197 protein-coding genes, 2 pseudogenes, 5 riboswitches and 1 other annotated feature (2 of these 205 running past the window's edge) are annotated in these 230686 nt (G+C 28.8%); of the genes and pseudogenes, 147 read left to right on the top strand and 52 right to left on the bottom strand.

Annotated elements, in window-relative coordinates:
• From ACTG46_RS18080 to cls, 4 genes are all read right to left on the bottom strand, one after another.
• Positions 1-1397: the 5' portion of an NADH-dependent [FeFe] hydrogenase, group A6 gene (locus tag ACTG46_RS18080; protein WP_054271851.1), read on the bottom strand. Its footprint begins 385 nt before the window's first position; the window shows 1397 of its 1782 coding nt (coding positions 1-1397); its start codon is at positions 1395-1397; the stop codon falls past the left edge of the window.
• A gap of 22 nt (positions 1398-1419) precedes the next feature.
• Complete coding sequence (locus ACTG46_RS18075) at positions 1420-3306, bottom strand: NADH-quinone oxidoreductase subunit NuoF (RefSeq protein WP_054271850.1); 1887 nt, start codon at positions 3304-3306, stop codon at positions 1420-1422.
• A 16-nt stretch (positions 3307-3322) separates the two neighbouring features.
• Positions 3323-3820, bottom strand: a complete 498-nt coding sequence (locus ACTG46_RS18070; protein ID WP_003416946.1) for an NADH-quinone oxidoreductase subunit NuoE family protein — start codon at positions 3818-3820, stop codon at positions 3323-3325.
• A gap of 317 nt (positions 3821-4137) precedes the next feature.
• Positions 4138-5619 carry a cardiolipin synthase gene (gene cls / locus ACTG46_RS18065; RefSeq protein WP_054271849.1) on the bottom strand — a complete coding sequence of 494 codons (1482 nt, stop codon included), beginning with the start codon at positions 5617-5619 and terminating at the stop codon, positions 4138-4140.
• A 317-nt stretch (positions 5620-5936) separates the two neighbouring features.
• Here cls and ACTG46_RS18060 point away from each other — a divergent pair, with 317 nt between their 5' ends.
• The 12 genes from ACTG46_RS18060 to ACTG46_RS18005 all read left to right on the top strand — a co-directional run bounded on the left by ACTG46_RS18060 (position 5937) and on the right by ACTG46_RS18005 (position 20672).
• Positions 5937-6707 carry a formate/nitrite transporter family protein gene (locus tag ACTG46_RS18060; protein WP_054271848.1) on the top strand — a complete coding sequence of 257 codons (771 nt, stop codon included), beginning with the start codon at positions 5937-5939 and terminating at the stop codon, positions 6705-6707.
• A gap of 272 nt (positions 6708-6979) precedes the next feature.
• On the top strand, positions 6980-7894 hold the full coding sequence (gene murB, locus ACTG46_RS18055) for a UDP-N-acetylmuramate dehydrogenase (protein ID WP_054271847.1): 915 nt from the start codon (positions 6980-6982) through the stop codon (positions 7892-7894).
• 3 nt (positions 7895-7897) lie between these two features.
• On the top strand, positions 7898-8614 hold the full coding sequence (locus tag ACTG46_RS18050) for a PHP domain-containing protein (RefSeq protein WP_054275752.1): 717 nt from the start codon (positions 7898-7900) through the stop codon (positions 8612-8614).
• 27 nt (positions 8615-8641) lie between these two features.
• A complete protein-coding gene (gene rapZ / locus ACTG46_RS18045; RefSeq protein ID WP_054271845.1) occupies positions 8642-9499 on the top strand; it encodes an RNase adapter RapZ in 858 nt (285 codons plus the stop codon).
• A gap of 11 nt (positions 9500-9510) precedes the next feature.
• Positions 9511-10617 carry a gluconeogenesis factor YvcK family protein gene (locus ACTG46_RS18040; RefSeq protein WP_479923349.1) on the top strand — a complete coding sequence of 369 codons (1107 nt, stop codon included), beginning with the start codon at positions 9511-9513 and terminating at the stop codon, positions 10615-10617.
• 68 nt (positions 10618-10685) lie between these two features.
• Positions 10686-11111 (top strand): NUDIX hydrolase, encoded by a 426-nt coding sequence (locus ACTG46_RS18035; RefSeq protein ID WP_003416968.1) that lies wholly within the window; start codon positions 10686-10688, stop codon positions 11109-11111.
• Positions 11112-11127: 16 nt separating this feature from the next.
• Entirely contained in the window at positions 11128-12078 is a 951-nt protein-coding gene (gene whiA / locus ACTG46_RS18030; protein ID WP_054271843.1) for a DNA-binding protein WhiA, read from the top strand.
• 153 nt (positions 12079-12231) lie between these two features.
• Positions 12232-15801, top strand: a complete 3570-nt coding sequence (locus tag ACTG46_RS18025; protein ID WP_054271842.1) for a DNA polymerase III subunit alpha — start codon at positions 12232-12234, stop codon at positions 15799-15801.
• Between the two features lie 208 nt (positions 15802-16009).
• Entirely contained in the window at positions 16010-16969 is a 960-nt protein-coding gene (gene pfkA, locus ACTG46_RS18020) for a 6-phosphofructokinase (protein WP_054271841.1), read from the top strand.
• 51 nt (positions 16970-17020) lie between these two features.
• On the top strand, positions 17021-18781 hold the full coding sequence (pyk, locus tag ACTG46_RS18015) for a pyruvate kinase (RefSeq protein WP_407814428.1): 1761 nt from the start codon (positions 17021-17023) through the stop codon (positions 18779-18781).
• A gap of 174 nt (positions 18782-18955) precedes the next feature.
• Positions 18956-20314, top strand: a complete 1359-nt coding sequence (gene rlmD, locus ACTG46_RS18010) for a 23S rRNA (uracil(1939)-C(5))-methyltransferase RlmD (RefSeq protein ID WP_479923348.1) — start codon at positions 18956-18958, stop codon at positions 20312-20314.
• 211 nt (positions 20315-20525) lie between these two features.
• Positions 20526-20672 (top strand): glycine zipper domain-containing protein, encoded by a 147-nt coding sequence (locus tag ACTG46_RS18005; RefSeq protein ID WP_167640151.1) that lies wholly within the window; start codon positions 20526-20528, stop codon positions 20670-20672.
• 191 nt (positions 20673-20863) lie between these two features.
• Here the strand turns inward: ACTG46_RS18005 and ACTG46_RS18000 are convergent, their stop codons facing one another.
• A complete protein-coding gene (locus ACTG46_RS18000) occupies positions 20864-21820 on the bottom strand; it encodes a GGDEF domain-containing protein (RefSeq protein WP_479923347.1) in 957 nt (318 codons plus the stop codon).
• A gap of 706 nt (positions 21821-22526) precedes the next feature.
• On the opposite strand from ACTG46_RS18000, the gene ACTG46_RS17995 reads away from it, so the two are divergent.
• The 5 genes from ACTG46_RS17995 (at position 22527) to ACTG46_RS17975 (ending at position 27327) form a co-directional block, all read left to right on the top strand.
• Positions 22527-23516 carry an ABC transporter ATP-binding protein gene (locus ACTG46_RS17995; RefSeq protein WP_054271780.1) on the top strand — a complete coding sequence of 330 codons (990 nt, stop codon included), beginning with the start codon at positions 22527-22529 and terminating at the stop codon, positions 23514-23516.
• Complete coding sequence (locus ACTG46_RS17990) at positions 23509-24363, top strand: ABC transporter permease (protein WP_054271779.1); 855 nt, start codon at positions 23509-23511, stop codon at positions 24361-24363. Before ACTG46_RS17995 ends, ACTG46_RS17990 begins: the two co-directional genes overlap by 8 nt.
• Positions 24360-25154, top strand: a complete 795-nt coding sequence (locus tag ACTG46_RS17985) for an ABC transporter permease (RefSeq protein ID WP_479923346.1) — start codon at positions 24360-24362, stop codon at positions 25152-25154. Before ACTG46_RS17990 ends, ACTG46_RS17985 begins: the two co-directional genes overlap by 4 nt.
• A gap of 21 nt (positions 25155-25175) precedes the next feature.
• A complete protein-coding gene (locus ACTG46_RS17980) occupies positions 25176-25697 on the top strand; it encodes a CDP-alcohol phosphatidyltransferase family protein (RefSeq protein WP_479923345.1) in 522 nt (173 codons plus the stop codon).
• Between the two features lie 250 nt (positions 25698-25947).
• Complete coding sequence (locus ACTG46_RS17975) at positions 25948-27327, top strand: MATE family efflux transporter (protein WP_479923344.1); 1380 nt, start codon at positions 25948-25950, stop codon at positions 27325-27327.
• Here ACTG46_RS17975 and ACTG46_RS17970 read toward each other — a convergent pair.
• A complete protein-coding gene (locus tag ACTG46_RS17970; protein ID WP_479924079.1) occupies positions 27290-27496 on the bottom strand; it encodes a glycosyltransferase in 207 nt (68 codons plus the stop codon). The two genes, ACTG46_RS17975 and ACTG46_RS17970, sit on opposite strands and share 38 nt — an antisense overlap.
• A 316-nt stretch (positions 27497-27812) precedes the next feature.
• Here ACTG46_RS17970 and ACTG46_RS17965 point away from each other — a divergent pair, with 316 nt between their 5' ends.
• A complete protein-coding gene (locus tag ACTG46_RS17965) occupies positions 27813-28526 on the top strand; it encodes a response regulator transcription factor (protein ID WP_407963531.1) in 714 nt (237 codons plus the stop codon).
• A 175-nt stretch (positions 28527-28701) separates the two neighbouring features.
• Here the strand turns inward: ACTG46_RS17965 and ACTG46_RS17960 are convergent.
• From ACTG46_RS17960 to ACTG46_RS17930, 7 genes and pseudogenes are all read right to left on the bottom strand, one after another.
• Positions 28702-29211: pseudogene (locus tag ACTG46_RS17960) on the bottom strand (ATP-binding cassette domain-containing protein); the annotation flags it as partial.
• A gap of 123 nt (positions 29212-29334) precedes the next feature.
• Positions 29335-30438 carry an IS200/IS605 family element RNA-guided endonuclease TnpB gene (gene tnpB, locus ACTG46_RS17955; protein ID WP_479923343.1) on the bottom strand — a complete coding sequence of 368 codons (1104 nt, stop codon included), beginning with the start codon at positions 30436-30438 and terminating at the stop codon, positions 29335-29337.
• A 619-nt stretch (positions 30439-31057) separates the two neighbouring features.
• Entirely contained in the window at positions 31058-32092 is a 1035-nt protein-coding gene (locus tag ACTG46_RS17950) for an ATP-binding cassette domain-containing protein (RefSeq protein WP_479923342.1), read from the bottom strand.
• A gap of 542 nt (positions 32093-32634) precedes the next feature.
• Positions 32635-33706, bottom strand: a pseudogene (locus ACTG46_RS17945) (cation transporting ATPase C-terminal domain-containing protein); the annotation flags it as partial.
• A 126-nt stretch (positions 33707-33832) separates the two neighbouring features.
• Positions 33833-34942: an IS200/IS605 family element RNA-guided endonuclease TnpB gene (tnpB, locus tag ACTG46_RS17940; RefSeq protein WP_479923341.1), complete on the bottom strand. Its 1110-nt coding sequence runs from the start codon at positions 34940-34942 to the stop codon at positions 33833-33835.
• A gap of 1 nt (position 34943) precedes the next feature.
• On the bottom strand, positions 34944-35351 hold the full coding sequence (gene tnpA / locus ACTG46_RS17935) for an IS200/IS605 family transposase (RefSeq protein ID WP_479923340.1): 408 nt from the start codon (positions 35349-35351) through the stop codon (positions 34944-34946).
• Between the two features lie 554 nt (positions 35352-35905).
• A complete protein-coding gene (locus ACTG46_RS17930) occupies positions 35906-37183 on the bottom strand; it encodes an HAD-IC family P-type ATPase (protein WP_479923339.1) in 1278 nt (425 codons plus the stop codon).
• Positions 37184-37528: 345 nt separating this feature from the next.
• A riboswitch (M-box (ykoK) riboswitch) is annotated at positions 37529-37687 on the bottom strand.
• Positions 37688-38212: 525 nt separating this feature from the next.
• On the opposite strand from ACTG46_RS17930, the gene ACTG46_RS17925 reads away from it, so the two are divergent.
• From ACTG46_RS17925 to ACTG46_RS17915, 3 genes are all read left to right on the top strand, one after another.
• A complete protein-coding gene (locus ACTG46_RS17925; protein WP_479923338.1) occupies positions 38213-41083 on the top strand; it encodes an EAL domain-containing protein in 2871 nt (956 codons plus the stop codon).
• Positions 41084-41441: 358 nt separating this feature from the next.
• A complete protein-coding gene (locus ACTG46_RS17920) occupies positions 41442-41897 on the top strand; it encodes an Lrp/AsnC family transcriptional regulator (RefSeq protein WP_054277686.1) in 456 nt (151 codons plus the stop codon).
• Between the two features lie 72 nt (positions 41898-41969).
• Positions 41970-42554, top strand: a complete 585-nt coding sequence (locus tag ACTG46_RS17915) for a DJ-1/PfpI family protein (RefSeq protein WP_167641094.1) — start codon at positions 41970-41972, stop codon at positions 42552-42554.
• Between the two features lie 4 nt (positions 42555-42558).
• Here the strand turns inward: ACTG46_RS17915 and ACTG46_RS17910 are convergent, their stop codons facing one another.
• On the bottom strand, positions 42559-42882 hold the full coding sequence (locus ACTG46_RS17910; RefSeq protein WP_054277684.1) for a winged helix-turn-helix transcriptional regulator: 324 nt from the start codon (positions 42880-42882) through the stop codon (positions 42559-42561).
• Between the two features lie 152 nt (positions 42883-43034).
• Between ACTG46_RS17910 and ACTG46_RS17905 the strand changes: the two genes are divergently transcribed.
• Positions 43035-43553 (top strand): nitroreductase family protein, encoded by a 519-nt coding sequence (locus ACTG46_RS17905; protein WP_167641095.1) that lies wholly within the window; start codon positions 43035-43037, stop codon positions 43551-43553.
• Between the two features lie 181 nt (positions 43554-43734).
• On the opposite strand, the gene ACTG46_RS17900 is transcribed toward ACTG46_RS17905, so the two are convergent.
• Positions 43735-44403 carry a phenylalanine--tRNA ligase beta subunit-related protein gene (locus tag ACTG46_RS17900; RefSeq protein WP_167641096.1) on the bottom strand — a complete coding sequence of 223 codons (669 nt, stop codon included), beginning with the start codon at positions 44401-44403 and terminating at the stop codon, positions 43735-43737.
• Between the two features lie 114 nt (positions 44404-44517).
• Here ACTG46_RS17900 and pdxR point away from each other — a divergent pair, with 114 nt between their 5' ends.
• From pdxR to clpP (ACTG46_RS17885), 3 genes are all read left to right on the top strand, one after another.
• Complete coding sequence (gene pdxR, locus ACTG46_RS17895; RefSeq protein ID WP_479923337.1) at positions 44518-45933, top strand: MocR-like pyridoxine biosynthesis transcription factor PdxR; 1416 nt, start codon at positions 44518-44520, stop codon at positions 45931-45933.
• Positions 45934-46142: 209 nt separating this feature from the next.
• A complete protein-coding gene (locus tag ACTG46_RS17890; protein WP_054271768.1) occupies positions 46143-46625 on the top strand; it encodes a helix-turn-helix transcriptional regulator in 483 nt (160 codons plus the stop codon).
• Complete coding sequence (gene clpP / locus ACTG46_RS17885) at positions 46622-47206, top strand: ATP-dependent Clp endopeptidase proteolytic subunit ClpP (RefSeq protein WP_054271767.1); 585 nt, start codon at positions 46622-46624, stop codon at positions 47204-47206. Before ACTG46_RS17890 ends, clpP (ACTG46_RS17885) begins: the two co-directional genes overlap by 4 nt.
• A gap of 119 nt (positions 47207-47325) precedes the next feature.
• On the opposite strand, the gene ACTG46_RS17880 is transcribed toward clpP (ACTG46_RS17885), so the two are convergent.
• Positions 47326-47817 (bottom strand): DUF2284 domain-containing protein, encoded by a 492-nt coding sequence (locus tag ACTG46_RS17880; RefSeq protein WP_167640306.1) that lies wholly within the window; start codon positions 47815-47817, stop codon positions 47326-47328.
• A gap of 279 nt (positions 47818-48096) precedes the next feature.
• On the opposite strand from ACTG46_RS17880, the gene ACTG46_RS17875 reads away from it, so the two are divergent.
• Positions 48097-49170 carry a glycosyltransferase gene (locus tag ACTG46_RS17875; RefSeq protein ID WP_479923336.1) on the top strand — a complete coding sequence of 358 codons (1074 nt, stop codon included), beginning with the start codon at positions 48097-48099 and terminating at the stop codon, positions 49168-49170.
• 541 nt (positions 49171-49711) lie between these two features.
• Positions 49712-51583, top strand: a complete 1872-nt coding sequence (locus ACTG46_RS17870; protein WP_479924078.1) for an exosporium glycoprotein BclB-related protein — start codon at positions 49712-49714, stop codon at positions 51581-51583.
• Between the two features lie 195 nt (positions 51584-51778).
• On the opposite strand, the gene ACTG46_RS17865 is transcribed toward ACTG46_RS17870, so the two are convergent.
• Complete coding sequence (locus ACTG46_RS17865) at positions 51779-53407, bottom strand: IS1182 family transposase (protein WP_167641160.1); 1629 nt, start codon at positions 53405-53407, stop codon at positions 51779-51781.
• Positions 53408-53602: 195 nt separating this feature from the next.
• On the opposite strand from ACTG46_RS17865, the gene ACTG46_RS17860 reads away from it, so the two are divergent.
• The 3 genes from ACTG46_RS17860 to ACTG46_RS17850 all read left to right on the top strand — a co-directional run bounded on the left by ACTG46_RS17860 (position 53603) and on the right by ACTG46_RS17850 (position 55791).
• Positions 53603-54364 (top strand): epoxyqueuosine reductase, encoded by a 762-nt coding sequence (locus tag ACTG46_RS17860; RefSeq protein ID WP_479923335.1) that lies wholly within the window; start codon positions 53603-53605, stop codon positions 54362-54364.
• Positions 54365-54641: 277 nt separating this feature from the next.
• Entirely contained in the window at positions 54642-54917 is a 276-nt protein-coding gene (locus tag ACTG46_RS17855) for a CD3324 family protein (RefSeq protein WP_054277675.1), read from the top strand.
• Between the two features lie 298 nt (positions 54918-55215).
• Positions 55216-55791: a DUF1062 domain-containing protein gene (locus ACTG46_RS17850; protein ID WP_054271761.1), complete on the top strand. Its 576-nt coding sequence runs from the start codon at positions 55216-55218 to the stop codon at positions 55789-55791.
• A 226-nt stretch (positions 55792-56017) separates the two neighbouring features.
• Here the strand turns inward: ACTG46_RS17850 and ACTG46_RS17845 are convergent, their stop codons facing one another.
• Positions 56018-56647, bottom strand: a complete 630-nt coding sequence (locus ACTG46_RS17845) for a DUF3786 domain-containing protein (RefSeq protein ID WP_479923334.1) — start codon at positions 56645-56647, stop codon at positions 56018-56020.
• A 311-nt stretch (positions 56648-56958) separates the two neighbouring features.
• On the opposite strand from ACTG46_RS17845, the gene cprR reads away from it, so the two are divergent.
• The 8 genes from cprR (at position 56959) to ACTG46_RS17805 (ending at position 64848) form a co-directional block, all read left to right on the top strand.
• Complete coding sequence (gene cprR, locus ACTG46_RS17840; protein WP_479923333.1) at positions 56959-57618, top strand: two-component system response regulator CprR; 660 nt, start codon at positions 56959-56961, stop codon at positions 57616-57618.
• Positions 57619-57829: 211 nt separating this feature from the next.
• Entirely contained in the window at positions 57830-58888 is a 1059-nt protein-coding gene (locus ACTG46_RS17835) for a lysylphosphatidylglycerol synthase transmembrane domain-containing protein (protein ID WP_167640300.1), read from the top strand.
• Between the two features lie 244 nt (positions 58889-59132).
• Entirely contained in the window at positions 59133-61277 is a 2145-nt protein-coding gene (gene fdhF / locus ACTG46_RS17830) for a formate dehydrogenase subunit alpha (protein WP_079740432.1), read from the top strand.
• A 48-nt stretch (positions 61278-61325) separates the two neighbouring features.
• A complete protein-coding gene (gene fdhD / locus ACTG46_RS17825) occupies positions 61326-62159 on the top strand; it encodes a formate dehydrogenase accessory sulfurtransferase FdhD (RefSeq protein WP_479923332.1) in 834 nt (277 codons plus the stop codon).
• The gene (locus tag ACTG46_RS17820) at positions 62128-62340 is read left to right on the top strand and encodes a hypothetical protein (protein ID WP_167640292.1); all 213 of its coding nucleotides are present in this window, start codon (positions 62128-62130) and stop codon (positions 62338-62340) included. Before fdhD ends, ACTG46_RS17820 begins: the two co-directional genes overlap by 32 nt.
• A 40-nt stretch (positions 62341-62380) precedes the next feature.
• Positions 62381-62932: a 4Fe-4S dicluster domain-containing protein gene (locus ACTG46_RS17815; RefSeq protein WP_054271753.1), complete on the top strand. Its 552-nt coding sequence runs from the start codon at positions 62381-62383 to the stop codon at positions 62930-62932.
• A gap of 24 nt (positions 62933-62956) precedes the next feature.
• Positions 62957-64333: a [FeFe] hydrogenase, group A gene (locus ACTG46_RS17810; RefSeq protein ID WP_479923331.1), complete on the top strand. Its 1377-nt coding sequence runs from the start codon at positions 62957-62959 to the stop codon at positions 64331-64333.
• On the top strand, positions 64333-64848 hold the full coding sequence (locus ACTG46_RS17805; protein WP_054271751.1) for a 4Fe-4S dicluster domain-containing protein: 516 nt from the start codon (positions 64333-64335) through the stop codon (positions 64846-64848). Before ACTG46_RS17810 ends, ACTG46_RS17805 begins: the two co-directional genes overlap by 1 nt.
• A 76-nt stretch (positions 64849-64924) precedes the next feature.
• On the opposite strand, the gene ACTG46_RS17800 is transcribed toward ACTG46_RS17805, so the two are convergent.
• Positions 64925-66205 carry a conjugated bile salt MFS transporter gene (locus ACTG46_RS17800; RefSeq protein ID WP_054271750.1) on the bottom strand — a complete coding sequence of 427 codons (1281 nt, stop codon included), beginning with the start codon at positions 66203-66205 and terminating at the stop codon, positions 64925-64927.
• 193 nt (positions 66206-66398) lie between these two features.
• Between ACTG46_RS17800 and ACTG46_RS17795 the strand changes: the two genes are divergently transcribed.
• From ACTG46_RS17795 to clpX, 13 genes are all read left to right on the top strand, one after another.
• Complete coding sequence (locus ACTG46_RS17795) at positions 66399-66821, top strand: DUF3783 domain-containing protein (RefSeq protein WP_479923330.1); 423 nt, start codon at positions 66399-66401, stop codon at positions 66819-66821.
• Between the two features lie 100 nt (positions 66822-66921).
• Positions 66922-67860, top strand: coding sequence for a phosphoglycerate dehydrogenase (locus tag ACTG46_RS17790; RefSeq protein WP_054271748.1), 939 nt, complete (start codon positions 66922-66924; stop codon positions 67858-67860).
• 470 nt (positions 67861-68330) lie between these two features.
• Complete coding sequence (locus ACTG46_RS17785; RefSeq protein ID WP_479923329.1) at positions 68331-69023, top strand: response regulator transcription factor; 693 nt, start codon at positions 68331-68333, stop codon at positions 69021-69023.
• A gap of 2 nt (positions 69024-69025) precedes the next feature.
• Positions 69026-69955 (top strand): sensor histidine kinase, encoded by a 930-nt coding sequence (locus tag ACTG46_RS17780; protein WP_479923328.1) that lies wholly within the window; start codon positions 69026-69028, stop codon positions 69953-69955.
• Between the two features lie 147 nt (positions 69956-70102).
• Complete coding sequence (locus tag ACTG46_RS17775) at positions 70103-71026, top strand: ABC transporter ATP-binding protein (protein WP_407814666.1); 924 nt, start codon at positions 70103-70105, stop codon at positions 71024-71026.
• A complete protein-coding gene (locus ACTG46_RS17770; RefSeq protein ID WP_479923327.1) occupies positions 71010-71780 on the top strand; it encodes an ABC transporter permease in 771 nt (256 codons plus the stop codon). The genes ACTG46_RS17775 and ACTG46_RS17770 overlap by 17 nt, the downstream gene beginning before the upstream one ends.
• A gap of 9 nt (positions 71781-71789) precedes the next feature.
• Positions 71790-72572: an ABC transporter permease gene (locus ACTG46_RS17765; protein ID WP_407814664.1), complete on the top strand. Its 783-nt coding sequence runs from the start codon at positions 71790-71792 to the stop codon at positions 72570-72572.
• A 367-nt stretch (positions 72573-72939) separates the two neighbouring features.
• Positions 72940-74964, top strand: a complete 2025-nt coding sequence (gene ligA, locus ACTG46_RS17760) for an NAD-dependent DNA ligase LigA (RefSeq protein WP_167640297.1) — start codon at positions 72940-72942, stop codon at positions 74962-74964.
• 156 nt (positions 74965-75120) lie between these two features.
• Positions 75121-76470, top strand: a complete 1350-nt coding sequence (gene rph, locus ACTG46_RS17755) for a ribonuclease PH (RefSeq protein ID WP_054271746.1) — start codon at positions 75121-75123, stop codon at positions 76468-76470.
• The gene (locus ACTG46_RS17750) at positions 76470-76940 is read left to right on the top strand and encodes a metallophosphoesterase family protein (RefSeq protein WP_054277662.1); all 471 of its coding nucleotides are present in this window, start codon (positions 76470-76472) and stop codon (positions 76938-76940) included. Before rph ends, ACTG46_RS17750 begins: the two co-directional genes overlap by 1 nt.
• Positions 76941-77133: 193 nt before the next feature.
• Complete coding sequence (gene tig / locus ACTG46_RS17745; protein WP_054277661.1) at positions 77134-78420, top strand: trigger factor; 1287 nt, start codon at positions 77134-77136, stop codon at positions 78418-78420.
• A 148-nt stretch (positions 78421-78568) separates the two neighbouring features.
• Positions 78569-79153 (top strand): ATP-dependent Clp endopeptidase proteolytic subunit ClpP, encoded by a 585-nt coding sequence (clpP, locus tag ACTG46_RS17740; RefSeq protein ID WP_021386274.1) that lies wholly within the window; start codon positions 78569-78571, stop codon positions 79151-79153.
• Between the two features lie 18 nt (positions 79154-79171).
• Positions 79172-80422, top strand: coding sequence for an ATP-dependent Clp protease ATP-binding subunit ClpX (gene clpX, locus ACTG46_RS17735; protein ID WP_054271743.1), 1251 nt, complete (start codon positions 79172-79174; stop codon positions 80420-80422).
• A gap of 70 nt (positions 80423-80492) precedes the next feature.
• Here clpX and ACTG46_RS17730 read toward each other — a convergent pair whose 3' ends face one another.
• On the bottom strand, positions 80493-81020 hold the full coding sequence (locus tag ACTG46_RS17730; RefSeq protein ID WP_054271742.1) for a chromate transporter: 528 nt from the start codon (positions 81018-81020) through the stop codon (positions 80493-80495).
• Positions 81008-81520 carry a chromate transporter gene (locus ACTG46_RS17725; protein ID WP_021386213.1) on the bottom strand — a complete coding sequence of 171 codons (513 nt, stop codon included), beginning with the start codon at positions 81518-81520 and terminating at the stop codon, positions 81008-81010. Before ACTG46_RS17725 ends, ACTG46_RS17730 begins: the two co-directional genes overlap by 13 nt.
• Before the next feature lie 171 nt (positions 81521-81691).
• Between ACTG46_RS17725 and lon the strand changes: the two genes are divergently transcribed.
• On the top strand, positions 81692-84055 hold the full coding sequence (lon, locus tag ACTG46_RS17720) for an endopeptidase La (RefSeq protein ID WP_054277659.1): 2364 nt from the start codon (positions 81692-81694) through the stop codon (positions 84053-84055).
• A complete protein-coding gene (gene yihA / locus ACTG46_RS17715) occupies positions 84045-84656 on the top strand; it encodes a ribosome biogenesis GTP-binding protein YihA/YsxC (protein WP_054271740.1) in 612 nt (203 codons plus the stop codon). The genes lon and yihA overlap by 11 nt, the downstream gene beginning before the upstream one ends.
• A gap of 195 nt (positions 84657-84851) precedes the next feature.
• Here yihA and ACTG46_RS17710 read toward each other — a convergent pair whose 3' ends face one another.
• Positions 84852-86222 (bottom strand): MFS transporter, encoded by a 1371-nt coding sequence (locus ACTG46_RS17710; protein ID WP_479923326.1) that lies wholly within the window; start codon positions 86220-86222, stop codon positions 84852-84854.
• Positions 86223-86402: 180 nt separating this feature from the next.
• Positions 86403-86518: riboswitch (FMN riboswitch) on the bottom strand.
• Positions 86519-86805: 287 nt separating this feature from the next.
• Here ACTG46_RS17710 and ACTG46_RS17705 point away from each other — a divergent pair.
• The 19 genes from ACTG46_RS17705 (at position 86806) to ACTG46_RS17615 (ending at position 111164) form a co-directional block, all read left to right on the top strand.
• Positions 86806-87885: an ATP-binding protein gene (locus ACTG46_RS17705; protein WP_407814660.1), complete on the top strand. Its 1080-nt coding sequence runs from the start codon at positions 86806-86808 to the stop codon at positions 87883-87885.
• Between the two features lie 218 nt (positions 87886-88103).
• Positions 88104-88784: a DUF881 domain-containing protein gene (locus ACTG46_RS17700; protein WP_479923325.1), complete on the top strand. Its 681-nt coding sequence runs from the start codon at positions 88104-88106 to the stop codon at positions 88782-88784.
• A gap of 28 nt (positions 88785-88812) precedes the next feature.
• On the top strand, positions 88813-90156 hold the full coding sequence (locus ACTG46_RS17695) for a GspE/PulE family protein (RefSeq protein ID WP_222153447.1): 1344 nt from the start codon (positions 88813-88815) through the stop codon (positions 90154-90156).
• Between the two features lie 151 nt (positions 90157-90307).
• A complete protein-coding gene (locus ACTG46_RS17690; protein WP_479923324.1) occupies positions 90308-91393 on the top strand; it encodes a type II secretion system F family protein in 1086 nt (361 codons plus the stop codon).
• A 51-nt stretch (positions 91394-91444) separates the two neighbouring features.
• Entirely contained in the window at positions 91445-91795 is a 351-nt protein-coding gene (locus tag ACTG46_RS17685; RefSeq protein WP_054271734.1) for a type II secretion system protein, read from the top strand.
• A gap of 39 nt (positions 91796-91834) precedes the next feature.
• On the top strand, positions 91835-92707 hold the full coding sequence (locus ACTG46_RS17680; RefSeq protein ID WP_479923323.1) for a pilus assembly protein PilM: 873 nt from the start codon (positions 91835-91837) through the stop codon (positions 92705-92707).
• The gene (locus ACTG46_RS17675; protein ID WP_479923322.1) at positions 92708-93151 is read left to right on the top strand and encodes a hypothetical protein; all 444 of its coding nucleotides are present in this window, start codon (positions 92708-92710) and stop codon (positions 93149-93151) included.
• Between the two features lie 14 nt (positions 93152-93165).
• The gene (locus tag ACTG46_RS17670) at positions 93166-93750 is read left to right on the top strand and encodes a hypothetical protein (RefSeq protein ID WP_479923321.1); all 585 of its coding nucleotides are present in this window, start codon (positions 93166-93168) and stop codon (positions 93748-93750) included.
• A gap of 252 nt (positions 93751-94002) precedes the next feature.
• Positions 94003-95040, top strand: coding sequence for a YecA family protein (locus tag ACTG46_RS17665; protein ID WP_479923320.1), 1038 nt, complete (start codon positions 94003-94005; stop codon positions 95038-95040).
• A gap of 80 nt (positions 95041-95120) precedes the next feature.
• Positions 95121-95486 (top strand): hypothetical protein, encoded by a 366-nt coding sequence (locus tag ACTG46_RS17660; protein ID WP_054271729.1) that lies wholly within the window; start codon positions 95121-95123, stop codon positions 95484-95486.
• 4 nt (positions 95487-95490) lie between these two features.
• A complete protein-coding gene (locus ACTG46_RS17655; protein ID WP_054271728.1) occupies positions 95491-95808 on the top strand; it encodes a hypothetical protein in 318 nt (105 codons plus the stop codon).
• A gap of 47 nt (positions 95809-95855) precedes the next feature.
• Positions 95856-97460 carry an NAD(P)/FAD-dependent oxidoreductase gene (locus ACTG46_RS17650; protein WP_479923319.1) on the top strand — a complete coding sequence of 535 codons (1605 nt, stop codon included), beginning with the start codon at positions 95856-95858 and terminating at the stop codon, positions 97458-97460.
• Positions 97461-97583: 123 nt separating this feature from the next.
• Complete coding sequence (locus ACTG46_RS17645; protein WP_054277650.1) at positions 97584-99212, top strand: Na/Pi cotransporter family protein; 1629 nt, start codon at positions 97584-97586, stop codon at positions 99210-99212.
• A gap of 350 nt (positions 99213-99562) precedes the next feature.
• Complete coding sequence (locus tag ACTG46_RS17640) at positions 99563-100912, top strand: glucose-6-phosphate isomerase (protein WP_479923318.1); 1350 nt, start codon at positions 99563-99565, stop codon at positions 100910-100912.
• Between the two features lie 153 nt (positions 100913-101065).
• A complete protein-coding gene (htrA, locus tag ACTG46_RS17635) occupies positions 101066-102145 on the top strand; it encodes a serine protease HtrA (protein ID WP_054271724.1) in 1080 nt (359 codons plus the stop codon).
• A 344-nt stretch (positions 102146-102489) separates the two neighbouring features.
• Positions 102490-103398, top strand: coding sequence for a trans-4-hydroxy-L-proline dehydratase activase (locus ACTG46_RS17630; RefSeq protein ID WP_054277647.1), 909 nt, complete (start codon positions 102490-102492; stop codon positions 103396-103398).
• Positions 103399-103402: 4 nt separating this feature from the next.
• A complete protein-coding gene (hypD, locus tag ACTG46_RS17625; RefSeq protein ID WP_054271722.1) occupies positions 103403-105772 on the top strand; it encodes a trans-4-hydroxy-L-proline dehydratase in 2370 nt (789 codons plus the stop codon).
• Between the two features lie 297 nt (positions 105773-106069).
• Positions 106070-106873, top strand: coding sequence for a pyrroline-5-carboxylate reductase (gene proC, locus ACTG46_RS17620; protein ID WP_054271721.1), 804 nt, complete (start codon positions 106070-106072; stop codon positions 106871-106873).
• A 649-nt stretch (positions 106874-107522) separates the two neighbouring features.
• Positions 107523-111164: an EAL domain-containing protein gene (locus ACTG46_RS17615; protein ID WP_479923317.1), complete on the top strand. Its 3642-nt coding sequence runs from the start codon at positions 107523-107525 to the stop codon at positions 111162-111164.
• 386 nt (positions 111165-111550) lie between these two features.
• On the opposite strand, the gene feoB is transcribed toward ACTG46_RS17615, so the two are convergent.
• Positions 111551-113494, bottom strand: a complete 1944-nt coding sequence (feoB, locus tag ACTG46_RS17610; protein WP_407814953.1) for a ferrous iron transport protein B — start codon at positions 113492-113494, stop codon at positions 111551-111553.
• Positions 113495-113511: 17 nt separating this feature from the next.
• On the bottom strand, positions 113512-113730 hold the full coding sequence (locus tag ACTG46_RS17605) for a FeoA family protein (RefSeq protein ID WP_021386230.1): 219 nt from the start codon (positions 113728-113730) through the stop codon (positions 113512-113514).
• A gap of 206 nt (positions 113731-113936) precedes the next feature.
• Here ACTG46_RS17605 and ACTG46_RS17600 point away from each other — a divergent pair, with 206 nt between their 5' ends.
• From ACTG46_RS17600 to rgaR, 17 genes are all read left to right on the top strand, one after another.
• Entirely contained in the window at positions 113937-114446 is a 510-nt protein-coding gene (locus ACTG46_RS17600) for a Gx transporter family protein (RefSeq protein ID WP_054271718.1), read from the top strand.
• A gap of 77 nt (positions 114447-114523) precedes the next feature.
• Entirely contained in the window at positions 114524-114685 is a 162-nt protein-coding gene (locus ACTG46_RS17595; RefSeq protein ID WP_161803447.1) for an aspartyl-phosphate phosphatase Spo0E family protein, read from the top strand.
• 149 nt (positions 114686-114834) lie between these two features.
• Positions 114835-115500 carry an MgtC/SapB family protein gene (locus ACTG46_RS17590; RefSeq protein WP_054271717.1) on the top strand — a complete coding sequence of 222 codons (666 nt, stop codon included), beginning with the start codon at positions 114835-114837 and terminating at the stop codon, positions 115498-115500.
• A 65-nt stretch (positions 115501-115565) separates the two neighbouring features.
• Complete coding sequence (gene pepF / locus ACTG46_RS17585; protein ID WP_167639831.1) at positions 115566-117350, top strand: oligoendopeptidase F; 1785 nt, start codon at positions 115566-115568, stop codon at positions 117348-117350.
• Positions 117351-117552: 202 nt separating this feature from the next.
• Positions 117553-118386 carry a phosphate ABC transporter substrate-binding protein gene (locus ACTG46_RS17580; protein ID WP_054271715.1) on the top strand — a complete coding sequence of 278 codons (834 nt, stop codon included), beginning with the start codon at positions 117553-117555 and terminating at the stop codon, positions 118384-118386.
• 231 nt (positions 118387-118617) lie between these two features.
• Positions 118618-118701, top strand: a riboswitch (cyclic di-GMP riboswitch).
• A 574-nt stretch (positions 118702-119275) separates the two neighbouring features.
• The gene (gene cmrR, locus ACTG46_RS17575; RefSeq protein ID WP_054271713.1) at positions 119276-119953 is read left to right on the top strand and encodes a response regulator transcription factor CmrR; all 678 of its coding nucleotides are present in this window, start codon (positions 119276-119278) and stop codon (positions 119951-119953) included.
• A 71-nt stretch (positions 119954-120024) separates the two neighbouring features.
• Complete coding sequence (locus tag ACTG46_RS17570; protein WP_479923316.1) at positions 120025-122040, top strand: sensor histidine kinase; 2016 nt, start codon at positions 120025-120027, stop codon at positions 122038-122040.
• A 49-nt stretch (positions 122041-122089) separates the two neighbouring features.
• Positions 122090-122770 (top strand): response regulator transcription factor CmrT, encoded by a 681-nt coding sequence (cmrT, locus tag ACTG46_RS17565; protein WP_021386210.1) that lies wholly within the window; start codon positions 122090-122092, stop codon positions 122768-122770.
• A gap of 339 nt (positions 122771-123109) precedes the next feature.
• Positions 123110-124027, top strand: coding sequence for a phosphate ABC transporter permease subunit PstC (gene pstC / locus ACTG46_RS17560; RefSeq protein WP_054271711.1), 918 nt, complete (start codon positions 123110-123112; stop codon positions 124025-124027).
• A gap of 1 nt (position 124028) precedes the next feature.
• Positions 124029-124853 carry a phosphate ABC transporter permease PstA gene (pstA, locus tag ACTG46_RS17555; protein WP_054271710.1) on the top strand — a complete coding sequence of 275 codons (825 nt, stop codon included), beginning with the start codon at positions 124029-124031 and terminating at the stop codon, positions 124851-124853.
• Between the two features lie 18 nt (positions 124854-124871).
• Complete coding sequence (gene pstB, locus ACTG46_RS17550) at positions 124872-125636, top strand: phosphate ABC transporter ATP-binding protein PstB (RefSeq protein WP_054271709.1); 765 nt, start codon at positions 124872-124874, stop codon at positions 125634-125636.
• Positions 125637-125663: 27 nt separating this feature from the next.
• A complete protein-coding gene (gene phoU / locus ACTG46_RS17545; protein ID WP_054271708.1) occupies positions 125664-126317 on the top strand; it encodes a phosphate signaling complex protein PhoU in 654 nt (217 codons plus the stop codon).
• A 159-nt stretch (positions 126318-126476) separates the two neighbouring features.
• The gene (locus ACTG46_RS17540) at positions 126477-127349 is read left to right on the top strand and encodes an FUSC family protein (RefSeq protein ID WP_054271707.1); all 873 of its coding nucleotides are present in this window, start codon (positions 126477-126479) and stop codon (positions 127347-127349) included.
• A gap of 83 nt (positions 127350-127432) precedes the next feature.
• Positions 127433-128869 carry a [Fe-Fe] hydrogenase large subunit C-terminal domain-containing protein gene (locus ACTG46_RS17535; protein ID WP_054271706.1) on the top strand — a complete coding sequence of 479 codons (1437 nt, stop codon included), beginning with the start codon at positions 127433-127435 and terminating at the stop codon, positions 128867-128869.
• Positions 128870-128916: 47 nt separating this feature from the next.
• Positions 128917-129744: a polysaccharide deacetylase family protein gene (locus ACTG46_RS17530; protein ID WP_167639834.1), complete on the top strand. Its 828-nt coding sequence runs from the start codon at positions 128917-128919 to the stop codon at positions 129742-129744.
• A gap of 310 nt (positions 129745-130054) precedes the next feature.
• Positions 130055-130316, top strand: a binding site (T-box leader).
• Positions 130317-130392: 76 nt separating this feature from the next.
• The gene (locus tag ACTG46_RS17525) at positions 130393-133059 is read left to right on the top strand and encodes a valine--tRNA ligase (RefSeq protein WP_054271704.1); all 2667 of its coding nucleotides are present in this window, start codon (positions 130393-130395) and stop codon (positions 133057-133059) included.
• Between the two features lie 424 nt (positions 133060-133483).
• Complete coding sequence (gene rgaR / locus ACTG46_RS17520) at positions 133484-134194, top strand: two-component system response regulator RgaR (RefSeq protein WP_054271703.1); 711 nt, start codon at positions 133484-133486, stop codon at positions 134192-134194.
• Between the two features lie 259 nt (positions 134195-134453).
• Here the strand turns inward: rgaR and ACTG46_RS17515 are convergent, their stop codons facing one another.
• Together ACTG46_RS17515 and ACTG46_RS17510 are read right to left on the bottom strand one after the other, a co-directional pair.
• On the bottom strand, positions 134454-134777 hold the full coding sequence (locus ACTG46_RS17515; RefSeq protein WP_054271702.1) for an AzlD domain-containing protein: 324 nt from the start codon (positions 134775-134777) through the stop codon (positions 134454-134456).
• Positions 134767-135483: an AzlC family ABC transporter permease gene (locus tag ACTG46_RS17510; protein ID WP_236877182.1), complete on the bottom strand. Its 717-nt coding sequence runs from the start codon at positions 135481-135483 to the stop codon at positions 134767-134769. Before ACTG46_RS17510 ends, ACTG46_RS17515 begins: the two co-directional genes overlap by 11 nt.
• Positions 135484-136273: 790 nt before the next feature.
• Between ACTG46_RS17510 and ACTG46_RS17505 the strand changes: the two genes are divergently transcribed.
• Positions 136274-137293 carry a S8 family peptidase gene (locus ACTG46_RS17505; RefSeq protein WP_479923315.1) on the top strand — a complete coding sequence of 340 codons (1020 nt, stop codon included), beginning with the start codon at positions 136274-136276 and terminating at the stop codon, positions 137291-137293.
• Positions 137294-137426: 133 nt separating this feature from the next.
• On the top strand, positions 137427-138725 hold the full coding sequence (locus ACTG46_RS17500) for a bifunctional folylpolyglutamate synthase/dihydrofolate synthase (RefSeq protein WP_479923314.1): 1299 nt from the start codon (positions 137427-137429) through the stop codon (positions 138723-138725).
• 105 nt (positions 138726-138830) lie between these two features.
• On the opposite strand, the gene ACTG46_RS17495 is transcribed toward ACTG46_RS17500, so the two are convergent.
• Positions 138831-139076: a TIGR03905 family TSCPD domain-containing protein gene (locus ACTG46_RS17495; RefSeq protein WP_167639836.1), complete on the bottom strand. Its 246-nt coding sequence runs from the start codon at positions 139074-139076 to the stop codon at positions 138831-138833.
• A 147-nt stretch (positions 139077-139223) separates the two neighbouring features.
• Here ACTG46_RS17495 and ACTG46_RS17490 point away from each other — a divergent pair, with 147 nt between their 5' ends.
• Positions 139224-140090: a beta-propeller fold lactonase family protein gene (locus ACTG46_RS17490; RefSeq protein WP_167639837.1), complete on the top strand. Its 867-nt coding sequence runs from the start codon at positions 139224-139226 to the stop codon at positions 140088-140090.
• Between the two features lie 3 nt (positions 140091-140093).
• Here the strand turns inward: ACTG46_RS17490 and ACTG46_RS17485 are convergent, their stop codons facing one another.
• Together ACTG46_RS17485 and ACTG46_RS17480 are read right to left on the bottom strand one after the other, a co-directional pair.
• Positions 140094-140630: a DUF4364 family protein gene (locus ACTG46_RS17485; protein ID WP_009891708.1), complete on the bottom strand. Its 537-nt coding sequence runs from the start codon at positions 140628-140630 to the stop codon at positions 140094-140096.
• 190 nt (positions 140631-140820) lie between these two features.
• Positions 140821-141024: an alpha/beta-type small acid-soluble spore protein gene (locus tag ACTG46_RS17480; protein ID WP_003422115.1), complete on the bottom strand. Its 204-nt coding sequence runs from the start codon at positions 141022-141024 to the stop codon at positions 140821-140823.
• Between the two features lie 290 nt (positions 141025-141314).
• On the opposite strand from ACTG46_RS17480, the gene ACTG46_RS17475 reads away from it, so the two are divergent.
• From ACTG46_RS17475 to ACTG46_RS17380, 20 genes are all read left to right on the top strand, one after another.
• Entirely contained in the window at positions 141315-142079 is a 765-nt protein-coding gene (locus ACTG46_RS17475) for a polysaccharide deacetylase family protein (RefSeq protein WP_479923313.1), read from the top strand.
• Between the two features lie 389 nt (positions 142080-142468).
• Positions 142469-143782, top strand: a complete 1314-nt coding sequence (prdC, locus tag ACTG46_RS17470) for a proline reductase-associated electron transfer protein PrdC (RefSeq protein WP_054271696.1) — start codon at positions 142469-142471, stop codon at positions 143780-143782.
• A 396-nt stretch (positions 143783-144178) separates the two neighbouring features.
• Positions 144179-144264: riboswitch (cyclic di-GMP riboswitch) on the top strand.
• Between the two features lie 15 nt (positions 144265-144279).
• On the top strand, positions 144280-146427 hold the full coding sequence (locus tag ACTG46_RS17465) for a Cys-Gln thioester bond-forming surface protein (RefSeq protein ID WP_479923312.1): 2148 nt from the start codon (positions 144280-144282) through the stop codon (positions 146425-146427).
• A gap of 370 nt (positions 146428-146797) precedes the next feature.
• Positions 146798-148558: a sigma-54 dependent transcriptional regulator PrdR gene (gene prdR, locus ACTG46_RS17460; protein ID WP_167639840.1), complete on the top strand. Its 1761-nt coding sequence runs from the start codon at positions 146798-146800 to the stop codon at positions 148556-148558.
• 426 nt (positions 148559-148984) lie between these two features.
• Positions 148985-150862 carry a D-proline reductase (dithiol) proprotein PrdA gene (gene prdA / locus ACTG46_RS17455; protein WP_167639841.1) on the top strand — a complete coding sequence of 626 codons (1878 nt, stop codon included), beginning with the start codon at positions 148985-148987 and terminating at the stop codon, positions 150860-150862.
• A 62-nt stretch (positions 150863-150924) separates the two neighbouring features.
• Positions 150925-151209 carry a CBO2463/CBO2479 domain-containing protein gene (locus tag ACTG46_RS17450; RefSeq protein ID WP_003422102.1) on the top strand — a complete coding sequence of 95 codons (285 nt, stop codon included), beginning with the start codon at positions 150925-150927 and terminating at the stop codon, positions 151207-151209.
• Positions 151210-151246: 37 nt separating this feature from the next.
• On the top strand, positions 151247-151972 hold the full coding sequence (gene prdB / locus ACTG46_RS17445; RefSeq protein WP_167639842.1) for a D-proline reductase (dithiol) protein PrdB: 726 nt from the start codon (positions 151247-151249) through the stop codon (positions 151970-151972).
• Positions 151973-152051: 79 nt separating this feature from the next.
• Positions 152052-152810 (top strand): proline reductase cluster protein PrdD, encoded by a 759-nt coding sequence (prdD, locus tag ACTG46_RS17440; RefSeq protein ID WP_054277630.1) that lies wholly within the window; start codon positions 152052-152054, stop codon positions 152808-152810.
• A 14-nt stretch (positions 152811-152824) separates the two neighbouring features.
• Positions 152825-153292, top strand: a complete 468-nt coding sequence (locus ACTG46_RS17435; protein ID WP_021386220.1) for a glycine/sarcosine/betaine reductase component B subunit — start codon at positions 152825-152827, stop codon at positions 153290-153292.
• 298 nt (positions 153293-153590) lie between these two features.
• The gene (locus tag ACTG46_RS17430; RefSeq protein WP_054271695.1) at positions 153591-154598 is read left to right on the top strand and encodes a proline racemase; all 1008 of its coding nucleotides are present in this window, start codon (positions 153591-153593) and stop codon (positions 154596-154598) included.
• Between the two features lie 119 nt (positions 154599-154717).
• Positions 154718-155599 carry a TSUP family transporter gene (locus tag ACTG46_RS17425; RefSeq protein WP_054271687.1) on the top strand — a complete coding sequence of 294 codons (882 nt, stop codon included), beginning with the start codon at positions 154718-154720 and terminating at the stop codon, positions 155597-155599.
• A gap of 662 nt (positions 155600-156261) precedes the next feature.
• Positions 156262-156897, top strand: coding sequence for a single-stranded DNA-binding protein (locus ACTG46_RS17420; RefSeq protein ID WP_054271686.1), 636 nt, complete (start codon positions 156262-156264; stop codon positions 156895-156897).
• 183 nt (positions 156898-157080) lie between these two features.
• Positions 157081-157650 (top strand): class I SAM-dependent methyltransferase, encoded by a 570-nt coding sequence (locus ACTG46_RS17415; RefSeq protein WP_021386272.1) that lies wholly within the window; start codon positions 157081-157083, stop codon positions 157648-157650.
• A gap of 77 nt (positions 157651-157727) precedes the next feature.
• A complete protein-coding gene (locus ACTG46_RS17410) occupies positions 157728-157865 on the top strand; it encodes a hypothetical protein (protein WP_167639843.1) in 138 nt (45 codons plus the stop codon).
• A complete protein-coding gene (locus tag ACTG46_RS17405; RefSeq protein ID WP_167639844.1) occupies positions 157862-159637 on the top strand; it encodes a sigma-54 interaction domain-containing protein in 1776 nt (591 codons plus the stop codon). Before ACTG46_RS17410 ends, ACTG46_RS17405 begins: the two co-directional genes overlap by 4 nt.
• A gap of 294 nt (positions 159638-159931) precedes the next feature.
• A complete protein-coding gene (locus ACTG46_RS17400; protein WP_054271684.1) occupies positions 159932-161239 on the top strand; it encodes an L-cysteine desulfidase family protein in 1308 nt (435 codons plus the stop codon).
• Positions 161240-161552: 313 nt separating this feature from the next.
• Complete coding sequence (gene hpt / locus ACTG46_RS17395) at positions 161553-162092, top strand: hypoxanthine phosphoribosyltransferase (RefSeq protein ID WP_054271683.1); 540 nt, start codon at positions 161553-161555, stop codon at positions 162090-162092.
• 220 nt (positions 162093-162312) lie between these two features.
• A complete protein-coding gene (locus ACTG46_RS17390; protein WP_079770295.1) occupies positions 162313-162846 on the top strand; it encodes a sigma-70 family RNA polymerase sigma factor in 534 nt (177 codons plus the stop codon).
• A gap of 62 nt (positions 162847-162908) precedes the next feature.
• Entirely contained in the window at positions 162909-164126 is a 1218-nt protein-coding gene (locus tag ACTG46_RS17385; protein WP_479923311.1) for a DUF4179 domain-containing protein, read from the top strand.
• Positions 164127-164229: 103 nt separating this feature from the next.
• Positions 164230-165906 carry an exosporium protein gene (locus ACTG46_RS17380; RefSeq protein WP_479923310.1) on the top strand — a complete coding sequence of 559 codons (1677 nt, stop codon included), beginning with the start codon at positions 164230-164232 and terminating at the stop codon, positions 165904-165906.
• Positions 165907-165984: 78 nt separating this feature from the next.
• On the opposite strand, the gene dapB (ACTG46_RS17375) is transcribed toward ACTG46_RS17380, so the two are convergent.
• Positions 165985-166740, bottom strand: coding sequence for a 4-hydroxy-tetrahydrodipicolinate reductase (gene dapB / locus ACTG46_RS17375; protein WP_479923309.1), 756 nt, complete (start codon positions 166738-166740; stop codon positions 165985-165987).
• Between the two features lie 341 nt (positions 166741-167081).
• Between dapB (ACTG46_RS17375) and ACTG46_RS17370 the strand changes: the two genes are divergently transcribed.
• Positions 167082-168071, top strand: coding sequence for an SPFH domain-containing protein (locus tag ACTG46_RS17370; protein WP_479923308.1), 990 nt, complete (start codon positions 167082-167084; stop codon positions 168069-168071).
• Positions 168072-168184: 113 nt separating this feature from the next.
• Here ACTG46_RS17370 and dapD read toward each other — a convergent pair whose 3' ends face one another.
• The 5 genes from dapD to dapA (ACTG46_RS17345) all read right to left on the bottom strand — a co-directional run bounded on the left by dapD (position 168185) and on the right by dapA (ACTG46_RS17345) (position 173217).
• Positions 168185-168901 carry a 2,3,4,5-tetrahydropyridine-2,6-dicarboxylate N-acetyltransferase gene (gene dapD / locus ACTG46_RS17365; protein ID WP_021386275.1) on the bottom strand — a complete coding sequence of 239 codons (717 nt, stop codon included), beginning with the start codon at positions 168899-168901 and terminating at the stop codon, positions 168185-168187.
• A 189-nt stretch (positions 168902-169090) separates the two neighbouring features.
• Entirely contained in the window at positions 169091-169840 is a 750-nt protein-coding gene (gene dapB / locus ACTG46_RS17360) for a 4-hydroxy-tetrahydrodipicolinate reductase (RefSeq protein WP_054271677.1), read from the bottom strand.
• Between the two features lie 66 nt (positions 169841-169906).
• On the bottom strand, positions 169907-170794 hold the full coding sequence (dapA, locus tag ACTG46_RS17355) for a 4-hydroxy-tetrahydrodipicolinate synthase (protein WP_003422063.1): 888 nt from the start codon (positions 170792-170794) through the stop codon (positions 169907-169909).
• A gap of 116 nt (positions 170795-170910) precedes the next feature.
• Positions 170911-171912 carry an aspartate-semialdehyde dehydrogenase gene (locus tag ACTG46_RS17350; RefSeq protein ID WP_054271676.1) on the bottom strand — a complete coding sequence of 334 codons (1002 nt, stop codon included), beginning with the start codon at positions 171910-171912 and terminating at the stop codon, positions 170911-170913.
• Positions 171913-172084: 172 nt separating this feature from the next.
• Positions 172085-172258: riboswitch (Lysine riboswitch) on the bottom strand.
• Positions 172259-172335: 77 nt separating this feature from the next.
• Positions 172336-173217, bottom strand: a complete 882-nt coding sequence (gene dapA, locus ACTG46_RS17345) for a 4-hydroxy-tetrahydrodipicolinate synthase (protein WP_479923307.1) — start codon at positions 173215-173217, stop codon at positions 172336-172338.
• A 322-nt stretch (positions 173218-173539) separates the two neighbouring features.
• Between dapA (ACTG46_RS17345) and ACTG46_RS17340 the strand changes: the two genes are divergently transcribed.
• The 16 genes from ACTG46_RS17340 (at position 173540) to ACTG46_RS17265 (ending at position 189402) form a co-directional block, all read left to right on the top strand.
• A complete protein-coding gene (locus ACTG46_RS17340; protein ID WP_479923306.1) occupies positions 173540-174733 on the top strand; it encodes an L-serine ammonia-lyase in 1194 nt (397 codons plus the stop codon).
• Positions 174734-174938: 205 nt separating this feature from the next.
• The gene (locus ACTG46_RS17335) at positions 174939-176057 is read left to right on the top strand and encodes an N-acetyldiaminopimelate deacetylase (RefSeq protein ID WP_054271673.1); all 1119 of its coding nucleotides are present in this window, start codon (positions 174939-174941) and stop codon (positions 176055-176057) included.
• A 130-nt stretch (positions 176058-176187) separates the two neighbouring features.
• Complete coding sequence (locus tag ACTG46_RS17330) at positions 176188-176433, top strand: alpha/beta-type small acid-soluble spore protein (protein ID WP_021386217.1); 246 nt, start codon at positions 176188-176190, stop codon at positions 176431-176433.
• The gene (locus ACTG46_RS17325) at positions 176420-177166 is read left to right on the top strand and encodes a class I SAM-dependent DNA methyltransferase (RefSeq protein ID WP_479923305.1); all 747 of its coding nucleotides are present in this window, start codon (positions 176420-176422) and stop codon (positions 177164-177166) included. The genes ACTG46_RS17330 and ACTG46_RS17325 overlap by 14 nt, the downstream gene beginning before the upstream one ends.
• A 263-nt stretch (positions 177167-177429) precedes the next feature.
• Positions 177430-178305 (top strand): Hsp33 family molecular chaperone HslO, encoded by an 876-nt coding sequence (gene hslO, locus ACTG46_RS17320; protein WP_054271671.1) that lies wholly within the window; start codon positions 177430-177432, stop codon positions 178303-178305.
• A gap of 279 nt (positions 178306-178584) precedes the next feature.
• Complete coding sequence (locus tag ACTG46_RS17315; protein WP_054277619.1) at positions 178585-179385, top strand: PIG-L family deacetylase; 801 nt, start codon at positions 178585-178587, stop codon at positions 179383-179385.
• Between the two features lie 399 nt (positions 179386-179784).
• A complete protein-coding gene (locus tag ACTG46_RS17310) occupies positions 179785-180351 on the top strand; it encodes a P-loop NTPase family protein (RefSeq protein ID WP_054277618.1) in 567 nt (188 codons plus the stop codon).
• A 663-nt stretch (positions 180352-181014) separates the two neighbouring features.
• Positions 181015-182124, top strand: a complete 1110-nt coding sequence (gene tnpB, locus ACTG46_RS17305; protein ID WP_479923304.1) for an IS200/IS605 family element RNA-guided endonuclease TnpB — start codon at positions 181015-181017, stop codon at positions 182122-182124.
• 300 nt (positions 182125-182424) lie between these two features.
• Positions 182425-183621: an ATP-binding cassette domain-containing protein gene (locus tag ACTG46_RS17300; RefSeq protein ID WP_479923303.1), complete on the top strand. Its 1197-nt coding sequence runs from the start codon at positions 182425-182427 to the stop codon at positions 183619-183621.
• A gap of 355 nt (positions 183622-183976) precedes the next feature.
• A complete protein-coding gene (locus ACTG46_RS17295) occupies positions 183977-185512 on the top strand; it encodes an ABC transporter permease/substrate-binding protein (protein WP_479923302.1) in 1536 nt (511 codons plus the stop codon).
• 14 nt (positions 185513-185526) lie between these two features.
• Positions 185527-186288 carry an ATP-binding cassette domain-containing protein gene (locus ACTG46_RS17290; protein ID WP_054270791.1) on the top strand — a complete coding sequence of 254 codons (762 nt, stop codon included), beginning with the start codon at positions 185527-185529 and terminating at the stop codon, positions 186286-186288.
• A gap of 122 nt (positions 186289-186410) precedes the next feature.
• Positions 186411-186782 carry a cupin domain-containing protein gene (locus ACTG46_RS17285; RefSeq protein ID WP_479923301.1) on the top strand — a complete coding sequence of 124 codons (372 nt, stop codon included), beginning with the start codon at positions 186411-186413 and terminating at the stop codon, positions 186780-186782.
• 391 nt (positions 186783-187173) lie between these two features.
• The gene (locus ACTG46_RS17280; RefSeq protein WP_479923300.1) at positions 187174-188217 is read left to right on the top strand and encodes an FtsX-like permease family protein; all 1044 of its coding nucleotides are present in this window, start codon (positions 187174-187176) and stop codon (positions 188215-188217) included.
• A gap of 22 nt (positions 188218-188239) precedes the next feature.
• Positions 188240-188620, top strand: coding sequence for a hypothetical protein (locus ACTG46_RS17275; protein ID WP_479923299.1), 381 nt, complete (start codon positions 188240-188242; stop codon positions 188618-188620).
• A gap of 182 nt (positions 188621-188802) precedes the next feature.
• Positions 188803-189144 carry an ABC transporter permease family protein gene (locus tag ACTG46_RS17270; protein ID WP_479923298.1) on the top strand — a complete coding sequence of 114 codons (342 nt, stop codon included), beginning with the start codon at positions 188803-188805 and terminating at the stop codon, positions 189142-189144.
• A 96-nt stretch (positions 189145-189240) separates the two neighbouring features.
• A complete protein-coding gene (locus ACTG46_RS17265; RefSeq protein ID WP_479923297.1) occupies positions 189241-189402 on the top strand; it encodes a hypothetical protein in 162 nt (53 codons plus the stop codon).
• Between the two features lie 842 nt (positions 189403-190244).
• On the opposite strand, the gene ACTG46_RS17260 is transcribed toward ACTG46_RS17265, so the two are convergent.
• Complete coding sequence (locus tag ACTG46_RS17260) at positions 190245-190421, bottom strand: hypothetical protein (RefSeq protein ID WP_479923296.1); 177 nt, start codon at positions 190419-190421, stop codon at positions 190245-190247.
• Between the two features lie 1286 nt (positions 190422-191707).
• Here ACTG46_RS17260 and ACTG46_RS17255 point away from each other — a divergent pair.
• The 9 genes from ACTG46_RS17255 to ACTG46_RS17215 all read left to right on the top strand — a co-directional run bounded on the left by ACTG46_RS17255 (position 191708) and on the right by ACTG46_RS17215 (position 202853).
• Complete coding sequence (locus tag ACTG46_RS17255; RefSeq protein ID WP_479923295.1) at positions 191708-193018, top strand: lanthionine synthetase LanC family protein; 1311 nt, start codon at positions 191708-191710, stop codon at positions 193016-193018.
• Positions 193019-193066: 48 nt separating this feature from the next.
• Positions 193067-194824, top strand: coding sequence for an ABC transporter ATP-binding protein (locus ACTG46_RS17250; RefSeq protein WP_479923294.1), 1758 nt, complete (start codon positions 193067-193069; stop codon positions 194822-194824).
• On the top strand, positions 194811-197891 hold the full coding sequence (locus ACTG46_RS17245; RefSeq protein ID WP_479923293.1) for a lantibiotic dehydratase: 3081 nt from the start codon (positions 194811-194813) through the stop codon (positions 197889-197891). The genes ACTG46_RS17250 and ACTG46_RS17245 overlap by 14 nt, the downstream gene beginning before the upstream one ends.
• A 57-nt stretch (positions 197892-197948) precedes the next feature.
• A complete protein-coding gene (locus tag ACTG46_RS17240; protein ID WP_479923292.1) occupies positions 197949-198146 on the top strand; it encodes a hypothetical protein in 198 nt (65 codons plus the stop codon).
• A gap of 419 nt (positions 198147-198565) precedes the next feature.
• Positions 198566-198769 carry a hypothetical protein gene (locus ACTG46_RS17235; RefSeq protein WP_479923291.1) on the top strand — a complete coding sequence of 68 codons (204 nt, stop codon included), beginning with the start codon at positions 198566-198568 and terminating at the stop codon, positions 198767-198769.
• A gap of 419 nt (positions 198770-199188) precedes the next feature.
• Positions 199189-199392, top strand: coding sequence for a hypothetical protein (locus tag ACTG46_RS17230; RefSeq protein WP_479923290.1), 204 nt, complete (start codon positions 199189-199191; stop codon positions 199390-199392).
• 217 nt (positions 199393-199609) lie between these two features.
• A complete protein-coding gene (locus ACTG46_RS17225) occupies positions 199610-200581 on the top strand; it encodes a CPBP family intramembrane glutamic endopeptidase (protein ID WP_479923289.1) in 972 nt (323 codons plus the stop codon).
• Between the two features lie 243 nt (positions 200582-200824).
• Positions 200825-201571, top strand: a complete 747-nt coding sequence (locus tag ACTG46_RS17220) for a flavodoxin family protein (protein ID WP_479923288.1) — start codon at positions 200825-200827, stop codon at positions 201569-201571.
• Positions 201552-202853: a lanthionine synthetase LanC family protein gene (locus ACTG46_RS17215; RefSeq protein ID WP_479923287.1), complete on the top strand. Its 1302-nt coding sequence runs from the start codon at positions 201552-201554 to the stop codon at positions 202851-202853. Before ACTG46_RS17220 ends, ACTG46_RS17215 begins: the two co-directional genes overlap by 20 nt.
• Before the next feature lie 602 nt (positions 202854-203455).
• On the opposite strand, the gene ACTG46_RS17210 is transcribed toward ACTG46_RS17215, so the two are convergent.
• The 3 genes from ACTG46_RS17210 to ACTG46_RS17200 are packed head-to-tail and all read right to left on the bottom strand — an operon-like array spanning position 203456 to position 205167.
• The gene (locus ACTG46_RS17210) at positions 203456-204106 is read right to left on the bottom strand and encodes a flavodoxin family protein (protein ID WP_479923286.1); all 651 of its coding nucleotides are present in this window, start codon (positions 204104-204106) and stop codon (positions 203456-203458) included.
• A complete protein-coding gene (locus ACTG46_RS17205; protein WP_479923285.1) occupies positions 204103-204606 on the bottom strand; it encodes a flavodoxin family protein in 504 nt (167 codons plus the stop codon). Before ACTG46_RS17205 ends, ACTG46_RS17210 begins: the two co-directional genes overlap by 4 nt.
• 45 nt (positions 204607-204651) lie before the next feature.
• Positions 204652-205167, bottom strand: a complete 516-nt coding sequence (locus ACTG46_RS17200) for a PadR family transcriptional regulator (protein ID WP_054277607.1) — start codon at positions 205165-205167, stop codon at positions 204652-204654.
• Between the two features lie 486 nt (positions 205168-205653).
• Here ACTG46_RS17200 and ACTG46_RS17195 point away from each other — a divergent pair, with 486 nt between their 5' ends.
• Positions 205654-206115 carry a MarR family winged helix-turn-helix transcriptional regulator gene (locus tag ACTG46_RS17195; RefSeq protein ID WP_054277013.1) on the top strand — a complete coding sequence of 154 codons (462 nt, stop codon included), beginning with the start codon at positions 205654-205656 and terminating at the stop codon, positions 206113-206115.
• Positions 206099-207502, top strand: a complete 1404-nt coding sequence (locus ACTG46_RS17190; protein WP_054277012.1) for an MATE family efflux transporter — start codon at positions 206099-206101, stop codon at positions 207500-207502. Before ACTG46_RS17195 ends, ACTG46_RS17190 begins: the two co-directional genes overlap by 17 nt.
• Before the next feature lie 221 nt (positions 207503-207723).
• Here the strand turns inward: ACTG46_RS17190 and ACTG46_RS17185 are convergent, their stop codons facing one another.
• A complete protein-coding gene (locus ACTG46_RS17185) occupies positions 207724-208317 on the bottom strand; it encodes a nitroreductase family protein (RefSeq protein WP_479923284.1) in 594 nt (197 codons plus the stop codon).
• Between the two features lie 698 nt (positions 208318-209015).
• Between ACTG46_RS17185 and ACTG46_RS17180 the strand changes: the two genes are divergently transcribed.
• Positions 209016-209666 (top strand): YidC/Oxa1 family membrane protein insertase, encoded by a 651-nt coding sequence (locus tag ACTG46_RS17180; protein WP_407814933.1) that lies wholly within the window; start codon positions 209016-209018, stop codon positions 209664-209666.
• A 357-nt stretch (positions 209667-210023) separates the two neighbouring features.
• Here the strand turns inward: ACTG46_RS17180 and ACTG46_RS17175 are convergent, their stop codons facing one another.
• From ACTG46_RS17175 to ACTG46_RS17155, 5 genes are all read right to left on the bottom strand, one after another.
• Positions 210024-211274: an MFS transporter gene (locus ACTG46_RS17175; RefSeq protein WP_479923283.1), complete on the bottom strand. Its 1251-nt coding sequence runs from the start codon at positions 211272-211274 to the stop codon at positions 210024-210026.
• Positions 211275-211359: 85 nt separating this feature from the next.
• Positions 211360-212106: a MerR family transcriptional regulator gene (locus ACTG46_RS17170; protein WP_167640627.1), complete on the bottom strand. Its 747-nt coding sequence runs from the start codon at positions 212104-212106 to the stop codon at positions 211360-211362.
• A gap of 95 nt (positions 212107-212201) precedes the next feature.
• Positions 212202-213224 carry a serine hydrolase domain-containing protein gene (locus ACTG46_RS17165; RefSeq protein ID WP_231301589.1) on the bottom strand — a complete coding sequence of 341 codons (1023 nt, stop codon included), beginning with the start codon at positions 213222-213224 and terminating at the stop codon, positions 212202-212204.
• Positions 213224-215644 carry an excinuclease ABC subunit UvrA gene (locus tag ACTG46_RS17160; RefSeq protein WP_479923282.1) on the bottom strand — a complete coding sequence of 807 codons (2421 nt, stop codon included), beginning with the start codon at positions 215642-215644 and terminating at the stop codon, positions 213224-213226. Before ACTG46_RS17160 ends, ACTG46_RS17165 begins: the two co-directional genes overlap by 1 nt.
• Positions 215645-215729: 85 nt before the next feature.
• On the bottom strand, positions 215730-216650 hold the full coding sequence (locus tag ACTG46_RS17155; RefSeq protein WP_479923281.1) for an AraC family transcriptional regulator: 921 nt from the start codon (positions 216648-216650) through the stop codon (positions 215730-215732).
• 525 nt (positions 216651-217175) lie between these two features.
• Here ACTG46_RS17155 and ACTG46_RS17150 point away from each other — a divergent pair.
• The gene (locus ACTG46_RS17150; RefSeq protein ID WP_054270771.1) at positions 217176-218078 is read left to right on the top strand and encodes a conserved phage C-terminal domain-containing protein; all 903 of its coding nucleotides are present in this window, start codon (positions 217176-217178) and stop codon (positions 218076-218078) included.
• Between the two features lie 126 nt (positions 218079-218204).
• On the opposite strand, the gene ACTG46_RS17145 is transcribed toward ACTG46_RS17150, so the two are convergent.
• The 6 genes from ACTG46_RS17145 to ACTG46_RS17120 form a co-directional block, all read right to left on the bottom strand.
• On the bottom strand, positions 218205-218825 hold the full coding sequence (locus ACTG46_RS17145; protein WP_054277005.1) for a response regulator transcription factor: 621 nt from the start codon (positions 218823-218825) through the stop codon (positions 218205-218207).
• Positions 218797-220380 (bottom strand): sensor histidine kinase, encoded by a 1584-nt coding sequence (locus ACTG46_RS17140; RefSeq protein WP_479923280.1) that lies wholly within the window; start codon positions 220378-220380, stop codon positions 218797-218799. The genes ACTG46_RS17145 and ACTG46_RS17140 overlap by 29 nt, the downstream gene beginning before the upstream one ends.
• Before the next feature lie 156 nt (positions 220381-220536).
• Positions 220537-222564, bottom strand: a complete 2028-nt coding sequence (locus ACTG46_RS17135; RefSeq protein ID WP_479923279.1) for an FtsX-like permease family protein — start codon at positions 222562-222564, stop codon at positions 220537-220539.
• Positions 222565-222576: 12 nt separating this feature from the next.
• Positions 222577-223326: an ABC transporter ATP-binding protein gene (locus ACTG46_RS17130; protein ID WP_167641010.1), complete on the bottom strand. Its 750-nt coding sequence runs from the start codon at positions 223324-223326 to the stop codon at positions 222577-222579.
• A gap of 295 nt (positions 223327-223621) precedes the next feature.
• The gene (locus ACTG46_RS17125) at positions 223622-225271 is read right to left on the bottom strand and encodes a cell wall-binding repeat-containing protein (RefSeq protein WP_479923278.1); all 1650 of its coding nucleotides are present in this window, start codon (positions 225269-225271) and stop codon (positions 223622-223624) included.
• Between the two features lie 194 nt (positions 225272-225465).
• Positions 225466-225567 (bottom strand): winged helix-turn-helix transcriptional regulator, encoded by a 102-nt coding sequence (locus ACTG46_RS17120; RefSeq protein ID WP_223195693.1) that lies wholly within the window; start codon positions 225565-225567, stop codon positions 225466-225468.
• Positions 225568-225901: 334 nt separating this feature from the next.
• Here ACTG46_RS17120 and ACTG46_RS17115 point away from each other — a divergent pair, with 334 nt between their 5' ends.
• The 3 genes from ACTG46_RS17115 to ACTG46_RS17105 all read left to right on the top strand — a co-directional run bounded on the left by ACTG46_RS17115 (position 225902) and on the right by ACTG46_RS17105 (position 228152).
• The gene (locus tag ACTG46_RS17115; RefSeq protein ID WP_479923277.1) at positions 225902-227023 is read left to right on the top strand and encodes an aldo/keto reductase; all 1122 of its coding nucleotides are present in this window, start codon (positions 225902-225904) and stop codon (positions 227021-227023) included.
• A gap of 183 nt (positions 227024-227206) precedes the next feature.
• Complete coding sequence (locus tag ACTG46_RS17110) at positions 227207-227596, top strand: MerR family transcriptional regulator (protein WP_054270765.1); 390 nt, start codon at positions 227207-227209, stop codon at positions 227594-227596.
• A 16-nt stretch (positions 227597-227612) separates the two neighbouring features.
• Positions 227613-228152: a flavodoxin family protein gene (locus tag ACTG46_RS17105; protein WP_054270764.1), complete on the top strand. Its 540-nt coding sequence runs from the start codon at positions 227613-227615 to the stop codon at positions 228150-228152.
• Between the two features lie 108 nt (positions 228153-228260).
• On the opposite strand, the gene ACTG46_RS17100 is transcribed toward ACTG46_RS17105, so the two are convergent.
• Positions 228261-228746: a hypothetical protein gene (locus tag ACTG46_RS17100; RefSeq protein WP_054270763.1), complete on the bottom strand. Its 486-nt coding sequence runs from the start codon at positions 228744-228746 to the stop codon at positions 228261-228263.
• Positions 228747-229597: 851 nt separating this feature from the next.
• Between ACTG46_RS17100 and ACTG46_RS17095 the strand changes: the two genes are divergently transcribed.
• Together ACTG46_RS17095 and ACTG46_RS17090 are read left to right on the top strand one after the other, a co-directional pair.
• Entirely contained in the window at positions 229598-229975 is a 378-nt protein-coding gene (locus tag ACTG46_RS17095) for a RidA family protein (protein ID WP_003421988.1), read from the top strand.
• Between the two features lie 272 nt (positions 229976-230247).
• Positions 230248-230686, top strand: the start of a protein-coding gene (locus tag ACTG46_RS17090) for a sigma 54-interacting transcriptional regulator (protein WP_479923276.1). It continues 1358 nt past the right edge of the window; only the first 439 of its 1797 coding nucleotides appear in the window; it begins with the start codon at positions 230248-230250; its stop codon lies beyond the right edge, outside the window.

The following is a 230686-nucleotide window of genomic DNA, read 5'->3' as shown; positions in this document are numbered from 1 at the left end:
ACATCTATGCTTGCTTCTCTGATTCCTTTAAGACCTCTAACATTAGTAAAGTTTACATTATCTAAAGTCTTATTAGTTATCTTTTCATATGAAGTACGTAGAGCAGCTTCTAGAACTCCACCACTTGCTCCAAATATAGATGCAGCACCTGTAGATTTTCCTAAAGGATTATCAAAATCTTGGTCTTGAAGATTAGGTAAATCGATAGCAGCTTCTTTTATCATTTTAGCTAATTCTCTAGTAGTGATAGAAAGGTCAACATCTAGTATTCCAGACTCACTTAATTCTTCTCTTGAAGCTTCATATTTTTTAGCTACACAAGGCATTACAGATACAACATAAAGCTCTTCAGGATTGATTCCTAATATTTTAGGTGCATAGTAATTTTTAGCTATAGAACCAAACATACCTTGAGGAGACTTACAGCTAGATGCTAAATTTAACTTATCTGGATAATTATGCTCCAAGAAGTTTACCCATGCAGGACAACAACTAGTCAATATAGGAAGATTTTCACCACTTTGGATTCTTTCTATAAATTCAGTAGCCTCTTCCATGATAGTAAAGTCTGCACCAAAGTTGGTATCAAATACATGTTCAAATCCAAGTGCTTTTAAAGCAGCTACCATTTTTCCTGTAGAAATTGAACCTGGTTCTAATCCAAATTCTTCACCAATTGCAACTCTTACAGCAGGAGCAACTTGAACTACTATAGTTTTTTCTTTTTTATTTAAAACATCCCAAAGCTTAGGTACATTATCTACTTCTGTTAACGCTCCAGTTGGACAGACAGATATACATTGACCACAGAATGTACACTCTGTCTCAACCATATCAGAGTTGAAGAATGTACTAACTAAAGTATTAAATCCACGATTAACTCCAGATAATGCTCCTACTGTTTGTATATCATTACATACAGTTTCACATCTTCTACATAATATACACTTAGAGTGGTCTTTAACTAAAGACTTAGTAGAAGTGTCTTTACCTGCAAAAGATTTAGAACCTTGATATCTTATTTTTCTTACTCCTAAATCGGCAGCTATAGTCTGTAATTCACAATCTCCATTTTTTTCACATACAAAACAATCTTGTGGATGGTCTGATAACAATAATTCAACAATAGTTCTACGAGCATTTAATGCTTTTGCACTATTAGTTTGAACTCTCATACCTTCCTTTATAACTGTTCCACAAGCTGGAACTAAGCCTCTCTCTGTCTCAACCATACAAACACGACAAGAAGCACAAGTGTCAAGCTTATCTATTTCGTTCATGTGTAAATGACAAAGATTGTGTATTTTTATATTTATTAATTTCGCAGCATCTAAGATAGAAGTTCCACTAGGTGCTGAAACGTGTTTGCCATTAATAGTTAAATTAACTAAACTCATTGTTATTCCTCCTCCAAATAAGTTATTTCTTGATTATAGCGTTAAATGTACAATTATCTATACAAGCACCACATTTTAGACACTTAGAAGTATCTATTGTATGTTGTTCCTTAACAGAACCTGTTATACAACCAGCAGGACACACTCTAGAACATTTTGTACAACCCTTACAAGCATCTGTTATAAAGTAAGAAAGTAAGTTTTGACATTTGCCAGCAGGACATTTCTTATCTACAACATGAGCTATATACTCATCTTTGAAATATTGAAGAGTACTTAAAACAGGGTTTGGAGCAGCTTTACCAAGACCACATAATGAAGCAGTTTGTATAGTTTCAGCAAGGTTTTCTAGGTCATCTAAATCTTGTAGAGTACCATTACCTTCTGTAATTTTAGTTAATATCTCTAATAATCTTGTAGTACCTATACGACAAGGAGTACATTTACCACAAGATTCTTCAACAGTAAACTCAAGGAAGAACTTGGCTATATCTACCATACAGTCAGATTCATCAAGAACAAGCATACCACCAGAACCCATCATTGAACCTATAGAGCTTAATGAACCAAAGTCTATAGGGATGTCCAAATGCTCAGTTGGTATACATCCACCAGATGGACCACCTGTCTGAACTGCCTTGAATTGTTTGCCTTCAGGGATTCCTCCACCAATTTCAAATACAATATCTCTTAAAGTAGTACCCATTGGAACTTCAACAAGCCCTACATTTTCAACTTTTCCACCAAGAGCAAAGACTTTAGTACCACTAGAATCTTCAGTACCTAAGTTAGCAAACCAGCTTCCGCCATTCAGTATGATTGCTGGTATATTGGCAAAAGTTTCAACATTGTTTAAGCAAGTAGGAGATTTCCATAAACCACTCTTAGAAGAACTATAAGTCTTCATTCTAGGTTCACCACGTCTACCTTCAATTGAATGCATTAGAGCTGTACCTTCACCACAAACGAAAGCTCCTGCACCGTATTTTAATTCTAGTTTAAAGTTAAATCCAGTACCTAATATATTTTCACCAAGTAAACCGTATTTTTCAGCTTGAGCTATAGCTACTTTTAATCTTTCTATAGATTTTGGATATTCTGCTCTTATGTATATGTAACCTGTATCAGAGCCTATAGCATATCCGCATATTGCCATAGCTTCTAGTACACTGTGAGGGTCACCTTCAAGTACTGATCTATCCATGAATGCACCTGGGTCACCTTCGTCAGCATTACAAACAACAAATTTTTTATCTGTTGGACCAGCAGGATTTTTTGAAGCAGCTTCCCATTTAGAACCAGTAGGGAAACCAGCACCACCTCTACCACGAAGACCAGAAGTTTTTACTTCTGCAATAACTTCTTGAGGAGTAAGAGAAGTTAAACATTTGCCTAGAGCTAAATAACCATCATTGGCAATATATTCTTCTATGCTATCTGGGTCAATAAGTCCACAGTTTTTTAAAGCTATACGTAACTGTTTTTTGTAGAAAGACATTTCTTCTTGTTCTTCTACTTTTTTGCTTAAAGATTCTTCTTCATATAATAATTCCTCAACAACTGTATTTCTAATTAAGTGACTTTGAACTATCTTTTCAGCATCTGATGGTTCAACCTTTACGTAGAAAACGTTATCAGGATAAACTTTTACGATAGGACCTTGAGCACAGAAGCCAAAACAACCTGTCAAACGAACAGTAACTTTGTCTTGGATTCCTGATTTTTTTATTTCATTTTCTAATTCACTAACTATTTCCATACTGTTTGAAGATGTACATCCAGTATCACAACAAACAAGTAATTCTCTTCTTAATACATTTTCCTTAGAATAATTTTTTCTTAAGCTAAGATTAGGTTTCAGCTCATCAGCTAAAACTTTTAATTCATCAAATGAATTTACTTTACGCATTATTTATTCACCCCTCTTAACAATTCAATTCTAATTCTCTATAAGTATCTAATATTTCACTTACTTGGTCAGGTTTCACCTTACCATAAACTTTACCATTTACAGTAACAACTGGAGCTAAACCACATGCCCCCAAACATCTTAAACCTTCTAAAGAAAATTTAAAATCACTAGTAGTTTCTCCAACTTTTATACCAAGTTGTTTTTCAAAAGCACTTAATATTTTATCAGCACCTTTTACAAAACATACAGTACCTAGACAGACACTGATTTTATACTTACCTACAGGTTCTGTAGTAAAATAAGAATAGAATGTAACAACCCCATATACCTTTGCAGGAGCTACTCCAAGTTTTCTAGCAACATGAAGCTGAACTTCTTTTGGAAGATATCCAAATATACCTTGTGCTTCATGTAGAACTTGTATTAACGCACCTTCTTTTGTTGCAAGAGAGTCAATAAATATATCTAGTTCGTCAAATAATTGCTTGTTGTGTGAAATAAAATCGCACATAACAAATCCCCCTTTTCTTTTTAAAGTTATTATTTCTCAAAAAATAATTAACCATGAGTTGACCCCAACCTTATGTTGGTGAACAAAACCAAAACAATAAAGAAAGAACAATATACAACAATTTCTTTATTCATAAAAACAATGCAAAAAAGTTACCTATCAAAAATAAAAACTATACTAGTCTATTATAATATAAAATAATTCAGAATAGTTAAAAAAAATAAAAAAAATGAACTAAATTCAATAAAAAAAAAATAATATATATAAAAAACTTTAAAAAATAAACCGGAATGTAAAATTTTTATAAAATAAAAGATTTATAAAACTGCTGATAATAGTCTAGAAATTGATTCCTTGATTTTTATATAAGTAGACCTAGAATTATATATATCTAATGTTATTTCTTTTGAATTTAAAATATCATTTTCAAATATAATTCTTTGTTCCAGTGCTTTTTTTGAAGAATACATAAATGCATTTACTTCAAAATTAAGTTCGAAACTTCTTATATCCATATTGGCTGTTCCTATAGAGCAGATAGAGTCATCTATAACTATCGTCTTAGCATGTAAAAATGCATTTTGACCATAAGTATAAATTTTAGCTCCAAAGTTTAAAAGTTCTCCAGCATATGAATATGATGCCCAGTATACAAAAGGATGGTCAGGTTTAGAAGGAATCATAATTCTTACATCAACACCAGATAAACAAGCTATTTTTAAAGTATCTATAAATGTTGCATCAAGTATTAAATAAGGACTCTGTATATATATATACTTTCTAGCTTTCTGAATCATTTTAAGGTAACCATATTTAATTTCGTCAAGCTCTGATATATCTGGACCACTTGATACTATCTGAATCCCAATATTTTCAGAAGGATGATTAGAGTTTGTTTCTTCTTCTATAAAGTACTTCTCTAAGTCTAAATCTTCTTTAGTTGTGTATCTCCAATCAAGGATAAATCTCATATTTAGGTCAATTACACAATCACCAGTAAGTTTGGTATGTGTATCTCTCCATAGACCAAATTTTGGATTTCTACCTAAATACTCATCACCAACATTATATCCACCTACAAATCCTACTTTACCATCAATGACAACAATTTTTCGGTGATTTCTATAGTTTAAGTTAAAGTTTACGATTTTTAAGAATGATGGAAAGAAACTTCCAACCTTAACACCACTTTCTTTAAGTCTAGAAAGTGTACTATTCTTTAGTGTTCTACCACCAACGGCGTCAAATAAAAGTCTTACCTCGACACCTTCTTTAGCTTTAGCTACTAGAATGTCGATTATTTCAGTTCCGATTTTGTCATCTTTGAAAATGTAAAATTGTATGTTTATATATTTTTTAGCCTTTTTAAGTTCTTCAAGAAGACTGTTAAAAAATTGACTAGACTCAGCATAAATCCACACATCGTTATTATTGGTATAATGAGCATTATTTGAGTTAGCTAATGCATAAATCATATCCTTATGTTGATGTATATCTGAATCAATTTCAGAAGTAGACTGTAACTTAACCTGAGTATCTAGTATGTTACTTTTGATTATCTTATCGTCCTTTTCTTTTAATCTAAACATATTGTTTTTTGAAATGTTTCTACCAAAAGCTATATAAAGTATGAATCCAAGTGCAGGGATTAACACTAATATAAGAAGCCATGTTAGAGTTGTATTTATGTTTCTTTTTTCCCTAAAGATAAGGTTCAGTATAACCATGAAATTAATTATATATATTGTAGTAACTGCTATTTCATATATTGACATTTCGAAAAATGATATATCAAACATAAAATTTCCTCCTTCAAATATTTATTAAAATAAGTAATTATATATAATAACACAAACATATATCTATTATATATAATACCTCAACAATAAAAAAGTAAAATAAATAATCGAGAGGTAAATTTTTCAAATTCAATATAAATTATTTCGAAATTAACAAAGTTGGTATATAATAAATAGTATAATTATATGAGACAGCTATATATATGCATATAGTATATTTTTTATGTTAATAAAATTTATTATATATCATATTGTTATTATATAATTATTGCCATAAAAAGACAAGGAAAAGTATAATTTTTAAGGGGGAAGGATTTATGAGTAAAGGATTCTTGACACCTGGGGAAACAGCACAAGCAACAATAAGTGCTGGCATCAAAAAAGCGAATATTTCAACACAAAATGCAATTTTATTAGGTTTATTTGGAGGAGCATTTATAGGGTTAGGAGCATTGGGAAGTATGATAGTTAGTCAGACTTTTGCTAAGATAGACCCAGGGGTAGCTAGTTTTTTAAGTGCTATGATATTTCCAGTAGGTCTTATGCTTGTAGTGGTAGCAGGAGCAGAGTTATTCACTGGAAATACTTTAATGCTTATTCCACTTATGGACAAAAAAATAACATTAGGAAAAATGTTAAGAAACTGGGGACTGGTTTATTTTGCAAATTTAGTAGGTTCAGTTTTGTTAGTAGCAATTTTATTTTATTCTTCTACATTGACAGGGGATGTAGCTACAAAAGCTATAGCTGTGGCAGAAGCTAAAGTTAATTCAACTATGGTTTCCATGTTTTTAAAAGGAATACTTTGTAATGTTCTAGTAGTTTTAGCTGTATGGATGGCTACAGCGTCACAAGATGTAATTTCAAAGTTAGGCTCATGCTGGACAGTAATAATGTTATTTGTGTTATGTGGATTCCAACATAGCGTTGCAAACATGTTTTTTATACCAATGGGGATGGTATTAGGAGCAAATATAACTATGGTTCAATTCATAACTAATTTAGTATTTGTAACACTTGGAAATATTGTTGGGGGTTCCATAATAGTTGGAGGAATTTATTATCTTTGCTATGTTAAAAATAGTTAGATAAATAATACGAATTAAATTGCCTTTTAAAGCATTGATATCAGTGATATTGATGCTTTTTTTAAATTATTTATATTCTTTTATATGTTGTTATTTTTTTTTTTTTAATTTATTATATATTTATTGAATATAGTTTGTAATTAAGAAACTTAAAATATAAAATCCATATGATAAGCAAAATCATATATTATTGAATATAGTTAATACTATATATTAATGTAATTTAAATAAGAATGACAGCTAAAGTTCAGTATAATTTGGGAGGAAATACAATGAATAATCAAGATATATATGAAAATTTATTAAATATATTAAGTAAAGATGATATAAAGGTTGATGAACCTATGAAAAAGCATATTTCATTTAGAGTAGGAGGACCAGCAGATATATTGGTTAGACCTAGAACAGAAGAGCAATTAAAAAATGTACTTCTTTTGGTGAAAAAGGAATCAATTCCATATTTAATAATTGGAAATGGCTCAAATATTTTAATTAAAGATGGTGGAATAAGAGGCGTTGTAATAGAATTGGCAGATAATTTCAATTCTTATGAGATAAATGATACTAGGATGATTGCTCAGTCAGGAGTTTTATTATCAGTTTTAGGTAAAGCTCTTCAAAAGCAGGAATTAAAAGGATTTGAATTTGCATCAGGAATACCTGGAACATTGGGAGGAGCATTAGCCATGAATGCTGGAGCATATGGTGGTGAAATGAAGGATATAGTAAAGTCAGTAAAATTGATGGATATGGAAGGAAATATATTTGAACTATCAAATGAACAGATGGAATTTGGGTATAGAAAAAGCATAATATCAAAAAATGGCTATATAGCTTTATCCGCAGAATTAGAATTGCAAAAAGGCAATTATGATGAAATAAAAAGTTTAATGGACGATTTGGCAACAAGAAGAATAACTAAACAACCATTAAATTTTGCTAGTGCAGGAAGTACATTTAAAAGACCAACAGGATATTTTGCAGGTAAATTAATAGAAGAAACTGGATTAAGAGGTCTTACTTTGAGAGGAGCACAAGTGTCTGAGAAGCATTGCGGATTTGTAGTTAATAGAGGAGAAGCAAATGCTAAAGATATCTTAGATTTAATATATGTTATAAAAAGTGCTGTATATGCCAAGTTTGGGGTTATGTTGGAAGAAGAAGTCAAAATACTTGGAGAGGATTAACTGATGAAAATACTGGCTGATTATCATACACATACATTATATAGTCATGGAAAAGGGACTATTGAAGACAATGTAAAGGTGGCCATTTCTAAAGGAATAAAGACAATAGGGATATCAGACCATAGTTATAAGCATATTGCATATGGTGTAAAGAAAAAAGATATTCTTAAAATGAGAGAAGAAGTAAACTATTTGAATGATAAATATGGTGATATAAATATACTCTTGGGTATGGAATGTAACATATTAGATGATAAAGGCAATATAGATATGGAAGATAAATTTATTAAAGAATTTGATTATATTATGGCTGGATATCATTTTGGTTCTACTCCAACATCATTCAAAAGTCTATTAAATCATTGTAATAATTATGTATTCAAAACTGAAAAAGCAAAAGAATATAATACAAAAGCTGTAATAAATGCAATGAGTAATAATGATATTTTTATAATTACTCATCCTGGAGATAAAGGCGATGTTTATATAGAAGAAGTAGCAAAGATAGCAAAAAAGACAGATACTAGACTTGAAATAAACAGTAGCCATTCTTTTTTAAATGTGAATCAGTTAAACAAGATAAAAGAGTTAAAAAATACATTTGTAATAGGCTCAGATGCACATTGTCCACAAAGAGTTGGTGACTTTGAACTGGCGATAAAGACTATATTTGATTCTAATCTAGATGTATCATTAGTAGAAAACATTATAATAGAATAAACATAAGATAAAAGGGAGGAGTTAGCAATGAAATTTGTTATAGTTACAGGTCTTTCAGGATCTGGAAAAAGTGAGACAATGAGAGCTTTAGAGGATATGGGATTTTATTGTGTAGATAATCTACCTCCTGCTTTGATAACTAAATTTGCAGAATTATGTTATCAGCCGAATTCAAGTATTGATAAAGTTGCTCTAGGTATAGATATAAGAGGAAGAAAGTTTTTTGAAGCTCTTCATGAAAGCTTAAATTACTTGGAAAAAGAAAATTATGAATATGAAATGGTATATTTGGATTGTAATGATGATGTATTGTTAAAAAGATATAAAATGACAAGAAGAAATCATCCATTGGCAAAAGATATGCAGATTCCAGAAGGTATAAAAATGGAAAGAAAAATAATGGAGCCTTTAAAGGAATTATCCACTTGTATAATTGATACAACTAATATGAAGCCAAAAGACCTTAAAGAAGAAATAAAAAAAATATATTCTTCTGGTGAAGATAATCCAAACTTAACAATATCTGTAGTATCTTTTGGATTTAAACATGGTATACTTGCTGATGCAGATTTAGTGTTCGATGTAAGATTTCTTCCAAATCCCTATTATATTGAAGAATTAAGGTCTAAAACGGGTGATGATAAAGAAGTTAGAGACTATGTTATGAATTCTAAAATAAGTGAAGAATTTTATATAAAACTTTTAGATATGATTCATTTTTTAGTGCCTCAATATATAGAAGAAGGAAAACAACATTTAGTAATTGGTGTTGGATGTACAGGTGGAAGACATAGGTCAGTTACTATAACAAATCTTATAGCGGAGGATTTATCTAATAAAGGATATAGGGTTGTAAAGAAACACAGAGACTCTATGTTACGATAATGGAGGCAAACATGGCTAAATTACTTATTATTGTAGGAATTTTAGGTTGGATTGCATTAATTGTATCGTTATTTATATATAAGAAAGCAAAGAATGAAAAAGTAAAATTATTTCAAAGGTCTATTGTTGAAAATAGAGACCCAAATGTGGTTGTGATAGGTGGAGGTACTGGTCAGTCAGTATTTTTAAGAGGTCTTAAACATACTACACAGAATATAACTGCGATTGTTACTGTTGCTGATGATGGTGGAGGTTCAGGTGTACTGAGAGAAGACTTAGGGATGCTACCACCAGGAGATATAAGAAACTGTCTATTAGCACTTGCAAATATAGAACCAACAATGAATGAAGTCATGCAATATAGGTTTACAGAAGGACTTTTGAAAGGTCAGAGTTTTGGAAATCTATTTTTAGCTGCTATGAATGGATTATATGGAAACTTTGAAAAAGCTGTATATAAATTAAGTGAGATTTTTGCTATAACAGGAAGAGTTTTGCCAGTAACTTTAGAAGATGTAAACTTGGTCGCGAAATTGGAGAATGGCAACATAATAAATGGAGAATCTAGCATACCTAAAGAATCAAAAAGTCAGAAAAGCTCTATTGACAAAATTTGCTTAAATCCAAAAGATGTAAAACCATTAAAGGATGTTATTGCTTCTATTTATGATGCTGATATTATAATCATGGGTCCTGGAAGCCTATATACAAGTATAATACCAAATTTGCTTGTAGATGGGATTGTAGATGCCATTAAATCGTCTTTAGCTCCAAAAGTATATATATCAAATATAATGACTCAACCAGGCGAGACAGAAGGTTATAATGTATTAGAACATGTTGAGGCTATAGTAAAGCATACTGATGAAAATTTGATAGATTATGTAATAGCAAATAATGAGATATTACCTGAGGAAATGCTCAACTTATATAGACAAGATGGAGCAGAACAAGTTTTGCTAGATAAAAAGCAAAAAGATAAATTAAAAGATATGGGTATAAGAACTGTAGAAAAGAATTTAATTGAAATAAAAAATAATTATATAAGACATGATGCAAAGTATATATCTAACATAGTTATTGAGTTAGCCCTAAATCATAATTACAACAAAAGTTAGTAAAAAAGGATTTTAAAAAATTGTGTAGAAATCCTTATCATTATGTTAGTTTTAAGGAGTGAACATCGATGAGAGAAGAGGTTAGTGCTGGTGGTGTAGTCCTGTTTGGCAATACGATTCTTTTACTAAGGAAGTTCAATGGAGATTGGGTGCTACCCAAAGGAAAAGTAGAAGAAGGGGAAAATAACCAAGAGGCAGCATTACGTGAAGTAAGTGAAGAAACTGGAGTAAAGGCAGATATATTGAAATATTTAGGTGAAATACATTATACATTCAAAGAAAACTGGGATGAAAACAGAGCAGTTCATAAAACAGTTTTTTGGTATTTGATGCAAGCAAAGAATATGGATACTATTCCACAAAAAGAGGAAGGCTTTATTGATGCCAAATTTATCCATCTAGATAGAGTAGTAGACCTAGCTAGGTACGATGATGAAAAGGAGATAATAAAGGTTGCTTTACAAGAAATAAAAAAAAGGTTAAAGAAAAATTAGTTAATAGGTGATAGAGATGTCTTTTTCAACTGAAACCAAAAATGAACTAGCGAGAATTGTATCTGAGAATGAATGTTGTAATATAGCTGAATTATCAGCTTTAGTCAAATCAGGGGGAAGTATACAAATCGTTGGATATAAAAAGCTAAATCTAAAGATAACAACTGAATTAAATTCGATAGCCCGAAAAGTATTTAAGTTATTAAAAAAGAATTTTAATATTAATACTACAATCTCTGTAAATAAGAATCAAATGTTGAAGAGAAATAACAGTTATGTATTAATGGTAACGAGTGAAATGGGTTCAGAAATATTATTAAAAAAATTAGGTATACTTGAAGATAAAGAAGGATTTTTTACTATAAACAAAATCCCAGATAACTTAATTAAACACGAAGGGTGTAAAAGAGCTTTCATAAGAGGTGCTTTTCTTGGCGGAGGTTCTATAAGTGACCCAGAAAAGAACTATCATATGGAATTTGTGACTAACAATGAGGAGTTTGCAGATTCTTTAAAAGAACTTATAAACTCTTTAGGTTTTAATAGTAAAATTGTGGCTAGAAAAAATAATCATGTTGTTTATATTAAAGAAAGTGAGCAAATATCTGATTTGCTGAGTATTATAGGAGGACACCACGCTCTTTTAAGTCTCCAAAATACTAAAATAGTAAAAGAAATGAGAAATAATGTAAACAGGATAGTAAATTGTGAGACAGCTAACCTTTCTAAAACAGTAAATGCAGCAGTAAGACAAGTGGAAAATATTAAGTTCATACAAGAAACTATAGGAATTAGCAGTTTACCAGAAAATCTACAAGAAATAGCTAAGATTAGAATTGAGTATGAGGACATGACTCTCAAAGAACTTGGAGAGATGTTAGAGCCACCAATAGGAAAATCTGGTGTAAATCATAGACTTAGAAAAATAGAAGAAATCGCGACAGATTTGAGAAAAAAATCGTTGTAATAAAATGAGGGGACAATCTCAGAATAAGTATTAATTTTTAACATATAATGGGATATGTTGAAGTTAATCCCTATTTTGAGATAAAAGTCTCTGTTTTTGTTTTAAGACATATATTTGTGGTAAAATTAAATTTATAAAACAGGAGGTGATTTAATGAACAAAGATTTTGCTCATCTTCATGTACATACTGAGTATAGTTTACTTGATGGATTTTCGAGGGTGAAAAAACTTATAAAAAGAGCTAAGGAGTTAAATATGAGCTCAATAGCTATCACTGACCATGGTTGTATGTTTGGTGTTATAGATTTCTACAAAACAGCTATGGAAGAAGGAATAAAGCCAATTATAGGGTGTGAAGTTTACACAGCTGCACGTGGGCTTAGAGATAAAGACCCAAACTATGATAAATATCAAGGACATTTAGTCCTATTAGCTAAAAATATAGAAGGTTATAAAAATTTAATAAAAATAGTTTCAACTTCATATGTAGAAGGCTTTTATTATAAGCCTAGAGTTGACATGGAAGAACTTAAAAGACACAATAAAGGGATTATAGCACTTTCTGCATGTCTTGCAGGAGATGTAGCACGTGCTTTAATGAATAGAAATTATGATAAGGCAAAACAATTTGCTATTGATTACAGAGATATATTTGGAGAAGAAAATTTCTTTTTGGAGATTCAAGACCATAATTTGCCTGAGCAAAAAGAAGTAAATTCTGGACTAGTGAAGTTATCAAAAGAGACTGGTATTCCACTGGTTGCAACTAATGATGTTCACTATGTAAATAAGGAAGATTCAAAGATACACGATGTACTTATGTGTATTCAAATGGGAAAAACATTAAATGACCCAAATAGAATGAGATTTGGTAGTGATGAGTTTTATTTGAAATCAAGAGAAGAAATGGAAGAACTATTTCCATATGCATTAGAAGCTATTGACAACACTACGAAAATAGCTGACATGTGTAATGTAGAGTTTGATTTTAATACTATACATCTTCCTAAGTATGATGTTCCAAAAGGATATACACCAGAAACTTACTTAAGGGAGCTATGTTTTAATGGACTAAAAGAGAGATATGATAGTCCTAGTGATGAGGTATTAGAGAGGTTAAATTATGAATTAGATGTAATTGAAAAAATGGGTTATGTGGAGTACTTCTTAATTGTATGGGATTTCATAAATTTCTCTAAAGAAAATAATATTATAGTAGGTCCAGGTAGAGGTAGTGCAGCAGGCTCAATAGTGGCTTATACACTTAAGATAACTGATATAGACCCAATAAAATATTCTCTCTTGTTTGAACGTTTTTTAAATCCAGAACGTATATCTATGCCAGATATAGATATAGACTTTTGTTATGAGAGAAGAGAAGAAGTTATAGATTATGTAAAGAGAAAATATGGTGATGACCATGTCGCACAAATAATAACTTTTGGGACAATGGGTGCAAAAGCTGCAATAAGAGATGTTGGAAGAGTGTTAGATATAGGCTACAATAAAGTTGACAAGATAGCTAAAGAAATTCCTTTTGCTTTAGGAATGACAATAGATAAAGCTCTAGATACAAATCCTAATCTTAAAGAATTGTATGACCAAGACCCTGAAACAAAAGAGATAATAAATATATCTAAACAGATAGAAGGAATGCTAAGACATGCTTCTACTCATGCAGCAGGAGTAGTTATATCAAAAAATCCTGTGGATGAGTATGTGCCTTTATATAAACATCAAGATGCAATAACAACACAATTTACTATGACGACACTTGAAGAACTTGGTCTTTTAAAGATGGACTTTCTTGGATTAAGAACGCTAACAGTTATAAGAGATACTCTTGACCTAATAGAAAAAAATAGAGTTATAAAAAATTACACAGAAAAAATAGACTTTTCAAAGATGGATTATGATGACCCAAAGGTATATGAAATGCTTTCATCTGGAAATACATTAGGAGTATTCCAGTTGGAGAGTGCTGGTATGAGAAGCTTTATTAAGCAACTAAGACCAGACAACTTTGAAGATATTGTAGCGGGAATATCTCTATTTAGACCAGGTCCAATGGACTCTATACCTGCATATATAAAAAATAAAAGTAATCCAAAAGATGTAACATATCTACATGAAAAACTAAAGCCTATAATGGAAGTAACCTATGGTTGTTTGGTGTATCAAGAGCAAGTTATGCAGGTTGTTAGAGATTTGGGTGGTTATAGTTATGGTCGAAGTGACTTAGTTAGAAGAGCCATGAGTAAGAAAAAGATGGATGTAATGGAAGAAGAAAGACAGTACTTTATTCATGGTAAGTTTGATGAGGATGGTAACATAGAAATTGCAGGCTGCATAAGAAATGGTGTAGAAGAAGAAATAGCTAATAAAATATTTGATGATATGATAGACTTTGCTCGTTATGCATTTAATAAATCACATGCAGCAGCATATGGAGTTTTAGCATATGAGACAGCTTATCTAAAAACATATTATCCAGTTGAATTTATGGCAGCATTAATAACAAGTGTTATGGGAAATACTGACAAGGTAGTTGAGTATATAAGAGAATGTAAAGCATTAGAAATAGATGTATTACCTCCGGATATAAATAAAAGTTTTTCAAAGTTTTCAGTTGAAGGGAATAATATAAGGTTTGGCCTAGCTGCTGTAAAGAATGTTGGTGTAAACATAATAAACAACATAATTGATGAAAGAGAATCTAATGGATTATTTGTAGATTTAGTAGATTTAGTTAAAAGATTAGACCAAAAAGATACAAATAAAAGAGTAATAGAAAGTCTAATAAAATGTGGAGCTTTTGATAATATAAGTGAAAATAGAGCTAGCTTAATGGTTGGTTATGAAAGCTTATTAGAAAGTGTATCTATGGATAGAAAGAAAAATGTTCAAGGTCAAATTTCTCTATTTGATGCTTTTGGAGATAGTGAAGAAGATAATGATTTTCAACAAATATATAGTTTACCTAAAAGGCAAGAGTATGAGGAAAGAGAGAAACTTAACCTTGAAAAGGAAGTGCTGGGAATGTATGTAAGTGGACATCCTTTATCACAATTTGAAAAAGAGTTGCAAGAAAAGACATCTATAGATAATGGAAAATTAAATTCATTAAAAGAGGACGAAGAAGCATATATACAAATGAATGAAACAGATGCCATAATGGGCGGAATGATTGTGAATAAAACTATAAAAACTACAAAGAGAAATGAAATTATGGCATTTATTGAATTAGAAGATTTGTATGGTGCTATAGAAATAGTAGTTTTTCCTCAATTATTACAAAAATACAATGTCATTTTAAATGAAGATAATATAATCTATGTAAAAGGAACATTAAGTATAAAAGAAGGCGAAAATGCAAAACTTATAGCTAGAGAAATAAAAGATATAGACGATAGCACTGATTTTGCAACTAGAAACTACAATTCAGGAAGAACTAAAAGTATACAAAATATTAAACCAGAAAGTGGTAAAAAATTGTATTTGAAAATAGATAGTATGTCTGACACAGATACAACCAATAATATTGTAGAAATAGCTAAACAACATCCAGGCAATGATAGTATATACCTATATCCTATGGATGAAAATATAAATGGTAAGCGTAAAGCGTATAAAATGACAGGAGTATTGACCTGTATATGCGATGAATTTATAAATAACTTAGAAAAGTTACTTCCTAAAGATAACATAAAAATAAAAGCTTAGTTTTTTGGATAAAAATCTAAATATATTATAATAATATGAAAAATATTGTCCGTTTTGTGATATAATATCACAAAATGGACATTTAAGGACATTTAATTTTTTTAGTCTTGATGGGATTGAAAAATGATATAGGGACAAAAAAAGTCCATTAACATACAATAACAATGATTATAATAAAAAATTGACATAAAATCCAAGGAGGTAAAAAATGAAAACTATAGGATTACTAACAAGTGGAGGAGATGCTCCAGGAATGAATGCTGCGATTAGAGCGGTTGTAAGGTCAGCAATATATTATGGATGCAAAGTATATGGAATCAATAGAGGATATAAGGGATTACTAGAGGAAGATTTAACTGAAATGAACTTATCTTCTGTTGGAGATATCATACACAGAGGAGGAACTATATTAAAATCTTCTAGATGTGAAGAATTTAAAACAGAAGAAGGTAGACTAAAAGCAGTAAAAATTCTTAAAAAGTATAAAATTGATTGTTTAGTTGTAATTGGTGGAGATGGCTCATTTACAGGAGCTCAAAAACTTAGTGACTTAGGATTTCCAGCTATAGGTATACCAGGAACTATAGACAATGATTTAGCATATACAGATTATACTATAGGATTTGATACTGCAATGAATACTATTATAGATGCTATAGGTAAGATAAGAGATACATCATCTTCTCATGAAAGAGTTAATATAGTTGAAGTAATGGGAAGACACTGTGGAGACTTAGCTCTATATGCAGGTCTTGCAGGGGGAGCTGAAACTATAATAGTACCAGAAGTAGAAATTAAAGTGGATGAAGTCGCTTTAAGACTAAAGACTACTCAAAAAAGAGGTAAGAGACATAGTATAATCGTTCTAGCAGAAGGAGTCGGAAGTGCTAGCGATTTAGAAAAAGAACTTAAAAAAGAGTCAGGAGCAGATTTAAGAGTAACTGTATTGGGTCATGTCCAAAGAGGAGGAAGCCCAACTGTATTTGATAGAATACTAGCAAGTAGACTTGGTGTAAGAGCAGTAGAATTATTACTAGATGGAAAATCAGCTAGAGTTGTAGGAATAAAAGAAAATAAGATAATTGATTTAGAAATAAGTGAAGCTTTAGCTCAAAAGAAAGTATTTGATAAAGAAGCTTATGAGATGGCAAAAATATTATCTATATAAGTTTTAGTATTAAAAATAAATCTGTGGAATAATATCTCAGGAGGAGCAAATATGTTAAATAATGTAAAGAAGACAAAAATTGTTTGTACACTAGGTCCAGCATCACAAAGTGAAGAAGTTTTAACTCAACTTATGCAAAATGGTCTAAATGTGTGTAGATTTAACTTTTCTCATGGTTCACATGAAGAGCATAAGGAAAGAATAGATATGGCGAAAAAAGTTAGAGAAAAATTAAATAAGCCAGTTGCTATATTATTAGACACTAAAGGTCCAGAAATTAGAACAGGTAATTTTGAAGACCCAGAGGTACTTTTAGAAGAAGGACAAAAGTTTACTATAACTATGAAAGACGTTATGGGAACTAAAGAAATGTGTACAGTAAGCTATAAAGGACTTGCTGAAGATGTTAAAGCAGGAGATTCTATATTAATAGATGATGGGCTAGTTGGTTTAAGAGTAAAAGAAATAAATGGGGAAGATATAGTTTGTATTGTTGAAAACTCGGGAATAGTTAAAAATCATAAAGGAGTAAATGTACCTGGTGTTAAGATAAATTTACCAGCAATAACTCCTAAAGATATAAGCGATATAGAGTTTGGGATAGGTCAAGGTATAGATTATATAGCAGCTTCTTTTGTAAGAAAGGCATCTGATGTACTAGCGATAAGAGAAATACTAGAGAACAATAATGCAACTGATATACAAATAATATCTAAGATAGAAAACCAAGAAGGTGTAGAGAACCTAGACGAAATATTAAAGGTTTCTGATGGTATAATGGTAGCTAGAGGTGACTTAGGTGTTGAAATACCTACTGAAGAGATGCCAATAGTTCAAAAAATGATGATAAAAAAATGTAATGAATTAGCAAAACCAGTTGTAACTGCAACTCAAATGCTTGATTCTATGATAAGAAATCCAAGACCAACAAGAGCAGAAGTTACAGATGTTGCTAATGCTATATATGATGGAACAGATGCGATAATGTTATCTGGAGAAACTGCTGCTGGAAAATATCCTGTAGAAGCAGTAAAAATGATGGCTACAATAGCAAAAAGAACAGAAGAAACTTTAGATTATGATAGATTACTAAAGGAAAATGGTACTAACAATGTTACTGTAACAGATGCAATAAGTCATGCAACTTGTACAACAGCAGTAGATTTAAATGCATCAGCTATAATAACATCTACTTCTTCAGGATACACTGCTAGAATGGTATCTAAGTTTAGACCAAAATCTCCAATAATAGCCACTACAAATAATGAAAAGACTATGAATAAATTAGCTCTTACATGGGGAGTTTATCCAGTTAAATCTTCTGTTGCAGGAAATACAGATGAAGTTATAGAAAAAGCAATAGAAGCAGCTAGACAAGCAGATTATATAGATAATGGAGAATTAGTAGTTATAACTGCTGGAGTACCAGTAGGAGTAAGTGGAACTACTAACTTAATAAAGGTACATGTAATAAGTGAAGAAATTGTTCAAGGTATAGGTGTAGGTAATCAAACAGTTGAAGGTAAAGTTCGTATAGTAAAGAATGGTGAGACTTGTATAGATTTCAATGAAGGAGACATACTTGTTTCTACTACTACTGATGCTGAAATGAACAATTATATAGAGAAAGCAGGAGCTGTAGTAACGGAAAATGGTGGAATGACATCACATACAGCTATTGTAGGTATAAACTTAGATATACCAGTTATCGTGTCTGCTACAGATATAACAAATCTAGTAAAAGATGGAGATGTTGTAACTGTGGATGCATCAAGAGGTGTGGTATATAGAGGTTCAACTAGAGTTTTATAGGAAAAATAATAAATTTATTTATCAAGGGGCTTTATAAGCTCCTTTTTTTTTGGTAAAATAAAATATTGTAGCTTAGTAAAAAATATAGTTTAGTTAATAGCAATATTTTAATATAAATTTAAAGAAAAAAGTTTGTAAATGTTTAAATATAATAGATTGATTGGAGGGTGATTTATGCTTTCGAAAAACGAGGTGTATATTGTAGATATAGTAGACATTGGACAAGGCGGAGTAGGAGTAGGAAAGTACAATGGTATTACAGTTTTTGTAGAGGGCGGATTAATACAAGATAAGGTCAAAGTTAGGATTAATAAAGTAAAGAAAAATTATGCTGTAGGAGATATTGTTGAGATAATAGAAAAGTCTCCATTTAGAGTAAAAAGAGTGTGTAATGATAATCTTAGGGATTGTGGAGGATGTCAGATACAGGATTTAGATTATAATAAGCAGCTTGAAATGAAAACGAATGAAGTTAAGCAAGTACTTACTAGAATAGGTAAGTTAGAAGATGTAGAAGTTCATGACACTATAGGAATGGAGAATCCATATAGATATAGAAATAAAGCACAATTTCCAATACAAAAGAATGATGGTGTCCCAATTATTGGTTTTTATAAAAAGAAGACTCATGATGTAATATCGACAGAAAAATGCGTAATACAACATGAGATAAATGACAAAATTGTTAAGATAATAAAAACATATATAAGAGCTTATAAAGTGAGTATATATGATGAAAAGACTCATACAGGATTAATTAGACATTTGGTAACAAAAATAGGTTTTACAACTAAAGAAGTGATGGTTGTATTAGTGGCTAATGGAAATAAACTTCCATATCTTAAAGAATTAGCTTCTGTACTTAAGGAAAATATACCTGGTTTTAAAACTTTGGTTGTAAATGTAAATCAGAAAGATACAAATGCTATTTTGGGAAGAGAAAATATAGTTATTTATGGTGATGGAAAAATAAATGATTATATAGGCGACTTAATGTTTGAGATTTCACCATTATCATTTTTCCAAGTAAATCCTGTCCAAACTAAAGTATTATATGATAAAGCTCTTGAGTATGCAAATCTAAAGGATACTGATACTGTTTTTGATATCTACTGTGGCATAGGTGCAATATCTTTATTTTTGGCACAAAAGGCTAAAAAAGTTTATGGTATAGAAATTATAGAAGATGCTATAAAGGATGCTAAGATAAATGCTAGATTAAATAACATACATAATGCAGACTTCTATGTTGGTAAGGCAGAAGAGGTTGTACCTAAGATGTATAGTGAGGGTAAAACTGCCAATGTCGTAGTTGTAGACCCACCTAGAAAGGGATGTGACGAAAAAGTCCTAGAAACTATTGTTTCAATGAATCCTGAGAGAATTGTTTATGTTTCTTGTAATCCTTCTACTTTAGCGAGAGATTTAGATTATCTAAATATGCATGGATTTAAATGTGTTGAGGTTCAGCCTGTAGATATGTTCCCTCATTCTACGCATGTGGAAACTGTAGCTAAGATAGTCAAGAAATAGTAATATTTATATAGATGATATATTGTGTTTGCCACTGTAATTTAATTTCGGTGGCAAATTTAGTTTATAAATTAAAATTTTAAAATGATAAATTAAGGAACAAAGCTCGTAATCTTATAAAATTTAAGAATGTAAGATATGCACTTTTAAAATGCAATATAGATTATTTTAATATAATATAGATAAATATGGATAGGAGAGAGTAAGAGACATGAAAGATGAGAACGTAAGTTATTTGGGATTGGGATTATGCTTTGGTGTTATTTTGGGTTTAATATTTAAAAATTTAGCTATTGGTCTATCTTTTGGGTTAGTTATAGGAGTAGTATTAGATAGTAATAAAAACAAAACTAAATAAAAAATATTTTAAAAATAAGTAAGATAATTAGAATATGAGTGCAGTTGTTTTTATTATGTTCATTTATTTTCTTAGTATTATACTATTAATATGTTAGATTTGCCACCAGTTCGATACTTTAACGATGTATTGGTGGCAAATTTATTGTCTATTAAGTAAAAATTTCCAGATGGGTTAGAAGCGTATTTGTGCTAAAACCAACTAAAACTTCCTTTATTATTTCTTTTTGAATAATATAAAGCATAATCTGACTGTTTATATAAAGACTGAAATGTATCTAAATTATTTTCTAATATAGATATACCTATAGAGCAAGCGTTGCTACTAGAACACAATTCTAAAACCTTTTTTGCTTTATTTTCAACATCCTCTTTTGATTGATTGCCATATTCAAAAACAGCAAATTCATCTCCGCCAAGTCTTCCGATAATAGCATCATTGATAAATACTTTAGTCAAAATTTCTGAAAAATGTATTAGTATCTCATCTCCTCGAATATGACCAAATATATCGTTTACCTGTTTGAAATTATCCAAATCAAAAATGTAAAAGTAGCCATGTGAAACAGTTTCAAGCATCTCTTTTATATGTACTTCAAAAAAATGTCGATTATATAGTCCAGTCATGAGGTCTTTTTCTGATTTTTGCTTAAACTCATGTGCCATCGCTAATGCTTCTTGTGCTTTTTCAGCTATAGTTTTAGGATAATATTCATCTTTCATTTGGTCAAAATTTGGAATAGAATGGTGTACATGTATAAGTCTAATTATATCACCTGTAACTTTATATACTATTGTAAAGCGAGTATCCATTTCTATATAAACATCTTTTTCTAAATAATCTTTTTCTATAACCCAAAGAGTTCCATATACGATAAAAGTTTCATCTGTGACTTTAACACATGAATACCATTCATCTATAATTTTAAAGTCTATCTGTTCTGATTCTTTTTGGTCTTTTTTAAGATTCATAATAAATTCTTCTAATGATTCATAAAATTCATGTTTTCCTGTTCCAATTAATGTAAGGTTATCATCCAATAAGGAAATAATAAATTTAATACCTTCTTCTTCTGGATTTAAAACATAAATATGCCAAATCTTTTTTGATAAATCATTTAATGTTTTTTGTATTGTATTATCTTCCATGGATTACCCCCTTAAGATTTGCAGTTTATAGTTTTAGTGTATTATAAATTAAACTATTATTATAATATTATAATATAGAACTAAATAAATTGCATCATGTGTAAAGAGAAGTATGTTTTTTATAATAAAATTATTATAGTAAAGTAATCAATTTAATAGAATCATTACATTTTAAAACTATGAAGAAAAATGGTAAATTAGATTTGAATTTAACTATGAAGAAATAAAATAAATCTAAATGCATTAGTGTTTTAATCTATACTTGAACATAAATAATCTTTATGATATGATGTCAATAATGATACTATGAAAGGAGTGCCTTGATGTCGGAGTTATATAATGGTAACCAACAATTAAATAGTTGGAGACGCATATATTCTGTATAAGCAGAATTTTTAAGTGTATTTTTGATACATTTAATTTGTGTGTCTTATTCTGCCTTTATAGATAACTGACATATGACAACAGATAGTATTTGAAATATATATTACTTTGTTAAACTATGGTGTAGTAGGCTTTAATCTGCTACGCTTTTATTAATTTTGCATAGTATTATTTTGGTTATAATTATGTTGAAATAGAAAGTATTAACTTTTCTAGTCCACAGGAGTTTTCTGTTTTTGTGCTGGTCAATACATGCACAGAAAAAGGCAGATATACCTGTGGGCTTTTTTTATATAAATTATAAAATATGGAGGTAGTTGAAATGAGTATAATTGAACTTAGGCAGCTGACTAAATCTTATAAAAGATTTGAGAAAGAAGCAGGGCTTATGGGAAGTGTAAAATCTTTATTTAACAGGAAATACACAGAGAAAACAGCTATATCATCATTTGATTTAAAAGTGGAGGAAGGAGAATTTGTTGGATTAATAGGTCAAAATGGAGCTGGTAAAACCACTCTTGTTAAGATGCTAACTGGTATTATTTCACCATCTTCTGGAGATATATCTGTTATGGGTTATTATCCTAATAAATTGGAAAATAGCTTTAAAAGACAGTACGCTATTGTTATGGGACAGAAAAGTCAATTATTCTTTGAATTGACACCAGCAGATACATTTCTTTTATTTAAAGAGTTATACGATATATCTGATGAAGAGTATAAAAGAAACTTGGATTACTTTATCGAATTATTTGATGTATCAGAGTATCTAAACGTTCAAGTTAGGACGCTTTCTTTAGGGGAGAGAATGAAAATGGAATTAATAGTAGCCCTTCTACATAATCCTAAAATATTGTTCTTAGATGAGCCAACAATAGGTCTAGATGCAGTAGCACAAAAGCAAATTAGATATTTTCTAAAAGAAGTGAATGAAACAAAGGGAACTACTATTATACTTACTTCTCATTATATGGAGGATATTAAGAGCCTATGTAGTAGAAGTATTGTTGTAGAAAATAGTCATAAAATATATGATGGCTCTACAGAAGAATTGTTTAATCATTTCCAGAAATATAAAAAAATAACAGTTAGTTTCACTGATGAAGCTGATATTAAATTTCCTAAAGATTGTAAAATCATTGAGCAAACGAAGCATAAGATATCAGTAGTTATGCCAAAAGAAAGAGGAAATGAAACTGTTAAATGGATTTTTGATAATTATGATGTCAAGGATGTGATAATTGAAGAAGAAGATATAGGTAATATTGTAGAGAGAATATATAAGAAAGGAAGTGAAGAGTATCGTGAGTAACTACAATCAGGTATATTCTAGTCATTCAATGTTTTATAAATTTAAACAAAATATCCGAAGATATTATGAAGTAGCCAAAATTAATTTTAAAGTACAACTTATCTGGAGATTTGATGTAGTAGTTAATATGATGTTTACTATTATAAAAATTTTATTTGCTTATATCTTATGGAAAGCAGTTTTTGGTGAAAATAAAATAGTTTCTGGTTTTACATTTAATTCAATGTTGTCTTATTACATAATAAGCTCATTTTTATCAGGTATTGATATGTCAAAGAGTACTAGTGAAGAGATATGTAATCGTGTAAAACTAGGTACATTTTCAAAATATATGATTATTCCAATTAATGTTCAAAATTATTTTATTGCTAAAAATTTTGGAATGACATGTTTCTATTTTGTATTTAACATGATTTCTGCTTTTGTATGGATTTTCATATTTAAATTGGATTTTGCTTTTACATCTAATCCAGTTCAAATAGTAATTTCAATCTTAATGATTTTTTTAGGGCTTATTTTTATGATGCAACTCCATTTCTTTATTGGTATTTTGTCATTTAAATTTCTTGAGATTGGTTTTTTTAGAATGATAATTGAAAATATCTCTGAATTTGTTACAGGAACAATGATACCACTTATACTTTTACCAGAAGTTTTAGTAACAGTCATGAAGGTATTTCCATTTTATTATACAACATATTTACCATCTATGTTACTAATAGGAAGAAACAGCAATGAGGCAGTACAAGGATTGATTATTATATCATTATGGGTTTTGTTCTTTTTTATATTGAATAAAATCATGTATAAAAGAATGAGAACACTATTTGATGGGGTGGGTATATGATGAAAAAAAATTTTAAAATAATATTTATGTTATTAAGGATGAAATTATCAAAGATGATGGTATTTAGATTTGATTTTTTTGGCGCATTTTTTGTAGATAGTTCACTATTTATATTACAACTATTAATGTTTAATGGTATATATTCTCATATAGACTCAATAGGAGGTTGGCAACATGGAGAGATGTTAATATTTATAGGAACTTTTTCATTAATAAATGCAATAAATATGACAATTTTCTGTTTTGGTATTTATGATATTCCAAGGAAGATTCAAGAAGGAGAGTTAGATTATTATATTACAAAACCAATAGACCCACTATTTAGATTGACATTTGAAAACATTAATATTGGTTCATCTCCATTAATTTTGGCAAGTATACTTATAGTTTTATATGGGATATCTGAATTAAATCCAAAAATAACTTATATCACAATAATAATGTATATCTGTATGGTATTATTGATGGTATTGCTTTTCTATGATGTAGGTATTATACTTCGAACAGTTTCATTTTTTGTTATATCATCTTCTGCTATAATGAGACTAGAAGATAATTTATTACCAATGAACATGAAAATTCCTGGAGTAATATATGAAGGTGTTTTTAAATTATTATTCTATTTAATTTTACCATATGGAATTATGTCAACAATTCCAACTCAAATTTTGTCAGGAACAATAACAATGAATGGATTGATATATTCAATCTTAATTGTATTCTTGTTTACATTATTTATGTGGAGATTTTGGAAGTTAGGTATGAAGCATTATAAAAGTGCAAGTAGTTAATAACTTTACAGCTTTGAGGTGATGAGAATTAAAAATATAGCAAATATTATTACTATATTTAGAGTTATTTTATCAATAGTATTACTTAAAACAGAAGTATTCTCTAATTTATTTTTTATAATCTATATTGTTTGTGGCTTAAGTGACTTTTTAGATGGATATATAGCTAGAAGAATGAATCTAACAAGTGAATTTGGCTCAAGGCTTGATAGCATAGCAGATATATGTTTTGTAATTTCCACATCTGTTATTATATTTCCCATAATAAATATACCAAAGTATATAGTGTTATGGGTAGTAGTAATTGCTATCATTCGTATTACATCAATAATTATAGTAATTTATAAATACAATACATTTTTTATATTACACACATATGGAAATAAAATATCTGGATTTATGTTGTTCTGTTTGCCTTTATTTTATAATCTGGTTAACATAAGTTTGTTTACTAGTATTATTTGTGTTGTAGCAAGTATCTCGGCTATTGAAGAAGTAATGATACATATATTTTCTAAAGAGTTGAAAAAAGATACTATATGAATGTTTATAAGTAAACAGGTTTCATGTGATACTAAACAATAAAAACAAGTGTTAGTGATTAAAATCATAAAATGCTTGGAGTAAAGGATAAGGAGTTATTTTTAGATATTATGATAACGTATAATAGCAAGATTAATTAAAAATCTATCCAAGTAATTAGATATAATCTTTATGGAGAAAGGAGGTTCTTTAATGTCTAATAGGTTGGATATAATTTTAAATATAAGCAATGCACAAGAGAATGACCTGAATGAGTGATATATCTTATTCAGAAAATCGGAAACAAGATAATCTTCATGCGAAGGATAATTTACTTGCACAAAGATTTAATTTGTTTTCTCTATTAAAATTTGCATTTCCCACTATTTTTATGATGGTTTTTATGGGATTATATACAATTGTTGATACTATATTCGTATCAAGATTTGTTAATACAAATGCTTTATCAGCAATTAATATTGTTTGTCCTATTATTAATATTATAGTTGGACTTGGAACGATGCTTGCTACTGGGGGGAGTGCTATAGTAGCTCGTAAGATGGGAAGCGGTGAGACTGATGAAGCAAATAAGGTTTTTACTTTAATTGTATTATCTGGAGTTTTACTTGGGATGATAATTACTGGTATTGGATTTGTATTTATGGATTATATTATTATATGGTTAGGAGCAAGTGAGATTTTGATTAAATATTGTCGCTCATATCTTCTTATTATTTTGATTTTCGCTTTTGCCAACATATTACAAGTATTATTTCAAAGTCTATTTGTGATAGCTGGAAAACCAAAGTTTGGATTATGGTTAGTAATAGGTGCAGGGTGTACTAATATAATTTTAGATTATGTGTTTATTGTTCCATTACAAATGGGTCTTGGTGGGGCAGCGCTTGCAACTGGTATAGGATATTTGATTCCTACTATTGCAGGGTTAGTTTTCTTTTCAAAAAGTAATGGGGCACTTAGATTTTGTATACCTAAAATAGATAAGAAAGTGTTGTTTGAGACTTGTTTTAATGGCTCATCTGAAATGGTAAGTCAATTATCCACAGCAGTTACTACTTTTTTATTTAATATTATAATGATGAAGTTGATTGGTGAAGATGGAGTTGCGGCTATTACAATAATTATTTATTCTCAGTTTCTCTTAACCTCAATTTATATAGGTTTTTCAATGGGAGTTGCTCCAATAATAAGCTATAATTATGGAAGTAGAAATAATATACAATTAAAATACATTTTTAAAATTTGTATGTTATTTATCTCAATAGCTTCTTTATTGGTGTTTGTGTTTTCTATGATATGTTCACCAAGTTTAGTAGAGATTTTTTCTCAAAGAGGAAGTAATGTTTATAAGATTGCAAGGTCTGGATTTTATATATTTTCTTTTAGTTTTATTTTTTGTGGATTCAATATTTTTACATCATCTATGTTTACAGCACTATCAAATGGAAAAATATCTGCAATACTATCTTTTTTACGTACATTTGGCTTTATAACTATAGGTTTGCTGATATTACCAAATATATTTGATATATATGGTATTTGGCTAGCAGTACCAATTGCTGAGCTTTTAACCTTATTTTTAACAGTTAGTTTTATATATAAATATAAGAATAAGTATAACTATATATAAATATAAGAATAATCATAGTTAACATATATCTTTTTAACTGTATATCATTTGGCCTAACCACCATGGGAACTCCAAAATAAAGAGATTCCATAACACTATTTAAATCACCATGAGTAATAAAAACATCTGCTTTTTCTAATATTTCAAGTTGTGGTGTAAAGGGATAAATATAAATTTTCTACTAACCCAAGGTAGGGTAGACATGTCCAGAAAAAGGTGAATTTATAAATAAAATTTTCATATATAGTAGGATGATACAATATTTTACTCATTTATCCTATATTCTTTAATTTGACATATTTATGAAACATCGAATTATACTGTGAAATATGCATTGACATGCATATAGTAAATAGTTTTCATTAATCGATAGAGATATATACTTGATTTTATTTAATTATTTGAATATACTTTAAGCAGAACATAGGGAGTGAGAGGGATGAAATAGACAAAAAATAAGAACTCTTTATAGGAGCGATTTTAAAATGGAGACATACTTTAATAAAAAAATATTACTCGTGGATGATGAAAAAGATATAATAGATTTAATTGAAGAAGTACTTATAAATGATGGTTTTAAAAATATTGTTAAAGTCTACAATGGTTTAGATGCTATTTCTTTATGTAAGACAGAATGCCCAGATGTCATTATTCTTGACATAATGTTACCAGATGTGGATGGAATAGAAGTGTGTAAAAAAATTAGGGAGTTCTCATATTGTTCAATTCTTTTTCTTTCATCAAAAGATGATGATATTGACAAAATACTTGGTCTTAGTAGTGGTGGGGATGATTATATAACGAAGCCATTTAGCCCAAGAGAGGTTGTATTTCGAGTTAAAGCTCAATTACGTAGACAACAATACCAAAGTATTATACCATCAGACGATGTATTTATTAAGTTAGGGAATATTACTATAGACACAGAAGGAAGTCGTGTTTATAAAGATAGAAATGAAATTGAGTTAACTGGAAGAGAGTATCAACTTTTAAGTTATATGGCTCAAAATGTAAATAAAATTATAAGTAAAGAAAGATTATATGAACAAGTGTGGGGGGCATATAGTAGCATCTGTGATAATACAATTATGGTGCATATACGTCATATAAGAGAAAAAATTGAAAATAATCCTTCAAATCCTAAAATACTTATAACAGCTAAAGGTCTAGGATATAAACTTGTAAATAGAGTTGATTAGAATGGATTTTAATATTAATAGGCACTTATTTATGAGTGCCTATTAATATTTGTATTCTAGTAATAGATTTTATAATCTAGTAGATTCTTATTTTTTAAGTTTCTTAGCAATGAAACTTCAGCCAAAAGATTAATACATGTATTGAAGTATTGATTAAACAATATTACAGATAGATTTATATTAATTGTTTTTCTATATTAAATACCTTATCAATCCAACCTTTATAAAATTTTTCTTCATGGGATACTAGTATGATACTTCCTTTAAACTGTTTCAAGGCATTTTGTAAAGCATCCTTTGTTTCTGCATCAAAATGGTTGGTTGGTTCATCTAGAATCAAAAAATTGCAAGGAGATAACATCATACAACATAATTTAACCTTAGATTGTTCACCACCACTTAGAGTAGATACACTTCTTGAAACATGCTCTTCTTTTACTCCACATTTAGCTAGGTGACGTCTAATCTCTTTTGTATTAAATTTTGGATACTTATCTGCCACTATTTGAAGTGGTGTTTTAGTAGGATTTTCCCATTTTAAATCTTGTTCATAATAACCAATTTTAACTTGTTCTGAAAACTTAAAACTTCCAGCGATACAAGGAATATCTTTAACTAATGTCTTTAACAAAGTTGATTTACCAATTCCATTAAATCCAGTTATAACTATTTTTTGACCTCCCTGAACCTCCCATGACTAAAGTCACAGGGTTCCTGCTTCATAGAATTTTGCATACTGAAATATGTCTTACCAATTCTCCACAGGCTATCCCCATAGTTCCTACGGTTCTTACATAAGTTATTTATTTTAAACTCTTATTAGTCCTTCTTTTAGTATATTTATACTTGCATTTATATCTCTATCGTGAGTTTCATTACAACAAGGACAAATCCATTCTCTTATACTTAAATTCTTCATTTCCTCGTTTTTGTACCCACATTTATTGCATATTTGTGAACTTGCAAAGAATTTACCTACCTTTACAATTTGTCTACCATACCAATTAGCCTTGTATTCTAATTGACGAACAAATTCTGACCATGACACATCAGAAATTAAGCGAGATAATTTACGATTTTTACTCATATTTTTTACTTGTAAATCTTCTATGCAAATAATATCATTCTCTCGTATTAATTTAGTAGATAGTTTTTGTAGAAAATCCTTCCTTTGATTAGCTATATGTTCTTGAAGTCTTGCAACTTTTAACCTTGCTTTATTTCTATTTAAACTACCAATTGTTTTTCTCGATAGTTCTCTTTGTAATTTAGCAAGTTTGTTTAATGACTTTAGAAGATACTTAGGATTTTCTATAAATTGTCCACAACTTGAGATACAAAATTCTTTAATTCCTAAATCTAAGCCTATCTGATTATTAGTATTTTCAAATGCTTCAATATCTATATCAGTACAACATAATGATACATAATATTTACCACTTGGTTCTTTGGATATAGTAGCATTAAGTATTCTCCCTTGAGGTACTTGTTTATCCCTTACTTTAACCATACCAAGTTTAGGTAATTTTATATATTGACTATAGTACATAATATTTCCATTTGTAAAGTTAGTTCTATATGAAAATCTATTAGTTTTCTTTGATTTAAATTTAGGAAATCCTGCATTTTCTTTAAAGAATTTTTTATATGCGTTTTCTAAATCTTTTAAGGTGTTTTGTAGTGAAAATTTGTCAGGTTCTTTAAGCCACTCTAATTCTTTTTTTAAATTGGTCAAATCAGAACTACATTGTTTATAAGTAAAAGTTTCTTTATTGCTTTCATAAATTTCTATTTTTTTAGAAAGATATTTATTATATACAAATCTACAACATCCAAAAGTTTTGTTAATTAACTCTTGTTGCTTTTTATTTGGATACATTCTAAACTTATATGCTTTTTCCACTACTATCACCTCACTTTAATTGCTTTTTATGATTATTAATATACATATCCGAGTAACTTCTATTTTTCATCACTCATTATAATATTAACAAACGTAATTATCTAAAACAATTATTTCGAAGGTTTTATATTTATTTCTAAATAACATATGTAAGAACCGTAAGTCCTAACTTTTATCATTTTTGAGGTTGTCGTTCACATAAGTTCGCTACTACCTATGCAGTTCTCTTATGAACTTCTTACACTTTCATGTAAGCACAGACTATATCTTATCCTTCAGCATTATCCGTTAAGGTCTACCCACTTCCACTACCGATAACTTGTAGTGTACTTCCCTCAGGAGGAATAGTCGTTGAAGTTTCTCCTATTCGGAGCTTACCTGCTGATTGCCCATTTTAAAGTACTTAGGGTTTAACCTTATACCATCTAACCAATTTTTTCTACTTTCGTAACTTTCACACTTAGGTTTATTTCATCCTTATGTTTTAGTTTGGTTAGCTTTAGGGGTTTCCAGCAATTCAAGTAGTATTGGATAGGTTCTATCCTATCTCTACATATAAGTTTCCCTATATGCTGACTATTTTAGCTACTAACTCACGACTAAAGTCACAAGTGTGCGTAGCTATTTTTTAATCAACAGAGAAATTTAGTTTTGGAAGCAAAGAATAGTAGTAGCCGACTTCAAGATTGGTAACTGTAAGAGCATTTTGAGCAGATATTTCAATCTCTGAAAATTGAACATTTGGTTTTCCTATAAAGCTAGGAGGAGCTATTCTTTCTATTTTATCCAATTGTTTTTGTCTTCCTCTTGCAATTTTTGAATTTACTCCAGCTTTATTTTTACGTATAAATGTTTCTTCTTTTTCTATTTTCTTTTGTTGTGCTTGATATCTTCTAATATAATCCTCTCTTAAATGTGATTTTTGTTTAAGAAACTCTGAGTATTTTCCATGATACTTCTTAATCATACCAAATTCTATATCAAGAATGCCTGTAGAGATTTTCTCTAAAAAGTCAAAATCATGGGAAACTACAATAAATGCTCCAGCAAATGTATTTAAATAACTTGAAAGCCACTCAACATGTTCTTTATCTAAAAAATTTGTTGGCTCATCTAATAATAAAACTTCATGATTAGAAAGTAGTAGTTTCGCCAAGATTACTTTTGCTCTTTGCCCGCCACTAAGTTCTCCAACTACAAGATTCATTCCTATTGAATCTAACCCAAGACCATTTGCTATTTTGTTAACTTCATTGTCTACAGAGTAGAAATTGTTTGCTATTAGTTGTTCTTGATATTCTGATGCCTTAATTAGTAGTTGCTCATTTCCAGACAGAGCACTCTCTTGATATAGCAAATTCATCTCTTTTTCTATTTTATAAAGCTCTTCAAATGCAGAGTGCAAATAGAGGGATATTGTTGTATCTCTATTAATTTCTGCATATTGGTCTAGATGACCGATTTTGATATTAGTTTGCCATTTAATTTCTCCTTCATCTGGAATAACTTCTCCTAATAAAATTTTGATTAAGGTACTTTTCCCTACACCATTTTGACCAACTATACCAATATGTTCACCTTTGAATAAATCAAAGTTAGCTTTCTCATACAGTGACTTATCCATAAAACCTTGTGATAAATTAGTTACTTTTAATAAACTCATAATTCAAACTCCTTTTCTTTTATTAAAAAATTTATGAAAATAAAAAAAGCAGAGGAAAGGCATTCTAAAATGCCGACCTCTGCTTTTGGAAAAACAAAAGGTCATAGACAAGCATTGTTGTCTATGACCAGAAAATCTATATATCTATCGGCAAATAGGCGATTTTAAATAAGCATAGCTAAAAAAACTATACTAACCTATATTTGCCGACGAAGATAGAAAGCTCTAAGCCTCCAGATTAACCTCTACACAACGCTTCATCGTATACATTTGTGTAGAGTTAAGTTTTCTAACAAGTTTAACTAATTCTATATAAATCATAATTATTCACATCCTAATCTTAATTCTAGTTTATTTATATTTAAACTGTACTTTGTACTTTTGGTATCATCTTATTTATTTAAAATATATTTTACTAATTATAACTTAAGTTATGTTATCATAATACATAGTTATAGTCAACAAGAAAATTATTTTCATGTAGTCACTTTGATAACATAATAAATTAAAATTTATATTATTAAGATGAAGGATAGTATTAATTATAATAATTCTCCATATTTTTTTACAAATACCTTTTTTAATATAGTTACTAAAACCATATAAGATAAAATAGTAAAAATCAATCCAATAAAATATATGCCTGGAAGTGGCATCATACCAATAGCATTACCAAGAGATGTATATGGTATAATAGTACCAATCACAATTCCCATTGTTGTAAAAAGAGTTAATTTCCATGAAGCTCGACTTTTAATAAATGGGATGTGTGGAGTTCTTATCATATGAATAACTAATGTCTGAGACCATAAAGATTCTACAAACCATCCAGCATGAAATAGAGATATAAATCCAAGCTGACCTATAGTATCTAAGCTATGAAAACTTCCACCAAATACATTTGGGCATACTACAAAATACATTAGTATATATGTTGTAATATCAAATACTGAACTAGTTGGACCAATCCAAGTCATAAATTTACTTATAGATGATGAATCCCATTTTCTTGGAATTTTTAGATAATCATCGTCTACATTATCCCATGGAATAGTTATACATGAAATATCATAAATTAAGTCTAATATTAAGAGTTGAATTGGTAACATTGGTAAGAATGCACTTGCTATTAATACAGATAACATATTACCAAAATTAGAACTTGCAGTCATCTTTATATACTTATTATATTTGCATATGTTTTTCTTCCTTCAATAGCACCTTGCTCTAGTACCATAAGGTCTTTTTCAAGTAGTATAAGTCGCCAGTTAGAACCTTTACATCAACTCCATTTTTAAGTAGAGCTTTTACTGCACTAGATGTACTTTCCTTTGGTGGGTCAAGGAATGCAAGATAACCTATTAAAACCATGTTACTTTCGTCAGAAACTGAAAATTCATCTATAGGTGAAGGATTGTTTTTCTGTGCAATTCCCAAAACTCTCATACCTTTATCATTGTATTTAGAAACTGTTGCAATAACTTCTTTACATATCTCATCTTTATACTCAACATGAGTACAGATTGATAACATTTCTTCAATAGCACCTTTTGTGATAAGCTGAGTTTTTCCAAATTTATTTTTAACTACTACACTCATTCTTCTTCTATTAAACTGAACCTCCCATGACTAAAGTCACAGGGTTCCTGTTTCACAGAATTTCGCATACTAAAATATGTCTTACCAATTCTCCACAGGCTATCCCCGTAGTTCCTACGGTTCTTACATAAGTTATTTATTTTAAACTCTTATTAGTCTTAGTCCTTCTTTTAGTATATTTATACTTGCATTTATATCTCTATCGTGAGTTACATTACAACAAGGACAAATCCATTCTCTTATACTTAAATTCTTCATTTCCTCGTTTTTGTACCCACATTTATTGCATATTTGTGAACTTGCAAAGAATTTACCTACCTTTACAATTTGTCTACCATACCAATTAGCCTTATATTCTAATTGACGAACAAATTCTGACCATGACACATCAGAAATTAAGCGAGATAATTTACGATTTTTAGTCATATTTTTTACTTGTAAATCTTCTATGCAAATAATATCATTCTCTCGTATTAATTTAGTAGATAGTTTTTGTAGAAAATCCTTCCTTTGATTAGCTATATGTTCTTGAAGTCTTGCAACTTTTAACCTTGCTTTATTTCTATTTAAACTACCAATTGTTTTTCTCGATAATTCTCTTTGTAATTTAGCAAGTTTGTTTAATGACTTCTTAAGATACTTAGGATTTTCTATAAAGTCTCCATAACTTGAGATACAAAATTCTTTAATTCCTAAATCTAAACCTATCTGACTATTAGTATTTTCAAATGCTTTAATATCTATATCAGTACAACATAATGATACATAATATTTACCACTTGGTTCTTTGGATATAGTAGCATTAAGTATTCTCCCTTGAGGTACTTGTTTATCCATTACTTTAACCATACCAAGTTTAGGTAATTTTATATATTGACCAAGGTGCATAATATTTCCATTTGTAAAGTTCGTTCTATATGAAAATCTATTAGTTTTTTTTGATTTAAATTTAGGAAATACTGCATTTTCTTTAAAGAATTTTTTATATGCGTTTTCTAAATCTTTTAAGGTGTTTTGTAGTGAAAATTTATCAGGCTCTTTAAGCCACTCTAATTCTTTTTTTAAATTGGTCAAATCAGAACTACACTGTTTATAAGTAAAAGTTTCTTTATTATTTTCATAAACTTCTATTTTTTTAGCAAGATATTTATTATATACAAATCTACAACATCCAAAAGTTTTATTAATTAACTCTTGCTGTTTTTTATTTGGATACATCCTAAACTTATATGCTTTTTCCACTACTATCACCTCACTTTACTTGCTTTTTCTGATTATTAATATATCTTCTTATCTGTTCTTCTGTATTTTCTGATACAGTAGCAACGAAATAACTAGGATTCCAAAGATGTCCTCCCCATAATTTCTTTTTCAACTGTTCTCCATGTTTTTTCATTAACAAGCTTGCCGATACACCTTTTAATGCTTTTATCATATCTGGTATATAGTGTTGTGGTGAACAATTTATTAGTAAATGTATGTGGTCTTTATCACTATTACATTCTAATATTTGAAATTTATTATCTTTAGCTATTTTATTTAATATATTAATTAAATCTTCTTCAATTTCATTTGTTAATACTGGATGTCTATATTTTACACACCATACTATATGGTATTGTATTAAATACACATACCCTCTACCATGAGTCACTTCCATTTTTCATCACCCAACATAATATTAACAAGTACAATTTTTTAAAACAAGTTTTTTGAAGGTTTTATATTTATTTTTAAATAACATATGTAAGAACCATAAGTCCTGACTTTTATCATTTTTGAGGTTGTCGTTCACATAAGTTGGCTACTACCTATGCAGTTCTCTTATGAGCTTCTTACACTTTCATGCAATCACAGACTATATCTTATCCTTCGGCGTTATCCGTTAAGGTCTACCCACTTCCACTACCAATAGCTTGTAGTGTACTTCCCTCAAGAGGAATAGTCGTTGAAGTTTCTCCTACTTAGGAGCTTACCTTCTGATTGCCTATTTTAAAGTACTTAGGGTTTAACCTTATACCATCTAACCAATTTTTTCTACTTTCGTAACTTTCACACTTAGGTTTATTTCATCCTTATGTTTTAGTTTGGTTAGCTTTAGGGATTTTTAGCAATTCAAGTAGTATTGGATAGGTTCTATCCTATCTCTACATATAAGTTTCCCTATATGCTGACTATTTTAGCTACTAACTCACGAGTGTGCGTAGCTATTTTTTAATCAATTTTTGTATAATCTCTCCAAAGTTCTTGCATACCATTATCATTTGCATGGTTAATAATAGCTATATCCATAAGATTTTTAAGTCCTGTTTGATGATAACTATTTAAAAATGCATGTCGAAGAATTCGTTTATCTTCTTTTCCATGAATATCAAGAGAATACTCTAAAACTACTTTGTCTTTAGTCAAAGTCCCAGTTTTATCAGTGCAAAGTATGTCCATAGCACCAAAGTTTTGTATAGAGCCTAAATCTTTAACAATAACTTTCTTCTTTGACATAGCAACTGCTCCTTTAGCAAGGTTAGCAGATACTAACATTGGTAACATCTCTGGTGTAAGTCCAACAGCTATTGAAAGTGCAAACAAAAAAGCTTCCATCCAACTACCTTTTGTAAAGCCATTTACAAAGAGAACTATTGAAACCATAATAAACATAAATCTTATAAGTAGCCATGAAACTGAGTTAACACCCTTTTCAAAACCTGTTACAGTTTTTTTGCTTGTTATTTGTTGAGCCATAGAACCAAATATAGTACAATCACCTACTGAAATAACAATAGCTATGGCTGAGCCACTAATTATGTTACTACCCATAAATGCAATATTATCTAAATCAAGTATGTTATTGGTAGTTCCTTTGTAGACATCAGAAAATTTTTCTATTGGCTCACTTTCTCCTGTAAGAGAAGATTGACTAACAAATAAATCTTTGCATTGTAATATACGTACATCAGCTGGAATCATATCACCAGCAGTGATATGAATAATATCTCCTACAACAACTTCTCTTAGTGGTATTTCTATTAATCCTTTAGAATCACGCATAACTGATATAGTGGTATTTACCATATCACTTAGGGCTTGTGCCGCTTTGCCAGAACGAGATTCTTGAATAAATTGTAGCAATCCACTTATAGTTACCATTGTCAATACGATAATGACTGTAGTTGCATTTTTATCAGTTAGATTTGCTAAAATAACATCTGTGATAAAAGAAATTATAGCTAAAATAAGAAGTACAATAGTGAATGGGTTTATAAAAGCTTTGACAAATTTTTTTATCATTGAGTTATTAGATTTTTGAGTGATTTCATTACTACCATACTTGTCTCTCATTATATTAACCATTTTTTCAGAATAACCACTATAAAAATTTCTATATTCATTTAATAAAATAGAGTCGTTCATTATAGCTGAATCAAGTATATTTTCTTTTGAAGTTGAATTACATGTAGTTTGTGTAATAAACTTTTTATTTAATTTTTTTATCATGTCTGAGACCTCCTTAAATATTTATCTATTTTTAAAATAAGGAAGTAAAGACATAAGCCTGTGACGAAAAACATCACTAGTTTTAAATTTATTAAAAATAGGGAGAAGAAATAAGACGTACAAAATAGTACAATTCTTCAAATAAGTGACTACTTCGCTCAACAGAGCTTATGTTATTACTACTTCCTGCGTCCATTCTTCTCACCTCCAAAATTCAAAATATATAAATCTAAAATAAGCATTAAAAAATCCCTTATCAAAGCATAAGCAATGACAAGGGAATTAAACCTATAATAAAAACAACCAAGGCATAGAAAACCTAAGTATATTTATAATACAGTAAAAATATTTAATCATCGTTCAAGCTTTAACTTCATAGGGCAATGAAATTGCATTAGATTATGCCTTGGAATCGACATAGACTGTTGACCTTCTCATAGTGTCTCCACTATTTTGTGGCAGCAACCCGTATCCCTATGGTAGCCTCACCTACCGAGATATTTAATTTATATGAGATTATATAATACATAAAAAACTATTTGTCAATACATGAAAAACTACATACACAACCAATATATTATATTCTTTTGACAAAATTATTGTTCCAAATCTTGTATTTGTAGAATTACAAGTACCTTTAATATATGCCTTTTTTAAACAAAGTTATGTAAAAATTTATTTCTGATAAAATTGTATAATCTATGAATATAATTAAGGCTATTGGCTCCATAATTTTGATATAGTTTTACTATCTTTGTGAAATATTATAACCTGTAGAACTGGCTGAATACTATTGTTGAATTTTCAAGTATGTGCTAATATACATATATAATTGTTGGAAATAAAATAAATGTAAACTTTATATAGAAAGTATACATTTAAAGTAATCATTAAGGATATGTGTTTATATATTATTATATAAACAAGTATACTTTGAATATAATGTAATTAGTGGGATAGTAGTATTATTATGAAAATAATCACAAGTAATTTCAATAAAGACTTTTATAAAGGAGGGGAATCAGGTTTGTGTCGATTAAAAGAATTGTTTTTATAATGTCTTTAATTAGCTGTATAGTATTTATGTATCTCCCAATACAAGCAATTGCTACATCAGAAAAACGCGTTGTAAAGGTAGGTTTTTTTGAGTTTGAAGGGTATCATGAGTATAATGAAACTGGAAATAGAAGTGGGTATGGATATGAGTATCTTCATGAGATTGCAAAGCATACTGGCTGGACATATGAATATGTATCTGGTACATGGGAAGAATGTCAAGCCATGTTAGAAAATGGTCAGATTGATTTGCTTACATCTGCACAGTATACAAAAGAGCGTGCAGAAAGATTTGACTTCTCAGAATTGCCTATGGGAAGTAGTTATGCACGCATTACAGTAAAACGTGGAAATTCAAAATATTTACCAAATGATTATAAAAATTTTAATGGAATAGTGATTGGGCTACTTGATAGTAATAGTAGAAATGAAGATTTAAAAAAATTTGCAAACGAAAAGAATTTTAATTATACATCTAAATATTTCAAGAACCAAGAAGAATTAGAAAGTGCATTGGAAAATGGAAAAGTAGATGCTATATTAACTAGTAGCTTAAGAAAGGCTAAAAATGAAAGTGTAATTGCTCAATTTTCTCCTTCTTCATTTTATTGTATTGTAAAAAAAGGTAATACTCAACTATTACAAGAAGTTAATAACGCTTTAGAAGATATAGAAATGGATAATCCTGCATATAAGTTTAATTTGTATAGTAAGTATTATCAATCTAGTAATCAAAATGAGTTTATTCTTTCTAAAGAGGAACATAATTATCTAAAAAGAAATAATAGTATACGTGTAGTTAGCATGCCAGAATCATATCCACTATCGTATTTAGACAATGGAAAATTTAATGGTATAATATCAGACATGTTTAATTTAATTGTTAAAGACCTTGGTTTGAATATAAATTATATAGAAACCAACTCATATAAAGACTCAATTAATATGTTAAAAGAGGGAAAAGCAGATGTAATATGCTTTTTTAATTCTGATTATGGATGGGCAGAACAGAATGGAATAAAAATTACATCTCCTTATATGGAATTGAATTACAGTGCAATAACTAAGAATTATAGGAATACTGAATTTAATGATATTGCTGTTGTAGAGAATGATAAATTTAATGATGAGTATATCAAAAAACGTTATGAGAAAGCAAAGATTAAAAGTTATAAATCTGAAAACTTAGCTATAAATGCTGTAGAAAGAGGCGATGCAGATGTAGCATTTATAAATACATATTCTGCTGAAAATTATATACAAAAAGATTATAATAATTTAAAAGCAATTTTAGTTACTGATTATAAAACTAATATATCTTTAGGTGTTAACCAAGATACAAATCAAGTATTATATTCTATTTTGGATAAAAGAATAAATTCACTTAATAAGGATGAGTGTTCTGAAATTATTGCAAAGCATACAATGTTTCAAAATTATGATACTAGTTTGTCTCAATTTGTACATCAGCATCCAGTTCAGACAGTTTTAGTTTCTTTTTGCTTTTTCTTAATTATAATAGCAGTGCTTTTTTATATAATTGCAATTAATAGAAGACACTCAGTACATATTTTTGATTTAGCATTTAAAGATACAATTAATGGAATTTGGAACTATAACGGATTTGAAAAAGAAACAACAAAAATTTTAGAGAAACATAAAGAAAAGTATTATGCATTGGTTGCTTTTGATATAAAGAAATTTGCTGTGATAAATGAGAATTATGGTAGAGATTCTGGAGATATAATCATAAAAGAAATAGTTTCAGTTTTAAAAAGAATTATAGGTGATACAGCCTTATTAGCTCATGTAAAAGCAGACCATTTCCTTTTTCTTTTACCATATGAGTTTAAAAAGGATTTGGAACTAGTTCTTAACAATATAAATGAAAATATATCATATTTTGAAGTGAAAGGTTTTAGTATTAAAGTCAAACCTAACTTTGGAGTATACAATATTGAAACTGAGAATATTCCTGTAACTAAGGCGATAGATTATGCCGAAATTGCTAGAAGAAAATCAAAGGAAAGTAAATATTCTATAGTCTATTTTGATGAGTCACTTAGAGAAAATCTTAAAAAAGAAAAAGAGATTGTTGATAGGATAGATTATGCATTAGAAAATGAGGAGTTCCAAGTTTATTATCAACCTAAATTTGATATGAGAACAAATAAAATTATTGGAGCAGAAGCACTTGTTAGGTGGAATCATAAAGAGCTTGGTTTTATGAATCCAGGAGAATTTATTCCTATACTTGAAAAGAGTGGTGGAATTATAGATGTTGATTTTTTTGTATTAGATAAAGTATGTAGATTGACTCGTTTTTGGATGGATTCTGGAATTAAACCAATTTCAATTTCTGTAAATCAATCAAGAGCACATTTTCAAAGAAAAGATTATATAAATAGATTACAAAATATACTTGTTAAATATAATATACCTAGAAATATAATTGAACTTGAGATAACTGAAAGTTTGTTTGAAAATGATAGTATATCAAATGATATGATAAAAAAGATTAAAGAGCTTGGATTTTTTATTTCTGTTGATGACTTTGGTTCAGGTTACTCTTCTTTGAATCTTCTAAATCAGGTTTCTGTAGACATTCTAAAAATAGATAAATCTCTATTAGATAATTCTAAAGGAGAAGGGAAGATTATAAGTAAAGTAGTTGAAATGGCAAATGACTTAGGGTTAGAAGTGATTTGTGAAGGTGTTGAAAATATAGAACAGGCAGAGTTTTTAATGAGTATTAATTGTTATTATGCACAGGGGTATTTGTATGCTAAACCTATGCCAAAGGATATATTTGTTCAGAAGGTGGAGAAGTCTAAAGATATATAGAAATTGTATAAGTATTTAAGTTGTTATAGTAGTATATTAAAGATTATAATAAATAAAATATTTGTGTATGACATATATAAATGAATGAAAAAGTTAAATGTATAGTAAAGGCACTTCATAAATTATGAAGTGCTTTTTATTATTGTAAAAATAAGTAATATATTATGAATAACAAAAATAATAACATTAATTAAATCTTAGATAATCTTAGGTATAATATATGATTTACTTTGAAAAAACTTCAATTTTAAGGTGAAATAACATGATTGTATTAAATTTTATTGAAATAATAAAAATTATTTACTTAATATAACTTATTAGTTAGAATTATACTAAATAATTAAGGAGGTGAGTAGCGATAGATGAGATAGATTTAAAAATAATTAATTCTCTAAAGAAGAATAGTAGAGCCTCAACTTCTGAAATAAGCAGGCAAGTCAATTTATCAATACCAGCAGTATCAGAACGCATAAAGAAAATTGAGCAGTCAAATATAATTCAAAAGTATACTATCCAAATCAATCGAGAAAAAACAAAATATAAACTTTTAGCTTTTATATTTATCAATACTGATTTATCTGAAAGTATGGAAGATTTTAAGCAAACTATATTGAAACATGAGACTGTATTGGAGTGTCATCATATTTCAGGAGAGTATGATTATTTGATAAAAGTATTAGCAGAAGATACAAGTGACCTTGAAGAATTTATATCTGTTACATTAAAAAGAATCAAGGGAATTCAGAAAGCTAATACAACTATTGTTCTATCTACAATTAAAGAAGAAATTAATACATGTAAAAATATTTTTTAAATATATTAGCAGCTAAATATTAAGTATATTACTTATCTTTATTTTAACTAAACTTTAGGAGGAAAATATAATATGAAAATTTTAGTTTTTTTAGCAAAAGGTTTTGAAACTATGGAATTTAGCGTATTTATAGATGTTATGGGATGGGCTCGTAATGATTATGATTGTGATATCGATGTAGTAACTTGTGGCTTTAAAAAGAAGGTTATAAGTACGTTTAATATTCCAATACTTGTTGATAAGACCATAGAAGAAGTATGTGTTGATGATTATGATGCTCTTGCTATTCCTGGAGGATTTGAAGAGTTTGGATTTTATGAAGAAGCATATGACATGTCTTTTTTAAACTTAATAAGAGAGTTTGATTCAAAAGAAAAGATAATTGCGTCTATTTGTGTGGCGGCATTACCAGTTGGTAAAAGTGGAGTTTTAAAAAATCGTAAAGCTACTACATATCATTTGAAAAATGGTCAAAGGCAAAGACAGTTAAGCGAATTTGGTGTAAATGTCATTAATGAACCAATTGTTGTGGATAAAAATATTATAACTTCATATTGTCCAGAAACTGCTCCACATGTAGCTTTTAAACTTTTGGAAATGTTGACATCCAGAGAACAAATGGAGACTGTTAAACTAGCTATGGGATTTAAACTATAATGAGCTATAGGTGTTCTAAGTAATCAGAACCCCAATCACACATACAATCTAGAATTGGAATAATACTCTTTCCAAAATCCGATAGTGAATATTCTACTTTTGGAGGAACAATAGGATAAACAACTCTGATAATTAAACCATCTGCTTCTAATTCACGTAGCTGTTGAGTTAACATTTTAGGAGTTGCTTTAGGAATTAATTTTCTTAGTTCATTAAATCTCAATATAGTATCTTTAAGATGCCAAAGTATAAGTGTCTTGTATTTACCACCAATCAATGCGAGTGTTGCTTCTATTGGACAACTGTATTCACTAGAACATTTTTTCATTTTTAAGCTCCTTTCATATATTTTAAAGTATCTTTTTAGGTACTATATTACAAAAAAGTGCATTATTGTAATATAAAACTATAGTGATAAAATTATAGCATAGGTTAAATGAATCATCAACTTGACCTAATAAAATGATGGGAGGTAATTAAATGAATTTTGTCGAACTTGCAAAAAAAAGATATTCTTGTCGTAATTATCAAAATAGAAAGGTCGAAAAAGAAAAACTTGAGAAAATTTTAGATATTGCGAGAATAGCTCCAACTGGTGGTAATCGTCAACCTCAAAGATTAATTGTTATTCAAGAAAAGGAAGGGCTAAATAAACTTTCGAAGGCTGCTAATATATATGATGCACCATTAGCTATTATCGTGTGTGGAGATAAGGAAAAAGTTTGGACAAGACCTTTTGATGGGAAACAACTTACAGATATTGATACAAGCATAGTCACTGACCACATGATGTTACAGGCAACTGAACTTGGATTAGGAAGTGTTTGGGTGTGCTATTTTAATCCAGATGTAATTAGAGAAGAGTTTAGCATGCCAGATAATTTAGAACCAGTAAATATATTATTGATAGGATATGAATCTAAGACACCAGAAAGCCCAGATAGACATGAAAAAACTCGTGTCCCTTTAAGTGAAATAGTTTCTTATGAAAATATTTAGTCAGAAAAGCAAGTTACATACATGATAAGTGTCATAAAGTATTTACTATAAAGAAAGTTTAAAATAAGTAATATCTGCATGAAATTAATTTTGGTGAAGTATATCTAGTTTCAATAAAAGATATACTTCACTAATTTATTTGTTTAAAATATTTATTAAACATGAGGGATTTATGAATTAACTAAAATATATCTATTGAATTAACTTTTAAATCTGAAAAAGCACTTGAGACATAGTCTTTTATATCACTTAGATGCTCTTGAATTTGTTTTTCTGATATTCCATCAACTCCATATACAAAATACAAAATATTTTTAGTATCTTTTGTTATAGATGTTCGATTATCTGGTCCATTAAGAATGCTGGATAATATACCGATATTATCAGATAAAAATAAATCATGTTTTGTTAAAACCTGTTCTTTTCCGGTTATACCATAAAAATGTTCACCACCATTTGCTACATCTATTTTCAAAGGTAATTCTATCTTATCAAGGTTATGTCCTGCTGTTAGAAGAAGGTTTTTTAATTCTGCTAAAAACATTGATTCAACTGTTATGCCTACATCTGGGATACCTTTTGATTTTAACAAAAGAGATTCCAATTGAAGTAATACAGGGTAAGTTTTCTTGAATCTTTTATAATATTTTATGTAATTTGAAATGGGTTCTGTTTTAATTTTTTCTTGACGATTGTACTCTGGTCTTTGCTTAAGGATAGTTTCAGTTACAGAGTTTTTAAGAAATAGAAAATTTTCTTTATTAGGATTTGAATATGTAATATTTATAACCATAACTCCAAATTTAATATTAGGATACATTTCTTTTACTTTATTTGATATTTCTAGCATAATATAGACTCCTTTTTATTTTTTATTTTATGATATAATCTTAGCAAGATAAAAGTGGATTTTGTAGTTCCACTTTTATGTCAATTTTATAGAACCACTTTTGGAGGTATTAAAGTGTGGATTACGATTAATAGAAATAGCAATATATCATTATCAAGACAAATTTATTGTAAGATAAAGGATATGATTTTGGACGGAACCTTAAAGTTTGAACAAAAATTGCCATCATCTAGAACGTTGTCAAAGGAATTATCTGTTTCTCGTAATACGGTTTTGGATGCATATAATCAATTAATGGCAGAAGGATATTTGGATACAAAAAATGGATATGGTACATTCGTATCTAAAGGAATATTAGAATATAAAGTTGACTTTAAACTAAATTATACTTTTGAAAGTGTAGATAATTTGCACATCAATAAACAAAAGAATTGCATAGATTTTCGTTCTGGTATTCCAGAATTAAAACTATTTCCACGTAAAGAATTTTCAAAGCTATATAAACAAATACTATATGATTTATCAGATTCAGATTTTAGATATGGAAGTGTGGCTGGTGTATGGTGCTTGAGGGTAGAAATATCTGAGTACTTATTTCGAACTAGAGGGATTAGATGTAATCCAAAAAATGTTATGATTGTTTCTGGCTCAACACAGGGATTATCTCTAATTTCACAACTTTTATATAAGAACAATAAAAAAGTAGTTGTAGAAGACCCTATCCATAAAGGATTATTAAAGGTTATTTTGTCTGCTGGATATTCAGTTGTTGGAATTAAAGTGGATGATAAGGGTATTAATACTGATTTAATAAAATCAGTAAAAGATGTTTCTTTTGTTTATACTACACCTTCTCATCAATATCCCTTAGGAGGTATTTTACCTATTCAAAGAAGACTAGAACTTATTAGATGTGCGACAGAGAATAGTTACTATATAATTGAAGATGACTATGACAGTGAATTTAGATATGAGGGGCCACCAATTAGTTCCCTTTATGAACTTAATCCAAGAAAAGTAATTTATATAGGTTCTTTTAGTAAAATATTATCTCCAGCTATTCGTGTTGGATTTATGTTACTACCAGACAATCTTTTAGAGGATTATAAAGCTTTAAAAATGTACTCTGATGTTCATACAGAAACTATAGTTCAGTATGTACTAGCTGAGTTTATTAGAGATGGAAGCTTAGAAAAGTATATATTTAGAATGAAGAAACTATATAATAGAAAACGTAAACACCTCATTGAAGTATTAAACACTGAGTTTAAAAATGAATTTAAAATAAAAGGTGAGGCAGCAGGTCTTCACATAGTTGTGCATTTTTATAATATTAAGTTTACAGAAAGCTTAATTAATAAAGTTTTTGAAGCAAATATAAAAGTTTATCCTATACAACAGTATGCAATTAAGGATATATTAGAATATGACCATGAAATTATACTAGGTTATGCTCATCTTAGTCTCGATGAAATTGAAAAAGGTATAAAAATACTCAGTAGAATAATACATATGAACCAAGATATATAGATAGAATCTATAGCAACTTATATAATAGATTCAATCGAGTTGACATTTTAATAATAGTTATTATATTAATGTATCATTATTATTTTTATATTGGAATGTTTAATATTATATTGTGGATATTTTGTTACTATTAACTAAGTTAAGATAGCAATTTATATTAAGAAAAAAGTTTTTGCATAGGTTATAATACTTAAAAGGAGATGATGGAGTTGAAAACAAATACAGATGTGATTATGGAAATCATTGATTATATAGAAGAAAATCTTACAGAAAATCTAAATTTAGATAAAATAGCTGATATTGCTAATTATTCAAAATATCATTTACACAGAATGTTTACAAATATTGTAGGATGTACTATTCATCAATACATACAAAGAAGGAGACTTACTGAAGCAGCTAGACAACTTATATTTACAGATAAATATATTATAGACATAGCTATTACAGTAGGATATTCTACACATCAATCATTTACACTGGCATTTAGAAACTTATACAAAGAGTCTCCACAAGTATATAGAAATAAAGATGAGTTTTATCCTATACAACAGAGATTTGTTTTAAATCTAAATCATCAAATCCAAAATGCAAAATGTATGTCTTATACAAGTATTAACTATAAACAAAGAAGAGATGAAATCAATTCTTATCTTAACTTTAACATTAATTGTGAGGTGAAAGTAGCATGAGTTTAGTACCACATGTAATTGAACAAACTGGTCAAGGGGAAAGGTCTTATGATATATATTCGAGATTATTAAAAGATAGAATTATATTTATAGGAGAAGAAATTAATGATGATATTGCAAGTCTAGTAGTAGCTCAATTACTGTTTTTAGAATCAGAGGACCCAGATTCAGATATAATTATATATATAAATAGTCCTGGAGGCTCTGTTACAGCAGGATTCGCTATATATGATACGATGCATTATGTAAAATGTGATGTATCAACTATTTGTATTGGTATGGCTGCAAGTATGAGTGCTTTTTTACTTGCAGGAGGGACAAATGGAAAAAGATGTGCTTTACCCAATGCAGAGATTATGATTCATCAGCCAATGGGTGGAGCTAAAGGTCAAGCAACTGATGTAAAAATAGCAGTAGATCATATGTTGAAAACAAAAGAAAAATTGGATGGAATTCTTTCTAAAAATACAGGAAAATCAATAGAAGATATTAGAATAGATACAGACAGAGATAATTTTATGACTGCACTAGAGGCTAAAGAATATGGGCTAATTGATTATATAATGAATAAAGAAGAGTAGAAAATTTATTTCAGAATCCAATCTACAATATATAGATAATGAAAAATAACCATGTTTAGATAAACTTGGTTATTTTTTATTTCAAAAAGAAAAATTTCTTGGAATTATAACCATATTTTTTAATCAACCAACAATAGACCAAAATGGTTTTGAATTTCTCCTTTTTCTCTTAATGTATTTATTTCTAGCCCATTTGACCTTACTGTAGCAAATACATCAATGCCACAAGCTTCCATTGATGGAGCTGTTTTGTTAGGAAAATTACAAGTAGTAGGGTTACACTTAGCACACATTGTACAAGGTCCACTTCCAAAAGCAATTACTTTATAATATCCATCTAAAAACATTTCTCTTGCAAGTTTGACAGCTAAAGGAGTAACAATACTCATTTCATGACATCTAAATAGAATAGCCTTGTCATAACAATCTATTATTGCTTGTGTTTGCTGATAGGTTGGAACATTAGGTGGACAACAATGGCTATGACCAAATGTGTTACAACCAAATTGACACTTGTAAATCGTCCATGCTGCTGTAAGAATAGTTTTAGGGTCTATTGAAATAGCGATATCAGCTCCATTAGATTTTAATACCTCAAAGTATTTTTTCATAATTTGCCTCCCATAAAAATTAGTTTGATTTTTTATTATAAATGAATAAATAAATTTAACGATTTCTTATATTTATGATAGCTCAAAAATATATATCAAACAAATCAAAGTATTAGAATTCTGAATTAAATAAAAATGAACTATAGATATACTGGATAAATAAAGTTATATACTATTTTTTTGTCGTTAAAAGTTTATGAAATTTCAATAACAAATTGATGATAAATACCATATATTACTTATGTCTGTAATATATAGAAGACAAAGGAGTTGTACATTATGATTACAATAAGTTTGTGCATGATTGTTAAGAATGAAGAAGAAGTTATAGGAAGATGTTTAGAGTGTGTAAAAGATATTGTAGATGAAATTATAGTTGTAGATACTGGTTCTACAGATTCCACAAAAGAAATAGTCTCAAAATATACAGACAAAGTATTCGATTTTGAATGGATAGATGATTTCTCTGCTGCAAGAAATTTTTCATTTTCTAAAGCTTCTAAAGACTATATAATGTGGCTTGATGCAGATGACATAATTTTAGAAGATGATAGAAAAAATTTATTAAAAATTAAGGAAAGCTTAGATACTTCTATTGATATTGTAATGGCAAAATACAATGTTTCTTTTGATGAAAATGGCAAACCAACTTTATCATATTATAGAGAACGATTATTTAAGAGAAGTTCTAATTACAGATGGGTTGACCCTATTCACGAAGTAATACCTCTTGTTGGAAAACTATTTTATTCTGACATTGCAATATCTCATAAAAAACTACACAGACAGGACCCTCTAAGAAATCTTAGAATATTTGAAAAAATGATTTCAGAAGGTAAAGTATTAGAGCCAAGACATCAATTTTATTACTCAAGAGAACTTTATTATAATGCGAGGTATGAGGAAGCAATAGCAGGTTTTACTAAGTTTTTAGACTCAACTAGAGGTTGGATTGAGGATTGTATCAGTGCTTGCAGAGATTTAGCCACATGTTATTACTTAATTAATGATGAAAAAAATGCCTTATATTCTTTATTTAGAAGTTTTGAATTTGATGAGCCAAGAGCAGAAGTTTGCTGTGATGTAGGAAAGCATATGTTTGATAGACAAAAATATAAAGAGTCTGCTTTTTGGTATAAGGTAGCATTAACAAGAGATAAAGATGACATTAATGGAGGATTTAAATCAAATGATTGTTATGGATATATACCATATATACAATTGAGTGTTTGTTATGACAGATTAGGAGAAGCAGATAAAGCTATTTATTATCATGAAAAAGCAAAAGAAATCAAACCTAATGATAGCGCTATTTTGCATAATGAAACCTATTTTAGTAAACTTAAAAAATAATTGATAAGTCACAATAATACTAATTTTGACATATTATATAAAGAGCTTAAAAGCTCAAATATATTAGGAGGTGCTTTTAATAATGAGTAGAAATAAATATTTTGGCCCATTTGATGACAATGATTGCGACAATAATAGCTATGATGATTGCAATGGTGGTCATGATAATTTTAATAGCTGTGATTGTCACCATGGATGTCCACCATCATGTGTAGGGCCAACCGGTCCGATGGGTCCAAGGGGTAGAACTGGAGCAACAGGTCCAACAGGTCCGACAGGTCCAAGAGGCCCAGGAGTAGGAGCAACAGGCCCAACAGGCCCAACAGGTCCAACAGGAAATACAGGAGCAACAGGAAATACAGGAGCAACAGGATTAAGAGGTCCAACAGGAGCAACAGGGTCACCAGGTCCAACAGGAGCAACAGGAGCAACAGGATTTGGAGTAACAGGTCCAACAGGAGTAACAGGAGCAACAGGAAATACAGGAGCAGATGGAGCAACAGGCCCAACAGGTCCAACAGGAGTAACAGGAGCAAATGGAATAACAGGTCCAACAGGAGCAACAGGAGCGACAGGATTTGGAATAACAGGTCCAACAGGTCCAACAGGAGCAACAGGAGCAAATGGAGCAGCTGGAGGTACAGGTGCAGCTGGAGCAACAGGAGCAACAGGAACACCTGGAGCAACAGGTCCAACAGGTCCAACAGGTCCAACAGGAGCAAACGGATTAGCAGGTCCAACAGGTCCAACAGGAGCAACAGGAACACCTGGAGCAACAGGGATAACAGGTCCAACAGGAGCAACAGGAGATACAGGAGCAGATGGAGTAACAGGTCCAACAGGAGCAACAGGAGTAACAGGATTTGGAATAACAGGTCCAACAGGTCCAACAGGGGCAACAGGAATAGGAGTAACAGGAGCAACAGGTCTAATTGGTCCAACAGGGGCAACAGGAGCACCTGGAGTAACAGGTCCAACAGGAGCGACAGGAGCAACAGGAATAGGAATAACAGGTCCAACAGGAGCAACAGGGGCAACAGGAGCAGATGGAGTAACAGGCCCAACAGGAGCGACAGGGGCAACAGGAGCAGATGGAGCAACTGGAGTAACAGGAGCGACAGGAGCAACAGGAATAGGAATAACAGGTCCAACAGGTCCAACAGGCCCAACAGGAGTAGGAGTAACAGGAGCAACAGGTCTAATTGGTCCAACAGGGGCAACAGGAGATACAGGAGCAACAGGTCCAACAGGCCCAACAGGAGCAACAGGAGCAGCAGGCCTAATTGGTCCAACAGGAGCAACAGGAAATACAGGAGCAGATGGAGCAACAGGTCCAACAGGCCCAACAGGAGCAACAGGAAATACAGGAGCAGATGGATTAGTAGGTCCAACAGGAGCAACAGGAGCAACAGGAATAGGGATAACAGGTCCAACAGGCCCAACAGGAGCAACAGGCGTAGGAATAACAGGAGCAACAGGGGCAACAGGAGCGACAGGTCCAACAGGAGCAGATGGATTAGTAGGTCCAACAGGAGCAACAGGAAATACAGGAGCAGATGGAGTAGCAGGCCCAACAGGAGCAACAGGAGCAACAGGAAACACAGGAGCAGATGGAGCAACAGGTCCAACAGGAGCAACAGGAAACACAGGAGCAGATGGATTAGTAGGTCCAACAGGAGCAACAGGGGCAACAGGAGCAAATGGAGCAACAGGAGCAACAGGTCCAACAGGAGCAACAGGAAATACAGGAGCAGATGGAGCAACAGGCCCAACAGGAGCGACAGGGGCAACAGGAGCAGATGGATTAGTAGGTCCAACAGGAGCGACAGGGGCAACAGGAGCGACTGGAGCGACTGGAGCAACAGGTCCAACGGGTTCAACAGGTCCAACAGGAGCTAGTGCAATAATACCTTTTGCATCAGGTATACCACTATCACTTACAACTATAGCTGGCGGATTAGTAGGTACACCAGGATTTGTTGGTTTTGGTAGTTCAGCTCCAGGTTTAAGTATAGTTGGTGGAGTAATAGACCTTACAAATGCAGCAGGTACATTGACTAACTTTGCATTCTCAATGCCAAGAGCTGGAACAATAACATCTATTTCAGCTTTCTTTAGTACAACAGCAGCACTTTCAATTGTTGGTTCAACAATTACAATTACAGCAACACTTTACCAATCAACTGCACCAAATAACTCATTTACAGCTGTGCCAGGAGCAACAGTTACACTGGCTCCTCCTCTTACAGGTATATTATCAATTGGTTCAATTTCTAGTGGAATTACAACTGGATTAAATATAGCAGTAACAGCAGAAACACGATTCTTACTAGTATTTACTGCAACAGCTTCAGGTCTTTCATTAGTTAATACTGTAGCAGGATATGCAAGTGCAGGAATTTCAATAAATTAGATTAGACAATTAAAAAAAGGGGGCTGTCGCATGGGCAAATTAAATTTGTTCTGTGAGAGCTCTTTTTACTTATCTTAATAGGTATATTTTTAATTATTTTATATATAGTTTATTTTCTAAGTAAAATTATGCATGACAAATATAAGGTATAAAAATACCATTTTTTCAGATAATATTTGATTATAAATAATAAATTTAGAATGCTTTTTTTAAAGTATGAAGATATATTCCACATTTATTTTTTACTATTTTATTGTGTAGCCTAGAAATGTTATGAGCTATCGCTACAATAATACACTCTGATAGAACATTTTCTTTACCTCGGCTTAAAAATCTTCTAAATTTCATATTTTGTTTTACTTGAGCGAAAGCTCCTTCTGCTTGTATACTTCTATTCACTCTAAGTTCACACCCCTCCGGGCTCATAATTCTATTTAAGTTTTCTTTCCTTTTTTCATGAAACAACTTAGATACTTGTAAGTTTTTAGTCCTATTTTCAAGAGAAATCTTACTATTACTTCTCTTAATGCAACTACTTTTATATTGACAATCATGACATTCTTCACAAGTGTAACAAGTTATTTCGCTTTTATAACCTGTTTTTGACTTTCTATTTATTATTTTATTAGCAAGTAGTTTTTTATTGTTTTTACAAATATAATAATCATTTTTTTCATCATAATCCATGTTATCAATATGTCCAATATTATTTTTATATTTTCTAGTTTTACTAATTTCATAATTTGCAGGTTTTATGAAAGATAATTGATTATTACACTCTAAAAATGTATAGTTTTCCTCACTTTCATACCCAGAATCAGCAACTATTTTAGGATATTTGAATTTTGCATAGTCCTCAATCGATTTTAAAAACGGTATTAATGTTGTCGTATCAGTAGGTTGATGTCCTGAACTTACCCAAACTATATATTCTGAATCTACACCAAATTGTATATTATATGCTGGTTTCAATTGTCCATTTTTCATATGGTCTTCTTTCATTCTCATGAAAGTTGCGTCATTATCTGTTTTAGAATAACTATTCCGTTCACCCATTATATGAAGGTCTTTAGTATACTTTTTCAATCTATCAATATAATTATTTAATTGCTCTATAGATTTTTGAACCATAGATTTTTTCTTTCCTTTTCCATGAACAAATGTTATATTTAATTCTTTTGATATTTTTTTTAGTTTCTTTAAAAGTTTCTTCAAATGGTAGATTTTTATTTTATCTTTATAAATTACTTTAATACCAAAATCAGTTTCACATTTTAATATGAAGTCAGATATATTACTCATCATTTTAGCTATATTTTTATTTATAGCTTTTTTCCAAACAAAAGTATATCTATTTGCAGATGACTCTATTTTTGTGCCATCAATAAATAGAGTGTCCATTGAAATCTCCTTACTATCTCCAAGAAAGTTTGTAAACTGTGCAATCAAAGTTTTGCTTATTGGTGAAAAATGAATACTACGGAATCTTGCAATTGTTGAATGGTCTGGAGGTGAGGCTCCGCCTAGAAGATACATAAAGTTAATATCTCTTTTGCATGCTTTCTCTATTTCTCTTGAAGAATAAATACAGTTCATGTTTGCATATATTATAATTTTCAAAAGTTGTCTAGGGGTTACTTTATTTACTCTAACTCGAGAATAAGTCTTATATAATTTTTCTAAATTCATCTCCTCAATAATTTGACTTAATAACCTTACAGAATCATCTTTTGGAATCATGTAATCAATATTTAGTGGTAACTTAAATTGATAATTATCACCATAAGTAGTATAATCAGTTTGTATAGTATTTTGTTTTAGCATACAATTATTATACAGGAATCCCAAGCTCTTTTGAACTTGGGATTTATTTTTTTATACAAAAAAGGGCGTAGCACTATTTTATAGTGCGACAGCCCCTTTCTTAATATTAATTGATAAGCATAATGGAAAGTACTATTATATAATATAAAATAATAACATTAAACTTGGAAGATAAAATTGTCTAGGGGGGATATTATGAAAAATAAAATCGAAAGATTAATGAATAACTTTGTAAAAGATTATTGTAAATCAAATAATATAACTACAAAATGGCAAGAACTTTTATTTGCTTATGCATCTGCTGAAGATGATATGTTTCAGAAATTAAAAAGTGTTGTAGGAACTTCTCATGCAATGCCAAAAGACTTTCTGAAAGATGGTAAAACTATAATTACATATTTTATACCTTTTGATGAAAGTGTAAATGATAGTAACATTGGGGGATTTGAATGTTCAGAAATTTGGGCAAAAGCATATATAGAAACTAATAGATTAATTTCAGATTTGAATAATTTTTTATGTGAAGAGCTAGAAAAGATAGGATTTAGTTCATATGTTATTCCTGGGTCATATAATTTTGATAACAACAAATTAGTTAGCGATTGGTCACAAAGACATATCGCATTCATAGCAGGTCTGGGAACCTTTGGATTAAATAATATGCTTATTACAGAAAAAGGGTGTTGTGGAAGGATAGGAAGTATAATCACAAGTTTAGAGTTAGAACCAACTAAAAGACCAGAACAAGAATACTGTTTATATAAACAAAATAACAGTTGCAAAAAGTGTGTAAGTAAATGTGTAAAAGGAGCCTTAAAAGAAGATGGGTTTGATAGAAATCAGTGTTATGAGATGTGCATGTTAAATGAAGCTAAGTATTCTTATATAGGTGGATGTGATATTTGTGGAAAATGTATAGTTGGAGTTCCTTGTTCAGTAATAAGTCCATCAAGATAAAGATTTAATATCGATTAAAGATTCTGATTGTATGTGTAATGAGTCGTAAAGATAGAAAAAATATAAAATATAAATAAAGAATTTGTAATGATTGACAACCATTTATGCTATTGATAGACTTGTATGTATCGTTGTGACATGTAAGGAGGGGTGAGAATTTATGTTTGATTTAATCTTTATTTTTGCATAGCAAGGGCTATTGCAAATATAAAATTTAATATATAAATAGCCCTTTGCTATTCCTAATAAAAAATTAATATTTAATAGGAGAGCAAAAATGAGCTATAAAAAAGCAATACATATATTACCAGAGGAATTACTCAAATTGATACAAGAATATGTAGATGGAGAATATATATATATTCCTAGAAAATATAATAATAAAAAAGAATGGGGAAGTAATACATCTACTCGTGAGGAGTTATCAATTAGAAATATGCAAATTTACGAAGATTATCAAGTTGGATATGATTTGAAATATTTATCAGAAAAATATTATCTATCTTTGAAAAGCATTCAAAGAATTGTATTACAAGAGAAAAAGAAAAGATAGTTAAGAGTGAGTCAGTGTAATTTTATAATTATACTGACTCATTTTCTTTTGGTAAAAGTGTTTGAGGTATAGTTTCTTTTAGGTGGATGTTATAATTTAATTAATTTCAATAACTTATACAATTAGGTAACAAAGTTAGTTGTAAAGTACTTAATAAGAAGTAATAGTCTTTTGTATAAGCGAAATTAAAATTTATTAAAATTAGGAGGTCTTGTTTTGAGAAAAATACTTGATTATATTCCACCTTTTCATAACTTTCTATTAGATTAGTAATATTAATAGAAAGGAAATTTTGTTTATGCAAGAAATAATTTGGGAAGTAGAATATACTTCCCAGCTACCTGTAATTAGGTATTGTAAAAAATGTGGAAAAAAGACTGAATATATTTGTTCAGATTTATTTAGAGTTAATGCTCAACATAAATATTTAGATATATGGTTAATATATAAGTGTTCAAATTGTGATTCAACATGGAACTCAACTATATATTCTCGTGTTAATCCAAAAAGCTTGAATCCAGAAATACTAGAACAATTCCATACAAATGATAATAATCTTGTTAAGCAATATGCTATGAATGTAGAACTTTTACATAGAAATGGAGCAGAAGTTGGTATTCCAGAATATAAAATAGTAGGTCAAGAGATTAATATTAATGAATTTACACAAATTAGAGTTGTAAGTAAGTATCCGTCTCAACTAAAGGTATCAACATTATTACGTGAAAAACTAGGTCTATCCAGAAAGAAATTTGATGAAATGTTAGACTGTGGGATTATTAAAAGTATATCTGGAGTTGATTTAAAGAAAAGTAAATTAAATTATGAAATTATGTTAGAGATAGGTGAGGAGAAGCAGAAGTCTTCAAATTAGCTATAATAACTAACTTAATATATTTTCTATAACTAAATCAGTTTAAAAAATAGTGGCTATTAAAAATGAATAGCCACTATTTTTTATATAACTATTATCTCTCTAAATTTTTTAATATCTCATAGTAGTGTGCTATAGCCAATGTATTTGAGTTGTTTTTTTGACTCCATTTCATATTATATTCAGCATAAATCTATAAAAAATTTTATTATGATATTATTGATATTTATGTTTGCTTTATTTTATTCAGGATAGCATCTATAGCTGTATCAGGAACAACTGCCAAATCTTCTGCATTAAAATAATAGATTATATTAGAATCAAATAATATATTTGAATTTGGAGGAAACTCATCATCTCCAAACCAAAGTATAAATATCATAGAAGTATTACCTATATATGTAAACTTGTAGGCTAAATCACCCATGTCTACTTTCTCAGCTCCCATATTTTCCATAACCAACTTATATTTTTCTATTTGAGATGTAAAAACTTCTGAAAGCCTAGCTAGAGTTCTGTTTAAAAAGTTTGGATAATAAACATTGCCACCAGGTATTTCTTTAAAAGTTACATATTTATTAGTTCTAGGAATACCCTTAGCATTAATTAAGTATCTAATTATCAAAATTTTAAGTTCAAAGTTTTTACAGATACTACCATTATCATTCCAAACTTCTCCACTTTGATAATCTATGATATATCGTTTACCAAAAAAATTTAGTGTGAATCTGTTTAAATCACTGTTGAAAGATATATTACTTAAATTGCTAATTGTATGAGGGTCTAATTCTTTAAATTTTTCTCGAGCATAGTTAAATGGAACATTATAATTACTTTTTGTTAACTTTTCATCCATAATTTTTTCCTCCAATTTAAATAATTAAAGATGTGTTTAGAAGAAATTCTCTTATTATTGATTTTATTACATATTTAAAATATTACAATAATAAGTTATTAAATAAATTTTGCTATTTAAGTAAATACATATAAAATAAATACAAAGTACTTGAAATGTAAAGTTTTTGTATCTAAAATATTTTATTTGTAAAATATTAAGTAGTTATTGTAAGCTATAATATGGGAGTATAATAGTAGATGTAAATTTGCAAAGAGATTTATTAAAAGTACGGATTAAAATGTTATTAAACATATAAATGGAGGAGTTGTATGTCTAAGATATTAGTAATAGATGATGAGCTAGATATGTTAAAGCTGATTGAAAATGTATTAAAAAGAGATGGTCATGAAGTGAAGGTAATTAGTGATGTAGAGAATGCTATGGATATAAATTTTAACTCTTTTAATCTAATAATATTAGATGTAATGATGCCTAAGATTGATGGTTTTGAAGTATGTAAAGCTATAAGGAATAAGGTTGATTGTCCAATACTGTTTTTGACAGCTAAAAATATGGAAAGTGATATTATGTATGGTCTTGGTATAGGAGCAGATGATTATATAACAAAACCATTTGGTGTAGGAGAGTTAAGGGCTAGAATAACTGCTCATCTAAGAAGAGAAAATAGAGAGAAAAAAAATTTATTAACTATATCAAATGTTCAATTTAACTTTTTAGGTAAAGAAGTCTCAATTGATGGCAAAAAAATTAATTTTACTAAGAGTGAGTATTTAATATGTGAATTTTTAGCTAAAAATAAAGGGCAAGTATTTTCAAAAGAAAGAATATATGAGTCAGTATATGGCTTTGATGGAGAAAGTGATATAAGTGCTATTACAGAACATATAAAAAATATACGAAGCAAATTAAAACAATGTGATGTCTATACTATAGAAACTGTATGGGGTATAGGATATAAATGGGTGTAATAAATAGAAGTGTAATTTAGTGAAAATATTATATATATCTACAAAATGTTTGTAAAATATTAATCTATATATTAAAATTTAATTTATAGATTAATATTTTTTGTGAATGACAAAATTGTAAGGTATTTTGTTATAAAATATTAATATTCGTAGTGTATACTAATAATAAGGTATTTGGTATTAAATCTTGAGAAAAGGATGGTTATCTCTAATGGATAAACTAAAGAATATTAGAAAGAGTTTACTACAGTATACATTTTTATTTTTACTAATAGGTATAACGATTTATCTAGTGTTTAAAACATTAGACATTAAAATGTTATCAAATGTTATAGTTATGGTAGATAAGAAATTTTTATTCATAGGTGCTTTGGCAATAATGTCTCATATAATGCTTGAAGGAGTAGTAATGAAGATAATTATAGAAAGTACTCACAAAGTTAATATTAGATTTATTGGTTTTAAGTTGGCCATTATGGGATTCTATTATAATTTAATAACTCCTTTTGCTTCAGGAAGTCAACCAGTGCAGATATATGTACTTAAAAAATGTAAAATGCCACTTAGTAAGGCAAGTGCAGTTATTACCAATAAGTCTATTATTTTTCAAATAGTAGTTACTTTTTATTGTACAATACTTGTGCTAATGAATTTTTCTATGTTAGAAAAACAGATGAAAATGATTATGCCTTTAGTTTTTTTAGGGATAGCTATTAACTCATTTGTCCTAATTATGATAATATTAGTTATTTTAAATCCTGAAAAAATAAAATATTTTATGAGAGCTTCTATCAAACATATATCAAAGATTAAATTTTTGAAATTTTTAGATAATAAGATTGACTCTATAGAAAGTTTTATAGATGATTATAGTAAAGCGATAAGTTTTTTTGCCAAGAATAAAAAAGTATTAATTTCAACTATAATAGTAACTTTTATTCAATTAAGTGCTTACTTTAGTGTTTCATTTTGGATATACAAAGCATTTAATTTACAAGGTTACAGTTACGTCTATATATTAACACTACAAGCATTTTTATATATGGCGATATCACCAATACCAACACCTGGGAATGTAGGAGCTAATGAATTGGCATTTTTCACTATATTCAAATCAGTATTCCCTCAATCTTTGATGGGATATGCAGTATTTTTATATGGTGGGTTTATGTACTACTTGATTCTTATTGGAAGTGGAATATTTACTGTAATCACTCACTACAGAATGAAAAATAGGATTGGAAGAAATGTAGTTTTAAGTGAAAATTAAATAGATTTAAATAAGCGTATATTAAAAAATATGTCATAAGAGCTAGAATATTTTAATTAGATAGTTGAAATATAAAGATTATTATGACATATTTTTTTTAAAAATATAAAAGGAATTGTGAGAAAATTGTTGAATTTAATAGATAGTATTGCAAAATATTTGTAATTTTGCATATTATAAAAACATTTCATTATCTTTAAGGTAAATTTTACTTATCAGGGGATAAATCTAAGGGGGGAAATGTATGGAGAAAAAAATTTTAACAGTTTGTCCATACTGTGGAGCTGGATGCCAACTATATCTAGTGGTAAAAGACAATAAGATATTAAGAGCTGAGCCAGCTAATGGTAGAACAAATCAAGAAAGTTTGTGCTTAAAAGGTCGTTATGGATGGGATTTTCTAAATGACCCTAAAATTTTAACACCTAGGCTAAAAAAGCCAATGATAAGAAAACAAGGTGTATTAGAAGAGGTTGAATGGGATGAAGCTATAAGTTACACAGCTTCAAGATTAAATGAAATTAAAGAAAAATATGGCCCTGATTCTATTATGGGAACAGGTTCTGCAAGAGGACCTGGTAATGAAGCAAACTATATAATGCAAAAATTTATGAGAGCTGCAGTAGGAACTAATAATGTTGACCATTGCGCTCGTGTCTGACATGCACCATCTGTAGCCGGTCTGGCTTACTCATTAGGTAGTGGTGCAATGTCAAATTCTATACCAGAGATAGAAAATGCAGATGTCTTATTTATATTTGGATATAATGGAGCAGATTCACATCCAATAGTAGCAAATAGAATAGTAAAAGCTAAAAAAAATGGAGCTAAACTAATTGTTACTGACCCTAGACTAACTGAATCTGCAAGAATTGCGGATATACATCTACCTATAAAAGGTGGAACAAACATGGTTTTAGTAAATGCTTTTGGAAATGTATTGATAGAAGAAGGTCTTTATAATAAAGATTTTGTTCAAAATCATACACAAGGTTTTGATGAATATAAAGAAATTGTTAAACCATATACAGCTAAATATGCTGAAAAGATTACAGGAATTCCAGAAGAGCTTATAAGAAAAGCTATGAGGGAATATGCAAAAGGTAAGAAAGCTATGATACTTTATGGAATGGGTGTCTGTCAATTTGGACAAGCTGTTGATGTAGTTAAAGGACTTGCATCAATTGCTTTACTTACAGGTAACTTTGGTAGAGAAAGCGTTGGAATAGGACCTGTACGTGGACAAAATAATGTTCAAGGGGCTTGCGATATGGGAGCTCTTCCTAATGTATATCCAGGGTATCAAAATGTAACTGATGATAAGATAAGAGAAAAGTTTGAAAACGCTTGGGGAGTAAAGTTATCTCCTAATAATGGTTATAGTTTAACTCAAGTTCCAAATTTAGTACTAAAAGAGAAAAAGCTTAAGGCTTATTATATATTTGGAGAAGACCCAGTACAAAGTGACCCAGATGCATCAGAAGTTAGAGAAGCACTAGATGAGTTGGAGTTTGTAGTTGTTCAAGATATATTTATGAATAAGACAGCGCTTCATGCTGATGTTATACTTCCAGCTACTTCTTGGGGAGAACATGAAGGAGTATATACATGTGCAGATAGAGGATTCCAGTTGATGAGAAAGGCTATAGAGCCACAAGGAGATGTAAAACCAGATTGGCAAATTATAAGCGAAATTTCTACAGCAATGGGATACCCTATGAACTATAAAAACACTAAAGAAATATGGGATGAACTTAGACAATTATGTCCAAGTTTCTTAGGTGCCACTTATGAAAAAATAGAAGCTCAAGGGAGTGTTCAGTGGCCTTGTAAGAGTGAAAGTGTAGAAGATAAAGGAACTATGTATTTATATGAAGGTCAGAAGTTTTCTACTCCTAATGGAAAAGGTAATTTATTTGCTGCTGAGTGGAGACCTCCTATGGAAGTTGAAGATGATGAGTATCCATTTAGTTTATGTACTGTAAGAGAAGTTGGGCATTATTCAGTAAGAACTATGACTGGTAACTGTAGAACGCTTAGTTCATTAGAAGATGAACCAGGTCGTGTTCAAATAAATTGTAATGATGCCGAGAAACTAGGGATTGAAGATGATGAACTAGTTAGAATCAGTTCAAGAAGAGGAAGTGTAATAACAAGAGCAACAGTTACTGATAGAGTTAAGGAAGGTGCAACATATATGACTTATCAGTGGTGGGTTGGAGCTTGTAATGAACTTACAATAGCAAACTTAGACCCTATATCTAAAACACCAGAATATAAATATTGTGCTGTTAAACTGGAGAAACTTGAAGACCAAGAATTAGCAGAAAAATGTGTGAAAGAAGAGTATCAAAATCTTAAAGATAAAATGACTGCTACAAATATTTAGTAGTTAATTTTAATAAAGATTTATAAAAAGCGGAAAGGCTAATATTTTATGAATAATATATACTCAAAAACTAAATTACAAGAAAATAGCAAGGATGAAGTTTTTGAAAACAGTTATAGTCTAGTGGATTATGAATATTTAAATTCTTTTAATGTAGAAATAAACAAAGTAAATGAATATGAACTATCAACAGACAATGAAGAAATAATTGCAGAATATCCGCTTAGTTTTATTTTGAATGATAAATATGTAAATACATTTTTATGTACGCCATATAATTTAGAAGAACTTGTAGTTGGTTTTTTGAAAACAAAGGGATATATAGAAAACAAAAGAAGTTTATTAAGCTTGGAGATAAATGAGAAGGAACGTTTTGCAAAAGTAAATATTCAAAATAAACAGGAAAGCGAAGATGAGCAAATTATATTTTTGAATTCACTAGACTATATAAAATGTACTCCTGTAGAGAGTGATATAAAAATAAATTATGATACAGTTTATAGCATAATGGATAGAAATTTAAATTCGTCATACTTATTTAAAAACACGGGTGGGGTGCATAGTGTGTCCATATTTAATTACAATGAAAATATAGTAACCTGTGAAGATGTGGCTAGACATAATGCAATGGACAAGGCAATTGGATTTTGTGTCTTAAATGAGATATCCTTGAAAGATAAAATTATAGCAGTAAGTGGAAGAATATCATTAGAGATGATATTGAAAGCGGCTATGACCCAAATTCCTATTGTAGTATCAAAATCAGCACCAACTAATTTATCAATAGAGCTTTCTAAAAAATTAAATATAACTCTTATTGGGTTTGTGAGAGGAAGACGAATGAATATTTATGCAAACCCACAGAGAGTTATCAAAAAGTGAGACTGAGTATATGTGTGCTAAAAAAGAAGAACAAAAATATTCAAAGTGTGAAATCTGTGGAGCATTAATTGATGACACTGATAAAGTATATGAAAACACATACAATTTGTGTAAAAAATGTAAGCGAAATATAAGTACTGAGAAAATATTAAAATATATAAATATATATAATGAAAAATAACTAGGGATTTAGAAATATACAAATTGAAAGGTGGGATAATATGAAAAATAAAATAGGCTCTTTTGTAATAGCAGACCCAAACAAATGTACAGGTTGTAGAGCTTGTGAAGTAGCTTGTTTTACAATGCATAATCAACATAACAATGTAGGTTATACAGTTGGAACGGTTGATATACCTGTTATACCTAGACTTTATTTGGTAAAAGGTGATACTTTCTGTATGCCGATACAATGTAGACACTGTGAAGATGCTCCTTGTCTAAACTCATGTCCACAAAAAGCTATAATCAAAGAAAATAACATTATGTCTGTAAATGAAGAAAAATGTATAGGATGTAAAACTTGTCTGCTAGCATGTCCTTTTGGAGCTATAGATTTACTTCCACAATATGAAGATGGTAAAGAAGTAGAACAAGTAATTTTAGAAGAAAATAAAAAAATAGCTTATAAATGTGACTTATGTAAAGACAATGAAAAGATAGCTTGTGTAAGTGCATGTCCTCAGGAAGCTTTAAAACTTGTTACTCCAATAGATGACAAAAAGGCTAAGAATAGACAGGCTGCACTTAGCTTATTGTTAACAAATAAATAAAGGATACAGGGGTAGGTGACGTTTATGATAATAAATATAGATAAAGATTTATGTACTGGATGTAGAGAATGTTCCAAAGTCTGTCCAGTAAATGCTATTGAAGGTGAAGAGGGGAAACCACAAGAAATAAATTTAGATAGATGTGTTATGTGTGGTCAATGTGTTCAAACTTGTAAATCATATGCCTCAGTTATAGATGAAGGATTCGAATTTTTGCAAAGTAAAAAACAAGAAAGAGATATACCAGAATCTATAAATGAACCTATATTTGCGGCATATAATGTATGTGATGTAGATAAGGTTAAAAAGGCTTTAAATGACCCAAATGTATTTACTATGGTTCAATGTGCACCTGCAGTTAGAGTAGCTTTAGGTGAAGATTTTGGATATTATCTAGGATACCTAGGTGCTGGCAAAATGGCAGCAGCACTTAGAGCTTTAAATTTTGATAGAGTATATGATACTAACTTTGCAGCAGATTTGACTATTATGGAAGAAGGTAGCGAGTTGATTAAAAGGGTGACAGAAGGTGGAACTCTTCCAATGTTTACATCTTGTTGTCCAGCATGGGTAAAGTTTATGGAAAAAAATTATCCTAAATTAACTAATCATTTATCTTCTTGTAAATCACCTCAACAGATGGGTGGTGCAATATTTAAAACTTATGGTGCAGAAATAAATAATATAGATGCATCAAAAATATTTAGTGTTTCTATAATGCCATGTACATGTAAAAAATATGAATGTGATAGAGAAGAAATGGATTCTAGTGGATATAGAGATGTAGATGTAGTGTTAACTACAAGAGAATTAGCTTATCTAATAAAAGATATGGGAATTGATTTCAAAAACTTAAAAGAAGAAAAGTTTGATAGTCCTTTAGGTAGCTATAGTGGAGCTGGAACTATATTTGGTGTTACTGGTGGAGTTATGGAAGCGGCTATAAGAACTGGTTATGAGCTTATAACTGGAGAAAGTATTCCTAATGTAGAAGTAAAACAAGTAAGAGGAGAGAATGGTTTTAGAAAGTCAACTATTAAGATAGGAGATTTAGACCTAAGAGTTGGAGTAGTGAGTGGACTAAAAAATGTAATACCAGTACTTGAAGATTTAGAAAAAGGAAAATTAGATGTAGATTTTATTGAAGTTATGACTTGTCCTGTTGGATGTGTAAGTGGCGGAGGTCAACCAAAAATTTTACTAGAAGAATATAAAGAATTAGCCTATGAAAACAGAACAAAGGCAACATATGTGCATGATGAACATTTGGCAGTTAGAAAATCTCATGAGAACCCTGAGATTAAAAAATTGTATGATGAATATCTAGTAGAACCATTAGGAGAAAAATCTCATCATTTATTACACACTACATATTGTATAGGAAAGGAAGTGGCTAAGTAATGAACTATTTTGTTATAGCGGACCCTGATAAGTGTATAGGATGTAGAACTTGTATGATAGGATGTGTAGTTGCACATTCAGATGAGGATATTTTTTACAAAAACCCAGATGAGATAAATTTTAATCCAAAACTTTCTGTTATAAAGACAAAGGAAGTAAGTGCCCCAATACAATGTAGACATTGTGAAGATGCCCCTTGTGCAAAGGCATGTCCAAATGGTGGTATAGTTAGGATAGGTAACACAATAAAAATAAATGAAGAAAATTGTATAGGATGTAAGACTTGTATGTTAGCGTGTCCTATAGGTGCAATAGATATAGTTACATTAAAAGACATAGACGAAGGAAAGCTTTGTTTTAGAGAAAGAATGACAGCAAATAAATGTGATTTTTGTATAGAATCTCCAGAAGGACCTGCATGTGTAAATGTCTGTCCAACTAAAGCATTTACTATAGTTAAGGATGAGGATATAGATAGCAAAGTTAAAAACAAAAGAAAGTTAGCTATATTGTAATATATAAAAAGATGGAGCTCTCCTTATTATTAAGAGTTCCATCTTTTTAATTATTGTTTATATATTAAAAAATCAATTATTGCATTAGTTTATCGAGCCTTTCTCTATTCATTTTTTTCATTCCTATAGAAGTTATAATAAGTAAAGTATAAGCAATTATAACTGATAAAATTATGATGTACCAAGAAAATCTATAACCAAAGTTATCAACTAGTAATCCAAATAATGTCGAACCTAATGCAAAGCCTACTGCAAAAATTAATTGTACGATTCCATATATACTACCAAACTCTTTTTGGCCAAAGAAAGTACCTGTTAAATAAGCGGGTCCAATCATATAAGCAAATACAGAAAGCCCTTTTAAGGTAGCAAACACAAATGCAAAAGTAGAAGATTTATCTACAAGTAGTAGTGATAAAGTAGCTACAAGGACTAATATGAAAGCTACAATAAGTGGCTTTACTTGACCAAATTTATCAAACAGTAATCCTCCAAATATATTACCAATGAGAGCGAATAAAGCAAAAACGGAGCCTACTGTTCCTACTAAAATTGGATTTAGATAATTTCTAAGGTAAGTTGGATATTGTACAGATAATGATGAAACATATATACCTACAAATATAAATCCAATTGCCATAATCCAAAAATATTTAATTTTTTTAGCTTCTTTCAACGTATAACCCCATACTGAAGAAGAAATTGCATCAGATGAGTTCTCTTTTTTTCCTTTAGACCTTACTATTTCACTGGCATCCTTAGGCATTCTAAGTATGAATAATATTATAGGTATACCAATTATCAATGCTGCAATCCCAAATATTAGATAAGAGCGACTATATCCTTGAGATGCTAATAAACGAACTACAAGTGGTTGTAGAAATATACTACCAATAGAACCACCAGCAAAAGCAAATCCTAGAGCCTTTCCTTTACTTTCTTCATCAAACCAAGCACTTATTAAAACAGGTATACCTATAGCAGATATAATTGTAGCACCAACTTGCACAATACATGATAAAGTATAAAATTGCCATAGCTTAGTACATATAGAAAAAGTAGCAAAAGCAATACTAGAAATTATACATCCTAATAAATAGAGTGTCTTAAGATTGACTTTAGAAAACAATTTACCAATAAAAGGTGATACAATTGCTGAAGCAATCGTACCAATGGTGAATATTAGAGAAAAAGATGCCAAACTAAAGCCTTCCCCTTCAACAACATAACTTATAAACTGAGGTTGTATAGTAGCTACGAGATTAAATGGAATAGCTTGTATCAACATACAACCAAGTACTATAACCCAAGCGTTTGAAAAGTTTTTAATGCTAAATTTATTATTTAGTGTATTCATTGTATCTCTCCTTTAGATTAGGATTTGTAAATATTAATCTAATTATTCCAGTTTTACAGATTAGTTTTGGATAGTGTAGCTATTTAAATGTAATTTTGGGTATTAATATAAAAATTCTCTATTAAAATTTGATTATTTTAAACGGATGGGGTAAATTAACATATATAGATAGATAAATGAAAGGATGGATGAAATGTCATTTGAAAAAATAAATAATAATAATCTAGATAAAATACACAATAGAAAGTGTATCATGTTTGTAAATTTTAATAAAAAAGAATTATCACTAATTAAAAATGTTAGTAATTTTGCTGGAATAAGAGACCACATTATCTTAAGTGATAAAAATGGGGCTGACATAATTAGAGATATTTTGGATGGAAATACATCAAATAAATGTGAAAATGGAATTAAGAGTAAGTCTGTGATATTTAATAACACACCAAGTACACAAGTGAATGCATTTTTAGAAGGATTAAAAAAAGTGAGAATAAATAGACCTTTTATAGCTATGGTGACTGAAACATCTATTGATTGGACATTAAATAATTTAATAGAAAATTTAGTTCAAGAACGTAATGCAATGGTCTTAGGAAAAACAATTGAGCATAAATAAATTTGAGACATCTTCTAGTGAGTTTAACTAATATACATTAAGTATCATATTGTACTGTAGGATATAAAAGTTTTAATGTGAGTAGATGGAGGAGATTAAGATGAAAGTTTTATTTACAATAAATTATGGAAAAGAGAAGTTCGAGAAAATAAGTGAATTAGGATATGATGTTATACACTACTCTGAAGATAGTATTGAAAATAATGAAGATGTAAATACTGCAGATGTACTAGTTACATATAATCCATTTAGCAGACTAGATATTTCTAAAATGAAAGATTTAAAGTATATACAGACAACTAGTGTAGGTATAGACCAACTTCCAAAAGAAGAAGTATTAAAGAGAGATATTAAAATAGCAAATAATAGAGGTGGATATAGTATACCTATTGGTGAAAGCATAGTTATGTATATTTTAGAAATCTATAAAAATAGTGCAAAGTTTTTTAAACAGCAACAAAACAAAGAATGGAAGATGGATTTTTCTGTATCAGAATTATATGGGCAAAGAGTTGGATTTCTCGGAACAGGTACTATATCATCAGAAGCAGCTAAAAGATTGAAGGCTTTTGGCTTAGAAATATGGGGAGTAAATACTGATGGAAGTAGTAAAAAATACTTTGATAAATGTTTTGCTACTGATGATATGAATGTTGTATTTGAAGAATGTGACATAGTTGTAGTAGCAATGCCTTCTACAAAAAGTACAGATGGAATAGTAAACAAAGACATGTTTAAACTTATGAAAGAGGGTTCTGTATTTATTAATGTTGGTAGAGGAAATACAGTTAATCAGAAAGATTTAGAAGAATGCGTAGAAAAATTTAGAGGAGTAGCATTAGATGTATTTGAAAGTGAACCTTTAAGCCAAGAGAATAAGTTATGGGAGTGCGAAAATGTAATAGTAACTCCTCATAATTCTTGGGTATCTGATAAGAATAAGGAAAGAACATTTAATATGGTTTATAATAATTTGAAACACTATATAATGGAGAATAAACCTATAGATAATGTTGTAGATATATCAAGAGGTTATTAAACATAAAAAAATTTAATAAAAATAAAAGGGGTTGTCTTAAATTTGATTTTTTCTAATTAAATTTTAAGTCTAAACCCTTTTTGAATTTTTATATTTTATTAATATCTTAAACTTAACTACACCTTCTAAATTTAGTAAAGACTTTGGAACATTTAATCCTTGTATATACCTAATATTGATGTAAGTATCTCCTCATGACGTTTTAATTTGATAAATTTTCCAATTACATATATAATAAATATACAATTGTAGAATACTTGATTTTTTAGAAAGGATGAAATATACTAATGGGTGTCTAATGTACAAATACGAATTACATTATACTAAAAAAATCAAGTGAAAAATGAAAAATCAAATAAAAATGGGGTATAATTCCTTGTATGATAAATTACTATTGCGTTGTCTTAGTACTGCTATAGTAGGGATAATTCCCAAGGACACAACTGATGGCTATAGAAAGGGGAGCTCAGATGAATAGAGTTTTAATTATAGATGATGATAAAGATCTTTGCATCTTGCTGAAAAAAAGCATTTCTGTTGAACAGCTTGAAGCTAACTATTGCAATTCTGGAGAAGATGGACTAACTGAACTTTCAAAACAAGATTATCAGCTAGTGGTTCTTGATGTTATGATGCCAGGTATGAATGGTTTCAAAACAATGGAACAAATACGAAAATACAGCAATATCCCCATTTTAATGCTGACATCGAAAAGTGATAATTATAGCAAAGTGAATGGCTTGAGGGCTGGTGCAGATGACTACCTGACTAAGCCATTTGAGATTGCCGAATTTACTGCTCGTGTCCTATCTCTAATCCGACGTTACACTCGTTTTAATCCTAATAATGAAGAGCCACAACAACTTTCTTTTAAAGGTTTATTGATTGATATTGACCAGCATACAGTGACTACTGAAAGTAAAACTATATTACTTCCGCCAAAGGAGTTTGGTGTGCTTCTTTTCTGTGCAAGGCATCAGGGAAAGATTTTGACGAAGCAGCAGATTTATGAGGCAGTGTGGGGTGAACCATATGTCTATGATGATAGCAATATCATGGCTATTATCAGTCGCTTACGTAAAAAAATTGAACTAGACTCGTCATCCCCAAAGTATTTACAAACAATAAAAGGGATTGGGTATCAATTTAATATGGAGGTATGAAAATGGATGCGAAAACAATTATTCTCTTGTTACTCTTGTTGTCGATTGCTTTGCTTCTTTTTTCTATATTAGCATTTTCCAAACTTGGTCATGTTAGACGCAGCCTAAAAGATATAGAAGAAACACTTGAAGATGTACAAAATGGAAACGGAAATCGCAAAATATTGGTTAAGCCACACGATGTGATGGCTCCATTGGTTTATAAGCTTAATGAGATTGTCTACGATTATGAAAGTAAGTTACTTTCTTTAAAAAAGGCGGATGAAACTAGCAAGCAACTTATGACTAATCTATCTCATGATGTTCGTACACCATTAACAACTCTGATTGGCTATATGGATGCTGCACATAGTGGTATCGTAATTGGACAAGAGCGTGAGGAATACATTGAAATAGCAAGACTTAGAGCATATGATCTTAAGGATTATATTGATGTGATTTTTGACTGGTTTAGGTTTAACTCTGATGAATTTACGCTATCAATAGAATCTGTGGAAATTTCAGAGTTGTCACGCAATATTCTGAAAGACTGGATTCCTATCTTCTGTGAGAATAAGTTGGATTTTGAAATTGATATTCCAGAAAAGCGATTTATGGTCAATCTCGATCCAGATGGATATTCACGTGTGATTAATAATCTAGTTCAAAATGTTATTGCTCACAGTCAAGCAAGCCAAATTAAGATTACTATGAGTGAATATTCTAAAATGGTATTACTCAGTGTTGAGGATAATGGTGTGGGGATTGCCAAAGAAAATTTACAGTACATATTTGAGCGACTGTATAAGTGTGACAAGGGTCATTCAGCAAAAGGTAGTGGTTTGGGACTATCCATCGTAGCTCAGATGGTAGAGCGAATGGGTGGTAGCATTTCTGTACAAAGTGACATTGGAAAGTGCACTGTATTTACAGTCAGTTTACCATTAATATAAAGCTATTTCTCCCTATGTGGTGTACATACACAGGGGGATTTTTTGTGAATTCTAAAATTGCAAGGTTAGTACAAGGTTGTTGTAAGGTTAATGCAAGATTGAAGTTGTATGATAATTTTAGATAAACAAAGGAGGCTTTTACTATCTATGAATAATTTAATTGTTGAAACGAAAAATTTAACGAAACAGTATGGCGCTCAAAAGAGCGTTTCTAATTTGAATATTCACGTTCGAAAAGGCCGTATTTATGGTTTACTAGGAAGAAATGGTGCAGGTAAAACAACCACAATGAAAATGTTATTGGGTTTAACAAAACCAACTACTGGGGAAATTAAGATATTCGGTCAAGATATTCAGAAGAATGAAAATAAACTTCTTCCTAGAATTGGATGTCTGATTGAATCACCAGGTTTTTATCCTAATCTGACAGGGACAGAAAATCTCAAAATATTTGCAAGACTTAGAGGGATACCAAAGAAAAATGCAGTGAAATCAGCATTGGAAGTAGTAGGTTTACAATACAATGATAAAAAGTTATTTTCTCAATATTCTCTTGGTATGAAACAAAGGCTGGCGATTGCTCTTGCCATTATGCATGACCCAGAGCTGCTTATTTTGGATGAACCTATCAATGGGCTTGATCCAATTGGCATTGCAGAAGTAAGAACATTTATTCGCAATCTTTGTACAGAACAAGGTAAAACTATTTTGATATCCAGTCATATTCTTTCTGAAATTTCTTTACTGGCAGATGACATTGGCATTATTGACCAGGGCATTTTACTGGAAGAAGAAAGTCTTGCGGAACTGGAAGTAAAAAATAGTAAATACATACATTTTGGTGTGTCAGATGCAGCACAGGCGGCAAGGATTTTGGAAACGCAACTTCACTTGAAAAATTTCAAAATAGCAGACGATCACAATATTATGCTTTATAATACAGATGTCTCAGTTGCTTCAATAAATCGCATTTTCATTCGAAATCAAATTGATGTATCAGAATCTCATTTGTGTGAGGACACTCTTGAAGATTACTTCAAGAAAGTAACAGGAGGTGAAGGAATTGCTTGATCTGGTTTCATGTGAATTTTCAAAACTCAAAAGGCTAAAATTTATCATGATTTCTATTTTAAGTGCTTGTTTATTTCCAATTCCTTCGACAATTTTGATTGCAAAGGACAACTTGCCTTTTGAGCAATTGTTCAAATTAGTTATCAATTTTGGATATTTTTTGCTACTACCAGTTGTATTGAGTATCGTTGCTAGTCAGCTGTTTTTTATAGAGAGGGATAATGATGTATTAAAAAATCTAGCGACAGTACCAGTACCAAAAGAGAAACTGGCTTTGGCAAAACTCATTGTTTTATTGCTGGTTTCACTGCTTTATTCCGTTGTTGGATTGAGTGCTACCATTATTGGTGGACTCATTGTTGGAACAGTAGAGGAAATTGCTATAAAATTAGGGATGAGCATTACTTTTGGTATTATGTTTTTTGTTGTTTCACTTCCAATTGTAGTGTTCATTGTATATTTCAACCGTAGCTATATTTTTTCCATTATACTTTCTTTTGTATATGCTATTTTCAATTTTAGTATATCCTTAAATATTATTAATTTTGAACCAAATAACCCACTATTAAGCATATTGCCTTCTCCAATTATTATGCGATGGTGGATGGCATTTTGGGGAGACCCCACTGGAAAATATACAACACTTAGACAACCATATTTACTTTCAACTTTTGCTTGTGTAAGTGCTTTATGCTTGATAGCAATTATGGCAGCCCTGTTGATATGCATGATTTATAAGAAACAGGAGAATTAGGAGGTATCTATGTTTGATATAATTACTACGGAATTTCAAAAAATAAAACGATATAATATTCTATGGGTGGGTATTGTTGCTGTTATATTTTCGGCACTATTGGCAGTTTTTCAGATTATAAGCTCTCATGGTAACGAACCTCTAACGTATGAAAGTTTTGCTAATGGAGTCATCTGGAATAATTTCAGCCTTGCTTTTCCATTTGTTATTACTTTGATTGGAGGATATCTTATTAATCGTGAGTATACAGATCAAACCTTAAAGAACATACTGACTATTCCTGTTTCATTGCGTAAATTGCTAGTGGGAAAACTAATTGTGATTGGAGGACTTACTGTCCTTCTAAGTTTTTTTAGCTTTTTATGCACAGTTATTTTAGGATTGATATTTTGTCATATCAATATAGCTGTTATAATCGTTGTAAAATCCTTATTTCAGCTTTTGATTGTTAATCTGTGTTGTTATGTTGCTGTTTTACCAATTATTGTTTATTTTGGTTGTAAACAAAATACATTTCTTGCAGGTGTAGGAATTGCATTTGTCTATAGCTTTTGTGGTGTATTTGTCGCAGGAAGAAATCTAACAGACTTTTATCCAATCACAGCAGGGCTTGGTCTCTCTAGATATAACAATGGCGGGGGTATTGTTTATCAGCCACTTATTGGTGTAATGACTTTAATTGTGATTTTAATAGTGACAGCTATTCTACTTGCACTAACACCAAATTATGATAAAGTTATGGCTATATCTAAGAAAAAAGGGATAAAACGAAAAAAGTCTTCTCACAAATAACATCAATAGTACTTTTCCTGTATTTCTAATAAGCGACTACTTTGATTTTTCAGAGCAGTCGCTTTTTTATATTTAGCAAATTATGACTATTTTATGTTCCTTGACAACCTAATATCCCAATATATAGTATTTCTAATATGAAAATTATGTAGCTGAAAACAAAGTGGTACAATAATTATACTTTCTAACAATATCTACAGAATAGAGGAAGAGTTCCTACATTATGTGTAGATTTTTGGATAAGCACTTTTTTGTAATAAATTTAAAGTCAAAAAAGTGATATACTAAAAAATGTATAAATAGGAAATAATCAATTATAAGGAAATCTTAAAATAATTTAATTTAAAAAATATAAAGAGGTGCAAAAGTGAGCGTTAAAGATGAGATTAATAAACTTATAGAAAAAATAAACTACCATAATGAAAGGTATTATAATCAGGATAGCCCAGAAATATCAGACTATGAATATGATAAATTAATGAAAGAATTAATTTCTTTGGAAGAAGAAAATCCAGAACTAAAGAGAATTGATTCTCCAACAAATAGGGTAGGAGGTAAGCCATTAGATAAATTCAATCAAATTGTCCATAAAACTCCTATGTTAAGTCTATCGAATGCTTTTTCAGAACAGGACTTAAAAGATTTTGACAAGAGGGTTCAAGAATATATAGGAGACAATGTTGAATATGTTGTTGAGTTTAAAATAGATGGTCTTTCTGTAGGTCTTACTTATAATAATGGAGAGTTCGAAAAAGGTGCAACTAGAGGAGATGGGATTGTAGGAGAAGATATTTCTCACAATTTGATGACAGTAAAAAGTATACCTCTTAAAATAAATGACAAAAAAGAACTAATAGTTAGAGGAGAAGTATATATCTCAAAAGATAATTTTAGAAAAGTAAATGAACAACAAGAAGAACAAGAACAGCCTTTATTTGCTAATCCAAGAAACCTTGCAGCAGGCTCATTAAGACAATTAGACCCAAAATTAACTGCCAAAAGACCTTTAGATATATTTATATTTAATATGGAAAATATAGAAGAATATGATTTAAAAAGTCACAGTGAATCCCTAGAGTATTTAGAAGAATTAGGATTCTCAGTAAGCCAAAGTTATAAAGTTTGTAAAAATATCGATGAAGTTATTGAACATATTGAATACTGGACGGAGAATAGAGGTAATTTGGAATATGAGATAGATGGTATGGTAATAAAAGTAAATGATATAAAACAGAGGGAAGAAATGGGATATACAGCAAAAAGCCCTAGATGGGCAATTGCATATAAGTTTCCAGCAGAAAAGAAAAAAACTAAAATAATAGATATAATAGTAGAAGTTGGTAGAACAGGTACAATAACACCTTCAGCAATACTTGAACCAGTCAGACTTGCAGGTACTACTGTAAGTAGAGCTACACTTCATAATGAAGATTATATAAGAGAAAAAGATATAAAGATAAATGACACAGTATTAGTTCAAAAAGCAGGTGATATAATACCTCAAGTTTTAGAAGTTATAACAGAAGAACGTACTGGAGATGAAATAGATTTTAAGATGCCAGAAAAATGCCCTGTATGTTCAGAACCAACAGTAAGATTAGAAGGGGAGGCTGCTGTAAAGTGTATAAATATGTCTTGTCCAGCTCAAATAAGAAGGGGAATTATACACTTTGTATCAAGAGATGCAATGAATATAGATGGTCTAGGAGAATCTATAATTACGTTATTGTTAAATGAAAAAATAATCCAAGATGTATCTGATTTATACTATATAAAAAAGGAAGATGTAGTCGACCTAGAGAGAATGGGTGAAAAGTCTGCTGATAATTTAATAAACTCAATTGAAAAGTCAAAAGAAAATGATTTATGGAGACTTATAAATGGATTAGGTATCAAATTTATAGGAGTTAAAGCAGCTAAAATACTTGCATCTAACTTTAAGGACTTAGATGATGTAATTTCTTCAACAAGTGAGCAACTGGAAGAATTAGAGGAATTCGGAAGTATAATGGCAAACAGCGTTGTCGAGTTTTTTAAGGAAGACAAAAATATAAATGTTATAAACAAGTTGAAAAGTGTAGGAGTAAACACAAAATCATTGAATAATACAGGAGAAAATGTAGAAAAGATATTTGAAGGAATGAAAATAGTATTGACTGGTACACTTCCTACATTAAAAAGAAATGATGCAAAAGATATGATAGAAAAAAGAGGTGGAAAAGCTACATCTAGTGTAAGTAAATCGACAACATTTGTTTTGGCAGGGGAGGAAGCTGGCTCTAAACTTACTAAAGCAAATGATTTAGGAATTAAAGTTATAGATGAAGATAGTTTTTTAGAATTATTGAATTTATCATCGAAAGATGAAGTAAAAGCTATATTAGAGGGCTAAAAAGTCGTTTAATTTACTAGAAAACTACTATAATTAATGATAGAATAGTTCAGTAAGCTAATGAGATTATAAAAAAACAATATAATATTTGATTAAATTAAAAATTATAAAAAATAACTTTATAAAATATAAAAAATATAAGAAAGGATATTAAAAATGACCAGAAGTTATGATAGAAGTAATGACCAGATAAGACCTGTAAAGATAAGCAGAAATTATACAAAGTATGCAGAAGGCTCTGTTCTTATAGAAATGGGAGAGACAAAGGTTATATGTACTGCATCAGTAGAAGAGAAAGTACCTCCTTTTTTGAGAAATAGTGGTACTGGATGGATAAATGCTGAATATTCTATGTTGCCAAGAGCAACACAACAAAGAAAGATAAGGGATGCATCTAGGGGGAAAATCGACGGAAGAACACAAGAGATACAGAGATTGATAGGAAGAGCAATAAGGTCTGTTGTAGATTTGAATAAATTAGGTGAAAGAACTATTTGGGTAGATTGCGATGTTATACAAGCTGATGGAGGAACTAGAACAGCGTCTATAACAGGAGCCTTTGTGGCAGTTGCAGAAGCAATATATAAATTGTATAAAGCAAAGACAATAAAAGAAATGCCAATAACAAATTTTGTATCTGCAATCAGTGTTGGAATAGTAAATGAAACACATATGTTGGATTTATGTTATGAAGAAGATTCTAAAGCACAGGTAGATATGAATATAATAATGACTGATAAGTGTGAGTTTGTAGAAGTACAGGGGACTGGAGAAGAGAAACCTTTTTCGAGAAAAGATTTAAATTTATTGTTAGAGTTAGGAGAAAAAGGGAATAAAGAATTAATAAGGTTTCAAAGAGAAGCTTTAGGTGAAATAGCAGATGAGATATTAGGTATGGAGTATGGTAATGAAGTAGTAATTGCTACTAATAATGCTCATAAGCTAGAAGAAATAGGTGAAATCTTAAAAGACTTTGAATATACAGTGTATTCTTTAAAAGATGTTGACCTAGCAGGTATAGAAATAGTTGAGGATGGAAAAACATTTGAGCATAATGCATTAATAAAAGCTAGAACAATAGCTAAAAAAACTAAACTTATAGCAATATCAGACGATTCAGGTTTAGAAGTAGATGCTTTAGGCAAAAAACCTGGTGTTTATTCAGCTAGATATGCAGGAGAACATGCAACAGATGAAGAAAATAGAGAAAAGCTATTAAAATCTATGCAAAATATACCAATTAGTAAAAGAAATGCAAGATTCGTCTCTGCAATAGCAGTAGTTTTCCCAGATGGAAAAGAGTTTGTAGTAAGAGGAATCTGTGAAGGAACAATAGGTTTTGAAGAAAAGGGTAAAAATGGCTTTGGATATGATAGCTTATTTATAGTAAAAGGATATAATAAAACCTTTGGTGAGATACCTAGTGTTATAAAAAATTCAATCAGCCACAGAGCAAATGCACTAAAACTTATGAAACAAGAGTTTATAAAAAGGGTAGTGAAGTAATGAAGATAGGTATAGTAAGTGACACACATATGATGATTAAAAATATGGAAAAAGCAATACCATATTTGAAAGAATGTGACCTAATAATTCATGCAGGAGACAATTTTACAGACTCAAGATATATTTACAGCATGACTAATGTGGGAATCATTGCAGTTAAAGGTAATTGTGACTTTGATGCTGTTGAGGAAGAAGTTGTCTTTGAAGTAGCAAATAAAACTATATTTTTATGCCATGGAGATAAGTATGGTGTAAAATACGGAACACAGATGTTAGAAAACAAGGCAAGTGAAGTTGGAGCTGATATAGTTATATTTGGTCATACCCATACTCCGTTTAGAGAAATTAAAGATAATGTGCTTTACATAAATCCTGGAAGTACTTCACTTCCAAGAGGAGTATCGTATAAAAGTTTTGTTATTATGGACATAGAAGATGATGACATAAATATTGAAGAAATACGTATATAAGGGTGTATTTATCCAAAAAAACGGCAAAAAACACTCAAAAAATTAAATTTTATCAAATAAGTGCAACGATATTAATGGAACACTTGTAAATAAAAAAACTTATGTGATATAATTAAGTGGTTGAATTATAAATAGAATGAATTATGATACCATTATCGGGTATTACATAAATATCACTAGGAGGATTAGAAGGATGAAAGCAGAACTAATTAAAAAAGAGGGTAATAAAGTTACTTTAAAAATAACAGTAGATAACAATAAATTTGAAGCAGCAGTAAATAAGGCTTATAATAAAAGCAGAAATAAATACAATATACCTGGATTTAGAAAAGGTAAAGCTCCAAGAATTGTTATAGAGACTCAATACGGAAAAGGCATATTCTATAATGATGCTATAGAAATATTATTCCCAGAAGTTTATCCAGAAGCTATCAAGGAATTAGATATAGACCCAATAGACAATCCAGATTTAGATATAGAAGAAATAAGCAAAGATAATGGATTAGTTATGGTTCTTAATGTAGAAGTTAAACCAGAGTTTGAATTAGGAAACTACAAGGGTATAGAAATAGCTAAGGTTGAGAATACTGTAAGTGACGAAAATGTTGAAGCTAAACTACAAGAAATGGTTGAAAAAAATGCTAGATTAGTAAGTGTAGAAGATAAGGCTTTAGAAGATGGAGACACAGCTATAATAGACTTTGAAGGTTTTGAAAATGGTGTGGCTTTTGAAGGTGGTAAAGGTGAAAATTATAACTTAGTTATAGGTTCAAACACATTTATACCAGGATTTGAAGAACAATTAGTAGGTAAAAAAGCTGGTGAAGAAGTAGAAGTTAATGTTACTTTCCCAGAAGAATACCACTCACAAGATTTAGCTGGAAAACCAGTTGTATTTAATGTGAAAATAAATGATGTAAAAGTAAAAGAATTATCTGCATTAGATGATGAATTTGCTAAAGATACTAGCGAATTTGACACTTTAGATGAATTAAAAGCAGATGTAAGAGCTAAATTAGAAGAAGAAGCTAAAAATAGAGCAGATGCAGAAACTAGAAATTCAGTAGTAGAAAAAGTTGCTGAAAATACAGAAATAGAAATACCAGAAGTTATGGTACAACATCAAATAGATAATATGTTAAATGAACTTAACTACCAATTACAATATCAAGGATTTGGATTACAACAATTATTAGAGATGACTGGTAGAACTATGGAAGAATTAAGAGAAGAAAGAAAAGAAGATGCTAAAAAATTAGTTAAATCTTCTCTAGTATTAGAAGCAATAACTAAAGCTGAAGGAATTGAAGCAACAGAAGAAGAATTTAAAGCTGAGTTAGAAAAAATGGCTTCTGCTTACAATATGGAAATAGACAAAATAGAAGCTTCTTTAAGAGATGCTGATAAAGAAGATATAAAAGGACAAATAAAGATAAGAAAAACAATAGATTTATTAGTTGAGAATGCAACAATAGCTTAATAAAATAAACGCTAACTAATATAGTTGACGTTATAGAATGTTTAGTATATAATGATGTGCAAATATAATTTAGTTAAATGCGTATAATAATTTACAGTAGCTTAAAAAAGCTACTGTAAATTATATAGAATAAAGGGGGTATGAAACCATGGCATTAGTACCTGTAGTTGTTGAACAAACAGGAAGAGGAGAAAGATCTTATGATATTTTTTCTAGACTATTAAAAGACAGAATAATCTTCTTAGGAGATCAAGTTAACGATGCCACAGCAGGGCTTATAGTAGCACAGCTATTATTTTTAGAAGCTGAAGACCCAGACAAAGATATACATTTATATATAAATTCTCCAGGAGGAAGTATAACTTCTGGAATGGCTATATATGATACTATGCAATACATCAAACCAGATGTAAGCACTATATGTATAGGTATGGCTGCTTCTATGGGAGCATTCTTGTTGGCAGCAGGAGCAAAAGGAAAAAGACTAGCACTACCAAATAGTGAGATAATGATACATCAACCATTAGGTGGAGCTCAAGGTCAAGCGACAGATATAGAAATTCATGCAAAAAGAATTTTAAAAATAAAAGAAACTCTAAATGAGATATTATCTGAAAGAACTGGTCAGCCATTAGAGAAAATAAAAATGGATACTGAACGTGATAACTTCATGAGTGCAATAGAAGCCAAAGAATATGGTTTAATAGATGAAGTATTTACAAAGAGACCGTAGATAGAGAGAGGTGTTAATATGTCTAAATATGAAGAAAAACGACAATTAAAGTGTTCATTCTGCGGTAAAAATCAAGATCAAGTAAGAAGATTAATTGCAGGTCCAAATGTATATATTTGTGACGAGTGTGTTGAACTTTGTGACGAAATTATTCAAGAAGAAATAGAAGATACTATAGATGAAGATACTACATCATTACCAAAGCCAAAGGAAATGATGGAGATTCTAAATGATTATGTAATAGGTCAAGAAAAAGCTAAAAAAGCTTTATCAGTTGCAGTTTATAATCATTACAAGAGAATATACAGCAAAAAATCTAGTAACAAGGATATAGAAATTCAAAAGAGTAATATACTTTTACTAGGACCTACTGGTTCTGGAAAGACATTACTTGCTCAAACTCTAGCAAGAACTCTTAATGTACCTTTTGCAATGGCTGATGCTACATCATTAACTGAAGCTGGATATGTTGGAGAAGACGTTGAAAACATACTTCTAAAACTTATTCAAGCTGCTGATTTTGATATAGAAAAAGCTGAAAGAGGTATAATATATATAGATGAGATAGACAAAATTGCAAGAAAATCTGAAAATCCATCTATAACTAGAGATGTAAGTGGTGAAGGTGTTCAACAAGCCCTTCTAAAAATATTAGAGGGTACTGTTGCAAATGTTCCACCACAAGGAGGAAGAAAACATCCTCATCAAGAATTCCTAAAGATAGATACTACTAATGTATTGTTTATACTAGGTGGAGCTTTTGATGGATTAGAAAAAATAATCCAAAAACGTGGTGGAGATAAAACACTAGGTTTTGGAGCTAAGATAGAAAGTAAGAAAGAATTAGATTTAGGAAAGCTATATGAAAAAGTACTTCCAGAGGATTTATTAAAATATGGTATAATACCTGAATTTATAGGAAGAATACCAGTTTTAGCTACTTTAGAATTACTGGATGAAGATGCATTGATGCAGATATTACAAGAACCTAAAAATGCTCTAGTAAAACAGTATAAAAAACTATTGGAGTTGGATGATGTTGAACTAGAATTTGAAGAAGGTGCTCTTCGTGCAATAGCTAAAAAAGCTATAGAAAGAAATACAGGAGCTAGAGGGCTTAGAAGTATAGTTGAAAGCGTAATGATGGAGACTATGTTTGAGGTACCATCTAGAGATAATATAAAGAAGGTTATAGTAACAGAGAAATCTGTGAACGAAGACTCAGTAAATCCTATCATAGTACTTAAGGATCAAGAGGAAAGTGCATAAGATGATGAAAAGGAGCTTTAAAGGCTCCTTTTTTTATGTTAATATGCTTAATATAAAACTAGATATTACATTATAAAAATGAGAGTAATATACCTAGAACACCAAAGACGAATACAATTGCAATAGAACCAATTTTTCCTTTATATAAAAGGTAAAAGGATACTATAAATGCAATTATTCCATATAAGTCCCAATTAACTTCTTTGGCAGATGAAAAAGCTGCCGATAATATGAATCCTAAAGTAATTGGTCTAAGAACCATCAATAAGTTTTCTACTTTTTTATTATTTTTGAACTTAGAAAATAACTTTGATATAATAGTTAGACCTACTAATGCAAAAATCGTTACACCAATAGTTGCAGACAGAGAACCAAAAAAACCTGCAGTCTTAAACCCTACAAATGTAGCACTATTTATTGCTACAGGGCCTGGTGTAGATTGTGATATAGCAAGTAAATCCAAGAATTCTTGATTAGTTATTAGGTGGTATTTAGATATAAATTCTTGTTGAATAAATGGCAGCATGGCATATCCACCACCAAAACTAAAGGCTCCTATTTTAAGGAATATTAAAAAGAGTAGTGTTATTTCTGACATAGACTATATACACCTCCTCCAATTATTAAATAAATAGGGCTTATATTGAATACACCAACAGATAAAACTGCTATAATTAATAGTAGTATGTTAGTTCTAGACTTTGGCAGTTTCTTAAACATGCTCGTAAAAGAATACAATATAAGAGCTATTACGACAGGGGCAACTCCTTTAAAAAATCCATCTAAAATTTTAGATGATGAATTTTTAAAATATAGATATGATAAGACTAATACTATACAAAATGATGGTAAAGCAGAGCCTAAGGTACATATAAGAACTCCTGGTATACCATAAAGTTTATATCCTAATAATACAGATATATTAACTGCCAGTACTCCAGGGTAACTTTGAGCTATGGATAGAAAATCAATAAATTCTTCCTGCTCTAAAAGCTTTTGTTTGTTTACAAGTTCATCTTGTATAAGAGGAACCATAGCGTATCCACCACCAAACGTAAACGCACCGATTTTTAAAAAAGTTAAAAACAATTTCAACATAATAGAAACCTCCAAAAGATAAATAACATCTAAGTATACTAACATTAATATTATATCATAATAAAATAGTAATATAATATGCTAAGAATTTATCATTAATGTTGAAAATTAACTTGTTCGAATATATAATATTAAAATCAAAATAATTAGACTAGAAAAGGAGTAATGTTGATGGAACAAAATTATACTAAAATAGATCATGAATTACCGCTAATTCCTTTAAGAGGATTAGCAATATTTCCATATATGATATTAAATTTTGATATAGGAAGAGAGATATCTCTTAAAGCTTTAGACCAAGCTATGATGGAGGAAGAACTTATATTTTTAACATCTCAAAAAGAAGCTGAAGTTGATGAGCCAGGAGAAGACGATTTTTATCATGTAGGGACAATTTGTAAAGTTAAACAAATGATAAAATTACCAGGAGATACAGTTCGTGTTTTGGTTGAAGGTGTATCAAGAGGTAGGGTAAAACAAATAGAACAAGAAGAAGGGTATTTCAAAGCAGTAATAGAAGAAATAGTCTTTGATAGTGACAATTTAGATAGTGAGACAGAAGTTGAAATTGAAGCATTTGTAAGAAATGTATTTGATGCCTTTGAAGAGTATATAAATATCGGAAACAGAGTATCACCAGAAATATTAATATCTTTGGCTGATATAGAAGATGTTGATAGATTTATAGATACAATAGCTGCCAATATATATCTAAAGTCAAGCCAAAAACAAGAAATATTAGAAGAATTTGATATTAAGAAAAGACTTGAGCTTATTTATTCTATATTATTAGAAGAGATAGATATACTAAAAATAGAGAAGAAGATAACTTTAAGAGTTAAAAAACAGATGAATAAAGTTCAAAAAGAATATTACCTTAGAGAACAACTAAAAGCAATACAAAAAGAATTAGGTGAAGAAGAAGATATAAATTCTGAAGCTGATGAATACAGAGAAAAGCTTAAAAAAATAAAAGCACCTAAGACAACTAAGGAAAAAATAGAAAAAGAAATAGATAAATTTTCAAAGATATCTTCAATGTCTCCAGATGTATCTGTAAGTAGAAACTACTTGGATACTATATTTTCATTGCCATGGAATAAGGAAACAAAAGATAAGTTGGATATAAATAAGGCAAATGCTATACTAGATGAAGACCATTATGGATTAGAGAAAGTAAAAGAAAGAATACTAGAATACTTAGCTATAAGAACACTTGCTAAATCACTTAAAGGCCCTATAATATGTCTAGTTGGTCCTCCAGGAACAGGAAAGACATCTATAGTAAAATCAATAGCTAGAGCGTTGAATAGAAAGTTTGTAAGAATATCTTTAGGTGGAGTTAGAGATGAAGCAGAAATAAGAGGTCATAGAAGAACTTATGTAGGTTCAATTCCAGGAAGAATAATCAATGGAGTAAAAGAAGCACAAACAAAAAATCCTGTATTTTTATTTGATGAGATAGATAAAATGGCAGCAGATTATAAAGGTGACCCAGCTTCAGCAATGCTAGAAGTATTAGACCCAGAGCAAAATAAGGATTTTGTAGACCACTACTTAGAAATACCTTTTGATTTATCAAAAATACTATTTGTTACAACAGCAAACAGCCTAGGTAATATACCAAGACCATTATTAGATAGAATGGAAATAATAGAAGTATCTGGATATATAGAAGAGGAAAAATTAAATATAGCAAAAAAATATTTACTTCCAAAACAAATTAAAGAGCATGCTTTAAAAGAAAACTTCATAAAAATGGATGATGAGACTTTAAGAAGTATAATAAATCATTATACAAGAGAAGCAGGTGTAAGAACACTAGAAAGAACTATTGGTAAAATTTGTAGAAAAGTTGCAAAAAAATATGTTGAAGACCCAACTCTTGAAGAAGTTATTGTAAATAAGTCTGACTTAGAGACATATCTTGGAAAAGACATGTTTAAGTATCAACTTGCAGAAGTTAATCCTCAAATAGGATTAGTAAATGGTCTTGCATGGACAGCAGTTGGTGGAGTTACACTTGAAGTAGAAGTAAATGTACTTAAAGGTAAAGGCGAAATTGTATTGACTGGTAAGCTAGGAGATGTTATGAAGGAATCTGCTAAGACAGGTATATCTTATATAAGGTCAATAGTGGACAAGTTTGATATAGACCCAGATTTTTATAAGACAAATGATATTCATATACACATTCCAGAAGGTGCTGTTCCAAAAGATGGACCATCAGCTGGTATAACTATGGCTCTTGCAGTAATTTCAGCACTTACTAAAAGACCTGTTCCAGGCAATATAGCTATGACAGGAGAGATAACTTTAAGAGGTAGAGTATTAGCTGTAGGAGGAGTTAAAGAAAAATTATTAGCAGCTCATAGAGCTGGTATAACAAAAGTATTAATTCCTAAAGAATGTGAAGCTGATTTAGATGAGATACCAGAAAATGTAAAAGAAAAAATGGAGTTTGTACTTGTAGAACATATGGATGAAGTATTAGAACAAGCTTTGTTAAAGAGTGGTGAGAAGAATGAAAATTAGAAGTTCAGAGATAACTATGAGTGCTGTGAATAAATCACAGTATCCAGCAGAAGGTATTCCAGAGATAGCATTAGCTGGTAGGTCAAATGTTGGGAAATCATCAATAATAAATACATTGCTTAATAGAAGAAACTTTGCTAGAACTAGTCAAACACCAGGGAAAACTAGAACTATAAACTTTTATCTAATAAATAATGAATTTTATTTTGTGGACCTTCCAGGTTATGGATATGCAAAGATAGCTAAGTCTGAAAAAGAAAAATGGGGAGGCATAATGGAAAGATATCTAGAAAGTAGACAAGAATTATGTTCTATATTTCTACTTGTAGATATTAGACATGAGCCTACAGCAGATGATAAGCTTATGTATGAATGGATAAAACACTTCGGATATAACTGTGTGATTATTGCAACTAAGGCAGATAAAATATCTAGAGGACAATATCAAAAACATATAAGCATAATAAGAAAAAAATTGCAAATGGAAAGTAGCGAAAAAGTAATCCCTGTTTCCTCATTAAAAAAGACTGGTGTTGAAGAACTATGGGAAGAAATTGTAAATCAATATAATCAACATGGATATGAGATAACAGTAGATTAGTTATAACTATATTAATATCAAAATAAAATATAGGATGCCTCAAAATAATTCTAATGGATATTTTTTGGCATCCTTGTTGTTTATAAACAATAGATATTAGCAATTTATTGTTATAAATTAAAAAAACTTCAAGGTTTGATATAAATTAGTATATTTAAAAACTTAGTCACTGATGAAATCAGAAATAAATTTTATCTAAGAAATAGATTTCTCTGTTTTTCTCATAAAGAAAATAGTTAGTATAAGTCCTATAAAGCATACTGCTGCAGCAATCCAATAAGATTGATTACTAGCTATAACATAGGCTGCTGTATGGCTTTTGAAATTTTGATTATATGTAAGGCTTTGTGCAAAGAAGCTACTAAAAAATGCTGTTCCAAGAGCAAATGATAAATTACGAACCGTTGCAAGAAAGCTACCTCCATATCCTTGTTTCTGAGGAGGAACATCTGCAAGAATGCTACTATTGTTTGGTGAACTAAAAGCACCTAGTCCGAGTCCGAAAATAACTAAACATACAATTAAAAGATATAATGGTGAATCTGCTTTTAAAAGTGCCATTCCAACGAGTGAAATAGTCATAAATGAAAAAGATGTTGTTAGAATATTCTTTGCACCATGTTTATCAGAAAGAGAACCTGCAATAGGTGCTATAAGTACCATAATAAGTGGATGGACAGTCATTACAGAACCAGCCATCATAGGAGATAGATTTTTTAACTGTTCTAAATAAAATGGAAGTAGGAAAGATACTGCCATTTGAGGGAAGTAACAAGCGATTCCAATAATATTGCCTACAGTGAAATTTCTATTTTTAAATAAAGGTAAATCAATAAAGCTCTGTTCAAATTTTACTTCTCTTAATGCTAATAATAAGAAGATGATAAGTGATGCTATACCTAGATACAATCTTGTGTTTCCTTTTCCATTCATCGCAAGTAATATAAGTGTAGTACAAGTTGCAAATAGCAGAAGACCTGGAATATCAAAGCTTTTATTTTGTTCATCTAAAGCAGGTCTAGGAAGAAATTTAATTCCAAGAAAAACTGCTATGATACCAATAGGTATATTGATAATAAAAATAGAAGGCCATCCAAAATGTTCTAAAAGTATACCTCCAATTACAGGACCACTCATATTTCCTATACCAACTACAGCGCCAGTGATTCCTATAGCCTTTCCTTTTTCATTTGCTGGAAATGCATTAGAAACTATACCAAGTCCAGTTGCCATTAAAATACTTGCCCCAACTGCTTGAAATATTCTTGAAGAAATTAATGTAGATAAGTTGTGTGATATACTACACAGAAAAGAACCTATTGTGAATACAAAAAATCCTAATGTGTATAGACGATTTGAACCTACTTTATCACCGAGCTTTCCAAAAAATAACATAGTTGCTGTAACGACAAGCATATAAGCTGTTACAACCCACTGAATCTGTGACATGTTAATTTTAAAGTCAGCAGCAATTGTAGGATTTGCAATATTTAGTATACTTCCATCAAGAGTAGACATAAATACACCAATACAGATTATAATTAATACTATCCATTTTTGTTTCATGATAACACTCCAATCTTTTATATAATAGATTTTATAAGTACAGAATAGTTATAAAATAAACAACAAAAAAAGCACCTACATCTTAGGTACCTCGAATGTGTTTAATTTCATGAATAAATACGGTAGTTGAAGGAGTTGTATAGATTACTCATGTAAAATTACATAAAGGTACTCATATACTATTTTCTTCTACCATCCAGATTTTACTGTCGGCTTTGGAATCTGACCAAATTATGCCATAAGGCTCGCGGGCTTTTACCGCCGATAGGGAATTTCACCCGTTTCTGAAGAAAAACAGATGTATTTTGTAATATTATTTTAACATAAAATCATAATGGAAACAATTGGATTTGAATAAGATACAACTATATTACTGTATAAAGAGTTAAATTAGACTTCCAGATAAAAGCATATAAAAGTTAAATCACATAGTATAGAATCTACTATAATTAGATAAAATTAATTTTTTATTGGTATTAAATGATAAGTTTTAGATTTATCAAAAGCATAAAGTTGTAACAAAACTCGTATAATATTAATATCTTAATTAAGAGATATTGTAAATTATGAGGAGGCGCTAATTATGGAAGGAAAGGTAAAGAAGGCATTTCCAGGTGGAAACACATCACAAGGCTCATATTCTTTTTTTGAATATATAATTCCTGAAAATGTAAAAAGAGTTTTTTGTTTAAAAGGTGGCCCTGGAGTAGGAAAATCCTCACTTATGAAAAAAATTTATAAAGAATTTTTAAGTAGAGGATATGATATTGAATTATATAACTGTCCTTCTGACCCAAGTTCATTGGACGGTGTAGTTATAAAGGAATTAGGCGTGGTACTTATGGATGCAACTGCTCCACACACTATGGACCCAAAGTTACCAGGAGCTTTGGACGAGATAATTAATTTAGGTGATTACTGGAACACAGAAGAGTTGGAAAAAAATAGACAAGAAATATCGGCATACGATAAGGATATTAGTAATGCATTTAAAAGAGCGTTTAAATTTTTAAAAGCATCAGAACCAATCTTTAGAGATATAGAGGAAAAATATTCTGATTGTATGGATTATGGTAAAGTGAATCTAGTTACAGAAGAATTTATTAAAAAATTGTTTGATGGAGTTGAAAGCACAGGAAATTTGAAAAGAGAGAAGCATTTATTTGGTTCAGCTATAACTCCTGTAGGATGTTTAGATTATACAGAAAACATATTAAAAGATGTAAATAAGGTTTATTATTTAGATGGTGAAATAGGCACTGGAAAAACTACATTATTAAACAAAGTGTATAAGAAAGCTATTGAAAAAGGTTTAAATGTAGAAGTTTATCATTATCCACTTATACCAGAAAAAGTTGAGACTGTACTATTGACTGACTTAGATATTGGTATAACTACAAGCGCAACTTTTAAAGAAGAGGAAACCATTAATTTAAATCAATTTTTAAATAGAGAAAAATTACTTAAATATGAAGAAGATATTAAATTTGATGAGAAAGTTTTGGATGATTTAATTTGTTGGGCTGTATTAAATCTTAAGAGAGCGAAGTCTAAACATGATATTATAGAAAGTTACTATATCCCTAATATGAGATTTGATGAAGTTGGAAAATTAAGAGATAAACTAGTTAATAGAATTTCAAAATATGAGAAGAATGTATAAGAATATATATCTTAAATCAGATGATAATTATAAAATATAACTTTTAGTAAATTGGTGTAGCTGTGAAGCTATGCCATTTTGCTTTTTTTGATGTATGATATTATATACTAAAGATGAATTTTAATATATAAGTTTGATATAATAAATATATATAAAGGCTCAAGGTTTAATTAAAGAAAATTATCATATAAAAATAAATTTGTAAGGAGCAATACAGTATGAAAAAACCATATGTGTTTATAATACTAGCGAGTACTATTTTAGGTATACTTGTTGGAACCATATTTAGAGATTATAGTAATGAAGAAACAGTTTATACAAGTAAAGATAAGTCAATAAGAAAAGAAATAAAATTGACAGGAAAGTCTATAAAGGAATTAAAAAAGGAAAAGGATAAATTAGATAAAGAAATTGATTCAATGAAAAGTAATCAAAAAAATTCTAAAGAAATCTCAGAAATAGAAGCTCTTAGAGAAAATCTATCATATTCAGATGTAAAGGGCAGTGGAATAATAGTAAGTATAGATGCTATAGATGAAAAAACAGGGAATATAGCAAATAATATAGACTATAATAAAATACTTGTAAAAGTTGTAAATGAACTAAAAGTAAATGGAGCAAAATACATAGAAATAAATGGTCAAAGAATCAATCAGTATTCAGAAGTTGTACTTGCAGGAAGCCATATAAATATAAATGGAGTTCCTGTAGCACAACCTTATGAAATAAAATGCATTGGGGATAAGGATAAACTCTCTGATTATGTGGATAAAGGCAGTGAATATTTAGACAGTATACAAACGACTTATCCAATGAAAGTAAGTATAAAAACTGAAGAAAATATCTCTATGAAAAAAATGAATATACCTAATAAATTAAAGTATATAAAGGGTGATTAAGATTATATTAGAGGAAAGCAGTTTACCAATGTTAATACCAGAAAAGCTTGCAAAAAAATATAATGTATTTCCAGTAGAATTTCAAGATGATAATTTAGTAGTAGAAATAGAAGATGAAGATATATATGCCATACAGGATTTGAGATTGGCTACAGGTAAAGAAATTATATTGAAAAAAGAGAAAAAAGAACTTATAAGTGAGAAGATTGATAAATATTACAATAACTTTGAACTTGATGAAGATTATGCAAAAAAATTATTTGAAAATCTTTTAGAAAAAGCTATAAAAGAAAATGCAAGTGATATACATATAGAGCCATTTGAAAAGCATTTAATAGTGAGAATGAGGGTAGATGGAGAATTAAAAGAAGTATCAAAGTTTTTAATCGATATATATCCATCATTATCTACTGTAGTGAAATTAAAGGCCTCAATGGATATAACGGAAAAAAGACTTCCACAAGATGGTAGAGTAGATATAAAGTTGGGAGGTGACCTAATTGATATTAGAGTTTCATCAATACCAACTGTATATGGTGAAAAAATTGTTTTAAGAATACTTAACAGAGATACTTTCTTAAAAGATAAGCTAGAACTGGGCTTTTCAAAAGAAGCAATAAAGTCTATAAGTAATATAATAAGTAAAAGAGCAGGAATATTACTAGTGACAGGCCCTACAGGCAGCGGAAAGACTACAACAGTATATTCCTTATTAAATGATTTAAAAGGTATAAATAAAAATATAATGACTATAGAAAATCCAGTAGAGTATAAGATGGATGGAATAAGTCAGATACAAGTAAATTCAAAAATAGGATTAAGTTTTGAGGTGGGTCTTAGAGCAATATTAAGACAAGACCCAGATATAATAATGGTCGGAGAAATAAGAGATGCAGAAACAGCTAAAATAGCAGTAAGAGCAGCTATAACAGGTCATTTAGTTATAAGTACTTTGCACACTAATGATGCAGTGTCTTCTATAGCTAGATTATTAGAAATGCAAATACCACCATATCTTTTAAATGCATCTCTTATAGGTGTTATCTCTCAAAAACTGGTTAGAAAAGTTTGTAATCATTGTAGTCATGAGATTATGATAAAAGACAATTTTAGTGGAGATGTAAATACTAAAGTAGCTGTAGGTTGTGAAAGATGTAATGACAAAGGGTATTTTGGAAGAACAGCAATTTATGAAATACTAGAAGTAAATGATGACATAAAAACATGTATAAGAAATATAGATGATTCTAGTAGTATTAAAGAAGTGGCACAAAAAAATGGAATGATAACATTTGAAGATAGTTGTAAAAGACTAATAAATGAAAAAATAACGACATTAGAAGAATGTTTAGTAGTAAATGAAATGATTTAATTGAACTATATAGTTAACTTCATTTAATTTACTTTAATTAAAATGTTTGAACATAAGTTATATTTAAGTTAGACAAAATTAAATGTATTAAATTAAAAAATATTGTGTTTATTTAATTGCAATTAATATAATTTGGAAGGAATTATAGTGCATGAGATTATCTAAAAGTATATTTTATAATTTAGAGAAATTTTATTTAATATTAAATAGAATTAGTGATAAAGAAGTTAGAGTAATTTGCAAAGAGATAGGTATATTATTAGAATCTGGATGTGAAATTACAAAGATATTTAAAGTCATTGAGGGTCAGTCTAGTAAAAAAGTAAAAAATTTGCTTAATATAGTATCAAATCACATCCAAAAAGGTAACTCAATAGCAGATTCATTTCAGGTAACAGGTACATTTTCTAAATTCTTTATAAGCATGATAAGAGCAGGGGAAACTAGTGGAAGCCTAGATGTAATAATGAATGATTTATCTAATTATTATGATAAAGAATACAAATTAAAAATGAAAATAATAAATATTTCAATCTATCCAATAATACTCATAGCATTATCTATCATGTCAATGATATTTATATTCATATTTGTAATACCTAATTTTCAGGTGGTTTTTGCAAGTAATGGAATTGAACCACCTTTAATAACAAGAGTTTTAATAGGTATATCCACAATAGTTACAAATAACATAGGTTATCTTATGCTTAGTCTTTTATTATTTTTAATAGCAACTGTTTATTTTCTTAGAACAAATGATAATGTAAAAAAATTGATTAATTCTCTGAAATTTAAAATGCCTTTTGTAAGAAAAATTAATCAGTTAGTAGTTACAACCAGATTTTCTAGAGCTTTATCTATTTTAATTAGTAGTGGAATACAAATAGTGGAAGCTATAGAAATGTCAGCAAGTGTTGTAGATAATGAATTTATTTGTGAAAGATTAAATATTTCCAATAACTATATAAAAAAGGGAAATAGTATAGGTAAGTCTTTGAATTTAGCAAATATCTTTCCTAAATTATTTATTTCAATGACAAATACAGGAGAAGAAAGTGGAAAACTAGATAAAAGCTTAGATGTAATAAATAAATTCTATGAAAGTGAATTAAATAATAAAATAGAGCAAATAATGAAATTTATAGAACCTGTTTTAATTATATTTATGGGATTAATTATCGGAATTTTTATTTTATCTATGGTTATTCCCATGTTCGATGCAGTTACTAGTTTTTAAGAAAAAAATAAATTTTATCTAATAAAATTTTTAAAAGGAGAGAATATTTAATTGATAAATAAAAAACGAAAGGGATTTACACTTGTTGAAATGATTGTAGTAGTAACAATTTTAGGTGTTATATCTAGTATAGCATTAGTTAAGTACAGTAAGGTTCAAGAAAGTGCAAAACTAAATGCAGATTATACAAATGCTGCCAACATAGTAACAGCAGCGAGTATGGCTATTAATGATGATGAAAACATAACACAATCTTTAAGCGTAGAATCTCTAAAGGAAAAAGGGTATTTGAATACTGTTCCAGTTCCTCAAAGTACATCTGGCAAATTTGAACTTGTTATAAGTGATAGTGGTGCAGATATAAGTGTAAATGTAAACTCTAAACAATTTTATCCTAAGTAGTATTTTTATATATGCATTTTTATAGCTTAATTAAAGGAGATGGTTATAATTAAAAAAATTTTAAATTTAGAGATAAATGATGATTATATAAGGATTGTATTTTTAAGAAAAAATCACAAAAAAATTTTTATAGATAAATCAATTACAAAAGAAATAAATTTTAATATAAAAAACGATAGCAAAGATGTTATTAAGGTTAGATATATAGAAGATGTAGTTAGATTTGTAAAAGAGGAGATAGGTAAATTAAAAATATCATATAAAAATTTATACTTTAATATTCAAACTCAAGATATAGTAATTAGAAATATTGAAATTCTAGATACTAAGAAAAAAAGAGATATATTAAATATGATTGAATTTGAAATAACACAATACATTCCAATAAATATAAACGACTTTTCAATAAAATATAAAGTTATAAATTCTAGTCATGATAAATTAAATATACAAGTAATTCTTTTTCCAAAGATTATTATTCAATTAATTAAGAGCATTTCAACAAATCTAAACTTGAACCCCAAAGCTATAAATATAAATTTTGATATATTACAAAAACTCATAAACCTAGACTTGATAGAGAATTTTTTAGAAGAAGGAGTTTTTATAGAGTGTAAAAAAAATCAGTTCATTATAAATATAACAAGAGGTAAAAAGATAGAAGAGACTTATTTACTATCAAAAGAAATAAAATCCTATGAATCAGTAAAGAAGCTATTAAGTAGTTTTAAGTGTGTTTATTACTATGGAATAGAAAATAATTTTATTGAAGAATACTTTGAAGATAAAGACAGGTATATAGAAATAAATCCATTGAAATTAAAAGATAAAGTAAAGATAGAAAATAATTTTGATAGAAATTTAGAAAATAGCAGTATAAATTATATAAGTAATATAGGAATGATTGTTTAAATGAAATCTTGTAAAACTATAAACTTTCTCAATGGATTAAAAGAAATTAAACCTTATAATAAGGTATATAAAGCAGTAATAGTCTTAATTTTAACATGTGTTTTATTTAAATCGTTTATATATGTGAAATCTATAAACGAACTTAAAAGTTATATAGGTGAAAATGACTTAATAAATGAGCCAAAACAGACTATACCAGTTGCTGAAAAGACTAGAGAGAAATTTCCTAAAATAAGATTTAATGAAGTAAAAAAAATATATGAAACTGTAGGAATAAATAATATTACTAAAATATCAATAGATAAAAATAAGCTAGAAATGGAAGGTGTATGTAATGATTTAGATGTTTTAAATAATCTAAGAAAAATAAAGTACATAAAAGGTTATTATATAGACAGTATTGTAAGAGATGGAGATAACTATAGGTTTAGAATAAAAAGTTAGATGGGTGATTATTTTTGAGGTTAAATAATAGAGAAAAAAATTTACTAAAAATATTATTAATATTAATTATTGTATTAGCTACTAATATAATATTAAGTCCATTAGAACAAAACTTAACCAGTTTGAAGAAAGAAAAACAAAATCTAATAAATAAAATAAATAAGCAAGATAATTATCAAATAAAGGATAATAGTTATAAAGATGATAAATATATAGAAAATGTTGAATTAAATGGAAATGAAGAATTGAAAAGTAATTTTAATAATTCATTTTTAGATAAAAAAACAAATAAAGATATGGTGTTATTAGTAGAAAATAAATTGAAAGATGTAGTGAATATAGAATATATTAACCAAGAAAATAGTTTAGATAATAATAATAAAAAACAAGTTAATTTAGAAATAAAAGTTAATGGTGAACTTGAGAATATATTGAAAATAGAAGGTTTAATGAAGAATTTAAATTTAAATGATAAATTTGAAAAAATAGAAATTAGCAAATTAAAAACGAGTAATTTAGATATTCAAAATATTTATAATGAATATAAACAAGAAAAAGACAATATTGTTGAATGTAAAATGACAATTAGAGTCATATAACAAAAAAGAATAGACAAAGTAAAAAACTATTATCAATTAATAAAATTTTATAGAGGAATTAGTTTTACGATAATCCATTTCTACAAGAGGAATTGTTAGTGATTTTATCGAAATCCTAATTAAAGTTAATATATTATACCAAAATATAAGTGAATTTAAGAGAATATTTATTTATACTATAGATTGATTAATAAAAAAATGGTATAATAACAAATTGTACTTTAATTTAATAATAAGGGAGTGGAAGTCATATTGTTAGGGAGAAATGAGCTATGCCCTTGTGGAAGTGGCAAAAAATACAAGAAGTGTTGTTTAAATAAAGATATTGTTTCAGAAAGAGCATACAGAAGAACTGAACTTTCACAAAAACAATATACAGATTTATATTCAAAGTTATATGATTATTCAAGACAGGATAGATTCAAAGACGAATGTGAAAAAGCTAAAGAAATGTTTTATATAATGCCAAATGATAGTGTAAATGAAAAATTTGAAAGATTTTTTAATACTTATTTAATACAAGACCATATAATGGAAAATAAAAAGGTAATGACAGTTGGTTTTCTTGAAGAAAATGGTGCAAAACTAAGTCAATCAGAAGTAGCGATATTAAAGAGTCTCTTTGAATCATATGTAAGTATTTATGAAGTAAAAGAAGTTTCTGTGGGAAGAATAGTCTTAAAAGATTGTCTAAGTGGGAATGAACTTTATACAGAAGATGTAAAACTTCTAAGAAGTTTTAAAAGCGGAAGTTGTATGATAGCTAGAATTGTTGATATTGAAGGAACTAACATACTGATAGATGTAACTATAAGTATATCAAATGAAGTAAAAGACATAATATTAAAAGATGTTATGAATTTATTTAATCAATATCAAGACTTATACAAGGATATGAAGACTTTCTTAATTTATCATACACATATACTATACAAGTATATACAACAGCTTTTAGACCCAAGTATAGCTGAATACTTAAAGAGAGAAAGAGATAAGAAAGGCACAAAAGTTAATTCAGAAAATGAATTAGCTGAAATAGAGTGCAAAGTTTTAGATACTCTTAAAGAAAATGTAGAAGAAGAAAATATAGATGCCTGTATAGAGTTTTGGAATGATTATAAGAAAAAACATGAAAATATAAAAGGAGCTGAAAATGGTTGGGCAGCTGCTGTTGAATATTATGTTAAGAAAGAAGCAGGACAACCTATAACTCAAGTACAAATATCAAAAAAATATGATATAAGTTCCAGTACATTAGGAAAAAGATACAAAGATTTAAAAATATCTTAATTAATTATAAAAAGCTTTAAGTCATAGATAAAGAATATATAGTATAATATATGTATAATGTTGAGAAAGAGGTATTAATAATGAGTCTTAGTTTAGGAAATGCAATTGCTGTGTCAACGAACTTTATAAAATCTAATCCAGCAGTACCTGTGTACAATGGAGAAGAAATATATGCAGTTATTTATCATATAGAAATAGGATATAATAATGGTGTATCACCTGATACCAAACAATATATAATAATAGACTATAAAGAGTTTGATTTGTCTATGGATAAAAAAAATGAGTTAATAGAGATAGCAAAAGAATACTGTAAATCTAAAGATATTATAGAAAATGAGAATCTTGAAATAAATCTTTTAGATAATGAAGAAGCAGAAAACTTCTTAGAGAAGGTGTTTAATAACATGAAAGTTATAAGAGGTCTTATAACTAAAAGAGGATAAATAAATGGACTATGTAGGAATAGAAAATATAACACCTTATGAAAATGTATATGAATTTAGTGTGTATAAATATGATGATGAAATCACTTTAGGTAGTGAAGATTTATATGTGTGTGAATTAAGGGTTGTATTAATTAAAGTGAATTCTCTGTATGTTGAAAGATTGAATAAGTCAGTTGAAGCAATGGTTTTAGTAAAAAATTTGAAAAAAGATTTAGATAAAGCAATTGTTGTAAATAAAATAAAGAATTTTGTGTTAGACGAGATTTGGGTAGAAAATCTAGTAAAAGAGAATATAGAAGTTATATTTGTAGAAAGCTAGGAATAACCCTAGCTTTTTTATATTACAATCTAAGAGAGGAAAACAATATGTTAAGAGTATCTAATATAAAACTTGGAATCGATAAAGATATATCTTTATTAAAAGATATTGTACTTAAGAAGCTAAGAATAAAAGAAAAAAACTTAGTTAAATATAGTATATATAAAGAATCTATAGATGCTAGAAAAAAAGGAAAAATGGAGTTTGTTTATTCTGTAGATGTAGAAGTTAAAGATGAAGATAAAATACTCAGTTCAAAACTAAAAGATGTAACAAAAATAAAGGAAATCAGATATGTAAATGTAACCATAGGTGATAAAAAATTAAAGAATAGCCCTTTAGTAATTGGCAGTGGACCAGCAGGTTTGTTTGCAGGTCTGATTTTGGCTCAAATGGGTTATGAACCAATCATACTTGAAAGAGGTCTTGATGTAGACAATAGAACTAAAGATATAAGTGATTTTTGGACAACTAGAAAGTTTAAAAATAATTCAAATGTTCAATTTGGTGAAGGCGGAGCAGGAACTTTTTCAGATGGCAAACTTACAACTAGAATAAAAGATATACGATGTAGAAAAGTACTAGAAGAGCTAGTTCAATTTGGAGCACCAGATGAAATATTGTACTCACATAAGCCACATGTAGGAACAGATATATTAAAAAATGTAGTTAAAAATATAAGAAATGAAATAATAAATCTAGGTGGTCAAGTTAGATTTAATTCAAAAGTGACAGATGTAGTCGTATCAAATGATTCTATACAATCTGTAACAATAAATGATACTGAAAAGATAGATACAGATACAGTTATATTAGCTGTTGGACATAGTGCAAGAGATACTTATGAAATGTTGTATTCGAGAGGTGTAAAAATAATTCAAAAGCCTTTTGCAATAGGAGCTAGGGTTGAGCATCCACAAGATTTAATAAATAAAGCACAATATAAGGAGTTTTACAATCATCCTAGATTAGGAGCAGCTGATTATAGACTTATAGAGCATGTTTCAAATGGAAGGACAGCATATACTTTTTGTATGTGTCCAGGTGGTAGTGTAATAGCATCTGCATCCAATGACTTTGAAATAGTTACGAATGGCATGAGTGAACATGCCAGGGATAAAGTAAATGCGAACAGTGCATTTTTAGTAAATATAACTCCAGAAGATTTTAAAAGTGATAATCCTCTGGCAGGTGTACATTTTCAACAAGAATATGAAAAATTAGCTTTTGAATTAGGTGGAAAAAATTACAATGCACCAGTTCAACTTGTTGGAGACTTTATCAATAATAAAACTTCTACAAATTTAGGTAGTGTTGAGCCATCATATAGACCTGGATATACACTTACAAACTTAAGTGAATGTCTACCTGACTTTGTAACAGAAACTATGAGAGAGGCATTCATATCTCTTGATAAAAAACTGAATGGATTTGCGATGTATGATGCTGTTTTAACTGGAGTAGAAACTAGGTCATCATCTCCAATAAGAATAGTAAGGGATGAGGAGACTTTAGAGTCAATAAGTGTTAAGAATCTATATCCATGTGGAGAAGGTGCTGGATATGCAGGTGGGATAGTTACAGCGGCAGTTGATGGTATAAAATGTGCAGAAAAAATAATACAAAAATACAGTAATAATACAAAAATTTAACATAAATTTAATGATTTTTTAATATTTAACATAAATTTAACATTACTACTCCTATAATTTGATAAAATACAATAGGTTATAAAATTTTTAGAAACATTAATCTCTTTACAAGGAGGAAATAATTTGAACATTATAATAAGTCTAATGGGTGGATTAGGTCTGTTCTTATATGGTATGAACCTTATGGGAGAAGGTCTACAAAAATCTGCTGGGACAAAGCTAAAAAAGATAATAAAATTACTTACTAGTAACCTATTTATGGGAGTTCTAGTAGGTACAGGAGTTACAGCAGTAATACAAAGTTCAAGTGCTACTACTGTAATGGTTGTTGGTTTCGTAAATGCAGGTATAATGACCTTAAAACAGGCAATAGGAGTTATAATGGGTGCCAATATAGGTACTACTGTTACAGCTCAATTGGTATCTTTTGATTTAACTGGTATGGCTCCAGTAGCATTAGGAATAGGTATCATACTTTATTTATTTGGAAATAAGCCTAGAATAAAAAATATAGCTGAAATACTTATAGGTTTTGGTATATTATTTACAGGTATGGATTTTATGAAAATGGCAGTTGAGCCACTAAGAGACTATCAAGGATTTACTGACTTATTAGTTACATTTGGTAGATATCCACTACTTGGATTATTATTAGGATTTGGGATTACAGCAATAATACAAAGTTCAAGTGCATCTATGGGGATGTTGGTTGCATTGGCAGCAGAAGGTCTAGTGCCATTATCAGCAGCATTGCCAATTCTTTATGGTCAAAATATAGGTACTTGTGTAACTTCACTGTTATCGAGTATTGGAGCCAATAAAAACGCACGAAGAGCAGCTATGATGCATCTAATCTTTAATGTTTTAGGGACGGTGATATTCCTAATATTATTAAATAAACCAGTAGTAAACTTGGTTACAAGTTGGGACCCAAGTAATGTTGCAAGACAAATAGCTAACACACATACACTGTTTAATATAATATCTGTCTTAATACTATTACCATTTACAAAGATTATCATAAAGTTAGCAATAAAACTTGTTCCTGATAAAGAAGGCGATATAGATGAAGATGAAGCTAAGACTATTAAATATATAGATGATAGAATGATAGAAACTCCTTCTATAGCCCTTGCAAATACGATAAAAGAAGCACTTCGTATGGGTGAAAAGGCTAAGGAAAGTTTAAATGCATCTATGGAAGCTTTAGTAGAACATTCAACTGAAAAAATAGACAAGACATATAGACGAGAGAGATTAATCAATGATTTACAGAAAGCTATTTTGAATTACTTACTTAAACTTTCAAAAGCACCTTTAGATGATGATTCAAGAGAAGTTGTGGATACCTTGTTTAACACAGTTAATGATATAGAAAGAATTGGTGACCATGCTAAAAATATAGCTGAATTATCACAAGTTGCAATAGATTCAAATATTTCTTTCTCCGAAGAAGGACAATCTGAACTTGATGTTATGTACAACAAAGTTGTTTCAGCATATACTTATGCATTAGAATCAATGAGAACTGATAATGTAGATTTGGCTTGCAAGGTTATAAAAATTGAAGAGCAAGTTGATATAATGGAGAAATCTTGTAGAGCTAATCATATGTATAGATTGAATAATAATTTATGTAGTATAGAGAATGGAGTTATTTATTTAGATGTAATAAGTAATCTAGAGAGAATATCTGACCATGCTGTCAACATAGCACAACAAGTTATAGCTAAGAGATTAGGAAACGATTAAAAATAATATAAAAATTAAAATAGAAAATCAATAAAAAAAGAAACTCTAAATGATAAGTTTAGAGTTTCTTTTTGTTGAATTAGTTATTTATAATGTAGTTATCTTGAGTGCATAACTATTCACAATGAATATATTTTAGTATTTACTAAAAATTCAGATAAGTAATGATTTTTCATAATTTTATTTGATTAAAAATTTATAATTTATAGATAGTTATAGCATTTAGAAGAATCGATTTCCTGATAACAAATGGTGATATATGTACAATTTTGTGGCAAACTTTTAAAAAAAACACCTATATTTTGTGTTATAATCTCTTTAAAACGAATATGCTGAAAAGAGGGATTTAAATGGGAAAAATAAATTTTGATTATAGTAAAGCTACGGAGTTTTTTTGTCAAAACGAAATAGATGTTATGCAACCATATGTAGATGTTGCACATGACATGTTACATAATAAAGCAGGTTTAGGAAATACTTTTTTAGGTTGGATAGACCTTCCTGAAAATTATGATAAGGAAGAGTTTGATAGAATAAAAAAATCAGCTGAAAAGATAAAATCTGACTCAGATGTTCTTTTGGTGATAGGTATAGGAGGCTCTTATTTAGGTTCAAGAGCTGCTATAGACATGGTAAGCCATTCTTTTAGAAATGGACTTAAAAAAGAGCAGAGAAAGGCTCCCGAAGTATATTTCGTAGGGCATAATATAAGCTCAACATACATTATGGATTTATTGGATGTAATTGAAGGTAAAGATATCTCTGTAAATGTAATATCTAAATCAGGAACTACTACAGAACCAGCTCTTGCTTTTAGAATATTTAAAGACTATTTAGAGAAAAAGTATGGTAAAGAAGAAGCGAAAAAGAGAATTTATGCAACAACAGATTCAAGTAAAGGTGCACTTAGACAGTTAGCTACAGAAGAAGGGTATGAGACTTTTGTAATACCAGATGATGTAGGTGGTCGTTTTTCTGTATTAACAGCAGTTGGATTACTTCCTATCGCTGCTGCAGGACTTGATATTGATGCTATGATGAAAGGTGCAAATGATGCTAGAGAAGCATTTCAAAATCCTGATTTAAAAAGTAATGATAGTTATAGATATGCTGTTGCTAGAACAATTTTACATAGAAAAGGAAAAGATGTAGAGCTATTGGTTAACTATGAGCCTCAATTACATTATGTAAGTGAGTGGTGGAAACAGCTTTATGGAGAAAGTGAAGGAAAAGAAAATAAAGGTTTATTCCCTGCTTCTGTAGATTTCTCAACAGATTTACATTCTATGGGTCAATATATCCAAGATGGAAAAAGACTTTTATTTGAGACAGTACTTAATGTTGAAAACTGTAAAAGAAATATAACTATAAATTCAGAAGAAGTAGATTTAGATGGTCTAAACTATCTAGCAGGTAAGACTGTAGATTTTGTCAATCATAAAGCTTTTGAAGGAACTCTATTAGCTCACACAGATGGAAAAGTACCTAATTTAGTAATAAATATACCTCAATTGGATGAATACAATTTTGGGTATTTAGTGTACTTCTTTGAAAAAGCTTGTGGAATAAGTGGATATTTATTGGGAGTTAATCCATTTGACCAACCAGGAGTAGAAGCTTACAAGAAAAATATGTTTGCTTTACTAGGAAAACCAGGTTATGAAAAAGAAAAAGAAGAATTAGAAAAAAGACTTAAATAATTTCAAATAGTTAAGGTTTAATTAAGATTAAAATAATATAATGAAATCATCGAAAAGGAGTTTACTCAAAATAGATGATTTCATTTTTTTATGAAAAATTGGGAAAAATATATTTTGATAATTTATATTATATTAGATAGGGAGTGGTATGAGATGTCAAGAAGAAAGAAAGGTATAAGTTTAGTAATATTAGTCGCTATAATAAGTTCAATACTTAGTAGTTTGCTAACAATAATTTTAGTTAAAGATAATTTAGGAAGTAAAAGTACAGGCAGCTCTACGCCAATAGTTGTAAATGATGATGGTAAGAGTCAAAATATTTATCAAGCAGTTGCAGAAAAAGCCACACCATCTGTTGTAGGTATTACGACAACTAGCGTTGATACTAATAATATGTTTGCAATTCCAACTGAAACACAAGGTGTAGGAACTGGAATCATAGTAGATTCAAATGGTTATATACTTACAAATTCTCATGTTATATCAGATGGTCAGGCTACAAGTGTAAATGTACTATTTAATGATGGTTCAACAACTTCAGGTAAAGTCGTATGGTTTGACCAGCAACTTGATTTAGCTATAGTTAAAGTCGATAAAACTGGATTAACACCAGCAGAATTTGCCGATAGTGATAAAGTAAAAGTTGGAGATATATCAATAGCAATAGGTAATCCACTTGGATTAGATTTCCAAAAAACAGTTACTCAAGGTATAATAAGTGGATTAGATAGAACTATACAAACAGAAAAAACTAATATGACTGGTTTATTACAAACTGATGCAAGTATAAATGCAGGAAATAGTGGAGGACCATTATTAAATCAAAAAGGTCAAGTAATTGGTATAAACACAGCGAAAGCTTCTCAAGCAGAAGGATTAGGATTTGCAATACCAATTAATACAGCTAAAAGCATAGTTGAAGAAGTAATAAAAACTGGAAAATATGAAAAAGTGACTTTAGGTATAAAAGGTACAGATGTATCAAACTATGAAGCAGCTACAGGTACAAAATTAAGTACTGATAAAGGAGTTTATGTTGCAGAAGTAATATCTGGTTCATCAGCAGAAAAAGCTGGAGTAAAAGTAGGAGATATTATAACTAAAGTAGGAGATGCAAATATAACAGGTATGAATGACCTAAATAAAAAACTATATACTTTCTCAAAAGGAGCTAGTACAAAAATTACAGTAAATAGAGGCGGAAAAGCAGTAACAATAAATGTGAATTTCTAAATATGACTATAAAGGTAGAGACTACATGATAAAGTGTAGTCTCTATTTTTATTTAATTTTTATAGCAGATATATCTAAATTAACAAAAATAATATATTGTTTATGTATTATAGCTATATTTACTTATAAAAATAAATTTAATAAATATTTAAATTTAATTTATAAAATCAATATAAATATCATAATAAAATAAAATTTTTTAATATCACTAAAAAAATATAGACAAAATAATAACAAGTATAGTATTATGTAATTGTAGAAATGCTTTTCATAGATGTAGTATATGAAGATGAATTGCATAATAATGAAAAAATGGAATGGATATTATTTAGGGGTGAAAAATTATGAATCCATTAGTTATAAATTTACAAAAATGTAGTATACATGATGGACCAGGAATAAGAAGTACAGTTTTTTTTAAAGGATGTCCACTTGAATGTGTTTGGTGTCATAATCCAGAGAGTCAAACATATACAAAACAAGTTTTGTATAATGAAGAAAGATGTTCAAGATGTGAAGCATGTATAAACATATGTCCTCATAAAGCAATTTTCAAAGGTGAAACAAAAATATGTTTAGACCAAGATAAGTGTGAATTTTGTGAAACTTGCTTAGACTATTGTGTAAACAATGCAAGAGAGATTGTCGGTCAAGAGTATTCTGTAAAAAGCTTGGTTAAAGAGATAGAAAAAGATAGAATTTTCTATGAAGAATCAGGTGGAGGGGTAACTCTATCAGGTGGAGAAGTAATGGCTCAAGACATGGATTTTATTTGTGGAGTAATAAATATGTGCAAATCAAAGGGGATTCATGTAGCAATTGATACTTGTGGTTACGCAAAGTCAGAAAATTATGAAAGAGTTGCAAAATGTGCAGATTTATTTTTATATGATATTAAGCTTATTGATGAAGAAAAGCACATAAAATTTACAGGAAAATCAAATGACTTGATATTAAAAAATGTCAAACTTTTGAGTGAATTAGGAGCTAACATAAATATAAGGATACCGCTAATTGTAGGGGTAAATGTAGATGATGAAAATTTAGAGGTTAAAAAAATGATAGAATTTTTAAAGCCTTTGAATATAAAAGCTGTAAGTCTTCTTCCATATCATAATATTGGAAAACACAAGTATGATAAAATTTATAAAAAGTATGAGGGAGAAGAGTTACAAAGACCAACTGAAGAAAAATTAGAAGAAATAAAAAGGCTGTTTGAAGCAAGTAATTTCAATACTAAGATTGGGGGGTAATAAAATGTCAAGAGGAACTTTTGAGAGAACTAAAAAATTAAGAGAAGAAAGTGTTAATGCAGAACCACACATATCTATTGAAAGAGCAGTACTTATGACAGAAGCTTATAAAAAATACGAGGGAAGTGTAGAGATTCCTGTACTTCGTGCTTTATCATTTAAGCATTATATTGAGAATAGAACTCTTAGCATAAATGATGGCGAATTAATAGTAGGTGAAAAAGGTGATTCTCCTAATGGAGCACCAACATACCCAGAAATTTGTTGTCATACATTAGAAGATTTAGATGTAATGCATAACAGAGATATAATAAATTTCAGTGTATCTGAAGAAGCTAGAAAAATACAACAAGAAGAAATAATACCTTTTTGGAAAAAGAGACAAACAAGAGAAAAAATAATAAATGCAATGACACCAGAATGGCTAGCAGCATATGAAGCAGGTATGTTTACAGAGTTTATGGAGCAAAGAGCTCCTGGGCACACAGTTTGTGGAGATACAATATATAAAAAAGGGTTTTTAGATTTAAAGAAAGATGTAGAAGCAAGACTAAAAGAATTAGATTTTCTTAATGATTTAGATGCATATAATAAAAAAGCTGATTTGGAAGCTATGGCAATAGCTTGTGATGCAATGGTGATATTAGGTAAGAGATATGCTGAGAAAGCAAGACAAATGGCAGAAGAAGAAACAGACGAAGCTAAGAAAAAAGATTTATTACTAATTGCTGAAACATGTGATGTTGTACCAGCTCATAAACCACAAACTTATCACCAAGCTATACAAATGTACTGGTTCGTTCATATAGGGGTTACTACTGAACTTAATATATGGGATGCTTTTACTCCAGGAAGACTTGACCAGCATTTAAATCCTTTCTATGAAAGAGATGTAGAAAGTGGGATACTAGATAGAGATAGAGCGCAGGAATTACTTGAATGTTTATGGGTTAAATTTAATAATCAACCAGCACCACCAAAAGTTGGTATAACATTAAAAGAAAGTAGCACATATACAGACTTCGCAAATATAAACACTGGTGGAATAAATCCAGATGGTCAAGATGGTGTTAATGAAGTTAGTTATATAATACTTGATGTTATGGATGAAATGAAGTTGATACAACCAAGTTCAAACGTTCAAATAAGTAAAAAAACTCCTCAGAAATTCTTAAAGAGAGCTTGTGAAATATCAAGAAAAGGATGGGGTCAACCAGCATTTTATAATACTGAGGCAATAGTGCAAGAACTTATGGAAGCTGGAAAGACTATAGAAGATGCAAGACTTGGTGGAACTAGTGGTTGTGTTGAAACTGGATGTTTTGGTAAAGAAGCATATGTTTTAACTGGATATATGAATATTCCAAAAATACTTGAATTAACATTAAATGATGGATATGACCCAATTAGCAAAAAGCAAATAGGTATAAAAACTGGAGACCCTAGAAGTTTTAAATCTTATGAGGAATTATTTGAGGCATTTAAAAAGCAATTACACTATATGATTGATATAAAAATAGAAGGAAATGCTGTAATAGAAAATATATGTGCAAAACACATGCCTTGCCCACTTATGTCTACAATAGTTGATGATTGTATAGAAAAAGGCAAAGACTATCAAAGAGGTGGAGCAAGATACAACACTAGATATATACAAGGTGTTGGTATAGGAACTATAACAGATAGTTTAACAGCAATAAAATACAACGTATTCGATAAGCAAAAATTTGATATGGATACATTACTTAAAGCACTTGATGCTAATTTTGAAGGATATGAAGCTATACTTAATTTAGTTTCAAATAAGACTCCTAAATATGGAAATGATGATGATTATGCTGATGAAATAATGCAAGATATATTCAACACATATTATAATGAGGTAACTGGTAGACCAACTGTTTGTGGTGGAGAATATAGAGTAGATATGTTACCAACAACTTGTCATGTATACTTTGGTGAAATTATGGGAGCAAGTCCAAATGGTAGACTTTGTGCAAAACCAGTTTCAGAGGGAATCTCACCTGAAAAAGGTGGAGATACTAATGGACCTACAGCAGTTATAAAATCTTGTGCTAAGATGGACCATATAAAAACTGGTGGAACATTATTAAATCAAAGATTTGCGCCATCAGTAGTTCAAGGGGAAAAAGGATTGGATAATATGGCTAATCTAGTAAGAGCATACTTTAATATGGATGGGCATCATATACAATTCAATGTATTTGATAAAAATGTATTATTAGAGGCTCAAAAAAATCCTCAAGATTACAAAGACTTAATAGTTAGAGTTGCAGGATATAGTGACCATTTCAATAATCTAAGTAGAACACTACAAGATGAGATAATAGGAAGAACTGAGCAAACATTCTAGGATTGTTTGTAAACAAAATTTATTACTATGTAAAAACACAACTGGTATAATAGAGTATATACTATAGATACCATTTAAAAAATTTCAGATTAATTATGAGCTAACTTTCTAAATTGGAAGTTAGCTCGTTAAGTTTAATGAAAAAATCGTTAAATTTATATTTAATAAGCTTTATACAGAGCAATAATTTATATTAATAATATTAAGTTTTATGTGTATAAGACAATTTTAAGCAGTTAAAATATAGTTAATTTAGCTACTTTAAAATAAAAACTAATAGAAAAAAGGAGATTTGATATGAAAACTTTAGGATTTATTGGTTCAGGAAATATGGGAAGTGCAATGATAGGTGGTATAGTAAAATCAGGTCTAGTAAAAGCAGAAGATATAACTGTATCAGACTTAAGCCAAATCGCTTTAGATAAAGTAAAAGCAGAATTTTCAGTAAACACTACGACTGATTCAAAGGTAGCTGTTTCAAATTCTGATGTAATATTAGTGGCACTTAAGCCTAATATATGTGAAAAAGCTTTAGCTCCACTTAAAGAATTAATAGATGCAGATAAAATAATAGTGTCAATAGCAGCAGGAAAAACTATAGAAGCATTGGAAAATATTATAGGTTCAGATAAAAAAATAGTAAGAGTAATGCCAAATACTCCAGCTCTTGTTGGGGAAGGTATGTCAGCTCTTTGTAAAAATAATAATGTGACTGATGAAGAATTAAATATGATTAAGGCTTTATTTGAATCATTTGGAGAGGCAGAGATAGTATCAGAATATTTAATGGATACTGTTACAGGTGTTAGTGGGTCTTCTCCTGCTTATGTGTTTATGTTTATAGAAGCTATGGCAGATGCAGCAGTATTAGCTGGTATGCCAAGACAACAAGCTTATAAATTTGCATCACAAGCAGTTATGGGTTCAGCTAAGATGGTTCTTGAAACTGGTAAACATCCAGGTGAATTAAAGGATATGGTTTGTTCTCCAGCAGGGACTACTATAGAAGCAGTTAGAGTATTAGAAGAAGAAGGGTTTAGAGCAGCAGTTATAAAATCTATTGTTGCTGCTACAGATAAATCTAAAGATATGAGTAAATAGTAAATTAAGAATAATGTAAAAATAAATGTCTCAAAATAAATTCTTTAGTTTGTTTTGAGACATTTTCTATAGATATTAGTAAATATATTTTATAAAAAGAAGGACTTCTTATATTTTTTCCTTTTAAATTATGTAAATAGATGCTAATTTATTTAGATACAAATTTATCTATAGAGTTGATATTTTTGATTTTATTCTATAATATAATCTTTCTATAAATAACTAGTAAAATCTATTCTTTTATTGTATTTTGTTATATAATATTATAAATATGTATTCATAATATTGATAAAGTAATAGATGTTAATGAAAGATTAAAATAGGTATTGAGAAGATGTATATTTATTCATATTTCTAGTGAAAAGTTAATGACATTTTAAAATAATTACAATAATAAATCACCTATTTCTAGATACTATGTAATGTTTTTTATAGATATATTTTAATCAAGTCTTATGTTGGAGTGTTTCTTTAATGGGACCTATTGACATTAAAAAATAATATTAAGACAAATTTAAAAAATTTGAGCTTGAATTTAATGAACTTATTTTATTTTTCAAAAATGAAGTAAGCTTTTTTATTTTATTACAATGAGCACATATTGATTTATGTAAAAAGTAAATTTAAAAGATAAAAAGAGGTGATTTGTATGTGTAATGAAAATCATAAAAAAAACCACCAGCTTGCTTCAGAAGAATTTTATAAAGAAGTAGGAAAAAAATTAAAGAAAATTAAAACTACTAAACAGGCATTAACACTAATTACATTAGATTTTGATAATTTTAATTATATAAATGACTTCTTTGGGTATAAGGCTGGAGATTCAACACTAGAAAAGATAAGTGAACATTTTAATACACATCTTCAAGGAGATGATATTTTCTGTAAAGTTCATGCGGACCATTTTTTATTCTGTTTGCATACAGACAATCAAGTAATTGCATCACAAATGTTTTTGCAACTTACAGACTTAAAGAAGGCGTTGGAGAATATTCTTCCACCACATTATAATTTAGTTGCAAGTGCAGGAATTATTGTGGTTAGAGATGATGCCATAACACTTTCTGCATTACTTGATAAAGCAAACTATGCTCGTAAAAAATCTAAGGGAAATACCTTGAATACATTTAGCTTTTATGATGATAAAATGAGTCAGGAAGTTGAATGGAAAAAACAAATTACATTTATGATGGACTTTGCATTGAAAAATCATGAGTTTGAAATGTATTTACAACCAAAATTGTTAATTAAAACGGGTGAAGTTGTTGGAGCAGAGGCACTTGTACGTTGGAATAGTTCTGAGTTAGGTATGATTTATCCAGATAAGTTTATTTCAATCATGGAGCAAAACGGATTTATTAGACAACTTGACTTTTTTATGTTGGAGGAGGCCTGCCATTTCCTAAAATGTAGCAAAGAAAAGGGAATCCCACAGCTTCCTATCTCAGTTAATTTCTCTAAAGCACATTTACAAACAGATAAATTAGTTGAAAAAATTTTTCAAACTGTAAATCGAATAGGTGTCTCTACTCATATGATTGAAATTGAGTTTACTGAAAATTTATTTTCAGACAACATTAATAAATTAATTGAAATTGTTTCTGAACTTAAAATGCTTGGCTTTAAAGTATCTCTAGATGATTTTGGAAGTGCTTATTCTTCTCTTAATTATTTAAAAGATATTCCAATTGATATTGTCAAGATTGATAAAGCATTTTTAAATGCATCCACTAATACAGATAAGGGAAAGATTATTATCGCTAAAGTTATAGAATTGATTAAATCTCTACGTATCCTATCAGTTATGGAAGGCGTAGAAAATGATGAACAAGTAAAATTTCTTCAAAAGTTAAACTGTGATTTAGGACAGGGATATTTTTATGCTAAGCCAATGCCTGCTAGTAACTATATCGATTTTATTAATAGTGGTTCTGTTATTGAAGATATACAGAAACATATTAGTGGAAAGACTGAAGAAAAACAGGATAAATCTCATATTTATGTAATTCCACAAGAATTTCAAATGGATAATTGGGAACTTTATACGCTAGGTAAAAATATTGACATGGGTCTAATGAAAGGTTATCTCGATGGAGAAGCAACAGTTCAGTATGTCAATGACCGTGCATTAGAATACCTTGGTTACACTAGACAAGAATTTAGAGAAGTATTTAATAAAAGTATAGTTGCATTTACACATCCAGATGATGCGCATATTGTTCAGAAGAATGCAGAGGAACTTATATCTAGTGGAAAGCCATTGAAATTTCAAACTCGTGCTATTCGTAAAGATGGAAAGATTATTGTGTTACAAGGGCGTTCTTCATGTATTATTGATAATCAAGGAAGACCTGTTGGTTTATATGCATTTCAAGATGTTACAGATGAATTGGATAAAACTGTACAATTAAAGCAATCTCTAGAAAATAAAATAAAAGAATTGGAAGAATCTATAACATCTGAACAAGAAACCAAAGAAGCACTTCTTATTAGTGAAGAAAAATATCGTATTATTATAGAACAAAGTGATGATATTATGTTTGAATGGGATTTTAAATCAGATACAATTATATTTTCTGGAAGGTATGAAACCTTATTTGGATATTCGCCTTTTACAAGGAATATTACTGCTAACAGGGAAGTACGTAATAAGATTCATCCAGATGATTTAGAAGTTTTTGAAGAATGGATTGTAAATACATATAAAAAACCAGGATATTCGGTATCTAGTTATCGAATTAAGGATATTAAGGGGAATTACTTATGGATGAATTGTCGTTCAACTGCTATTTCTGATAGTAAAGGAAATATAATTAGAGTTGTAGGTGTATTTTCTAATATTAATGCACAAAAACAACAATTAGATGACTTAATTATAAAATCACAGTTAGACCCATTAACGAAATTATTAAATAAAGCTGAATTTAAAAATAGAATTGACCAATTTCTAAAATCATCCAATAATAAATTAGGTGCTTTCTTTATTATAGATATTGATAATTTTAAAGGATTGAATGACACTCTTGGTCATCAGTTGGGTGATAATATATTAATAGATGTAGCAAATAAAATAAGTGGTGTTTTTCCTGAAACAGATATGATTGGAAGAATAGGTGGTGACGAGATTGCAGTGTATTTTCCTTATACAGATAGTAATATAATTAGAAGTAAAGCAGAGTATTTATCTCAATCACTTAGATTATCTTATTATGGTGCTGTAAGTAAGTATGAAATTTCAGGAAGTGTCGGAATATCTTTCTATCCTGAACATGGTGATACTTTTAATATGCTTTATCGTTTTGCTGATATTGCTCTTTATAATTCCAAAAATAATGGAAAAGATAGATATACTTTATATGACAACAATATTACCAATTCTCTTTTGGATAATAGCAACCAAGTAGAATATACAACTAATTTTTTAAATACATATTTTCAAAATGATATAACTTTTCGTGTTTTTGAAATGCTTTATGAAACAAAAAATGTATCTAAAAGCATTCAAAGTATATTAAATTTATTAGGTGAAAGATATAACATGGATAGAGTATACATTTTTGAAATTGATGAAAAAAAACAACAGACTAGTAATACATATGAATGGTGTGCTCCAGGTATTTCATCTGAAATTGATTCTTTACAAAATATTCCTTTAGGAGAGATTACTTCATATATAAGTCAATACAGTAATGAAGGTATTTTTTGTTGTAAAGACATTGAAAATACAACACCTGAGATTCGCAATATTTGTGCTCCACAAGGAATAAAATCCCTTCTTCATTGTGCCATATATAATGAAGGCGTTATGACTGGTTTTATTGGTTTTGACGTATGTAGAGAGAATTATAGTTGGACAGGAGAGGAGATTGCTATTATTGGATACATTTCTCGAATTCTTTCTGTATTTTTAATTAAGAACACTACAACAACAAAATTACGAACTAGCTACAAGAATTATGAAGAGATGGTAGAAAACCTAAATGGACATGTTTATGTTATTGACCCTAATACTTATGAAGTACTTTATGTAAATCGTGCAATTCAAGAATTAGGGCTTAGTACTGGAGAATCTTGTTATAAAATGGCGTTCGGTTCAGAGGAACCTTGCGAAAATTGTCCTATAAATAACTTTAATGATGAAATTCATTATGCATCAGAAGAAATTTATTCTGAGGTATTAGATAGATGGGTAAATTCAGCAGCTTCAAAAATGAAATGGGAGGGTGAGAAAGACGCAGTTCTAGTTTGCTGTACTGATATTTCAAAATATAAACATAAGGCTACAATATAGACTACTAAAATTTAGTGATTCTGGTATTCTTAGTTAATGAAAAGAAAATATATTATATTTGACAATAAAATTAGAAAATTAGTGTTAGTTAATTTTTTTACTAGACAAATGACTGCAAAAGAGAAATTAGATAATATATTAGTTGATAGAAAATAACATGAACAAGTCTATAATTAATAGATTAAAATAGATTGACAATAATTAAAAATAAATCCCTATAATACTTTTTTTAATATCTCTTTATACTTATAAAAAAAGAAGCTATCACAGAGCAATTTAAAATTGTTTGTGTGATGGCTTCTTTTATTGTTATAATAAGATTTTTGTAGAAACTATCTTTAAAGGATAGTCCCTTAAATTTATTTTCAAATTAAAATATTCATATATTAGTGTGTACTGCTTTTTTTATTATCTTTCTCATCTGAGCAAGAATTAGAACTTGGACATCCAGAACAACCAGAGCATCCACTACAGCTATCTCCATTCTTTGTAGACTTGAATTTATTAAATAAAATCACAAATGCAAGAACTATAATTATTCCACCTATCAAAGCTTCCATTATTGAATTACCCATAAATAATACTCCACCAATACTTTTAACTATAAATGCCATTACCCATGCTAATATAAACTGATATGCAAATGATGCAAACATCATTTTATTGCCGTATTCTTTTTTCATAGTTGCAAGTGCAGCTATACATGGAGTATATAAAGCAGTAAATATCAAGAAAGTATATGCAGTAACTCCATTAAATATTGTTGGCAATACAACAGTTAGATTACCATATAGTATGTTTAAAGAGTTTACCACGATTTCTTTTGCGCCAAGGCCACTTAAAATAGCAACTGAAGTTCTCCAATCATCAAAACCAAGAGGCTTGAATATAGGGGCTATAATATGACCTAAGGTAGCTAAAAAGCTTACATTTATATCTTCTGTATATCCAAAAACATTAAATGAAGAAAGTCCCCAAATTACAACTGACATTGCAAACATAACAGTAACAACTCTTATTAAGAAACCTTTTGATTTATTCCATGTATTTTTAATAAGTGCATCTATAGTAGGTATTCTATATTCTGGCAATTCTAATATAAATGGTTCAGACTCTGTTTTAAATGCTGTTTTATTTAAGAATAGTGCAATTACTATTGCCATAACTATACCAACTAAGTATAGTGATGTAGTTACTAAGGCAGCATTATGTGGGAAGAATATAGCTACAAATAGTGCATATATAGGCAGTTTTGCTCCACAAGTCATAAGTGGTGCAATAAGAGCTGTGACTCTTCTATCTTTTTCACTTTCCAATGTTCTAGTTGCCATTATAGCTGGAGAAGAACATCCCATACCCATAACAATAGGTATAAAAGCTTTACCAGATAGGCCAACTTTTCTCATAACTTTATCCATTAAAAATGCTGTTCTTGACATATATCCACTATCTTCAAACAATGATATACCAAAAAATAATGTGAATATTAAAGGGAAGAATGGTAAAGTCCCACCAACACCTCCAATTATACCATCAACTATAAGTGATTTAAACCAAGGGCTAGAGTTAGATAACATATCACTAGCAGGTGTAGAGATATAAGTTTCTATAAGACCAGCAAAGCCCTCTTGTAATGGTCCTCCAACCCAATCAAAGGTAAATTTAAATAAGAGGAACAATACACCAATAAATATTGGATAGGCTAATATAGGATTTAAAACTATATTGTCTATTTTATCACTGATAGATTTTTTTTCTGTATATGTAGTTTTTGTACATCTCGATAAAATGGATTCTAATTTTTTGTATGTTTCCGTTTCACTTCCAAAGTTTGTTTGATATATAAAAGATTTTTGAGTAGCTTCTTTAATTTCTTCTTCTATTTTTTCAACACCATTTTTCTTCTTTGCAATAATTGGAACAACAATTACTCCAAGTTCTTCACCTAATTTTTTAGCATCTATATTAATACCTTTAGATTCTGCTATATCTAACATATTAAGAAGTATGACTATAGGTTTGTTAAATTGCATAAGTTGAGTCGTTAAGTAGAGATTTCTCGATAAGTTAGATGCATCAACTACATTCACTATTACATCAACATCCTCATTTTCTAAATATGATTTAGAAACCTTTTCTTCATTTGAGAAAGTATCCATTGCATATATACCTGGTAAATCTACAACCTTTATTTCTTTCCCAATAAATCCTTCTTTTTTTTCTATAGTAACACCAGGCCAGTTACCTACATATTGATTTGAACCTGTAAGTAGGTTGAAAACAGTAGTTTTACCAACGTTTGGGTTTCCTAATAATGCTACATTAATCACAGGTAGCTCCTCCTCTATTATTGTAAAGAAATATTTTTAGCATCAGATTTTCTAATAGCAAGGTCAAAGCCTCTAAATCTGATTATAATTGGGTCTCCAAATGGAGCAACCTTTTTAACTTCTATTTCAGTACTATTTATACATCCAAGTGCAAGTAATCTTTTAGATAATTTAATATCTCCATCTATACTATTAATAAGTCCTTTTTCTCCTATTTTTAAATCGTAAACAGTCATTATTAGCACCTCCTAATGAAATTCATTATCATTAAAATTGTAACAAGTATGATACAAAAAGTCAAGAATTATAGAGGCAATTGAACACTGAGACCCCTAATATTTATTCTAAATAAATTGAAAAATATTTTAATCTAAATTAGGTGTTTTTATATCTTTTGTATTATAATGTAAGATGATAGATAAAATTTGGAGGAATTAACTTAATGAAAACTAGAAAAATGACATTTTTAGGTCTTATGATAGGGTATAGTTTAGCTTTATATGTATTAGAGACATATATACCAAATCCTCTTATAGTTATATTTCCAGGGGCAAAATTGGGTTTGAGCAATATTATAACTTTAATTTCATTAATGTTGTTAGGTGTCAAAGATACTGTTATAATTGTTACTATCAGGGTAATTTTGTCATCAATATTCGCAGGTCCTTTGTCCTATCTTCTATTTAGTATAGGAGGAGCTTATCTAAGTCTTTTATTTATGTATTTAGCAAGTAAAATAAAAGGTCTATCATTGATAGGGATAAGTATCATAGGTGCAATAGGACATAATATAGGTCAATTAATAGTTGCAAGTTTAATCATAGAAAATATACTTGCTATAGGATACTTACCATTTATGTTAATGGCATCATTAGTAACGGGTATGTTTGTAGGCTTAGTGTCTAGGTATACAGTACCCAAGCTGGAGCATTTTTATAGTAAGTTTTATTGACATAATATTGACAAAATATAATATTGTTTGATAAAATGTATATAAAAATATACAAATTTGTAATAGTGGTGATTATTATGGCGAACAGTGAATTAGAAGCGTTAAAAAATGAGATTGAAGCAGTTAGAGAAGAGATAAATACATACATAGAATATCCAGAAATATTTCAAGAAGAGTTAGTAGAATCAAGTAAGAAAATAGATATATTAATAAATAAATACATGTACTTAAGCAAATAGCCCACAGTTGTGGGTTTTTTTGTATCAAAAATTAACAGATAGCCATATTTTACATATATTAATAATAATATTAAGATATAAAATAGTATTTCTGGTGTGTAAATTATCTGTAGGACATAATTATGATTAAGTCAGGAGGGGTTTATATTATGGTTGATATAGGAAGTAAGGAAATAGCAATAAGATTATTTTTAGCCCTAATAATTGGAGGAATAATAGGTTTAGAGAGAGAAAAAATAAGGCAATTTGCAGGATTTAGGACACATATATTAATAGCAATAGGTTCTTGTATTGTTTCAATAACTTCAATTCAGTTGTTTTCTGATTATAATTTATATACAAATGCCGACCCAGCAAGAATGCCTGCTCAGGTATTATCTGGAATTGGTTTTTTAGGAGCAGGAGCAATTTTAAAAAATAAAGGTGGAGTAAAGGGGCTTACTACAGCTGCTGGGATGTGGGCAACTGCATGTATCGGAATAGCAGTAGGTTATGGTTATTATGAATTATCAATTTTAGGTGGGCTATTTGTAATGATAGCATTATTTGTACTTAGGATAATAAATACTTTTCTATTCAGTCAAGAAAAAAATGTTTTGATATTAAAATTAAGTAATTTGGATTCAATACCTTTTTTATATGATAAATTTGAAAAAAGTCAACTTATTGTAAGAAACATGGAAATAGAATGTCGTAATGAAGAATACTGGAAGGTTAATTTTTTTGTATCTTATGGCAAGAGAATACACTTACATGATGTTATGAAAGAAATAAATATGATAGAAGGAGTAATAAATGTAGATTATTTGGACTAAAATATATACAATATATTTTGTAAAGAGAATAAAATATAAATCAAATCAAAATAGAGGTGTATTATATGGAAACTGATAGAAGTAAAATAGAAGAAAAGTATAAGTGGAAGATAGATAAGATGTATTCTAGTAAAGAAGATATCGAAAAAGATATAAGCAAAGTAAAAAGTCTTATTCAAGAAGTAAAAGAATATAAAGGGAAAGTTTCTGAGAGTAAAGAGAATTTATATAAAGTATTAAATATTTCTGAAAATGCATCTAGAATTGTTCAAAATCTATATGTATATACTCATATGAAACAACATGAAGACACTAGAATTAATGACAATCAAGGTAGAGCTACTAAGACAGAGATGTTATCGACTGATTTGGGTGTAGCTACTTCTTATATAGTTCCAGAAATACTGGCTATAGAAGAGAATAAATTGAATGAATATTTAAAGGATGAGAAGTTATCTTTTTATACAAAGTATATCAAGGATATATTAAGGGATAAACCTCACACTTTGAGTGAGAAAGAAGAAGAAATACTTGCAGCTACATCAGAATTATCGACGGTTCCAGAAAATGTATATGATATGTTAACATATGCAGATATGGAATTTCCTGAGATTGAAGATGAAGAAGGCAATAAAGTTAAGCTTTCTCATTCTAATTACTCTTTATTTATAAAAAGTAAAAATGGTAGAGTTAGAAAAGATGCTTTTGAAGGCGTATTTTCAACTTATGGAAAATATAAAAATACATTTGCATCAACACTTTATGGTGGTGTAAAGTCAGAAATATTTTATGCAAAAACTAGAAAATATAATTCGGCAATAGAAGCTTCTTTATTTTCAGATGATGTAAGTTTGGATGTCTATAATAATCTTATATCAGCTATAGATGAAAGTCTCCCTACTTTGAATAAATATGTTGAACTTAAAAAGAAATTTTTAGGTCTAAATGAAATACACATGTATGATTTATATGTTCCTTTGACAGATAAGTTTGACATGGATATACCATATGATAAAGCACAAGATATCATATTAGAGGCACTTAAGCCTTTGGGAGAAGAGTACTTGAAAGTTATAAAAAGTGCATTTGAAGAAGGTTGGATTGATGTATATGATAATGAAGGTAAAAAAGGAGGAGCTTATTCTTGGGGAAGTTATGATTCGCACCCTTATATATTAATGAGTTATAAAAATGACCTTAATTCTCTATTTACTTTAATTCATGAGTTAGGGCATTCTGTTCATAGTCATTATTCAAGAACAAGTCAGCCATTTTTATATTCGGACTATAAAATATTCGTTGCAGAAGTTGCATCTACTTTAAATGAATTACTTCTTATAAATTATTTACTAGAAAATTCTAAGTCTAAAGACGAAACTATATATCTATTAAATTATTATTTAGAACAATTTAGGACTACAGTTCATAGACAAACTATGTTTGCTGAATTTGAGAAAATTGTACATGGAAGGGTAGAGAGTGGAGAGCCACTTACTGCTGATGAATTTACTGACATATACTATAAATTAAATGAAAAGTATTATGGAAAATCTGCAATAGTAGATAAACAAATAGGAATAGAGTGGGCTAGAATCCCTCATTTTTATTCAAACTTCTATGTATATAAGTATGCTACAGGATTTTCGGCTGCAAGTGCTTTAAGCCAACAGATACTTTCAGAAGGTAGTACTGCTGTAGATAGATATATAAACTTTTTAAAAAGTGGAGGGTCAGAGTATCCTCTAGAACAATTAAAATCTGCTGGTGTAGACATGACAAAAAAAGAGTCTATAGAGGAAGCTTTGAATGTATTTGATGGTTTAGTTAATAAACTAGAAAAAGAGTTATAGAATATAATAAATCAATCAAAGACAACTTAAAAAAATTAAATTAATTTAGAATATACCCTATGAAATTAAATTTTTACATGCATTTAACAATATTTACACTTACTTAACCTCGCTCTAATATTCACTTAACAAAAAATATGTATTATTAAAATATAGAAAATATGAAAACAAAAAAATTAAAATATAAGCGGGGGTAAGTGAAATGTTTAAAAAGAAAATAGGAGTTCTTTTAGCTAGTACAATGTTAGTTGGAGTTTTAGCAGTAGGATGTGGCTCTGGTTCAGGAGGTTCGGGAGACTCAAATAAGGTTTCCGTTTCAGGTTCGACTTCAATAGGTCCTCTTATGGAGACTATAGGAGAAAAGTTTCAAGAAAAAAATGAAGGTGTTAGTGTAGAAGTACAACAGATTGGTTCTTCTGGAGGTATAAAAAATGCTATGGAAGGAACATCTGAGATAGGAATGAGTTCAAGAGATTTAAAAGATGAAGAAAAAAGCGCTGGATTAAAGGAAACTAAGATAGCAATAGATGGAATAGCATTAATAACTAATACTGCTAACCCAGTAAAAAATCTAACAATGGATGATGTTAAAGGTATTTATACAGGAAAGATAACTAACTGGAAAGACGTAGGAGGAAATGATGCACCAATAGTAATTGTATCAAGAGAAGAAGGTTCAGGAACTAGAGATGGATTCCAAGAAATTGTAGGATTCAAGTCAGAAGAATTAACTAAAGATGCACAAATAAGCGATGGTTCAGGAAATATAAAAACTACAGTTGAAGGAAATGAAAATGCTATAGGATATATATCATTTGGATATGTTGATGAAAAAGTGAATAGTTTAAAAGTAAATGATGTTGAAGCAACTGATGCCAATGTAATAGCTAATAAATATCCAATATCAAGACCATTTATACTAGTTAATAAAGAAGATAACTTATCAGAAAAAGGCAAAGCTTTAATAGATTATATATTAAGTGATGAAGGACAAGCTCTTGTTTCAGAGAAAGGATTTATTAAAGTTAATCAATAAGATGAATATTTAATATAAAATAGATATAGTACCCTGTGAGATAAGCACCTAAAAATGTTGCCTACTTGCAGGGTATTGTCTATTATTGGTGGTATAAATATAAACATTTTAATTACATAATAGATATTTTAGTACATTATCTCTGAAGAATATTGGAATATTGACAAAATAATATTACAATGTTAGAATAAAAAGGAAATTTATTAAAATGTATTAAAATTTTTTAACAAAAATATTTTAGAAACTGAGAAGTATACCTTATTATTGGGCATCTAGAGGTATATGGAGTTAGTGGTGCAACCGGCTATGAATATAATCTTATATTGCATAGCCTTTTTTTGTTTTAAATTTAACAAAAATATTTAAAAATCTAAAAACTATTGCATTAGTAGTTAGATTTAATTTGATACGTGGAAATTTGGCTTTTAAAGTAGCCATTTGTTGGAAAAGGGGAATTTTTAAAAAAGTATAATGCAATTATAATAAAAAAATAAAGTCTTTATAAATATTAAGACATGAAATATAAACATTTTGTAACAATACATTTACCAAAATAATCCAATTTATTTTATATTATAACTATATAAACCATATAAATCAATACTCAAACTGGCTTATTGACAAGTTTCTAGAGAAATAATAAATTTATAATATAAAATTGCTTTAAGCTCCATTTTCCAACAATCGGAGACTTTGATTAGTATTTAATAATGAATCTTAATATTTAATACAATATTCAAGAATTATTCAAAAATACTTAAGTTTTATAGTCTAGTTTGTAAAGATATTATAAAATAATAATACCAGTTATATAAAAAATAAAACATCATAATTTGTAATAATTAAAATCTGAGACTATGATTGAAATATTTTTGAATGGAGTGGTGTAATGTATAACTTACTAGTTGTAGATGATGATGTTGATATTTTAAATATAAATCAAATTTATTTTTCAAATATAGGTTTTAATGTATATACATCTAAGACAGCTAAAAGTGCTATGAAGATAGTAGAAAGTGTGGTTTTAGATTGTATAATTCTAGATATTTCATTGCCAGACTTAGATGGATATAAAGTATGCAATGCTATAAAAGAAAAGGTTAACATACCTATAATATTTTTATCTAATTATGAACATGAGGAAGAAAGAGTTCAGGGATTTTTAGCTGGAGGGGATGATTATATAACAAAACCATATAGCTTAAAAGAACTTGAACTTAGAATATATGCGCGTATGAGGCAATATAAAAATATTACATCAGTTCCTAATGTGTTAAAGTTTTCATCTTTAGTAATAAATGTGAATTCAAGAAAAGTAACTTTTGACGAAAAAAGTATCGACTTAACCACCATGGAGTTTGAAATACTGCTGTTTCTAGCTGAAAATAAAGAACAAGTATTCTCAAAAATAGAAATATATAATCAAGTTTGGAAAATGCCTGATATTGGAGAACAACATACAGTACAGGTTCATATTGCACAGATGAGGAAAAAAATTAATTCTTTAAGCAGAGAACATCAATACATTCAAACCGTATGGGGAAAAGGATATAAGTTTGTACCGTAAGTGAGATGCTGTAATCAATAAATAGTTCTTGTTTTATTTAGTACTACTATGAAAGAGATGTGGTTGATGCAATGAAAAAGTATAACATACTAAAAGGAACTCTCATTGTATTGATAGTCTCTCTGTTGGCAATAACAGGATTAAATCTTCTGTATAAATATGATAACAAATATACATATAAGTCTATTAGAGCAAGTAATGGAATCTTAACTATAAATAATGATACTTTTACTAAAAATAAACTTGTTTTCCTAATAGATGACTGGGAGTTTTATAATCATAAAATATTTAAACCGAATGATTTTATAAAGCAACATATAGAACCAGAATACATTTTTATAGGTCAATATCCAGATTTTTCTATGAGAAAAGAGAATCAGTCACCATATGGCAATGCAACTTATCGTATGAAGATAAAAAATGAAGGTAAGGATAAGGTGTTGAGTCTAGAGATTCCTGAAATTTTTTGTGCAAGTGAAGTATGGATAAATGGAGAAATAGTTTCTAAACTGGGAGAGGTAGGAACAGAAAAATATAGACCAAAAATTAAAAATTCAGTAGTGAGTTTTGTAGCAAAGAAAGATACAGAAATTATAATCAATGTTTCTAATTTCTCACATTATTATAGTGGTATGTATTATCCACCTGCATTAGGAGAAACAAAAGATATAAGTAATATGATATTTTATAGATTACTTTTTTATAGTATAATTTGTTTCACAACTTTTGCAATAGCTATATTTTCACTAGCTGTTTGGTTTTTATCAAAAAAAAGCAAACTCTATTTTTATTTTGGATGTATGTGTATTTTCTTTGCAATACATGTCTCATATCCTTTTGTACATTTACTGGGACTTCCCTTAGTAAACTTTACATATGCAGTTGAAGATGCATCATATTTTATAGCAGTCTTATGTATTATTTGTATAAATGGGAGTATATCAAAAATAGAAGAAAATAAAGGATATAGATTTTTAATTTTGCCATTAGGAATTACAATGTGTATCATATCTATTGTGATACCAGTTGTTCTTCTCCCATATGATATATATTTTGTTAACATGTATGGAAAATTAATAGATATATATAAATATATTGTATTTATTTATATCTTTGTGTCTTCACTAGTTTCAATCTACAAAAGGACATACTCTAAACATATAAGTTCTTATATTTTAGTTTCAGTGAACATTGTGTTTGGTATTAGCATATTATTTGATGCAGTAACGAGTAATAGGTTTGAGCCTATATTTACTGGATGGCAAACAGAATACTGTGGATTTATAATTGTAATTTTATTTTCTATTATGATGATACATAGGAACAGGATGATAATAAAGGAAAATGAAAAACTCACAAAGAATCTTGAACATGAAGTTGAAGTAAGAACTAGTGAACTTACAACACTATTAAATGAACGTAAAAAGTTTTTGGCTGATGTAGCTCATGATTTAAAAGCACCTGTTTCAGCTATACAGGCATTTATAGATTTAATAAAGGTTGGTAATATTCATGTAGATGAAGAGACAAAATCTTATCTATATGCCATAAATCAAAAATCAAATGAGGTACAGAATAGAGTACGTAGTCTACAAGAATTTACATCACAAGATAAAGAAATTGGTCTTAGTGAGAAGATATGTCTAAATGATTTCATCAAAGAGATATATGAAAATAACTTACCAGACACACAAGCATGTGGTGTAAATTTTGAATTGAGTATATTAGATAAAAAAATATATGCAAAGATAAATAAAGAAAGATTGGCTAGAGCATTTGAAAATTTAATTTATAATGCTTTAAGCTTTACTTCATATGATGGGAAGATAAGTTTGTCAATGAATAAAGAAGATGGATTTGCAGTTATTAAGGTTTCTGATAATGGGAAAGGAATACCACCAGAAAATATACCAAAGATATTTGAACGATTCTTTACAGCAAGAGATACTGACATTTCAACAGGTCAAGGGTTAGGGTTATATATTGTAAAGTCCATTATAAAAGAACATAATGGAGAAATTTTTGTAGATTCGCAGTTAGGAAAAGGAACTGTTTTTACAATAAAATTAAGTCTATGTTTTTCATAATAATGGGTTATTTAATATAAAAGAATAATGATATTTAGGAGTGATTATAATGCAAACTAAGATATTAATAATAGATGGAGACAAGAATAATTGCCAGGAATTGAAAAACTTTTTAGAAGGAAAAGGGATAACTATAGATTTAGCATATAGCTGTGAAGAAGCTATTGGAAAAATATTTAGCAATAGATATGATTTAATATTTTTAGAGATAATCCTAACTGATGGTGATGGATGGACTCTTTGCAAGAAAATAAGAAATGTAACTACTTGTCCAATTGTTTATATGACTTACATAAATGAAGACCAAAGTATTTTAAATGCCTTAAATTCTGGAGGAGATGACTACTTAATTAAACCTCTAAATCTGGAAATTTTATATGCAAAAGTAAAAGCAATTTTAAGAAGAGTAAATTCATATGTAAATAGCAATGAAAGTAATTCGAAATTAGAGGAATATAATAGAACTAGTGGAGTAATAAAATTAGAAGACAAAATAATAAAATTAACTCCAACAGAAAATAAATTATTAAATTATTTTATAGAGAATCCCGAAAAGACATTAACTACTAAAGAGATATATGAACATGTGTGGTTAAATGAATATTTAGAAGATAATTATAGTGTAGTAGTTGCAGTGAACGGATTGAGAAAGAAAATAGAAAAAGATTATAAAAATCCTCAAAAAATTATAACAATAAGAGGAGCAGGATACTATTTTAATAAGGAATAATATGAATGTATAGGTTATAAAGGACTAAATTTAATTAATAAATATCAATAGCAGATATAAGTAATGAGTTACATGGAAATGTATTATTACTTATATCTGCTATTTTAATATAATCAAATACCATCATAATGTAAACTAAATGTCAAAAATAGTTCTAAAAGTAAAATCGATGTTAAAAAAGTGAATATAATTTTACACTTGTTTAACTTAATCCTAATATAGATTTAACTTAAAAAAAGTAGAATAAAAGTATAGAAAATTTAATTGATACGAATTATAAAAATTTAAATTTTGAATACAGAATTAAAATCGATAAGTATATTTTAATGGGAGGATATTATGATAGTAAAATCTAGGTTAGTAGGTTTAGAAAAAAATGACAATAATGGCAACAAGACAAAATATATAGTTGAAAAAGTAGCAAAAAATATTTTTCTACTTAGTGCTTTGGTAGCAGTTGCAAGTTTACTTTTGATAATAGGATTTGTATTTTATAAAGGTCTAAGACCATTTATATTTGAGGGATACTCATTTATAGATTTTTTAACTGGTGCAGATTGGGTTCCTTCTGCTAATAAATTTGGAATATCATCTATGATAGTAGCTTCAATATTTGCAACACTTGGAGCACTTGTGATAGGAGTACCAGTAGGAATATTAACATCTATATTTATAGCAGAAGTAGCACCTAAGAGATTAGCAAAAATAATGTCACCAGCAGTTGAACTTCTAGCAGGTATACCTTCAGTATTATATGGTGTATTTGGTCTTGCGGTGATAGTTCCAATGATACAAAACATATTCAATCTTCCAAAAGGTCAAAGTTTATTAGCAATAGTAATAGTATTAGCAGTAATGATGTTACCAACAATAATATCTGTATCAGAAACAGCTATAAGAGCAGTACCAAAAGCATATAAAGAAGGTTCATTAGCACTTGGTGCATCAAAAATAGAAACAATATTTAAAGTTGTATTACCAGCTGCAAAATCTGGAGTATTAGCTGCAGTGGTATTAGGAGTAGGAAGAGCTTTAGGAGAAACAATGGCAGTAATACTTGTTGCAGGGAATTCACCAGTTATGCCAACTTCAATAACAGATAGTGTAAGACCACTTACAACTAATATAGCACTTGAAATGGGATATGCGTTTGGTACACATCAAGAAATGCTATTTGCAACTGGAGTAGTATTGTTCACATTTATATTAATCTTAAACTTAGTTTTAAATAAACTTTCAAATAAGGCGGTAAATTAGGATGAGAAAGTTCAGAGAAAATACATTAAAGTTATTAGTATACCTATCAGCACTATTTACAATAGTATCGTTAGTAGTCATAGTAGGATTTATATTTATAAAGGGAATTGGAAATATGAATTTTAATTTCTTATTTAGCAATTATTCAGCATCAGGTGATGGTGGTATACTTCCAATGATAATTACAACATTATACACAGTAGTAGTTTCTATAGTTGTAGCAACTCCTATAGGAATCTTAGCTGCTATATATTTGCAAGAGTATGCAAAAAAAGGAAAAGCAGTTACAGCAATAAGATTTGCAACTGAAAGTTTATCAGGAATACCATCTATAGTGTATGGATTATTTGGGGGAATTTTCTTTGTTGTTACATTAAAAATGGGATACTCAATAGTTGCAGGTTCTCTTACAGTAGCAATAATAATTTTACCAGTAATAATTCGTACAACAGAAGAAGCTTTAAAGACAGTTCCTCAAGCATATAGAGAATCATCATTAGCATTAGGGGCTACTAAATTTCAGACTTTATACAAGGTAGTACTTCCAAGTGCGATACCAGGAATCTTATCAGGAGTAATCTTGTCAGTTGGTCGTATAATTGGGGAATCAGCTGCAATCTTACTTACAGCAGGTACTGTAGCTAAGATGCCAGGTGGAATATTTGATAGTGCAAGAACACTAACTGTACACTCATACTTGCTAACTAAAGAGAGTGGAGATATAGCAACAGCAGCTAGTATAGGAATTGTTTTGATAGTAATTGTATTAGCACTAAACATGCTAGCAAGATTTGTCGCTAAGAAATTAAATAAGGCTAATTATTAAATTTAAGAGGTGTGAATAATGGAATTAATCGATAAGATAAAAATGAGTGTAAAAGATTTGGATTTATTTTATGGAGACAAGCAAGCATTAAATAAAATAAATATGGATATAAAAGAAAATAAAGTTACTGCTTTAATAGGACCATCTGGATGTGGAAAATCAACTTTTATAAGAACATTAAACAGAATGAATGACCTAATAGAAGATGTAACAATTAAAGGAAACATCTTTGTGGATGGAGAAGACATATATACTTCAGATGATGTAATAAATCTTCGTACTAAAGTAGGGATGGTATTTCAAAAACCAAATCCATTTCCTATGAGTATATATGATAATGTTGCATATGGTCCTCGTACACAGGGACTAAGAGATAAGAAACAATTAGATAAGATTGTAGAAGAGAGTTTGAAAGGGGCAGCTATTTGGGATGAGGTTAAAGATAGACTTAAATCATCTGCATTAGGACTGTCTGGTGGACAACAACAACGTATATGTATAGCAAGAGCAATTGCTATGAGACCAGAAGTTATTCTGATGGATGAACCTACATCTGCCTTAGACCCAATTTCAACATTAAAAGTTGAGGAACTTATAGAAGACTTAAAAAAAGACTACACAATAGTCATAGTTACTCATAATATGCAGCAAGCTGCTCGTATATCAGATGAAACAGCTTTTTTCTTAAATGGAGAGGTTATAGAATTTAGTGATACAAAAACTATGTTTACCACTCCTGTAGATAAAAGAACAGAAGACTATATAACAGGTAGATTTGGTTAAAATATATAACTATAAAGGAGTTAGACAATGGTCAATAATAGCTTAGATATAAGTATTGATACTTTAAAGGAACAAACAGTACTTATGATGGAAAAATGTGAAGAAGCAATAGAAAAGTCTGTGACTTGTATGATAGAGAAGGATTTAGAGGGTGCAAGAAAAGTAGTAGAAAATGATGAAGAGATAAATAAATTGAGAGAAGAGATAAGAGATAAGAGTATAGAACTAATAGTATTAAAGCAACCAATGGCAAGAGACTTAAGATTTATCTATTCATTAGGAAATATATCAATAGAGTTAGAAAGAATAGGAGATTATGCAGCCAACATAGCTAGAGAAATGTTGAAAATAGGTGGAGAAGCTTATATAAAAGAGCTGATAGATATTCCTAAGATGGCAAAAGAGTGTAAGGATATGATGTCTCAGACTAGAGAAGCTTTAATCTTATTTGATGCAAGTATAGCTTATGATGTAGGAACTAAAGATGATATTGTAGATGGTTTGTATGAACAAGTACAAATTGACTGTCTAAAAATAATGCATGAAAATACGAATACTATAGACCAAGGAGTAAAACTTTTACTTATAGGAAGATACCTTGAACGAATTGGAGACCACATAACAAATGTATGTGAAAAGATAATTTTTGCAATTGAAGGTAAAATGGTAGAGATAGGATAAAAAAACTGCTTTAAAGCAGTTTTTTTTATTGTCTAAATTAAGAAGTAATTGATAAAAAAATATGATTAATGGGTAAATTTAAAAAATTGTGATATACTAGGAACATATTAAATATGAGGATGCGTATTTTATATAAGGTGCTTTTTAGGAGGTGGAACTTTGAAACTTCAAAAGATGGGTATGAGAACCATAAAGACAGGAATTAGTGTAACTTTATGTATGCTTCTTGGTGACTATTTAGTTGAGAATATGTTTTATTCTTTGGTAGCATGTATAATTTCTGTTCAAGATACAGTAAAAGGTTCTTTAAAAACAGGAATCAATAGAGTGGAAGGTACTATTTTAGGTGGTATAATAGGATTCATATTTGCCATCACTAAAGCTGGAGACCCATTTTTATGTGGTCTAGGAGTAATGTGCTCAATATATTTATGTAATCTGTTTAAAATAAAGTCAGTAGTAGTTGCTTGTGTAACCTTTCTGGCGATACATTTAGGTGTAGGTAATAATGACCCTGTATATTATTCTTTACATAGAGTATTAGATACATCTGTAGGTGTTTTATTTGGGGTACTTGTTAATTATTATGTTGCTAGACCAAATTATCTAAATAGTGTTATAGATGAATTTAAAAAGATAGAAGAACTTTCAATGTTACTTATTGAAGATAAAATACTCAGAAAAAATAATTTAGATGTAGAGAGATTTGAAGAAGAAGTAGAAAAATTAGAAGAAATATACTCAAAACTTATTGATGAGTTGGATTATAGTTTGAGTGAAACTAATATAGAAAAAATTGAGAATGCCTTAAGGATATGTAGAGAGATACATTTTCACATGCAGTCTATAGAGTTACTAGAAAATAAACTTTATTTGAAGGAGCATACATATAAATACCTTAAGAAAATATATAATGTAGATGAATTAGACTGGAATATAGATGAAGAAAAAAGTCCTGTATTCAACTATCATTTAATGAAAATAATGCTTGAAATAGAGATGTTAAAGAAATTAAATAAATTATATCAATAATAGTAAGTAAATAATAAATAAAAAATAGTATCTTTGTAAATATTAAACATATATAAGTTTAATTTACGGAGGTACTATTTTTTATGGATACTAGAAATGATAATTCTAAAATATTAGAAATATATAAGATGAAGCTTTTTGGAGAACTTGTAAAGGCAGTTTGGAATGATGATACAGAGGATATTGAAAACTTACCTGAAAAAATATTAAATGAAAACTTAAATGAAAATTTAAAAACTAATTTTGGTGAAAAATTTGATAAAGATACTATGGTAAATTTAATTAGGGTGACTATGGGATTAGATGTAACAGGAGACACAGACAAAAATTTAAAAGATACACTACATGAAGCTGTAAATTTAGATGAAGTCAAAAGACCAATAATATCTATAATATCAGATGCTTGTAAATATTGTGATGAAAATAATAAGGAAGATAAGTCATGTAAAATAAGAAGCAAGCATATTAATTGTAATGAGGAAGATGTATGTAGTGCTTGTGGTGATTGTGTATCAAGATGTAAGTTGGGTGCAATATCAGATAAGATAGAATTTATACCAATGATAAAATTGTTAAAAGACATAAAGAGTCCCGTATATGCAATAGTAGCACCAGCTTTTGTAGGTCAGTTTGGAAAAGATGTAAGCCCTGGTAAATTAAGAACTGCATTAAAAAAGATAGGCTTTGAAGATATGATAGAAGTTGCTTTGGCGGCGGATATGCTTACTGCAAAAGAAGCATATGACTATTACGAACATATGAAAAAAGATGAAGAAGGATGCTTTATAACTAGTTGTTGCTGTCCTATTTGGGTCAGCTTGATACAGAATAGTTTTCCTCAAATATTGGAGAATGTATCGCCATCTGTTTCTCCTATGATTGCTTGTGGTAGAGCTGTAAAAATTTTGAATCCAGATGCTAAAGTTGTATTCATAGGTCCTTGCATGGCGAAAAAGAAAGAAGCAATGTTAGAAGATATAAAGGATGCAGTTGATTTTGTGCTTACATTTAAAGAGTTACAAGAAATATTTGATGCATTAGAGTTAAATCCAGCGATAATGGATGAAAGTAATAGAGTAGAGGCATCCCTTTCAGGTAGAGTTTATGCTAGAACAGGAGGTGTAAGTAAAGCAGTTAAATTATCAGTTAGAAGAATTGACAAAAACATAAAATTTGAAGAAAAAGCATTTGAAGGAACAAAAGAATGTATGGACGGTTTAAAGAAAGTTTTAAATAATGAGATAGAAGCTACATTTATAGAAGGAATGGGGTGTGTAGGAGGCTGTGTGGGAGGTCCTAAGCGTATTCTAAGTGTAGAAGAAGGAACTAAAAATGTCGATGAATATAGTGAAAGTACAAATATGGAAACTCCGTTTGACAATTTAAATGTATTACAATTTTTAACTTCTTTGGGAATCAAAAGAGTAGACTCTTTAGGAGAAAAGGAAGAAGAAAAAGTTAAAAAAATATTTAGTAGAGATATAAAAAGTAATAAGAAAGAGAATAAGTATAAAAAATAATTTTTTTACTCTTAAACTTATGCTTTTATAAAAGGGAGATATGGGGGATGAAAATTAAAAATAATAAGACTGCTTTTCATGTAATTATAAGGATATTTCTTATAGCTATTTTAATTTTAACTGGAACATTATTAGAAGAAAAAATTAATAATGTTCCAGTCCAAAATATAAGCACAAAAGATGAAAATACACTAGAATTACTTTCTCAAAATAATACTTTAGGAGAAATTATGTATAAAGCATCTCAAGAGGAAACAAAAGGGCCAGGAGCTACTTCTGAAAAAGTAGCATACATAACAATAGATGATGGACCATCAAAATATACAAATGCACTTCTTGATATTTTAAAAGAAAATGATGTCAAAGCGACATTTTTCATGCTTAATCAAAATATGAAAAACCATAAGGAAGAAGTAAAAAGAGTATTAGAAGAAAAAAATTCAATAGGTTTTCATAGTGTAAGTCATGATATACATAAGCTATATAAAAGCCCAGAGGTAACCGTTGGGGAGTTTAATACATGTAATGATACTTTACAAGATATAACTGGTCAGAGCTCAAAATTAATAAGATTGCCATATGGAAGTAAGCCATATATGCCAGAAGGTTCATATAGTAAACTTATGGCAAATGATTACTTAATTTGGGATTGGAATTTGGATACACAAGATTGGAAATCTTCTACAAGTCAAATAGTTAGTAATATATTGTATTATGGAAGAAAAAGAGATGAATTGGTAGTGTTAATTCATGAGAAAGAACAAAGTTTAAATGCTCTAAATAACATTATAAGAATTTTAAAAGAGAGAGGATATACAATATTACCAATTACAGAGAATATCACACCTAAAAATTTCTGGCAAGAAAACTTATAATAAATTTAAATATTGTAAAAAATAAAGTAAATTATTTATGAAATAAAACATATAATTTATAAAATAGAATATAAAAAACACAGAATAATAAAGGGAATGTAAAGAAAATATAATTTAAAATTAAGAAAATACTGTTAAGATTTAAACAAAATAATAGTATAATTTACTATCATGATAAAATAAGTTGGAAAGATGGTATAGAAAATAACAATTATCATAAAATATAAAAAGATAATTGAGAAAATTCAGAAAAAATAAAATAAAAATAATTGACAAAAAGAATAATATTTGTATATAATAATATGTAACATTAAAGACTGAGAAGAAGAGGAGTAAGTAAATACTACTAAAAGAGAGGAAAATTCATTGGCTGTAAGATTTTCTAAGTATAAGGTTTACTGAATGTAGCTTTGGAGTTTCTAAACTGAACTGTTAGTAAGTTTAGACGGTTAGAACCGTTAAATTCTTTGAGAGTCAAAGTTGATAAAATAACATTAAGTAATATTTAGTTATATATTAATGTGTTTTAAGCTTTGGAATTAAGGTGGTAACGCGAGCTTTTCGTCCTTTTTAAAGAGGATGAAGGGCTCTTTTTTATTTCTAGAGATATTTTAAAAATTTATTTATAAAAATATAGGAGGCAAGACAATGGAAAATACGAACTTATCAAAAACTTATAATCCAAAAGATTTTGAGGCTAGGTTATATAAAAAATGGATGGACGAGGGGTATTTTAAATCTAAACCAAATCCAGATAAAAAGCCATTTACAATAATGATGCCACCACCAAACATAACAGGACAATTGCATATGGGACACGCTCTTGACCATACACTTCAAGATATATTAATTAGATGGAAGCGTATGGATGGGTATGAAGCTTTTTGGCTTCCAGGAACAGACCATGCTTCTATAGCAACTGAAGTTAAAGTTGTTGAAAGAATAAAAAAAGAAGAAGGTAAAACAAAGTATGAAATAGGTAGAGATGAATTTCTAAAGAGAGCTTGGGAATGGAAAGACGAATTTGGAGGAAAAATATCTAATCAGCTTAAGCAATTAGGAGATTCTTGCGATTGGGATAAAGAGAGATTTACTATGGATGAAGGGTGCAATGAAGCAGTTATAGAATTCTTTGTAAAATTGTATGAAAAAGGTCATATATACAGAGGAAATAGAATAATAAACTGGTGCCCAGATTGTAAAACTACTTTATCAGATGCAGAAGTTGAACATGAAGAACATGACGGAAACTTTTATCATATAAAATATCCACTGAAAGATAGTGAGGATTTCTTAGAAATAGCTACAACTAGACCTGAGACAATGATAGGAGATACTGGTATAGCAGTAAATCCAGAAGACGATAGATACAAACACTTAATAGGAAAAACAGCAATACTTCCATTAGTAGGAAGAGAACTTCCAATAGTTGCAGATAGTTATGTTGACTTAGAGTTTGGAACTGGTGCAGTTAAGATGACTCCAGCACATGACCCTAATGATTTTGAAGTAGGATTAAGACATAATCTTGAACAGTTAAATACTATGAATGAAGATGGAACTATGAATGAAGTTTGTGGAAAATATGAAGGTATGGATAGATTTGAGTGTAGAAAAGCTATCGTAGCAGACTTAAAAGAGCAAGGTTACCTAATTAACATAAAAGAGCATAATCATAATGTAGGAACTTGTTATAGATGCCATACAATAGTTGAGCCTAGATTATCAGAGCAATGGTTTGTTAAGATGGATGAACTTGCAAAACCAGCTATAGATATTCTTAAAAATGGAGAACTAGAATTTGTTCCAGAAAAATTTGATAAAACTTATTTACAATGGTTAGAAAATATAAGAGATTGGTGTATATCAAGACAATTATGGTGGGGTCATCAAATACCAGCTTATTATTGTCAAGAATGTGGAGAAATAGTAGTAGCAAAACAAATGCCTGATAAATGTCCTAAATGTGGAAGCACTCATTTTAAACAAGATGAAGATGCATTAGATACTTGGTTTAGTTCTGCACTATGGCCTTTCTCTACTCTAGGATGGCCAAATAAAACTGAAGCTTTAGACTACTATTACCCAACAAGTGTACTTGTTACAGGATATGATATAATATTCTTCTGGGTAGTTAGAATGGCTTTTGCAGGTATGTTCTGTATGAATGAGAAGCCATTTGACCATGTATTAGTTCATGGATTAGTAAGAGATTCTCAAGGTAGAAAGATGAGTAAATCTTTAGGAAATGGTATTGACCCATTAGAGATAATCGAGCAATATGGAGCTGATGCACTAAGATTTACATTAACAACTGGAAATTCCCCAGGAAATGATATGAGATTTTATATGGAAAGAGTAGAATTTGCTAGAAACTTTGCTAATAAATTGTGGAATGCATCAAGATTTGTATTTATGAATATTGATGAAGATATAATTAAAAACATAACTAGAGAAAGTGTTAAAGATAATTTAACTCTAGCAGATAAATGGATAATATCAAGAGCAAATAATATTGTAAAAGAAGCAACTAATAACATGGATAAGTTTGATTTAGGAATAGCACTTCAAAAGATATATGATTTCACTTGGTCAGAGTACTGTGACTGGTATATTGAAATGGTTAAACCTAGATTATATGGAGAAGATACAGATGCTAAGTCTGCAGCATTATACACATTGACTTATGTTCTTGAAAAGATATTAAAATTATTACATCCATATATGCCATTTATAACAGAGGAGATATACACTTACCTTCCTACTGTTGAAGGATGTATAATAGTATCTGAGTGGCCAAAATATAATGAAGAAGATAATATGGTTGAAGAAGAAGAAATGATGAATTTATTGATGGAAGGTATAAGAAGTATAAGAAATGTGAGAGCAGAAATGAATGTACCACCTTCTAAGAAAGCTAAGTTGATAATAGTACCAAGTGAAGAAAAGGTAGAAGCTATTGAACTTGGTAAAGATTATTTTATAACTTTAGCATCTGCTTCAAATGTTGAAATAGCAAAAGATAAATCTAATGTTCCAGAAGATGCAGTTGGAGTAGTTATTGATGGTGTTGAAATATTTATACCTCTTAATGAACTAGTTGACTTTGAAAAAGAAATTGAGAGATTATCTAAAGAAAAGAAAAAATTAGAGGGAGAAATAAAGAGAGTTAATGGAAAACTTGCAAACCAAGGATTCTTAGCAAAAGCTCCTGAAAGTTTAATTGAAGAAGAAAAAGCTAAAAAAGAAAAATTTGAAGAAATGATTAAATCTGTTGATGAAAGATTAACAAATTTAGAATCTAAAATAAAATAAATACTAGAGTTAATAAAAACATACAAAAAGTACGTAATCTGTACTTTTTGTATGTTTTTCTTTCTATATATACAAATATGATGTTATAATTCATTACAGATGTGTTATATTTTTATCTTATTTATGATGATATTAATCTTATATCTAAAAAATTTATGAGCAATAAAAATTTGCTATATTATGATATTTAATATAGGATGATAAAATACAGATTACGTTTGTCTTCATATATTTTTTGCACAATATATCTAGAAAAATAGATGAATTTATCATAATTTAAGTTTATGTATCAAAGATAATTACTAGAAGTAGTTTAATCGACAATTTAAGTTTGTAAAGAAATTTGAATATAAAAGTCAATGAGTACAGTTTGTAAATTGAAATAAAGTAAACTAAATGATATTTTAGATTTGGAGGTGATATTATGTTCAGGGTAGTTATATGTGATGACGAAAAAATACAAAGAAGCATACTTAAGGAATTTGCAGAAAAACTTTTGTCTGAAAGGTGTCTAAATTATCAAATACTGGAATTCTCTTGTGGAGAAGATTTAATATCTAAATACCCAGAAAAAATTGACATTATATTTTTAGATATCCAAATGAAAGATATCAATGGAATTGAGGTGGCTAAAAAGATAAGAAAGTTTGATGAAAAAGTAGAAATTATATTTACAACTGCTTTTTCAGAGTATGCCCCCCAGGGTTATGAAGTACGTGCTTATAGATATTTAGTAAAGCCTATAGAGTATAGTAACTTTGCAATGGGTGTAAATCTTTGTATTGATAACCTTCAAAGAAAGAAGGAGCGTTATATAGTTTTAAATAGTAAAAAAGGATTTAATAGAATACTTATAGATTCTATTTTATATGTTGAAACTGTAAAGAGAGATTTAGTTGTACATACATTAGGGAGAGATTATAAAGCCAATATGAGCATGAAACAAGCAGAAAAATTATTGTGTGAAAATGGATTTTTCAGATGTCATACAAGTTTTATTGTCAATTTGAGAAGGATAGAAGATCTTGGTGATAATATGATTACTATTAATGAGAAATTTATACCAATTAGTAAGTATAGACTCAAAGATTTAAAAGTAGCATTAACAAGCTTGTTATGTGATATAATGTATTAATTTTGAAAAAGGTAAATTAAAATATTTAAAAAATATTTAAAGTCATCACAGAGCTATTGATTTAAGACTGTCTTAATATAGAAAAAATTCTCTGTATTAAGACGGCCTTTATTATGATGTAAAATAGTAGCTTATAGATTCTAGGTATTGTTTCATTATGTGGAGTGCACAATTATAATAGATTAATTATTAGTGTATTATAGATAATTTCTATATGTAGTATTTTAGTTTTTTACTATGCATTAACATATATTAAATTTTACAATATGACTCCAAAAAAGCATATAGATATTGCACCTACAGCTATTGAGATAGCAATAGACTTGAATTTATAAGCTACTAATAGTACTATTATACCTGATATAATTTTGGGATTAGTTAATGACATATATAGATTATCTCCATTAAAAAAAATATCTTTTGCTATGAGTGAACTAAGTATAGCAATAGGTATAAACTTCATGATGTCTTTAATAGAATCAGGCATATCATTTTTTGAAAGTATTATCATAGGTAAAATTCTTGGAATATAAGTAACAATTGCCATACCTAAAATAACTACAAGTATGTAATTAGTATTCATGTATTTCCTCCTTCTTGCGAGTTAACTTTTGTATATAAAAGCCAAATAAAGCAGATAAAATAGATGCTATTATGATGACTAAACTACTTTTAAAGAAAGTATATAAAATTATTGATAATAGGATAGAAAGCATTGAAACTAGTATGTATACTTTACTTTTAATTTGATTAACTACTAATGTTATGAACATTGATATAAGTAGAAAGCTTGCTACAGAATCACTTATAGTGACAATTTCTCCAAGAAATGCTCCTAAGAAACAACTACCAGCCCATACTAGTATACAAAGATTGTTTAGGTATAATGCGTGTTTATCTGTCCAATTACTATAAGTATATTTTTCTAAGTTTATAGCAAATGTTTCATCTGTAACACCATGACAAAAATACATTAAAAACCTCATATTTTTATTTTTTATATGCATATGTAAGTTGGAGCTCATTAAAAAATTACGAAGATTCAATATAAATGTGGTTAGTACTATTGAAGTTATACTTCCATTTGAAGCTAGCATTGAAGCAGCCACAAACTGTGAACTACCTGCAAATACCATAAGTGACATCATTAGTATGTAAAAGGCAGATAAACCTGCTTTTTGAAGCATAATACCACAAATAAGTCCTAATGGGATATATCCTAGAAATATTGGGATTGATGTCAGAAAACTTTCCTTTAAAATTTCTTTTCTTGATATTTCTTCTTTCAAATATAATCACCTCTTTAAAATAATGAATATTTATAAAATTCTATAAATATTTGTTTCATTTTATTATATCTATTTTAATTAGTTATATCAATGTCTGAGGCAATACAGTATATATTAAAATAAGCATTTATAATTTGTAGAATTTATAGTAATGAATTTATAAATAGTTTAGTTCTATTAAAAGATTCCCTTTTATGCAATTTATTTATTGAAATATGATATAATATATAAGGGTTTAGGTATCAATTCTTAGGATAATGACTATATAAATTTTATGAGTGTGCAGAGTGCAAGTTTTTATGTGCTGATTTAAATATATATTTATTCGCTATCTTGAGTGTTTTTTTACATATTGATTCATACATTGTAGAATGTATTACAAGACAATTACATTTAAATTAATGTTCTTATAGTATATAAATAATTATTCCCATAAATAAAATTGAGGTTTATGATATTTAAGTAAAAAAGTAGAATGTGTAATTGGTGGTTAATTATAAATATATATGAATAAAGTATACAAGGGGATTGTCTAATAAGAAGGATAATCTCCTTTTTACAAATAATTCTAAATTGTGATATAAATCTAAAAATTTTATCTTATTATTTAACAATTTAATGATAATAATTGATATAATGAATATAAATTGAATATATAGTATACTTAATTTATGTTTTTAGAAGTAAATATGGCATTTAAAAGAGAAATTGTGCAACTTAAATTAAAATTTAAGATGAACTATTAACATAGATATATTAAAAACTTTTAGTAATGGAGAATATATGTGATATGAATAATAAAGTTAAGGTTGCAGTATTAGATACAGGAATAGATAAAGAACATGATTACTTAAAGGATAACTTAGTTGGAGGAATTGCTTTTGAATGTATACATGATTATATTTTTATATCAGATAAATTTGATGATGAAGATGGTCATGGAACTGCTTGTGCATCAATAATAAAGAAGGAGTATGAAGATGTAGAGCTATTTGTTATAAAAGTTTTAGGTAAAGATAGCATCGCAAATATAAAAGTTCTTGAAGAAGCATTAAAATATCTTTTAGACACAAACATAAGATTGATTAACTTAAGTTTATCAGTCATAGGAGTAGAAAGTGTCAAGGGACTATTTGAAGTTTGTTATGAATTGTTTAGAAAAGGGAAAATAATAGTATGTTCATTATCTAATGAATTTGACTTAAGTTATCCAGCAATGTTTAATAATGTTATAGGAGTGAGAGGATTTACCTTAGATGTAGATGATTCTTTTTGGTACAATAAAAAATATGATGTTCAATGTGTTATGGATAGTAATTCGTATATAAGTTGTGATATAAATAATTCTTATAGATTACCACCAAAGTGTAATAGCTATGTAGCAGCAAAATTTACTGGTAAAATAGCTAAGATATTGTCTGAAAATCCAGATATAACAATATCTGATTTAAATGATAAACTTGAACTATTAGCAATTAAAAATAATTGGGATAGTTTTGATTTAGATGAATATAGTAGAATTCCAAACTTTAAACTAGATTTGTATGACAAAGAAAATATTCTTCTTATGAAAGTCGCTGATGTTGTTAGAGATTGCTTAAATATTAAAGTTGATAATGAAAAATTATTTCAATGTAGTCTTTTTAATAAAGAGATAGGATTAGTTTATGATAATTGTTTTAGTTTGCTTCAAAAACTAGAACGGGTATTTAACATAAAATTTAATTATATGGATATATCAAAGTATGATTTAGTTTCGATATATACATTAACTGAGTTAGTAGAAATGTATAAAAACAAAAAATTATAAATAAGGAATTAGTAATTAGATTTAATGTATAAGGTATTAGATTATATGTATTCTTTGTCAGTAGATTAAAAGCAAAAAATATACTATAATTAGATAACATAAAAGAAAATGCCGATACAGGGGGAATTAGATAATGAAATATGAAGAAGCATTAGAGTACATATCACAAACCAATAAGTTTGGTATAAGATTAGGTCTAGAGAATATTGGAAAATTATTAGAATTATTGGGGAACCCACAAGAAACTTTAAATATAATACATGTAGCTGGAACTAATGGAAAAGGCTCAGTGTGTTCTTTTGTTTCTAATATACTAAGAGAGTGTGGATATAAAGTTGGTTTATATACATCTCCGTATTTAGAAACCTTTACTGAACGTATAAGAGTAAATGGAGAAAATATACCACAAGACGATGTTGCTAGGATAATTGAATTAATAAAAGAAAAAATAGATATTATGGTAGAACAAGGCTATGCATATCCAACAGAGTTCGAGGTGGTTACTGCAATGGCATTTTATTACTATTCAGAACAAAATGTGGATTTTGTTGCTTTAGAAGTTGGTTTAGGTGGAAGATATGATGCTACCAATATAATAACAAAATCACTTGTAAGTGTAATAGCATCTATAAGTTTAGACCATACAGGAATACTTGGCGACACAATAGAAAAAATAGCATATGAAAAGGCTGGGATAATAAAGGAAAATGGATTAGTACTAGTATATGACCAAACTGATGAAGCAAAAAATGTCATAAAGTCAGTTTGTAATGAGAAAAAAGCACAATATATAGAAGTTAATTTTGATGATATAAATATAAAAAAATCAGATATAGACTCTCAAATATATGACTGTACTGTAATGAAAGAAATTTACAAAGACCTTGAAATAAAATTGATAGGTGAACATCAGATAAATAATTCTATATTGGCGATGAGTGTAATAAAATATTTAAAAGATATAAACAAATTAGAAAAGATAAGTGAAGAATCTATAAGAAAAGGACTTATAAATACTAAGTGGCCAGGAAGAATAGAAAAAATAAAAGAAAATCCAATTTTTATAATAGATGGTGCGCATAATGAAGATGGAGCAAAATCTTTAGCAAAAGCACTTAATAAGAATTTTAAAGATAGAAGTTTAACCCTATTAATAGGTATGCTAGAAGATAAAGACATTGATAGTGTTTTAAATATATTATTGCCACATTTTAATAAGGTAATAACAACAACTCCTAATAATCCAAGAGCTATAAATTCAGATATATTAAAAGAAAAAGTATTAAAATATGTAGATGATGTAACATCAAAGCATGAGATAGAAGATGCAGTAAATTATACATTGGAAACATCAAATAAAGATGATGTTATAATAAGTGCAGGTTCTTTATATATGATTGGGACAGTTAGAACTTTAGTAAAGAAATCATAACTTTATAAAATAAATATATAAAAAAGAGCTATCTAAGTTAGTAGGTAGCTCTTTTTTATATAAAGTAAGTTTTTAATAATTTTTCTGATATTTATATAGTGGTGATTATATAGATTGACGTATAGCTTTAGATAGCTGGTCAGGGCAAGAAGTACCTTTTCCACCACAATCAATACCATTTAATTTATCAGCAACTTCAAGAGCATTTTGACCAATTATTAAGCTTCTAAGTCCTGATAAATTACCATTACATCCTCCTATGAACTCAGCATCAACAATCATATTATTTTCATCAACTTCAAAAACCATTTCTCTACAACAAACACCACTTGGGTTAAATGTTACTTTCATTAAAAAGACCTCCATTAAATATATTTCATTTTTTTAACATTAATAATAATACCAAATATATGCGTAATAATGCAACTATAAAGCATAATACAAGCTAATGAAATAATATATTATTGTAGTATATGTATTGTGGAGAGGAGGGGTTATGTGAAAATCTATATTTCTAACTATCTATCAAAGAGTATTAGTATAGTTGATTATTCTACACTTGAGCTAGAAAAGGAAATAGTATTAGAAGATAATATATATCCACATCATTTTTGCATAGAAAAAGAAAAAAATTTAATATACATACCTAGTTCAAGTAATGGGATACTCTATGTCTTAGATTTAAGCAATGATAAAATAATTGATACTGTTTCTATAGGAGGAAGTCTTAGTCAAGTTGTACTTAGTGATAATGAATTATTTGTAGCAAATGAAGATTCTAATAGTATATACGTATTGAATAAAAACACATTAAATCCAATAGGAATTATTGGTGTTGATAACATGCCACATGGATTTGATTTTGACAGAGAAAGTAAAAAGTTATATGTACCATGTATAAATTCAATAGTATGTATAGATACAATAAATAAAAATATACAAAAGAAAATTAATATGGACTTTAGAGCATGGCATATAGAACTTGATAAACAAAAGAAAGAAATGTATATATCAACACTTGATGGAAAGCTTATAATAATTGACGAAGTAAGTATGGATATAAAAAAGGTATTATATGAATTCTTATTACCAGTAGAAATAAGATTTAATTATAGTGGGAAAAAAGTTTATGTTGCTGATTTGGGTTATAATAATGTGAGAATTTTAGATTATACAACAAGTAGATACATTGGGAATATTGAGATAAATGGAATTCCACAGGGATTAGAAATATCTAAAGATGAAAGGTTATTATTTGTGTCAGATACACAAGAAAACTCAGTGAAAGTTTATGAAACTGCAAATAACAAATTAATAAAAGAAATCAAGGTAGGAAAAGAGCCTACAACTATAATTTGTTTGTAGGCTTTAATGTATGTCTCTTATAAGTAAGTCGATAACTTCGGCATACATATAAGATGCATTATTTTTCCAGTTGTTGCAAATAAGCTTTGCCTGTTTCTCTGATGAAACATTTAGATTTAAATCTATTAAGTTAGACTGATTTTCTATGACTCTAAGGTTGACAATAAATTCATTATCACTTTGTTTTACAAAACTAGACTTTACTTGAGTATCTGCTAGTAAATTTTCTTTATTAGAATCTATATACTTGTCTATTTTTTCTGTAACACTAGTAGGTATTCGATTAAAGAAGTATTCTAGACTTTCTACGCCTCTTTGAGTAAGAGCATAATATTCTCTGTCAGAGTCTTTATATGTAGTCAAAAACTTAGATTCCATAAGCTGAGATAAAAGCTGTTGTAATGAAAAATAATTCATCATCTCAGTCTCTAATACTACTTGAGTTATTTGAGAATTAGTTAAATCCATTTTAATTTTTTCTAATATATATAAAATTAAAAGTTTATGATACGCTAATTCTTCAGACGAGTTTTCAAACATAAATATCATCCTCCGTCAAACTATTTCTATATATAATATATTAAACTAATTCATACAAAATTAAAAGAACAATTTATATAGTATTATTAATCTTTAACAAATCATATAAAATTAATTTTACAAATAAATACAGAGAAACAGGGCTGCTAATTAGCAGCCCTGTTGATACCCAGGTGTCAAAATTTACTATCTATTTTCCAGCCATTTGTCTTTCAGCCATTTCAACTAATTTCTTAGTCATGTATCCACCAACATATCCATTTTCTCTAGCTGTTAAGTTTCCTTTGTCTATGTTTTCATAGTTAGATAAACCTATTTCGTTAGCTATTTCTAATTTCATTTGGTTTAAAGCAGCTTTTGCTTCTGGCACTACTGTTCTGTTTGAATTTGACATAGTAAATTTCCTCCTCAAATAATTAGTTTATGATGTCTAACAACACTTTTATTTATGTGATGTTAATACTAATTTCTCCAAAATAAAAATAATATATACAGAAAAATAAAGGTAAAAATGTAAAAAATATTAAAAAATTAAATAAACGGGTATTTTAGAGCGTTTAACTAGAACGATATAGATTTTGTTTTTTTACTTATTGTCTTATAAATTAAATATTACAGTACTTTTTTGAGCTAAAAAAAAATAAATTTTAAATATAGAAGAAATTATTTAAAAGGGGGAATAGTATGAAAAGAGAAGTCAAAAGAACTAAAGCTTTGATATATAGTGTTTTATTTTTTTCATTATTATTAGTATTAATATTTGCTCTTGTTTATGGAATAAAGTATATGTGTTCTAAGTCTGATAACTCAAAAATGCCTATATATAAAGTTGATACAAATGAGAAAAAAGTAGCTTTAAGTTTTGATGTTGCTTGGGGAACTAATAATATGGATGAAATTTTAAAGATTTTAGATAAACATAATATAAAAGCTACTTTTTTTCTAGTTGGTAGCTGGGTAGATGATAATCAAGATATTGTGAAGGCTATAGATGAAAAGGGACATGAAATTGGCAATCATTCAAATACCCATGCGAATTTGAAAGAAATATCAAAAGAAGACATAACAAAAGAAATAGAAACTACATCAGGAAAGATATTTAATATAACAGGGAAAAAAACAAATTTGTTTAGACCACCTTTTGGAGATGTAAACAACAAAGCTATGGACATTTGCAGTGATTTAGGTTATAAAGTAATTAAGTGGGATGTGGATTCTATAGACTGGAAAGAGCTTGGTCCAAACCATGTAATTGAAAAAGTAATAAAAGAATCTCAACCTGGCTCAATAGTTTTATTTCATGCTAATATAAATGATGTAGATAACTATTTGGACACTATAATAAGTAAGCTTAAAAAAGATGGATACAGTTTAGTAAAAATATCAGACTTATTATATAAAGATAATTACATAATTGATTCTAATGGAGTGCAGAAACTTAAGAATTAACAAGTAGTAAATGTATATTTTAAGTAAAGTTGTGGTAAATTATATAGTATATGTTAGAAAAGTGTCGATAAAAAGACGGTGTCTATTTCTTGACACTTTTTATGCATGTATGCAATATCAATAATTATAGATTAAATTGGTTGAAAAAGTGTCTAATAATTGACTTTTATAAAATGAGTTTAAATATTTGAAAGAAGTTATGGATGCTGTAAGACAGTATTTTCAAAGGGTATAAGTTTGTTTAAAAGTTGGCATAGAAATTGCTTTGTTAATAAGCGATATGTTCTATAGAAATAAACAATATGTTAAGACCTTGTAATAGAAAAATAACATTAACATTATTTGAACAGCTTATAAAAAAAATTAATATACTTAAGGGGGCGTACTAGTTGAACAAACTATATTCTATTTTATTAAAACAACACGTTGGTGGTCCAGATAAGCCAGTAGTAAGTGTTGGAGATGTAGTAAAAAAAGGAACTCTAATCGCAGAACCAGCTGGATTAGGGGCAAATATTTATGCCAGTGTTAGTGGAAAAATAAGTGAAATAAATGACCAAGCTATAGTAATCGAAGCTGATGAAGTACAAGATGATACTTTTGAACCATTAAAAGGAGAAGGTATACTTGACTTAATTAAAGAAGCTGGAGTTGTAGGTATGGGTGGAGCAGGATTCCCTACTCATATAAAATTAAACATAGATTTAAAAGGTGGAACAATATTAGCAAATGCTGCTGAATGTGAACCTTTATTAGCTCATAACATAAAAGAAATAGAAGAAAGACCAGAAATAGTTTACCAAGGTATAAAATATGCTATGGAAGTTACTAATGCTGGAAAAGGTATGCTAGCAATAAAAAGCAAGCATCCAGAAGCAATAGCAGCATTTAAAAAAGTAATAAAGCCAGGAGATAATATAGAAGTTGCAGAACTAGTTGACATGTACCCAATGGGAGAAGAGAGAGCGATAGTAAGAGATGTTCTAGGTAAATTACTTGAGCCAACTCAATTACCTTCAGAAGCTAATGCAGTAGTAATAAATGTAGAAACATTAACTAGAATAGTAGAAGCTGTTGAGCAAAAAAGACCAGTTATATCTAAAAATGTAACTGTAGTTGGTCAATTAAACAGTGGAAAAGAATCTATAGTATTTGAAGATGTGCCAATTGGAACTACTGTTGGAGAATTAATTGAAAGAGCTGGTGGAATAAAAGGTGAATACGGTGAGATAATCTTAGGAGGACCTTTCACTGGTAAAGCTACTACTTTAGATACTCCAATAACTAAAACTAGTGGTGGTATAATAGTTACTATGCCATTTGTTAATGAAAAGAGAAAAATGGGTCTTTTAGTCTGTGCATGTGGACCTAATGAAGAAAGAATGAGAGACATAGCAGCTAAAATGGGAGTTACTGATATAGTATCAGTTCAAAAATGTAAACAAGCTCAAGAAATTAAAGGTGCATTAAAATGTGAAAATCCAGGACACTGTCCAGGACAAGCTCAAAAATGTATAGAATTTAAGAAAGCTGGAGCAGAAGTTATATTAATAGGAAACTGTACTGACTGTAGTAACACAGTAATGGGTTCTGCACCAAAATTAAAATTAGGTGTATATCATATTACTGACCATGTAATGAGAACAGTTAATCACCCATTAATAAGAAGAATAAAAGGTGACGTAAGATTAAAAATAAAATAATATAATATAAAAATATATAATAAAACATCCTTGGAAAAAATTGTAAAATTGTTTTCGGGGATGTTTTTTTGTTGTGATATGTCGATAACATTAACGAATAATATAAATAATATAGAAGAAATAGACAAAATATAATATTTAATATATAATGATGGCAATAGCTATTAAAATTATATTAGACAAAAACAAACTCAGATATGTGGTCATATTGACATATAAAAATTGAATTGAGTCAATTATCCAATAGAGTAAAGATTTTTGTATTATCTCAAGATACTCTACAGTATCTTTTTTAATGTAAGAATAAGTTTTTGTCTCTTACTAATAATTTTAGAATGTTCGTAAAGAGTGCACTTAAAAAATAAAAAATATTACAAAAATAAAAATTACTAAAAACCTATTTATAGAAACTGTGAAGTATATCTTAAATTTGGGCACTTAAAAGATATATGGAGTTAGTAGTGCAACCTGCTATAAATATAAATAGGAGGAAAATCTTGAAAATAAAAATTAAAAAATCAAGTATAATTAGTTTAGTAATTGCTTTTAGTATGGCATTTACTGCATTTGCACCAATAATATCTTATGCTGACGAAGTAAGTGGAAAAGATACAATACTTGATGGAGAGAAGCCATCAGGAGGAGAAACACCAGACGGAGAAACACCATCAGGAGGGGAAACACCAGATGGAGAGAAACCATCAGGAGGAGAAACACCAGATGGAGAGAAACCATCAGGAGGAGAAGCACCAGACGGAGAGAAGCCATCAGGAGGAGAAACACCAGATGGAGAGAAACCATCAGTAGGGGAAACACCAGACGGAGAGAAGCCATCAGGAGGAGAAACACCAGATGGAGAGAAACCATCAGTAGGGGAAACACCAGACGGAGAGAAGCCATCAGAAGGAGAAACACCAGATGGAGAGAAGCCATCAGGTGAAGAGATACCAGATGGAGAGAAACCATTAGGTGGAATTATACCATCAGAAGAAGAGGAAGAATTAGAAGTAGAAGAAATGAGTTTGAAGCAGAATATTGAAGATATTCTTAATCTTACTGTATCTCAAATAAATAAGATTGTATATAATTTCTGGGAAGATGAAAATGATGTAAAAACAGATGTACAGTCAGAAATTAGTGAGGTACTTACTTCAAAAGATGCAAATATTGGATTATGGTATAATAAAAATTCAAAAGTAGAAGATACATGTTTATTAAAAGAAACAGATGGTTCAAATAGACCTTATTTTGATGTAAGATTTGATGATATTACAAAAACTTTAACTTTTGATTATATAATAGAAGGTCTTATAGGTGCAGGCTATAAAGATGGGAAATATATAATAGAAGGTGAGGACGGAGAACAAACTGCATTTTGTTATAATAATCATCTAAAATCTCCAACTAGTCATAATAAGAGTCCATACTTACCAGCAGAAGATTTTAATGGTCAAGAAAATCAAAACGAAGATGCAATTAAATCTATACTATATGCGGGTTCCGAGTTTGATGGATTTGGATATAAGCAACAGTTTAATTTAGGTGGAGAAGAATATGAAGGTATAACTCATGCTACTACTCAAGATGCAATTTGGATTATGCTTGGGCAAATGAATGAGCAGGAAAGACTTAAACAATATCAAGCTAATATAAAGCTTTATGATATGTTTATAGAGAGTGCAAAGACTGAAGAAGAAAAAGCTGAGTATCTAAAAGGTAAGGAAGCAGCAATAAATTCAAAAGCTTACTTAGAGGCATTATTAAATGCAGGGCGTGAAGAATTAAAGCCAAATGATACAGGAAAACCTAGTTTGAGTAATGGTTTGACTGATATCAAATTTGATAAGAATCAAGATGGTACTTATGAAACAGAAGCTATAGCTTTAGTAGGTTATAGTGGTGTAGTTAAATTAAAGTTACCAGATGGAGTAACTGCTTATGATGAAAATGGAAATATAATAGGTACAGGTGAAGTAGAAATTTCAACACAAGAAAAGTTTAAACTTAAGAGTGTTAATAAGCCAGATGTAAAAGCTAATATATCTGCTTTATCTTATGATTATATTTTCCCAAAAGCTATTCAATATTTTAAGACAGTTTTCGATTTTGGTGATAAAGACCATTCATCTTTATTGCCTACTAGTAAGCAAAATTTATTAAGTTATACAATAGAGCAAAAAAATGGTGAGGAAGTTGATTTCAATATAGGTGTACCAACAGATGGAGACCCTGATGTGAATCCACCAGTGCCACCAGATAATGGTAATGATAACTCAAATGGTCATAAACCTAAGCCATCACCACCATCAGATGATACAGTGATAAATCCACCAGTACCACCATCAGATGATACAGTGATAAATCCACCAATACCACCATCAGATGATACAGTAATAAATCCACCAGTACCACCATCAGATGATACAGTGATAAATCCACCAGTGCCACCATCAGGTGATGCAGTGGAAAATACATCAGTGCCATCAAAAAATGATACAATAGTAAATCCACCAGTACCACCAACAAATGACATAGTTGTAAAATCACCAAAAACAGGTGATGAAACTCAAATAATGCCATACATACTTATTGGTATTGTAGCAATTTGTGGGTTAGTGTATCAAACAAAAAGAGCAAAAAATTAATATGGAGTACTGTTTGTTATTAAGTTTTAAAATATATTGTCTCAAATTGATTTAAAATCATTTTGAGGCATTTTTTTATGTAAGTATAACCTTTGTGAGAACAGATGTTAATTGTTTTGTGAATAGAAAAATACTTTGAAGGTGAAAATAGTATTGAAAAAATAATATACTAAAGGTATAATTCATTTGATTTCATTTGTATAGATTTAAGTATTCATTTTAGTAATTACATGAATTTGTATTAGAAATTTGTATATTAAACAGTTAAGAAATTTTAATATTAATTATTTAATAAACTGTTATTATGATATGCTAGAATAAATATATATAAATAAGTTTTGATGATGTACTACTATAAAGGGGGGACTTTATGTTTTCGATACCAGAAGTAAAAAAAGTAGAAGAGGTAATGGATACAAAATTTACAACTATAGACGAAGACACAAGAATTGAAGATGCAATAAAAGAAATGATAAAAAGTAACACAAAAACTCTAATGGTAATAGATTCATCTGGTGAATTAAAAGGTATTATATCTATGACAGATATACATAATCTTTATGACATGCATAAGAAGTATGACGGTCAACCAGTAAAACTTATAATGAAAAAGGATGTAATATATGTCAGCGAAGGTCTAACCTTAGATGAGTGCAGAGATATAATGATATTGAAAAATATAGGAATTCTCCCTGTTCTTAGAGACAATAAAATTATTGGAGTCTTAAAACAAGAGCATATTAGAGACTATTTATATATGCATTTGGAAGACTATGGATTGACTTTGAAATATATTATAGGACAAATTAAAGAAGGAATTTGTGCTATAAATAACGAAGGTGTAGTTATATTGTGGAATAAGTTTATGGAGGAAAGGTATGATATAAAATCTGAAGACATAGTCGGTCGACCGATGAACGAATTTTTGGAAAATACTATTTCAGAAAAAGTATTAAATAGTAAAATCGGTATGAGTGACTTATATTTTACAGATAAAAAAGAAAATATGTATGCACTAGTCCATGCAAATCCTATATTTTATAAGGAAGAATTTATTGGTGTTGTATGTACAGAAGTTGATGTTACAGAAGCCAAGATACTTGCTCTTGAACTTGAAAAGGTAAATGATACATTGAAATATTTAAAGAATGAAGTTAAAAACTTATCCAAAGGTAGCTTTGATAAAATTTTAGGTAAGAGTTATAAGTTGGAAAAATCGAAAGCGATTGCAAAACAAGTAGCTAGAACCAATAGTAGCATATTTATCTGGGGTGAAAGTGGTACAGGTAAAGAAGTATTTGCCAGAGCTATTCATGATTATAGTGAGAGAAAAGGTCAATTTATACCTGTTAACTGTAGTGCCATACCAAATGAGTTGTTTGAAAGTGAGTTTTTTGGATATGAATCAGGTGCATTTACTGGAGCAAGCAAAAAAGGTCGAATAGGTATATTTGAACTTGCAAAGGATGGGACTGTATTTTTAGATGAAATTGCTGATTTACCTCTTAGTATGCAGGCTAAGTTGCTTAGAGTACTACAAGAAAAGGAAATAAGAAGAGTTGGTGGAGATACTACAATAAAAATAAATCCTAGAATAATATCAGCTACTAATAAAGATTTAGGTAAAATGGTAAAAGCAGAGAAATTTAGAGAAGATTTATACTATAGATTAAATGTTGTGGAGATAAAGATTCCACCACTTAGAGAGAGAAAAGAGGATATAGGATTATTGGTACATAGCTTTTTAGAGGAGATATGTAAACAAAACAACAAACCTGTTCTTACAATTAGTAAAGATGTAATAGATATATTTCAAAACTATAGATGGAAAGGAAATATAAGGGAATTAAAAAATACAATTGAGAATATTGTTGTGTTATCCCAAAATTCTAAAATAGATGTGGAAGATGTACCAAGTTATATGATGGATTCCACAAATAATAGTACTGAAGAAGAAGAGTATCCATTAGATTTGACGAAAGCTACTCAAAAGATTGAAGTAAAAAATATAACAAAGGCACTTAAGATGTCCAAAGGAAATAAAGCTAAAGCAGCCAAAATATTAAATATACCAAGAACAACGTTATACTATAAGATAGAGCAGTATAAAATAGATGTGTCTAAAATATGACACATGACTAAATTTTGACAAAATAATAAACTTTAACTTTAAACCTAGTAAAATCAATGTCCATAGCAATGTTATATATGTAGGTATGTTAAAAAAAATAAAAAAGTGTTGATTAATTGACACTTTTTTTGTTGGAGAAAATGTTTGCAATTACAAAAAATAACATATTTTAAATAAATATTTATATAATATTTGGCTAAAAATAGCGATAGAAGCAGAATCTATTATAGAAAAAAACTTTTTGTTAATAAGTTGGCATAGGAATTGCTTATATATAAAGTGACTTTAAATGATAAAAAATAATATTAATTATTAAAAATTATGTAGGTTTTAATTTACTTAATTTCTCAGTTAAGGGGTTACCTGTTGAGGAGTTGAGATTTAAAATAATAAATAAGAAAATAATGTAAGGAGGTATTTTATACTATGTCAATAACTTTAGAAACAGCTCAAGCCCATGCAAATGACCCAGCAGTTTGTTGTTGTAGATTTGAAGCGGGAACAATTATAGCGCCAGAAAACTTAGAAGATCCAGCAATATTTGCAGACTTAGAGGATTCTGGATTATTAACAATACCAGAAAATGGATTAACTATAGGTCAAGTATTAGGAGCTAAGTTAAAAGAAACTTTAGATGCTCTTTCTCCAATGACTACAGAAAATGTAGAAGGATACAAAGCAGGAGAGGCTAAAGCAGAAGTAGTAGAAGAAACAGTAGCAGAAGAAGCTCCAGTAGCAGAGGCAGCAGTAGTTCCAGTAAGCACAGGAGTTTTAGGTGAAACAGTTAAAATACACATAGGTGAAGGTAAAAATATAAGCTTAGAAATACCTTTATCAGTAGCTGGTCAAGCAGGAGTTGCTGCTCCAGTAGCAAACGTTGCAGCTCCAGTAGCAGGTGCAGCAGAAGTAGCTCCAAAAGTTGAAGAAAAGAAACTTTTAAGAAGCTTAACTAAAAAACACTTTAAAATAGATAAAGTTGAGTTTGCTGATGAGACTAAAATAGAAGGAACTACTTTATACATCAGAAACGCTGAAGAAATATGTAAAGAAGCTAATGATACTCAAGAGTTAGTTGTAGATATGAAGTTAGAAATAATAACTCCTGATAAATATGAAACTTACAGTGAAGCTGTATTAGATATACAACCAATCGCTACTAAAGAAGAAGGCGAATTAGGTTCAGGTATAACTAGAGTTATAGATGGAGCTGTAATGGTATTAACTGGTACAGATGAAGATGGAGTTCAAATAGGTGAATTCGGTTCTTCAGAAGGTGAGTTAAATACTACTATGATGTGGGGTAGACCAGGTGCTGCTGACAAAGGTGAAATATTCATCAAAGGTCAAGTAACAATAAAAGCAGGAACTAACATGGAAAGACCAGGACCTCTAGCTGCTCACCGTGCATTTGACTATGTAACTCAAGAAATAAGAGAAGCATTAAAAACAGTTGACAACTCTTTAGTAGTTGATGAAGAAGTAATAGAGCAATACAGAAGAGAAGGTAAAAAGAAAGTTGTTGTTATAAAAGAAATAATGGGACAAGGTGCAATGCATGATAACCTAATATTACCAGTTGAGCCAGTTGGTACATTAGGAGCTCAACCAAACGTTGACTTAGGAAACATGCCAGTTGTATTATCTCCACTTGAAGTATTAGATGGTGGTATCCATGCATTAACTTGTATAGGACCTGCATCAAAAGAAATGTCAAGACATTACTGGAGAGAGCCATTAGTAATAAGAGCTATGGAAGATGAAGAAATAGACTTAGTAGGTGTTGTATTTGTTGGTTCTCCACAAGTAAACGCTGAGAAATTCTATGTATCTAAGAGATTAGGTATGTTAGTTGAAGCTATGGAAGTTGATGGAGCTGTAGTAACTACTGAAGGTTTCGGAAACAACCATATAGACTTCGCATCTCACATAGAGCAAATAGGTATGAGAGGTATACCAGTAGTTGGTGTAAGTTTCTCAGCTGTTCAAGGTGCTCTAGTTGTTGGTAATAAATACATGACTCACATGGTAGACAATAACAAGTCTAAACAAGGTATAGAGAATGAAATATTATCTAACAATACATTAGCTCCAGAAGATGCTGTTAGAATAATGGCTATGCTTAAAAATGCTATAGCTGGTGTAGAAGTTAAAGCTCCTGAAAGAAAATGGAATCCAAATGTTAAATTAAATAACATAGAGGCTATAGAAAAAGTTACAGGAGAAAAAATAGCATTAGAAGATAATGAGCAATCTTTACCAATGAGTAAGAAAAGAAGAGAAATATACGAAAAAGACGAAAACTAAGATTTAGATAATAGTATAAATTTAGATCCAAGTTTAAAACAGTGTAGAGAGGTAGAATTATAATGGATAGGTTAAAATATATCTCATCAGAGACTTTTTATGAAGGTATTATAGTTGACATCAAAGGTGGTGGAGTGACTATAGACCTGAAAGGTAGACTTGGACAATTTAAAATACCTAATAGAATGCTTATAACTGACTACGAACTTAAGATAGGTCAAGAAGTTGGATTCATGCTAAGCTATCCTGAGGTATTAAGTCCAGAGCCTAATCAAGAGTATGTAGAAAATATTAGGAGAGAAAAAGAAAAACAAGCAGAAATGCAATCAAAGCAAGAAGAAAAATAATAAATAATCGTTTGAAAATAGAAGGGAGAGGAAATATATGAGCCTTACAACAGTACAAGGACTTCAATCTGAAATATTCGTTCCAATAACACCTCCTCCAGTTTGGACTCCTGTAACTAAAGAATTAAAAGATATGACTATAGCTTTAGCTACAGCAGCTGGTGTTCATTTAAAATCTGACAAGAGATTCAATCTAGCAGGAGATACTACATTTAGAGCTATACCTAATACAGCTACAGTTGATGAAATGATGGTATCACATGGTGGATATGATAATGGAGATGTAAACAAAGATATAAACTGTATGTTCCCTATAGATAGATTACATGAATTAGCTGCAGAAGGAGTTATAAAAGGTGTAGCTCCTATGCACTACGCATTCATGGGTGGTGGAGGAAACCAACATGTCTTCACTGAAGAAACTGGTCCTGCTATCGCTGCTAAACTTAAGGAAGAGGGAGTAGACGGTGTAGTTATGACAGCTGGCTGAGGTACTTGCCATAGAACTGCCGTGATCGTGCAGAGAGCAATAGAGGAAGCTGGAATACCAACAATAATAATCGCAGCTCTTCCTCCAGTAGTTAGACAAAACGGAACTCCTAGAGCAGTTGCTCCATTAGTTCCAATGGGTGCTAATGCTGGTGAACCACATAACATAGAAATGCAAACACATATATTAAGAGATACATTAGATCAATTAATTGCAATACCATCTGCTGGTAAGATAGTTCCATTACCATACGAATATAAAGCTCACGTTTAAAATGTAATTTATATTTGAAAATATAAAACCCTTCTCCCACACAGTTGGGAGAGGGGTTTTAAGAACAAAGGTGGATATTATGGAAGAAAAAATAATGAGAAGACTTGTTATAAAACCGTTTCATATGAATGAAGTTAATTTCGGTTCAAAAACTTCTATAAAGAAAGATGTACTTACAATCAACTTATCAAGTATAGATGAAATAAAAGAAAAAGAAGATTTAATAACAGACATAAAAGTAGATATCATAAAGCCTGGAGATTATGACAGAGAAATTAACACTATTATGGACATTATACCAATATCAACCAAAGTTTTAGGCAGATTGGGAGAGGGAATTACACATACTTTAACTGGTGTATATGTAATGTTAACTGGTGCAGACGAAGATGGAAATCAAATGCATGAATTTGGCTCTTCAGAAGGGATTTTGAGAGAACAAATGGTGTTTGGTAGATATGGAACCCCATCAGTTGAAGATTATATAATTCATGTAGATGTAACTCTAAAGGGAGGTTTACCTTTCGAAAGAACACTTCCACTTGCAGCATTTAGAGCATGTGATGATTTTATACAAGAAATAAGAACGTCTTTGAAAATGGAAGACGGAAGAAATGCTACTCAAGTTCGTGAATATTTTGACAAAATTCGACCAAATGCAAAAAAGGTTGTCATAGTAAAACAAATAGCAGGTCAAGGTGCTATGTATGACAATCAGTTATTCTCAAAGGAACCTAGTGGTTTTGAAGGAGGAACATCAATTATAGATATGGGAAATGTACCTATGATTATATCTCCTAATGAATACAGAGATGGTGCCCTTAGAGCTATGACTTAAGAGAGGTGGATATTATGGGAATAGGACCTTCAACAAAAGAAACATCTCTTCATCACTTTAGAGACCCACTTTTAGACATCGTTGAAAGTGATAAAGATGTAGACTTACTTGGAGTAATAGTAGTAGGAACTCCAGATGGAAACGAAAATAAGACTTTTGTGGGACAAAGAACGGCCGCTTGGCTGGAAGCCATGAGAGCAGATGGAGCTATAGTTTCATCAGATGGATGGGGAAACTCACATGTTGACTATGCCAACACATTTGAGGAAATAGGAAAAAGAGATATACCTGTAGTTGGAGTTACATTTAATGGTACTCAAGCTAAATTTGTTGTAAGTAATCAATATATGAATACTATAGTTGATATGAACAAATCAAAAGAAGGTATAGAGACAGAAGTTGTTGGAGAAAACAACACAAATGAAATAGATGCTAAAAAAGCTCTAGCATTTTTAAAACTTAAGATGAGAAAACATGGATAATAAATCCATTACTAAATTTGATAGATATTGATTCTAACATGCACTTGTTATGAATAATTTTAATTAAGGTATTGGATATATTTACAGTAGGTCTTACTATTATGGGAGTAGATGAGGACTAGTATTTACGAAGCCACACATATAAAGCTGCCATAATTTATTATAAGAAGACAACATGCTACATAGAAACAGAAGTAGTTGGATACAATCACATGGATGAAGTTGATGTAAAAAAGCATTGGCTTTTCTAAAATTAAAAATGCGTAAAACGCAAAATAAACCTAAGGGGGAATTTGATATGAAATTTAGCAGAAGTATACAAGCTATAGACTCTCATACAGCAGGTGAAGCAACTAGAATAGTTGTAGGTGGAATACCTAATATAAAAGGAAATTCTATGCCTGAGAAAAAAGAATATTTAGAAAAAAATCTAGATTATTTAAGAACTGCTATAATGTTAGAGCCAAGAGGACATAATGATATGTTTGGTTCTGTAATGACTCAACCTTGTTGCCCAGATGCTGACTTTGGAATAATCTTCATGGATGGTGGCGGATACCTTAACATGTGTGGCCATGGTACAATAGGAGCTATGACAGCAGCTATAGAAACAGGTGTAGTTCCAGCAGTAGAGCCTATAACTCATGTAGTTATGGAAGCTCCAGCAGGAATAATAAGAGGAGACGTTACAGTTGTAGATGGAAAAGCTAAAGAAGTATCATTCTTAAACGTGCCAGCTTTCTTATATAAAGAAGGTGTTGAAGTTGAATTACCAGGTGTTGGAACAGTTAAATTTGACATATCATTTGGTGGAAGCTTCTTTGCTATAATACATGCAAGTCAATTAGGTTTAAAAATCGAACCTCAAAATGCTGGTAAATTAACTGAGTTAGCTATGAAACTTAGAGACATAATAAACGAGCAAATAGAAATACAACATCCAACTTTAGCTCACATAAAAACTGTAGACTTAGTTGAAATATATGATGAGCCAACTCATCCAGAAGCTACTTACAAAAATGTAGTTATATTTGGTCAAGGTCAAGTTGACAGATCTCCATGTGGAACTGGAACAAGTGCTAAATTAGCTACTTTACATGCTAAAGGTGAATTAAAAGTAGGAGAAAAATTCGTATATGAAAGTATATTAGGAACTTTATTCAAAGGTGAAATAGTTGAAGAAACTAAAGTTGCAGATTTCAATGCTGTAGTACCTAAAATATCTGGTTCTGCTTATATAACTGGATTCAATCATTTTGTAATAGATGAAGAAGATCCACTTAAACATGGATTTATTCTTAAGTAAGCAATAAATAAATTGGGAAATTAAAATAGAATAGTAGCCTTTTATCGGCTACTATTCTATAGCTTTTAGGCTATAAGATTCAGAATATATTAAAAAATAAAAAAATAGGAGGATGGATTATGGTAGCGATCTTAAAGGCATTATACGTAGTATTCGCAGCAATCTTTGCAGTTGTGTTTGGTAAAGACGTAGCTAAAGCAAACAAAGAGGGGAAACTAGAAGAACAAAGTACTCCAAAAGTTGCTGTAACAGGATTTATAACAGATTTCTTTGATACATTAGGAATAGGGTCATTTGCTCCAACAATAGCAATGTCAAAAGCTTTAAAATTAAATATACCAGATAAAAAAATGCCTGGTACATTAAACGTAGCACATACTATTCCAGTTGTTACAGAAGCATTCATATTTACATCAATCATACCAGTTGATGGTGTTACTCTAGTATCTATGGTTGTGGCAGCAGCTGTTGGTTCATACATAGGTGCAGGAATAATAGCTAAAATGGACGAAAGAAAAATACAACTTGTTATGGGTGTAACTCTAGCATTAACAGCAATATTAATGTTATTAGGTCATCCTTGGGTTAACGTATTACCAGGTGGGGGAAATGAATTAGGTCTTACTGGTGTTAAATTAGTAATAGGTGTATTAGGTAACTTTATACTAGGTGCTTTAATGACAGCTGGTATAGGTCTATATGCTCCTGGTATGGCGATGGTTTACTTCTTAGGAATGTCTGCAAAAGTTGCGTTCCCAATAGTTATGGGTTCTTGTGCATTATTAATGCCAGTTGCAAGTATGAAATTCATAAAAGAAGATGCATATACTAAAAAAGCATCAGTTATAATAGCTATCTGTGGTTTAATAGGGGTTTTCGTAGCTGCATATATAGTAAAAACTCTACCAATGGATATATTAAAAGCATTAGTAATAGTTGTTATAGCTTACACTTCTGCTACAATGATAATGGCTGCAAATAAAAATAAAAAGACTGCTTAGTATTTATTAAATATTACAGCTGATAATAAAACTATAAACTGCTTTAAAATATTAATTTAATATTTTAGGGCAGTTTTTTATTTAATAAATTAATATAATTTATATAAAGCAATTAATATGCCAATTGTGTAATATATATAATAATTTATTAAATTAGAGATGAAAATTGTTGTATTTATAAAAATTAAAGCATAATTTGAAGTTAAATATTTACATTTTATGCTCAATAAACTATGCAAGTGCTCATATATTAATACAGATAAATAAAAATATTATCATATTAAGTCTAAAATAACTTGTAACTGATAAAAAATAAGTTATATATGACTCTAGATTTATCTGAATTATTTGGATAAATTTAAGTTACTGGATTTACTTGTATACAAGTATCTAGAATGAGTTATATATGACTTAAAAAAATATATAAAGAGTTTTAAAATTAATATAAGGGTGAAATAGAGGAATTAAACAGTGTGATGATATATAAATCCAATAACAATTTTATAAATTTAAAAAGGAAAAGATTAAATGAAATTTATAACTAAATAAAAATTTTTAAACAGCAATCAAAGATTTGTAATAAAATACATCTCTCACAAATATATTTATTATATAAGCTGATACCAGAAATATAAGAATTAACAATTGTGGAGGGATAAAATATGATAGCTGTTAAAGATGAGAATAACGTAGTAAACTTAAGAGGGGAGTTAGACAATAAGCTAGAATTTAGTCATGAGATATTTGGGGAAAAATTTTATAATATGAAAATAAAAATAAACAGACTAAGTGATTCTTTTGATATACTTCCAATGACTGTATCAGAAAGACTTCTTCAAGATGTTGACCTCGATAAACAAAATTTAGTCAATGTTGTAGGTCAATTAAGATCATATAATAAAACATTAAATAATAAAAATAGATTAGTGCTTACAGTGTTTGCTAGAGAAATAAAAAGCATAGATGAGGAAAATAAAGACCCTAATAGCATATTTCTAGATGGATATGTATGTAAGGAGCCTGTATATAGGAAGACGCCTCTAGGTAGGGAAATAACCGATTTATTGGTGGCTATAAATAGACCTTATAACAAATCTGATTATATACCATCAATAGTTTGGGGCAGAAATGCTAAATTTGCAAAGAATCTAAAGGTTGGTGATAGAATACAGCTTTGGGGTAGGGTTCAAAGTAGAGAATATGAGAAAAAAATAGATGAAAATAATGTGATTAAAAAAATGGCTTATGAAGTATCAATATCGAAAATAAAAAAACTGGATGAGAATAACAACGAATAGATTCAAAAAGTATACTGTTTTTTATGAACAAAATACCAATAATTCTGCTATAATAACATATTAAAATCCATAAAGATTGTTTAAAAAAATACTAATGAAATATCTCTTGAATAGTTGCTCGCCATTTATTATAATGTAATCTGTACATAATTTATAATTGAGGAAATGAAGAGGTGAAGCATTGTGAAAAGCATATTGTATCAGATAAATAGACAGCCAGTTAAAGCTAAATATACATCTGATGAATTAGAATGTTTTTTGGATACAATTGAGTATAATGTAGGTGATAAAATATTGCTTGTTGGTCATATAGGAAACCTAGGCAAGAGATTGAGAGGTCTTGGTACATCTGTAACTATACTGGAGAATAGTAACTATGAAGATGTCTGTTATTCTTTAGTATATAATGAAAATTGCAATGTAGTTAAAGGTAAGTTAGAGTTTTTACCATTTGATGATAATCATTTCAACAAGATAATAATAGTAGACCAATTTAATGTTATTACAGATTGTGAAAAAGCTTCATCTGAAATACAAAGAGTTTTAAAGGGCAATGGAGAGGTTATATTAGAGGATTTAAATTTAAAAAATTTAAAAGTTAAGTTAAACTATCTTAAACATAAGTTTTGTGGTTCTGTTGCAAAGATTCACTATCCACATGAAGTATTCAATATATTTTCAAGATTAAACTTTGATGGTATGATTAAAGAGTCAAACAAATTAAAATATATTTATGTGGGAAAAAGAAGATAAATGAGTTAAAATATAAATATGGATATAATATAAAAGACTAGGTTAAGCCTAGTCTTTTGTTATAAGGAGATGTTTAGATGGAAATAAATTATGAATTGATAATAATTGTTATGCTCTTTGTAATCCTAATGTCAATCCAATTTACTTTAAATAAGATATACTTGATTCTTAAAGAAATAAGACAAATACTTATGTTAAGAAAAAATAAGGAATGATGATTATGATAGGTTTAGAATATATAAAATCTGATATTCAAAATATAGCTGAGGCTATAGTATCAGTACTCAATATAGATGTAACTATAGTAAATAAAGAACTATTTAGGATTGCAGGAACAGGAATCTATGTAGATAAAATAGGTGAGAAAGTAGATAAATATACAGCTTTTAAAAAATCACTTACAGAACAGATTACAATACTAATCGATGACCCAAAGAGTAGTGATATATGTAAGGAATGCTATAAGAATGATGCCTGTGTAGAGTTTGCAGAGGTATGCTGCCCTATTATATGTGATGGTGATTCTCACGGTGTTATAGGTCTTATAGCCTTTACAAAAGAGCAGGCACAGATTATAGAAAATAATAAAAGTGGTCTTATAAACTTTCTAGGTAAGATGGCAGATTTAATATCGAGCAAATTAAAAGCTCAAATTAAAACGTATGAACTGGAATTAGAAAAGAAAAAATTAGAGACTTTATTAAACAACATGGACAAGGCTGTTGTATCTATTGATGTAGATGGCAAGATTGATAAGTATAACTCAAAATTTAAGGAGCTTTTTAATCTAAAAGATAATATAACTGGAAAAAACATATTTGCTGAATTAGATTTTATACAGAAGCCTTCTGTAAATAACTTTAAGAAAGATAAATCATGTAGCTTTTTTTATAAGAGATATGGATATGATTCAAAAGGAATATATAATATCAATAAAATAGTATTAAAAAATGAATTAAAAGGCTATGTTATTGATTTTATAGATAAAAGAGATGCTATAAAGAACTACAATAAGATTAATAAAGATTATAAGATAAAATTAGAAAATATAATTGGAGAAAGTGCAGCTATAAGACATTCTAAAAAAGAAGCCCTAATAGCCTCTAAATCAACTTCAACAGTACTTATTACTGGTGAAAGTGGAACGGGCAAAGAACTCTTTGCAAGAGCTATACACAATCATAGTAATAGGGTTGATAATCCTTTTATAGCTGTAAACTGTGCAGCAATACCAGATAATTTATTAGAGAGTGAGTTATTTGGATATGAAGAGGGAGCTTTTACTGGAGCTAAAAAAGGTGGAAAGCTTGGAATGTTTGAAGTAGCTCATAAAGGAAGCATATTTTTAGACGAGATAGGAGATATGAGTTTACACTTACAGTCAAAATTATTGAGAGTATTACAAGAAAAAGAGCTCAATAAGATTGGAAGTAAATCAAATGTTTTGATAGATGTAAGGATTATTGCAGCAACGAATAAAGATTTAGAAAAGATGGTTCAAAATGGGACCTTTAGAGAAGATTTGTATTATAGATTAAACGTTATACCTATAAAATTACCTAGTTTAAGAGAAAGAAAAGATGATATACCACTTATAATCAAGCATATGGTTAAAGAGTATTCAAAAAAACTAGATAAAAATGTTATTGATATAGATAGCAGAGTTGTCGATGCTATGATTGAATATAAGTGGCCAGGTAATATAAGAGAACTACAGAATATTATTGAATATAGTGTGAATATGTCTTCGTCTCCAGTCATTACAATGAATGTGATTCCTCAAAAGATAAAAAATACATCTGTAGAAGAATTAGAAGTTAAAAGTGATAGAATAGTTCCACTTGATGAACTTGAGAAGATTGAGATAATAAAAGCTTTAAATAGATACAAAGATTATAAAAAAGATAAAGAATTAACAGCTAAAGCACTTGGAATATCAAGAGCTACATTATATAGAAAAATTGAAAAATACAATATAATCTCATAGTAATATAGTAAGTGTAAGCCGTCTCAAAATGATATAAAATCTCATTTTGAGATTTTTTTTTGTCTTTTTGCGAAATTGTCATTCTCTTATCGATTGAAAGGAATAGAAAATTTCTATGTAAATAAAAAAAGTATATATATAGAATCAGTCATATCAATGATTATAGCGTATCAAAATAAAAATATAGAAAAAATAAAAAATATGGCATGTATCTTGCTATAAATATAGATAAGAAATTATTTAATAGAATTATTTGAGTACTAAATCTAAACTTAATTGGGAGGTTTATATAAAATGAGAGATATAAGAAAAGAATTAGTGGAAATGTTAAAGGCAGAAGTTAAGCCAGCAGTAGGATGTACTGAGCCAGTAGCTTTAGCACTAGCATGTGCAAAGGCAAAGGAATTATTAGGAGAAGAAATAGTTGAAAATCGTATGTTAGTTAGTCCTAGTATATATAAAAATGGTATGTGCGTAGGTATACCAGGGACTGAAAGATTAGGATTAAAAATAGCAGCAGCTCTAGGTATAGTAGGAGGTCATTCTGAAAACGGATTAAGTGTACTAGAAACTTTAACAAAAGAAGAAGTTAAAATAGCTGAAGACTATATGGATAACACTCCTTTATCGATAACACCTGCTGATACTAGAGAGAAAGTATTTATAGAAGTGTTATTAAAAGGAGCAAATCATACTTCTAAAGTTAGAATAAGAACTAAACATGACAACTTCACATACTTAGAGAAAGATGGAGAAGTATTACTAGATAATGAGCCAAAAGTATCAGTTTCAAATGATTCAGCAGAAAAAGCTGAGAGCTTAATGGACACTGTAACTATACAAGAATTAGTAAAAAATGTAGAAGATATTGATTTTAAAGATATAGAATTTTTACTAGATGGAGTAAAAATGAATGAAGAAATGGCCGAATATGGATTAAAGCAAAAAACTGGTATTGGTGTAGGATATGGAATCAAAAAATCTATGGAAGAAGGTCTTTTAGGTAATGATGTTATAAACTATGCAATGATGTTAACTGCTGGAGCTTCAGATGCAAGAATGGCTGGAGTAAAAATGCCTGTTATGAGTTCTAATGGTAGTGGAAACCACGGTTTAACAGCAATTCTTCCAATAGTTGCTTACAATAAAAAATTTCCACAATCTGATGAAAGACTAGCAAAAGCTTTAGCTATATCACATCTAGTAACTGGTTATATTAAAAACTATACAGGAAGATTATCTGCTGTATGTGGATGCGGAGTTGCTGCATCTACTGGAGCTACTGCAGGTATCTCTTGGCTTATGAATGGTACTGAAAAGCAAATAGAGGGAGCTATAGAAAACATGATAGCTGACCTAAGTGGAATGATATGTGATGGAGCAAAAGCTGGTTGTGCTTTAAAATTATCATCTGCTGCATCTGCTGCTATACAAAGTGCTATAATAGCTAAGCAAGACTGTTTTGTACCACCACTAAATGGTATAGTTGGTTCAAGTGTTGAGCAAAGTATACAAAACTTAGGTAGAGTAAGTGATAAAGGTATGTCTATAACAGATGAGATAATCTTAAATGTAATGAATGATATGAATAAAGTTGATTAGTATTTTAAAATATTTTTATATTATAAGATATAGTAAAAATAGAATAAATAAATTTAATTAGTGCCTCTGATGAAATACAATTATGTATAAATGGAAAAACTTGTTATTGCAAGTTTTTTCTTTTTTTGTCTAAAATATATAGTATGTAATTTAGTATTAATATATGAACTACTTAAAATATAAGATACGTTGTTAATAATTGTTGAATGCACTTAAAAACTCAATAATATTGGCTAATATTGAATAAGAGTATTGAAAAAGTGAGCAATCTCTTATAAAATTAAGAAGGATTATTACAATTGGAGGTCTTTTTATGGATATAGAAGCAAAAAAATGGGAAGTGTTGTATTCAGAAGAAAAAATTAAAGATAAATTAAAAGAATTAGGAGCAGTTATAGAAAAAGACTATAAAGACAAAAATCTTATGGTAGTTTCTCTATTAAAAGGTAGCTTTATATTTTGTGCGGACTTAGTTAGAAATATAAATTTACCTCTTAGAGTTAATTTTATGACTACATCTAGTTATGGAAATAGTGAAGAAAGTACTGGTAAAGTAAAAGTAGTTGCAGATGTTACTACTGATATAGCAGGATATGATGTATTAGTCGTAGATGATATTACCGATTCTGCCTTAACTATGGATTTTGTATTAAAGCATTTAAAAGCTAAAAACCCAGCTAGTTTAAAATGTTGTGTTCTTTTGGACAAACCAAGTAGAAGAAAAGTAGATTTAGTGCCAGATTATTGTGGATTTGAAATAGAAGATAAGTTTGTAGTCGGGTATGGATTTGATTTTGGTGATTACTATAGAAATGTTCCTTATATATTCAATGTTACAGATGAAGATAGATAAGCAATTATATAATTTTGTGGATGCCTCAATATGATTTTTATTAATCGTGTTGAGGCATTTTTCATTTGAAAGGTAATTTAAAGTAGGATTAGTTTAATTTTATATGGCTTAACTAGTTTTATTTTTATAAATATAATAAAAAAATTTAAAATAAGTGATAGGAAATGAGATTTTTAATTGTATTAGTAGCTGTAAAGGCTTTTACAAAGGAGGTATTAACTTGGAGGATAAACTGATAATCAAAAATATAAAAAAGAAAAAAGAAAAAGGGATGGAAATGCTTATTGATGAGTATGGAAACTTTATAGCATCTATAGTTAGAAGAACTCTTGCTAATGCTAGGATTTATGAGGAAGAGTGTATAGATGATGTACTTTTATCAATATGGAATAACATAGAAAAATTTGATAGTGAAAAAAATTCCTTTAAAAATTGGATAGGTTCTATCTCTAAATATAGAGCAATCAATTATAGGAAAAAGTACACAAACAATAATATGCACTTGGAATTGGAAGATAAAGAAATATCCTATATAGATAAAAAATTGTACAAAAAAGAAATTGAAGAAGAAATAAATGACCTTATAAGTACATTAAGTGATAAAGATGCAGAGCTCTTTAGAAAGTATTATTTAGAAGAGATATCTCTAAAAGACATAGCTATGCAAAATGAGACTACTGTTGAGAATTTACATAATAGACTTTCAAGGGGCAGAAAAAAGATGAAAATTCATTTAAATAAGAAGAAAGCTTAAATATAAAATGGATAATAGTAAATATTTGAATATAAAAAATATAGAAGAAAAGGAGATTTTTTATGAAAGATAAATTTGATTTATTTAATGAGACAAATATAAATATAGAAGAATATGATGACATTGTATTGAGTAGTGAAGAAAAAGAGGAGATGAAAAAGAGAATGAAATCTAAGGTTAAATATAATAAGAGTAATAATTTTAAGAGATATGCTCTTGTAGGAGGATTATCAGTAGTTATTTTAGGTACATCTGCATTTACTAATGAAACTACCTTAGCATACATGCAACATATAGGAAAACAAATAGAATACTTCTTTAATAAAGATACTGAAGAACTCAAACCCTATAAAAACATTGTAGACAGTGTTGTTACAGATAAAGGAATAAGTATAACATTAAATGAGATTATGCTTGGAGAAGGGGAGCTATTTTTAAATATAAGTGTTGATGATAGTAAGCTTGATAAAGATGCCTTGGGTTTAAAGAAAGAAAATGGATTCTTGGGAATTGATGATATTAAAATTAAAGTTGGAGATATGAACTTTGTTTCAGTATCAGGTCCTTCTACATCAGAAAAAAATAAAGATGGAACTACTAATATGGTTATGACATGCAAACTTGAGAATTTGGATAAAGATGGAGATGGAAAAAGTGATGTAGAAAATTTTGATTTATTGAAAAATGTAGATTTAAATAAAGATTATGATATAAGTATAAGCATAAATAAAGTTGAGTATGAGTTAAACAAGAGTATAAAGACATCAAAAGAGATAGAGATAGGAAACATGGGAGGAGTAGAAGGTGAGCACTTAAATGGGTATCTTAGTGGAAATTGGGAATTTAATACTAGTATAAATGGTTCAAATATAGCTAAAGATACAAGAATTTATAATGTCGACAAGAATGTACGATTAAAAAATAAAAACGTTGATATAGATTTAGTATTAAAAGAAGTGAGGGTTTCTCCAACGAAGATTAAAGTAATGTATGGATTCAAAGTTAATAAATATAATTTTGCTAAAGATGATAAACTTCCAAAAACATTAGGATTTGAACTTAAAGATGCAAGAGGAAAAAGTTTAGAGTTACTTAGTGGAGCAGGAGGATATAGTCTAGATTATTCTAAAGGTAATTATGTTGAATCTTCTTTAGAGTATGAAGTCAAAAAAGGTGTTAAAAAAATAAGTATTACTCCAATAATAGAGGATTGGAGCAAAGAAGTTAATAATATAGAGTCATTTAATAATCAAAGTATAGATATTGATATAAGTAAATAAATATATTCTCACATAAGAAATTGTCGATTCATATAATTATATAGAGTAATGCTCAATACTTATAGAGTATTGCTCTAATTTTAAAAGAGAGAGGATTTATTATATGAGTGATTACAATGACAATTCAGGGCCAAGTTTGTATCAAGATGTAGGCCCAACAGGACCAACTGGTCCAACAGGCCCAACAGGCCCTAAAGGAACAACAGGGGCAACAGGAGCAAATGGAATAACAGGTCCAACAGGAAACACAGGAGCAACAGGAGCAAATGGAATAACAGGTCCAACAGGAAATACAGGAGCAACAGGAGCCAATGGGGCAACAGGAGAAACAGGTCCTAGAGGAGCAACAGGAGCAACAGGAGCAAATGGAATAACGGGTCCAACAGGAGCAACAGGAGCAACAGGGGCCAATGGAATAACAGGCCCAACAGGAAACAAAGGAGCAACAGGGGCAAATGGAGTAACAGGTTCTACAGGTCCAACAGGAAATACAGGAGCAACAGGAGCAAATGGAATAACAGGAGCGACAGGAGCGACAGGGGCAAATGGAATAACAGGGCCAACAGGAGCAACAGGAGCAACAGGAGTGACAGGAGCAAATGGAATAACAGGGCCAACAGGAAATACAGGAGCAACAGGGGCAAATGGAATAACAGGAGCAACAGGGGCAACAGGAGCAAATGGAGCAACAGGGCCAACAGGAAATACAGGAGCAACAGGAGCAAATGGAATAACAGGAGCAACAGGTCCAATAGGAGCAACAGGGGCAACAGGAGCAGATGGAGAAGTAGGTCCAACAGGAGCAGTAGGAGCAACAGGTCCAGATGGAGCAGTAGGTCCAACAGGAGAAGTAGGTCCAACAGGACCAACGGGTATAGATGGAGCAACAGGAGTAACAGGTCCAACAGGAGCAACGGGAGCAACAGGCGTAGATGGAGCAACAGGTCCAACAGGAGCAACCGGAGTAACAGGAGAGACAGGAGCAACAGGTCCAGATGGGGCAACAGGAGCAACCGGAGCAGATGGAGAGGTAGGCCCAACAGGAGCAACCGGAGCGACAGGAGCAGATGGAGCAGTAGGTCCAACAGGTCCAACCGGAGTTACAGGAGAAACAGGAGCAACCGGAGCGGTAGGAGCAACAGGCCCAACAGGAGCAGATGGAGTAGCAGGAGCAACAGGGGCAACAGGAGCAACAGGAGCAGATGGAGCAGTAGGTCCAACAGGAGCGACAGGAGCGACAGGAGCAGATGGAGTAGCAGGAGCAATAGGTCCAACAGGACCAACTGGAGCAAATGGAGCAACAGGAGCAACAGGAGCAACAGGGGCAACAGGAGCAGATGGAGCAACAGGTCCAACAGGTCCAACAGGAGCAACAGGGGTATTAGCATCAAATAATGCACAGTTTGTAGTATCTTCTACAACCTTATCAAATAATTCATTAGTTACATTTAACTCATCATTTATAAATGGAACTAATATAACTTTACCAACAAGTAGTACTATAAATCTTGCAGTTGGAGGAATATACAATGTATCTTTTGGTGTACGTGCTACACTTTCACTTGCAGGGTTTATGTCAATAACTACAAACTTTAATGGAACAGCTCAAAATAACTTTATTGCAAAAGCAGTAAATACTCTTACTGCATCAGATGTAAGTGTAGGACTGGACTTCTTGGTTGATGCCAGAGCAGCAGCTGTTACTTTAAGCTTTACTTTTAACTCAACAACATCAGGTACTTCTGCTGCTGGATTTGTTTCAGTATATAGAATACAATAATATATATTAAAATCTCAACCTATTTAAATGTTTATACTTGAATATCTAAATAGATTGAGATTTATTATGTATAAAAAACTATCCTAATATGTCTGACATTTTATAAAGTCCCGATTGTTTACCAACTAAGAATTTAGCTGCAACTATAGAACCGTTTGCAAACACCTCATCAGATTGAGAATGATGACTTAATGTAAGAACTTCATTATCACCTGCAAATATAACATCATGGTCACTGATTATATTGCCTCCTCTTATAGAGTGTATTCCAATTTCGTTTGCTTTTCTTTTGCAATCCCTACCATATCTTCCATGTTTATTTATACTTTCAGGCAACACTTCTTTAATTGCATTTGATATCATAGTAGCAGTTCCACTAGGGGCATCTTCTTTTCTATTGTGATGTTTTTCTATAATTTCAATATCAAAACCATTTAGCATTTTTGATGCATCTTTAACCAATTTTATTAATATATTTACTCCAAGAGATGTATTTGATGATAATAATATAGGAATATTTTTTGATGCTTCTTCTATTCTGTTTAAATCACTCTCATCATAGCCAGTAGTGGCTAATACTACAGGTACATTATTTTTTAGCGCATATGATAATATTGGTTCTAAAGTTTCATGATGTGAAAAATCTATTATGACATCAGCTTTTTCAGTAACATCAGTCATTGTCTTATAAAGTTTTGTATCACCATGGCAACCTTTTTCATCAGCAGACCTAGCTATCCCACACACTAGTTCTAATTCACTATCTTTTTTTACACATTCTGCTAGTACTCTTCCCATTGTTCCATTATAACCACTAATTATAACTTTCAACATAAATTCCTCCTATTAAATTAATAAAAATTTGTTGTATTACTATAAGTTTATTTTATCACTAATACAATTTATATAAAATAATATTAGTGATATTAGAGTTATAGTTTACTGGATATTTAAAAAAGAGTGCCTAAATTTAATATATATTAAATTTAAGTTCATATTTCATAAAATTCGCTTAAAAATCAATATTAATATATTAAAAGCTCTAAAGATGTGTATATGTAAAGATAGATAAAAATTTAAAGTATTAACTTTAAACTCAACATTTAGGGTATTAAAAGTGATATTATTAAATTAGAAATATCTTAACTTAATATACTAAGATGGGAGTGATAGATATGTTAAAAGAAGAGAAGACTTATCAAGAGAAAGAAGCAAAGACATTTAATGGAGTAATGGCTTTGATAATGATTATCTTATTTTTAGTAGTTTCAATAGCTATTATGGTTTTTGGAATAATAAAACTTGATAGTGGCTTTGCTGGGATAGGTTCACTTATGTTAATTTCAGGGCTTGTATTTATACTGGTAGATTTTATCCTATGTTTTGGACTAAAGATGATTAATCCTAAGGAAGCTATAGTTCTTGTTTTGTTTGGTAACTATTATGGGACTATAAAAAAAGAAGGATACTATTGGGTAAATCCATTTTGTTCTGCAATAAATCCAACATCATCAGGAATTAATATATCAAAATCTTCATCTGATGAAAAAGTAGATATATCATCTAATCCAAGAGGGAAAAAAGTATCTTTAAAAACAATGACTCTTAATAATGAAAAGCAGAAAGTTAATGATTTATTAGGAAATCCGATTATAATAGGAGTTGTTGTAATTTGGAAGGTTGTAGATGCAACAAAGGCAGTATTTAATGTGGATAATTATAATACATTTTTATCTATTCAATGTGATTCGACTATTCGTAATGTTTCAAGACTTTATCCATACGATGTATCTGAAGATGGAGATGAGAAATCTCTTCGTGGTAGTAGTCAAGAGATAGCTGATAAATTAAAAGACGAATTACAATCAAGAGTTGATATTGCAGGAATTGAAGTGTGTGAAGTAAGAATTACTCACCTTTCTTATGCACCAGAAATTGCAGCAGCAATGTTACAACGTCAACAAGCAGAGGCTATAATAGCAGCACGTAAAAAGATTGTTGAAGGGGCTGTAAGTATGGTAGAAATGGCACTAACTAATTTAAGTGAAAATAATGTTGTAACTTTGGATGAAGAACATAAAGCAGCTATGGTAAGTAATCTATTGGTTGTTCTTTGTGGTAATAAAGATGCACAACCAGTAGTAAATAGTGGTTCAATATATTAATCTAGGGTAAAGTTAAGACATTTTAAATAATTTCAAATATCCTAAAAAGAGGGTGTCTCTAATGAATTAAATTCATGTTGAGACACCCTTTTGCTTATACATTACTTATTTAATTAATCTAAATTTCTAAGGTCATCCATAAGTTTAGTCTTGTCAGCCGTTTTTTCATCTTTCATTTTTATAACTTTAGCAGGAGAACCAGCAACAACAGCACCAGCTTCTACATCAGTAGTTACAATAGCACCAGCTGCAACAACAGCGCCTTTACCGATTCTAACACCTTCAAGAATAACTGCATTAGCTCCTATTAAAACATCATCTTCAACTATAACAGGAGTAGCAGAAGGTGGCTCTAAAACACCAGCAACAACAGCTCCAGCACCTAAATGAACATTTTTACCAAGAGTACCTCTAGCTCCAATAACAGCATTCATATCTACCATAGAACCTTCACCAATAACAGCTCCTATATTTATAACAGCTCCCATCATTACAACAGCATTTTTTTCTATAGTAACCATGTCTCTTATTATTGCACCTGGCTCAATTCTTGCATGTTCACTTAAAGTATTTTTTAGAGGAATAGCAGAATTTCTTCTATCGTATTCTACATGAGTATCTATTATATCTTTACCATGTTTATCTAATACTTCCATTATATCTTCATAGTCACCTATAAATATATAAGAACCATTGCATCCAAATACTTTGAATTTATCAGTTGATTGGAAATGTAAAGAGTTAGTATTTACATATACCTTAACAGGTGTTTTCTTTTTAACTTCTTTTATATATCTTGCTATTTCATAAGCATCGTTTAAATTTACCATTTGTTAATTCTCCTTGTATTTCATTATATTTCTTTTATTATATACTTATTTATCAATTTTAGTATATACTTACTTTTCATTATTTACATTTTATTTTACAGATTTTTTATTATATAAGCATAGTATCAAATAAATTTATCTATTGTATATATTTGAGTTAAACTGTGTGTCCTCATTATATTATTGTTATTATCCTAACATGCTGTCCATATTATAAAATCCTGGTTTTTGTTTAACTAAGTATTTAGCAGCAGCTATAGAACCACTTGCAAAGATACCACGAGATTGGGCTTGATGGCTTATTGTAAGGACTTCATTATCTCCTGCAAATAGAGCATCATGTTCACCAACAATATTTCCACCTCTTATAGCATGAATACCAACTTCGTTTGGTTGTCTTTTTGCGCTACGACCATATCTACCATAATTATTTTCAACATTTGGTAAAACCTCTTTTATAGCGTTAGCAATCATAACAGCTGTGCCACTTGGGGCATCTACTTTTCTGTTGTGATGTTTTTCTATTATTTCTATATCAAATCCTTCTAATAATTTAGCTGCATCTTTAACTAATTTCACTAATACATTTACACCAAGAGACATATTATATGATTGGAATACAGGAATAACTTTAGCCGCTTCATGTATTTTGTTCATTTCTTCATCATTATATCCAGTAGTAGCAATTACTAACGGTGTCTTAGTCTTTAAAACATAAGATAAGATATTATCTAAATTAGAGTGATGAGAAAAATCTATAACTACATCAACTTCTTCAACTATAGTGCTCATGTCTTCGTAGATTTTAAGGTCACCTTCACAACTATCCATACCTCTAGCTGCAACACAAACCAATTCTAATTCACTATCTTCTCTTATAGTATCGGCTAAAATCTTACCCATTTTTCCATCATAACCAGTTGCTATAACTTTTAACATAATTTCCTCCTATGATTAAGGGCTAACTTTTGACCAAACCTATTTTTTACCATGCATCAATTTTTACTATGCATTAACTTTTAGTCCAAAGTTAACTAATTCTTTCTTTAATACTTCTAAATTTGCTGGGTCCATTTCTGCTAGAGGTAATCTTAAATCTCCAACATTGAATCCTAGTAAATTCATTGCAGTCTTAACTGGTATAGGATTTACTTCTATAAATAAAGCTGCTATTAGAGCATCCATACCAAGTTGTAATTTTCTAGAACCTTCTATATCGCCTTCAAAGAATTTGGCTACTAAATCGTGAGTTTCTTGAGGGCAAACATTAGCAAGTACTGATATAACTCCTTGACCTCCTAAAGATAATAAAGGAAGTATAGTATCATCATTACCAGAGTAGATAGCAAAATCATCTGGAACTAAACTAGCTATTTCTGCAACCTGTCCTAGGTCTCCACTAGCTTCTTTTACAGCAACTATATTATCTATTTTAGCAAGTTCAACTATAAGGCTAGGACTTATATTTACACAAGTTCTTCCAGGGACATTGTAAAGTATAATTGGAAGTTTGACACTGTTAGCTATTGTTTCAAAATGACGTTTAAGTCCAGCTTTATTAGCTTTATTGTAATAAGGAGTTATGATTAATAGAGCATCTACTCCTAATTTTTCAGCTTCTTGGCTTAGATTAACTGAGTGCATAGTATCATTAGAACCACTTCCAGCTATAACAGGAACTCTTTTATTAACTTTTTCTACAACATACTTAATAGTAGCAAGTTGTTCTTCATCAGTCATAGTATTAGCTTCACCAGTAGTACCACAAGATACTATAGCATCAGTACCATTAGCTATCTGGTATTCAACCAATTCGCCTAATTTGTCAAAATCAACTTTGTTATCCTTTGTAAATGGTGTAACTAGAGCAACAGCAGAACCTTTAAATATCATATAAAATCAATCCCCTCTTTTTTATTTTTGTGTTTTATATTACAGTTACTTCTAATGCTTGTTTTTATATTATTATTAATATTTTACAAAATTATATATTTATACAAGTTTGTATATTATACTAAATCGTATGATAAAGCCATTTCAGCTATTTGAATTGCATTAGTTGCAGCACCTTTTCTGATATTGTCAGCTACAACCCAAAGATTTACACCATTGTCAACACTGAAGTCTCTTCTTATTCTTCCAACAAATACTTCATCTCTATTGTCAAATTCTACAGCAGTTGGATATTCATTATTAGCAGGATTATCAACTACTACAACCCCTGGAGCTTCTTCAAGTGTTTTTACTAAGTCTTCTAATTCAAATGGATTATTAAATTCAACGTTTATAGATTCACTATGACCATTTCTCACTGGAACTCTTACAGTAGTTGCAGTTATTTTTAAGTCGTAATTATTAAGTATTTTCATAGTTTCATTTACCATTTTCATTTCTTCCTTAGTATATCCATTTTCAGTAAATGAATCTATATGAGGAAGACAATTGTAAGATATTTGGTGAGGGTAGAATCCAGTAGGATTACCATTCATCCCTTTCTCTAAATCTTCAACACCTTTAACACCAGAACCAGATACAGCTTGGTAAGTAGAGTATACTACTCTCTTAATTTTGTACTTATCATCAAGTGGCTTAAGAGGAACCATAGCTTGTATAGTAGAGCAGTTAGGATTAGCTATTATGCCCTTGTGTTCTTTTATTGCTTCAGGATTTACTTCAGGAACTACTAAAGGAACATCTGGGTCCATTCTCCAGTGACTAGAATTATCCACTACTAAGATTCCATTTGATGCTGCTATTGGAGCATACTTTTCACTAATACTTCCTCCAGCAGAGAATAGTGCTATTTGTATACCTCTATCAGTAAATGAAGTTTCCTTTAATTCTTCTACTATATATTCTTTACCACAAAATATTACTTTAGAACCAGCTGATTTAGAAGAAGAGAATAAAAATAGATTTTCTATTGGAAAATTTCTTTCTTCTAATACTTTTAAAAATGTTCTACCTACCATTCCAGTAGCACCAACTATCGCTACGTTTACTTTTTTCATATAAATTCACCCCAATTTTAAATTATTAAAACATTATTTGATTTTAGTTATACAAGTAAGATATGTTAATATTTTTTTATATCCAAAAACTTTAATATTATATTAACAACTTTAATTATATACAAAAAACGTACAAAGGTATACTTTGTACGTCTAATTTATCACTCAAAGTAAACCCTGTAGCTCATCACTTATAATATAAGTGACAGTATTACACATGTTATGTGTAATCCCAGAAAATATAATTGCAAGAAATATTTTCTTCGGCTGTAAATCCTTTTTCCAATCATTAACGCCTGCCAGCTACTATTGGATACTCTTAGTTACAGCTACCTCTACCCTAGGTTAATAGGATATTAAAATTTGATTATTCTAATAATAATACATATTTAAGAAAAAATCAACTTATTTATATAAATATTGCTAAAATTTAAATCCAAAATTTGTCAATTCTTGTTTTAATACATTAAGATTAATTTCTTCCATTTCAGCTAGAGGAAGTCTTAAATCTCCAACATTAAAACCTAAAATATTCATGGCAGTTTTAACTGGCACTGGATTTACTTCTATAAATAAGGCAGCAATTAAAGCATCCATATCAAGTTGTAATTTTTTTGAGCCTTCAATATCACCTTTAAAGAATTTAGTTACTAAGTCATGTGTCTCCTTAGGGCAAATGTTAGCAAGCACAGAGATAACACCACTTCCACCTAATGATAATAGTGGTAATATAGTGTCATCATTACCGGAGTATATAGCAAAGTCTTCAGGTACTAATTTAGCTATTTCTGCAACTTGAGCTAAATCTCCACTTGCTTCCTTTACAGCAACTATATTATCTATTTTAGCAAGTTCAGCCACAACAGATGGCTTTATATTTACTTTAGTTCTTCCAGGTACATTGTATAAAATAATTGGTAACTTAACGCTATTTGCTATTGTTTCAAAGTGAAGTTTAAGACCTTTTTCATTAGTCTTATTATAGTAAGGAGTTATTATTAAAAGTCCATCAACTCCTAATTTTTCAGCTTCTTGACTCATATGAACAGACAACATAGTATTGTTTGAACCAGTACCTGCAATGACAGGTATTCTTTTGTTAACTTTTTCAACTGTATATTTTATTACAGCAAAAATTTCAGATTCACTCATAGTAGTTGCCTCACCTGTTGTTCCACAAACAACTAGTGCATCTGTGTCATTCTCAATGTGGTATTCGATTAATTCACCTAATTTTTCGAAGTTGACATTATTATCCTCTGTGAATGGGGTAACTAAAGCAACAGCAGAACCTTTAAATAACATATAATCAAATCTCCTTTTTTATCTAAATTTAATTTTTTAAGTACAATAATAATTATAGTACAAATTAATTAATTTTAATAGGTATAGTTAATATCTTAACTGTTTAAATAAGATATTTATATTATATTAATATTAGAAAAATTTGAAATAAATGTTTTATTCTCAAAATATGCATATTAATTTAATAAAATATACCAAAATGGAAATAAAAAATAAATTTTATGCGAATTTAATAACTAATAATTAATATATTTAGGTTATAATAAATATGTGCGTAAAATCTAATAATAAGCAATAATACCGTAAATTTAGGAGGAATAATATGGATACTTTAAAGGAACTTTTTAAAATAGGAAGTGGGCCTTCAAGTTCTCATACTATGGGACCACAAAGAGCAGCAGAAAGATTTAAAAATGAAAATTCAGATGCAGAAAGTTTTAGAGCAATATTATATGGTAGTTTGGCAGCTACAGGAAAAGGTCACTTAACTGACTATATAATTGAAAAAACGATATCGCCAAAAAAAGTTGAAATCGTTTGGGAAGAAGATATTATAAAAGATTTTCATCCAAATGGAATGAAGTTTGAAGCTTTAGATAAAGAAGGAAATGTAACGGCTGAATGGACTGTATATTCTGTAGGTGGAGGAACTATAGCAGAAGAAGGTCAAAGAAATAGCAAAAGCAACAGTATATATCATCTAGATACTATGGATGAGATAGTAAAATGGTGTAAGGAAAATAATAAGACTTTAGTAGATTTTGTGTTGGAATGTGAACCAGAAGACATAAAAGATTATATAAAAACTATAAAAGATGCTATGAGAAAATCTATTGATGATGGATTAAGCACAGATGAAATAATACCAGGTAAATTATTATTAAAAAGAAGAGCAAGTACGTTTTATAATGCATACCAAAAAGATAAAAACTTCTCAACACTTGTATATGCATATGCACTAGCAGCTTCTGAGCAAAATGCTTCTGGTAATATCATAGTTACAGCACCAACTTGTGGTTCTGCTGGTGTAATCCCAGGAATATTCTTTGCAATGCAAGATTTCTATAAGTATGATGACCAAAAAATAATTGAAGCACTACTTGTGGCTGGGATAATAGGTAATATAATAAAGACTAACGCATCAATATCTGGAGCAGAGGTAGGGTGTCAAGGTGAGGTTGGTGCAGCTTGTTCTATGGCAGCAGCGGCAGTAGCATACTTAAAAGGTGGTACTATAGACCATATTGAATATGCAGCAGAAATAGCACTTGAACATCATCTAGGAATGACTTGTGACCCTGTATATGGATACGTTCAAATTCCATGTATAGAAAGAAATGCTATGGCAGCTCAAAGAGCTTATGATGCAGCTAATTATGCATTATTAACTGATGGCTCACATTCTGTCTCCTTGGACCAAGTTGTTGAAACAATGAAAGAAACTGGTATAGACATGATGGATAAATATAAAGAAACTGCTAAGGGTGGACTTGCTAAACATTTCTTCTCTTGCTAAAAAATAAAATTTTTAAGTAATAATTCCCCTGTTTTGATTTATGAAACAGGGGAATTATTATTAATGGTGAATTATTTAATAATGCAAAATATTTTTATATTAAATTTAATTTTTTACTTTTAATTAGTATAGTTTGTTATATAATGTTTTAATTATGAGGGATATAGAAATATTTTTTAATAAATTAAAATTTGGAGGAGATTACATGAGAGAGGCATCATATTTACAAGAGCAACTTTATAAACATAGAAAGGCATTAAATCCAATTGCAGAGATTGGAAGAAAAGAATATAAGACTTCAAAATACATAAGAGATTATCTTGATAAATTGGGGATTAAGTATGAAGTTTACTTAGAAACAGGTATAGTAGGAATAATAGAAGGCAAAAAACCTAAAAAAGATATAGCTTTTAGAGCAGATATAGATGGGCTTCATAGTGAGGAAGGTGTAAAGCATTTATGTGGTCATGATGGACATGCCACTATATTACTTGGATTAATTGAATATTTGAATGATAACAAAGAACAACTGAATGATAATATAGTATTCATATTCCAACCAGCAGAAGAAGGTCCAGGGGGAGCAAAAGCTTTAATAAATGAAGGTGTACTTAGAAAATATAATGTTGATGAAATATATGGACTTCATATATATCCAGAGTTGCCAGAAGGTTATGTTGGTACAAGAGAAGGATACTTTATGGCTCAAATAGGAGACATTGATATAGAAATAGTGTCTAAAAGTGGACACGGTGCTATGCCACAAAATGGAATTGATGGGATAGTTATAGCTTCAAACTTTGTAAGTTCACTTCAAACTATAGTATCAAGAAATATAAGCCCAATAGACAATGCAGTATTGACTATTGGTAGAATTGAAGGTGGAGCTAGAAGAAACATAATAGCTGAAAATATAAAGATGGAAGGTACAATGAGATGCTTCAGCCCAGAAGTATATGAGAAGATGAAGCTTAGAGTTAGAGAACTTGCTAGAGGGTTTGAACTGGCTTATAACTGTAAGGTTAATATAAACATCATAGACGATTATATTGCTGTTAAAAATGACAAGGATTTATATCAAGAATTTGTAACAGCTGTTGGAAATGATAGTGTTGTGGAGTTAGAGCCACTTATGATATCAGAAGATTTTTCTTATTATCAAAAAGAAGTTCCAGGTTTATTTTTTATGTTAGGTTCAAGAAATGAGGAAAAAGGATTTGTAAATGGTCTTCATAATATAAACTTTAATTTTGATGAAAAGATATGTGTAAACGCACTGAATGTCTATGCGAAATTATTAAAATATAAAGGAGCTATAGATTAAGAAATAATTTATAAAAATTAAAAAGTAGAGATACTTAAATCTAAAAAGATGTGAATTGATAAATACCCCTTACATATTTGTATAAATTTCTTTTAATTGACAAAAATACAAATATGAAGGGGTGATTTTTTTGAAAGAAAATATGCAAAGAGAAAAGAAGATAACTAATGGTAAGAATACTAAAATATTGACAAATGATGATATAATGAAATATGAGATAGCCTCAGAACTAGGTCTTATGGATAAAGTTGGAGAACGTGGATGGGCAGGGCTTACAGCTAAGGAAGCTGGAAGAATTGGAGGTATGCTTACATCACGCAAAAAGAGGCTGAAAAAGATTGTGGAGGGGCAGAATAAAAAGGATGAGTCAATATAGCGATTTTGCGTTTGTATACGATGAACTTATGAATGAAGTTGATTATGAAGGCTGGGTTAAATATATAGAAGATATAATAGCTGATGAAGGTGTAAAAGTAAAAAATATATTGGAATTGGCATGTGGTACAGGTAATCTTACAATTCCATTAACTAAAAAAGATTATGATATAGCTGGTATCGATATATCTGATGAGATGCTTAGTGTAGCAAGAGAAAAAGCAGAAAAAGAAGGCGTAGAATTAGTTTTACTTCAACAAGATATATCAGAACTAGATTTTGAAATATCTGATTTAGATTGTGTGCTTTGTGCTTGTGATGGATTCAACTATATAACCTATGATGATGATTTGGAAAATGTATTTTCAAAGACATATGAATTATTAAAAAAAGATGGAATATTTATATTTGATATAAGTTCGTTTTATAAATTAGCCAACATATTAGGAAACAATATGTATGGTGAAAATAGAGATGATATAGCCTATATGTGGCAAAATTACTTTGATGATGAAGAAAATCTAATTGAAATGGAACTGACATTTTTTATTAAAGATGAAGATGGAAAGTTTGAAAGGTTTGAAGAAGTACATCAACAAAGGGCGTACACTGAAGATGAAATAGTTGATATGCTTAAAGAATCTGGATTTAAATATATAAAATCTTATGGAGATTTTACATTTAATGAACCTAGTGAAGAAAGTCAAAGAATATTTTTTGTATGTAAAAAATAAGATATTTTTGTATGTAAAAAAATTTTGTATATAGAATATAAATGTCATATAAAAATACAACAAATACAAGTTTATATATTAAAACAAAGTGATGATGTTTTATGAACAGTTACTTTTTCATAATTATAAAGCTTTATAAATTGAGAGTAAATATAATATAGAAGAACCATTATCTAAGGTTAAAATAGGTAAGTATTTATAGATTGAAATTAAAATAGTAATATAGTGAAATTAGATAATTAACGAAATATGGAGGAATATGAATGAGAGATTATGTATTAAGAGCAACATCAGGAAATGGTCAAGTCAGAGCATTTGTTGCAACTACTAAAAACACAGTGGAAGAAGCTAGAAGATTACATGAAACTACAAAAGTAGCAACAGCAGCACTTGGAAGAACATTAACTGCAACATCTATAATGGGATTAATGATGAAAAATGATAGTGATAAATTGACTGTAATAATAAAGGGTGGAGGTCCAATTGGAACTATTATTGCAACAGCAGATTCTAAAGGTATGGTAAAAGGATATGTAGGAAATCCACAAGTAGAAGTGGAAGACTATCCAAATGGTAAGCTAAATGTAGCAGCAGCAGTAGGTACAGAAGGTGTTGTAAAAGTTATTAAAGACTTAGGTCTTAGAGAGCCATATAATGGTACTTATCCATTAGTAAGTGGAGAAATTGCAGAAGACTTTACTTATTACTTTGCAGTATCAGAACAAACTCCATCAGTAGTAGCTTTAGGTGTACTTACAAAAGAAGAAGAAGTTGAGTTTGCTGGAGGATTTATAGTCCAATTAATGCCAGATGCAGAAGAAGAGACGATTGCTAAATTAGAGGAAAATGTAGCAAAATTACCTTCAGTAACTAATCTATTAAAAGAAGGGAAAACTCCAGAAGATATATTAAATATTGTTTTAGATGGTTTGGAGCCTAAAATACTTGATACTTGTGAAGTTGGATTTATGTGTGAATGTTCAAAGGAAAGAGTGAAAACTGCTTTAGTTGCAATTGGTAAAAAATCATTAGCTGAAATAATAGAAGAAGATAAAAAAGCAGAAGTTGGTTGTCAATTCTGTAATAAGAAGTATATGTATAGTGAAGAAGAGTTACTTGAAGTTTTAAAAGAAATGTAGACTATGAAAATAGTCGTATCGATATAGTAATTAAAGTATAATTTATACAAAATAGACATATTTAGATTACAAATAAGCTTAATAAATTTTAAGAATTGGGAAGCTTTCTAGCTGTGATATTTGCAATATTGCGCTTAGAAGGCTTTTTTATTTTATTATAGTTCGTGTCAAAGATTGTATGAAACTATAAAATATTGTAAAATAATTTGTGTATTTCAACCTATTTGCCACAAGGGTTTATCAGATATTTGAATTGATAAGAAGGAGAAAATTTTAAATATGGAAAATAAAACAAAGCACATAGGCATAAGTATATTAATATTATTAATGATATTTTTAATTGCAAGGAATTTTGATGGAAAACTTGAGATGCCTATTCCTAAGAGTAATAGCAGGAAGTTTAAGTCAGCAGCAGTATTTTATCCTCAACATCAAGATGATGAAGTCTTATGGGGTGGAAGTGCAATTGTAGATGCTATAAAACAGTGTGGTGTAAATAATGTATATGTTGTACTAGTATCAGATGGTTCTGGGGTTAACGTTTTTAAGGCTAATACTAAGTTTAGAAACTTAACTAGAAAGCAAAAAGAGGAGCTTAGAAACAATGAATTTAAATCTGCGTTGGAAGAACTTGGGGTAAAACCTCAAAATGTGATTATACTTGCAGATATAGATAAAAAAGAAGGAACACATTATGAGTTGATGAAGAAGACTATATTAGATTTTGAGCATAAATTTAAAGGTAATGTAACTCATATAGCTCATCATTACAAGTATGATGACCATATAATGCATAGAAAAAATGGAGAAGTTTTAAAGAAGCTTAAGCGTGAGCGTAAGATACAAGATGACTTATATTTTATCAAGCCAAAATATGTGAAGTATATACCAAGAAATGAAAGAGCTATTTATAAAGCTGTGGATTTTAACGACTATAATAAAGTCAAGAGTGCATGTTATGAATATAAGGTTGTAAATTCAAAACGCAAAATGTATGGTATAGGATATATTTCAGCGCATAGCTATTTTGAACATCTTTTAAATGACCCTGAACTTACATCTGTGTTAAGTGAAGATTAATTTCTTGGAAGTAGTAGGTTACATTTGATATCTAAAGTGAAGTGTTTTAATTATGTGAAAAAGTATCTTATTTATGATTTTAGAATTATAGATAAGGTACTTTTTTGTGCAATTAATACAATTATATAAAATTTTGAATTTAAGAGCTCTATATAATTTAATATCTATATAGTAATGATATTTATATAAAATAGATTCAATAATACTTATATAAAATAAATGTATTTTTCATAAAAATCAAACCCTACATTATACTACCATATAAAACCTACATGCTATAATTTGACCTGTGTTTATAAAAAATAAAAAAAACTAATAAAATAGTATTTTACTTACACATAATCACTACTATTATTTGCTTGGAAAAAATCTAGATAAAAACAATGTAGGAGGAAAGTTATGAATAATGAATTTATAATTTTAAAAGGATGTAAAGAGAATAATTTAAAAAATGTATCTTTAACAATACCTAAAAGAAAAATAACCATATTTACAGGTGTATCAGGTTCTGGAAAATCATCTATCGTGTTTGAGACAATTGCAAAAGAATCCCAACGTCAATTAAATGAAAGGTTTAGTACTTTTATAAGAAGTTTTTTACCTAGATATGGAGAAGTTAAAGCTGATTGTATAGAAAATCTATCAACACCAATTATCATAGACCAAAGTAGACTTGGTGGCAATTCAAGGTCAACTCTAGGGACTATCACAGATGTAAATTCATTTTTAAGAACTTTATATTCAAGGTTTGGTAGTGAGTATATAGGTAATGCCAATATGTTTTCTTTCAATGATATTGAGGGTATGTGTCAACACTGTCATGGACTTGGAAAAAAACTAATTCCTAATATGAGTCAGATTCTTGATACTAATAAATCGCTAAATGAAGGAGCCATATTGCTTTCAGGATTTGGAGTAGGCTCTTGGCACTGGAATATATTTTCTGAATCAGGATTCTTTGATTAAAAAATAGCTACGCACACTCGTGACTTTAGTCGTGAGTTAGTAGCTAAAATAGTCAGTGTATAGGGAAACTTATATGTAGAGATAGGATAGAACCTATCCAATACTACTTGAATTGCTGGAAACCCCTAAAGCTAACCAAACTAAAACATAAGGATGAAATAAACCTAAGTGTGAAAGTTACGAAAGTAGAAAAAATTGGTTAGATGGTATAAGGTTAAACCCTAAGTGCTTTAAAATGGGCAATCAGCAGGTAAGCTCTGAATAGGAGAAACTTCAACGACTATTCCTCTTGAGGGAAGTACACTACAAGCTATTGGTAGTGGAAGTGGGTAGGCCTTAACGGATAATGCTGAAGGATAAGATATAGTCTGTGCTTGCATGAAAGTGTAAGAAGTTCATAAGAGAACTGCATAGGTAGTAGCGAACCTATGTGAACGACAACCTCAAAAATGATAAAAGTTAGGACTTACGGTTCTTACATATGTTATTTAAAAATAAATATAAAAACCTTTAAAATACTTGTTTAAAAAAATTGACCTTGTTAATATTAGGATGGGTGAGTAAAAAATGAAGTAGCTCAGATACGTATAAATACCATATAGTATGGTGTGTAAAATATAGACATCTAGTATTAACATAATCATAAAAAACAAGTAAAGTGAGGTGATAGTAGTGGAAAAAGCTTATAAGTTTAGAATGTATCCAAATAAAAAACAGCAAGAGTTAATTAACAAAACTTTTGGATGTTGTAGATTTGTATATAATAAATATCTTGCTAAAAAAATAGAAGTTTATGAAAGCGATAAAGAAACTTTTACTTATAAACAGTGCAGTTCTGATTTGACCAATTTAAAAAGAGAATTAGAGTGGCTTAAAGAACCTGACAAATTTTCACTACAAAACACCTTAAAAGATTTAGAAAACGCATATAAAAAATTCTTTAAGGAAAATACAGGATTTCCTAAATTTAAATCAAAAAAAACTAATAGATTTTCATATAGAACTAACTTTACAAATGGAAATATTATGTACTGTAGTCAATATATAAAATTACCTAAACTTGGTATGGTTAAAGTAAGGGATAAACAAATACCTCAAGGAAGAATACTTAATGCTACTATATCCAAAGAACCAAGTGGAAAATATTATGTATCATTATGTTGTACTGATATAGATATTAAAGCATTTGAAAATACTAATAATCAGATAGGTTTAGATTTAGGAATTAAAGAATTTTGTATCTCAAGTTGTGGAGACTTTATAGAAAATCCTAAGTATCTTAAGAAGTCATTAAATAGACTTGCTAAATTACAAAGAAAACTATCGAGAAAAACAATTGGTAGTTTAAATAGAAATAAAGCAAGATTGAAAGTTGCAAGATTTCAAGAGCATATAGCTAATCAAAGGAAGGATTTTCTACAAAAACTATCTACTAAATTAATACGAGAGAATGATATTATTTGCATAGAGGATTTACAAGTAAAGAATATGACTAGAAATAGTAAACTATCTCACTTAATTTCTGATGTGTCATGGTCAGAATTTATTCGTCAATTAGAATACAAGGCTAATTGGTATGGTAGACAAGTTGTAAAGGTAGGTAAATTCTTTGCAAGTTCACAAATATGCAATAAATGTGGATATAAAAACGAGGAAATGAAGAATTTAAGTATAAGAGAATGGATTTGTCCTTGTTGTAATGTAACTCACGATAGAGATATAAATGCAAGTATAAATATACTAAAAGAAGGATTAAGACTAATAAGAGTTTAAAATAGATAACTTATGTAAGAACCGTAGGAACTACGGGGATAGCCTGTGGAGAATTGGTAAGACATATTTTAGTATGCAAAATTCTATGAAGCAGGAACCCTGTGACTTTAGTCATGGGAGGTTCAGGAATTAGTTGAAGTTATTAAAAATATAGATAAAGTAGAAGCACAACCTTTACTTAAGGGAATAATAGAAAAATTAAATAGTATAATAGATATAGGTCTTGGATATTTAAGTTTAGATAGAGAGACATCTTCACTATCAGGAGGTGAATCTCAGCGTATAAAGATGGTCAAATATATGAATAGTAATCTCGTTGATTTAATGTATATCTTTGATGAGCCGAGTGTAGGGCTTCATCCAAGAGATGTATATAAATTAAATAAACTTCTAAAACAATTACGTGATAAAGGAAATACAATTATAGTTGTTGAACATGACCCAGATGTCATTAAGATTGCAGACCACATTGTAGATGTGGGGCCAAAGGCTGGTAAGTATGGTGGAAAAATTGTGTATGAAGGAAGTTATGACAATCTACTTGTAAGTGGAACGGTTACAGGGAATGCCTTAAATAAATCTCTTTCTATTAAAGAAAATGTAAGAGAGCATAGAGGATATTTAGAACTTAAAAACTGCAATACAAACAACTTAAAAAATATATCTATTAAAATACCTAAGGGCGTGTTGACTTTAGTTACAGGAGTAGCAGGTGCAGGTAAAAGCACATTAATTAAGGATGAATTCTTAAAGCAGAATCCTAATGCTGTACTTATAGACCAAAGTCCTGTATCAGTAAACTCAAGGTCAAGTTTAGCAACATATAGTGGCATTATGAACAATATAAGAAGCGTATTTGCAAAAACAAATGGAGTGAAGGCTTCTTTATTTAGTTCAAACTCAGAGGGGGCTTGTGATAATTGTAAGGGGTCTGGAATAGTAGAAATGAATCTTGCTTTTATGGATAGTATAAAGAACACTTGTAATATTTGTGAAGGCAAAAAATTTAAAAAAGAGGTTTTAGAATATAAATTTCAAGGGAAGAATATAATAGAAGTTCTTGAAATGTCTGTATTAGATGCGATTGAATTTTTTAGTTTAAGACAGATTAAAACAAAATTACAATGTATTGAAAAAATGGGTATTGGATACCTTACTTTAGGGCAAACTCTCGATACATTATCTGGAGGAGAATGTCAAAGATTAAAGCTTGCTAGTGAATTAAATAAGGAAAGCTCAGTATATATATTGGATGAGCCTACAACAGGACTTCATATGGCAGATATTGAAAATTTTATAAGTATAATTGAAGAAATTGTAGATAATGGAAATACAGTTATAATAATTGAACATAATATAGATGTAATTAAAAGAGCAGACTGGATTATTGATATAGGTCTTGAAGGTGGAGCAAAAGGTGGAAAAGTAATATTTGAAGGAACTCCAAAACAATTGTGCAACAATAGAGTATCATTAACAGCAAAATATATAGTATAATAAATAAAATATAATTAATATAATGATATATTAATGAGTAGAATGGGTATATAAAATGATACTTAAACTTAACAGTAGTAAATAATATGAGAAATATTCAAATTTAATTAAATATAGTGTCAGAAATCCGTTTAGATATCAAGCTTTTAACGGTTCTGGCATTTTTTATTATTTTTAGGGAGAATATTGAGCAATTATTCTCCAATAGTTACTTTTTTGTGCCTACTTGCAAGTTTGATATTATAATCTTAACATGTAATTTATGGAATAATTTATTGATATATTAAAATAAGGGTTATTACTAAATTAAATTTTAAATATTGTTAAGTAAAACTCATAAAAAGGAGTGAGATAAATGATAAATGATATCTTGACATTATTATCTGAGAGAAGTGATTTTTTTATAAAATTATCTATAGAGCATTTGACAATTTCTATTATTTCTATAATAATCGCAATTGTTTTAGGTGGGATAATTGGTATTATTGTAAGTGAATTTCATAGTTCTTCTAAACCTATATTGGGAACTATCAATTTTCTATATACAATTCCATCCATTTCTATGTTAGGATTTCTAATACCATTTTCTGGGATTGGGAATACTACTGCTGTTATTGCTCTTACTATTTATGCACTATTACCTATGGTTAGAAATACATATACTGGAATCACTAACGTAGATAAAAATATCCTTGAAGCAGCTAGAGGGATGGGAAGTACAGACTTTCAGATACTATATAAAATAAAGCTTCCACTAGCTCTACCAGTTATCATGTCTGGTATTAGAAACATGGTCATTATGACAATTGCATTAGCTGGTATTGCCTCGTTTATAGGTGCAGGAGGACTAGGTGTAGCCATATATAGAGGAATCACAACAAATAATACAGTGATGACAATCACTGGAAGTATACTTATCGCTTTATTAGCGTTAGTATTTGATTTTATTTTAGGATTAGTAGAAAGATTTTTTCAAAGAAAAAGAAAAAAGAAAAATAGAAAAAAAGTTTTTGCCATTCTAGGAAGTCTTATTATAGTGCTAGCCATCTTTACATCATACTTCTTTAATTCTTCAAAAACTCAAACTATTCATATTGCTACAAAACCTATGACTGAACAATATATCCTTGGTGAGATGTTGGATATTTTAATTGAAAAGAATACAGGTTTAAAAGTAGAGATTACACAAGGTGTAGGTGGAGGAACGTCTAATATTCAGCCAGCTATGAAAAATGGGGAATTTGATATTTATCCAGAGTATACAGGAACAGGCTGGAATATGGTACTTAAGAAAAATGAATTATATACTGAAGATATGTTTAATAAACTACAATCAGAATACAAAAATAAACTTAAGATGCAATGGACTGGTATGTATGGTTTTTCTAATAGTTATGCATTAGCAGTTAGAAAAGAAGTTGCAGAAAAATATAATTTAAAAAATATATCAGATTTAAAAGAGATATCTTCTAAATTGACGTTTGGAGCAGAGTATGATTTTTATGAGAGAGAGGACGGATATACTCCATTGTGTAATACGTATGGATTAAACTTTAAAAATACAGTTGATTTAGATATTGGATTAAAATATCAAGCTATCAATGAGGGTAAAATTGATGTAATGCCTATATTCACAACTGATGGCCAGTACAGTGTTTCAGACGTTGTAGTTTTAAAAGATGATAAAAACTTCTATCCATCTTATCAATGTGGAAATGTTGTTCGTTCAGAAGTGTTAGAGGAGCATCCAGAGTTATCAAAAGTATTTAAAGTGGTTGAAAATATTTTGACTGATAAAGAAATGGCTAAAATGAATTATGATGTAGAAAACAATAATTTAGAACCTAGAGATGTTGCACGTGAGTTTTTGAATAAAAAAGGTCTTTTATAATTGGAGGAAATATAATGACACCTATTATACAATTTAAAAATATTGAAAAACAATATGATGATAAATCTATAATAAATAATCTTGATTTAGATATAGAAAAAGGAGAATTTTTAACTGTTATTGGTTCATCTGGCTCAGGGAAGACAACACTTTTAAAAATGATTAATGGTTTAATTTTGCCAGATAGAGGAAGTATATTGATAAATCAAACAGATATTAAAAACGAGGATTTAATTAAATTAAGAAGAAAAATAGGATATTGTGTACAGGGAAGTGTTCTTTTTCCTCATATGACTGTTGAAGAAAATATTTCATATGTACCAAATCTTCTCAATAAAAAAAATAAATCAGAAGTGAAAAGTGCTGTAGACAAGTGGATGGGGATAGTAGGCTTACCAAATGATATGAAAGTTCGTTATCCATCGGAATTATCCGGTGGTCAACAACAACGTGTAGGTATTGCAAGAGCTCTAGCTTCTTCTCCAGAAATTTTACTTATGGATGAACCTTTTGGAGCAGTAGATGAGATTACACGAAAGCAATTACAGAAAGAGATAAAAGAAATTCATAAAAAAACAGGAGTTACAATTATATTTATTACACATGATATTTATGAAGCCTTGATTTTAGGTACAAAGACTTTGGTATTAAATCATGGAGTTATTCAACAGTATGACACTCCTAAGAATATTTTAAATTCTCCTGCTAATCAATTTGTGGACCAATTATTGAATATAAGAAAATCTATAATAGATGATGAGGATTTAAAAGAATAGATTTAATGAATAAATATAAATTAAAAGTTAAATTATCCTGATAAAAACTATTGCCTTAGAATTAACTTCAAGTTGTATACTTAGAGTGTAAAAAAATTAGATTAGGCATAGGGGGATGAGAAATGAGTAGAGAAAAAGATTTAGGTATAGGAGCAGTTTTTTCTATTGGAGAAGAAAATAAAGCATTTGCGCAGTATTTTACAGGAGAATGTTATCTGAATATGCTCACTACTAAGGGTGTGGCAGTTGGTAATGTAACATTTGCACCTTCTACAATAAATTCGTGGCATGTACATCATAAGGGCGGTCAGATTTTACTTGTAACTGGAGGTAGAGGCTATTATCAAGAGTTTGGAAAACCAGCTCAGGAATTGCATGTAGGTGATGTAGTTAATATACCACCAGATGTAAAACACTGGCATGGAGCTGCACCAGATAGTTGGTTTCAGCATCTAGCTGTAGAAGTACCAGCAGAGGGAGCCTTCAATGAATAGTTGGAGCCTGTATCTGATGAAGACTATGGCAAACTAAAATAGAATATTTATAAACTTATAAAAAATGAAGAATGTATATTAGTCAAAATTACTAAATATACACTCTTTTTATTTTGAATTAATGAAAACTTAAGAGAATAATAGTTTTTTAGAAAATAAAATTAGTATAATAAAATAGGAAACTCAATGATTTAATGTGTATAAAAAATATGGAGGAAATAAAATGAAAACTATAATGGTTGTAGAATAGGTATTCTGTTTTTGACAGCATGTGATATGGAATCTGATATTGTAAATGGATTTAAGATAGGAGCAGACAGTAGACAAAAGTAGTATTGGAATAGTAAAAAACATAGCAAGTTTAAAAAATCTAGAGTTTTCAACTCAGACAGTGAATTTAACCGTTTGTGATAAAAGAAGCCTTGAAAATGCTGTAAATGTAGAGATGATTGAAGGGAGTTTACCAAAAAATAATGATGAAATAGTAATGCCTACAAAGATATTAGATATGTTAGATGTACCTCATAAAATAGGTGCTGAAGTAAAATTAATAATTCCAAAAACTGAAGATGGGGTACTAACTAATGAAAAAGAAACGTTCAAATTTAAACTAGTTGGATATTTTGAATACAAAACAGCTACAGCAATACCTCTTCATGATGTATTTACGAGTGAAGCTTTCTATGATAATTACAAAAAAACAAATGAAGTAGCTACTACAAGTGTATCTTTTAATTTTCTTAATGATAAAGATTTGCAGTCTAAATTTGATAAATTACTTGAGAAAATCCAACCTTATTCAGGAAAAGCGACTATAAATCCAATATACTTAAGTAAACAAGCAACTACTTTCAAAGAAGTTGTTAAAAATGTATTGCCAATAATTTTAATTGCAATACTTATACTTTTAAGTGAATATTTATTAATTTATAATATTTTTTATATTTCAGTTGTTAAAGATATAAAATATTATGGATTATTAAAAACAATAGGAACATCCCCATATCAATTAAAAAAATTGATTATTAAACAAGCTAATAGATTATGTATAATAGCTATACCAATAGGTTTATTATTGGGATTTTTACTAGGGATAGTATTTGTTCCTTTAGTTGGTAAGCTTATAGTTGGATTAAATAAAACTGCATTTGAGTATTTTATATTTGTATTTGCTGTTATATTTTCATATGTAACTGTCAGATTGTCATGCAAAAAAACTGCTAAGATTGTAAGTTCTGTATTTCCTATAGATGCTGTAAGATATAGTGATAAAAGTAATAAGATTAAACGTAAGTCTAAAAGGGGGAAACATGGTTCTAAAATTCATAAGATGGCATTTTCAAATATATTTAGAAATAGACGCAAAGCTATTTTAGTTTTAGTTTCTATGTCACTAAGTTGTATAATATTTTTGACTGTATATAAGCAGTTCTAATCCAGAAAGAGCTGCTGAAGGCATGATGTTAGGGGAGATAGAAATACGTCATAGACTTGCAGACATTGCTAAATCTGAAGATAATGGAGTTGCACCAATTGACGAAAATATTATAAAAGATATTAAGAATCTTGATGAAGTGAGTAATGTAAGTAAGGTGTACAAGGATTTAAGTCATACAGCTTATGAAGGGGATTTAAAAGATGAGATATTGACTCAAAAAGTAGATGAAGAATATAAAAAGCAATTTCTTCAGGGCAGAGGCTCAAAAGAAATTTCAGAAAATAATGGTTTTTTAGCCTCAGATACAGTTGGATTATCTTCAGGTAGATTATTAAGTAAACTATTAAAAAATAATATTATATATTCTCAAAAGAATCCTAAAATACTGTCAGTTCTATAGATGAGAAAAAATTTGATGAAGGTGGATATGTAGTAATTACTGGACATGAAGGAAGTAAAATAAAAGCAGGAGATAAAATTAAGTTTAGATATTTAAAAGAAGATGCTATAGGGGAAGGATATATAGATAAAGATTTTAAAGTCACGGTAGTTCTTGATGGCGCACAAAATTTTAATCTGAGAATGTACATTAATGAAAATGACTTTAAAAATATGGTTATAAAGCCATATGTGGAAAATCTGGTAATTGATATAAATGGTGATGTGAAGTCTGTTCAAAATAAAATAAATAATTTGAATAAGAAATACAATAATCCATATACAAAAGTTTATTCAAAAAATATCTATATAGAAGAGGCAAGAGAGAGTAAAAAGGCTATAAAGATTGTAGGTATGAGTGTGATATTTATAATAGGATTGATTGGAGTGCTAAACTTTATAAATACTATGATAACAAATATAATGTCTCCTAAACAAGAGTTTGCAATGATTGAGGCAGTAGAAATGATAAGAAAACAGCTTTAAAAAATGATAATGCTTGAAGGTTTTTATTATGGGATGATAATAACTATTGTAAATCTTACTTTTGGAAGTATGGCAACATTTTTAGGAGTTAATATTATGAAATTAAGATATTCTGTGTATGCTTATCCAGTAGGAGCACTTATAATAAGTATATTAATAGTATTTTTGATAACATCTATAGTGCTTTTAATAGTTTATCATAATGTGCTTCTAAGGATAGTATTGTTGAAAGAATTAGGGAAGCTGAATAATAATTAATATAATTTAAACTGAATAATGGTTAAATATAATTTAAGCTAAATAATAATTAAATGCACAATAGAAAGAGGCTGCCGCATTAGCAAATTAAAGTTGTTCTGTAATAGCTTCTTTCTGATTATATTAACAAATTTAGAATGCTTTTTTAAATGATGGAGATATATTTATTCCACATTTATTTTTTACTATTTTATTGTGCAGTTTAGCAATGTTATGAGCTAACGCCACAATAATGTATTTTGATAAAACTTTTCTTTGCCTTGGTTTAAAAATCTTCTAAATTTCATAGTTTGTTTTACTTGAGCGAAAGATCCTTTTGCTTGTACACTTCTATTCATTCTAAGTTGATACCCCTATGAGCTCATAATTCTCTTTAAGTTTTCTTTTTCATGAAATAACTTAGATATTTGTAAGTTCTTAGTTCTGTTTTCAAGAGGAATTTTGCTATTATTCTCCTTGATAAAACTGCTTTTATACTAACAATCATGGAATTCTTTACAAGTGCGACAAGTTATTTCAATTTTATAGCCTGTTTTTGATTTCCTATTTATTATTTTATGAGAAAATAATTTTTTACTATTTTTACAAATATAATAATCATTTGATTCATCATAATCCATATTATCAATATGTCCAATATCAGTTTTATATGTTTTAGCTTTACTAATTTCATAATTCACAGGTTTTATGAAAGATAATTGATCATTACACTCTAAAAATGTATAGCTTTCCTAAACTTCATATCTAGCATCAGCTATTATTTTAAGATATTTAAATTTAGTTTAGTCATCAATAGATTTTTAAAATGGTATTAATGTTGTAGTATCAGTAAGTTAATATCCTTAACTTACCCAAACTATATATTCTGAATTTACAGCAAATTGTATATTATATGCTGGCTTCAGTTGTCTATTTTTCATATGCTCTTCTTTCATTCTCATAAAAGTTACATAATTATCTATTTTAAAATAACTATTTCGTTCATCTATTATATGAAGGTCTTTAGTATATTTTTTCAATCTATCAATATAATTATTTAATTACTTGATAGATTTTTGAACAATGGACTTTTTCTTTCCTTTTTCATGAACAAATATTATTTTTGATTCTTTTGATATTGATAAAGATACTTTAAAGTGTGATAGTAATGAAAATAATCCTAAGTTTAAAAACTTATTGAGAAGAGATTTTGTATTATATAATATTGGATGAGGTATAGGTATATCTGCCAATTTAGATGATGATCTTTATGATTATCTTAGTAAAGTATATCGTTATGCTATAGAGTTTAGAAATATAAATGTATTAGGTGTTTCTAATTCAGAAAAAGTTAATAGAATTATTCTAATTGTGAAATTAACAATCTATACATTTATAAATATTACACATTAAATTTTATAACAAATGCTTTTATAAAGTGGAATATTTATAAATTATATAATAAAGATGAATATATAATTTCTTATCTAGTTTTAACTTTAAATAAATAGCATAAAAAAGTAAGTTATTTAGAATGAAAACGAGTAAAATAATTAATAATTATGAATGCTATTATTTCGAATACAGAAAATAAGAAATAATTATAAATTTGGTATAGTTAATAAAAAAATAAAATATATAATTTTATTTTGATATTTATTTAAAATAAAAATAAAAATTTAATCATTATTTTGTGAATATAAATTTATAAACTAAAAGAATAAAAATGAAATAAATTATTTGGATTGTATGGTTTAAATAAAATATTTGAGGAACATCTGTCTTTAACATAAGAACTATGTTAATTATGAATATAAATTTTGTGGAATAAGTAAAATTTAGGTACTAATTATACAAATTTTTTGTATATACAAGTTATGTATTATATATTTATGATTACAATTGTTTTATTTTTAATTAAATTCATTCTATGATAATAGAATGAATTGTAAAAAAAATAAAATATTAATAGTATATTGTTGAAAAATGAAAAAAAGATTTCAAAAAATTATGTTAAAAATTTATGTGGATGAAAATAAATATTAAATATAAAAAAGAAAAATAAATATTGAATAATTATTTAATTAGTTATAATAAGGCTGTTAAATAATAATAAAATTGTGTATAAATTATTTTTGTCTCAAAATAACAAGAGTATAATATATTTTTTGAATTTTCAAAAAAAAGATATAATATGTTTTTTATTATATTTTTTTGTATATAAAAAAGTATTGTAATGAGTAAAAAAAAATAGTAAGCTTATTTCATAAAAATGATTTTTATATGAATCTTTTTTATATGAATCTTAAGAATAGGGAGGGGTTTATTGAAAATATATAGATTTATTGATTTGGAATCTAAAAATAGAGTTATAAACTTTATAAACTCATATTTCGATGAGATAAAGAAACAGTTCATTAATAAAAGTTTAAATCTCAATTATGCAGAGAGTATATTATTATCTATTGCAGATGGTTTTTTTTTATTTAATTCAAATGAAAAAGAAATTTTTGATGAAATAGGATATTTCTTATGCAAGTACATAAAAGAAGATTTAGAAAAATATGGGATATATAAATCTTTAGGAATGCTATCAGGTTTTGGATACACATGTTTTTGTGTAAATTCATATAGTAATGTTACTGGCAATTTGAAAAAATTTTCTAATACTTTAAATAACATACTATTAAATGAAGTTTATGAAAATGTAAAAAAATATTACCATCAAGATTTATGTGTTGATAAATATGATTTAATATCAGGTATTTCAGGAAATTTATATTATTTGCTTGATTGTAATTTTATTTTAGATTGTGATATAAAGAAAATTAAGTATATAGTTAAATATTTGGTTTATCTTTCTTTATACGATAATGAATTTATTAATTATTTTATTTCAAAATTTAATTCTTTAACTAATCTTGAAAAAGAAAATTCTAAGTTTAAAAATGGGTCTTTAAATTTTGGATTATCTCATGGTATTATAGCTCCATTAGTTGCAATATCAAAAGCTTATTCTTTAGGTTTTATTGTTAGTGAAATAGAAGATTCTATAAAGACAATTTATTCATTATATAATAATGAACATTTTAAAATCAAGAAGAATGGATTAGAATTTTGGCCATCTCAAATTTCTATGGATGAATATTTAAATAAAACAGTTGTAAAATACTTTGTAATGAATTCAAGTTGGTGTTATGGTAATTTTAGCATATATAGATGTCTTTATAAAACTCTAGAATATTATGATTTATCAGAAAAAAATAAAAAAAGATATTTAGAATGTTTATATAACATATCAATAATAAATATAGATGAACATAATTTATTAAGTCCTTCATTATGCCATGGATATGCAGGAGTTCTTTGTCAGATTTTACAATGCTACTATGAGACAAGTGATTGTCAATATTTAAAACAGATAAGTAATATTTTAAAAAAAATAGAAAGCTTATACAATAATAACAACTTAATGATTGAGAAAAATTATAAAATATTAATGGATGATAATAACATATTTAGAGAAGGATTTAAGTATGATTTTTCATTATTAGAAGGCAGAACTGGAATAGTTTTATCTTTTCTAAATTTATTTAATAACAATTTAAGTTATTGTAAATTACTACTTATTGATTAAATGGAAGTGATTATTATTAAACTAAAAATCTTAAAAATGAAACAAATAATGAACTTAATTTTAGAAACTGATAAAAAATTTATCTTTATAAGTCTAATATCTTCAGTAATTTTATCAATTATACCATTATTATCTATAAATTTAATGCAAAAGATAATTAATTTATTACAAATAGGTAATAAGAATCTAGAAAAGATTTTTTCTATTGTAGTTTTATATTTGATTATTAATTTGGTACTCTCTATACTAGAGATGTTGTTAAGTTATTATAATAGCAAATTTGGATTAAAATTTAATTTGCATTTAGAAAACTTGATTTTAAGAAAAGCATCAAAACTATCACTAAAAGACTTTGAAGATAGTGATGTATATGACAAGTTCAATAGAGCTCAATCAGAAATTAATGATAAAATTATACTTATGATTAGTACTATGATTGAACTGATAACTATATCAACAACTAGTATTTTATATATTTTGAAATTTATGAGTTTCAATATTTGGATGATGCCTTTTATTATAATTATACCTGTTATAAAATACTTTATCATAAACAAACTTAATATTAAACAATATAATATTATTAGAAATAGAACAAATGAATATAGAAAGTCATGGTATTATAGTTATTTAATTACCAATGGAGATGCTTTCAAAGAATTGAAAATAAACAATTTATTTTCTTATTTTATAAAAAAGTACACTACATATAAAATTAAGTTTAATAAACAAGATCTAACATTGGCAAAAGAAAGATTAACTAAAATGTCAATTTTAAATGTATTAGAAGAAATTATTGATGGTATATTATTTGTAATAATAATATATTATGGAATAATTAGAATTATATTAATAGGTGATGTTATTACATATACAAAATTAATAATGAATATTAAAGATAATATTAAGAAATTTTTGAATTCAATGACAACATTGAAAGAAAACCGTTTATATATAGATATGTTTTTTGAACTTTTAGATATGACAGATGAAGTTGATTTTCAAGTAAAAAAAGATTTAACAAAAATAGATTCTATCAAAAAGATTGAATTAAAAAACGTGTTTTTCAAATATAAAGAGAAACAAGATTATATATTAAAGGATATAAACCTAGTTTTAGAAAAAGGAAAATCTTATGCAATTGTAGGTTTAAATGGAAGTGGAAAAACTACTCTGGGAAAATTAATAATGGGATACTATTTCGATTATGAAGGTGAAATTTTAATTGATGGAATTAGTCTTAGAGATATAGATATGGATTCATATAGAGAAAAAATGGGATTTTTATTTCAAGACTTTTTAAGATTTGAAGCAACATTCAGAGAAAATATTTACTATGGAAATTTAAACCTAATTGATAATGACATAAATTTAGACAAGATAACAAATAGGTTTGATTTAAATAAGATTTTAGAGGGTGAGAATGATAAGTATGATACTCAACTGGGATATTGGTTTGATTCTGGAAAACAAATTTCAATGGGACAATGGCATAGAGTCGCATTAGCAAGAACTTTTGTTAAAGATGCAGATGTATATTTGCTAGATGAGCCAAATTCTAGTTTGGATCCTCTAACTGAAAATAGCTTATCGAATTTATACTCTGAAGTTTTTGAAAATAAAATAGGGATAATAGTAACTCACAGATTCATAAATATTGTAAAGAAAGTTGATGAAATAATAGTCATGGATAGTGGCATTATTATAGAGCAAGGAACACATGAATGCTTATTGAAATATGGGGACTTGTATTCAAAGCTTTATAAAATACAATTAGAAGGAGATGTTTTTTATGGAGAATGCTAATATATATAAATGTCATGATGTTTTCATGGTGAGAACACCATCTTTGCCAATAAACATATACTCAGAATTGGATAGCAAATATAATGAAAATGTAGAAAAACTAATTCAGGATTATAATTTATACGATTTTTTTGGAGATAATTTACTTATATCAAGTAAAAATTTATATGATTCTTTTAAAAAATATACTATTAATAAAGAAGAAGGTAAACAAAAAAAAATAAGGAAGTATAATGAAAGTCTTTTGAAATATTTGGTAAGATCATCATCAAGACCGACTCCTTTTGGAGGACTTAGTAAGGTTGGATTAGCAAAATTTACTGATGAGACTGATAAGAATAAATTAATAAGTATATCTAAGGATTTAGTAGTTAAAAAAATTAGTGTTGATAATTCTTGGTTTCACTACATAGTTAATTTATTTGAAAGTGATAGAGATGTCTTAATTCAACTTGACTTAAAAATAAATCCATTATGTTATAAATATGGAAATAGATTTAAAAACCCTTATTGCTCTAACTTAGGTAATGAAAATAAAATAAATAGAAATAACATTAAATATTCAAACTTAGTAGAACAGATTAAGGAAGAATTAAACTCTTTTAAAAGTTTTAATGAACTATGTTCATCTATATTGGCTATGTATGAAGGAATTGACGAATCAATTGTTTATGACACTATCATTAAACTTATAAAAAGTGAATTCATATTAACTGAGTTAAGAACAGACTTATTGACTTCAAATCCATTAAAAAAGCTAATTTCGAAACTGGAGTTAATAGAATTAAATGAAGAGAAAAAAATAATTTTATCAAAATTAAAGGAACTGGATTATTTAATATTTCTTTATAATAATTGTAATTTAAATAATATTAATAGTATTTTTTCTATAATGGAAAGTATACATAAAGTAAATTCATACTTAATGTTGAATACTGGGATTAAATTTAATAATAATTCAATCAATCTTAATATAAAAAAAGATTTAGAAGAATTTGTAAATATTTTTAAATACTTATATGTTGATAAGAAGTATATAAATGAGAATAAACATTTAGAACAAGAATTCCAAGAAAAATATGGGTCTAATACAGAAATTTCTTTTATAGAATTTATTGATTCTAATGGTTTTAATGCAATTAGTAAATTTAGATATAAAAATGATTATAATAATATAATGTCTGAAAGAGAAGAAAAAATAAATGATTTATTAGATAAAAAGTTAAGCTTATATCAACTAAATCATAATGATGAAATAGTAATAGAAGAAAATGATATAAAAGATGATATTAAGTCATGTATTGATTTACCTATATCATTTGATTTAAATATTTTTATAACACAAGATAAAATGAACAAATATAATTACTTTCTTGGTCCTAACAGTGGGAGTATCGAAGGGGGCGCTATGTTTCAAAGATTTGAAGAAGTTTTAGATGAAAAATTATTTGAGGAGCATAGGAATATATATGATGAAAAAAATGAAATAATTGATAATGATCATATAATAGCAGAAATAAAAGAAATAAACTCTTATGGACGGATTACTAATATATTCAATAAAACAAGAAATTATGAGCATTATATAAACTTTGGATTTCCTTCTAAAAGTATTGATTCAGATATTAGTATAGCAGATTTATCGGTAGGTGTAGATGATAATGATTTATTTTATATTAAGTACAAAGATAATAAAAAAATAAAGTTTGTATTAGATAATATGATAAATCCAAACTTAATAAATGATGTAGCATATATTTTATATCGTATAACAAGCAACTATAATAATCACTTTTTATCTAGAATATATATGTTTAAAAATATTAACAAATTTTACATACCAAGAATAAAAATTGGAAAGGTCATAGTTTTTCCTAAGACATGGATATTAAACTCTAATGATTTTTCAATAGAGAATCGTTATAAATTTCACTCTGAGTTAAAAATCTACATAAATAAATTTTCTATTGATAAATTTGTTTATTTAAAAAATGATGATAATCGCTTATTGATAAACTTGGAAAAGGATATATATAGTGAAATAGTATTATCTTCATTAAGAAAAAATAAAGTAATTGAACTTTCTGAAGTTGAAAGAAATCTTATTGATGGGAGCATAGTAACTGATGAGAATAATAATAACTATGTGTCAGAATTTGTATTTACATTTATGGTAGAAAATTATAAAAAAACTAAACCAATAAGACAAGGTAAAAGAATAATAAATAATTATAGATGCTTTAATTTATTTTCAGATGGGTGGATTTATTTCAAACTCTATGGTATAGGAGATAGAGATTTAGAAATATTAAACTCTATTGTAGATGATTTAATTCCTAATTTAGATAAACACTTATTTTTCTTCATTAGATATTCAGATACTATAGGAGAACATTTAAGAGTGCGATTTAAATTTGAGAACAAAGAAAATTCTTTAAATAATATAACAATAATTAGTAATTGGATAGAGCAAATACAAAATAATGGGATGATTAATAAAGTAATATTTGATGTTTATGAGAGAGAAACGAATAGGTATGGAGGTTTAAATCTTATTAGTAAAGCTGAAGAACTATTTGAATCTGATAGTAAATTTGTAATATCATTATTAAATCATTTTGATACTTCAAATCAAGAAGAGTTAGATAAAATTTATCTATTTGGAGTGATTTCTATTTTAAAAATATTAACTCAAAATCTAGGAGAACTATATGAAATGTTAAGAATATTTGATGACTTAGAATATAGAAAAAATTTTCATAAATACGACTTTAATTATGCTAGTTTTGTTGAAAATATTATAAATGAAAAATTTGAAGGATTTATAGAAGAAGAACAGTTGTTAAAAAAATATCTACATAGGAAAAACAAACTAATTCAATTTAAAAAATTAATTTACAATGAAGAATCAATTGTTAATATTGATGATCTCAGAGACGTGTTTTTATCAATATCACACATGTTTTGTAACCGTCTACATGGTAATAGAAATTATGAAAAAAGAATTTTATCATTAGCTTTTTTGTCAACTAATAAAATTATTAATCAATTAAAATACAAACAATAATCATGTAAATAACAAATGCTTTATAAATATATAAAAGATACAAGGAGATGAACGTAAATGGGTAAATTTGATGATTTTGATATTGATTTAAAAGAAAATAAAAATGGTAATGATGTAGAACCTCGTTTAACTGGTGCTGTATGCTTTAGTATAAATGTATCACTTGAAGCTTGTACAACAGCAATGTCAAAAGTTACATGTGGAGAGAGTGGTAATTGTAATATTACAAAGATAAGTAAATGTACAGGTAGATAATTTAATTAACATTTATGATTAAATAAATTTTATAAAGCATTTGTTATAAATATAGTATTAGTAATCCTTTACAAGTAAAAATATAGCTGAGTTTGAGTTTTGTAACGATTAGGCTCAGCTATATCATTGGTTGATTTCTATTCAATTTTAATGATTAACTAAATAGTTTTATTAAGCAATAATACTTAAAAGAAAGTTTATAAAATGTAGAAACATATTTTAGTAGTACAGTATATTTTATCAAAATTTATTTAAGATATAAAAATCACTGATTGTTATTTAATAAACAAATTATTCTAACAATTACTAGTTTGAATAATAATAGTTCAAAAATAAAAGAAATTATAAAAGTTTAAACAGTAATCATGTAAGTAACAGGTGCTTTATGAATACATAAAAATACAAGGAGATGAATATAAATGGGTAAATTTGATGATTTTGATATTGATTTAAAAGAAAACCGAAATAATGAGGTACATGCAGAGCCTCGTAAAACTGGTGGAGAGATATGTTTTAGTGTAAATGTATCACTTCAAGCTTGTACAACAGTAATGTCAAAAGTTACATGTGGAGAGAGTGGTAATTGTAATATTACAAAGATAAGTAAGTGTACAGGTAGATAATTTAATTAACATTTATGATTAAGTAAAGTTTATAAAGCATTTGTTATAAATATAGTATTAAATAATATTTTACAAGTGAAAATATAGCTGAGTTTGAGCCTTGCAATAATTAAACTCAGCTATATTATTAGCTGATTTTAGTGATTAACTAAATAGTTTTATTAAGCAATAATACTTAAACTAAAGGTCATGAAATGTAGAAGTATATTTTATCAAAATTTATTTAAGATATAAAGTCAATCATTTTTATTTAATAAAAAAATTGTATATATTACTTGTTTATTAAAAAGAGTATTGTAATAATTAATAGTTTGAATAATACTAATTCAAAAACAAAAGAAATTATAAAAGTTTAAATAGTAATCATGTAAGCAACAAGTGCTTTATGAATATATATAAATACAAGGAGATGAATATAAATGGGTAAATTTGATGATTTTGATATTGATTTAAAAGAAAATAAAAATAATAAGGTACATGCAGAGTCTCGTCAAACTGGTGGAGAGGCATGCTTTACTGTAAACATATCACTTCAATATTGTACAACAGTAATGTCAAAAGTTACGTGTGGAGAGAGTGGTAATTGTAATATTACAAAGATAAGTAAGTGTACAGGTAGATAATTTAATTGACATTTATGATTAAGTAAATTTTATAAAGCATTTGTTATAAATATAATATTAGTATATCTCTATAAGTAAAAACATAGCTGAGTCTAAGTATTCTAATAATTATTATAAAAAATTTAGGTTCAGTTATATCATCATTTGATTTCAATTTAATTTTAATGATTTTTATACATTATTTTTTATAAGAAATTAAAAAGGGAGGTTATGTTTATTGAATTTACAATCAAAATGGATAAACTTTTTAAATCCAATATATATTAGTAATGAAAAAAAAAGAAAAAAAATACAAACTATAATATTTTTTTCTATAACTTATGGTTTATCCTATTCATTAGGTCTACTATCAATATGTTTTAGAGACTCTATAGATCAAGAAAGTTTTGCTGGATTTATGATGATATTACCATTATCTTCAGTTTCTATTGCAAAATTTTACACAGAAGGAAGAACTAATGATAAATATGATTTTTATTCATCAATAATATTATTTTTCATCACCTATTTATTTTTTTTTATTATTGAATTATTAAATTTAATAAATATTAATCAATTTCAATTAGTGAATTCTAGTTTAATTTCGATAAGTAGCTTATGCGTTATTGTCTATTCTTTTAGAATAAAAAGTTTATATATTTTGAAAAATTTTAAAATAGGTATTTTACTAATTTTTTACTTTATATTTTCTCAACTTGTTTTTGGAGTAATAATAAGTGATAATCAATTTAATTATAAAAATTTCTTGAATTATATATTCCTTCCTATAGTATCATTAACATATATTTATCCTTTTTTATCTGAAGAATATGGTTGGAGATATTTTTTACAAAGTATTTTTTTTGATAGATTTGGTAAAAAAATAGGTATTATAATGGTAGGAACCTGTTGGAGTTTATGGCATTTACCATTACAATTTACACTATATAGTCCCAAAGCCCCAATAATTGGATCTATAGCTCATTTGATATATGGTATTGGACTTTCTGTATTTTTAGGTTATGTTTATATGAAAACTAAGAATATATGGTACTGTTCTATAATTCATGTTTTAATTAATAGTTTAGGTGTCATTTTCAATGACTCTGAAATGGTCATTAGTTATCATACTATTATAAAAAGATTGATATTTATATTATTGTTTTATATTCCATTTCTACTCACAAAAGAATATAATAAAGATTTGTAACTAATTTATATAAAATAAAGTTTCAAATAAATGTTTTTATAGAAAACTCATTATAACAGTGAAAAATAAATAATTCTATATTTAAATTTAAAAGTATTGTATAAGAAATTAGTTTATAGATGATTTTAATAATATATTATACTTTATTAAAATTTACATTAAATATACAAGAAATTATTAATTTTTTATTGAATTAAAAAAGTTAGATATACTAAATTTTTCATTGAAAAATTTTAATGTGAGGTGTTTATTATTAAAAAGAATATTGTAGCAATTACTGGCTCAAATAATGCTAATTCCAAGACAAAGAAAGTTACAGATAAAATACTTGATGAACTTATAAAACTTAATTCAGGGTATGAATATAAGAATATTTTATTAGGTGATTTTGATATTAAGTACTGTATTGGATGCCAAAAATGTTTTAAAAATGGATTTTGTGAAATGGATAACTTTGATAATTTTACTTTTATTCGTGAAGATATGAAAAATGCAGATATTATAATTTTTACTTCTCCTGTATATGTTGATAGTGTATCTGGAATAATGAAAACATTTTTAGATAGATTATCGTATCAGTGTCATATTTTAAGTCTTTCAGGAAAATTAGGTTTTACTTTAGCAGTTGGAGATCAAGGTGGAACAGAAAAAGTTAATGAGCATTTAGATAGTATGCTTAAACACTTAGGAGTTAAGGTATTATCGAGCTATAGTTTTTTAAATATAAATGATTCAATTTATGAAAAAACATCTTTGATAGCGAAGGATATATTAAAGAAGATACAAGAAAATTATGGATATTCTAATTATTATCTAGAGCGATTGTTTAAAGCTTATAAAGTAGAATATATATCCGAAGCCTATAAGAATAAAATATCAAAACATAATGAAATAAAATTTTGGAATCAAAATTGGATAAAAAAAACTGATTCATTTCAAGAATTCGCTATAAAAAAAAGGAGTATAGATCATGATTTTACAGAAAAGTAAGATTGAACTAGAAAATGAGTATTTTGAGAAAATTAAATACATTATTGAATGGTATATGTTGTCTATAAAAGAAGAGTATCTAAATGATTATATACCACCATTTAGATATGAAGATTATTTAATTACAATTTCAGAGTTTTTGCCATTGATAAATAATGATAGTAGAGAAGAATATATAGAAATGGGATATAGTTTAGCAAAAGGGATAAAACATAAATTAGAATATGAATTTGAAAATTATAAAAATCCTTATATGTATTCTGATTTGGGATATATGGCTTTCTCAGTATATTTATTTAATAAAAAAACTGGGATTTTAGAGAAGTTTTTATACTCACTAAATAATTTATTGCTAAATGAATGTTATAAAAAAGTTATAGTTCTAACAAGTAATAATATATTTGATGTAAATACAAAAAATACTGATTATGATTCAATATATGGAGTATCAGGAGTATTAAACTATCTTTTAGAATTTAAATGGAGAGATGAAGATCTTTTTAAGATAATAAAACTTGGGGAATATCTTATGTCGCTTTGTCTTGAATATGAATATAAAGGATATATGGTTCCAAGATTTCATATTAAACCTGAAAATTTAATAAATGAAAAGTATAAATATATATTCCCGGAAGGAAGTTTAGATTTTGGTATGGCTCATGGTATGTTAGCGCCTTTGATTTCAATAACAAAATTGAAAAGTAAGGTTGAAAATATAAGAGAAATTGATAAGGCTATAGATAAAATTTTCAACTTATATGATGTATTTTTAAATAAAGATGATGGGTATTATAAATGGCCATCACAATTATCTATTGAAGACTATTTAAAAGAAGAAAGTAATTACAATTCTTTTACAATGTCAAGATGGTGTTATGGAGGGATTAGCATAGCTAAGGGATTGAGAAACGCTTCCTTAAACTTAAAAAATGATAAATTAGTCAAGAAATATGATAACATATTAAAGAATTTATTGACATATAAATATGAGGAATATTATTTAACTACACCTATTCTATGTCATGGTCACAGTAGTATTTTATCTGTAATGACATTAATATATAAAGAAACTAATGATAAAGATTATTTGCATAATCTTAATATGACCCTGAAAGAAATATTTCAATTATTTGAACCATCATTAAAGTATGGTTTTAAAACATTGGATGATTCAATAATAGATAGTACTTCGTTTTTGGAAGGAACAACTGGGATAATCTTATCATTAATGTCTATATTGAATAAAGAATCTGATTATGAGAAATTATTGTTTTTATCTTAAATTAAAAAATTATTTTTAAATTTAGTATAGAAGATATAAAATTAAAAGTTATATCTTTTATACTAAATTAGTTTATCAAAATATGTGTGAAACAGAAGGTTCTAATGTTTTTGGATATAGTTGTCTTATACTATATTTTTTCAATATTGATTTATAAAGTTAAAAGATTACTAAGAATCTATATTAGAGCAAAGTGTAGTAATCTTTATATAAGTCAGTAAATATAATATAAGGATTTTGTTTTCGCACATAAAAATAAAAATTCATAACAAAGCATTGGAATATTAATCATGTTCAAATATATATTATGAGGAGATAAAATTATAAAAGCTCCATGAAAAAATATTAGAACAACAGATATAAGAAAAGAACTTGTAAGCTAGGGGAAATTTCTAAGTTTAAAATAAAGCGTTCAATTTATTTGTATAGAATAATTAAAAATTTACTTATTAAGATAAGTAAAAAATAACTGTCACATAAAAAAATTAATTTACTCATATGACGGTCATTTTTGATATTATATTTTTGTTTTTTATTTGAAAAATTCAAACTAAAAATATTATTTTCATAATCTAAATAAAATTTATTTTAATATTAATTCTTTATTTCTTTAGTATATCATTCTTAGTTAAGCCATTTGATTTAGCTTGAGGATTCCATTGATAATTACCCATAAATTTATATAGAAATCTAGGAAAATTAGGTGAAATAAAAATATTATTTTTATCAGGATTATCAAGATTTATATTGTCATTAAGTATATTTCTTGATAATTCTTTTAGTGTAATGCCTAATTTTTTCTTAGGGCCTTTATCCAAAGGTATAGAAGTCAGTGAACCAAACATCTCTCCAGCACCAATTCCAACACCTTGAACCCATATAAAATTGACCTTTTTACACCAATGTTCTACCATCTGAATTGCCAAATGATTATGTTTACCCTCATAGAATCCACAGTTAACAATTGCATACACTGGGATAGGATTTTTATTTTGTGTTTTTAAAAACTTTTCACACTCCTCTAAAAAGTGAACTAAATGAGATGGAATGCCATCTACATAAAGAGGAAATGCAATTACCAATCTATCACAATTAAGTATAGAATTAAGAGCATCAGGATATTTAGAAGGATTATCTACTTTAAATGTAAAAACTTTATTATCCTTTTGAATAAGTTGTTCTACTTCAGATAAAAAATATTGTGAATTATTTTTATTTACTTTTGGACTACCATTTATCATTGTTATATTCATATAGATTCACCTCTTATATCTTGTATATTTTCATAAAAACAAACAGAGTGTTCTTTCATATTAAAATTTATAGAATTTCCACGTACTAATTTGGTAGCAGTATCTTTTTCAGCTTCTGTAATGTGATTTCCATAGAAGATGGCTTTTAAATTTATCTGTTTGCTATATCTACTTTTATGACGCATCATATTATCTTTCATTACAAAGTATGGTAGGATATAGCTAATACTTTTATCAAGTATGTTTTTTACAAAAGGGCTGAATCCTCCATAACAACATCTGCTTATTATAACAAGCTCATCAGATTCATTTATAAGTTTACCCATATTGCTATAATAATCTTTTACAACACATTCAGTAGGTGTTTTAATCCAACAGCCAAAACAGCCAATACACTTGTGAATCTCCTTTGTGTTTGGAAGTATTTTTATATCGTCATCAAATTTAGGTGATAGTTTATCTAATTCTTCTTCAGTTAAATCATGTATTAAAAGTCTCATAAGTTTCATCTCCTTTTATGTATGCTTATTTCTAAAAATTATATCTTACAAATTTTTTAGTAAATCTTTACACCAGTTAATTACAAAATTATAATAGTCAACTCCATAAACCATTGTGGAATACATGTATGCATATTGTTCAATACAATGATTTTTTTCTGCATCAATTTTTTGTTTATTTAGTTTATCTGAGAGTGATTCAACCTCAGCTATAAATAGTTTTAAATTTGTTTCAATTATTTCTTTAGGTAGATACTTGTAAAAGAATATATTAACAAGATGGTCTTGCTTTGTTTTAGAAAATTTTATCGGTTTTTTTAGCCATTCAAGAAAGTATTCTTTACCTGCATCAGTTATAGAATATATTTTTTTTAATTTGCTACCATCAATAGCTTCATGACAGTGGATATATCCCTTTGTTTCTAATCTTTTAAGTGCTGGATAGATACTGCCAAAACTAGCATCAAAAAAGTATGATGTACTATGTGACATCCATTGCTTTAAGTCGTACCCACTTAATTTTTCTTCCATTAAGAATCCTAAAATAATGTATTCTAACATATTGCCTCCTAATATCAATTAGATATATATCGATTCGATATAAATATTATTACAGATAATAAATATTGTGTCAATATGATTTTTAAAATAAACTTAAAAGGAATTAGGAATTAGGAATTAGGAATTAGGAATTAGGAATTAGGAATTAGGAATTAGGAATTAGGAATTAGGAATTAGGAATTAGGAATTAGGAATTAGGAATTAGGAATTAGGAATTAGGAATTAGGAATTAGGAATTAGGAATTAGGAATTAGGAATTATTTATGTAAATAGATTAATATAAAAAGTAATTAAACATTAGTGAAAAATTAAAGATAGTTAAATTAAAGTAATGGTCTAATATATGAAATTTATAGTGACTTTATAATTTAAAGATAAACTTGGGTGCTATTGACAAAGAATAAAATTAGCAGTAAAATAATTGCATGAGCAAATAGATTATTGCGTACGCAAGAATCAGCGACAAATAATAAATAAGGAGAGAATATGAGAGAGCTATTAAAATGGGTTTCCATTATAAATAGATATAATACAAATTATATTGACAGGAAATTGGCGGACATTGGAATCAATAATAGCCAATATTTTTATGTGTTACACATATGTAATAATCCAGGTATTACACAAGATACTATATTTGAAAAAATCCTTGTAAATCCTAGTAATATAACAAGAGCTTTGGCAAATTTAGAAAAAGAGGGATTTATCACTAGAAAACCAAGTGTAAAGGATAAAAGAACATGGCATTTATACCCTACAGAGAAATCTTTAGAATGTTATGATGAAATATTAAAAATAACAAATGGATATGTAGAAGAATTGTTGAGTTCATTTGAAAAAGAAGAGAAAGAGTTGTTTATATCAATGTTAGAAAAAGTTGCATTTTTAGCTATTGATATGAATGAAGAAGCAAAATTGGAGGCGAAGGAAATTGGAAGAAAACTATAAAGAACCATTGGAATATGATAAAGTTTCAAAATTATTAACTAAGTATGCAATTCCTAGTATTATAGCAATGTTAGTAAGTGCCTTATATAACATTGTTGACCAAATATTTATTGGGCAAGGTGTTGGGGTATTAGGTAACGCTGCTACAAATGTTACTTTCCCATTAACTACAATATGTACAGCAATTGCCTTATTATTAGGTATTGGAGGCGCATCTAAATGCTCATTAGAATTAGGAGCTAAAAACTCAGAAAAGGCTACAAAAGCAGCAGGAAATTCAATCTGTTTGATGGCTATTTTTGGAGTAAGTTTGTTTATAATAGTATCAATATTTTTGACACCATTATTAAAATTCTTTGGCTCTACACCAGAAATACTACCTTATGCACACACATACACAAAAATTACATCAATCGGATTACCATTTCTTATAATGTCCACTGGAATGAGTAAGTTGATACTTGCAGATGGAAGACCAAAAGCTTCTATGTTTTGTATGTTAGTAGGAGCAGTCATTAATACAATCTTAAATCCATTATTTATATTTGTTTTTAATATGGGTATTGCTGGGTCTGCTTTAGCAACTGTCATTGGGCAGTTTATATCTTTTGCAATAAGTATTTATTATATAAAGAACTTTCAACATATCAAATTACATAAGAAAAGTTTTAAATTAGAGAGTATAATTTATAAACATATATTTGCACTAGGTTCAAGTTCATGTTTTAATCAATTAGCAATGACTGTAACACAGATAGTTATGAACAATACATTGGCATACTATGGAGCTAGGTCAGTTTATGGAAGTGAGATTCCACTTGCTTGTGTTGGTATTATTATTAAAGTAAATATGATTTTTATATCTATAATTATAGGTATAGCACAAGGTATGCAACCTATTATAGGATATAATTATGGAGCTGAAAATTATAATCGTGTAAAAGAAGCATATAAGTTAGCAGTAGGAAGTGCAACTGTTATAGCTATTATTGCATTCTTATGCTTCCAACTATTCCCACGACAAATTACATCTATATTTGGTAATGGAAATGAGACTTATTTTATATTTGCAGAACATTATTTTAGGACTTTCTTGTTCTTAACATTTATAAATGGTGTTCAAATAATATCATCAACTTTCTTTACATCAATTGGGAAGTCAGTACTGGGACTTTTTACTTCTTTGACTCGTCAGATTCTATTCTTAATTCCATTGATAGTAATCTTACCAATGTTTATGGGAATTGATGGAGTAATGTTTGCAGGTCCAATAGCAGATGCTGCAGCGGCAATTGTATGTATATACTTTGCACTTCATGAAATGAAGTCATTAACTATAAAGCAAAATAAGATGATTGGTAATCATAAGGAGATTGTGGAAGTATAAGAGAATCTCTAAGAAATGTAATAAATTAAATTTTATTGATTAATACTAAAATAATATTCATGTATAATTTTAGAGGTGCATTTTCAGGAGCTACAGTGAGATTGCAGAGTATAGATACTTTATCTTACTTGAAAAGATTGTTTAAAAAACACTCAAATCTGCATAATAGCTAATGAAAATGCACTATTTATAATGCTTGTTTTTTTAATAAAACTAAAAACCTATCTCCATTCAGTTACATTACTCAATGGTAATCTAGGTCTCATTGATGGTTCTTCATCAGGATAACCTAAAGATATTGCAGCTACCAATTGATTACCTGTACCTAGCCACTCACATAATTCACGATATGCAAAGTATACATCACAAATCCAAAGACTACCTAGACCTAATTCTACAGCCATAAGTGACATGTTTTGAATGGCAGCTCCAATTGATTGTATGTTTGCCATTTCATAGAAGCGTTCTTCAGCAGATAAGCTTTCTAAAGGTGATTTACCTAATTTGTTTAAAATAAAGATTGTTACTGGAGCTTGTTCCATAATTTCAACTGTGTAATTTGCACCAGCTATATGTTGACGACTCTCTGGAAGAAGTCCATTGTCATCAATTTCATTTTGAATACCCTTACTCATGGCTTTAAGCATAGATTCTTTTTCATTTTCAGTGACAACAACAAAATGCCATGGTTGTCTGTTTTTAGATGAAGGTGCATTTATTCCAGCTTCAATTATTTTTTCTATGGTTTCATGTGAAATACTTTGATTTTTATATTTTCTAATACTGCGTCTTTTTGATATAGAATCACTTATCATCTTAAGTAACCTCCGTTTATTTTTTGGGAAAATACATTTGAGTTTTAGTTTCCATTTTTAATTATTTTAGCATTAATCAGGAAAAAAGTCATTAATCTTGGTATAGGGTTGTATTTGATATTATATTAAGGACTATATAGAAGAATAAACTATAAAAATTTAGTATTGTTTTGTGAATTATATAAAATTCTATAAAGCAGGAGCTTTGTGGTTTTAGTCATGAGAGGTTCAGATGTGTAAAAGAGTAACATATATGTTTTCTATTAAAAGTTACATATGAAAGTATTGGATACTTATAAATATAAAATATTGTGAATAAAATATGATAAATATAATAATCTACATGTTTACATTAGAGAATTTATATACTATAATTATTTAAAACTAAATATGAACACTGAAGAGGTGATGTAGTGAAATTAGATATGGATAGTATGATATATATACTAATTTATATGACATTATTGGTATCTATCATTGGAAGTATAATTTATTTTTGTAAAGACCTCTTAAATCATAGAATTACATATGTTTTAATAAGAAACATATTTGTAAATAGAAATACATACTCTGAAGAAAGATTGCCCAAACAGTATATCGTTTTTCAAAAATATGATATTTGGAGGTATTGTAGTCTATTTTAATTTGAAATGAATCTATTATAATTCTAAAGATTAAAAATAAAAGGAGATAATAAGATGGATTTCATTTCAAGTATATTACAAGGATTATTAAGTATATTATTTAACTTTACAGGAGATTTTGGGATTTCTATTGTACTTATAACTTTAATAGTGAAGTTAGTACTAATGCCACTGTCATTGAAACAAAGATTTTCTGTAAAAAAACAGCAAGAATTAGCAGAAAAAATGGAACATATAAAAGAAAAGTATAAGAATGATACTAAAGAATTGGAAAAGCAAATACAAGTAAATTCTATAGAAAGTATGAAGAGTATGCTGGGATGCCTTATAATTTTAGTGCAAATGCCAGTAGTATATGCGTTATATCATGTATGTCTAGATATGACAAAGGAATTTACAACAATTATAATTCCATGGATTGCTAATTTAGGTACATTTGATAATTTATTTATATTGCCTTGCATATATACATTAATTATGTTAGCTTCAAATTTGGTGAATTATATACCGTATTTTAAGGTGAATTCTCAAGTAAAGTTTAACAAGCAAATGGCTTTAGTGACTACTATAACAAGTCTTATATTGACTGCTAGAACTCCAGTAGCGATAGGTCTGTACTTTATAACAAGTGCAATTTACTCATTAATTGAAGATATTTGTTTTAGAATATATTTTAATCGAAAAAATAGAATAGTAGCAAAGTAATATAATTATTATTCTAGACATATTTTAGCCTGCTAACTTGAGATATAGTTAGCAGGCTATTTTTATTAGTAATACTATAATAATACTATTAAAAATAGTTGCAAAATAAATAAATTAATATAGACTAAAATAAAGTCTACAAAAAAGAAGCTAGATTTACATAACTGCTGATGATGAAGTTGAATCACTTACAATATTAAAAATAGTTATATAGATTTAATGGAATTAGATATTATGATTCCATATTTAAAATGAATTCTCAGCATGTAGAGTTTCACGTGAAATAGCTAAGATGATTATTAAGACAAGTATATAATTTTAGTTGAGCATTATATAGTATTATTATTTTAGTATAGATTACTTGGATTCTTTTGACTTAAATATTCCTTGATTATAAAACTGTTTTGAGTAGGGAATAGACAAGGCGAAAAATAAGAGCATAATACCTGCTATTATGATTAAATTATTAATAGATAGTATATCTGCCATTGGTCCAAAAACCATCATACCAAGGGGAATAAAGCCTGTATATATGATGATAGGTAAACTAAGAACTCGACCTTGCATTTGCGGTTCTACATGTTCTTGCAACATAGTCATAGCTGATGCTTGAATAATTGGAATAGAAAAATTGGTAAAAAACATAAATATAAAAAATTGCCAAGCGTGCGTTACAAGACCTAAAATAATTGAAAAAATAGCATAAGATAATATTGCTAAGAAAAATGTCTTATTTCTGTTTTTAAAGCCACCAAAGATTCCTATAACCAATCCACCTAAAACCATACCTAAAAACCCAATCATTTCAATAATAGACAGATACATATAACCCTTGCCAAATGTACGTTCAATCAATAGCCCTATAAGAAAACCTGATGGAACACAAAGAAGCATGAATGCACTATAAGTAAAAAGTATCTTTCTAATGAATTTATTTGAAAAGCAGTACTTTATTCCTGATACCATATCTGTAAAAAATGATACTTTTTCAACTTGCTTTGGTATGTTATGTTTAGGAATCTTGATAAATATCAATAACACAATAGCTATAATTGCAGTAAATATATCGATTAAAAGAATTTGATTTATTTTATTCCCAAAACTAAGGATTGTTGCAGCTACAATAGGAACTATAAATTGTACTATAGATTGTAGACTACCATTTATGCCATTAAAACGCATTAAATGTTCTTCTGGTACAAGTTGAGGAATCATTGCGCTTACAGCAGGTGTCTGCACACCACTTCCCAATGAACGTATAACAGATACTATTGCTATAGCTATCATTTCATTCTTTGTTCCAGTTGATGACATCATAAATAGTATTAGAACTACTGTAGAGATAGCAATTATTGAATCTGATACAATGATGAGTACTTTCCTATTGTAGTAGTCTGCCCATACACCAGCAAAAAAAGAAATTATCATTTGAGGGATAAAGGAACATACAGTTAAAATTGTTACCCATATTCCTGATGATGTTTGAAGGGTGACATACCATATAAGAGCCATTTGTACAAGCGATGAGCCAAATAGGGAAATATATTGACTTGCTAGAAAGGTAATTACTTTTTTCTTCCATGTAGAATTAGTATTTTTGTTTTCCATTCTATTCCTCCTTTGATTTGTGTGTTGAATTTTTCTCGCTCTTAAGGATAACACACAAATCAAAGTCTGGAGTTAGAGTGTAGGGTTAAGAAAATTGTTTTTTCATAATTTGAAGATGAGCTTTCATGGTTTTTGCATTATGTTCAGCTTCTTTCAATGAAGTTATCAACTTATCACATACTGATATAATTTCATCATCATCTTTTGGAGTATCGATGACAGTTTTAATATTAGTGTCTGGATTACAAGATAAAGCATTTAACATTCGTAAAATGGCTGAAAGAGAATAGTTCGCACAACGAAGAGAACTTATAATTTTAAGTCGTTTTATATCTTCATCAGTATATACACGATAACCATTTTGTTTTCTTTTTACTTTTAGTAAACCATTCATCTCCCAGTTTCTTAAAGTATCTATTGTAACTTTTAAGTGTTCTGCAGTTTCTTTTCTAGTTAGAAATAGTTTATCTGTTTCAGTAGTAGTTCCATTTAAAATTTGTGCGACTATGGTAAGAGCCTCCTCAGCATTGGATTTTTCTATTTCTAACTGTTGCAAGTATTGGTCTACAAGACAGATAGCTTTGTCAAAGTCTCTATTTGCTGATGTTTTGATAATCTCAAGGGCGTTTTTTCTCAACCCTCTTTGCATAACTTCAATTTTTAAGGCTGTGCGAGCAAATCTAAATTGTTCTATATGAAAATCATTAAAGATACGATATCCATTGGTATTACGTTTAGGTCTAGGTATTAAGTTGAGTTCTTCATATAAACGAACTGTATTAGGATGTACACCAATTAAATCTGCTATTTCTGATGTTGTGTAAGTGTTCATTAGTATTCAACTCCTTTATGTATGTAGTATCAATCATAATATCACTAAACTAAAGTCTGGTGTTATAGTGGAGGGTTTTGCTATCTGTAGTATAGTTAATCTATTATAGCAGTAAGTATATGTTTTTGAATAAGTTCCCATCTATCACGTGGTTTAAAAACTATCTTAGATGGTATGGCTATGACTAAGTCATATTGTGGAATACAACAGATAGCATTTCCTCCAGCCCCCATTGCTGAATACCATAAAACTCCGTCTTTTTCACATAACCACCATAGATAACCATACTCATTAGTATTCATTTTGACTGATTCTTCAATCCATGATTTAGATATAATACTTTTATTATTCCAAATACCATTATTTAAATACAGAAAACCAAATCGTAACATATCTCTAGCACTCAATGTAAGCCCCCAGCCACCTGTAGAATTACCTTGCCTATCTTTTGACCAACCCTTAAGGTTTTTCCCAAATAAATCTTCAAAACCGAAATCATTCATATCATAATCTGGTATCACTTTCATACCAATAGGTTTAAATAAGTGTTCATTAGCAAATTCACGAGCAGATTTACCAGTAGTCTTCGTGATAATAGCTGAGAGTAGGTGAGTTCCAGCAGAAGAATATTTGAAAGTCCCAATGTCACCTTTTTGACCAAGTTGATTAAGGATATACTTTATCCAATCCTTCTGTTTACAAAGTCTCTCTAATGACTCAGTCATATTTTTAAAAGGGTATGGTGCAGTCATTGTAAGTAAATGGCGTATAGTTACTGCCTTTTTACATATTTCAGAAGGACTACAAATGTATTCAGGGAAAAAATCAACAACTTTTTGGTCAATATCTTTTATATAGCCTTTATCTATTGCAATACCAATTAAAGCAGATATAATACTTTTTGTAACTGAGGCAACATGAAAAGTATCATCAACATTATAACCATTGTAATATTTTTCAAATACTATATTTCCTTTCCTTGAAATAATTATCCCATTTATATTACTGTATTGCGAGATTATTAAAGGTTCAAGTTGTGAGAGTTTTTTTGAACTCATACCAACGATTGAAGGGTCTACATTTTCAAATGTTAAATCTAAGCAGTTGTTTTTATTCATTATAGATACCTTCCTGTTATAGATTTTGGATTTTCTTTTAGAGAGTTAGGAGAGCCTTCTGCAATTATATAGCCTCCCTTATCGCCACCTTCTGGACCAAGTTCAACAATCCAGTCACACACTTTTAAAACATCTATGTCATGTTCAACAACGATTACAGAGTTTCCATTTGCCACTAACTCGTCCAATAGTTTTATTAATTTAGCAGTATCATATAGACTTAGACCAGTAGTTGGTTCATCCAACACATAAAGGATATTACCAGTTCGTTTTTTACCAATTTCTTTTGCAAGCTTGATTCTTTGAGACTCACCTCCACTTAAAGTAGGAGTAGGCTGACCCAGTTTTATATATCCCATACCTATTTGTTCTAGTACATTTAAGTGTGAAACAATATTTGGAATATCTCCAAAGAAATTTACAGATTCAGATACACTCATATTTAAAATATCATGAATATTTTTATTTTTATATTTAATAGATAAAGATTCGTCATTAAATCTCTTTCCATGACATTCATTACATATATGGTCTATACTCAAGTTACTACCCAGCCATACTTTTTCATATCCACTGCCACTACATTTAGGACAAGCTCCTTTAGAATTAAATGAAAAATGGCCAGCTGTAAATCCTTGAGCTATTGATTCTGGCTGATTTGCAAATAATGTACGTATCTTATCCCATATACCAATATAAGATGCAGGGGTTGAATTCATATTCTTGCCAATAGGGGACTGAGATATCTCTGAATATCCAGAAATATACTTAGTGCCTATCAATCTGTCAGCTATAGTTTCAACAAGTGTATAATCATCTTCATCGCTTATTTCACTATCTGTGCTACTTGTTTGACTATTGATATTGTGGTTATTAAAGTAACTTCTAAGAAGAGGAAGTAGGGTGTCTGACACAATAGAACTTTTTCCACTGCCTGATTTACCAGATATTCCAACCATGGCACCCAAAGGTAATGATACTGTTACATTTTTAAGGTTATTTGTATTTGCATTTTGGATAGTTATACAAGGTATTTTATCAATATTCGTAATATTTTTAGAGGTCAATCTATTAGGCATTGAGTATTTTCCTGATAAATATTGTCCAGTGAGAGATTTATCTGATTGAAGTAGACCTTCTAAATCTCCTTGATACACAAGTTGCCCACCTTCAATACCAGCCTTTGGTCCAATATCAATAATATGCTCTGCCATTTCAATTGTATTTTTGTCATGTTCAACTACTATGACTGTATTACCTAAGTCTTTAAGTTTTTTGATGGATTTCAAGATGTCTATTTTTTCTGATTCATGTAATCCAGCAGTTGGTTCATCAAGCACATAAATTAATGAATCCATCTCTGAATCAAGGTGTGAATTTAAAAATAGTCTTTGTATCTCTCCACCACTCAAAGTTGACATTTCTCTGTATAAGGATAAATGGCCTAATCGTGATTCTATTAGGTGGCTAGTTTTGGTCAAAATATCATTTATAAGGTTTGTACCAAATGTATTTAAATTCTCTTGATTCAATAAAGTTTTAAGAAACTCATCAATTTCCAAAATAGTCATTTTTCCAAGCTCACCGATATGTTTTCCATTTAAGAGTACTCCACGTGCTTCTTCACCAATCTTAAAACCATGACAATCCAAACAAATAGTCATAGTATAAATTCCATTTAAATCTTCACCTCTTTTGTAACGGTTGTGAAATAATTTGGATAAAGAGGAACTTTTTTTACCATTTTCATAATGACCATAGAGTACTTCATTTTTTACTTCCTCAGGTAATTGTAAGAATTGTATTTCTAAGTAATCTTTGAATTTTTTAGATAATACTCTCAAATATCCTGGTGTAATTTTTGCTCTATTCAAGACTTGTTTTAGGGTATCATGTTTATCTAAGACTAGCTTTTCAATATTAATCTCAAAATATGCTCCATGTCCAGAACATTTCATACACATTCCGTCTGAAGAATTGTACGAAAAATAACTTGGTCTCAATCGTTCCTCTTTATGACCACAATTATTACAAACTAGATTAGTGCCTACAGGAGTATTACACATCGTACACATTATCTGTCCTTCTGTTGAGTACAATAGCATAAGCATATTAAGGATATTGGTTCTTGTGCCTACTGTTGAACGAGGATTACTTTGACGAATAATATTTTGTTGGACGGCTATTGTAGGAGCTAAACCTTGAATATTATCAAATTTATCTTCCTTATCAATACCTGAAAGTATGCCTAAAGATTGCAGATATTGTTTACGCCCCTCTTCAAATACAATGTCAAACATAAGGCTGGATTTACCTGAGCCACTGACACCTGTTGCAACAACAAGTTTGTCTTTTGGGATAGAAACATCTATATTTTTAAGATTGTGTATCTTAGCTCCATTAATTTTTATTTCTTTCATTGGTTCACCTCATTTTATCAATCTTATCAAAACATAATATAGGGATGTTTGAATCCTTAGTACAAGAATAATTTAGAGTAGGTTATTAAAAAGGTTCTATAGGTAAATATATATCAACTAAGTGCCTATTTTGAGGGTGATTGTTTGGGTTATTAAGATATACTTCAAAAGGAAATGATGAATGTAACTTGTAATTGCCATTTGATAGCCATTCATTATACATAAAATCCCAAGCATCACTGTATTCATGTTTTGAAATATCGAAATGTCCCACAAGATACTTTCCAGAAGGTATTATCATATTACCAATATTATCATTTTCTTTGACAATCTTGTTGTCTGGAATTGTCATACAAATACTAGTTCTTAATTGATGTTCCTGTGTAAATTGTGGATTATCATGATATATAGCTAATATTTTTGTATTATCAAGTTCAATTAGATTCTGCTCACTTACATATGTAAAGAGCTTTTCTAAGAGTTTTGGGAAAGTACTGGTTAGATTACCATATGAACCAGTATATCTAGTATAAACAGTATTCATATCATCAAGTTCTAGAATTTCAATTTCACCCTTAACCTCTCTAGTATTCTTGCATTTAGGTTTTGATATGCTTCTATTGTACTGAGAAATTTTATATGGTTCTTTGCAATTCTTGCTATAATTATTTCTATATTTTATAGGGCTTATTTTATAATAATTTTTAAATGCTCTAGAAAAAATTGCAGAATCAGTAAAACCAAAGTAGTGTGCAATATCAGTAATTGTCATATCAGTACGATGAATAAGAAAAGCTGTTGCATTTTCTAGTTTTAGTCTATTTACATACTGAGATAAAGTTTCTTTTTCTATAGCTTTGAAAATTCTATGAAAATGAAACTTTGAAAAACCTGCTATATTGGAAAGTTCATCGAGAGAAAGTGGTTCATGTAGATGTTCTTCTATATAGTCTTGTACTTTGCAAATACGATTTAGATATTCTGTTTTACTTTTTGAGCTTGTCATAAATATCCCTCCTCATTGTGTAAACTGTATATATTAACTAAGTGATAGTAATAATATTTTATATATTTGTAATTTATGGAAAATAAGGTGGTATCCAATTTTTTTATAATTAATAAAAAGTATAAGATGTCTTATATTTGTCTTTGTATATATCAGTATGATATTCGTAATAATTAGTATACCATAGTGATTTATTTTTGATTGTGTATTTATATAAATACATAACTTATTATATGGGATAGTTATCAGGTGAATAAGAATTGAAGGTAGTTAAGGTAGAGTAGTTTAATATATAGTACAAAAGCATAGAGGATATAAAATAATATTAAAAAATTACATACTAAATTTAATAAAATTTTTATATTAAAAATAATATTAAATTTATTGTTTAAATAAAAAAGTTAAATCTACACCATTAACTTATTATACTTAAAACTTTAAAATAAAAATAATCATCTAATAAGTTATTTACAAATCTAAATACTTTTATAAATGATTATTTATTTAAAATGGAGGAGTGAGAATATGAGTAACAGTTTTTATCAATTAAATTCAGCAGTATTATATTTTAATGAACGAAGTGATGTAAATAGAATAAGATTTAATCATTATGTAATGAGAAAGGAAAATATACAAAGATTAAAAAAGACTTTGCCAAGAGGACAATTTATGATGACAGTAAGAAAAGCTGCATCAGACCTTGATGTATCCATATCTACAATAAGTAGACTTGTAAATGAGTTTATAGATTTAGGTATATTGAGACTAATAAGTAGAGGAGTAAAGGGAAATTGTTGTTCTGTATATAGTTATGTTTGTTCTGAAGATAGTAATACAGAGGTTGTAACGAAAAATAGTGATATTTTCACAAATATAGAGAAATATATTAATGGAACTATTAACAATAATCAAAAATCAATGAAATATAAGCATAGAGATGGGTTGTTCAAGCACAATAATACCAACACATATGGCTGTATAGATGAAGAGAGTATAGATGAAGATTATGAGTGGGTAATTGATACAGGATGTGAAACAGAAAATGAGACAAAGAAAAAAGAGTTATTAAAAAACAATTTAAATAAAAAGAATTTAAATAAAAATGCACCTGAAGAATCAACTTACCAAGCTTTAGAAAGTATTCATGAAGTTATTATAAGAAAACTAAATAATGAATCAGGAAAAAATTTTAAAGTTGATTTAGGTATAACTAAGGAGATTATAGATGAAAGATTAAAAGAAGGGCATTGTTTAGAAGATTTTTATAAGGTTATAGAGTCAAAAGTAAAAAGATGGAGATATACATCTATGGAGATGTATATAGAGCCAGCAATTTTGTTTGGATGTGACTTTGAGTCGTATTTAAGTGAAGGAAGTTCTTTAAGACCTTGTAATTATGGAGATAGATGTGAGGATATGTATGAGTAACTGTAGAGAGATATTTATTAAGAGGTTAGTTTGTTTTTAGTTGATTAAAATATGAGTATATGTAAGGATAAACAGTATATTAAAAAATAGTGTGCATTTTTTTAGTGAGAAGTGCACACTATTTTTTTAATATATTGGAGAAATATAACCCATTTGAATTGCTTTTGTGATAGCTTCAACTGATGAAGAAACATCTAGTTTGTCATATATGTGTTGTAGATGATTTGATAATGTTCTTTCACTTATGTACAACTCGTCAGCAATCACTTTTCTTTTTTTACCACTACAGATAAGCTGTAATATTTTTTTCTCCATACTTGTCAAATCTTCAATAATTATTTCATCGTTTTCAGATGTAAAACAAGTTCTACCTTGATATACCTTTAATAGAGAATCAATTAAACTATCAGGACTAATATTTTTATTAAGGAATCCGCAGATACCTATTTTTTTAGCTTCATATTTATAAACAGGCAGGTCATATCCTGTTAACATTATTATTTTAATGGTAGGGTTAATCTTTAATAAATTATAAGCTACTTTTAAGCCATCATATTCGCTTAAGTCTTTAAGATTTATATCCATTAAGACAATGTCTATTCTTTTACCTACAATCACTTCTGATAAATTATGAACATCTTGTGTAGAATAAAATTGTTCAATTTCATCATATTCTTCTAATGCAATGGACAAGCTCTTAGCAAAAAGTGTATGGTCATCAACTAACAAAATATTTATAAGAACCATCTCCTTTCATAGGAATTGTAATTTGTACACAAGCACCATGGGGTATGTTATCAGATATGTTTATCGTTCCTCCTAGATTTTCTACTTGTTCTTTAATTGATACAATTCCTTTATGCTTTGTTGTATCTAAAGAGATTTTAGATATACCTAGATGAGTTTTGAGGGATGTATTTGTAACACCATTATCACTAATATTCAATTTTATTATATCTTTTTCAAGTGATAAAGTTATCCATGCATGGCTACCATTTGAATGCTTATATACATTTGTTAGCAATTCTTTAATTAAACGGTATATCAATATATCGTATGGCTCAACCAAAAATAAAGTATCAGAACATATAAATGAAACTGAAATATTTCTTTGTGGAAAAGTGAAGGAAACACTTTCAATCAAATTCTGATAATTTTCTTTTACTGTTAGATTTTTTAATATTACAGGATGATAGTCTTGCATTTGCTTTCTTATACATGTATTTAAATCATTAAGTGTATCACATATAATATCCTGTATTTCTGGGCGATGTGACTTGCTAGTCATATTTTTTATTGAAAGTAAGTCTTGCAATATATCATCATGTAAAAAATTAGAGAACTCTATCTTTAGCCGTTCCTCTTGTTGTAATCTATCTAATGCTAGAGTATACTTACTATCTTTAGTTATTTGTTTTTTTTCATATTTTAGATTAAATTCCAAAATAATATTACAAATAAAAATTAACATAAACAAGGTGTTTATAGCTATCAATATTATAGATAAATTGCCACCACTAAATATTACTATCATACTAATTAATGTGATACTTATAAAAAGAAGAATAATCCTTTGTTTTAGGCTAAAGATTGTTGAAAGAGGAAAACTATCATTTTCTCTAAGTACAATCCCATGAATACTCATAGAAAATATCAATACAGTTAGATAGATTCCAAAATTACTAATATGATTTGAAATTTTTATTGTGAAAAAGTAATAAATAATAAATCCTATTAGTGTTATAAATATAGAAATAAATATAGGTTTTTTTTCACTTCTTATGACAAAATCAACCCTTTTCCAATGGTAAAAAACAATATATAAAAAGCATGCTATACTTACTACAAACTGTAGTCCATACATACCAGAATACATTCTTTTAGAAATAAATGTTCCTATAACTGTACCAAAGCAAGTGATAAATAATAAAATATCTGTTATCTTGCGAAACTTATATCCGCTACCTTGAAACAAGAATAAAAGTATAAATTTGATGGAGATATACAATATAATTGGGCTTAATATTTCAAAAATAATAGTACTTACAGGTGTTACTATAGAGGATAAGAGTAAATACCAACTATCAAGCATTAACAATCCACAAAACAATGAGATAGTATTATTTTCTCTGACATTACAAGATGTTATATATGTAATATCTATAAGTAATAATGTTGAGACTATCAAGGGAATGATGCTTTGTATATTCAGATAAGTTTCAACATTTGTAGACAATACCATAAAGAGGAGTGATAAGATATAGTTTCCTAAAAATAGTATTTTTAAATTAAAGTTTGGCAATTTTATACACCTCCTTATAGATTTATAGTGTGTATTATATTAGGCTCATGACTATATCAAATTTATGAGTTTATAATTTTTATTATATAAAATATTTATAAATAAATAAAGTGGACTAAATCGTCACACATTTAAGTATGACGATTTAGGTAAATATCATTTTTTTAATACGATTTTACAACAGGTTTTAGTAGTGAGTATGTAGTATATTAAATATACTATGGCAGTTAAGAAAATCGCAATAATTACAGGTATGTATTGTGAAAACGAGCTTCCAAGTAAATTTTGCATCAAAGCAGTTTTATAGACCAAAGTAGCAAATACACAATCCAATATCCCAAGTAAAAATGGAATATTAAAAAATGGCAACACCTGCTTCTTGATAATTTTTTTTATTTGAACATTAGTGTAGCCCATTTTTTGTAAAATATCATAGTCAGACTTTGAATCTGAAACTGCTGATATATTGTTAAAGTATAAAATACTTCCAACAGCAATAAAAAATAAAACAACAAGAAATCCTATTAGCAGGAATGTAGAACTATTAATTGATAATAAGTCATTAATCCTGTGGGAATGACCTTGTAAATAAGGACTTTTATTTAAATAATCTGAGATGTCACTATATAAATTTTCGTTATTTTTAATTGATTTACCATTGATACTTACAATACTTGTTACTGGTAATTTATTTTGAGCTATTTTCTTATATATACTATCACTAACAACGAGAGTTCCAACACTATTACCAAAAGAGATGGTATTATTTAGAGATGTCTCTTTTACTATTATAGGTGTTTTTGTATCATTGATGAGTAGTGGATAAATCATTCTATTTTCACTACTTCCATCATTATTCGGTTGATACTTTACCAAAATACATTCATTATCTCTTAAAGGAGTAAGTTGTTTTAGTAGTTTTGTTCGATTTTGTCCCTTTAATAAAGTGTAGTAATCAGAAAAAGATATACATTCAAACCCTGCCTCTCTAGGAATAAATTTTTTTAATGAACTATTATTAGATAAATCATTCCTAGATGTACCAATTGTATATTCAATTGGAAGGTCTTTTGTTGAAGATTTTACTTTATAAATATCTGTCTGTGTAAAAGTAACATCGTCTGTATTCGATGTATATTGACTTACAATTTGTTTTACATCTTCAATTTGCTTATTTCTTTCTACTCTAAATTCTATCTCTGAAGGTGCAATACGTGAAATTGATGCAATAGGATAATATAAAGAGAGTGCCATGACACTTGAAACTGTTAAAGTAGCAGCACAGAGCAGTGTAAGCATAATCAGAGTCTTAGAATTTGAGCGAATACGATAGATAAAGTTTGGAGTAGTTATTATCTTTATATCTGTATAGAAAGCTTTTTTATTTTTTTTGCTATGTTGCATAATGTATGGAAGAAAGGAACTGATAAAGAGAATTGTACCAACTACAATAAGAATCATAGTTATCAAACCTATTTGATAAAATCCTATACATATCCATACTGACTTAGTTCCACGAAGAATATCTAATGCTAGACAATAGCCACTTAAAATCAGAATAAAGCCTATAAAAGCTGGAATTTTTCGGAACTTCAACTTTTTTTCTGCACTTTTTTCATATCTTACTAATTTTATAAGTGAAGTCTTAAAAATAAATTTAGCGTTTGATATAGCTATTACTAAAACAACTAAGACTATAAAGAGTGTTGTTTTAGATATTGCACTCATATTAAAAAATGGGATTTGTGAATTGTCAATTGACAAATTGAGAAGTGCATTAATTCCAAAGACAATACCTTTATGAACCAATGCCCCCAATATCAATCCAACAATAAGAGCTCCAATACAAGTTAATATATTCTCAAAAGTAAGTAGTGATAGGACTGTAAACTTACGGTAGCCAAGTAAAGTATATATGCCAAGTTCTTTTGTACGATGTCTCAAGAAGAAGCGATTTGAATATGTCATATAGAAGATAACAAATACCATTAAAAATATGGAGATAACATTACACATAGACTCGACTCTGCCGTCAGTTGAAATCTTTTCTAACATTACCTTATTAACAGAAAATGAAGTAAATGCAAAAAATACAGTGATAACAAAAGAGACTGAAAGCATATATAGAGAATAGAATGAAAGGTTCTTTTTAAGGTTTTTTATTGACATGTAAAAAATGTTCATTAAATTATCCTCCTATCTTTTAGTATCCAATTTTGTAATTTCTTTAATAATCAATTCATAAAATGTACGCCTGCTGTTTTGTTGCTTGTCTAGTTCTTTAATGATACAACCATCTTTAAAAATCAAAATTCGATTTGCAAAACTAGCTGCATAGGCATCGTGTGTTACCATTAAAATTGTTGTTTTCAATTCCTCATTTGCTTCTTGTAGTGAGTAGAGTAGCTCAGTGGCTGAGTTGGAATCTAAAGCACCTGTTGGTTCGTCTGCAAATAGAATGCTAGGTTGTTTAACTATTGCTCTAACTGCTGAAGCTCTCTGCCTTTGACCTCCAGATAATTCATTTGGATATTTGTTTAATTGAGCAGTTATACCAAAGCGTTCGGCTAGACTTCTTACCATGTTTTCTATTTTATCTGGATGTAGTTTTTGAAGTGTAAGGGGTACCGAAATATTCTCGAAAATTGTAAGGCTATCTAGTAAAAAATATTCTTGAAAGATAAAACCTAAATTATCTCTACGAAAATCAGCAGAACTGGTATCATTAAGTGATTTCAAGCTTACATTGTTTATGAAAATATCCCCACTTGTTGGTTTATCAATTGTAGATAATACGTTAAGAAGAGTGGTTTTTCCAGAACCAGAAGCCCCCATTATCCCTATAAATTCTCCTTCTGATACATTGAAAGATACCTTATCTAAACTTGGTTTTTGACCTTTAGTATAAATTTTAGTTATGTTATTTACTTTTAATATGGTATTCATTGTATATATCTCCTTTCATCTTGATACAGTCAAATTATATATCAACTTTATTGTTAATTCATGAGTAAATCACGCAACAATTTTTTGTAAAGTAATAAGGGAATTATTATTAAAGTATTGAAAGAGTAGATTATTATCAAGATATATAATGTTTAGTACATTTTTACTAGCTTTGAGTTAAAGCGTATGTGATAGAGATACAATATTGAAAAAACAAAAAATAAAATAAAAGCCATAAATACATGAAAATCCAGTATCTATGGCTTTATAATAACTAATAAAAGTATGTACTTTATTAATTATCTATTTCAAACTCTAATATCTTACCAGTAATTGCATTGATTGTTATCTCGTATTCAGTATTTCCTTTTCTTATTTCACCTTCATATTCTTTATCATCTTCATCATATTCAAATTTTACTATTTTCCCACCAGGTACTTTATCTAGCATTATTGATTTAGCCTTTTCAGCACCAATAATAGAACTATTGTCATTAGTATTAGAGTTATTGTTGTCATCAAAGTCATCATCATCAGAATCCTTGTCCATATCAATATCTACAATTCTTCCATCAAATGCATTTATCTCTAATTCATATGTTTTTTTATTCTTTACTATTTTAGCTTCATATTCATTATCTTCAGCATCGTATTTGCAATAGATTAAATTACCATTAGGAATAGCATCTAGTGCTATAGATTTAGCTTTATCCAATGATATATTTTTTGTACCTAAATTGTTATCATTTAAGTCATCGTCTTTTTCAATTTCTATTATTTTTCCAGAGTATGCATCAATTTCTATTTCATATACAACATTATCTTTTAGAACTTTGCAGTCATATTTATTATCATCTTCGTCATAATAACAAACTAAAATATTGTTTCCTGGAAGAGCTTGTTTTAATATCCCTTTAGCCTGTATTAAAGATATTTTCTTAGTTTTATTTCTTATATCAACATTTTTTAGTTTTAAAATATCTTCAAATGCTTTTTGGTTATATCCTCCTCCTACTTGTGTTATTTTATCTATGTCTTTATTTTTAATAAATTCTTTTTGACTATTTACAAGGCTACCATTAGATATCATTATAGGTGAATTTTCTTTAGCAGCTAGTACTCCTATTGATAATGAATCTACTAGTGCATTTTCTTGATTAATACCATCTTTGGCTACAAATATATTATTTATTTTCTTGTCCTTATAAAATTGTTCGATAATTTTTGCGTTAGTATTGTTTCTATCTGAGCCACTAATTCTTTCTTTGTTTGGATATTTTTTTACTATGTTGTCTGATAAGACCTTATTTCCTCCAACTATATAGGATTTCTTTATAGATTTATTATTTAAGAAATTTATACTGTTGTTATTACTATTTTCATCTGATACTAGTATTATAGGCATATTGTGTACTGCTGCGGGAGAAGCTATACTAACTGCATCAGATAAGCCCTTTAATCCATTTACAACAGCAATATTTTCTACCTTTTTTATCTTATCTATTTCTTTAAGTACATTTGTAGACATTTCATATATATTATTTCCTGCTATTTTATTTATTTTTATGTTAAGTGATTTTATTTCATTTTCTACTTTATCAGAAATACTATTTCCACTATCTACTATGTACACGTTGTCTACACCAAGTCTCTTAAGTTCAGCTTTAGTCGAACTCTCGATACTATTACTGTTTACTAAAAGAATAGGTGCATTCTTTAGTATAGCAAATGGATTTGCACAAAGAGCACTTTGAATAGAGTTACCATTAACTAGAATAGCTGTTTTTGATTGAACCCATCCCAATTTACTTACTTCCACAGCTGTTTCAAATCTTGTTTTACCTATTAGTCGTTCTTGTTTTGTAGCGTTATTTGCAAAAATTACTGAAGAACTAGAAAAAAACATAACACCCGATACTAATATAGCTAAACTTTTCTTATTCATATTTTTACCTCACAATCTTTAAAATTTTATTATTTAGCATTACTTAGTAAAATATAATCTTAAAATCAAGTTGATACTTAATCTAATATTATAAAATCAACAGATAAGATTATTTAAATATAAAATTTTCCTATTTATATTTAATATTGTATCATAAATATAAATAGGAAAATGTTTTTTAAAAGGGGTATACACTATTCATTTTTATCATTTGACAAATAAGTTTTTCCCCATTGCTTCATATTTTCTAAAACAGGAACAAAACTTATTCCTAAATCTGTTAGAGAATATTCTATTTTATCTATGCTTATTTTTCGTATTGGTTGTAGCTACCTATTAGCCTATATTGTGGGAATTGGTGTTTTGAGTATATTTATAGCAATGCTTATGGACTGGGGTTTCCGAAGTATATGTTTCTTGTGGCGTTGGAGAAGTGGGAAGTGGAAAGAACATTCAGTAGATTAATGTCAAAAACTATATTTCTATAATATTTCTATCAAAAATAAAAAAATCTATTGACTTGAAGTTAACTCCAAGTAGTAAAGTATAATTATGCAAGAATTATATATATTCAAAAGAGAAGTTAAGAGAGAAATAAAACAAATAAGTTTTAAAGGGGGAAGTAAAGCAATGGAGGCAAAAAAATTAGGTTTTGGATTAATGCGTTTACCAATAAAAGATGAAAATGATGTTACAACTATTGATATGGAATATTTAAATAAAATGGTTGATACTTTCTTGGAGAGAGGATTTACATATTTTGATACAGCCTATGTATATCACATGGGAAAAAGTGAGATAGCACTTAGAGAATCTTTAGTAAAGAGACATAAAAGAGATAGCTTTACTGTAGCTACAAAACTACCATTAATGGTTTTAAAGAAAAAAGAAGAACAAGAGACTATTTTTAATGAGCAGTTAGAAAAGTGTGGTGTAGATTATTTTGATTATTATCTTCTACATAATATAGGTGTGTCACATTATGAAGTAGCTAAAAAATTTGATAGTTTTAAGTTTATTGAAGAAAAGAAAAAGGAAGGGAAAATAAAGAATATTGGTTTTTCTTTTCATGATAGTGCAGAATTATTAGATGAAGTCTTGACTGAGCATCCAGAAGTAGATTTTGTGCAATTACAGATTAACTATATAGACTGGGACAATGAAAGCATACAGTCTAGAAAATGCTATGAGATAGCAGAGAAACACAATAAACCTGTGATTGTTATGGAACCAGTAAAAGGTGGTACACTTGCCAAAATACCAGAAAAAGCAGAGAAGTTATTCCATGACTATAATTCAGATATGTCAATACCATCTTGGGCAATCCGTTTTGTAGCAAGTAAAGACAATGTAATGATGGTCTTAAGTGGAATGTCAAATATGGAACAATTATTAGACAATACAGGGTATATGCAAGACTTCAAACCATTCACAAAAGATGAATACGATGTTATAGATGAAGCTGTAGAAATTATTAATGAATCAATTGCAGTTCCATGTACTGCATGTCAATATTGTGTAGAGGGATGTCCAAAGAATATTGCTATTCCAAACTACTTTGCATTGTACAATTCAGAAAAACAAGCTCTTAATACTGGATTTTCGACACAGATGGTTTACTATAATAACTATACTAAGACTTATGGTAAAGCATCAGATTGTATTGGATGTAAACAATGTGAGGAAAGTTGCCCACAACATATTAAAATTATAGATGCCTTAAAGAATGTGGCAGAAATCTTTGAAAAATAATTAATAGATATAAATAAACAGGATAAATAATTTTAAAAAATAATTATATGTAGATAAATAGGGCAAATAGTTTTGATAATTTACCAAATATAGATAAACAGAATAAGCAATTTCGATAGAATATTATTTAAGTTATTTAATGATATTTTAATCTATACAATATCAAGAGAGAGGTATATATGTATGACGATTTCAGAAGTTAGCAAAAAATACGAGCTTTCAGCAGATACTTTACGATACTATGAACGCATTGGTCTGATACCACCTGTAGGTAGAAATAAAAGTGGGATTAGGTCTTTTACAGAAAAAGATTGCGAGTGGGTTAATTTTATAAAATGTATGAGAAGTGCAGGCCTTTCTATTGAGACACTGATTGAATATGTGGCTATGTTTCAACAGGGAAATAGTACTATTCAAGCGAGAAAAGAACTTTTGATAGAACAGAGAAATCAATTAGCTAAAAGAATGGAAGAAATGCAAAAAACTTTGGAACGATTAAATTTTAAGATTGATAGATATGAAGAAGGTCTTGTTGAAAAAGAAAAGACATTAGAAAACAGTATGAATAAATAAGTGGAGGAAGTATATTATGAGTAAAAATGTATTAATAGTGTCTGCAAGCCCTAGAAAAGGTGGAAATTCTGATTTATTGTGTGACCAATTTATGCAAGGGGCATTAGAATCAAAAAATAAAGTAGAGAAGATATTTCTAAAAGATAAAGATGTTAACTATTGTACTGGATGTGGTGCATGTTATGAAAAAGGAGCAAGTTGCCCACAGAAGGATGATATGGGAGAAATTCTTGAAAAAATGATTAAAGCAGATGTGATTGTTTTGGCAACTCCAGTTTATTTTTATACTATGAATGGACAAATGAAAACTATGATTGATAGAACTTGTTCTGGATATACTGAAATTTGTGATAAAGATTTCTATTTTATTGTTGCAGCAGCAGATAAAAATGTGGATGATATGGAAAGAACAATAGAAGGATTTAGAGGGTTTACATCATGTTTAAATGGGTCTAAGGAAAAAGGTATAGTATATGGTGTAGGAGTTTGGCATGTAGGAGAGATTAAGGGAAGCGAGTCAATGAAAGAGGCATATGAAATGGGCAAGTTGGTATAGTATGTTTGTATATAATAAAGGACAGATTAATTTTAATCTGTCCTTTATTTACAATATTTATTTAAATACCTAGTGCCACTAGTATATTTTAATAATCACTATAAAAAATTATACAGATTCTTGCATGATGTTATTTTCTTTAGTAATTAATTCTTCTAGACTTTTCCAATCAGTATCTTCCATATTTGCAAAATAATGACCACTTCCTATACAAGTTAAGTAAGACTTTCCATCCAATTCAAATGAAGAACCACCAATACACTTTGAATTACATTTTTTACAAGTTCGAGTTTTAGTGATACTCTCCTTAATAGTTTTAGAGCATTCCTCTACAGAATTTTTATATGAATTTAGATGAAAAAGATTTGCTTTAACTCTCCATTTTTTTTCGTTACATTCAATAGTAAATAAGCTACGTTTTGGTTTTTTAGTTGAATATACTATTTTGTAAGAACGAGCCCCTGTCTTTGGCTCAATTTTGCAATCTAATGATTTGCCAAGTTCATGTAAATCACAAGCAATATTATAATCTTTACCACTTAATACTTTTAACATTTCCTCTGTTGTTTCTGCTGTTAATTCACTTTTACCCATATTAAAAAATCCCCCTAATAAATAATAATTTCATATAAGAATAATTAATATCAGTATATTAAATAAATTTATTGAAATCAATAAAATAACTACAATCTTACATTATTGGGCATAGAATGAGAGCTAATGCTTTATTAGAAAAAAGACTTAATAGTATGAAAATTCACTTAGACATGATACAATTCTATAAAAGATTTAAAAAATAGGAAAGGAGAAAGTTGCTGGGAGATAATCAACATAATAATTTAATCATAGATTATGAACTTATTATGAGAGGGGTAATGTTGTGAAGTAAGATTATTAAAAGGGAAACCTGTAAGTTCTCAGCAATGGTGATGGGTATTGATAATTTTTTGGTTACTATTATATTTGGCTATTATATTTTCAATAGGCTCTATGATAACTAGAGTAAATAAGGTTTGGGTAAAGGTTTTATTATTTATAGTAGTTGGATTGTCAACTATAGTCCTTTCATACATAATAACTTGATGATTTGAGATTAAGAAGCCAGTTTTAATCTATAAATTCTCAAAACAAGAATTCTCAAGTTGGTAAAATTCTAGATATGAGAAAAAAATTGACATTAGAAAAAAGTAATTTTGAAGCATTTTCTTACAAAAATATTTAGATGTTACTAGTTTGAATGACTTCACAAAATTTTATATATAGGTAAAATTTGGCATGTTAATTGCTTTAATAAAAGTTAACATGAACACAAATAAATATAATCATCTGAGTATTGATTATTTGAAGTTTTAGATTTGAAATTTAATCTAAAGGTTCATATTGATATTGGTGTTTAGGAAATTTTATTTTCCTGTAAATATAACCTAATAATAGGAGGTGAAATTATGTCAAAAGTAGTAATAGCTACAGAGAAAGCTCCAGGAGCAATTGGACCATATTCTCAAGCAATACAAGTTGGAAATATAGTTTCTACATCAGGTCAACTTCCAATAGATATGAAAACTGGTGAGTTAGTATCTGACCCAAAAGAAGCAACAAAAGCTTCTTTAGATAATGTAAAAGCAATATTAGAGCAAGCTGGTACAAGTATGGATAAAATATTTAAGACTACAGTATTCGTAAAAGATTTAAAAGATTTTAATGATATTAATGAAGTGTATGCTACATATTTTAAAGAAAATCCACCAGCAAGATCATGTGTACAAGTTGCTCAATTACCAAAAGATGCAGTTTTAGAAATTGAAGCAATGGCAGTATTATAACAATAACAATGATAACAAAACTAATGAAAATTAAAAACTAATAAAAAAGTCTACAATTAAAATAAAAAAGTTTATATTAAAAAGTCTATATAAAAATCTATCTAAATATTTAACTATTGAGCTTTTCTCATGTAATGTATATTTTGTGCCAAAAATATATCTGTTACAAGAGGAAGGCTTTTTTGTGTTTTATATATATTTTAAAAATTGACTATATGTTAAAATATAGCTAAACTGATAATTTGGTAAATTAAATTATAATGGGGGAGACTATGTTAAGTAAATTAAAAGAATTTCAACAAGAAATGATAAAATACACTGAAACAGTAGCTAGTGTATTAGATGTAGATATTGAAATAGTTGATGACAGATTGATAAGGATTAGTGGCACAGGTCTATATAAATCAAAGATAAATGAAAGCGTTGTTACTGAGGGTTTTATTTATGATAAAGTTATACAGACAGGTCAGGAATTAGTCGTATTGGATATATGTGATAATCAGCTTTGTATAGAATGTTCCCATTACATGAAATGCCTAAATAAAGTAATAATAGCAGTTCCAATAAAATATAATAATCGTACTATAGGGGTAATTGGTGCTATTAGTACAGATAAAACTAAAAAAGTAGAAATAAGTGCAAAGATAGATAATTATTTAAAATTTATCAATCATATATGCGATTTAATTTCCATGAAGATAGAAGAACATG

Source organism: Clostridioides sp. LIBA-7678, from assembly GCF_056716065.1.
Note: the sequence above shows the minus strand (reverse complement) of the source record. Positions and strands in the feature narration are given on the sequence as shown.

What these genes read in the sequence shown, in the direction of transcription:
- ACTG46_RS18075 (WP_054271850.1), bottom strand. Translation starts at nt 3,306, where the DNA reads ATGCGTAAAGTAAATTCATTTGATGAATTAAAAGTTTTAGCTGATGAG.
- ACTG46_RS18070 (WP_003416946.1), bottom strand. Translation starts at nt 3,820, where the DNA reads ATGTGCGATTTTATTTCACACAACAAGCAATTATTTGACGAACTAGAT.
- cls (WP_054271849.1), bottom strand. Translation starts at nt 5,619, where the DNA reads ATGTTTGATATATCATTTTTCGAAATGTCAATATATGAAATAGCAGTT.
- ACTG46_RS18060 (WP_054271848.1), top strand. Translation starts at nt 5,937, where the DNA reads ATGAGTAAAGGATTCTTGACACCTGGGGAAACAGCACAAGCAACAATA.
- murB (WP_054271847.1), top strand. Translation starts at nt 6,980, where the DNA reads ATGAATAATCAAGATATATATGAAAATTTATTAAATATATTAAGTAAA.
- ACTG46_RS18050 (WP_054275752.1), top strand. Translation starts at nt 7,898, where the DNA reads ATGAAAATACTGGCTGATTATCATACACATACATTATATAGTCATGGA.
- rapZ (WP_054271845.1), top strand. Translation starts at nt 8,642, where the DNA reads ATGAAATTTGTTATAGTTACAGGTCTTTCAGGATCTGGAAAAAGTGAG.
- ACTG46_RS18040 (WP_479923349.1), top strand. Translation starts at nt 9,511, where the DNA reads ATGGCTAAATTACTTATTATTGTAGGAATTTTAGGTTGGATTGCATTA.
- ACTG46_RS18035 (WP_003416968.1), top strand. Translation starts at nt 10,686, where the DNA reads ATGAGAGAAGAGGTTAGTGCTGGTGGTGTAGTCCTGTTTGGCAATACG.
- whiA (WP_054271843.1), top strand. Translation starts at nt 11,128, where the DNA reads ATGTCTTTTTCAACTGAAACCAAAAATGAACTAGCGAGAATTGTATCT.
- ACTG46_RS18025 (WP_054271842.1), top strand. Translation starts at nt 12,232, where the DNA reads ATGAACAAAGATTTTGCTCATCTTCATGTACATACTGAGTATAGTTTA.
- pfkA (WP_054271841.1), top strand. Translation starts at nt 16,010, where the DNA reads ATGAAAACTATAGGATTACTAACAAGTGGAGGAGATGCTCCAGGAATG.
- pyk (WP_407814428.1), top strand. Translation starts at nt 17,021, where the DNA reads ATGTTAAATAATGTAAAGAAGACAAAAATTGTTTGTACACTAGGTCCA.
- rlmD (WP_479923348.1), top strand. Translation starts at nt 18,956, where the DNA reads ATGCTTTCGAAAAACGAGGTGTATATTGTAGATATAGTAGACATTGGA.
- ACTG46_RS18005 (WP_167640151.1), top strand. Translation starts at nt 20,526, where the DNA reads ATGAAAGATGAGAACGTAAGTTATTTGGGATTGGGATTATGCTTTGGT.
- ACTG46_RS18000 (WP_479923347.1), bottom strand. Translation starts at nt 21,820, where the DNA reads ATGGAAGATAATACAATACAAAAAACATTAAATGATTTATCAAAAAAG.
- ACTG46_RS17995 (WP_054271780.1), top strand. Translation starts at nt 22,527, where the DNA reads ATGAGTATAATTGAACTTAGGCAGCTGACTAAATCTTATAAAAGATTT.
- ACTG46_RS17985 (WP_479923346.1), top strand. Translation starts at nt 24,360, where the DNA reads ATGATGAAAAAAAATTTTAAAATAATATTTATGTTATTAAGGATGAAA.
- ACTG46_RS17980 (WP_479923345.1), top strand. Translation starts at nt 25,176, where the DNA reads ATGAGAATTAAAAATATAGCAAATATTATTACTATATTTAGAGTTATT.
- ACTG46_RS17975 (WP_479923344.1), top strand. Translation starts at nt 25,948, where the DNA reads ATGAGTGATATATCTTATTCAGAAAATCGGAAACAAGATAATCTTCAT.
- ACTG46_RS17965 (WP_407963531.1), top strand. Translation starts at nt 27,813, where the DNA reads ATGGAGACATACTTTAATAAAAAAATATTACTCGTGGATGATGAAAAA.
- ACTG46_RS17950 (WP_479923342.1), bottom strand. Translation starts at nt 32,092, where the DNA reads ATGAGTTTATTAAAAGTAACTAATTTATCACAAGGTTTTATGGATAAG.
- tnpA (WP_479923340.1), bottom strand. Translation starts at nt 35,351, where the DNA reads ATGGAAGTGACTCATGGTAGAGGGTATGTGTATTTAATACAATACCAT.
- ACTG46_RS17930 (WP_479923339.1), bottom strand. Translation starts at nt 37,183, where the DNA reads ATGATAAAAAAATTAAATAAAAAGTTTATTACACAAACTACATGTAAT.
- ACTG46_RS17915 (WP_167641094.1), top strand. Translation starts at nt 41,970, where the DNA reads ATGAAAATTTTAGTTTTTTTAGCAAAAGGTTTTGAAACTATGGAATTT.
- ACTG46_RS17910 (WP_054277684.1), bottom strand. Translation starts at nt 42,882, where the DNA reads ATGAAAAAATGTTCTAGTGAATACAGTTGTCCAATAGAAGCAACACTC.
- ACTG46_RS17905 (WP_167641095.1), top strand. Translation starts at nt 43,035, where the DNA reads ATGAATTTTGTCGAACTTGCAAAAAAAAGATATTCTTGTCGTAATTAT.
- ACTG46_RS17900 (WP_167641096.1), bottom strand. Translation starts at nt 44,403, where the DNA reads ATGCTAGAAATATCAAATAAAGTAAAAGAAATGTATCCTAATATTAAA.
- clpP (WP_054271767.1), top strand. Translation starts at nt 46,622, where the DNA reads ATGAGTTTAGTACCACATGTAATTGAACAAACTGGTCAAGGGGAAAGG.
- ACTG46_RS17880 (WP_167640306.1), bottom strand. Translation starts at nt 47,817, where the DNA reads ATGAAAAAATACTTTGAGGTATTAAAATCTAATGGAGCTGATATCGCT.
- ACTG46_RS17875 (WP_479923336.1), top strand. Translation starts at nt 48,097, where the DNA reads ATGATTACAATAAGTTTGTGCATGATTGTTAAGAATGAAGAAGAAGTT.
- ACTG46_RS17865 (WP_167641160.1), bottom strand. Translation starts at nt 53,407, where the DNA reads ATGCTAAAACAAAATACTATACAAACTGATTATACTACTTATGGTGAT.
- ACTG46_RS17860 (WP_479923335.1), top strand. Translation starts at nt 53,603, where the DNA reads ATGAAAAATAAAATCGAAAGATTAATGAATAACTTTGTAAAAGATTAT.
- ACTG46_RS17855 (WP_054277675.1), top strand. Translation starts at nt 54,642, where the DNA reads ATGAGCTATAAAAAAGCAATACATATATTACCAGAGGAATTACTCAAA.
- ACTG46_RS17850 (WP_054271761.1), top strand. Translation starts at nt 55,216, where the DNA reads ATGCAAGAAATAATTTGGGAAGTAGAATATACTTCCCAGCTACCTGTA.
- ACTG46_RS17845 (WP_479923334.1), bottom strand. Translation starts at nt 56,647, where the DNA reads ATGGATGAAAAGTTAACAAAAAGTAATTATAATGTTCCATTTAACTAT.
- cprR (WP_479923333.1), top strand. Translation starts at nt 56,959, where the DNA reads ATGTCTAAGATATTAGTAATAGATGATGAGCTAGATATGTTAAAGCTG.
- ACTG46_RS17835 (WP_167640300.1), top strand. Translation starts at nt 57,830, where the DNA reads ATGGATAAACTAAAGAATATTAGAAAGAGTTTACTACAGTATACATTT.
- fdhD (WP_479923332.1), top strand. Translation starts at nt 61,326, where the DNA reads ATGAATAATATATACTCAAAAACTAAATTACAAGAAAATAGCAAGGAT.
- ACTG46_RS17820 (WP_167640292.1), top strand. Translation starts at nt 62,128, where the DNA reads ATGCAAACCCACAGAGAGTTATCAAAAAGTGAGACTGAGTATATGTGT.
- ACTG46_RS17815 (WP_054271753.1), top strand. Translation starts at nt 62,381, where the DNA reads ATGAAAAATAAAATAGGCTCTTTTGTAATAGCAGACCCAAACAAATGT.
- ACTG46_RS17810 (WP_479923331.1), top strand. Translation starts at nt 62,957, where the DNA reads ATGATAATAAATATAGATAAAGATTTATGTACTGGATGTAGAGAATGT.
- ACTG46_RS17805 (WP_054271751.1), top strand. Translation starts at nt 64,333, where the DNA reads ATGAACTATTTTGTTATAGCGGACCCTGATAAGTGTATAGGATGTAGA.
- ACTG46_RS17800 (WP_054271750.1), bottom strand. Translation starts at nt 66,205, where the DNA reads ATGAATACACTAAATAATAAATTTAGCATTAAAAACTTTTCAAACGCT.
- ACTG46_RS17795 (WP_479923330.1), top strand. Translation starts at nt 66,399, where the DNA reads ATGTCATTTGAAAAAATAAATAATAATAATCTAGATAAAATACACAAT.
- ACTG46_RS17790 (WP_054271748.1), top strand. Translation starts at nt 66,922, where the DNA reads ATGAAAGTTTTATTTACAATAAATTATGGAAAAGAGAAGTTCGAGAAA.
- ACTG46_RS17785 (WP_479923329.1), top strand. Translation starts at nt 68,331, where the DNA reads ATGAATAGAGTTTTAATTATAGATGATGATAAAGATCTTTGCATCTTG.
- ACTG46_RS17780 (WP_479923328.1), top strand. Translation starts at nt 69,026, where the DNA reads ATGGATGCGAAAACAATTATTCTCTTGTTACTCTTGTTGTCGATTGCT.
- ACTG46_RS17775 (WP_407814666.1), top strand. Translation starts at nt 70,103, where the DNA reads ATGAATAATTTAATTGTTGAAACGAAAAATTTAACGAAACAGTATGGC.
- ACTG46_RS17765 (WP_407814664.1), top strand. Translation starts at nt 71,790, where the DNA reads ATGTTTGATATAATTACTACGGAATTTCAAAAAATAAAACGATATAAT.
- rph (WP_054271746.1), top strand. Translation starts at nt 75,121, where the DNA reads ATGACCAGAAGTTATGATAGAAGTAATGACCAGATAAGACCTGTAAAG.
- ACTG46_RS17750 (WP_054277662.1), top strand. Translation starts at nt 76,470, where the DNA reads ATGAAGATAGGTATAGTAAGTGACACACATATGATGATTAAAAATATG.
- tig (WP_054277661.1), top strand. Translation starts at nt 77,134, where the DNA reads ATGAAAGCAGAACTAATTAAAAAAGAGGGTAATAAAGTTACTTTAAAA.
- clpP (WP_021386274.1), top strand. Translation starts at nt 78,569, where the DNA reads ATGGCATTAGTACCTGTAGTTGTTGAACAAACAGGAAGAGGAGAAAGA.
- clpX (WP_054271743.1), top strand. Translation starts at nt 79,172, where the DNA reads ATGTCTAAATATGAAGAAAAACGACAATTAAAGTGTTCATTCTGCGGT.
- ACTG46_RS17730 (WP_054271742.1), bottom strand. Translation starts at nt 81,020, where the DNA reads ATGTCAGAAATAACACTACTCTTTTTAATATTCCTTAAAATAGGAGCC.
- ACTG46_RS17725 (WP_021386213.1), bottom strand. Translation starts at nt 81,520, where the DNA reads ATGTTGAAATTGTTTTTAACTTTTTTAAAAATCGGTGCGTTTACGTTT.
- lon (WP_054277659.1), top strand. Translation starts at nt 81,692, where the DNA reads ATGGAACAAAATTATACTAAAATAGATCATGAATTACCGCTAATTCCT.
- yihA (WP_054271740.1), top strand. Translation starts at nt 84,045, where the DNA reads ATGAAAATTAGAAGTTCAGAGATAACTATGAGTGCTGTGAATAAATCA.
- ACTG46_RS17710 (WP_479923326.1), bottom strand. Translation starts at nt 86,222, where the DNA reads ATGAAACAAAAATGGATAGTATTAATTATAATCTGTATTGGTGTATTT.
- ACTG46_RS17705 (WP_407814660.1), top strand. Translation starts at nt 86,806, where the DNA reads ATGGAAGGAAAGGTAAAGAAGGCATTTCCAGGTGGAAACACATCACAA.
- ACTG46_RS17700 (WP_479923325.1), top strand. Translation starts at nt 88,104, where the DNA reads ATGAAAAAACCATATGTGTTTATAATACTAGCGAGTACTATTTTAGGT.
- ACTG46_RS17695 (WP_222153447.1), top strand. Translation starts at nt 88,813, where the DNA reads ATGTTAATACCAGAAAAGCTTGCAAAAAAATATAATGTATTTCCAGTA.
- ACTG46_RS17690 (WP_479923324.1), top strand. Translation starts at nt 90,308, where the DNA reads ATGAGATTATCTAAAAGTATATTTTATAATTTAGAGAAATTTTATTTA.
- ACTG46_RS17680 (WP_479923323.1), top strand. Translation starts at nt 91,835, where the DNA reads ATGGTTATAATTAAAAAAATTTTAAATTTAGAGATAAATGATGATTAT.
- ACTG46_RS17675 (WP_479923322.1), top strand. Translation starts at nt 92,708, where the DNA reads ATGAAATCTTGTAAAACTATAAACTTTCTCAATGGATTAAAAGAAATT.
- ACTG46_RS17660 (WP_054271729.1), top strand. Translation starts at nt 95,121, where the DNA reads ATGAGTCTTAGTTTAGGAAATGCAATTGCTGTGTCAACGAACTTTATA.
- ACTG46_RS17655 (WP_054271728.1), top strand. Translation starts at nt 95,491, where the DNA reads ATGGACTATGTAGGAATAGAAAATATAACACCTTATGAAAATGTATAT.
- ACTG46_RS17650 (WP_479923319.1), top strand. Translation starts at nt 95,856, where the DNA reads ATGTTAAGAGTATCTAATATAAAACTTGGAATCGATAAAGATATATCT.
- ACTG46_RS17640 (WP_479923318.1), top strand. Translation starts at nt 99,563, where the DNA reads ATGGGAAAAATAAATTTTGATTATAGTAAAGCTACGGAGTTTTTTTGT.
- htrA (WP_054271724.1), top strand. Translation starts at nt 101,066, where the DNA reads ATGTCAAGAAGAAAGAAAGGTATAAGTTTAGTAATATTAGTCGCTATA.
- ACTG46_RS17630 (WP_054277647.1), top strand. Translation starts at nt 102,490, where the DNA reads ATGAATCCATTAGTTATAAATTTACAAAAATGTAGTATACATGATGGA.
- hypD (WP_054271722.1), top strand. Translation starts at nt 103,403, where the DNA reads ATGTCAAGAGGAACTTTTGAGAGAACTAAAAAATTAAGAGAAGAAAGT.
- proC (WP_054271721.1), top strand. Translation starts at nt 106,070, where the DNA reads ATGAAAACTTTAGGATTTATTGGTTCAGGAAATATGGGAAGTGCAATG.
- ACTG46_RS17615 (WP_479923317.1), top strand. Translation starts at nt 107,523, where the DNA reads ATGTGTAATGAAAATCATAAAAAAAACCACCAGCTTGCTTCAGAAGAA.
- ACTG46_RS17605 (WP_021386230.1), bottom strand. Translation starts at nt 113,730, where the DNA reads ATGACTGTTTACGATTTAAAAATAGGAGAAAAAGGACTTATTAATAGT.
- ACTG46_RS17600 (WP_054271718.1), top strand. Translation starts at nt 113,937, where the DNA reads ATGAAAACTAGAAAAATGACATTTTTAGGTCTTATGATAGGGTATAGT.
- ACTG46_RS17595 (WP_161803447.1), top strand. Translation starts at nt 114,524, where the DNA reads ATGGCGAACAGTGAATTAGAAGCGTTAAAAAATGAGATTGAAGCAGTT.
- ACTG46_RS17590 (WP_054271717.1), top strand. Translation starts at nt 114,835, where the DNA reads ATGGTTGATATAGGAAGTAAGGAAATAGCAATAAGATTATTTTTAGCC.
- pepF (WP_167639831.1), top strand. Translation starts at nt 115,566, where the DNA reads ATGGAAACTGATAGAAGTAAAATAGAAGAAAAGTATAAGTGGAAGATA.
- ACTG46_RS17580 (WP_054271715.1), top strand. Translation starts at nt 117,553, where the DNA reads ATGTTTAAAAAGAAAATAGGAGTTCTTTTAGCTAGTACAATGTTAGTT.
- cmrR (WP_054271713.1), top strand. Translation starts at nt 119,276, where the DNA reads ATGTATAACTTACTAGTTGTAGATGATGATGTTGATATTTTAAATATA.
- ACTG46_RS17570 (WP_479923316.1), top strand. Translation starts at nt 120,025, where the DNA reads ATGAAAAAGTATAACATACTAAAAGGAACTCTCATTGTATTGATAGTC.
- cmrT (WP_021386210.1), top strand. Translation starts at nt 122,090, where the DNA reads ATGCAAACTAAGATATTAATAATAGATGGAGACAAGAATAATTGCCAG.
- pstC (WP_054271711.1), top strand. Translation starts at nt 123,110, where the DNA reads ATGATAGTAAAATCTAGGTTAGTAGGTTTAGAAAAAAATGACAATAAT.
- pstA (WP_054271710.1), top strand. Translation starts at nt 124,029, where the DNA reads ATGAGAAAGTTCAGAGAAAATACATTAAAGTTATTAGTATACCTATCA.
- pstB (WP_054271709.1), top strand. Translation starts at nt 124,872, where the DNA reads ATGGAATTAATCGATAAGATAAAAATGAGTGTAAAAGATTTGGATTTA.
- phoU (WP_054271708.1), top strand. Translation starts at nt 125,664, where the DNA reads ATGGTCAATAATAGCTTAGATATAAGTATTGATACTTTAAAGGAACAA.
- ACTG46_RS17535 (WP_054271706.1), top strand. Translation starts at nt 127,433, where the DNA reads ATGGATACTAGAAATGATAATTCTAAAATATTAGAAATATATAAGATG.
- ACTG46_RS17530 (WP_167639834.1), top strand. Translation starts at nt 128,917, where the DNA reads ATGAAAATTAAAAATAATAAGACTGCTTTTCATGTAATTATAAGGATA.
- ACTG46_RS17525 (WP_054271704.1), top strand. Translation starts at nt 130,393, where the DNA reads ATGGAAAATACGAACTTATCAAAAACTTATAATCCAAAAGATTTTGAG.
- rgaR (WP_054271703.1), top strand. Translation starts at nt 133,484, where the DNA reads ATGTTCAGGGTAGTTATATGTGATGACGAAAAAATACAAAGAAGCATA.
- ACTG46_RS17515 (WP_054271702.1), bottom strand. Translation starts at nt 134,777, where the DNA reads ATGAATACTAATTACATACTTGTAGTTATTTTAGGTATGGCAATTGTT.
- ACTG46_RS17505 (WP_479923315.1), top strand. Translation starts at nt 136,274, where the DNA reads ATGAATAATAAAGTTAAGGTTGCAGTATTAGATACAGGAATAGATAAA.
- ACTG46_RS17500 (WP_479923314.1), top strand. Translation starts at nt 137,427, where the DNA reads ATGAAATATGAAGAAGCATTAGAGTACATATCACAAACCAATAAGTTT.
- ACTG46_RS17495 (WP_167639836.1), bottom strand. Translation starts at nt 139,076, where the DNA reads ATGAAAGTAACATTTAACCCAAGTGGTGTTTGTTGTAGAGAAATGGTT.
- ACTG46_RS17485 (WP_009891708.1), bottom strand. Translation starts at nt 140,630, where the DNA reads ATGTTTGAAAACTCGTCTGAAGAATTAGCGTATCATAAACTTTTAATT.
- ACTG46_RS17480 (WP_003422115.1), bottom strand. Translation starts at nt 141,024, where the DNA reads ATGTCAAATTCAAACAGAACAGTAGTGCCAGAAGCAAAAGCTGCTTTA.
- ACTG46_RS17475 (WP_479923313.1), top strand. Translation starts at nt 141,315, where the DNA reads ATGAAAAGAGAAGTCAAAAGAACTAAAGCTTTGATATATAGTGTTTTA.
- prdR (WP_167639840.1), top strand. Translation starts at nt 146,798, where the DNA reads ATGTTTTCGATACCAGAAGTAAAAAAAGTAGAAGAGGTAATGGATACA.
- prdA (WP_167639841.1), top strand. Translation starts at nt 148,985, where the DNA reads ATGTCAATAACTTTAGAAACAGCTCAAGCCCATGCAAATGACCCAGCA.
- ACTG46_RS17450 (WP_003422102.1), top strand. Translation starts at nt 150,925, where the DNA reads ATGGATAGGTTAAAATATATCTCATCAGAGACTTTTTATGAAGGTATT.
- prdD (WP_054277630.1), top strand. Translation starts at nt 152,052, where the DNA reads ATGGAAGAAAAAATAATGAGAAGACTTGTTATAAAACCGTTTCATATG.
- ACTG46_RS17435 (WP_021386220.1), top strand. Translation starts at nt 152,825, where the DNA reads ATGGGAATAGGACCTTCAACAAAAGAAACATCTCTTCATCACTTTAGA.
- ACTG46_RS17430 (WP_054271695.1), top strand. Translation starts at nt 153,591, where the DNA reads ATGAAATTTAGCAGAAGTATACAAGCTATAGACTCTCATACAGCAGGT.
- ACTG46_RS17425 (WP_054271687.1), top strand. Translation starts at nt 154,718, where the DNA reads ATGGTAGCGATCTTAAAGGCATTATACGTAGTATTCGCAGCAATCTTT.
- ACTG46_RS17420 (WP_054271686.1), top strand. Translation starts at nt 156,262, where the DNA reads ATGATAGCTGTTAAAGATGAGAATAACGTAGTAAACTTAAGAGGGGAG.
- ACTG46_RS17410 (WP_167639843.1), top strand. Translation starts at nt 157,728, where the DNA reads ATGGAAATAAATTATGAATTGATAATAATTGTTATGCTCTTTGTAATC.
- ACTG46_RS17405 (WP_167639844.1), top strand. Translation starts at nt 157,862, where the DNA reads ATGATGATTATGATAGGTTTAGAATATATAAAATCTGATATTCAAAAT.
- ACTG46_RS17400 (WP_054271684.1), top strand. Translation starts at nt 159,932, where the DNA reads ATGAGAGATATAAGAAAAGAATTAGTGGAAATGTTAAAGGCAGAAGTT.
- hpt (WP_054271683.1), top strand. Translation starts at nt 161,553, where the DNA reads ATGGATATAGAAGCAAAAAAATGGGAAGTGTTGTATTCAGAAGAAAAA.
- ACTG46_RS17385 (WP_479923311.1), top strand. Translation starts at nt 162,909, where the DNA reads ATGAAAGATAAATTTGATTTATTTAATGAGACAAATATAAATATAGAA.
- ACTG46_RS17380 (WP_479923310.1), top strand. Translation starts at nt 164,230, where the DNA reads ATGAGTGATTACAATGACAATTCAGGGCCAAGTTTGTATCAAGATGTA.
- dapB (WP_479923309.1), bottom strand. Translation starts at nt 166,740, where the DNA reads ATGTTGAAAGTTATAATTAGTGGTTATAATGGAACAATGGGAAGAGTA.
- ACTG46_RS17370 (WP_479923308.1), top strand. Translation starts at nt 167,082, where the DNA reads ATGTTAAAAGAAGAGAAGACTTATCAAGAGAAAGAAGCAAAGACATTT.
- dapD (WP_021386275.1), bottom strand. Translation starts at nt 168,901, where the DNA reads ATGGTAAATTTAAACGATGCTTATGAAATAGCAAGATATATAAAAGAA.
- dapB (WP_054271677.1), bottom strand. Translation starts at nt 169,840, where the DNA reads ATGTTAAAAGTTATAGCAACTGGTTATGATGGAAAAATGGGTAAGATT.
- dapA (WP_003422063.1), bottom strand. Translation starts at nt 170,794, where the DNA reads ATGATATTTAAAGGTTCTGCTGTTGCTCTAGTTACACCATTTACAAAG.
- ACTG46_RS17350 (WP_054271676.1), bottom strand. Translation starts at nt 171,912, where the DNA reads ATGAAAAAAGTAAACGTAGCGATAGTTGGTGCTACTGGAATGGTAGGT.
- dapA (WP_479923307.1), bottom strand. Translation starts at nt 173,217, where the DNA reads ATGTTATTTAAAGGTTCTGCTGTTGCTTTAGTTACCCCATTCACAGAG.
- ACTG46_RS17340 (WP_479923306.1), top strand. Translation starts at nt 173,540, where the DNA reads ATGGATACTTTAAAGGAACTTTTTAAAATAGGAAGTGGGCCTTCAAGT.
- ACTG46_RS17335 (WP_054271673.1), top strand. Translation starts at nt 174,939, where the DNA reads ATGAGAGAGGCATCATATTTACAAGAGCAACTTTATAAACATAGAAAG.
- ACTG46_RS17325 (WP_479923305.1), top strand. Translation starts at nt 176,420, where the DNA reads ATGAGTCAATATAGCGATTTTGCGTTTGTATACGATGAACTTATGAAT.
- hslO (WP_054271671.1), top strand. Translation starts at nt 177,430, where the DNA reads ATGAGAGATTATGTATTAAGAGCAACATCAGGAAATGGTCAAGTCAGA.
- ACTG46_RS17315 (WP_054277619.1), top strand. Translation starts at nt 178,585, where the DNA reads ATGGAAAATAAAACAAAGCACATAGGCATAAGTATATTAATATTATTA.
- ACTG46_RS17310 (WP_054277618.1), top strand. Translation starts at nt 179,785, where the DNA reads ATGAATAATGAATTTATAATTTTAAAAGGATGTAAAGAGAATAATTTA.
- ACTG46_RS17300 (WP_479923303.1), top strand. Translation starts at nt 182,425, where the DNA reads ATGAATAGTAATCTCGTTGATTTAATGTATATCTTTGATGAGCCGAGT.
- ACTG46_RS17295 (WP_479923302.1), top strand. Translation starts at nt 183,977, where the DNA reads ATGATAAATGATATCTTGACATTATTATCTGAGAGAAGTGATTTTTTT.
- ACTG46_RS17290 (WP_054270791.1), top strand. Translation starts at nt 185,527, where the DNA reads ATGACACCTATTATACAATTTAAAAATATTGAAAAACAATATGATGAT.
- ACTG46_RS17285 (WP_479923301.1), top strand. Translation starts at nt 186,411, where the DNA reads ATGAGTAGAGAAAAAGATTTAGGTATAGGAGCAGTTTTTTCTATTGGA.
- ACTG46_RS17275 (WP_479923299.1), top strand. Translation starts at nt 188,240, where the DNA reads ATGATGTTAGGGGAGATAGAAATACGTCATAGACTTGCAGACATTGCT.
- ACTG46_RS17270 (WP_479923298.1), top strand. Translation starts at nt 188,803, where the DNA reads ATGTACATTAATGAAAATGACTTTAAAAATATGGTTATAAAGCCATAT.
- ACTG46_RS17265 (WP_479923297.1), top strand. Translation starts at nt 189,241, where the DNA reads ATGAAATTAAGATATTCTGTGTATGCTTATCCAGTAGGAGCACTTATA.
- ACTG46_RS17250 (WP_479923294.1), top strand. Translation starts at nt 193,067, where the DNA reads ATGAACTTAATTTTAGAAACTGATAAAAAATTTATCTTTATAAGTCTA.
- ACTG46_RS17245 (WP_479923293.1), top strand. Translation starts at nt 194,811, where the DNA reads ATGGAGAATGCTAATATATATAAATGTCATGATGTTTTCATGGTGAGA.
- ACTG46_RS17240 (WP_479923292.1), top strand. Translation starts at nt 197,949, where the DNA reads ATGGGTAAATTTGATGATTTTGATATTGATTTAAAAGAAAATAAAAAT.
- ACTG46_RS17235 (WP_479923291.1), top strand. Translation starts at nt 198,566, where the DNA reads ATGGGTAAATTTGATGATTTTGATATTGATTTAAAAGAAAACCGAAAT.
- ACTG46_RS17230 (WP_479923290.1), top strand. Translation starts at nt 199,189, where the DNA reads ATGGGTAAATTTGATGATTTTGATATTGATTTAAAAGAAAATAAAAAT.
- ACTG46_RS17215 (WP_479923287.1), top strand. Translation starts at nt 201,552, where the DNA reads ATGATTTTACAGAAAAGTAAGATTGAACTAGAAAATGAGTATTTTGAG.
- ACTG46_RS17210 (WP_479923286.1), bottom strand. Translation starts at nt 204,106, where the DNA reads ATGAATATAACAATGATAAATGGTAGTCCAAAAGTAAATAAAAATAAT.
- ACTG46_RS17205 (WP_479923285.1), bottom strand. Translation starts at nt 204,606, where the DNA reads ATGAGACTTTTAATACATGATTTAACTGAAGAAGAATTAGATAAACTA.
- ACTG46_RS17200 (WP_054277607.1), bottom strand. Translation starts at nt 205,167, where the DNA reads ATGTTAGAATACATTATTTTAGGATTCTTAATGGAAGAAAAATTAAGT.
- ACTG46_RS17195 (WP_054277013.1), top strand. Translation starts at nt 205,654, where the DNA reads ATGAGAGAGCTATTAAAATGGGTTTCCATTATAAATAGATATAATACA.
- ACTG46_RS17185 (WP_479923284.1), bottom strand. Translation starts at nt 208,317, where the DNA reads ATGATAAGTGATTCTATATCAAAAAGACGCAGTATTAGAAAATATAAA.
- ACTG46_RS17180 (WP_407814933.1), top strand. Translation starts at nt 209,016, where the DNA reads ATGGATTTCATTTCAAGTATATTACAAGGATTATTAAGTATATTATTT.
- ACTG46_RS17175 (WP_479923283.1), bottom strand. Translation starts at nt 211,274, where the DNA reads ATGGAAAACAAAAATACTAATTCTACATGGAAGAAAAAAGTAATTACC.
- ACTG46_RS17170 (WP_167640627.1), bottom strand. Translation starts at nt 212,106, where the DNA reads ATGAACACTTACACAACATCAGAAATAGCAGATTTAATTGGTGTACAT.
- ACTG46_RS17165 (WP_231301589.1), bottom strand. Translation starts at nt 213,224, where the DNA reads ATGAATAAAAACAACTGCTTAGATTTAACATTTGAAAATGTAGACCCT.
- ACTG46_RS17160 (WP_479923282.1), bottom strand. Translation starts at nt 215,644, where the DNA reads ATGAAAGAAATAAAAATTAATGGAGCTAAGATACACAATCTTAAAAAT.
- ACTG46_RS17155 (WP_479923281.1), bottom strand. Translation starts at nt 216,650, where the DNA reads ATGACAAGCTCAAAAAGTAAAACAGAATATCTAAATCGTATTTGCAAA.
- ACTG46_RS17150 (WP_054270771.1), top strand. Translation starts at nt 217,176, where the DNA reads ATGAGTAACAGTTTTTATCAATTAAATTCAGCAGTATTATATTTTAAT.
- ACTG46_RS17145 (WP_054277005.1), bottom strand. Translation starts at nt 218,825, where the DNA reads ATGGTTCTTATAAATATTTTGTTAGTTGATGACCATACACTTTTTGCT.
- ACTG46_RS17135 (WP_479923279.1), bottom strand. Translation starts at nt 222,564, where the DNA reads ATGAACATTTTTTACATGTCAATAAAAAACCTTAAAAAGAACCTTTCA.
- ACTG46_RS17130 (WP_167641010.1), bottom strand. Translation starts at nt 223,326, where the DNA reads ATGAATACCATATTAAAAGTAAATAACATAACTAAAATTTATACTAAA.
- ACTG46_RS17125 (WP_479923278.1), bottom strand. Translation starts at nt 225,271, where the DNA reads ATGAATAAGAAAAGTTTAGCTATATTAGTATCGGGTGTTATGTTTTTT.
- ACTG46_RS17115 (WP_479923277.1), top strand. Translation starts at nt 225,902, where the DNA reads ATGGAGGCAAAAAAATTAGGTTTTGGATTAATGCGTTTACCAATAAAA.
- ACTG46_RS17110 (WP_054270765.1), top strand. Translation starts at nt 227,207, where the DNA reads ATGACGATTTCAGAAGTTAGCAAAAAATACGAGCTTTCAGCAGATACT.
- ACTG46_RS17105 (WP_054270764.1), top strand. Translation starts at nt 227,613, where the DNA reads ATGAGTAAAAATGTATTAATAGTGTCTGCAAGCCCTAGAAAAGGTGGA.
- ACTG46_RS17100 (WP_054270763.1), bottom strand. Translation starts at nt 228,746, where the DNA reads ATGGGTAAAAGTGAATTAACAGCAGAAACAACAGAGGAAATGTTAAAA.
- ACTG46_RS17095 (WP_003421988.1), top strand. Translation starts at nt 229,598, where the DNA reads ATGTCAAAAGTAGTAATAGCTACAGAGAAAGCTCCAGGAGCAATTGGA.